A 230,686-nucleotide genomic window follows, 5' to 3' on the forward strand; every position below is an offset into this window, starting at 1 on the left:
ACCGCCACCACCCGCAGGTGGCGCTGCACCAGTTGCCAGGTCCAGCCGCCGGGCGCGGCGCCGAGATCCACTGCGCGCATCGCCGGTTGCAGACGCTGCTCGCGCTCGGCGGCGGTGAGAAAGGTCAGCAACGCCTCCTCCAGTTTCAGGGTGGAACGGCTCGGCGCAGCGGCGGGAAACTTCAGGCGCGGGATGCCCATGTACCACGGGGCGGAGTTGGCCGGGTCGGAGAGGCCGATCCACGCCGTGCTGGAGTCGAGAAACAACACATGCAGGCGCGGCAGCGTGCGGTCCGCTGCATGCAGCCAGCCGCGCCGCTGCAGTTCCGCCGTGAGGGGCGTGGCCAGCTTGCGGCACAGCACCTGCAGTTCCTTGGCCTCGTTGGTATCCGCCGTCTCGACCCACACCTCGCCCACCGTCACCGGGCCCAACGCCGCCAGCAGCGGACCGATACGATCGGTGAGCGGCAGGTCGTCGACGCGCTGCGCCGCAAACATCTGGCGCGCGAAGATCAGCCCGCTGAACGGCAGGCGTTGCAGCAGATCCGCCGCTTGTCCCTCATAGGGATTGAACTCCACATAGGCACTGCCCGTCGCGGCTCGGCAATAGCCGGTCACGCCGAGTGCGGCGGCCTGCTCCTGGATCTCGGCGGCGCACTCGCCCTCGAAGCCGGCACGACAATACAGAATCAGGCTGTGCATGAGTGACTCAGGTCCAAGGACCGCGACGGCCGGGCAGCAGGGCCAGGGCGCCGAGCACCACGGCAAACCACAGGGTGGCCAGACGGATGATCACCGTGGCGGCAACGGCCACGCCCGGCGGCATGCCGTGCAGGGTCAGCAGGGTCACCATCGCCAGTTCGGCGCCGCCCAGGCCGCCGGGCAGAAAGCTGACCGCCCCCACCAGCATGGCGAAGGCATAGATGAACAGGGCGGTGAGCAGGTCGAGGTCGGTGCCCAGCACCTGCACCAGGTAGTAGAAGGCCAGACCCTCGGCGCCCCACGCCACCACCCCCAGTACCGCGCTGTAGAGCAGCAGCGGCAACGTAAACAGACGCGAGGAATGCAGCATGGTTTCGATCAGACCGGCGGCGAGTGCCGCCGCGCGGCCGTGAAAGCGCGTGCGCAGCCAGCCATCGAGCCGCGCCAGCCAGGCGCGCTGCTGGATGCACAGCAGCAGCACCACCAGCACCGCGGCCAGCAACACGATCACCCCGCGTCCCTGCGGCCAGGCGGCCAGGCCGATGGCCGCCAGCAGCAGGATCGCCATCAGATCGCCCAACCGTTCGGCGAGCAGCGCGGCCAGGCTGTGCGGCCAGGACACGCCGTGCGGTTGCAGCAACACGCAGCGCAGCGCCTCGCCGGCCTTGCCCGGGGTGGTGGTCAGGGCAAATCCGCCCAGATAGATGCGCAGGCTCTGCCGCCACGGCACGCGATGACCGAACAGCGCCAGGTAGTGCTGCCAGCGCGCAAAGCGCAGACCGTAGTTCACCAGGGACAGCAGCAGCAACAGCAGCAGCACCGGCAGCGACACCTGGCGCAGGGCGGCCACCACATCCTGCCAGCCGCCCCACAGGGAAAAGCCCAGATAGCCGACGGCGGCGGCCACCACCGACAGGATCAGCGCACGCAGGCCGCGCACCGGCCGTGCCGGCACTTGCGTCATGCCAGCAACCAGATGGTGAAGGCTGCCCAGCCCAGCACGGTCACCAGCATGTGCGGGTCGCGCAACAGGTCGCGCGCCGGGTCCTCGCCGGCATCGCTGGTGAAGCTGAGGTAGAGATAGCGGAACAGGCCGTACAGCACGAAGGGCACGGTGTAGATGAGGTCGGTGGTGTGGTGCACGGCGATGGCATCGTCACTGATGGCATACAGGCTGTAGGCCAGCACCACGCCGGTGGCGCAGACGCCGATCATCACATCCAGCATGGGCAGGGAATAGTGCTGCAACACCTTGCGCGCCGGGGCGTCGCTGTGTTCCAGCACCGCCAGCTCGGCACGGCGCTTGGCAAAGCCGAGGAACAGCGTGACCATCAGGCCGGTGAGCAGCAGCCAGGACGACGGCGGTATGCCGACGCCGATGGTGCCGGCGAGGATACGCAGCATGAACCCGGCGGCGATGATGAACACATCCAGCACCACCACGTGCTTGAGGCGCCAGGTATAGAGCAGGTTCATCACGCCATAGGCGACGACGATGTACAGCACCTGCGGCGAGGCGCTCCAGGCCAGCAGCAGGCCTGCCAGGCCACACAATACACCCAGCATCACGGCCTGACCCGGCGTCACCGTCCCGGCCGCCAGCGGACGGTGCCTCTTGTGCGGGTGCAGCCGATCGACTTCGCGGTCGGCCAGATCATTGATTACATAGATGGCGCTGGAGATGAGACAGAAGGCGAGCGCCGCCAGCAGCACCGCCTGCACGGTGGCGATCTCGCCCCAGGCGTGGCCGAACAGCAGGCCGACAAACACAAAGCCGTTCTTCAGCCACTGGTGCGGCCGCAGCAATTTGATCATCGCGCGCGGATTAAGCGCCATCTCCCTCTCCCGGCATGGTGCGGTAATAGGCGTGGTCGGCCAGTGCCAGCAGCTCACGGTCGCCGCGGCTGTCGCCGTAGGCATAGATCTCAACATCCGCCATCGTGCCAAGCAACTGCTGCAGGCGCCGCACCTTCTCCGCGCCATAACAGTTGGCGCCGTCGTAGCGGCCGCTCACGCGGCCGGCCTCATCCACCGCCAGACGCGTCGCCAATACGTCATCGAAACCGGCCGCGCGCGCCCACGGCGCCACGTAATGTTCGATGGAGGCGGAGACCACCACGCAACGGTGCCCCTGCCGGCGGTGCCAGGCCAGACGGGCCAGGGCCTGCGGCCGTACCTGGCGCGGGATGTCCTGGCGCGCATAGTCGGCGCCGAGACGACGCAGCTCCGCGTCAGACAGTCCGGCAAGGAAGCGGATCAGCACCCGTTCCTTGGCCACGTCGCGCGGCACCAGCCGCAGCGCCACGCCGCCGAGCGTAGGGAGTAACGGCAAGGCGCCGCGTATCACCCCACCCCAGCCGTGCAGCCGCAGCAGGAAGGGCAGCAGCGTATCGCGGTAGGTGAGGGTGCCGTCGAAATCGAAAACGGCGACGACCGGGCGCGCAATCACAGCTTGAGCCGCTTGAACAGACGCTCGGGGATGCACGTGATGATGAGCATGATGTAGCGCCAGAACCACGGCACATAGATGACATCGCGGCCGCGCTCAACGGCTGTCACGATACGTGCACCGACATCCTGTGGCGCGGCCACCAGAAACAGGCCGGGCATGCCGAAGGTCATGGCCGTGTCGACGAAGCCGGGCTTGATGGTGAGCACACGCACGCCGGCGGGAAACAGCCGGTTGCGCAGCCCTTGCAGATACAGGGCGAAGGCACCCTTGGCCGCGCCATAGGTGTAATTGCTCTGGCGGCCGCGATCGCCGGCCACCGAGGCGATGCCGGCGATGAAACCACGGCCGCGCTGCTCCAGCTGATCGGCACAGAGGTTTAGGATCGATACCGCATCGACGAAATTACGGTTGATGATGATGAGGGTTTCACGGAAATCGGCCGCCGCCCGCGCCTGGCTGCCCAGATAACCGAAGGCCAGCAGCACGCCCTCCAGCTCCCCCATCTCTTCGGTCACCCGCTGCAGAAAGGCCGCATGGGAATCATGGGCCGCGGCATCGAAGGCGCCGAAGTGCACCGCCACGCCATAGCGGATGGTGAGATCCGCCGCATCGCGGCGCAGCGACTCCACGTCGCGGCCGGCCAGATACAGGCGGTAGCCGCGCTGCGCCCACGCCGCCGCCGCGCCGCGCGCGATGGCCGAGGTGGCCCCCAGGATCAGGATCGCGCCGCTCATGCCTCTTCCTCCATGCGCAAGCGGCGCGACAGGCTGGAGCTGAACACCCCCTGCGGGTCCAGCTCACGACGCACGCGCTGCCACTCGGCCAGCTGCGGATACATGGCACGCAGACTCGCCGGCGCCAGACGGGCATCCTTGGCCAGATACACGCGGCCGCCGTGCTGCAGCACCACCTCATCGAAGCTGTCGAGCAGCGCCAGCGTTGTCGCGCCCTGCATGGGCAGGTCCATGGCCAGGGTGTAGCCCGCCATGGGGAAGGACAGATACCCCGTCCCCTGCGCGCCCATGCGCTTCAACACACCGAGGAAAGCGGGATGACCGCTGGTGGCGAGACGCTGCAGCAATTGCTGCAGCGCCGCCAGCGCCGTTGCCGTCGGCACCACGCACTGGTACTGCACGAAGCCGCGCCGACCGTACAGGCGGTTCCAGTTGTCCAGCGTGTCCAGCGGATAGAAAAAGGTGTCATAGTCCACCAGGAAGGGGGCATCGCGCCCGCCCTCGCGGCGGAAATAGCGGCTGTTGAAGGCACGGATGGAAAAACGGTTGAGCAACCAGCCGGGCATAGCAAAGGGAATGTTGTGCGCCTTGTGTGGCACCAGGCGCAGCGGCGTCAGACGGCGTCCGCCGGACAGCTCATCCGCTGCGGCATGATCGCCGTTCATCACCACGCCGCGTCCGAGCGCGGCTCCGCGGCTCATCAGGTCCACCCAGGCCACGCTGTAGCGTGCATCATGGTCGGAATCCTGCAACAGGGCGAATAGCTGTTCCAGATTGGCGGCGCCCTGGTGGCGGGCGCGGATGTAGGCACTCTCGATGGGCCGCAGTTGCAATTCCACTTCACCGATGATGCCGCTCAGCCCCATGCCGCCGACGGTGGCACGAAAGGCCTCGACGTTTTCCTGCGCGGAACAGCGCAGGCGGCGGCCCCCGGCGGTGATCAGCTCCAGCTCGCGCACGCTGGTGCCGAAGGCGCCATCGTGATGATGATTCTTGCCGTGCACATCCGCCGCCACGCAGCCGCCCAGCGACACATGCCTGGTGCCCGGCGTCACCAGCGGAAACCAGCCGCGCGGCACGGTCAGGGCCAGCAGCTCGGCCAGGGTGACACCCGCCTCGGCCCGCACGATGCCCTTGTCGCGGTCGAAGGCGAGAAAACGGTTGACCCGTTCGGTGAGCACCACACGGCCACCGGCGTTGAGGGCGGCATCACCGTAACTGCGCCCCTGGCCGCGCGCCAGCAACGACGGCGCCTCCGACCACAACTCGGCATGGCGCTCCGGCCGCACCAACTCGCAGCGCTGCACCGGGTAACGGCCCCAGCCGGAAATATCCTTTGGCAGTGTGTTCATTGACGCGGCAACCGCTTCACTTTTTCGCCGGGAAAATACTTGTCGTAAAAATAACACGCCCCCAAGGGAAGGTATCCCGGCAGGCGGTAAAACTGCTGTTGTGTCTGCCGCAGCACCTTCTTGCGGTACAGCTCATAACGGAAACCGCGTCCCAGCAGCAGCACATCCGTCACGCCGCGCACACTGATCTCGCGGGTTTCGTACTGCTCGAAATAGCGGGCATAGTTTTCCACCCCCTTGCCGGCATAGACGAACAGGGCGATGTTCTTGCCGTCCAAGGCACGATAATCGGTCAGCATGTCGTCCTGGCGACCATATTTGGAGGCCTCGCCGAACACAGCGAAGCGCTCACCGGTACGGTGTTCAAGAATGGCGGAATAGACATAGCTCTCGGTGGCCAGGGCATAGCCATCCACATGCGGGCGCATCTGCTGCCAGAATTCGCCGCTGTGGCTGCCGAAAATCAAATCATGGTGCAGTACCGGCCGTCCCTTCAGGACCGCCGGCGGCATCAGCAGCACTGCCGCAATCAGCACCAGGTGCAGTGCGGAGAACCCGGCCATGAAACGCACGCTGCGTCGCAACTGGATGATACTCAGGAGACGCGGCAGGAACAGGAAGAAAAATGGATAAAACGCCAGCACCCAGTGCAGGCCGATACTGGCGCTAAAAGACAGCACCAGGAACAGCACCAGCGGCAGCAGCCAGAGCCACAGAAAATAATCCCGGCGCGCCAGGGCGCTACGCAGCTCTTCGCGTCGCTGCCAGCCGTACCATAGGAGCCAGGGTGTCGCCAGGTAGGCCAGCATCAGAAGGTAGAACAGCGGGCTGGACCAGCTGACGCTGCTGCCGCTGTGGCGGACGAACAGGTTGAACAGGATGTTGTCCCAGCAATGGCAATAGTTCCACCACACGTTGAGCGCAGCAAAGGGCAGCACCGCCAGGAACAGCAGCAGCAAGCCGATGGCATGGCGGCGCGAGGGACGCAGCAGCAACAAATAGACGCCGTAGGCGATACCGAGCATAACCGCGAAATATTTGGAGAGAAAGGCCAGACCGAGCAGCGCGCCGGCATAGACGAACCAGAGGTACCCTGAGCTGTCCAGGGCGCGCTTCAAGGCCAGGGCGGACAGGAAAGACAACAGGATAAGCGGCGTATCGGTGCTGATCAGGACATTGACGATGTTGATCGGGGCCAGCAGATAGAGCAGCCCGATCAATATTGCCCGCTCCTCACCCAGATCGGTACGCAGCCAGCGATAAATGGCCCAGGCGATGAAGGTGGTCATCGTGTAGGAAGGCAGGCGCAGCCACCAGTCCGCCGTACCCAGATACTGCAGCACATGCAGCCACCAGCCTACCATCGGCGGATGGTCGTAATAGCCCCAACCCGGATATTTGCCCCAGAGGAAGAAGTAGGCCTCGTCACCGGTCACCGGCAGCCACGCGGCCAGCAACAGCTTGAGCAGGGTCACCGCCAGCAGGGTGACCAGAAAGGTGCGGCGCGTTGCAATCATGTCGGGACGGTCAAGGGAAGAAACGCATATCCTGCGTCGCGGGAAACTGCCGGACATAGGCCCGGCGCGCAATGGCCGCCAGTATAGCAGCCTTGTCCGACGCGCCAATACTGTGCCCAATCACAGATTTGCTACACTGCCGCCATGTCACGTCTGCCCCAGTTCATCTCAGTCCTGTACCTGCTCCTGCTGGCGACGGCAGCACAGGCCGAAAGCTTTCAGCTGGAACCGTTCAATGTGCGTTATTCGGTGCAGCTCAACGGCTTCAAGGTGGCCGAGATGGAACGTAGTCTGCACATCGACGGCAACGGCTCCCCGATACTGGAGCAAAGAACCGAAACCAGCGGCCTAGTGGCCCTGTTCAAGAAAGACAAACTAGTGGAGCGCAGCGTTCTGGGAAACGACCGGCACCGGCCGATTCCGCTCACCTACGATGCCCACTACACCGGCCGGTCAAAAGACATCAGAGAGCACATCGACTTCGACTGGCAAAGCAATGTCGCCACCTCGCGCTACCAGGAAAAGCGGCAGGAAATCTCCCTGTCCGGCGCCATGATGGACAAGCTGTCGCATCAGCTGATCCTGAGCAACGACATCGCGCAGGGAAGAAAGGAACTGGAATATACCGTGCTCGATCGCGGCAACATCAAGCACTACACCTACGAATGGCTGGGGTCGGAAGAGCTGGCGACCGCCCGCGGCCGGGTCACCACCATCAAGATAAAGCGCAAGGACACCACGCTCTGGCTGGCGCCGCAGTGGAACTACCTGCTGGTGCAGCTGATACAGAAAAACGATGACGGCACCATCGCCACCTATATCCAGAAGCAATAGACGGCAGCCCAGGGAAGCTCTGAATAAGTTCAGAGCTTCCGCGGCACAGGGATGTGCCGCCATTTTTCAACGACGATAAGTCGTTGAAAAATGAAGCCGAGCGAAAATCACACTTTTCGCTTGGCGTGGTCTGAGAAGTCCAGGATGGACTTATTCAGACCTTCCCTAGAACAAACGCAGCAGTTGCTGCATGATTTTCTGGAAGAACCCTCCCGGCGCCACGGTGATGCGCGCGTTGTCGACGTTGATCTCCTCCGGCGCGTACATGGTGAGTTCCACGCCGGCCTCGCGGTACATCTCGTAGGACAGTTCCAGGTCCTCGGCCCAGCGCGAGAGGAAATCCGCGCTCGGCGCGATGCATACCACACGGCCGATCTCGTCCTGGATCAGCTTGGAGGCGCAGCGCGGACAGGGCGGATGGGTGACGTAGACGGTGCAGCCGCGCAGGTCGCGCTTGGCGAAGATCAGCGCGTTCTCCTCGGCGTGGATGGTCAAATTCAGCTTGCGCGCCCGATCCACCAGGCGCTCGGTGGTATCCGCCACGCCGGCGGCGAAGCCGTTGTAGCCCAGCGACACGATGCGGTTGCCGTCGGTGATCACCGCGCCCACCTGCGACGACGGGTCCTTGCTCCAGGCCGAGATGTGCGCGGCAAGGCCGAGGAAGCGGGTGTCCCACTTCTTCGTGGCGGCGGAGGGTTCCGTGCTGTTGGTCATTGTGGTGACTGCCGTATCGGTTGGGGCGGAGCGAGTGACAAGTTACAAGTTACAAGTTTCAAGTTGCAAGTTTCAAGAAAAAACCCGAAACCCATAAGAAAACGGGGCGGTAGTCCGCCCCGTCCACTTGCTACTTGTCACTTGCTACTTGTTACTGAATCACGATCTTCGGGAACTTGGCACTGTAGTCCTTGGCCTTCAGTGCCAGCTTGGCCGCCACGCGGCGGGCGATGTCGCGGTAGATCTGGGCGATGCGGCTGTCGGGCTCCGCCACCACGGTGGGCTTGCCGTTGTCGGCCTCCTCGCGGATGCGGATGTCCAGCGGCAGGGCGCCGAGGAACGGCACACCGTACTGCTCGGCCATGCTCTGGCCGCCGCCCTGGCCGAAGATGTGCTCTTCATGGCCGCACTTGGAACAGATGTGGATGGACATGTTCTCCACCACGCCGAGCACCGGCACCTCCACCTTCTCGAACATCTTGTAGGCCTTGCGCGCGTCGAGCAGGGCGATGTCCTGCGGGGTGGTGACGATGACGGCGCCGGACACCGGCACCTTCTGCGCCAGGGTCAGCTGGGTGTCGCCGGTACCGGGCGGCAGGTCGATGACCAGGTAGTCCACCTCGCGCCACTGGGTGTCGTTGAGCAGCTGTTCCAGGGCCTGGGTGACCATGGGGCCGCGCCAGATCATCGGGGTGTCCTCGTCGATGAGGTAGCCGATGGACATGGACTGCAGGCCGTAGCTCATCACCGGGTTCAGGGTCTGGCCGTCGCTGGATTCGGGGCGGGTGCCGCCCACGCCCAGCATGCGCGGCTGGCTCGGGCCGTAGATGTCGGCGTCGAGGATGCCCACGGTGGCGCCTTCGGCGGCCAGGGCCAGGGCCAGGTTGACTGAGGTGGTGGACTTGCCGACGCCACCCTTGCCGGAGGCCACGGCGATGATGTTCTTGACGCCCTTGATGTGCTTGACGCCCTTCTGGGCGGCATGGGAGGCGATCAGGGTGTTGACCTTGACGGCGGCGCCGGCGACACCGGCCACCGCCTCGACCTTGCCCTTGACGGCAGCGGCCAGCTCGTCGGCATAGCCCTGCGCCGGGAAGCCGAGGACCACGTCCACGGTCACCTTGTCGCCGTCGATGGCGATATTCTTGATACAGCCGGCGGAGACCAGATCCTTATCCATATAAGGGTCGACGTATTGCTTGATTGCGTTCTCGACCTGCGCTTGGGTCACATTGGACATCTTGAGCACTCCTGAAATGGCCGTCTCCGGGGAGAGGCGCGAATCACCTAGTAATGAAATCGGGTATTGTACGGACCACGGTGCCGGATAGAAAGACCCGCGATGATACCAGAGTATTCCCCTGTCCCGGCGTTCGGTGGCAAGTCCTGTCCATAATTGGTACTGTATGGCCCTTTTTCAAACCCCCGTAAGACATTGATAATTCCCGCCATGACGGACATCCCCCGCAAGATTCTGGTCACCAGCGCCCTGCCCTACGCCAACGGGCCCATCCACCTCGGCCATCTGGTGGAATATATCCAGACCGATATCTGGGTGCGCTTCCAGAAGCTGCGCGGCCACCAGTGCCACTACGTCTGCGCCGACGACACCCACGGCACGCCAATCATGCTGCGGGCGGAGAAGGAAGGCATCACCCCGGAACAGCTCATCGCCCGCGTCTGGGCCGAGCACAAGGCCGACTTCGATGGCTTCCTGGTGGGCTTCGACAACTATTACTCCACCAACAGCCCGGAAACCCGCCACTACGCCGACGACATCTACACCAAGCTCAAGGCGGCCGGCCTCATCGAGGTGCGCGCCATCGAACAGTACTACGACCCGGTGAAGGAGATGTTCCTGCCGGACCGCTTCATCAAGGGCGAATGCCCCAAGTGCCACGCCAAGGACCAGTACGGCGACTCCTGCGAGGCCTGCGGCACCACCTACTCGCCCACCGACCTGCTCAACCCCTATTCGGCAGTCTCCGGTGCCACGCCCATTCGCAAGCAGTCCGACCACCACTTCTTCAAGCTGGGCGCATGCGCCGACTTCCTGCGCGGCTGGATCCAGCCGCCGCGGGTGCAGGCCGAATCGGCCAACAAACTGGCCGAGTGGCTGGACGCCGGCCTGTCCGACTGGGACATCTCGCGCGACGCCCCCTACTTCGGCTTCGAGATCCCCGGCGCCCCCGGCAAGTACTACTACGTCTGGCTCGACGCCCCCATCGGCTACATGGGCAGCTTCAGGAACTACTGCGACAAGAATGGCCTCGACTTCGACGCCTTCTGGGACAAACACAAGGCGGCGCAGGCCGGCACCGAGCTGTACCACTTCATCGGCAAGGACATCCTCTACTTCCACGCCCTGTTCTGGCCCGCCGAACTGGAGAGCGCCGGCTACCGCACGCCCACCGGCGTGTTCGCCCACGGCTTCCTCACCGTCAACGGCACCAAGATGTCCAAGTCGCGCGGCACCTTCATCACCGCGTCCAGCTACCTGCAACACCTCAACCCGGAATGGCTGCGCTACTACTTCGCCGCCAAGCTGGGCAGCGGCGTCGACGACATCGACCTCAATCTGGAAGACTTTGTCGCCCGCGTGAATTCGGATTTGGTGGGTAAGTACATAAACATTGCGAGTCGCGCCGCTGGTTTTATCCATAAGCTCTTCGGGGGCTCGATCCCTGTCGCCAGCCACACAATCCAAGGCTTCTCGTCATGGGATGCCAAGACCATCATCGAAGAGGCCCGAAAAGGCCGTGGCGTAGCTCTGGAGCAAATGACGGGATTCCTACGTGAGCGATCCGAGGAAATTGCAAAATTCTATGATGAGCGTGAATACGCGAAGGCTATGCGCCGAATTATGGAGTTAGCGGACTTAGTAAATCAGGTATTCGACGCATTTGAACCGTGGAAAGCCGCCAAAACTGACCATGCGCTTGCTGGGCAGGTTTGCGGCGCAGTGCTAGAAGGCTTCCGGATTCTCTCCATTTTCCTCCATCCAGTATTGCCAAAGCTCACGAACGAAGCACTGGCCTTCCTCAATTCGCCAAGGCTCGGAGAATCAGGCAGTCCCACATGGGAGAACGCGGTTTTTGCATCCCTGTTCGCTGGACACACGATCAACACGTATCAACCGCTGATGACCCGCATCGACCCCAAGCAGATCGACGCCCTCATCGCCGCCAACACCCAGAGCATGGCACCTGCCCCGGAGAGCCATTCCCAGGCGCGCCACGCCGAACACCAACAGCACGAGACCCAGACCGCCATGGACCCCATCGCCGAAACCATCAGCATCGACGACTTCGCCAAGGTGGACCTGCGCGTGGCGCGCATCGCCGCTGCCGCCTACGTGGAAGGGGCAGACAAGCTGTTGCAACTCACCCTGGATCTGGGCGGGGAAACCCGCAACGTCTTTGCGGGTATACGCTCCGCCTACGAGCCGAAAGACCTGGAAGGCCGCCTCACCGTGATGGTCGCCAACCTCGCCCCGCGCAAGATGAAGTTCGGTCTGTCCGAGGGCATGGTGCTGGCCGCCGGCCCGGGCGGCAAGGAGCTGTTCATCCTGAGTCCGGATGCCGGTGCGCAACCAGGCATGCGGATAAAATAGGCATGAGACACGCGAGACAAGGCACGAACGGCAATCCGATTGCGAATGATCATTCTTGGCGGCCGAACAGTTCTGCTATCTTTGCCAGCATATTGCGGCCACGCCTGCCCGTCCCTCGTACCTTGAACCTCGTCCCTGAGCCATGACCGAATACGCCCTCATTCTCGTCAGCACGGTACTGGTCAACAACTTCGTCCTGGTGAAGTTTCTTGGCCTGTGTCCGTTCATGGGCGTGTCGCGCAAGCTGGAGACCGCCATCGGCATGGGCCTGGCCACCACCTTCGTACTCACCCTGTCCTCGGTCTGCGCCTACCTCACCAACGAATTCCTGCTCGCCCCGCTCGGCATCGAATACCTGCGCACCATCGCCTTCATCCTGGTCATCGCCGTGGTGGTACAGTTCACCGAAATGGTGGTGCACAAGACCTCGCCGGTGCTGTATCAGGTACTCGGCATCTTCCTGCCGCTGATCACCACCAACTGCGCCGTGCTCGGCGTGGCCCTGCTCAACACCCAGGCGCAGCACAGCTTCCTCGAATCGGCGGTGTACGGCTTCGGCGCCGCGGTCGGCTTCTCCCTGGTGCTGGTGCTGTTCGCCGCCATGCGCGAGCGCATCACCGTCAGCGATGTCCCCGCCGTGTTCCGCGGCCCCGCCATCGCCCTGATCACCGCCGGCCTGATGTCGATGGCGTTCATGGGGTTCTCCGGATTGGTGAAGGGGTAAGTTGGGATGGCGAGCTTTCTTCTGAGGAATAAGTTCCAAGTGACAAGTTCCAGGCGGCAAGAAAAAGCTCGCTTTTCTTTTCACTTGCAACTTGCAACTTGCAACTTGCAACCATGTTAACGGCCATCCTCGCCCTCACCCTGCTCGCGCTGGCCTTCGGCCTGCTGCTCGGCTATGCCGCCGTGCGCTTCAAGGTGGAGAGCGATCCCATCGTCGACAAGATCGACGCCATCCTGCCGCAGACGCAGTGCGGCCAGTGCGGCTTCGCCGGCTGCCATCCCTATGCCGAGGCCATCGCCAAGGGCGAGGCGGACATCAACCTGTGCCCGCCCGGTGGCGAGACGGTAGTGCTGGCGCTGGCCGATCTGCTCGGCCGCGATGCCAAGCCGGTAGAGGGCGGCGCCAAGGAAAAGATGGTCGCCCATATCGACGAACAGACCTGCATCGGCTGCACCCTGTGCCTGCAGGCCTGCCCGGTGGATGCCATCCTCGGCGCCGCCAAGCAGATGCATACCATCATCGCCGACGAATGCACCGGCTGCGAACTGTGCGTGGAGCCCTGCCCGGTGGATTGCATCAGCATGATTCCCATCAAGGTGGAGCCCGCCACCTGGACCTGGCCCTACCCGCAGACGGCCCCAGTGCGTACCTAAACCCATGCCTCACATCACCATGTACGCACGAACCCCACACCTATCCTGTCTTCTCGGGGGCATCGTGCAATGAACACCGCCAGTATCTACAACGATCTGTTCGGGCTGGCGGGCAGCACATTATCGCTGCTCATCTATCACCTTTATCTGCGCAGTCGTCTGCGGCAAAACCCTCACTACACCGTGCAGGCCGTCAACCGCTACGCCCGTACCCAATGGGTCCAGGCCGTCATGGCCAACGACGGCCAGTTGATACTGGGTGTCCAGACATTGCGCAACTCCACCATGGCGGCAACCCTCATGGCCTCGACTGCGGTGTTGCTCATCATCGGCACACTCAATCTCAGTGGTGAAGCCGACAAACTGCTCGATACCTGGCACCTGCCCAATCTCGGCGGCAGTCATGCGGCCTGGCTGTGGATGATCAAGCTGTTGTTCCTGGTCACCGATTTTTTCATCGCTTTTTTTGCATTCTCCATGTCGGTCCGACTCTACAACCATGTCGGATTCAAGATCAGCGTGCCGCCAGAGGTGCGCACGCCGGAACTGGCACCAGACAGCGTAGCGGTCCATCTGAACCGCGCCGGCTACTACTACAGCATCGGTATGCGCACCTATTACTTTGCGGTGCCACTGGTATTCTGGCTATTCAGTCCGATCCTGATGTTGGGGGCCACCCTGGTGCTAATTGGTGTGATGTACCATATTGACCGCAGCCCCAAGCTGTCTCCTTTCCCGGCCAAAGGCATTGCGAACTGAATGCCATGGTGAAACGAACAGTGCAGATGATGAGCCCGCATCGATGAGCACACTCACCAACAGTGCTGCCCCTGCCCGGCTGTGGAAATTCCACGGCGGACTGCACCTGCCCGACCACAAGGCGCTGTCCTGCGAACAGGCGATTGCCCCTGCCGCACTGCCCAAACGCCTGGTGCTGCCCTTGCAGCAACACATCGGCGCACCGGCCAAGCCCATTGTCGAGGTGGGTGAGCGCGTCCTGAAAGGCCAAATCATCGGCCAGCCCGACGGCTTCGTCAGCGCCGCACTGCACGCGCCGACCTCGGGCACCGTGGTCGCCATCGAGGAACGTCCGGTGCCACATCCTTCCGGCCTCAGCGCCCCCTGCATCGTCATCGACAGCGACGGTGAGGACCGCTGGGTTGAACGGCAGCCGCACAGCCACTGGGCCGGCCTCGACCCCAGCGAGCTGCGCAACATCATCCGCGAGGCCGGCATCGTCGGCCTGGGCGGCGCCGGTTTCCCCAGCTTCATCAAGCTCAACCCCGGTGCCCGCACCGAGGTGGATACGCTGATCCTCAACGCCGCCGAGTGCGAGCCCTACATCACCTGCGACGATCGTCTGATGCGCGAACGCGCCGACGAGGTCATCGCCGGGGCACGCATCATGCGCCATGCACTGCACGCGCGCCGCGTGGTGATCGGCATCGAGGACAACAAGCCGCAGGCCCATGCCGCCCTGGGGGCTGCCCTGGCACGCATCGATCGCAGCGACATCGAACTGGTGCAGGTGCCGACGCGGTATCCCACCGGCGGCGAAAAGCAGCTCATCAAGGTGCTCACCGGCAAGGAAGTGCCGTCCCAGGGCCTGCCCATCGACATCAGCGTCGTCTGTCACAATGTCGCCACCGCCGCCGCAGTACACCGCGCGGTGGAGCTGGGCGAGCCGCTCATCACGCGCATCGTCACCGTCACCGGCCGCGGCGTAGCGCAACCGCGCAACCTGGAAGTGCTCATCGGCACCCCCGTCGACGACCTGCTGCAGCAGTGCGGCGGCACCACGCCGACCCTGTCGCGCCTGGTGCTGGGCGGCCCGCTGATGGGCATCACTTTGCAGCACCATGGCCTGCCCGTCACCAAGACCGGCAACTGCATCCTGGCCCTGACGCCGGGCGAATTCGGCCAGCATGGGCCGGTGCGCAACTGCATCCGCTGCGGTGAATGCGCCCGCGTCTGCCCCGCCAACCTGCTGCCGCAACAGCTGTACTGGCATGCGCGCGCCAAGGATTTCGACAAGGTGCAGGACTACAACCTGTTCGACTGCATCGAATGCGGCTGCTGCGCCTACGTCTGCCCGACCAACCTGCCGCTGGTGCAGTACTACCGCTACGCCAAGACCACCATCTGGTCGCAGGCGCGCGACAAGAAGAAGGCCGAGCTGGCGCGCGAGCGCCACGACTTCCGCCTGGAACGCCAGGAGCGCGAAAAGGCCGAACGCGCCGCCAAACTGGCGAAGAAGAAGGCCGCGCTGGAAGAATCCCCCGCCACCGACAGCGAGGAGGCCAAGAAGGCCGCCATCAAGGCGGCGATGGAACGGGCCAAGGCCAAGCACGAGGCGGCCGGCGTCGAGCCGAAGAACACCGACAACCTGACGCCGGAGCAGCAGCGCCAGATCGACGAGGTCGAGGCGCGCCGTGCGGCGGCCGAGAAGGAAGAGTGAATACGCGAATGAACGCGAAGAAACGCAAATGCAACATCATCGGCGATGACTGGACTGTCATTTATTGGCGTTCCTTCGCCTTCCTTCGCGGATAGAGAGCGATAACCATGACCAATCCCGTCATCAGTTCGCCCCATATCCACGGTCCGGCCAACGTCAGCAACGTGATGCTGCGCGTCGCCTACGCGCTGCTGCCGGCCATCGCCGGCAGTCTGTGGCTGTTCGGCTGGGGCGTGCTGGTCAACCTGCTCGTCGCCATCACCGCGGCGCTGGCCAGCGAGGCGGCGGTGCTCGCTCTGCGCCGCCGCCCGGTCCTCATCACCCTGCGGGACGGCAGCGCCCTGCTCACCGCCATGCTGCTCGCCATCGCCCTGCCGCCGCTGGCACCGTGGTGGCTGGTGGCGGTAGGCAGCGCCTTCGCCATCGTCTTCGCCAAGCAGTTGTACGGCGGGCTCGGCTTCAATCCGTTCAATCCGGCGATGGCCGGTTACGTGCTGCTGCTGGTGTCCTTCCCGCAGGAGATGACCTCCTGGGCGGCCCCCGCCGGCCTGCGCAGCGCCGATCTCGGCCTGGTGCAGACGCTGTTGTACAGCCTGAGCGGTACCCTGCCCACCGACATTCCGCCGGACGCGCTCACCTCCGCCACCGTCCTCGACACCATGAAGGTGCAGCTGGGCATGGCGCATACGGTGAACGAGATCCGCAACAGTCCGATCTTCGGCCACCTTGGCGGCCAGGGCTGGGAGGTGATCAACGGCCTGGTTCTGCTCGGCGGGCTGTGGCTGCTGTGGCGCCGCGTCATCACCTGGCACGTACCGGTGGCGGTGCTGGGCAGCCTGGCGCTGATCGCCACCCTGTTCCACCTCATCGCGCCCGAGCACTACGCCGGCCCGCTGTTCCATCTCGCCAGCGGCGGCGCCATGCTCGGCGCCTTCTTCATCGCCACCGACCCGGTGAGCGGCGCCACCAGCCCGCGCGGCCAGCTGGTGTTCGGCATCGGCATGGGCCTGCTGATCTTCGTCATCCGCACCTGGGGCGGCTTCCCCGACGGCGTCGCCTTTGCCGTGCTGCTGATGAACATGGCGGCCCCCACCATCGACTACTACACCCAGCCGCGGGTGTACGGCCATAACAGGGGATGACGATGCCGCTGAAGAAGATGCTGCTCAGCGCCTCCCTGCTCGGCCTGTTCGCGGTACTGGGCACGGCCCTGGTCACCTTCACCTACGAGAGCACCCACGAACGCATCGCACAGAACGAGCGCAACGTCCTGCTGCGCAGCCTGCATGCGCTGATCCCGCCCGAGCGCCACGACAACGACCTGGTCAGCGACAGTATCGCGGTGACCGATGCCGCCCTGCTCGGCAGCCCGCTGCCGCAGCAGGTGTACCGCGCGCGCCAGGGCGGCGCGCCGGTGGCGCTGGCGCTCACCGCCGTCGCCCCCGACGGCTACAGCGGCGACATCAATCTGCTCATCGCCATCAACCATGACGGCAGCCTGGCCGGTGTGCGCGTCACCGCCCACCGCGAAACGCCGGGGCTGGGCGACAAGGTGGACGTCGCCCGCACCGACTGGGTCCACGCCTTTGCCGGCCGCTCGCTGAGCAACCCGCCGCCGGAGAAATGGAAGGTGAAAAAGGACGGCGGCGTGTTCGACCAGTTCACCGGCGCCACCGTCACGCCGCGCGCCGTGGTGAAGGCGGTGCGCAACGCCCTCGACTACTATCAGCAGCATCGCGACACGCTGTTCGACGGCGGCAGCGACGCCGCACAGGAGGTCCCCCATGGCTGACAAGACCCTGCGCCAGATCGCCGGCGACGGCCTGTGGCACAACAACGTCGCCTTCGTGCAGATCCTCGGCCTGTGTCCGCTGCTGGCGGTGACCTCCAGCGTGGTCAACGGCCTCGGCCTCGGCCTCGCCACCCTGCTCACCCTGGTGCTGTCCAACGTCACCGTATCGGCGATCCGCAACCTGATCCGCCCGGACATCCGCATCCCGGTGTTCGTCATGCTCATCGCCAGCATCGTCACCGCCATCGAACTGGCGATGCATGCCTGGTTTCACGAACTGCACGGCATCCTCGGCATCTTCATCCCGCTGATCGTCACCAACTGCTCGATCCTCGGCCGCGCCGAGGCCTTCGCCTCCAAGAACAACATCGGCCGCTCCTTCGTCGACGGCCTCACCATGGGCCTGGGCTTCGCCGCCGCCCTGGTGCTGCTCGGCGCCATGCGCGAGCTGCTCGGCGCCGGCACCCTGTTCGACCAGGCCCACCTGATGTTCGGCGAGGCGGCGCGCAGCTTCCGCCTCACGGTGTTCGAGGACTACAAGGGCTTCCTTCTCGCCATCCTGCCGCCCGGCGCCTTCATCGGTCTGGGCCTGCTCATCGCGCTGAAGAATGTCATCGATCAACGCCGTGCCGCCGCACCGCAACCGGCAACCAGTGCTGCCGAAGCCCCTGCCGCCCCCTAGAGGTCGGCTGCATGCTATGATTCTTACCAAATCGGTATCGAATTGCCGGAGGTAAGATTATGGCAGCCACAGCGACGCTATCGAACAAGTTCCAGATATCCATTCCCAAGGCGATCCGGGAAATGCAGCACTGGCAGGCCGGCCAGGAATTCGTGTTCATCCCCAAGGGCAGCGGGGTGTTGGTCGTTCCCGTCCCCGAATTGAACCAGTTGGCCGGTATCGCCCGGGGGGCCAATCCGGAAAACTACCGGGATCATGGGGATCGCTATTGATGCGGGTGGTCGATACCTCGGCCTGGATCGAATGGCTGATTGCCAGCCCGCTGGCGCAAACCCTGGGCAAGGAACTTCCGGCCCAGAGCGAGTGGGTCGTTCCCACCCTCGTGCAACTCGAACTGTCCAAGTGGCTGGTGCGTGAAGTGAGTGAAGATGAAGCGGACCGGGTCATCGCCTACACCCAGAAGTGTGTCGTGGCTCCCCTCGACACCCAGGTCGCGCTGCTGGCCGCCGATCTGCACCGCCAATACAAACTGGCCACCGCCGATGCCATCGTCTATGCCACTGCGCAACAGCTCGGCGCCGACCTGCTGACCTGTGACACGCATTTTGAAAATCTGCCCGGCGTCGTGCTGCTGCGCAAGAGCTGATCCCGACAGACGCCACGCACCATGAATACCGCCAAGCGCCACGAAATCTTCACCCGCCTGCGCGCGGAAAATCCCGCCCCCACCACCGAACTCAACTACCGCACCCCGTTCGAACTGCTGGTGGCCGTGGTGCTGTCGGCGCAGGCCACCGACAAGGGAGTGAACAAGGCGACGGCCAGGCTGTTTCCCGTCGCCAACACGCCGCAGGCGATCCTCGATCTCGGCCTCGACGGTCTGAAGGACTACGTCAAGACCATCGGCCTGTACAACAGCAAGGCCGAGAACATCATCAAGACCTGCCGTATCCTGCTGGAGCAGCACGGCGGCGAGGTGCCGGCCGAGCGCGCCGCGCTGGAGGCGCTGCCCGGCGTCGGCCGCAAGACCGCCAACGTGGTGCTCAACACCGCCTTCGGCCAGCCCACCATCGCCGTCGACACGCACATCTTCCGCGTCAGCAACCGCACCGGCATCGCGCCGGGCAAGACCGTGCTGGAAGTGGAGAAGAAACTGGAAAAGGTGGTGCCGGCGGAGTTCAGGCAGGACGCCCACCACTGGCTGATCCTGCACGGCCGCTACATCTGCGTGGCGCGCAAGCCCAAATGTCCGGCCTGCATCATCGAGGACCTGTGCGAGTACAGGCAGAAAACGACAGACGACGGCGAAGCCAAAATCGCAAAACCCATTAAACGCAAAGACACAAAGAACGCCAAGGGCGCAAAGAGGACAAGTTCATGACATGCAGATCAACCATTGGCATTCCTTTGGCTTTGCGTCCTTTGCGCGCTTTGCCTCTTTGCGTTTAACGCATCATGCTTTTCGGCAACGACAGAACCGCGTTGCGCCGCTTCTATCTGGAGGCCTGGCGCAAGCTGCGCGCAAATGAGGCACTGGAGCCGCTGGAGCGGCAGGTGGCCGAGGTGGTCAGCGAGCATCCGGAATACCATGCCCTGCTGGAAAGCGAGGACACCCTGGCGCAGGACTACACACCGGAGATGGGCCAGTCCAATCCCTTCCTGCACATGGGCATGCACCTCGCCATCCGCGAACAGCTGGGCGGCGACCGGCCGGCCGGCATCGTCACCGCCTACCGCGCCCTGCTGCTGCGCCTGGGCGATGCCCACACCGTGGAACACCACATGATGGAATGCCTGGGCCAGGCCCTGTGGGAGGCGCAGCGCGCCGGTCGCGCCCCCGACGAGGCGGCCTATCTCGACTGCCTGCGGCACTATGGCGGTTAACTATTTTCATATAAGGCGTGTGCAATTCATTTACTGACCACAACGCAAGCAATACCCTTCATTTATTCCCACTTCACGCCACAAGTATCACTTGACTCCGCCAAAATAACATGCAAAATCAAAAATAACCCTTTCTATTCTTATAGTTAATAAATTACACAGAACCACAACAAGCCGCCAAATGCAAATCCAAAGCATGATTGAACCGATGCTGCCCGCGGAAGCTGAGCTCTTGCCTCTTATGGAGATGGCCGCTGACCTGCGTACCGAAGCGGCACGCCTGCTTCCAGGTATCGGCGATACCTCCCGTGCTGCCCTAGCACACTTGCTGCGGGCCATGAACTCCTATTACTCGAACAAGATCGAGGGACAACAAACCTATCCGGCGGAACTGGAGCAGGCCTTGCAACACCAGCTTTCGCCCCATCGTGATGTTCGCCGCCGTCAGGAACTGGCCTTGGCTCATATGGATGTCGAGTCCTTGCTGGAGCCAGAAGCGCGTGAGATGCCCTGGGATGAACACTTTCGTACAGACTGGGTAGAACGCATCCACCGTGAGCTGTACCAACGATTGGACGAAGAGAACAGAACCATCCTTGATCAAAAAGGCAATCCACGCGGCATCATGACGCCGGGAAAATTGCGAAACTGGGATGTCGTCGTCGGTAGCCACAAAGCCCCGTCGCATGCGTTTGTGCATGACCTGCTGAAGCATTTCGAGTTTCGCTACAGCAGGGTCGCAGGAGAAACAATGAAGGTGTTGGTAGCAGGCGCATCGCTACACCGCTTGTCCTGGATTCATCCCTTTCCCGACGGCAACGGACGAGTGAGCCGGATGCAAAACCATCTGCTCTTGACCCACTTGAACTTGACCGGGGGGCTGTGGTCACCACTACGTGGTCTAGCACGCAACCAAACCGAATATTACGCCAAACTCGCAGCCGCCGATCTGCCACGCCGTAATGACACGGACGGTCGAGGTAGTCTGAGTTCGCGCGGCCTAGCGGAATTTATTGAGTTCTGGTTAACGATGTGTCTGGACCAGGTACGCTTCATGGGGCAAATGCTGGCATTGGATAGCTTGCAACAGCGCTTCGTAGGCTTGGCATTACAAATTCTTTACGATTATGGACGTGCCCCCCTGTTACACCATCGCAGCAAGCTGCGCCCGGAACTGCTAGGAAGAGCCTTGCATCGATTGTTTGTCGAAGGACGACTGGAACGTGGTGAATTCAAGGCTATGCTAGATACGTCGGACCGGACCGCCACCCGAGTGGTCACAAAACTGTTCGACCAGCGCCTCATAACATCGCCCTCTCGCTTGGGGTCGCTGGAGCCAGGTTTACCATTCTTCAGCCTCAAACACCTTTTCCCGGGCTTATGGCCGGAGGCGGAAGGAATAATGTCGCCGCCGTCCGCGGACAAATAAAGACCGCAACCTGGCTTCTCGGCACTGATTATCACGTGTTAACCTTGCGGAACCGCCGCCTCTGGCGACGGTCACATGTTTATCCCCCGCGAGCGGAATCCATGATGCAAGGTTGGCGCAAGGCGATCATCTGGCTGGTGCTGCTGTGGCTGCCCGTGCAGGGTTTTGCCGCCGGCTTCATGCCCTTCGCCTGCCACAACCATGCAACGGCCGCCCCGGCCGTGATGGATGCGCATCACCACGACGACCATGCCCATCATGGTCATGAGCTGCCCCCGGCCGATGATGACGGCAGCGCCAGCCATGAACTGGCCTGCGACAACTGCTCGCTGTGCCAGATGTGCGGCGCCCTCGCCCTGCCCGCCGACATGGTCAAGGGCCATCCCCAGCCAGCCGGCGGCGTCAGCGACAGCATGACGCCGCAATTGCAATCCTTCATCCCCGCCCTGCCACACCGACCACCCCGTTCGCTCCTCGTCTAGGGACGGTTCCGCACCGGCCCGGCGCGCCCCTGCGCGTCGTGTAACTGCGTCCCGTCCTGTCGTCCGGCTGTTTCGTTTCCGTACCCGACGAGGATCATCATGCGCATTCTGTTCACCCTGCTGCTGGCGCTGTGGGCGCCGGTACTGACGGCCCATGAGGGCCACGATCATGGCGATACGGCAGCGGTGCTGCCCGCCACCCCGCTGGCGCCCCGTTTCGAGGCGACAGCCTCCGGCCTGGAGCTGCTCGGCCGCCTGCACGACGGCACGCTCACCCTGTGGCTCGATGCCTGGGACAGCAACGCCCCCATCGCCGGCGCCACCATCGATGTGGAGTCCGGCGCCTGGAAGGCGACGGCGCAGGAGATCGAACCCGGCCTCTATCGCGCCGATGCCGCGCCACTGGCGCAAGCCGGTCGTCATAACCTGATGCTGTTCGTCCACGCCGGTGAGGTCGACGAGGTGCTGCTCGCCACGCTGGAGGTCACCGCGGAAGAGACCGTTGCCGCGCCGGCAACGGCGTGGCTCTGGCCCGGCGCCGCAACCCTGCTGGTATTGTCCGCCCTGGCCCTGCTGGCGGGACGCCGGCGCCTGAGTCGCGCGGCACCGCTCGCCGCCCTGCTGCTGGTGCTGCCCCTCGGCGACGGTCACGGCCACGAAGGTCATGACCACGGCGCCCCGCCGCCGGCGCCGGTGGCGGGCGATGCCATGCCCGCGCGCCTGCCCGACGGCGGCCTGTTCCTGCCCAAATCCAGCCAGCGCCTGCTGGAGATCCGCACTCGCCCGACCGAAACAGGCACGCTGGCGCGCAGCGTGGAACTCATGGGCCACGTGATTCCGGACCCCAACGCCAGCGGCACCGTACAGGCACCGCGCGCCGGCCGCCTGCTGGCCGGCCCCGACGGCCTGCCGTACCTGGGGCTGAGCGTACGCAAGGGCCAGATGCTGGCGCGGCTGGTGCCGCTGGCCGCCGCCATCGACCAGGGCGAGAAGGAGGCGCAACTGGCGGAGCTCAAGGGCGAACTGGAGGTGGCGGAGCGGCAGTTGCAGCGCCTGCAACAACTGCGCGACAGCGTCACGGAAAAGGAGCTCGATGCCGCCGCCGTGGCGGTGCGCAGCCTGCAGCGGCGGCGTGATGCGGTAGCCGCTGGTCTGTACAGGGACGAGGCACTCACCGCCCCCATCGACGGCGTGATCAGCCTCAGCACCGCCCGTGTCGGCGGCGTGGTAGCGGCGGGCGATACGCTGTTCGAAATCGTCCAGCCACAACGCCTGTGGGTGGATGCCGTGGCCTATGACCCGGCTCTCGCCACCCGCATCCAGGAGGCCAGCGTCCGTCTCGCCTCCGGCACGGTGCTGCCGGCGCGGCTGCTCGGTGCCGGCACGCGGCTGCGCCAGCAGGCCGTGCCGCTGCAGTTCGAACTGCTGCCACCACTACCCCCGCTGGCCGTGGATGAAAAGGTGACCGTGTTCGCCCGTCTTAACGACACACGGCACGGCGTGGCGGTGCCGCGCAGCGCGGTGACACGCGGCCCGGCCGGCGAATGGCGCGTCTGGCTCAAGCAGGGCGCCGAACACTACACACCGCAGCGCGTCACCATCGAACCGCTGGATGGCCGCAAAGTGGCGATCACCAGCGGCCTCGCCGGCGGCGAGCGCGTGGTGGTGCAGGGCGCTCCGCTGCTCGAGCAGATCCGCTAGGAGGGCGCCATGTTTGACGCCATCATCTCCGCCAGCCTGCGCCAGCGCCTGCTGGTGCTGGCCGCTGCCGTGCTGCTCATGGCCTGGGGTGGGCTCAGCCTGCGCCAGATGGGCATCGACGTGTTCCCCGATCTCAACCGCCCCACCGTCACGCTGATGACCGAGGCCTACGGCATGGCGCCGGAGGAAGTGGAGCAACTGGTCACCTTCCCCATCGAATCGGCCATGAACGGCATGCCCGGTGTGGTGCGCGTACGCTCCGTATCGGGCATCGGCCTGTCCATCGTCTATGTGGAATTCGACTGGGGCACCGACATCTACCGCAACCGCCAGCAGGTGGCGGAACGCCTCACGCTGGTACGTGATCAAATCCCCGCCGGCATCACGCCGCACATGGGCGCCATCAGTTCCATCATGGGCGAGATCCTGCTGGTGGCGATCCCGCTGGCGGACAACACCGATCCCATGGCGGCACGCGAGGCCGCCGACTGGGTCATCCGCCCGCGCCTGCTCACCCTGCCCGGCGTGGCGCAGGTGATCACTTTGGGCGGCGAGGTGCGCCAGTATCAGGTGCGCCCCGATCCGCAACGCATGGAAGACCTCGGCGTGTCGCTGGAGCAACTCGAAAGTGCGCTGCGCGACTTTGCGGTCAACACCAGCGGCGGCTTTCTCGACAGCGCGGCGCGCGAATACCTGATCCGCCACATCGGCCGCACCACTCACCTCGACGACCTGCGCAATCTGGTGGTGGCCTGGCAGGACAATCGCCCGATCCTGCTGCGCCAGGTGGCGAGCGCCGAATACGGCGCGGCGGTGAAACGCGGCGACGCCGGCTTCAACGGCGCACCGGCGGTCATTGTCTCGGTGCAGAAACAGCCGGCGGCGGACACCGTGCAGCTCACCGCCGCCGTGGAGGCGGCATTGGGCGATCTGGCGCGCACGCTGCCGGCTGGCGTCGAACAACCGCAGATCCTGTTCCGCCAGGCCGACTTCATCGAGGCCGCCGTCGGCAACGTGGGCGAGGCGCTGCGCGACGGCGCCATCATGGTGGCGGTGGTGCTGTTCCTGTTCCTGCTCAACACGCGCACCACTTTCATCGCCCTGGCCGCCATTCCGCTGTCGCTCTTGATGACGGTGCTGGTATTCCGCTGGTTCGGCCTGTCCATCAACACCATGACCCTCGGCGGCCTCGCCATCGCCATCGGCGAGCTGGTGGATGATGCAGTGGTCGGCATGGAAAACGTATTCCGCCGCCTCAAGGCACGCCGCGCCAGCGGTGCGCCGTTCGATGCCTTGCAGGTGATTGCCGCGGCCACTGCCGAGGTGCGCTCCGGCATCGTCTATGCCACGGCGATCATCGTGCTGGTGTTCGTGCCGCTGTTCGCCCTGCCCGGCATCGAGGGCCGTTTGTTCACGCCGCTGGGCATCGCCTACATCGTGTCGATCCTCGCCAGCATGCTGGTGGCGGTCACCGTCACGCCGGTGCTGTGCTACTACCTGCTGCCGCGCATGAAGCACCTGCCGGCCGACGACAGCCCGCTGGTGGCCAGGCTCAAGCAATGGGATCGCCGCTTGCTGCACTGGTCCTTCGATCATCCGCGCCTGTTGCTAGGGGGCGCGCTGGCGCTGGTTATCGCCGCTGCGGCCGCCGTCCCCTTCCTGCCACGCGCCTTCCTGCCGGCCTTCAATGAGGGCACCCTCACCATCACCGTACTGCTCAACCCGGGGACCAGCCTGAGCGAATCCAATCGCATCGGTGCGCTGGCCGAACGGCTGGTGATGGCCGTGCCGGAGGTGGTGCAGGTGGGGCGGCGCACCGGTCGCGCCGAACTGGACGAGCACGCCGAAGGCGTGCACACCACGGAGCTGGAGGTGGACCTGCGGCCATCGCAGCGTGATCGCGCGGCGATCATGGCCGACATCCGCCGCCGCCTCGCACCACTGCCGGCGGCGGTGAGTCTGGGACAGCCCATCTCGCACCGTCTCGATCACCTGCTGTCCGGCATCCGTGCCCAGATCGCGGTGAAGATCTTCGGCGACGACCTCGATACCCTGCGTGGTCTGGCCGCCGGCGTGCATGGCCGCCTGAGCCGAATCGATGGCCTGGTCGACGTGCAGATCGAGAAGCAGGTGCTTATTCCGCAGCAGGTGGTGCGGCTGGACTATGCCCGCGCCGCCGCCTACGGCGTCAATCCGGCGCAACTGCTGTCGGCGCTGGAGACCCTGGTCGGCGGCGCCCGCGTCGCCCAGGTGATCGACGGCAACCGCCGCTTCGACGTGGTGCTGCGCCTGCCCGAGGAGCAGCGCGGCGGCGATGCCCTGGCCGGCCTGCTCATCGAGACACCGGCCGGCCATGTGCCGCTGCGCCTGGTCGCCGCCATCGAGGAGGTGGACGGCCCCAACCAGATCAGCCGTGACAACGGCCGCCGCCGCATCGTGGTTTCCGCCAACAGCGACGGCCGTGATCTGGGCGCGCTGATCCAGCAGGTACGTGCGGCACTCGCGGCACAGCCGCTGCCCAGCGGCTATTTCTACAGTCTGGAGGGACAGTTCCAGGCCCAGGAGCAGGCCACCCGTCTCATCGGCGGCCTGTCCCTGCTGTCGTTGCTGCTGGTAGTCGTGGTGTTGTACAGCCGTTACAAATCATGGCGTCTCACCGCGATGATCCTCGGCAGCATCCCGCTGGCCCTGGTGGGCAGCGTCGCCGCGCTGTGGCTCGCCGACGAGCAGCTCAGCGTCGCCACCCTCATCGGCTTCATCACCCTCACCGGCATCGCCGCACGCAACGGCATTCTCAAGATCAGCCACTACCTCAACCTCGCCGTGTTCGAGGGCGAGAGTTTCGGCCGCGAGCTGATCGTGCGCGGCTCGCTGGAGCGGCTGACGCCGGTGCTGATGACCGCGCTGGTGACCGCCATCGCCCTGGTGCCGCTGCTGCTCGCCGACGGCAGTCCCGGCAAGGAGATCCTGCACCCGGTGGCGGTGGTGATCTTCGGCGGTCTGATCAGCGCCACCCTGCTCGACACCCTGCTCACCCCGGTGCTGTTCTGGCTGTGGGGCGAGAAACCGCTGCAACAACTGCTCGGCGAACAACGCGCCGAGGCCTATTGATCGAAAACCACTCACGCAAGGAGAAAACATGATGAAACTGCTGCACACCCTGCTCGCCGCCGCGGCACTGAGCTGCGCCAGCCTGGCCTTTGCCCACAGCGATGAATATCTCGACACCATCGTCACGCCGCACGGCGGCCAGATGCGCATGGCCGGCATGCACCACTTCGAGCTGGTGGTGGAACAAGGCACGCTCACCGTCTACCTCACCGACCACGCCGATCAGCCGGTGGCCAGCGCCGGCGCCAGCGGCAGCGCCACCGTGCTGGTCGGCCGCAACCGCAGCACCATCGTCCTCACGCCGGCGGGCGACAATCGCCTCACCGGCCAGGGTGAATTCACCCTCGATGCCGCCATGCGTGTCGTGCTCAGCATCAGCGTCGCCGGCCAGCCCGCCGAGCAGGCCCGCTTCACGCCGCTGGCGCCGCGCCAGGTGAAGGCCATTGCCGCCGAGCACAACCACGACAGCACCGACGCCCACCATCATCACTGAGGCAGACAGGTCGCCCGCGGCACCATGCCGCGGGCGAGCGGTATTGCATTGACGTGCGGCGCACAAGGTGGGGATACTTGGCGCAACCCTATACACCCATGACCCTGCCTGACACATGCCCCTGCGCTATCGCCCGCTTTATGCCTTGCGTCCGATCCGGTGCCGGGCAGCCCCGCGCACCTCTGCCCGTGCGGCGCAATGGTTGCCCGCAATCACGCTCGGCGCGGCCCTCGCTGTCCCCATCGGCACACACGCCGCCTGCCAGATCGAATACAGCGATGGACTGGTCCAGGCACTCAGCCGCGCCACCGGACAATATGTCGCCAAATATCACGGCAACTTCTCCAGCCTGGCCGAGTGCGAAGCGGTACGGCGCGACGCCATCGCCCAATCCGGCGATCCCTCGCTCGCCTTGAACATGACATGCACCGGCTGCTCTGCCCCTGCACAGGGGCAGAGCGGCGCCTCGGGCCCGGTCCCCAACGCCGCCGCAGAGGCCGCCAAGAAAAAATTCGCGGCCCAGCAAAAGGCTGAACAACAGGCCGCGCAACAGCAGTTTTTCCACGACAAGCAGACGCTGTCACAGGAACTCAAGGGCGTCACTCCCGCCAGCGGCAGTGGTCTGGTATTGAAGCAGGCACCGGCAGCGGGCAGTGCGCGCCAACAGCTCGACTGCATCCTGACCGACTCACAAAAATCCGAAACCGATCCGTCGCGGCCGCCGGGCGGCGACTGGCAGAACCTGCGCGACTGCGCGCCCCAAGCCCCGGCCGTGCCACCGGTCCCCGAGCCGAAACCGGTCAGCCGTCCGGCCATGCCCGCCGATGCCGCAGCGGCAAAAGAATTTCTCGCCACCCTCGCCCGACAGATCACCGAAACGCGGCAACAACTGACCCGGCAGGATCAGGCCATCACGCGACTGGAACAGGAAGTCGCGCGTGAAGAGGCCAGTCAGCCGCTGACCGGCTTCAAGGAGGCGCCCAGGGAAAGCGAGGCCTTGCGGCGGGCACGCGAGGCCTTGACGCAGGCCAGGGCGGCGCGACAGCGGTTGGCCGAGGAATTGCAGCGAATGGAAGCACAGAAAAAGTCCGCGCCCCACGAGGAATGAACGGGTGAAGAGCGGGAGACTTGAAGATGCATAGATTGATGATCGCCACACGGCGGCTGACCGGAGCATTGCCATGAATCAATACAAGCTGGTCCTGCCCGAACACCTGAACCATTACGGCTATCTGTTCGGCGGCAACATGCTGAAGTGGACCGACGAGTATTCCTGGATCGCTGCCAGCCTCGACTATCCGGGCTGCAAGTTCGTCACCATCGGCATGGACAAGGTGGAGTTCCGCAGGGGCGTGGACAAGGGAGCCATCCTGCGCTTCGACGTGCAGCGCGCCCATCAGGGCAATACCTCGGTGCGCTACGCCGTCAGCGTCTATGCCGACAACATCGAAACCGGTGGCGAGGAACTGGTATTCTCCACCCAGGTCACTTTTGTCTGTCTTGACGAGCACGGCAACAAGCGCGCGCTTCCCTGAGAAGACAGGTACGAGGGGAACGGAGCACGGTCCACTCCGTGCATGACGCGCTCGGACCTCGCCTCTAGTCCCTCGTGCCTTCGTTTAACGCTGCGGCAGATTGAGAACCACGCTCGGCGCGGTGACAGGATGCTCCGGCGGAACGATGAAGCCGTGATCGTTGTCATGGTGGCAAATCATGCACTGGGCGCGCATGGTACGAAAGGCATGCAGAAACGTTTCCCAATCCTGGCTGGCGATGGCCTTGTCGAACTCCACCATCCCCTGATCCAGAAAGACCTGCGCGGTGGCGGCGCGCTTGGGGCTGCTGATCTGCAACATCTCGATCAACTTGACGATCTCTTCCACCTGATACTGGGCAAACTCCCACTGCCCCAGCTTGCCGGCCCAATACAGGTTCTGGTAGCGCGCGCCCACCTCGACCATCACGTGGGAAGTGGAGGGCAGCGTCTTGATCATCTGCTCCACCTTGTCGGCCGTGGTGCCGCTCTTGCGCCAGTCCTTGTACTGTTCGGCCAGCGCCGCACCACACCACAGCATGCTCAGCCACAACAACGCCAGTGAGCGCATGTTACGCATCGGAGTCTCCTGTCCGGTAGCAATTTAGATCAATTCTAAGGAAGGTCTGAATAAGTCCATCCTGGACTTTTCAGACCACGCCAAGCGAAAAGTGTGATTTTCGCTTGGCTTCATTTTTCAACGACTTATCGTCGTTGAAAAATGGCGGCACATCCCTGTGCCGCGGAAGCTCTGAACTTATTCAGAGCTTCCCTAAATTGCGCGTGCCCGCGGGACAAGGAGTTACTGCTTGCGACCGATGAGTTCGATGGGATAGCCGTCCGGATCGGCCACGAATGCAATCAGGGTGGTGCCGGCATTCATCGGACCGGGCTCGCGCAGGATGCGGCCGCCACGGGCACGGATCTCCTCCGCTGCGCGATAGACATCGTCCACTTCCAGGGCGAGATGGCCGAAACCGCTGCCCAGCTCATAGCTGTCCACACCCCAGTTGTAGGTCAACTCGATGACGCTGTTGTCAGCCTCGTCACCGTAGCCGACAAAGGCGAGGGTGAACTTCCCCTCCGGATAGTCCTTGCGCCGCAATAGCTTCATGCCGAGAACCTCGGTATAGAAGCGAATGGAACGCTCCAGATCGCCGACGCGAATCATGGTGTGCAGTATGCGCATGGGTGTCCTCCTCCTGCGATTATCGGGATCATCGCGCAGCGTGCCGTGTCTCCAGCCACCACCGTCCGGGCTCAGGCGTTCTCCACGTCCTGCTGCAACTGTCTGGCCTCGGCCGCCAATATCTCGCTGAACGGACTGGGCGGCGCGATGCCGCTGCCCTGGGCATAGTCGATACCGGCCTTCTCCAACGCCATCAGTACCGCCTCGCTCTCGGCGAATTCGGCAATCGTCTTCAGGCCGAGCACATGCCCCACCTGGTTGATGGACTCGACCATGGCGCGATCCACCTTGTCGAGCACCATATCGCGCACGAAACCGCCATCGATCTTGAGATAGTCCACCGGCAATGTCTTGAGATAGCCGAAGGAGCTGAGACCGGAACCGAAGTCGTCCAGGGCAAAGCTGCAACCCATGCCGCGCAGCACGCTCATGAAGCGGGTGGCCCGGGTCAGATTCGCAATGGCCGCAGTCTCCGTCACCTCGAAGCAGATGCTCTCGCAGGGAATGCCGGTGCGCTCGAACAGATCGATGACGTATTCGAGAAAGTGTTCGTCGCACAACGACTGGCCGGAGAGATTGACCGCACACTCCACCGGCGGGAAGGCCAGCTCCCCCTGGGCTGCGCGCAGTTGCATAAATGTTTCGCGCAATACCCAGCGATCGATGGTCGGCATCAGATTGTAGCGCTCCGCCGCCGGGATGAAGGCACCGGGAGGCACCACGCGGCCGGTTTCGTCGATCATACGCAGCAGCACTTCGTAATGGGACACCACGCGATCACCGGCCACATGCGCCACCGGCTGGGCATACAACACGAAGCGTTCGTTATCGAAGGCCGAGGACAGGCGGTGCACCCATTCCATTTCGCCATGGCGCTGCGCAACGGCGAGGTCATCGGGCTGATAGACGTGAATGCGGTTGCGGCCATGGTCCTTGGCCACGTAACAGGCCGCATCGGCCGCCGCCAGCACGTCGGCCAGTGTGCCGCTGTCGGCGGCAATCGGCACCACGCCGATGGATACGCCGATATCAAAGCTCTTGTCGTCCCAGGCAAAGCGGTAGTCGCGTATTGCGGCGCGTATGCCCTCGGCGATGAGACAGGCCTTGTCCAACGGGCAATGCTCCAGCAGGACGCCGAACTCGTCGCCCCCCAAACGTGCCAGCACATCGGTTTCGCGCACACGCTGCTGCATCAGCTGGGCAATCTGGCCCAGCAATTCATCGCCCGCCTGGTGGCCACAGGTATCATTCACCACCTTGAACTGGTCGAGATCCATGTAAAACAGCACGCTGTTGCCGCCGCCGGCCTGCGCCTCGCGTAACTTTTCCTCGGTGCGTTTTTCGAATACACGGCGATTGTACAGCCCGGTGAGCATGTCGTGACTGGCCTGATAACTGAGCTGGCGCGCCATTCCCATCACTTCGGTAATGTCGTGCAAGGCCAGCACGGCACCCACCACATGACCGAAATGATCGCGCATCGGTGCCGCGGTGATCTTGAGATGATAGCGGCTGCCGTCGTCCTGGATCAGTACACCTTCGTCGGCATGCACCGCACCGGACTCCAGAGTCAGACACATGCGTACCAGATCTCCCAGCGACTCACCGGTGGCCTCGTCGACCAGACGCACCACCTCACGGTAATGCTTGCCGATCGCCTGTCCGGCCGCGAGTCGCAGCAGGCGCTCGGCCGTGGGATTGAGATAGTCGACGACACCGAATTCATCGGTAGTAATCACACCGTCGCCTATGGATTGCAGGGTAACCAGCGCCCGTTCCTTCTCATGGTGCAACGCCTGCTGTGCCTGCTTCAGCTCGTTGATGTCGCGGATGGTTCCTTCCAGCCCTACGACACGGCCGCGCTCGTCACGAATGAACTGGGCATTGAGCGAGACCCACACGCGCTGACCATTGCGGTGCTGCATGTGGATCTCGTAGTTATGCAGCACGCCACCACGTGCATGCAGGTCATCGAGGAAGGTCTTGCCATAACCCGTCACCGCATACAGGTCGGCGATGCGCTTGCCGATGCATTCCTCCGGTGTATAACCGAGCAATTGCTCCATGGAACGGGAAACCGAACTGATGCGCCCCACCGGATCGGCCCGGTAATAGGTGTCCTGCATGTGATTGAGGATGCGGTTGAGCTCCTGCCAGGCATTGCGCGTCTTCTGCTCCGCAGTCACACGCTCTGTGATGTCGGTCATCACACCAAGCAAACGCACCGGACGGCCGGCGGCGTCGCGCACCACTTCGCCGGCATCGCGCAACACACGGACGCGACCGTCGGCATGCTCGACACGAAACTCGCGGCTGAACAATCCGCCGTTGCGCAGGGCCTGCTCGGCATGATGCTGGAAGAGGGCACGGTCCTGCCAGTGGACCGCAGCCAACAGAGTCTGTGGCGAGATCGTGCCGCAGGGGTTCACGCCGAGCAGTGCACAGGCCGCCTCGGAGCAATGAATCTCGCCCCGCCCCAGATCCCAGTCCCATTCCCCCAGTTCGGCGACACGGCGCGCATGCACGAAATTGCTGCGCTGGCGTGCCAGTTCCGCTGCCTGCGCCGCCACGCGCGTGGCATTGCCCCACCCGACGGCGACGATATCGTACAGATGGTGCAGCAAGGCCAGCAATACGGCGGCATACAGCAGAACCAGCAGGCCGAGGGCCTGATGTACCTCATCACCGAACTGGAAGCAGCGTACCGCCAGTGGCAACAGCACGACGATGACGAAGAGGGAACCACTCCAGCGGCGACCGCTATGGGATAGCAACGATGCCGCCGCCACCAATGCCGGCACCAGCAGCAGCAATGGCTGCTGCACCGGGGTCAGCGGAGCGAAAAAAACCACCACACTGCCCCAGAGCAGCGCCACGCTACCGCTGGCAACGGCACAGGGGGCCGCCGCCGCTTCGTCGCGCCATAGCAGCAACACCGCGCCCCAACCCAGATAGGCCAGCAACAAAGCGGTCAACCAGCCGTACAGGCGTAGCGGCACCACGGCATCGCGCAACAGCCAGGTGAGCAACAGGCCAGCCAGCACGCCGCCAGCCAGCACGATGGCTGCAGGCGCGTTGTTGCGTGGCTCCATCTGCGGCATCATTTCGTTGGATACATCCTGTCGCACGCTATGTCCCTTTTACTGGTCGTTGCGGTAACCGCCTCGCATCATGCCTCCGCCGCCTGCAACGTGCGCTGCTGTACCGCATGAGCCAGAACGTCATGCAGCGGTACCGGGGTACCAAGGGCATGGCCCTGAGCATAATCCACCCGCAGCGTACGTAAAGCTTCGAGTATCGCACCACTCTCGGCGAATTCGGCGATGGTCTGCAATCCCATGACATGGCCGATTTGGTTGATCGACTCCACCATAGCGAAATCCACCGTATCGCGCAGCATATCGCGGACAAAACTGCCATCGATCTTGAGGTAATCGACGCGCAGATTCTTGAGGTAGGCAAAGGAGCTGACGCCGCTGCCAAAGTCATCCAGGGCGAAACGGCAGCCCATGCCGTGCAGTACATCGATGAAGTGCATGGCGCGGCTGAGGTTGGAAATCGCCGCCGTCTCGGTTATCTCAAAGCAGATGCTGTCAGGCACCACATCAGCCTCATGGAACTGTTCGATGACGAAATCCAGAAAATGATCATCGCCAAGCGACTGGCCGGAGAGGTTGATGGTGCACTGGATCGGCGGGCGCTCGTGCGGCCCCTGCGCCTGGCGCAGCTGTCCCAGTGTGGTACGCACCACCCAGCGGTCGATGGTCGGCATCAGATTGTAGCGTTCAGCGGCCGGGATGAAGGCCATCGGCGGGATCAGGTCGCCCTCGCTGCCGATCATGCGCATCAACACTTCATAGTGGCTGGGCACACCGTCTTCGCTGGCCAGCGGCACGATGGGCTGGGCATAGAGACGCAGCCGATCATCCTCGAAGGCCTGGGTAATGCGGTGGACCCAGGCCATTTCACCGTGATGGTGCACCACCTCGCGGTCATCCGGCGTATAGACATGAATGCGGTTGCGCCCCAGGTCCTTGGCGACATAGCAGGCGGTATCCGCGGCGCTCAGTACCTCGGCCAGACGCCCGGTACTCCTGCCGATGGGAACGACACCGATGCTGGCCCCGATCTCGAAGGTCTTGCCCAGCCAGACGAAACGGAATTCACGCACTACCTGGCGCAGTTCTTCGGCAATGAGCAGGGCATTGTCCAGGTCACAGTCCTCCAGCAACACGCCGAACTCGTCCCCCCCCAGACGTGCCACGGTATCGGCCTCGCGTACATGACGCTGCAGCAGGGTGGACAACAGCACCAGCAGTTCATCGCCGGCACGGTGGCCACAGCAGTCGTTGACCAGCTTGAACTGATCCAGGTCGATATAGAACATCGCATGCTGGCATTCACCGCTGCGCGCACTGCGGATGGCTCCCTCCAGCAGGCGCTCGAACTCGCGCCGGTTGACCAGGCCGGTCAGCATGTCGTGGCTGGCCTGGTAACCGAGCTGTCGGGCGATGCCCATCACCTCGGTGAGATCGTGCAGCACCAATGCCGCACCGATGACACGGCCGTGGCTGTCGCGCATCGGGGCCGCGCTGATATTGATATTGAACTCGGTGCCGTCCTCATGGGTCAGCACGCCGTCGTCGGCATGCACCTGGGCGCCGTCCTGGCTCAGGCACAGGCTCACCAGATCGGCCAGCGCCTCGCCGGTGGCCTCATCCACCAGATTGAGCACCTCGAGGTAATGCCGGCCGATGGCGCTGCCGTTTTCCCAGGCGGTCAGCCGCTCGCCGACCGGATTGATGTAATCGATGATGCCGTTGGTGTCGGTAGTGATGACACCATCTCCGATGGATTGCAGCGTGACCAGTTGGCGCTCCTTCTCCTGCTGCAGCCGCCATTCCACCTGCTTACGCCGGCGTACCTCCTGTTCGAGGCGGGCGTTGATGATCTGCAATTCGCTGGCGCGCACCGGCACGTTGCATTGTCCATCATCGTCGCCGCACAACTGGCGTTGCATCTGTGCCAGCGCCGCGATGCGCGGCATCCAGCGCCAAAAGCCCCACGCCAGCAGAGCGGTACCGCCAAGGTAACCGACGACTTTTTCCAGAAAAGCCTCCACCGGCGTGTCGCCGGTGAGGACAAGACGATCCAAGGCGGGAAAATTATCGGTGACATCGAGCAGGCTGCCGGCAAAAATCAGCACAAAGCCCAGCCATATGACACGCCAGCCCGGCTGTTGCGCCAGCCCCTGCTGGTGCCCGACATGCCACAGCCAGACCACGATCAACCCCAGCAGCAGGACGCGCAGGCCTTCGAATACGATGTCTGTCATTGCTGCTACCTGACTCCTCCAGCAGCTTGCGGAGCGGCGGGCGGCTGCGTGGCCACCCGCTCGTTATCATTCCGTTCAACGGCCGCGCTTGGCGGCGATACGCATGCGCAGGGCATTCAGCTTGATGAAGCCCTCGGCATCCTTCTGGTTGTAGGCGCCGGCATCGTCCTCAAAGGTGGCGATGTTGGCATCGAACAGCGAATCGCTCTCCGACTTGCGGCCGGCGACGATGACGTTGCCCTTGTACAGCTTGAGGCGCACCGTGCCGTTCACGTGCTCCTGTGAGGCGTCGATCATCGTCTGCAGCATCTTGCGCTCCGGGCTCCACCAGTAACCGTTGTAGATGAGCGAGGCGTACCGCGGCATCAGCTCATCCTTCAGATGCGCCACTTCGCGGTCCAGGGTCAGCGACTCGATGGCGCGGTGGCCCTTGAGCATCACGGTGCCGGCCGGGGTCTCGTAGGCGCCGCGCGACTTCATGCCGACATAGCGGTTCTCGACGATGTCGGCGCGGCCGATGCCGTTGGCGCCGGCCACCTTGTTGAGGTGCGCCATCACCTGGGCCGGGGTCATGGCCTGGCCGTCGATGGCGACGATATCGCCCTTCTTGTAAGTCAGTTCCACATAGGTCGGGGTATCCGGGGCCTTTTCGGGGGAGACCGACCAACGCCACATGTCCTCTTCCGGCTCGCACCACGGATCCTCCAGCACGCCGCCTTCGTAGGAGATGTGCAGCAGGTTGGCGTCCATGGAATAGGGCGACTTCTTGCCCTTCTTGGCGAAGTCCACCGGGATGTTGTGCTCTTCGGCATAGGCCATCAGCTTTTCGCGCGAGGTCAGGTCCCATTCGCGCCACGGCGCGATCACCTTCACCTCCGGTTTCAGCGCATAGGCGCCCAGCTCGAAGCGCACCTGGTCGTTGCCCTTGCCGGTGGCGCCGTGGGCGATGGCGTCGGCGCCGGTTTCGTTGGCGATCTCGATGAGGCGCTTGGCGATGAGCGGGCGGGCGATGGAGGTGCCGAGCAGGTATTCGCCCTCGTACAGGGTATTGGCGCGGAACATGGGGAACACGAAGTCGCGCGCGAACGCCTCGCGCAGATCATCGATGTAGATTTCCTTGACGCCCATGGCCTTCGCCTTGGCGCGGGCCGGTTCGACCTCCTCGCCCTGGCCGATGTCGGCGGTGAAGGTCACCACCTCGCAGCCGTACTTGTCCTTCAGCCACTTGAGAATGATGGAGGTGTCGAGGCCGCCGGAATAGGCCAGGACCACTTTCTTGATGCCGGACATGAGAGACTCCCCGAAAGATGTGTGCCGTACGCCGCCGCCCGGCGGCGCAAAGGGGAGCAATTATAACCGAGACGCCGCGCCGCCATGGCAAAAAATGGCGCGCCAACCCAGCGGCTCAAGGGGTTATCGGGTCAGCAGAACGATGACACGGCGGTTGACCGCGCGGCCGCTTTCGGTGCGGTTGCTGGCCAGCGGCTTGGTCTCGCCCTGGCTGCGCAGGGTGAATTTCTCGCGGGCGATCCCTTTTTTCACCAGATAGTCGCGCACCACCTCGCTGCGCTGGCGGCTGAGGCGCTCGTTGTAACGGCGGAAACCGACATTGTCCGTGTGCCCCTCGATCAGCACCCCGCTGACCGCCGGGTCGGCCAGCAGATACTCGGCCACCCGGTCGAGCACGCGGCGCGCCTCCGGCCCCAGGGCGGCACTGCCGAAGGCAAAGTTGACCAGCGTCTTCTGTACCGCGCTGAAATCATAACTCAGCAGCCCGTCGAGGCAGCGGAGGAACTCCCCGAGGGCGGGCTTCACGTTGACCGCGGAGACGGCCACCGTCACCTCATCGCGGCCATCGGCCCAGTCCGGGTAGGTGAAGGTGGGAAACATCCCCTTTTCCAGCTCGGCCAGCAGACGCCATGCCAGCGGCCGGTCGAAGCGGATGGGCTCGGCGCTGTCGGCGACCGACACCTGCCCGAGCGCCAGAGCAGGGGTATCGTGCTTCCAGGCCGGGGCCAGGGAGGCCAGCTGCGCCACCCCGGCCTTCGCCGGACGGCGCAGCACCTGCACCGTGAAATCGAGCCCACCACCGGCGCGTCCCTCGAAGCGCACGGTACCGTAGAGAGGGATGGTATGGCTCAGGGTGCATGCCATGCGGGTGGATTTGACCTCCCAGCGCGACTCGTGCAGGGCGGCGCCGTAATACTGCGCGCCGGCCAGCACAGAGCCGGCCGGGCACAGCCCGACGCACAACACCAACCATTGCCGCAGAAATAAGGTCACGCGAATATCCGCCATTACCGGTTTACCCGCTTTGTCGGCGGTGCAGACAGAAACTTGACCCCTATTTCACGGGTTCCAGGCGCAGCAGCTGGCCGGAGTCGTGGTCGGTGAGCAGCCAGAGGCGGCCGTCCGGTCCCTGACGCACGTCGCGGATGCGTCGGCCCAGCGTGGTCAGCAGTCTTTCCTCCGCCACCACCTTCTCGCCATCCAGGGTGAGGCGCGCCAGATGCTCGCCGGCCAGGGCGCCGACGAACAGATTGCCGCGCCAGCGCGGGAACGCATCGCCGCTGTAGAAGGCCATCCCGGAGGGGGCGATGGACGGCGTCCAGTGATACAGCGGCTGCTCCATGCCCTCCTTGTGGGTGCCGATGCCGATGGGAAGGTAGGTGTAGTCGACGCCGTGGGTGATCACCGGCCAGCCATAGTTCAGGCCCGGGTGCACGATGTTGATCTCGTCACCGCCGCGCGCGCCGTGCTCATGCAGCCACACTGCGCCGGTATCCGGATGCAGGGTCATGCCCTGCGGGTTGCGGTGACCGTAGCTGTAGATCTCGGGACGGACGTCCTTGCGGCCGAGGAAGGGATTGTCGGCGGGGATGCGGCCGTCGTCGTGCAGGCGCAGCACCGAACCGGCATGGTCGTCCAGCTGCTGGGCGCGGTCCATGTCGCCGCGATCGCCCACTGTGATGTAGAGAAAACCCGCTCGGTCGAATACCAGGCGCGAGCCGAAGTGATGGGTGCGGCGCGAGCGCGGCAGGGCCTCGAACAGCACCTGCACATCAGCGAGGGCCAGGCGCCCGCCGTCGAAACGGCCGCGGGCGACCCGGGTGGTGTAGCCGCCCTCCCCCGCCGCGGCGTAGGAAAAGTAGATCAGGTCATTGCTGGCGAACTGCGGATGCGGCACCACATCGAGCAGGCCCCCCTGGCCCCGTGCCGCGATCTGCGGCAGACCGCTTACCGCCTGCGGCAGCAGACGGCCGTCGCGCACCACCCGCAGCCGCCCCGGCCGTTCGCTGACCAGCAGCGTGCCGTCGGGCAGAAAGGCCAGCGACCACGGATGCTCCAGACCGTCCACCACGGTCTCGACGCGAAAGCGCTGCTGCGCCGACTCGAACACCGGCTGCGCCTGGGCAGGCAATACCAGCCACAACAGGAGAGACAGGATTAATGTACGCATGGCGCGTCTCCGCTCGGATTTACCCAAGCTTAGACGCTGGAACGTCAAAAGCCTTCAGCGCAAAGACCGCAAAGGATTTCGAGGTGGGGGAATAGCAGGTCGGGTTGCGCTACGCCAACCCGACCTGCATTTACTTGCATCTTGTCACTTGTATCGTGTAACTCGATCAACCCACCCACACGCGCGCGTTGCGGAACATGCGCAGCCACGGGCCGTCTTCCAGCCAGTCGTCCGGGCCCCAGGAATGCTGCACGGCACGGAACACGCGCTCGGGGTGCGGCATCATGATGGTGACGCGGCCGTCGGCGGTGGTGAGGCCGGTGATGCCCAGCGGCGAGCCGTTGGGATTGAACGGGTAGATCTCGGTGGGGTCGCCATAGTTGTTGACCCAGCGCAGGGCGACACGCTGATTGCGCAGTGCGGCCACCGGGCCGTCGGCATCGGGGAATTCGGCACGGCCTTCGCCGTGGGCCACGGCGATGGGCATGCGCGAGCCTTCCATACCGGCGAAGAACAGCGATGGCGACTTGACGACTTCCACCATCGCCACGCGCGCCTCGAACTGCTCGGACTCGTTGCGCACGAAACGCGGCCAGCCCTCGGCACCGGGGATGAGTTCGTGCAGGTTGGACATCATCTGGCAGCCGTTGCACACGCCGAGGCTGAAGCTGTCGCCACGCTGGAAGAAGGCGGCGAATTCGTCGCGCGCGCGCGGATTGAACAGGATCGACTTGGCCCAGCCGCCGCCGGCGCCGAGTACGTCGCCGTAGGAGAAGCCGCCGCAGGCGACCAGGCCGGTGAAATCCTGCAACGACACGCGGCCGCTGATGATGTCGCTCATGTGCACGTCCACCGCGGCAAAGCCGGCGCGGTCGAAGGCGGCCGCCATTTCCACCTGGCCGTTGACGCCCTGCTCGCGCAGGATGGCGACGCGCGGCCGCCGGCCGCTGTGGATGAAGGGCGCGGCAACGTCCTCGTCGATATCGAAGGACAGCTCGGCGTGCAGGCCCGGATCATCGGCATCGAGCAGGGTGTCGAACTCTTCCTGCGCGCATTCCGGATTGTCACGCAGTGCCTGCATGCGGTAGCTGGTCTCGGCCCAGGCGCGCTGCAGCTCGATGCGCGGCTCGTCGAGCAGTGCGATGCGATCCTGGCTTATGACGATGCGGTCATCGTCATTGAGCGTGCCGATGACGTAGCTGTGCCGGCCGAGGCCGGCGTCGTGCAGATAGGCCAGCACGTCGTCGGTGTCGACGTGGCGCACCTGAATCACTGCGCCCAGTTCTTCGTTGAACAGGAGCGCGGCGGCGTCGCCCTCCAGGCCATCCAGCTCGACGCTGATGCCGGTGTGACCGGCGAAGGCCATCTCGGCCAGGGTGACGAACAGGCCGCCGTCGGAGCGGTCGTGATAGGCGAGCAGCAGGCCCTTGGCGTTCAGGTCCTGGATACAGTCGAAGAAGGCCTTGAACTGCTGCGGGTCGTCCAGGTCCGGGGCGTGGTGGCCCAGTTCCTTGTATACCTGCGCCAGGCAGGAACCGCCGAGACGGTTTTTGCCCTTGCCCAGGTCGATGAAGATCAGATCGCTGTCGCCCTTGTCGCTACGCAGTTCCGGGGTAAGGCTCTTGCGCACGTCGGACACCGGCGCGAAAGCAGAGACGATCAGCGACAGCGGCGCGGTGACGCTCTTCTTCTCGCCGTTGTCTTCCCATACCGTCTTCATGGACATGGAGTCCTTGCCCACGGGGATGGCGATACCCAGCGCCGGGCACAGCTCCATGCCCACCGCCTGCACCGCCGCATACAGGCCAGCGTCCTCGCCCGGATGACCGGCCGGGGCCATCCAGTTGGCGGACAGCACGATGCGCGAGATGTCGTCGATGCGCGCAGCAAGGATGTTGGTCAGCGCCTCGCCCACCGCCATGCGCGCCGAGGCGGCGTGATCGATCAGCGCCACCGGGGTGCGCTCGCCCATGGCCATGGCCTCGCCGGTGTAGACGTCGAAGCTGGTGGCGGTCACGCCGCAGTCGGCCACCGGCACCTGCCACGGGCCGACCATCTGATCGCGGCACACCAGGCCGGTGACGGTGCGGTCGCCGATGGTGATGAGGAAGTGCTTGCTGGCCACCGTGGGCAGGCGCAGCAGGCGGTAGGCGGCGTCCTTGATGTCGATATGTGCGGTGCGCAGCTCGCTCTTGTGGAAAGGCTTGTGCTGCACGTCGCGCAGCATCTTGGGTGGCTTGCCCAGCAGCACCTCCAGCGGCAGGTCGATGGGCGTGTTCTCGAAGTGGCCGTCGCCCAACACCAGGCGCTGCTCCTCGGTGGCCTCGCCGATCACCGCATAGGGCGCGCGCTCGCGCTCGCAGATTTTGGCAAAGCGCTCCATATCCTCCGGGCGCACGGCAAGGACGTAGCGCTCCTGCGCCTCGTTGCACCAGATCTCCATCGGCGCCATGCCCGGCTCGTCGTTGGGGATGGCGCGCAGCTCGAAACGCGCCCCGCGGCCGGCGTCGTTGACCAGTTCCGGCATGGCGTTGGACAGGCCGCCGGCGCCGACATCGTGGATGGAGACGATGGGATTCTGGGCGCCCAGCTGCCAGCAGCGGTCGATGACCTCCTGGCAGCGGCGCTGGATCTCGGGATTGCCACGCTGCACCGAGGCGAAGTCCAGGTCCTCGTGGGACTGGCCGGTGCTCATGCTGGAGGCCGCGCCGCCGCCCAGGCCGATGAGCATGGCCGGGCCACCCAGCACCACCAGCTGCGCGCCGGGCGGGATGCGCTGCTTCTCCACATGGTCGACGCGGATGTTGCCGAGGCCGCCGGCCAGCATGATGGGCTTGTGGTAGCCGCGCACCTCTTCGCCGTTGGGGCCGGCGACCTTCTCCTCATAGGTGCGGAAATAGCCGTTGATGGCCGGACGGCCGAACTCGTTGTTGAAGGCGGCGGCGCCCAGCGGGCCGTCGACCATGATCTGCAGCGCGGAGGCGATGCGTCCCGGCTTGCCGTGGTCGGTCTCCCAGGGCTGCTCGAAGCCAGGGATGCGCAGGTTGGACACGGAGAAGCCGGTCAGGCCGGCCTTGGGCTTGGAGCCGCGGCCGGTGGCGCCCTCGTCACGGATCTCGCCGCCGGAGCCGGTGGCGGCACCGGGGAAGGGAGAAATGGCGGTGGGATGATTGTGGGTTTCCACCTTCATCAGGATCGCCACCGGCTCCCGGTGATAGCCGTACTCGCCGCTGTCGGGCGACGGGTAGAAGCGGCCGGCCTCGAAACCTTCGATTACCGCCGCGTTGTCCTTGTAGGCGGACAGGATGCCACGGCTGTTGTGATGATAGGTATTGCGGATCATGCCGAACAGCGACTTCTCCTGCGCCTGGCCGTCGATGACCCAGTCGGCATTGAATATCTTGTGGCGGCAGTGCTCGGAGTTGGCCTGGGCGAACATCATCAGCTCGACGTCGGTCGGGTTGCGGCCGAGGGCGGTGAAGTTCTCCACCAGGTAGTCGATCTCGTCGCCGGCCAGGGCCAGGCCCCAGTCCTTGTTGGCCCGCTCCAGGGCCGCACGGCCGCCGGCGAGCACGTCCACCGAACGCAGCGGCGCCGGCTCGGCCACGCGAAACAGTCCGGCCGCATCGTCCAGGGTATCCAGCACGCTCTCGGTCATACGGTCGTGCAACAGGGCGGCCACGGCGGCGGCCTCGTCCGCGCTGAACGGGGCAGCGCCCGCCTTGGCAGCATAGTAGGCGACGCCGCGCTCCAGGCGGTGCACCACGGACAGGCCGCAGTTGTGGGCGATATCGGTGGCCTTGGAGGCCCAGGGCGAGATGGTGCCGAGGCGCGGCACCACGAAGAACAGCCGGCCGTGCGGCTCCTCCACCGTCAGGCGCGGACCATAGCTGAGCAGCTGTTCCAGCACCGCACGTTCGGCGTCGGTGAGCGCCCGCTCCGTGTCGGCGAAGTGGACGAACTCGGCGTAGAGGTGCTCCACCCCCGGCACGGCGCGGCGCACCTGCGCCAGCAGCTTTTCCAGACGAAACGGGGACAGAGCCGGACTTCCGCGCAACAGCAGCATGACAGGGCAGGCCTTTCGGTAAGGATTCGGATATGTCCATGGATGGACGGTATGTCGCGAGAGGCAGGAGCCGGCAGCGACGAGGCGCCAATGATACTGGCAAACCGGGGAAAGGGAAAACGCAGAGCGGGCCCCGCCCGGCCGCACCGCAGACGACTTCATGAAAAATTCAGCAAGGCATGGAACAATGGCGCCCCCGACTGCGAGTCCACCGAACATGACCGACACTGCACGACGCTTCTGGCTGTGGCACGGCCTCCTGCCGGCCGCCCTGTTTCTCCCCCTCGCCCTGCTGGGCCAGTTTTCCGGCCTGGACCTGACCGTCAGCGACCTGCTCTACGACGCGGAACGGGGACGCTGGCGCATCGGCGACACCTGGCTGACGCAGCAGGTGCTGCACGACGGCGGTGCCGACTTCATCAAGCTGATCGCCGTTGTCGTCCTGCTCGGCCTGGCCGGCTCCTGGCTCGTGCCGCGGCTGCGGCGCTGGCGCCGTACCTTCGCCTACGCCTTCCTCTGCATGCTGCTCGGCACCGGGCTGGTCGCCCTCGGCAAGCACTACTCCAACGTGGACTGTCCCTGGAGCCTGCAGCAGTACGGCGGCGACCGCCAGTATGTCCCGGTGTTCAGCCCGCGTCCGGCGGACATGCCGCGCGGCGTCTGCTTCCCCGGCGGCCACTCTTCGGGCGGCTTTTCGCTGTTCTTCCTCTACTTCCTGTTTCTCGGCCGCAACCGCCGCCTGGCCCTGGCCGGACTCGGCACCGCCCTGACCGTGGGATCGGTGTTCGCCGCCACCCAGTGGGTACGCGGCGCGCACTTCGTCTCCCACGATGTCTGGTCGGCCTTCATCTGCTGGGGCATCGCCCTCGGCCTCTATGTCTGGGTCTTCCGGCGGCAGGTCTGGCCGGTCAGTTGACGCCCCAGGCCAACAGTCCACGGTGATAGAGCGCGCTGGCCCCCTGATACAGGGCCACGGCATCGGCCAACTCGGCAGCATCCGGCGCGGCGGGCCGCAAGTGGCCGCGTTCATCCACGGCATAGGCACTCACCTGTCGCTGCGGTGACAGCACGGTGAGGTGGTCATCGCGCAGATATCCCAGCTTCTGATAGTTGCCGATCAGGGCACGGCCGCCGCTGCCTGCGGCCAGCAAGTCCTGACCGAAGAACTTGCTGTCGTAACTGAAATTGAGCAGGCCGAGCACCGTGGGCATGACATCGATCTGGCTGGCCAGCACATCGACCTGCTGCGGCCGGATATGGCGCGGGGCATAGATCAGCAACGGGATACGATAGCGTGCCACCTCCAGTTCGGCCCGGCCGGCGCTGCTGGCGCAGTGATCGGCGACGATGACGAAGACGGTGTCGTCGAACCAGGGGTGCTGCCGGGCCTGGGCGATGAAATTGCCCAGCGCCCAGTCGGTGTATTTCACCGCCCCTTCGCGCCCCGTCCCCGACGGGATATCGATGCGCCCGTCGGGGTAGGTATAGGGACGATGATTGGAGGTGGTCAGCAATTGCTGGAAGAACGGGCGGCCCGCGGCATGGGAGCGATCCGCCTCGGCCAGGGCGCGGTTGAACAGGTATTCGTCCGCCACCCCCCAGATGGTGGCGAAAGGCGCCTCCGCCTCGCTCATGTCGGTGCGGTCGACCACCTCGTAGCCGTTGCCCGCGAAAAAGGCATTCATGTTGTCGAAGTAACCGTAGCCGCCGTAGAGGAAGCGGGTGTCATAACCGCGTTCGCGGAACAGCAAGCCGACGGAGAACAGGCCGCTGTTGCGCGGCCGTTTGACGATGGAACTGCCGGGCGTCGGCGGCAGGGACAGTGTCACCGCCTCCAGGCCGCGCACCGTGCGGGTGCCGGTGGCATACAGACGGGTGAAACGCAGGCTGTCGGCGGCGATGGCATCCAGGTATGGCGTCAGGCCGTGGCCATCGCCATAGGCACCGAGAAACTCGGCGCTGAGGCTCTCCACCACCACCAGCATGACATTCAGCCGCCGTTCGGCACCCGGCCGGCGCACGGCATGTAACGCGCTCAGCTCATCGCCCGACATCCCCTCCCCGAGCATTTGCGCCAGACGCTGCTGCACGACCGGCTCCGGCTCGGTGCGGTAAAAGGTGTCATAGTCCAGCTCGTTGTTGCGAAAAGCGGCAAAGAAACTGTAGATACCATTGCCTGCCAACTGGTTTTCATAACGGTTGTCCGACACTTCGGCCAGGGAACTGTCGACGAGTACGGTAGCCAGCGACGCCGCCACCACAAAGCCCGCGGCATGACGCAGGCGCGCCGCCAGACGGGTCGGGTGGCCCAGTCCGGCCAACAGATGGCGGCGGATGAGCAGGTGCAGGGTCAGTGCCGCCGCGCCGATACCGCTGAGCAGGGCCGTCAGCGGGTAGGATTCACGGATATTGCCGATGACCTCCTGGGTATAGATGAGGTAGTCCACGGCGACGAAATTGAAGCGGCTGCCGAACTCGTCCCAGAACAGCCACTCCGCCACACCGATGAACAGCAGCAGAGCAAGGGCCACCACATAACCCAGTTCCAGCCACAGCCGATGCAGGGGATGGCGGAACACCGCCTCGGGGATCAGCAGCAGGTACAGCACGAAGGGCAGGGCGAAATAATTGGCGGTGATCAGGTCGTAGAGCAGGCCGACGGCGAATACCTTGACCAGCCCAAACACCCCGGCGTCGATATCGCCCCATTGCTTCCACAACAGGGCCAGACGGATGACAAAGGAAATGGCAACGAACACGCCGACATAGGCCAGCACGGCCGTATAGCGCCCCCGAAAATCGAACTGCAGTTTACGCGCCATGGTCTCTCCGCCACCTGAACAGAATCGGTGGCGGCAGCCTAGCGGAGCAAGGCTTAAAACAAGCTTAATTGCCTTAGCGCAAATACCGGCCGACGCGGCAAAATGCCGGGGCGGTCACACAACTGTTCAAACCTGACCCGAAAAGCGGTAAGGTGGCGCCCCTGAATCCTGGACACCGGGTTGCCATCGTGAGCACCGAATTCATCCCCTGCCCCCTGCTGCGCCGTCTGGCCGCCGCCCTGTACGACACCGTGCTGCTGCTCGGCGTGGAGCTGTTGGCCTTCGTGCCCTACACCCTGCTGCGCCGTGGCAGCGCCGGTGACGGCAGCTTCGATCCGCTGGCCCTGTTCTGGCTGCTGGCGACGGCCTTTCTGTTCTTCGGCTGGTTCTGGACCCACGGCGGACAGACCCTGGGCATGCGCACCTGGCGCATCCGTGTGCAGACTTACGACGGCCGCGCCATCGGCTGGATGCAGGCCCTGCTGCGCTTCATGACCGCCCTGGTCTCCTGGGCCGCCCTCGGCCTCGGTTTCTGGTGGTCGCTGTGGGACAAGGACAAGATGACCTGGCACGACCGCTGGTCGGAAAGCATCCTGGTCAGGACAGATGCCCGAGAAAGGAATCCTTAGGGAAGCTCTGAATAAGTTCAGAGCTTCCGCGGCACAGGGATGTGCCGCCATTTTTCAACGACGATAAGTCGTTGAAAAATGAAGCCAAGCGAAAATCACACTTTTCGCTTGGCGTGGTTTTGTCCACGGATGGACTTATGTCGCGCAGCCCAGGGAGGGGCGGGAGCGACCTGAGAAGTCCAGGATGGACTTATTCAGACCTTCCTTAGAGGGTAATCCGCCACATGGCAAGCACGAGGCACAAGGTACGGGACACGAGGGCGGTGTGCACTGCGCTCACGGTCGTTTGAATTCAAAACAGCACGAGCGCAGCGAGTTCACTCCTCGCACCTTTCCCCGCGTACCTCGTGCCTATTCTTCTATGCGATACACCGGCGCCAGCTGGTCCGCGCCGCTGACCTGCACGCCAAGGTCGCGCAGGATGCCGTCGTTGATGCTGTAGATGCAGCCATGCACCGACAGCGCCTGTCCCTTGTGCCAGGCACGCTGCACGATGGTAGTGTGACAGACATTGGCCACCTGCTGCACCACGTTCAGCTCGCACAGCCGATCGATGCGCGCCTCCTCGTCCAGCCGCTCCAGCCGGGTGCGGTTGCGATCATAGATATCGCGCACATTGTGCAGCCAGTTGTCGATCAGCCCCAGCTCGCGGTTCTGCAACGCGGCGCGCACGCCGCCACAGCCGTAATGGCCGGTGACGATGATGTGCTTCACCTGCAGGATTTCAATGGCGTACTGCAGCACCGACATGCAGTTGAAGTCGGTGTGATAGACCAGGTTACCGACGTTGCGGTGCACGAACAGTTCACCCGGCGCCAGGCCGACGATGTCATTGGCGGGCACGCGGCTGTCGGAGCAGCCGATCCACAGATATTCCGGACTCTGTTGCTGCGATAGGCGGGTAAAGAACGCGGGGTCCTGGGCGAGGTGTTGCGCGGCCCAGGTGCGGTTGTTCTGGAACAGGTCGGCTAGCTCGTCGGCCATGATGCGTATCCAGTAATGGTGGGTCGCGCATTCTACCCTATCCCCGCGGCGGGAAAAAAATCCCGTGCCGTCTCCGCCGGTGCGGAGAAACTGCTAGGCTTTCATTGTTGACGCCACAAAATCAGCCGAAACAGGGAGAGCATGATGAATCACGCGCACCGCCCGCAGCGTACGGGCAACAAGAGCCGCCCCCCCGCCATGCTGCGGATACTGGCCTGCGCCGCACTGCTGCTGACCAGCACCGCCCATGCCGACGCGTTACTGGACCAGGCCCGGCAACTGCTTGACGCCAGGGCGGGCGAACAGGCCTACCAGCTCCTGGCGCCGCAGGAGGATACACGGGCCGGCGAGGTGGAATACGACTATCTGCTCGGTCTCGCGGCGCTGCAATCCAATCGCACCACCCGGGCGGTCTTCGCCCTCGAACGCGTCCTGAGCGTGCAGCCCGACCACAGCCAGGCACGTGCCGAGCTGGCCCGCGCCTATTTTCTGATCGGCGAGAACCAGGCGGCCCATCATGAATTCAGCCAGGTGCTGCGACAAGATCCGCCGGAGACCGTGCGCAGCAGCATTGCGCGCTACCTCAACGTGCTCGAACAACGCTTCGACGCCCAGCTCGATCAACTGAGCGGCTACCTGGAACTCGGTGTTGGCCATGACAGCAACGTCAACAGCGCGACCAGCGACAGCCAGGTAGCCATCCCCGCGCTGGGCAATCTGGTGTTCACCCTCGACCCGGGCGGACTGGAGCAATCAGACAGCTTTGCCAGCGTGCGCGGCGGCCTCACTTACCGGCGCCAGCTGCGCCCCGACCTGCAGGCCTTTGTCGGCGGCAACATCGAAGATCGCCGCAACGCAGATTACGACCGCTTCAATATCGGCACCGCCGATGCCCATGCCGGCCTGCGCCTGCAAAGCGGCCGCGAACGCTACATCGCCGCACTGCAGACACAGGGGCTGTGGCTCGACGGCGAGCGCTACCGCACGCTGGCGGGGCTGAACCTGCAGTGGGAACACATCTTCGACGCCCGCAACCAGGGCTCGCTGTTCATGCAATATGCCACCCAGCACTATCCGGAGCAACAGACCCGCGATGTCAACACGACCATGATCGGCGCGGCATGGGTCCATGCCCTCAAGCAGACCACCGCGCCGGTGGTGTTTTACAGCAGCCTGTTCGGCGGCACGGACGACGAACAGGATGGCAACTACCGGCACATCGGCAGGGATTTCTGGGGGCTGCGCCTGGGCGTCAACTATGCACTCAGCCAGAAGATCGGCTTCAATCTGTTGGGCAGCTACCAGGCGGCCAGCTACGGCGCCGACGATCCGCTGTTCCTGAAGACGCGCAGGGACGACCTGTATGACGCCAGCCTCACGGCCACCTACAAGGCGACCAAGGACTGGTCATGGCGCGCCCAGCTGCGCCACAGCAAAAACGACTCCAACATCCCCATCACCCGATACGAGCGCACACAGATGATGCTGTCGCTGCGTCGTGATTTCCGTTAGGGAGAACGACCATGAACCTGTCTCTTCTCCGCCACCTGCAAACCCTGACCCTGCTCTGCCTGCTGGGAAGCAGCGGCGCCTGGGCCAGCGCCGGCAAGATCCTCTTCGCCAGCGGCGAGGCCAGCGCCGAGGATGCGCAAAGCATCAGCCGTACCCTGCGCCGCGGCGATGCCATCAACAGCGGCGATACGCTGATCACCGGGGCCGGCAAACTGCAGGTGCGCTTCACGGACGGCGGCCTGGTGTCGTTGCAGGAATACAGCCGTTTTGTCGTCGACGAGTACAGCTTCGCCGCACCGGGCGAAGGGGGCGACAAGGCGGCCTTCAGCCTGCTCAAGGGCGGTCTGCGCGCCATCACCGGCACCATCGGCGTGCGCTCGCGCGAGACCTACAGCGTCACCACCCCGGTGGCCACCATCGGCATCCGCGGCACCGGCTTCACCCTGCGCTACTGCTCCGGCGACTGCGCCCCCGTCAATGGCCAGCCACAACCCGACGGCCTGTATGTCAGCACCCAGGACGGTATCATCTATGTCGCCAATCCTGCCGGCATCATCGAACTGGCCATCGGTCAGGCGGCCTTCGTCGCCAACCGCGAGACACCGCCGCAGCCCATCGATACGCCGCCGCTGCTGCTGCCGCCGGCCGACGACGGCAGCGGCACGCCCGTGTATGTCGCCGGTGAACAAACCTCTTCTGACAGCGACATCCCCGCCATGCTGTTCACGCCTCGCAGCGTCTTCGATGACTTTGCGGCCCAAGACCTGGTGGGGTTCTATAACGGAACCGGTGGTTCGGCCACTGATCAATTTGGCAACCAAGGGCAGATCAGTTCGGCGGGGATGTCTGTGTACTTCGCCAACGCCACACTAAACGGTTATGCCAATATCATTTTTCCCACAATGCCAAACTCAGATATCAATTTAACTTTCATGGGCGATTTTCTGAGTGGCACTACCCTGTTTACAGGTACGGGTGATGATGAAATCACACCAATTTCAGACTTGAATGTTTCCGGTGGATTGCTTGGTCCGACGGCCGAAGGCGCCATCTTGAATTTCGACTATGCCGATGGCAGCAAGGAAGTCGAGGGAACGATAGTTTTTGAATTAAGTGGCTTGGCTGGCCCATGAATTCACTGCACCCGCCGCATCAGCCCCCACCACAGCCCGTACACCACCAGGGTGGGCATCGCGGCGCTGAGCAAGGGCGACAGGTCGTAGACGAGGGCGATGCGGCCGAACACGCCGTTGAACAGGTGGAAGCCGATGCCGAGCAGGCCGCCGACGGTGATGCGCAGGCCGATGCTGACGCTGCGCAGGGAACCGAAGATGAAGGGCACGGCGAGCAGCATCATGCCGGCGGTTGCGAAGGGTGCCACCACCCGCGTCCACAGCGCCAGCTCATACACCCGCGCATCCAGGCTGTTGCTGCGCGTGTAATCCACATAACCGGCCAGCTCGGCGATGGACAACTTGTCCGGCGGCAGCGCCGCCACGCTGATCACCGCGGGGCTCAGCACGGTACGCCAGGGCAGGCGGGGCAGTTCCTCACTCACCACGCCGGCATGATCGACGCGGCTGCGCGTGACCTTGCGCAGCACCCACTGCCCCTTGTCATACACCGCTGAACGGGCATCGATCATCTCCAGCAGCCGCTGCTCCTTGTCGAACACATACAGCGACACGTCATAGGCCGTGCCTTCCGGCAACAGTCGCCGCACGTTGATGTAGGTATCGCCGTCGCGCACCCACAGCCCGCCCCTGACGTTGAGGCTGACCCCCTTGTTCAGCGCCTGCGCGCGCATTATCTGTGCCTTCTGCTCCAGTTGCGGCGCGGCCAGTTCACCGATCAGCGCCACGGCGAGCATCAGCAGCAAGGCCATCTTCATCATGGCCAGCATGATGCGCCGCACCGACACCCCTGCCGCCCGGATCACCGTCAGCTCGTTGCTGCTGGCCAGCGTGCCGAGACCAAGCATGCCGCCGAGCAGGGCCACCATGGGGAACAGTTCATAGAGCTGGCGCGGCAGCAGCATCAAGGCATATTGCAGCGCCATCACGATGGAATAACGTCCCTGGCCGACGGCGGCCAATTCATCCATCAGGGTGATGAAGAAATAAATGGTCAGCAGCACCGCCATGACCATCAGGGTCTGCACCAGCACGGCACGGCCGATGTAGCGGCTGAGGATCCTCATGCGTGCACCGCCTTGCGGCGCGGCCCCGGCAAACGCCGCTGGCGCCACAGGATGACAAGCAGCAGCGCCGCACCCAGGCCGTGCACCCACCACAGGCCGAGCCACGGACTGATCTCACCCCGGGCCAGGGCCGATTTGGCGGCGAAGATGAGATAGCTGTACACGATGTAGATCAGGATCGCCTCGGCCAGACGGCCGTAGCGCCCCTCGCGCGGTGAACTGCGCGACAGCGGCACCGCCAGCAGGCCGAACACCAGGGTGCTGAGCGGCACCGTCAGGCGCCACTGCAACTCGGCCATGTCGGCAGCGGCACCGCTGCGCCACAGCACCGCCACCGGCAGCGCCTGGCGCGGCCGCTCGCTGGCCACCACCTCGCGCTCCTGCAGGCGGATGCCATGCTCGCGAAACTGAATGACGCGGAAGTCCGGCGTACCCGGCTGGCCGTCATAGCGGTAGCCATCGTAGAACACCAGGTAACGATCGCCATCGATCTCCTGCTGCTGGGCCCGCGCCGCACTCAACACCTGTTGGCGCGCATCCATCTCGCCACGGGAGAACACCTCGATCATCTCGCGCCGATCGTCGGAGATCCCCTCCAGATAGACCAGCAGGCCGCCCTCACCCAACAGGTTGAAGCGTCCCGCCGTCAGCCCCTCGATCTCGGAACGCGCCCCGGCCTCGTCCTGCAGACGGGCGGCCCGTTCCTTGGTCCACGGCACGAACAGCAGGGCGAGGGCCCCCAGCACCAGGGCCACCAGCAGGGAGAGCAGGCCGACGCTGCGATAGATGCGCTGCGGACCGATGCCGCAGGCAAACAGCACGGTCATCTCGCTGTCGCGATACAGCCGCCCCAGGGCGAGCAGGACCGACAGAAAGAAGGTCAGCGGCATGATGAACACCAGATTGGCCGAGCTCTTGAGAGCGAACAGCTCCAGCATTACATCAGCGGGATAGGTTCCCTCCACCACCTCGGACAGCACGCGCACGAAGGTGCCGCTGAGCACGATCAGCGACAGCAGCAATGCCACCCCGGCAAAGGTGGCAGCGATCTCGCGCAGGAGGTAGCGTCGGATAATCAAGGAATTAGCAATCCGTTATGGTGGGCGGGGGCAGACAAGTTTACGCTATAGCCATGGCCGCTGGCACGGCCCCCAATCAAACATTGTCAGGAGACTTTCATGGAGTTTTCCGTCAAGCACGGTCCGGTAGAAAAACAACGCAGCGCCTGCATCGTGGTGGGCGTGCATGAAAAACACAAGCTGAGTCCCGCCGCCGCCGCCCTGGATGCCGCCTGCGGCGGCCTCATCACGCGTACCCTCAAGGGCGACGACATCAAGGGCAAGGTGGGCGACAGCCTGTTGCTGCACCATGTCGGCGACCAGGCCGAGCGCGTACTGCTGGTGGGCTGCGGCAAGGCCGGCGAGGCGCTCTCCGCCGCCGATTACCGCACGCTGCTGACTGCCGCCCTCACGGCCCTCAAGGGCACCGGCGCCAGGGACGCACTGCTCGCTCTCGCCGAACTGGAGGTCAAGGAGCGCGACCTGGCCTGGAAGGTGCGGCAGACCGTGGAACTGGCCGGCAACGTGATTTATCAGTTCGACCAGCTGAAGAGCAAGAAGGACGATAAGGAAAGGCCGCACGTCAAGAAGGTGTCCCTGCTGGTGGCCGACGCCGCGGCGGAGAAGGTGGCCAGGGAGGCGGTGCGTCAGGGCCAGGCCATCCAGGCCGGCATGAAGCTGACCAAGGACCTGGCCAACCTGCCCGGCAACATTTGCACCCCGCGCTACCTCGCCGAGCAGGCCGAACAACTGGCCAAGGACAACAAGAAACTCAAGGCCACCATCCTCGACGAGCAGGAGATGGAAAAGCTGGGCATGGGCGCCCTGCTCTCGGTGGCCAAGGGCAGCCGCCAGCCGCCGCGCCTCATCGTGCTGGAATACCAGGGCGGCAAGAAGAAGGACAAGCCGGTGGTACTGGTGGGCAAGGGCCTCACCTTCGACGCCGGCGGCATCTCCCTGAAGCCGGCGGCCGCCATGGACGAGATGAAATACGACATGTGCGGCGGCGCCACCGTCCTCGGCGTGATGCAGGCGGTGGCGGAGCTGGAGCTGCCGCTCAACGTGGTGGGCGTGGTGCCCAGTTCCGAGAACCTGCCCGACGGCGCCGCCAACAAGCCCGGCGACATCGTCACCTCCATGTCCGGCCAGACCATCGAAATCCTCAACACCGACGCCGAGGGCCGCCTGATCCTGTGCGACGCACTGACCTATGCTAAGCGCTTCGATCCGGCGGTGGTGATCGACATCGCCACCCTCACCGGCGCCTGCGTGGTGGCCCTGGGTGCCCACGCCTCCGGCCTGCTCGGCAACGACCAGGGCCTGGTCGATGCCCTGCTCGCCGCCGGCCAAGCCAGCGGCGACCGCGCCTGGCAGATGCCGCTGTGGCCCGAATACGACGAACAGCTCAAGAGCCCCTTCGCCGACATGGCCAACATCGGCGGCAAGGAGGCCGGCACCATCACCGCCGCCTGCTTCCTGGCCCGCTACACCAAGGAATACACCTGGGCCCACCTGGACATCGCCGGCACCGCCTGGAAAAGCGGCAACGGCAAGGGCGCCACCGGCCGGCCTGTTCCCTTGCTCATGCAGTATCTACTTCACAGAAGTGGTGCCTAAATAATGGATAAGGGACGAGATACGAGGGGCGAGGGACGAGGAATGAACTCGCTACGCTCGTGCCGTATTGAATCAACACCGGTGTGCGCGCAGCGCACTCCCGTCCTCGCACCTTTTCCCTCGTATCTCGTACCTGTGTTCTTATGACCCGCATCGATTTCTACATCCTCGAAGGCAAACAGCCGGCCGATGGTCGGGTGATTGCCTGCCGCGTGGCGGAAAAGGCCTGGCTGACCGGCCACCGGGTCTATATCCACACCGCCGACGAACGCGAAGCGGAACGGCTCGATGAGTTGCTGTGGACCTTCCGCCAGGGCAGTTTCGTGCCGCACCAGAAACTGGAAGCGGGCATACCGGCGGACACACTCACCCCCATCCACATCGGCTGGGGCGGCGAGCCCGAGGTGCACGACGAGGTGCTCATCAACCTGGCCGCCGAGGTGCCCCTGTTCTTCAGCCGCTTCCAGCGCGTCGCCGAGATCGTTCCCGCCGATGAACAGGCCAGACAGCAGGGCCGTGCCCGCTACAAGTTCTACCGCGACCGCGGCTACCCGCTGGAAACGCACACCCTCGCTCAGGGATGAGACGATGACCGACCACACCAAGAAATCCGCCGCCGAAATCCTCGCCGAACTGGACCGGGTCCGCGCCCTGCTGGCCACCCGCCCCCCTGCGCCGCCCAAGGCGGAGGACGCCATCCCGCTGCTCGACGAGGTGGTCGCCTCGGGAAAGGACAGCAAGCCCACCGCCGCTCCGCCACCGGAACCGGCTCCTGCGCCCGCAACCTCCCCGGCCCTGCCCTCGCAGGCAGAGCTGGAGGCCCTCGTCGACAAGGTCATCGACCGCGAAATGCCGCGCATCCGCTTGGAGCTCAAGCGCGCCCTGCGCGACGAGCTGCGCATACGCAACCTGCTGAAATAGCCCCCATCGGGTATAATCCCGCCCCATTTCCTGTATCTAGGTCTCGCATCAACGATAGGTACGAGGGACAAGGTACGAGATACGAGGGCGGTGTGCGCTACGCGCACGGCTGTTTTGATTCAAAACGGCGCGACCGCAACGAGTTCATCCCTCGTACCTTGTCCCTCGTGCCTGTTCGCTTGGCGAAGGCACTGCGTTTAGCCGCCCGGAAACATTCAAATCGAAATAAAGACATGGACAAGAGCTACGAACCCCATTCCATCGAGCAGCGCTGGTACCAGACCTGGGAACAGAACGGCTGGTTCGCCCCCCGCAGCGACGCAGGCGCCAACAGTGACGCCTACTGCATCATGATCCCGCCGCCCAACGTCACCGGCTCGTTGCACATGGGACATGCCTTCCAGGACACCATCATGGATGCCCTGATCCGCTACCACCGCATGAAGGGCGACAACACCCTGTGGCAGCCGGGCACCGACCACGCCGGCATCGCCACCCAGATGGTGGTGGAACGCCGCCTGCTGGCCCAGGGCAAGACCCGCCACGACCTGGGGCGCGAGGACTTCCTCGCCGAGGTGTGGAAGTGGAAGGCCGAATCCGGCGGCACCATCACCCGCCAGCTGCGCCGCATGGGCGCCTCGCCAGACTGGTCGAAAGAGCGCTTCACCATGGACGAGGGACTGTCCGATGCGGTGAAGGAAGTGTTCGTGCGCCTGTACGAAGAGGGCCTCATCTACCGCGGCAAGCGCCTGGTCAACTGGGACCCGGTGCTGCACACCGCCGTCTCCGACCTCGAAGTGATCAGCGAGGAAGAAAACGGCTATCTGTGGCACTTCCGCTATCCGCTGTCCGACGGCAGCGGCCACCTGGTGGTCGCCACCACCCGTCCCGAGACCATGCTGGGCGACAGCGCGGTGGCGGTGAACCCGGACGACGAGCGCTACCAGCACCTCATCGGCAAGACCGTCACCCTGCCGCTGGTGGGCCGCGAGATCCCGATCATCGCCGACGACTACGTCGACCCGGCCTTCGGCACCGGCTGCGTCAAGATCACCCCGGCCCACGACTTCAACGACTACGCCGTCGGCCAGCGCCACAATCTGCCCATGTTCAATGTGTTTACCAAAGACGCAAAGATCATCGGCGCAACAGATCGGCCGGTGACAAATCTAGCTTTCCGACAAGACACCATTATTTTGCAGAGCCCTCTGTTTTGTGAGGACGCTGTCAAAATTGGTATCCCGGAACAGTATTGGGGCCTGGATCGCTACGAGGCGCGCGACCAGATCGTGCGTGACCTCAAGGAACTGGAACTGGTCGAGAAGATCGAGGACCACAAGCTGATGGTGCCGCGCGGCGACCGCTCGCACAGCGTCATCGAGCCGCTGCTCACCGACCAGTGGTACGTCAAGGTCGCGCCGCTGGCCGCCGAGGCCATCAAGGTGGTGGAAGACGGCCGCATCCGCTTCGTGCCGGACAACTGGAAGAACACCTACTTCGACTGGATGCACAAGATCGAGGACTGGTGCATCTCGCGCCAGATCTGGTGGGGCCACCGCATCCCGGCCTGGTATGACGACCAGGGCAAGGTGTATGTGGGCCGCAGCGAGGCCGAGGTGCGCGAGCGGCACAAGCTGGGCTTCGACGTTGCGCTCAAGCAGGACGAGGACGTGCTCGACACCTGGTTCTCCTCCGCCCTGTGGCCGTTCTCCACGCTGGGCTGGCCGCAGCAGACGGAAGCATTGAAAACCTTCTACCCCACCTCGGTGCTGGTCACCGGCTTCGACATTATCTTCTTCTGGGTCGCCCGCATGATCATGATGGGCCTGAAGTTCATGGGCGACGTGCCGTTCCGCGAGGTGTACATCCACGGCCTGGTGCGCGACGCCCACGGCCAGAAGATGTCAAAGTCCAAGGGCAATGTGCTCGATCCGATCGATTTGATCGACGGCATCGACCTGGAGACCCTGGTGCAGAAACGCACCACCGGCCTGATGCAGCCGGAGATGGCCGCGAGGATCGAGAAGCAGACCCGTGCCGAGTTCCCCGACGGCATCAAACCCTACGGCACCGATGCCCTGCGCTTCACCTTCGCCGCCCTCGCCTCCACCGGCCGTGACATCAACTTCGACACCGGCCGCATCGAGGGCTACCGCAACTTCTGCAACAAGCTGTGGAACGCGGCGCGCTATGTGCTGATGAATACGGAAGAGAAGGACTGCGGCCAGACCGGCGGCGCCTGCGAACTGTCGCTGGCCGACCGCTGGATCCTGTCGCGCCTGGCCCGCACCGTCAGCACGGTGAACGAAGCGATCAACGGCTACCGCTTCGACCTCGCCGCCCAGGCCATCTACGACTTCACCTGGAACGAGTACTGCGACTGGTATCTGGAGCTGTCCAAACCGGTGCTCACCAGCGGCGAGGCCACCGCAGCGCAAGAGCGCGGCACGCGAGCGACCCTGGTGCGCGTACTGGAGGCCCTGCTGCGCCTGGCCCATCCGATCATGCCCTACATCACCGAGGAGATCTGGCAGCGCGTGGCACCGCTCGCCGGTGTCACCGGCCCGACCATCATGCGCCAGCCCTACCCGCAAGCCGCCGACTTCGCGCTCGACACCGCCGCCGAAAGCGAGATGCAGTGGGTGATGGACTTCATCGTCGGCGTGCGCAAGATCCGCTCCGGCATGAACATCGCCCCCAGCAAGCCCCTGCCGGTGCTGCTGCAAAACGGCTCCGCCGAGGACAAGAACCGCCTGGAGCGCAACGCCCTGTTCCTGCAACGCCTGGCGCGCACCGAATCCATCACCTGGCTGGGTGCCGGCGACAACGCGCCGGAGTCGGCCACTTCCCTGGTGGGCGAGATGCAGTTGCTGGTGCCCATGGCCGGCCTCATCGACAAGGAGGCGGAGCTGGCACGCCTGGCCCGCGAGATGGGCAAGCTGGAGAAGGACATCGAGCGCATGCAGGGCAAACTGTCCAACGAGGCCTTCACCGCCAAGGCCCCGGCCGAACTGGTGGAGAAGGAGCGCACGCGCCTCGCCGAGGTACAGAGCGCCCTGGCCCAACTGACCGAACAGCAGGCCCGCATCGCCCGCCTGTAGCAGCCAGCCGGACCCGGGCCGTCCTCACAATCGGCCCGGGTCCGACAGACTGCGAGCGCCGCACGCAACTCCGTCTAAACTGCCATGGGCAGGGCATACCTGCCTCAAGGTGATTTGCCAGCGACAGCCGTGTTGCTGCAAGATCACCGGGCAGTTGCGCCGACACACTGCACGTGTCCATCTTGCGCCACCCCGCGGGGCGGCGCATGCGCGGAGGAGACATGGCGGATTTGATCGAGTGGCAGTCCCACCTCAACCTCGGCATCGCAGCGCTCGACTACCAGCATCGCGAGCTGGCGGATCTGCTCAACCTGCTGGCAGCCACCCTGCACGCCGACACCACCCTCGACCCCGTCGCCCTGCTGCAACGCATCCACCGCGATGCACACGACCATTTCCTCTATGAAGAGAAGCTGATGCTGTCCAGCGGCTTCCGTGCTCACATCGCTCATCAACGTGAACACACCATGCTGCTGGGAGAGCTCAAATTACTCAGCAACGCAGTCAGCCATGGCGAGACCGCACTGGATGCCGCGCTGCTGCATTCGTTGCGCGACTGGCTCATCGCCCACATCGTCACCAGCGATCGCGAATTTGCCGTGCATTACATCCAGGTGACAAACGACCAGTGACCTGCGGGAGCGTTTTCTTTTCCCTGTAACTTGTCACTTGTAACGTATCTGTCTTCACTTTGCAGGAAACCACCATGCCCGGTACCCGTTATTCCCTCGAAGTCCAGCCACGCATACCCGAGCGCCTGGCACGGTTGCAGGAACTGGCCAACGACCTCTACTACAGCTGGGACCGCCAGGTGCGTGGCCTGTTTCGCCGCCTGGACATTCCGCTGTGGGAACAGTGCGGCCACAATCCCAAGGTGTTCCTGCGCCAGGTAGCCCAGGACAGGCTGGAGCAGGCGGCACAGGACCGCATCTTCATACAGGATTACAACCGCGTCATCTCATCCTATGACGTCTATCTGCAGGAGGAGGCGCGCGGCGACCTGCTGCAGCACCTGGACCCGCAGCGCGATCTGGTCGCCTATTTCTGCGCCGAGTTCGGCCTGCACGAGAGTTTCCCCATCTACTCCGGTGGCCTCGGCATCCTCGCCGGCGATCACTGCAAGGCGGCCAGCGATCTGGGGCTACCCTTCGTCGCCGTCGGCCTGCTCTATCGCCAGGGCTATTTCAATCAGACCATCGACGGCGGCGGCTACCAGATCGCCCACTACCATCCGGTGGATTTCCGTGACCTGCCGGTACACCCGGCAGTGGATGCCGCCGGCAATGAAGTACACGTCTTCATCGAACTGCCGGGACGACGCGTCGAACTCAAGGTATGGGAGGCGCGCGCCGGCCATATCCGTCTCTACCTGCTCGACTCCGATCTGCCCGGCAACCAGGAGAACGACCGCTCCATCACCTACCAGCTTTACGGCGGCGACATCCACACGCGCATGCAGCAGGAGATCGCCCTCGGCATCGGCGGCGTGCGCGCCCTGCGCGCCCTCGGCATCCGTCCCACCGTATGGCACATCAACGAGGACCACACCGCCTTCCAAATCCTCGAGCGCATCCGCGAACACGTGAGCGACGGCCTCGATTTCGACAGTGCGCTGGAACTGGTGGCCGCGGCCACGGTGTTCACCACCCACACCCCGGTGCCTGCCGGCCACGACATCTTTCCGCACCACCTGATGCACGAATACTTCGGCCGCTACATGCAGGAATTCGGCGTCGACGAGGAACGCATCCTCGCTCTCGGCGCCTCGCCCGCAACGCCCAACAGCTTCAACCAAACCGCCCTCGGCCTGCGCGGCTCACGCTTCCACAACGGCGTCAGCCGCATTCACGGCGACGTCGCCTCGCAGATGGAGGCCTACATCTGGCCGCAAATCCCGGCGGAGGAAAACCCCATCGGCTACGTCACCAACGGCGTGCACGTCCCCACCTTTCTGGCGCGCGAATGGGTCAACCATCTGGACATGCAATACGGCGGCGGCTGGCGCAACGAACTGCTCAATGCCGACTACTGGACTCAGATCGACGATATTCCCGATCACACCTTCTGGAGCCTGCGCCAGACACTCAAGGCACAGATTCTGGATGAGGCGCGGCGCCGTAGCCTGCGCATGCACCGCCGCAACGGCGTCAGCGAATCGCAGCTGGAACGGCTGGTGCGCCACCTGCAACCCACCGAAACCGACATCCTCACCATCGGCTTTGCGCGCCGCTTCGCCACCTACAAGCGTGCCACCCTGCTGTTCTCCAACCCGGAACGGTTGGCGCGGCTGGTGAACGATCCGCAACGCCCGGTGCTCTTCATCTTCGCCGGCAAGGCGCATCCCCACGATCAGCCCGGTCAGCAACTGATCAAGATCATCCACGACTATGCGCGGCGCCCGGAGTTCGAGGGCAAGATCATCCTGCTGGAGGACTACGACATGGCGTTGGGCCGCAAGCTGGTCACCGGCGTCGACGTATGGCTGAACAATCCGGAATATCCCATGGAGGCCAGCGGCACCTCGGGACAGAAGGCGGGGATCAATGGCGTGCTGAACCTCAGCATCACCGACGGCTGGTGGGGCGAGGGCTACAACGGCGACAACGGCTGGGCCATCACGCCGCATGGTCCGCAATACGATGCCACCTTCCGCAACAACGAAGAGGCCAACGAACTGCTCGACCTGCTGGAACACCACGTCATCCCGCTTTACTACCAGCGCAATGGCCACGGCTATCCGGAAGACTGGGTGAAGAAATCCAAGAATTCGATGAAGTCACTGCTGCCGCGCTTCAATGCACAACGCATGGTGATGGACTACATCCGTGACTACTACGGTCCGGCGCAGCGCCAGCGGCAGCGGCTGGCCCAGGATGATAATGCACCGGCACGCGAACTGGCAGCCTGGAAGCGCCGCATCCGCGCCGCCTGGCACAAGATCACCATCGCGCGCAGCGACAACATCCAGAAACAGATTCTGGCCGGCGACACCCTGCCCATCGAAGTGACGATGGATCTCAACGACCTGCAGCCGGAGGATTTGATCGTCGAATGCCTGGTGGGAACCGAGACCGAGACTGGCGAATTCGTCACCCATGCCAGCCACAACCTGACCTGCCAGGGCCGTGATGAACACGGTGCCACACTGTTCCGTATCGATCTGCGCCCGCAGCTCTCCGGCATGCAGTACTACAAGCTGCGCGCCTATCCATACCACAGACTGCTGAGCCACCCGTTCGAGATGGGCTACATGATATGGGTATAACGCTAGTTACAAGTTCCAAGTGACAAGTTGCAAGTTAAAGGCAGACCATGCCGTCTTCTTGTCACTTGTCACTTGTCACTTGTCACTTGTCACTTGTCACTTGTCACTTGTCACTTGTCACTTGTCACTTGTCACTTGTCACTTGTCACTTGTCACTTGTCACTTGTCACTTGTCACTTGGAACTTCTGTAAATATCCTGCACCGCCGGCGGAATGGCATTGATGAACTCATCGCGCAGCGACTGATCGCTGCCCAGCTGCGCCAGCATCGGATCTTCCGCCGACTCCGGCAGCTGATAGACGGCGAAGGCGATGATCGGCGCCAGCCAGAGGTACTGTTCATCGGACTCGAACAGGCGATCCCAGTAAGCACTGCGCAACTGCGTGGCGCGCATGAATCCCGAGCACCAGCCCTCCGGTTCCACCACCTCATTGTCCTCGTCGTCCAGCCCCACGTACCACATCGGTTCGAAGACATCGCTGTCACGCAATTCCTCTTCGATGGAACGGCGCAGCGCGAAGATCAGCTCCACGATATCCCGCTCCTCGCACTCGTCGGCAAAGCCGGGATTCTCCCCGCCCCACACCTCGGCCAGCCACTCCCCGGCCGGCACGTCATCCGGCGTGCACACCAGGGCGGTGAGGAAGCCGTCCAGCTCGTCCAGCACCATGCATTCCTGCGGACGCTGTTCGGAGCCGAGAAATTCCTCCAGCCGTACCAGGCCGTCTTCATCCAGTTGTGCTGCGTTGTTCATCGCGACTGCTCCATCGAATGGGATTGGGATTAGAAACTTCAAGCAGTCCGCATTAAACGCCAATGGACGCGAATTTTTACCTGCACTCTCGCCAAGACCGTGCGTAGCGCTTTGGCGCAATTCAATTGATGGTCAGGTTCATCTTAAGGAAACTCTGAATAAGTTCAGAGCTTCCTTAATTTGCGTCCATTCGCGTTCATTTACGGACCAACTGTTTTTCTGGCATTAACCCTCAGCGTTTCAGTCGCGCAAAGGCTTCGGCCATGACGCCGCCCGGCGCCGGCGCATCGCGGCGCTCGTGGCGCGGCTTGCCGCCCTTGGCCGGACGTTCCTTCGACATCGCACTGGAATCGTGTTCGCGCTGGTCATCGCTCAGGCGCATGGTGAGCGCAATACGGCGGCGTTTCACGTCCACCTCCAGCACCTTCACCTTCACCACATCGCCGGCCTTGACCACCTCACGCGGGTCCTTGACGAACTTGTCGGCCAGGGCGGAAATGTGCACCAGACCGTCCTGATGCACGCCGATGTCGACGAAGGCGCCGAAGTTGGTGACGTTGGTGACCACGCCCTCCAGGATCATGCCCGGTTCCAGGTCTTTCAAGTCCTCGACGCCCTCGCGGAAGGAGGCGGTCTTGAACTCGGGACGCGGGTCGCGTCCCGGCTTTTCCAGTTCCTTGAGAATGTCGCGCACCGTCGGCTCGCCGAAGCGTTCGTCCACAAAGTCATTCGCCGCGAGACGGCCGAGCAGGCCGGTGTTGCCAATCACCTCGCGTATCGGCTTGCCGGTGGTGGCAAGAATCTTTTCCACCACCGGATAGGCTTCCGGGTGCACCGCGGAGGCATCCAGCGGATTGTCGCCGTTCATCACGCGCAGGAAGCCGGCACACTGCTCGAAGGTCTTCTCGCCCAGGCGCGGCACCTTGAGCAGGGCCTGGCGGTTGGGAAAGGCGCCGTGCGCATCACGATAGGCCACGAGGTTGGCGGCCAGGGTCGGATTGAGTCCGGCGACGCGGGTCAGCAGCGCACTGGAGGCGGTGTTGACGTCGACGCCGACGGCATTGACGCAGTCCTCCACCACCGCATCGAGCATGCGCGCCAGGCGCGTCTGCGACACATCGTGCTGGTACTGGCCGACGCCGATGGACTTGGGGTCGATCTTCACCAGCTCGGCCAGCGGGTCTTGCAGGCGGCGCGCGATGGACACCGCGCCGCGCAGCGACACGTCCACGTCGGGAAATTCCTTCGCCGCATACTCGGAGGCGGAGTACACCGAGGCGCCCGCCTCGCTCACCATCACCTTGGTGAGGCGCAGCTCGGGATGGCGCTTGATGAGATCGGCGGCCAGCTTGTCGGTCTCGCGCGAGGCGGTGCCGTTGCCGATGCTGATCAGCTCGACATTGTGCTTCTTCGCCAGCGCGGCCAGCACGGCGATGGACTGGTCCCACTGCCGCTTCGGCTCGTGCGGATAGATGGTCGCCGTGTCCACCAGCTTGCCGGTGTTGTCCACCACCGCCACCTTCACACCGGTGCGCAGCCCCGGGTCGAGGCCGAGGGTGGCGCGCGGACCGGCCGGCGCCGCCAGCAGCAGGTCGTGCAGATTCTGCGCGAACACCTTGATCGCCTCCTCCTCCGCCGCCTCGCGCAGGCGCGTCTTCAGGTCGGTATCGAGGTGGGTGAAGATCTTCACGCGCCAGGCCCAGCGCACCGTCTCCTTCAGCCACAGGTCGGCGGGGCGGCCCTGCTCGCTGACGCCGACATGGGCGGCGATCATGCGCTCGGCGCTGCCCAGCTGGCCGGCCGGCAAGGCCTCGTCATCGGGCAGCGCCAGGGAGAGATTGAGGATACCTTCCTTGCGGCCGCGGAACAGCGCCAGGGCGCGATGCGAGGGCACGCCCTTGAGCGGCTCGCGGTGGTCGAAGTAGTCGGAGAACTTGGCGCCCTCCTCTTCCTTGCCCTCCACCACCTTGGCCACCATCTGGCCCTGTTCCCACAGGTACTCGCGCAGGCGGCCCACCAGCTCGGCGTCCTCGGCGAAATCCTCCATCAGGATCTGGCGCGCGCCGTCCAGCGCGGCGGCCACATCGGCCACGCCCTTGTCGGCATCGATGAACTTGGCAGCCTCGTCTTCCGGCTTGAGCGTCGGGTCGGCCAACAGTGATTTGGCCAGCGGCTCCAGACCGGCCTCGCGGGCGATCTGCGCCTTGGTGCGGCGCTTCTGCATATAGGGGCGATAGAGGTCTTCCAGGCGGGTCTTGGTGTCCGCCGCCAGGATCGCCGCCTTCAACTCCGGGGTCAGCTTGCCCTGCTCTTCGATGCTCTTCAGCACCGTGGTGCGGCGCTCGTCCAGCTCGCGCAGATAGCTCAGCCGCTCCTCCAGGGTACGCAGCTGGGTATCATCCAGGCCCCCGGTGACCTCCTTGCGGTAACGGGCGATGAAGGGGACGGTGGCGCCCTCGTCGAGCAGGGCGATGGCGGCCTCTACCTGGGCGACCTTGACGGCGAGTTCGTTGGCGATGCGTTGGGCAATGGTCATAGGCAACAAGGGGTCAGTGCAAAAGGCAACAAGGGGTCAGTGCAAAAAAGGAGGGGCGGCATTGTAGCAAAGGCCGCCGCCGGTGGCGGACAAAACAATAAAACCCTTAATTAACATACAGATACAAAAAATCATTTCACCCGAAGGCAAGCGCCACCCAGTCGCCGATGAAGTGGGTGGCGACGATGACGATGACGGCAATGACCAGGTGCTCGCCAATGACGTGCAGGGGCGGTTCGCCGCGATGGCGTGCCAGATACCAGGACAGCAGCGCGATCAGTGCCAGCCCCCAGCCTGTCGCCACCAGGATCGCCGTGCCCAGTTCCAGCAACAGCAGCGGCACCAGAAAGGTCAGGGCGATGGCCGCCTTGGAGAACAGGGTGGCGAAGGTGGCCTCCCACACCGCCAGCACGCTGCGCCCGGCGGCGGATTCCTCGGCGATGTGGATGCCGAGGGCATCGGAAAAGGCATCGGCCACCGCAATGGTGATCACCCCGCCGATCACCGCCAGCGAGGAATGGGTGCCGGAGTGCAAGCCCACCATCAGGCCGAGGGTGGTGATCACCCCGGAGGTGAGACCGAAGCTGAAACCGGTACGCAGGGATTGTCTCAGACTCATCGGCTCATCTCTCCACACCGGGCAATGGCAACACCATGCGGGCATTCTGCACCGCCACGGTCTGCACACACGCCATCACCAATCCATAACGCGCAAAGAAACCTTCCGCCGCCCGACTGACAGTGGCGTAGACCCGCGTCAGGTGATATCTGGCGGCCTGCTGCAGGAGATGCTGCATAGGCTGAGAGCACAGGTCAGCGCATTGATCGCCAGTACCGCACGCCAGGTGCCGGGCTGCCGTGCGCGCAGCCCCTCCTGCGTACAGCCCTGATCACAGCAATCACCGATGACGCTTTCTCCGGCCGGCTGGCAAGCCGGCGGCAGGACCGCTACCATCTTAGCGCATTCCCCCACCGGACCCTGTGATGCCCTGCCTGCGCCCGCTCCTGTTTCTCCTGCTGCTTGCCACCACCGGCAGTGCGGTGGCGGCCTCCCATGCAGTGGTATTCATGTACCACCGCTTCGGCGAGGACCGCTATCCCTCCACCAGCATCCGCCTGGAGCAATTCGACGCCCAGCTCGATTATCTGGCGCAGAACGGCTATCAGGTCTGGCCTTTGGAGCGCATCGTCACCCACATCCTGCACAACGAGCCCCTGCCCGAGCGCACCATCGCCATCACCGTCGATGATGCCTATCTGTCGGTCCACGAACACGCCTGGCCGCGCCTCAAGGCGCGCGGCTGGCCGTTTACCGTGTTCGTCAACACCGACCCGGTGGATCGCCGGCTGGGCGGCTTCATGACCTGGGAACAGATGCGCGCCATGCAGAAGGAAGGCGTGCGCTTCGCCAATCACACCGCCAGCCATGACTCCATGGCGAAACGCCGTGCCGATGAAACCGATGCCGCCTGGGAGCGGCGCGTGCGTGCCGACATCGAACGGGCGCAGCGCCGCCTGCGCGAAGAACTGGGTGAACAGAGTGAACAGGAACCGCGCCTGTTTGCCTACCCCTACGGCGAATACGACACGCGCGCCGCCGACCTGGTGCGGGCCATGGGTTACATCGGCTTCGGCCAGCAATCGGGCGCCATCGGTCCGCTGTCCGATCGCCGCGCCCTGCCACGCTATCCCATGGCAGAAAGGTTTGCCGCCCTGGAGCCGTTCGCGCGCAAGGCCGCCAGCCTGCCGTTGCCGGTGCTGCAGGCCGCGCCGTGGGAACCGCACATCGACAGCAACAACCCGCCGCGACTGACGCTCACCCTGCAACAGCCACTGCGCGGCATCGCCTGCTACAACGCAGCGGGACACCCCTTGCCGCTCACCTGGCTCGACGACACCAGGCTCCAGGTACAGGCCACCGAAAGGCTGCCGCGCGGCCGCAACCGCTACAACTGCACCGCCCCCGCCGGCGACGGCCGCTGGTACTGGTACAGCCATCCCTGGCTGGTAGATGACTAGGCAGCGGGATAGCGGGCTACAGGTGCGGGGAGGTGAGGTGGCGGGGGTGAGCGCCTGTACGGCGCTCGTCATGTCCGAGTCCGGATTCAGGGCTCTTCGGGGGCCAGCTGCAAAGGACCGAGTTGCCCCAGACCATTGCTGCGGATCATGCGCTGTATCTCCGCCACATACTCCGCACCGCGCTCGGAGTAGCGCAGCAACCCCGCGGCCAGATGTTCGGCATCGAATGCGGCGCCGGCCAGACGCAGCGCCGCGCGGGCGCGGCGCATATCGACATAGGCGTGACCGATGTTGAGATTGAACAGGTAGACGCGCACCGAACTGCGCAGGTCGGGAAACACGCGCACGTAATGCCTGGCCCCTTCCATGCGCTGGGCCGGCACCATGCCGAGATCCTTTTTGTAGGTCCACAGGCCGAACAGATTGTTGGCCTCGCGCGCGAAGCGCGAGGTACCCCAGGCGCTTTCATTGGCGGCCTGCGCCAGCACCAGCGCGGCAGGCACCTCGTCGACACGGCGCAGCAGGATCTCGCGCACCACCGGGTCATTCAGGTCGCCGGGCACACGGTACAACTCCGCCAGTTTCTCCACCTGATTCCAGTTGCGCGTGCCCGGACGCAGCGGACCGAGGGCGAAACGTTCCTCGATATAGCGGCGCTGGGCGCGGATATGCGCATTCTCCGCCTCGACCAGCGGCAGCAGGCCGCGGAAGAACAGTGCCTTCTTGCGTGTCACCTCGACCCGGCCGATGTCATCCGGGAAACGAACGATGGCGATACGCGGCAGCGGCCCCTGTGGCGGCCAGTGGTAGTTATAACCGGCAAAGAGGGTCTCCATGTGCTCCGCCGAGGCCACCTCCAGCTCAGGCAAGGGGATCGGCGCCGGCACGCCGGCCACATAGGGACGCACCAGGAACCAGTAAAGGATGGCCGCCAGCAGCAGCGGCGCCGCCGCGGCCAGCAGCAACAACTTGAAGCGCACCAGCCAGCGCAGCCAGTGCATCATCAGGCTAGTCCCGGCAACAGCTGGCGCAGGCCGTTGGCCATGAATTCCACGGCAATGGCCGCCAGGATCAGGCCCATGATACGCGTCAGCACGTTGATGCCGGTGCGCCCCAGACGCTGCGACAGCAAGGGCGCGGTACGGAACACCACCCAGACGATGAGCGCCATGAGCAGGATCTCGATACCCAGCATGAGGTAGTGGGTCGGCGCCGAGGAGCGGTGGGTGTAGACAATGATGGTACTGATCGCGCCCGGCCCGGCGAGCAGCGGAATCGCCAGCGGCACCACCGCCACCGACTCCTTTTCCGCGGCATCCTGTGCCTCCTCGTCGGTCTGCTTGGCCGGGCTCAGTCTGGCATGCATCATCGACACGGCGATGAGCAGGATCAGGATGCCGCCGCCGACGCGGAACGAAGCGATGGTGATACCGAAGAAACTCAGAATCGCCTCACCGGTGAACAGCGCAACCAATAGCACCGCCCCCACCGCCAGGGCGGACAGCAATGCGGTGTGGTGGCGCCGGCGCACCGTCATGCCATCGGTCAGGCCGATGAATACCGGGATGGCACCGACCGGATTGACGATGGCGAGCAGACCGGCAAAAAACTTGGCGTATTCAGCCCACTCCTGCATGTTGAAACCCCAAAAAACAGAGCTGTGAGATACGAGGGGCAAGGCACGAGGGGATGATCTCGCTGCGCGCGTGCTGCTTTTGCACAAACAGCGGAGCACGCAGCGCACTCCACCCCTCGAACCTCGTACCTTGTCCCCCGTGCCTATTGTCTGCGCTTATGCCCATGGATCGACGGTATTCGGCGGAAGGCAGGCGCCGGTAGCCGGATCCACCCTACAAACCGCATTTTTTTCAACCACCCGCCGCGGCAATCCACGCGCGCCACGGCCCGAACAGCGCCGGGTCCAACGTCGCCACCACGGAGCGTGGCTGCAGGCCGACATGCAGTACCGGCTCGCCCTGCAGGGTCTCGGCGCAACCACCGGCCTCGGCGAGGATCAGGCTGCCGGCGGCGTAATCCCACAGGTTCTGCCGCCCGTGCAGGTAGAGTTGGCCGCGACCGGCGGCAAGCTGACACCAATCCAGCGCCGAGGAACCGAAATTGCGTTGCGAGGCAAAGGGTGGTGAACAGGCCAGACGCGTGGCCAGCGCAGGCGTCAGACGCTTGAAATCGACCAGCGCCACGCAGCGCGCCAGCGCCAGCCCGGTGGCGCGGGTACGCAGCGGCACGCCGTTGAGCCAGGCCCCCTGACCACGCGCCGCGCTGAAGCACTCGTCGCGCACCGGGTCATAGACCAGGCCGAGCTGCACCTCGCCATGGCGGATATAGGCCAGGGCGAGAGCGAAATAGGGAATGCCAGCAGCGAAATTGCTGGTGCCGTCCAGCGGGTCGAGACACCACAGGCCTGCGGCTGAATCGGCCAGCAGGCGCTGCTGTTCGGCCGTCGTCATCTCCTCGCCCAGCAGCGGGATCTGCGGCCAGTGCGCCGCCAGCGCGGCGCTCACCGCCTGTTGGCAGGCCAGGTCCGCCTCGGTGACGACACTGCCGTCGGCCTTGACGGCGGCGGCGACACGGTTGAAGCGCGGCAGCAGTTCCTGCCGCGCCAGTGGCAGGACCACCGCGCACAACTGTTCCAGCTCGACAGCCATCAACGGCGCAGATATTCGAAGGTGACGTTGGGCCGGCCGACATAGCAGGCATGGGTGAACTGGTATTTGCGGATCGCCGCCAGTGCCGCCCTCGCCTCCTTCTCATGGCTGCCCATGTCGTACAGCGTGATGCCGTTGTCGATGATCAGCCAACGGCCGTCGCGCTGGACCAGGCCGGCCGTAGTGGGGTGGAAGCGTACGCAGTCTTCCTCGTACCACTGTCCCAGCGGCGCCCGCCCGCTGATCAGCAGGAAACGGAAGGCCGGCGGGTCGCCGATGAAACAGGACTGGTTCAGGCCGTATTGCTGGATGATCTTCATGGCGGCATGGGCATCGGCTTCGTGGTCGCCGAAATCGAAGATCCACCAGTCCTCCTGCACGATCTGGTAGCGCCCCTCCAGCTGGCGCACGGCGATGCGCGCCGGATCGAAGTCGAGGCACTTTTCCTCCATCGGCGGCGGCGGCGGCGCATAACCGGCCCGGCTGATGCGCTTGGCGGTAAAGCCGCCGGTGACGCGCGTCACCTCCAGCACGTTGCCATCCTCGCGGATGGCCAGGTGCAGTTCGCCGCGCGCAGCCGTGCTGCCCTTGGGCACGTCGACCCAGCTGCCATACAGCATCTGGCCACGGAGGCGGCCGCTGAAAACCGCCGTGCGGCTCGGCTCCGGCCCGTCCTCATTGAACCAGTAGATTTCGTCGCCGATGTGGCGCACGTAGTAGGTGGCGCCATCGTCGCCGAACCATTTGCCGTTGAAATCCGGCGCAGCCACGGCCGGCAGGACCCCGCCCAGCAACAGAACCGCACCTGCTATCAATCGTTTCATCATCCCTGTTTCAGCCTCTAGTTGGCAGCCCGCAACAGGCTGTCGATCATCTCGCTGCGCTCGCCGCGCGTGAGTTTGAGCAATTCCCGGTGCGCCACTTCCCGCGCCAGACCACGCCGCACCAACACGTCCAGCATACGGTTAAACGTAGCACGACGACGCTGGCCATCCTGTGACTCATCACGGCGCGAACGACAGAAATCCATCAGGGTGGAACCGCAGACACAGTTGCGGAACAGTTCGACCACCGGCCGGTCATCATCATCCAGCGCCGCCTTGAGTCCGCTACGACCACCGGCCGGCACCGTGAGTTCAAGGAACTGCGCCAGATTCTCGTAGGTCCGCCCGCAATTGGGACAAACCTTGGGAAAGGCGCCGGCGCTCAGCTCCTGCAAGCCGACGAACAGATCCGAATCCGGGTCATCGACCATGAGGTGGCTCCCCTTTCAGACGGATACCGCGCCGCAACACACTGAAATGCGGCCATGTTACCTGAAAAGGAAAGCGGCTAGAACCCGCTCAACTGCGCCGCACCCAGCCGACGCAGACGGAAAACAGCAGGATGCCCACCAGGGCGACGGCCCCCAGGAACAGACGGATCGGGCCGGGGCGGCGGCCGGTGTTGTGAAACTCCGGCGGGACGGGGAAGGATACGCACATAACCGACAACCTGATGGGACACGGATCTCGTATATAACACCCGCGCGGCCCCGGGCGAAATGACAATCCGCATTCGCTACCGAGTTCAGCCACTCTCCCGCAATATCAGTTCCAGCCGGGCAAAGTCGAGCGCCAGCAAGCGCACCGGTTCCTGCTTGCCCCTGAGAGCGAGTTCCTGCTGCTTGCCGCGCCAGTAGCGCTCATGCAGATGGCGGTAGGAGGTCTCGCTCAGGGCGATGTCGCAACCCAGTTCCTTGGTGGCGCTCTCCAGGCGGAAGGCGGTATTCACTGCATCGCCCAGGGCGGTGTTGTCGGCACCGATGCCAAGGGAGGCCAGGCCGGTATTGATACCGGCACCGATGCGCAAGGGTTGCGGCAGTTCGGGAAAGGAGAGCTTGAGGCGGGCGGTGACCTCGGCGATCCGCCACGCCGTGCGCAGTGCCTGCATCACATTGTCCTGCACCCGCTCGTTGTCCCAGCGCACGAACACGCAGTCACCGATGAACTTGTCGATCGTGCCGCCGCTGTCCTGGATGATATCGCTGACATCCTGGAACCATTTGCTCATCAGCCGCGACAAGGTTTGGATCGGCACCTGCTCGGACAGCCCGGTGTAGTTGCGGATATCGGCCACCAGTACGGTGATCTCCTTGATCACCGGGGCGTGGAAGATGACGGTTTGCTGGAAGGAGATGGAATCATTGAAACGGTCCGGCTGGATGCCCTGCTCGAACACGAATTCCGTCAGCCCGATGGCGATGCGATCGCCGTTGCGCAGCCGGGTGGGGGCCGAGACCCGCCCACCGTTGACCGAGGTGCCGTTGGAGCTGCCGCTGTCGATGATGTAATAGTCACCGCCGCCCAGGCGCCGCACCATGGCATGATTGCGCGACACCAGCAGGTCGGTGAGCACGATGTTGTTGTTCTTGTCGCGACCGATGGTCAGGGCATTGCCGCACGGCACCCGCTCCGTCTGCTTGTCTCTCATGAAGGTCAGATAGGCGGACATTGCAACTCCCCGCATCCATAAGCCTGGGCAAAACCTTAAGGAAGGTCCGAATAAGTCCATCCTGGACTACTCAGACCACGCCAAGCGAAAAGTGTGATTTTCGCTTGGCTTCATTTTTCAACGGCTTATCGTCGTTGAAAAATGGCGGCACATCCCTGTGCCGCGGAAGCTCTGAACTTATTCAGAGCTTCCTTAACGCGCCGCCCGACCCTCAGGCAAATACCCGGCGGATCTCTTCCAACGAGGTGATGCCCTGCAACAGTTTGGCACGAGCGTCGTCACGAATACTGCCGGTCTCCTGCTGCAGTAAATCGCCACCGTCCAGGACAACACGCCCCTTATCCAGCAATTCGCGCATCACCGCATTCACCTCCAGCACCTCGGCCACGGCGATGCGCCCGCGATAGCCACTCTGGCGGCAGTGCTCGCAGCCGACTGCCTCGTAAACAGTGACCTCGCCCGCACCTGCCGCATCCAGGCCGGCCGCCGCCAGCTCGCGCCAGGACAGCGTCACCGGCCGCTTGCAGTCATCGCACAGACGGCGCACCAGGCGCTGGTACACCACTACCAGCAGGGTGGCCGACAGCATGTAGGATTGGATACCGAAATCCAGCAGGCGGGCGATGGCCCCCTGGGCATCGTTGGCGGTCATGGTGGACAGGATCAGATGGCCGGACAGTGCGCTGCGCGCCACCGCCAGCGCCGTCTCCTGGTTGCGTATCTCGCCCATCAGGAGGATGTCGGCATCCTGGCGTACCAGATGCTGCAGGGAACCGGCAAAGGTATATCCGGCAGCCTCGTTGACGGCGGTCTGCTGTACCAGCGACAGCTGGTATTCGATGGGGTCCTCCACGGTGACCACGTTGCGCTGCAGGATATTGCTGCGCCGCAGCATGGAATACAGCGTGGTGGTCTTGCCGCTGCCGCTTGGCCCGACCGTCAGGATGATGCCGGACTGCTTGCGCAGGCAACGCTCCAGCCGCGCCACCTGCGCCGCCTCGAAGCCCAGCCACTCCAGCCGGTGCAGCGCCTCGGTCTTGGGCAACAGGCGCAGCACCATGTTCTCGCCGAAGGCGGTAGGGATGAGGGCGACGCGGATATCGTAGCCGGTGCGCAGGTAGTGAAAGGCAAAGCCGCCGTCCTGCGGCGTGCGCTGGCGGGTGATGTCCAGTTCGCTGAGCACCTTGGCACGGGAAACCACATTGCGATGGATGCGCGAGGGAAAGGCGAAATAGTGGTGCAGCACGCCATCCACGCGGTAGAACACATGGGAGGCCAGGGCCTGGGGCCGGATATGGATATCCGTGGCGCGATCCTTGATCGCGTTCTGAATCAGCAAATCCAGCAGCAGCTCGATATCGACGTCGGCGCCGTTAACGGCCTCCGCCACCAGGACTGCAATGCGCTGCTCCAGGGGATTTTCCAGCTCGAAGTAATACAGTTCCACCGCTTGGGCGATGCGTGCCCGATCGCTGACCACGAAGGCGATGCGCCGCCCGCTCGCCTCCCGCAACAGCGCCTTCAGGCCGCTGTTGCCCGGGTCCTGGGTGGCCACGGTGAGGACGCCGCGGCGCAGGCGTAGCGGCAGGACGGTGTGCTGCACTGCCAGGTCCTTGGGGATGGCCAGCAGAGCCTTCTGCTGCGGTACGGTGACGGCGAGGTCGACATAGGGCAGCTTGTGCTGCGTCGCCACGGCATGGGCAATCTCGTCGGCGGTTACGAAATCCAGTCCCACCAGGATCTCGCCCAGATAGCCGGGCCGGGCCTGCTGGGTGTGCAGCGCCACCGCCAGCTGCTCCGCCGTAAGGTGTCCCGTTGCCAGCAGCAATTCACCCAAAGGGCTGTTTTTCATGAGTGCGCCTCGCCTCCGCTCGATGCCTTCATGATGGCGCAGCCGCCGGCGGTACGCCAGTCCATGTCCATTGCCGGCTATTTTTTGTATGCTTGGCGGGCGCATCAGGCAAGGAGACAGCGATGACACAGCACAACGCCAGCGACAACAACGAGTTCGAGAAGCTCATCCGCTGCAACATGGTCGGGCCGCACGGCGAAAAGAGCGTGCGCTTCGTGGCTCTGGAGCACTTCTCCCTGTGGGAATACATGATGCGCAGCCGCCACGGCTTCGAGTGCAGCGATTATGCCATTGGAATATGGCTGCCGGCGGATGAATTCGAGCGCAAGGCTCACATCTTCAGCCACAGTGGCAATGTCGAGGCCGTGGGCCGCTTCAACTTCTCCATCTACGATCCCACCTACCACTACACCTACACCGCATCACGCTTCGTGCCGGATGCCGATGCGGAACGCTTCCGCCAGGCCATGCTGGAGCACATCCCGGAAGAGGTCCGCCGCAGCAACCGCTTTGACCTGGAGGCGATCCCCGGCTACTGCATCGAGAAGGACAACGTGGCCAACCGCTCCAGCCTGGTGCTGGACCTGTACCACGGCTTGCACGACATTTACTGATCCAGGCTGCGTCGATCGCGCACGATGAAATCGGTGGTCAGCGCCGAACCGTCGCGGAAAGTAAGAGTTATCGAAGCTCTGAATAAGGGAAGCTCTGAATAAGTTCAGAGCTTCCGCGGCACAGGGATGTGCCGCCATTTTTCAACGACGATAAGTCGTTGAAAAATGAAGCCGAGCGAAAATCACACTTTTCGCTTGGCGTGGTCTGAAAGTCCAGGATGGAGTTATTCAGACCTTCCTTATGGGGATGCGTGCGTCGGCATGCATGCCGCGGCTCTTGTACAGCATCAGGTGGTAGCCGGTTTCGTTGCTGAATACCAGGCTGCCATGGGGCGGAACCTCCAGCACCTCCTGCAACACCATACGCGCCGTGTCGTTCACCACCACCGACTGGTGGATATCGATGTTCTCCGCATTGGGACTGAAGGCGCCGATGAGATATTTCGGCATGTCGCCGTCGTTGTGTAAAACCATCCAACCCGCCGTCACCGCAATCAGCGGTGGGATCTCCGGAATCCAGGCCCCCTCGACCCGGATCATGGCCGGCTCCTGCCCGGCACAGGCCAACAACAGCAATGTGACGACAAACAGCAGGATTGTGCGCATGGACATTCGATCTGCGGTGCAAGGAGCCGGCTCATTGTGCCGTATCGCACTACGGCGAGGAAGCGGGTGTTCGTAATGCTCACCGCCACCGCGCGGCAACTCAATCACGATTGAGCAACTTCGCGCTCTCACGCCCTCACGATTTTTATCCTGGCCGCAAAAAAGAAAGGGGCCTTGCGGCCCCTTCCCTCACTGACTCACCGGTTGGAACTCCGAGGGATCCTGTTTTGCCAGATGCTCGTAGGTCTGCCAGCGCAGGTCCAGCGATTCCTGCGCCAGCTTCATCAGGCGCTTGGCCGCATCCGGGTTGTTCTTCTGCAACAGCTTGTAACGCTGCTCGTTGTAGGCGAACTCCTCCAACTTCAGCGTCGGCCGCGTCGAGTCGAGGATGAACGGCTTCTTGCCGGCGGCACGCAGCAACGGGTTGTAGCGGATTAGCGGCCAGTAGCCGGAATCCACCGCCTTCTGCTGCTGCGACAGCCCGTTGCGCAGATCGATGCCGTGGGCAATGCAGGGGCTGTAGGCCAGGATCAGCGACGGACCGGGATAGGCCTCCGCCTCGCGCATCGCCTGCAGTGTCTGCTGCGGATTGGCGCCCATGGCGACGCGCGCCACGTACACATTGCCGTAGGAGATGGCCTGCAGGGCCAGGTCCTTCTTGGTCACCGCCTTGCCGGCGGCGGCAAACTTGGCCGTGGCGCCGATGGGTGTGGACTTGGAGGCCTGGCCTCCGGTGTTGGAATACACCTCGGTGTCCAGCACCAGCACGTTGATGTTGCGTCCGGAGGCCAGGGCGTGATCCAGACCGGACGAGCCGATATCGTAGGCCCAGCCGTCACCGCCCACCAGCCACACCGAGCGGCGTACCAAATGATCGGCCACGGTGAGCAGCGACTTGGCGCGCGGGTCGTCGATATCCTTGAGGCGCTGCTTCAGTTCCTGCACCCGCTGGCGCTGGCGACTCATCTGCGCGCCGATCTCCTGGCTGGTGTCCATCAGTGACTCGATGAACTCCTTGTCCAGCAGATCGGTCATGCTGGCGAGCAGGTCCTTGGCCAGGGCGGTATGCTGATCCACCGCCACGCGCATGCCGAGGCCAAATTCGGCGTTGTCCTCGAACAGCGAGTTGGACCAGGCGGGGCCGCGGCCTTCCTTGTTCACCGACCACGGCGTGGCCGGCAGATTGCCGCCGTAGATAGAGGAGCAACCGGTGGCATTGGCCACCAGCAGGCGCGGGCCGAACAGTTGGGTCAGCAGGCGCACGTAGGGGGTCTCGCCGCAGCCGGCACAGGCACCGGAAAACTCGAACAGCGGCTCCAGGAACTGGGCGCCGCGCACCGAGGCGAAGTTGACGGTGGCGCGGCGGTTGACCGGGATGGTGTCGAAGAACTCGACGTTGCGGCGGCCATCCTCCAGCAACGGCGCCTTCTCGGTCATATTGATCGCCTTGCGCGACTGATCGTTCTGATCGAAGGCCGGACAGGCCTCCACGCACAGGCCACAGCCGGTGCAATCTTCCAGGTAGATCTGCAAGGTATAACGCGTCTCCGGGAAGCCGCGCGCGGTGACCGGCGCCGACTCGAAGCTGGCCGGCGCGTTATGCAGCGTATCCTCGTGATAGAAGCGCGCACGGATGACGCTGTGCGGACAGACGAAGGAGCAGTTGCCGCACTGGATGCACACACTCGGCTCCCACTTCGGCACGAAGTCGGCGATGTTGCGCTTCTCCCAGCGCGCCGAACCGCTCGGGTAGGTGCCATCCACCGGGATCATCGACACCGGCAGGTCATCACCGTGGCCGGCCAGCATCGGCGCGGTCACTTCCTGCACGAACTTGGGCGCCTTGGGGGACACCACCGGTTTCATTGTTCTCTGCGAGGTGACCTTGCCCGGCACCTTCACCTCATGCAGGTGATCCAGTGCGGCATCCACTGCCTTGAAGTTGAGCTGCACCACCTCGGCGCCCTTGCGCGCGTAGGTCTTCTCGATGGCCTGCTTGATCTTGTTTATGGCCTCGTCGCGCGGCAGCACGCCAGACAGGGCGAAGAAGCAGGTCTGCATGATGGTGTTGATGCGCCGCCCCATGCCGGCATTGCGCGCCACCGTCGTTGCATCGATGACATAGAACTTGAGCTGCTTGTCGATGATGGTCTGCTGCACCGGCATCGGCAGTTCGTCCCACACTTGGTCGGGCCCCACCGGGCTGTTGAGCAGGAACACCGCCCCCTTGGCCGCCTTGTCCAGCATCTCCACCTGGTTGATGAAATTGGCCTTGTGGCAGGCGATGAAGTTGGCCGAGGTGATCAAGTAGGGCGCCCGGATCGGGTCGGGGCCGAAGCGCAGGTGTGAGGTGGTCTGCGAGCCGGCCTTCTTCGAGTCGTAGACGAAGTAGCCCTGGCAATACAGGTCGGTGCTCTCGCCGATGATCTTGATGGAGTTCTTGTTGGCCGACACGGTGCCGTCGGAACCGAGGCCGAAAAACATGGCGCGGGTGACGTTGTCCGGTTCGATGTCGAAGGATGCGTCGTAGTCGATGGAGGTGTGGCTGACGTCGTCGATGATGCCGACGGTGAAGTGGTTCTTCGGCGTCTTAGCCGCCAGGTTGTCGAACACGCCCTTGGCCATGGCCGGGGTGAATTCCTTGGACGACAGGCCATAGCGACCGCCGATCACCTTGGGCAAGACGGCTATCTGCTCATTGGTGTAGGCCTCGGCCAGAGCGGTGACCACATCCTGATACAGCGGCTCGCCGGCACTGCCCGGCTCCTTGGTGCGATCCAGCACGGCGATGCGCTGGCAGGTCTGCGGCAGGGCGGCGATGAGGTGTGCGGTACTGAACGGGCGGAACAGGCGCACGGTGATCAGGCCCAGCTTGCGCCCCTCGGCGTTGAGCCGCTTGATGGTCTCCTCCACCGTCTGCGCGCCCGAGCCCATCATGATCACCACGTCGGTGGCATCGGCAGCACCGAAATAATCGAACAGGCGGTACTGGCGGCCGGTCAGCGCCGCCAGTTGGTCCATGGTGTCCTGCACGATCTGCGGCACCCGGGCATAGAACGGATTGGCGCTCTCGCGGCCCTGGAAATACACGTCCGGATTTTGCGCCGTGCCGCGGATGAACGGGTTGTCGGGATTGAGGGCGCGACGACGGTGTTCCCACACCAGTTCGTCGTTGATCATCGCCTTGATCTGCTCGTCCGGGATCAGGCTGATCTTGTTGATTTCGTGCGAGGTGCGGAAGCCGTCGAAGAAGTTGATGAACGGCACGCGCGCCTTCAGGGTGGCCGCATGGGCAATCAGCGCGGCATCGTGCGCTTCCTGCACCGAACAGGATGACAGCATGGCCCAACCGGTCATGCGCGCGGCCATCACGTCCTGATGGTCGCCGAAGATGGACAGCGCCTGCGCGGCGATGGAACGCGCCGCCACATGGAACACCGTCGAGGTCAGCTCGCCGGCGATCTTGAACATGTTGGGCAGCATCAGCAGCAGGCCCTGCGAGGCGGTGAAGGTGGTGGTCAGCGCGCCGGTCTGCAAGGCGCCGTGCGCGGTGCCGGCGGCGCCGCCCTCGCTCTGCATCTCGATCACCTGCGGCACCTGGCCCCAGATGTTCGGCACCCCCTGGGTGGCCCACAGGTCGGACAACTCGGACATGTCCGATGACGGGGTGATGGGATAGATGGAGCAGATTTCACTCACCCGGTAGGCGATGTGGGCAACGGCGTGGCCGCCGTCGACGGTCACCTGCTTGCTCTTGTCTTGTTCGCTCATAGTGTTTCCGTTGATCCTCAGTCCGCGAATGAACGCAGATATTTAACCTAAGGAAGCTCTGAATAAGTTCAGAGCTTCCGCGGCACAGGGATGTGCCGCCATTTTTCAACGACGATAAGTCGTTGAAAAATGAAGCCAAGCGAAAATCACACTTTTCGCTTGGCGTGGTCTGAGAAGTCCAGGATGGACTTATTCAGACCTTCCCTAAAAACCTTCGTCCGCAAATGAACGCCAATGGACGCAAATATTCCAGGCTGTTACGCAGGTGTGCCACACACCCGATGGGCAGATCGGCGCGACTGGTTAACGGCTGGACCCTTCGCCTTTATTTGCGTCCATTTGCGGACTCAATGCCTTTTCGATCCAACAGGCAGGGATTTCAGCGTGCCGCCGTCTCCGGGATCATCTCAATGGCGTGGCACGGGCACTGTTCGGCGCAAGTGCCGCAGCCGGTGCAGCGGGCATAGTCGTAGCGGTACTTCTTGCCCGGCCCCAGCTTGATGATGGCGTCCTCGGGACAGGAGCCGTAGCAACCGTCGCACTCGAAGCAATTGCCGCAGGACAGGCAGCGCTTGGCCTCGTACACCGCATCGTGCTCGCTGATCCCCTTGAGGATCTCCTCGAACCCGCCGAGGCGCTGCGCCAACGGCAGGTGCGGCTGCGCCACCTGCGGTGCGCTGGTGCGGTACCACAACTGCAGTTGCTCGTGAGTGACGATGGGGTGCTTGGGGTGCGGACGGTAGGTTTCACCGCGCAGCCAGGCATCGATGTGACGCGCCGCTTTCTTGCCGTGGCCGGTGGCGATGGTCACCGAGCGCTCCGACGGCACCATATCACCGCCGGCGAAGATGCCTTCGGCGCCGGTCATCATGGCGGAATCGACGATCACCGTGCCGTCGGCCTTGAACTCGATGCCGGGGATGCGGCCGAGAAAGCCGGTATCGGTCTCCTGACCCACAGCGAGAATCAACGAATCGGCCTCCAGCTTTTCATAACGGCCGGTGGGGCGCGGGCGGCCCTCGTCGTCCAGCTCCATCACTTCCACCTCGATGGTGGAGCCGTCGATCTCCTTGATGGAGCGCAGCCACTTGAACTTGACGCCCTCTTCCAGGGCCTCGTCGGCCTCGAACTCGTGGGCCGCCATGTTGGCGCGGTCGCGGCGGTAGATGATCATCGCCTCGTCCACGCCCATGCGCTTGGCCACACGCGCGGCGTCCATCGCCGTGTTGCCGCCGCCGTAGATGGCGACGCGGCGGCCGAGCTGTACCTTCTCGCCCTGCTCCACGCTCTTGAGGAAGCTCACCGCATCCATCATGCCGCGCGCATCGCGCGCCGGGATGTCGATCTTCTTGGAGATGTGCGCGCCGACGGCGACGAACACCGCATCGAAATTGCCGGCGGTCTTCTCGCCCAGCACGTCGTCGACGCGATAGTTGAGGCGGATCTTCACGCCCATCTCCTCGACGCGTTTGATCTCGGCCTCCAGCTCGGCGCGCGGCATGCGGTAGGCCGGGATGCCGAAGTGGATCATGCCGCCGGCCACCGGGCCGGCCTCGTAGATCTCGACGGTGTGGCCGAGACGGGTCAGGTGGTAGGCCGCCGACAGGCCGCTGGGGCCGCCGCCGATGACCAGTACGCGCTTGCCGCCCGGGCGCGGCGTGTATTTCGGCTTCCAGCCCTTTTCCATCGCCAGGTCGCCCAGAAAACGCTCGACGGCATGGATGCTCACTTCCTGGTCGGTGTAGGCGCGGTTGCAGGCGTTTTCGCAGGGGTGATAGCAGACGCGGCCGTGGATGGCCGGGAACGGGTTGTTCTCGATGAGGAGCTGCCAGGCCTCCTCGTACCTGCCGGCCTGGGCCAGCGCCAGCCAGCCCTGGATGTCCTCGCCGGCGGGACAGGCGTTGTTGCAGGGAGGCAGGAAATCCATGTAGACGGGGCGGCGCGAGCGCATGGCGCCGGTGCCCTTGCCGAACTTGTCCGGGTCCAGGCGTGCGGTCATATCCTTGGAATTCATAGGATTTTCTTTTTCTCTCAACAGGTTAGAAAAATCAGAGGTGACTTGTCTTGCGAAATGGGCGGCATTGTACCTGACTGACAGAAAATCCAATACTCATTATTAAAAATTACAATACTTGGTTCACAAATCGAAAAACACGCCGGATGGCGCCCTCAAAGCCGGCGGATGCGGTAATTGAGGCGGCAGCTGCGCCGGGCGGGGTCGAGGTCCGGCCAGGCCGCCAGCTGCCGGCGCAGTCGGGCCGTCGGGGTCGGGCGGCTGAGTAAGGCCGCGATGGCGTTCTCGTACTGCGGCGCCGTCAGGCGAAAGGCGGAAGGATAACGGCGGCGTAGCGTTTCCTCATGGAACCAGGCACAGGCCTGCAATTCCGCCAGTGCCGCAAAGTTGAACACCAGCGTCCCGTCTGGCGCCAGCAACCGCCCCAACCGGCGCAACCAGCGGCCATCCGCCGCCACCACCCGCCGCGGCTCGCCATCCGCATCGCCAAACAGGTCGTCGATGATCAGATCGAAGGGCGGGCCGCGGTACTGCCGCACCCAGCGCAGGGCATCCGCCTCGTGCAGCGAGACATTGGCGGCGCGCACGCCAAAAAAGCGCCGCGCCACCTCCAAGTGCACCGGATTGAGTTCGACGCCGACGATGCGCTGCGGAGCGAGGAAGTGGTTGAGCTGACGGATCACCGCACCGCCGCCCACCCCCAGCACCAGCACCCGTCGCACCTCCCGCGGCGCAAAAAAGGCCGGCAGCATCAACAGATCCCACACACTGCCACTCACCGGCTGACGCGGGTTGTACTGGCTGTGGAATACACCGTTGGTATAGAGCCGCCGCGCATTGCCGGCGCTGCGCACCTCATAGCGGGTCGCGCCGTCCTGGCGGAACCAGAGCAGGGCCATCGGAGCAGCGAGCGCGGCGCTACAGCGCGCCGCTCCTTTTCAGCCTGGCATGAATGGCGACCGCGATGGCGCGATATCCGTCGGCGTTGGGATGGATGGGATCGGCCTTCAGGCCGTTGTCGGCGAGGACCTCGGGAATGACGTCGGCCTCCAGCGCCACCTGCAACCGCTCGGCCAGGGCGTGGTACAAAGGCTCGCTCTCCAGACCGAACAGCGCCGGCCGCGGCACCCCCAGCAGCAGCACCGGGACACCCCGCTCACGGCTGAGCAGCACCATGCGTTCCAGATTGTGCGCAATCCCGGCCGGGGCCTGCTTGCGCAGCAGGTCATTGCCGCCCAGACACAGGATCAGCAACTGCGGCCGATATCGATCGAGCACCTCCGGCAGGCGTTCCAGCCCCGCCGCCGTCATCTCCCCGGGAACACCGGCATTGATCACGCGCCGTCCGCTCAACCGCTCCAACTGCGCTGGATAACTCTGCTGCGGAGCGGCGCCGGTGCCGTAGGTCAGGCTGTCGCCCAAGGCGAGGATCACCGCATCCTCCGCCAGCGGCGGCAACGGCAGCTCGCGGCTGCAACCGACGATGGCCAGCAACAAGACCAGCGCAACGAGACGCAATATTCCGTCGACTCTCATGGCCTGCCCTGCAACCTCGCAGGCTCAGTCCTCCACATCGTCCACGTCCGCCTGACCGGACAGGCGGCGGCGAATATGCGACCAGGACATGCCGGTGGCCAGCACGATGGCGACGACGATCAGGATCAGCCAGGTGATGGCCTGGGCGCTGTCGGCGGGCACGATGCCGAGATCCACCACCAGCCAGATGAGCGTGCCGAAGAAGGCGGTGGCCAGCAGCACGCCCCAGGCGCCGAGCGAGCGGCCGGTGGCGCCGAGATAGACCACCCAGCCGATGACCAGGGTGATGCCGGCCAGCGCCTTGTACACGTTGAACGCCGACAACTCGGTAAACACCCAGTGCAGATAGGAATAACCGGAGGGATTGTAAGTGGCGAAGACAATGACCAGCGCGCCGAGCAGGCGCAACAGGAAACCAACCCAGTTGAATTCTTTGACTACGGCCATCGTGCAATCTCCCGGTCGTCGGTGTGAACACCGAATTTGCGCAAGTGTATCGCCGAACACCGCTGCCGTGGCAGCACCTGACCGGAAAATATTGTGCGTCGTCGCAACATGATTCCTGCAGGCAGTCATAGCGGCATTCAACCATCGACGCAGGGACGCCATCTCCTGTGCACCGATGAGTACCGCCCATTCCGCCAAGACCGGCAACCGGTAGTGAGCCGCTCTGAATTGCGTTACCCTGCCGGCATAGCGCCAACAACCCCGGATATCGCCATGCCCCGACTGCCCGCACGCATTCTGCTCCCGCTCCTCCTCCTTGCCGGCTGTTCACCGCATCCGGCTACCGGCACGTGGAGCGGTGCCGCGCCGGAGTCCGGCCGGTTCCAGCGCCTGGAAGTGACTTACGAAGGTCGTGCGCTGCTCTACGCCGCCGGCGAAGACAAGGCGGGGCGGCACTGCTTCTGGAGCGGGGAAAGCGCGCAGTCCATCGCGCTGAGCTGCACACCGGCATTCAATCCGGAGCTGGAGGAGCACTATCGCCTGGTCATCGGCGCCGACGGTCGCGCCAGCCTGCGGCAGGGCGACAAGGTCCTCGCCCAATGGGAACGGCAGGTGCAGTGAGCTGCGCACCGCGCCGACGGCACGGTGTGCTCACCGCATTACTCCATCATGTCGTTGATGACATTCTTGAACCAGCTGTGGGCGTAGCTCACTTCACGCTTGCGGATCTCCGGGCTGGCATTGGCCGGTGACACACCGCCGGAGTTGGGTATTTCCTCGATGGAGTTATGGGCGGCATCCAGGGTGTAGACCGCCGCCACGGAAATGCCGAAGTCCTCGCCCACCACGCTGTAGCAGGTGTTGACGAAGGTCGGGTCGCCCGGCTCGCGGCCAAGGAAACGGGCCACGATGGCGGCGGCGGCCACCTTGGCCTGGGAGTTGGCGGCATAGGCCGACTTGGGCATCTTCGCCGCGCTGGCGGCATCGCCCAGCACATAGATATCCTTGTACCGCTTGGATTCGAAGGTACGCTTGTCCACCGGACACCAGTCGCCATCGACCAGATCGGCGGCGAAGGCGATGGCCCCGGCCTTCTGCGGCGGGATGATGTTCACCACGTCGCCCTGGAACGCCTCGATCTCCGCCTGCAGCGTCAGCGTCGACGGATCGACGGACTCCACCGTGCCGCCGGCAGCCGCGCCCACCCATTCGATCATGCTGTTGCCGGAGCCGTAACCGTACAGCTTGGTCCAGCCTTCCACATACAGCCCCTGTTTGGAGAAGGCATCCTTGGCGTCGAGGATGATGATCTTGGCGCGCGGGTTGTGGTACTTGCAGTACATGGCGATCTGCGAGGCACGCTCATAGGGCCCCGGCGGACATTTGAACGGATTGGGCGGCGCGACGATGATCACGCGGCCCCCCTGGCGCATGGCCTGCAACTGGCGGCGCAGGATGCGGGTCTGCGGCCCGGCGTTCCAGGCATGGGTGATGGTCTCGCTCACCGATTCGTCATAGCCGTCGATGGCGTCCCACTTGAAACCGATGCCGGGCGATACCACGCAGGCGTCGTAGCCGAATTCCCTGCCGCCCGCCGTCGCCACCGTCTTCTTCACCGGATCGATGCCCACCACCGTATCGGTGACCACGTCTACACCATGACGGCGCAGGCCGTCGTAACCGAAGGTGATGGACTCCAGGGTACGCTCGCCGCTCAACACCTCGTTGCTCATGAAGCAGGTGGTGTAGGCGGTCTTGCTCTCGATCAGCGTCACCGCCAGCGTCGGGTCCAGCTTGCGCAAATACTTGGCAACCGTGCAACCACCCACGCCGCCGCCCACGACCACCACACGGCGGGCAGCGCCGAGGGCGAGGTGCGGAAAGCCGAGGCCGGCGCCCAGCGCGGCCACGCCGCCGGCGCTGCGAATGAAATCTCTACGCGTAATCTTCGTCATGATTCGTGGTCCTCGCGGCGATCAGTGCTGGCTGGCGTAGTAGTGGATGAGGGCCGGGATCGCCTGCTTGCCGTCTTCGGCAATCGCCGCATCGACCTTGCGCTTCATCTTGCGCGGCCAGTCGCGCTTACCGGACATGAAGTCATCCATGGTGTGCTGCAGATAAGGCATCCACTGTCCGGCCAGCGTGCCGGCATCGCCGGGGCGGCCGCCGTTTTCGTGACACTTCTCGCAGTGCTTGTCGTGCAGGATCTTGCCACGCGCCGCGAGCGCTGCATCGTATTTTTGCGGCACCAGATGCAGGCGCTGCCGGGCGAAGAACCAGGCCATGTCCTCCAGCTGCTGTGCGGTATAGCCTTTGGCGATGCGGTTCATGATGGTGGCATTGCGCTTGTCGGCCTGATAGGCCTTCATCGCATCGACGAACACCTCCGGGTCCATGCCGGCGATGGACGGCATCGACGGTCCCACGCTGGAACCGTCGGTGCCGTGGCAGCCGGCACAGGTGAAGGCCAGCGCCTCACCGCTGGGCGCGGCGGCGACCGTGGCCGGGAGCAGCGCCAGCACGGCCAGCAGCAGGTTGCGTACAGTCTTGGTCATGATGTCGTCTCTCCAGGCTAGTCCGGCATGGTCGTCAGGCCGATCAGCACCAGCGTCAGCAATGCCAGGCCGGCCATGATCAGCACACTGGTGATGAACGACGAGGCCAGATCGACACGGCGCGACGGCCGCTTGACCAGATGCTTTTCCAGCTCGCCGGCGGCGACCAGACGCTCGTATTCGAGACGATGGTCATGCTTGAACTCCTCGATGGGGATCACACCGGTAAAGATGGTGGTGCTCATCGGGAAGCGCTCGGGCCGGAAGTGCACGTTGAAGAAGTGCACCGAGTTGAGGAATATCGCAGCCAGCAACGCTTCCTCCGCATGGACCAGGGTGGCGATATTGAACACCCAGCCCGGCAGGATGGCGGCGGTCGCCTCCGGCGCAAACAGGATGATGCCGGAAGAACCGATCACTGCCGTGCCCCAGAACGGCGCCCAGTAGTCGAATTTCTGCCAGTAGGTCCAGTGACAGAACTCGGGGCGCGGGCCGCGGCCGAGGAACCACTTGAACATGCCGCGCAGGTCATCCCAATCCTTCCAGTTGGGCAGCATGGATGTGCCGCCGAACCACTCGAAGGTCTTGCGCTTGCGCCAGATGTTGGTGAGCGCGATGACCAGGTGCGCCACGAAGATGCTCAGCCACAGCACGGCGGCGGTGCGATGCACGAGGCCTTCCACCTGCGGCCCGCCGAGGAAATCCACCACCGCCTTGGCCCAGGCGGTGTGCGAGAACAGCAGGGTGGTGCCGGTCAGGATCAGGGTCATGGTGGCGAGGGCGAACAGACCGTGAATCCAGCGCCATACCACCGGAAAACGTCGGAAGTAGACGATGTCGGGACGGTCGCGATCCTCGATGAAGCCCTTGCCCTGGATGCGGTCCATCACCTCGCGGTACAGCCACAACAGGACATGGACCCAGAAAAAGGCGATGACACCGTAGATCAGCGCCTGCATGAATACCTTGGCGGCCCACAGCGCCGGATAATTCTCCGCGTCATCCGCATCGCCGTGCGGCCAGAAGCTGAGGAAGTTCTCGTTGGCGTCGGTGTGGCAGTTGCGGCAGTTCTCCAGCCGGTTGTTGGCGTGGATCTCCGAGGTGGGGTCGTCCTTGCCCTTGATCTCGTGGCCGCCGTGGCAGTCGTGGCACTTGGCGGTATTGGTGTAACCGAGGCGGTGCACCTGGCCGTGATACGAGGCGAAGTAGGTGCGCTGGGCATCCTCGTGGCAGTCGCCGCAGTTCCTGGTGATGGCCTTTTTGGCGGCATCACCCTCGGGTGAGGTGATGGCATGGGTGGTGTGGCAGTCGGAACACACCGCCGCCTTGCTGTCCTTCTTCTCCAGCACCGCCTTGCCGTGATCGGAGGTGCGGTACTCGTTCAACTGCTTCTCGTGGCAACGGCCGCACAGCTCGGGATTTTTCAGGCGGTTCTCTTCCCGCTGCTGGGTGCCGAGCTTGCCCACGTTGTGGGCATCGTGACAGTCGTAGCAGGTGGCGTTGGTGCGGGACTCGTCCAGCTTGCTCGGCTGGGCGTGGACCGAGCCCATGAAACTGTCGATCTGTTCGATGACCACCTTCAGGCGCTCATGCGCGCCGCTCGGGTCATTCTTGTGTTTTTCCCAGGTGCTGCGATGACACTCGACACAGCCGACGATCACCTCCGGCGCCTCGCGGTGCGGCACGCGGCTGATGGTAGTGTGACAGCTGTTGCAGCGTAGTTCACCATGGACACTCGCCTCGATCTGTTCGCGGTGCACGAAGATGTTGACCGTGGTGCCGTCGTCACGCACATCGGTCGTTTCCTTCTCGTCGCCGTGGCAGGTCAGGCAGCGCTCGTTGGGAATGATGCGCTTGCCCGTGGCCGGATCGAAGTTGTGGATCATCAACTCCCCGTCCGCCTCGGCGGCGCAGGCCGGCGGCAGGGGGAAGAGACAGGAGGCTGCGCAGAGGCAGGCATAAAACATGGCTGCGATGCGACTTGGCATCGTATTCATAACCTGTTTCCTTTGGTGGTCACGCAGCCCAGTGGACTGTCGATTTTGTTATTTCCGACAACTGCGGTTCCGGCCTGCCTGCGCAAACGGAAACCGCTGTCCCGGTATGGGGCGACTGTCCGCGCGCAGGAGAACGAACGGCGGCGTCCCTTACTTCAAGGCATCACAAAAGCAAAGGCAGTGCCAAGTCATGTCATGACAAAACCCGGCAAAATGACCGCGGAAGGAATTTTTTCAGACTGTGTCATGACACATGACATATGACATGCATGTGACACCTGACAAATTTGGCGGAAGAATACTGACTGAAGAGGCAATGCCAACGGTCAGGCCTGAGGTCAAGCGATAGAGAAGGGAACATGCATTCATGCTATTTGCCAAAAACGCATGCCATAGATGAAGAAGGAAAGACAGGCGTCAGCCCCCGCCGCTGACCCGTGAGCAGGGGCTGACAACGGTCAATTGATCCAGGGCTTGTTCTCGCCGTACACCAGCGGCAGCACCTCGATGCGGTGCGTGGTGATGGTGATCGGCTCCTTCACATCCTCGCGCTGCAAGGTCAACCTGACCGCTGTCCCCGGCTCGCCGCGCAGACGCATCACCACGCCGGCGGCAGAAAGCGACTGTACCGCCACATCGTCGATGGCAAGGATTTCATCACCGTCACGCATGCCCGCCGCGTAGGCCGGCGAGTCCACCGACACACGTGCCGCCACATGCCCCTGCCAGCCGGCCTGGATGGCGGAAAATCCACCCGCCCACCACTCCTCCAGCCCGTACAACACCACTCCGACACCGCCCTTGGGCAGTGGGCCATACAACTGGATATCCACCGGGAACGGCTCGCCCGGCACCACCTCGCCGCAGACGTCATTGGACAGCAGTTGCATGCGGATCGCGGCGCGATAGGGTGTGCGGGTGTGATGCAACACCAGCTGGCCATCGGCGTCATTGATCTCGCCAGTCACCTGGCCGCCGTCGGCCGGTATCGGACAAATTTCTGCCTTCAACGGCTTGCGCTCCCAGGAACCTGTCAGGGCATTGCCCTGGACATTCAGTACATAGCTTTCGGTGGCGTAGGTACGCAGAAAGATGTTGCCGACAAAGGGATAGGTGGCGCTGACCTCCTTCTCAACCACACGGCGCCGATCGGTACGCAGCGTGATGCGGCCGTTTTCCAGGCTCAGGTGGTAGGGCGCGCCATCGTGACTGATCCACAAACCGACACGTCCCATGGTCTTGGCCTGTTGTTCCTGCCGGAACTCCAGCTTGATCAATTCGTCCTGCACCTTGGCGGCATCAGGCGCATTGGGTTCCAGGGCAAGATACTGGCGGTAGCTGGCGATGGCATCGCCATAACGATTCAGCCGCATCTGTACCAGGGCCAGATTGAACCAGGCGGCGGACATCTGCGGCGCAATCTCCGTCGCCATGCGGAACTCATCCTCCGCCACCACCAACTCTGCCGGGGACTTGGCCATTTCCACGGCCGCCATGCCGCGCACCATGTGCCGGCGCGCATCTTCCGGTGTACCGGTCGCCTTCGGACGCGGTGCCGGGGCTGCAACCGCAGCGGGAGACATCAAGCCAGGCTGAGCGGCTGCGGTAGCGGGCTTCTGCTGTGCAGCGCCCACATCGAAACGCACAGGCGCGTCGGCGGCGCATCCGGTCAGCAGCACGGCAAGCACGACAGCGAGGATTGTTGTACAGCGCATCGTCGGATTCTCCTGGAATAAGCATTTCCACATGCTGCCATATTGCCAGAAAAACGCACCGCACGGCATACGCAATCCGAGCCCACCCCATCGACAAGGCATCGAGCGAGGCAAATTACCTATACGGAAGGTCTGAATAAGTCCATCCTGGACTTCTCAGACCGTGTGTATCGAAAAATGTGCTTTTCGCATCGCCCCCTTTTACAACGACTGATTCGCCTTGGAAAATGGGCGCACATCCTTATGCCGCAATCATCGTGACGACGTGTACAATAACGGACGCTTCACACCGTCAGATGGACCTTGTCTAACCACGCTGCCCGGCGGCAGCCTGCCCAGGGAGAAAAATAAAATGAACAGGAATATGCTCCAGAGCCTCTTCCTTATTCCCATGCTATCTGGCCTGCCGCTGGTCGCCACGGCACAGACCGTCTCTGTCAGCGACGACGGCATGACCCAGATCAGCCTCAAGGCCGGCGTGATGGGCGGCGAGTCGGGCGAATATGTCTACGACGCCGACGGCAGCGCCAGCGGCATCCGCGGCTACAAGATCAGCGAGTTGCAGTGGGAACTGGACAATGTGTGGATGGCCGGCATCAACCTGCGCCACCGCTTCAGCGAGGGCTTCGCCCTCGGCGTGGACTACTGGGCCAACGCCGGCGACGGCGACGGCTACATGACCGACTACGACTGGCTTTACGTCGGCCTCGACTGGAGCCATCGCTCACAACATCCAGACACCACCGTGCGCAACGTCAACCGCATCGACATCAACGGCGAGTTTCTGCTGCATCGCAACGCGCACGAGCGGTACGATGTCTACGCCCTGCTCGGTTACCGCCGCGATCACTTCGACTGGCAGGCCAGGGGCGGTACGGCCATTTATTCAAACGTAACCTACCGCGACACCTACCTGGTATTTGCCGATGTTCCGGTGATTTCCTACGAGCAGACCTGGGAAGTGCCCTACCTCGGCCTCGGCATCCGTTCCACCAGCCTGGTCAGCGGCCGTCGCGTCACCGCGGAATTCAACGCCCGCTACAGTGTCTGGGCCGAAGGCGAGGACATCGACATTCACCACCTGCGCGATCTGCGCTTCGAGGAAAGCGGCAAGGATGGCCAGTGGCTCGACCTGCAGCTGAACATCGACGTCGCGCTGGATACGAACCTCGACCTCACCTTCGGCGTCTCCCATTCGGTCTACAGCGAGGTCAAGGGACCGACCACCATCACCGACCTGACCACCGGCGCCACCAGTTACTATCCCGGCGATGCCGCCGGCCTCGACCACAGCTCCACCCTGCTGTCGCTGGGGCTCAACTACCGGATGTAATATCGCCGCGCAGCCCGAGCAGTAAGGCACCCGCAAGGGTGCCTTTGCTGATCCCTACCGTGACAACCCGTTTGTCGATCCGGTGATGTGACCGATGTACACGTATCCAGCACTCACCTCACCATCCTGTGACAGGCCGCCAATAATCAAGCAACACCCACACGTTCCCTCTGGGGAAGCTCGAATAAGTTCAGGGCTTGCACAGTATAAGAACGTACCATGGTATGAGCCGAGCCGGCTGGACTCATTCAGTCCCTAAGGAAGCTCTGGATAAGTTCAGAGCTTCCGCGGCACAGGGATGTGCCGCCATTTTTCAACGACGATAAGTCGTTGAAAAATGAAACCAAGCGAAAATCACTCTTTTCGCTTGGCGTGGTTTTGTCACGGATGGACTTATGTCGCGGAGCCCAGGGAGGGGCGGGATCGACCTGAGAAGTCCAGGATGGACTTACGCAGACCTTCCCTAAAGAAAGGTAAACACCTCATCCGCCGGCAGGCGCGACTTGGGCAGGGCGGCATTGGGGTCGTCGGCGCTGCGGTAGCCGAGGGCGACCAGCACCACCGAGGTCAGGCCCTGCGCGCGCAGGCCGAGTTCGCGGTCGAGAATGTTACGGTCGAATCCCTCGATGGGCGTGGCGTCGATCTCCAGCGCACCGGCGCCGAGCAGCAAGGTGCCGAGGGCGAGATAGACCTGCTTCTCCATCCAGTGTTGCGTGTCCTGCAGATCCTCGCGGTGCAGATTGGCGTAGAACAGGCGGCCCTTGAGCGTCCCCGCCTTCGCCTCCGCGCTCTTGAAGCGGCCGTCCTTCTCCTCCTGATCCAGCACATGGGCCAGGTGGGCATCGGTCAGCTCGGTGCGGGCACACAGCACCACCACATGGGAACAGTTGCGCACCTTGGCCTCGTTGGCGCTGTAGGGCCCGGTGGTGGCCTGGGCGATGCGCGCCTTGCCTGCCTCGGAGCCGGCGATGATGAAATGCCACGGCTGCGAATTGATGGACGACGGCGCATAGCGCAGCAGCGTCTGTATCTGCTCCATCTGCGCGGCGCCGATGCGCTTGTGCGGGTCGTAGGCCTTGGTGGTGTAGCGGGTGGTGGCGATCTGGGTGATGTTCATGGTGTGAATTCCATTCTTGCCAGTTAAACCAGACTTGTATTTTCGTTCAACTTACAGTCTAAAGGCAAAAGGCAAGACCTGACCCCGGTGGAGTTCACATGGCCTTGCACTGCCGGGCAGACCGTCGTTGGATTCTTGAACGAATACAACCTCGACGGCTATCAAAACGGCATTTTCAAGTACCAGAATACTTCCACAAACTCGCCGTGGAACACCATGTCGGTGCAGATCAGCATCCTTTGATCTGCTGAACTTTGCTTGAAGTTGTAGAGGCCGGGAAGCCGGCCTTTTGCATTTTTAAGCGCGGATATTGACGCCGATGGTTTGGCCCTGCTGGCGCTGCATGATCGACATGGCCGATTGCAGCATCTTCAAGGTTGTCTCGTCATTGCGCGATAGCGCGCCCTCGATGCCATCACGAACCTTCTGCGTGAAGTCGTACCGCGTCCCGTCGCTCTCGGCCCCCAGCTCGCCGCCCAGGCCGCCTACCGGCATTTTCATGGTCATCGCCATGAAAGGTCGGCTGTCATCGAGCGACATTTCTCCGCTGCGGATTTGAGTATTCACCCAATCGCGCATTTCCAGGCGGGTCATGCTGGTGAAATCGGCCTGCTTGGTGCTGTCGGCTTGGGTAGCTGTCAGCGCAGCCGAAAACGACGCGCCGGCCGAGCGGTCAGCCGCCGATGCCTGCGGGCGCTGGCTCGTGTATAGGTAGCTTGTTCCTGCATCGACTCTCATCTAACCCTCCTTCCCACGGTAATCACGGCACCATACCCCTGCAAAACTTGCGCCAGGGTTGTGTTTAGGATCACCGCCATGGACAAATAGCCTTAATTTCCCATGAATCTGTGCTCTTTGAAGGCAGGAATAGCAAGGGGATAGGCTTCGTGCTCAGGGGATCAAGCGGCCAAGAGCGGCAAACTGTTGCCGGCAAGCCGGCACCTTTTGCCTACGCGACGCATTGGTGACGCCGGCAGCTCGGCCAGGTCGCCGCCGTGTCACCATCGGGAACGATAGGAATAGTAATAGTCCTACTACTATTATTCTTATCCACTACCCTACTCCGCGCTTCGCTTGGGGCAAGCCCCTTCGGCTTGCATCCCGCGTCGGTTCTTGCCCGACTGGCTGCGGGGGCAGGGGTGGCGGGCTTCGCCCTTCGTCCCTCCCCCTTGCCGATAGGCTGCACGGCTTCCAGTGGCATCAAGGGTTCGCCCCGTCTGGCCCGTGTCCTCGCTGCGCTGCGGGCCGCACCAGCCAGCCGGGGCCGCTTCGCGCCCTTGACACCACTTCCAGCCAAACGGCCCCAGGTGCCCCGGTTTTCAAGTGGAAAGGGGGTCAAGGGTGAAACCGGAAGCCGCACGCGGAGCGCAGCCCGCAGGGCGAGCACCGAACGGGTGAGGATTTCAGGGGTAGTGTCCCAGGACGTGGTGTAAATCGAGGTTAGGAGGTCATCGCGGGTCTTCGTTAAGGTTGAAGAACAACGGGGTCAGGTCTTGCCTTTTGCCACCCGCCATTATGAAAAATGTGACAGATTTATTTCCTCTCCCGTCACCACACACAACCCTACCCACCCAACACAACCTTCAAGCAGCCCACGAGTCCTTGCCGATCTTCATCACGCAACGTCCCCATATGCTTGACGATCAGTTCTTTCTCTATGGTGGTTATCACCGGCTTTATGGCCGACGGCTTGAGCAGGCCGGCTGACTGCCAGTCCCGGATTACGATTTCGCCAACTGTAGAGGTTGGTTTTATCTGGCTGGTCACGGCCATAATGATGAGATCGGGCCGCTCAGCGTTGTAGGCAACGGAGCTGATGACGACGGCGGGGCGCTTCTTGGTGGCGGATTGGTCCGTAAAGGGGAATGGCACCAGGATGATGTCACCAAACTCAAAGCGAGTCATAGACGGCATCGTCCGGGTTATCCCACACCTTGCGCAGGCTCGGTTCCGCAGTCTTCATCGCGGCACGGGTAAGCTGATCGTCACGGTCGCGCTGATGCAGAAAATCGATAAAGTCCTCCACCTCGGCAATGCGCTCCGGCGGCAGGCTTTCGAGTTTGTCGATCAGGTCACGGATGTGATTGGGTTCGGTTGCCATCGTGGTGTCCTCGCGTAGCCAGGGCCGTGGCATGCGCCCTCTTTTCTGCTGTGGACCAATTCCTTGTGCCAACTATGGGAAGTTGGGCAGTGATCGTCAAGTCTGGGAATGAAAACGGCGGCCATTGGCCGCCGCTTTGCTTATTGAACACCCCTCACCCTAGCCCTGGGCCACTTGCTCCCGGCGCGGCCAACCGACTAGATCCCTGTAGTCGTCTCCCTGGGGGAGTGAGAACGCCCCTCCCCAACCCTCCCCGCGTAGCAGGGAGGGAGTAAACAGGGTCAGGCAGTCTTCTTCGCCTTGCTCCGGCGCAGCCGCGACAGCAGCCTCCGGGCCAGTTCACCGAACAGCTCGGTCTGCGTCGGGTGCGGGTGGATGGCGTTGCCGACCTGCTCCAGGGTCATCCCGCCGCTGACCATCATCACCGCCTCGCCGATGAGGGTGTCGGTGTGGTCGGCCAGCAGGTGGACGCCGATGATCTTGTTGGTCGCCTTGTCGGCGACGATCTTGATGAGGCCGTGGGTCTCGCCGGTAATCATCGCCTTGGCGTCGATGTTGAGCGGGACCTTCACCTCGGCGGCGTCGATGCCTCTGGCCTTGGCCTGGTCCATGGACAGGCCGACGAAGCCGGCCTCGGGGCGGGTGAAGATGACGCCGCTGTCCTTGGTCTCGTCGTACTGCATGTCTTCGCCGAGGATGGTGGCGGCGGCGACGCGGCCCTGCTGGCCGGCAGTGTGGGCCAGCATGTAGCCGCCGATGACGTCGCCCACGGCGTAGATGTGCGGTACGCTGGTGCGACAGCGGCTGTCGGCCTTGATGACGCCGTTCTCCACCGCGACGCCGGCGTTGTCGAGCTTGAGCGGTTCCAGCAGCGGGCGCTTGCCGGTGGCCATCAGCACGTAGTCGCACTTGTAGCGCTGTTCGCCCGCGGCGGTTTCGTACACCAGGGTCATGGCGCCGGCCTTGCCCTTGACCGCCTTGGTGGCGGCATTGGTGACGATGGTCAGGCGCGGGTCGTTCTCCAGCACGGCGATGAGAGTCCTGGCGATCTCCGGTTCCACTTCCGCCAGCACGCGCTCGTGGCGTTCCAGCAGCAGCACCTCGCTGCCGAAGTCCTGGAAGATCTGCGCCATCTCCATGCCGATGGCGCCGCCGCCGACGATGCCGAGGCGCTTGGGCACCTTGGGCAGGGACCAGACGGTGTCGGAGGTGAGCACGCCGCCGGCCTCGACGCCCTCGCGCGCGCCGGGGATCGGCGGCACGAAGGGCGGCGCGCCGGTGGCGATGACGGCGCAGCCGAAGGTGATCCGGCGGCCGGCGCTGCCGTCGCCGTGGCGGGCGCGGTGGTGCGGGTCGTCGCTGTTGCCGGAGGTATCGACGAACAGGCGGTGGTCGGTTTCGAAGGAGGCGAAGCCCTGGATGACGTCGATCTTCACGCCCTTGTCGGTCTTGAGCGCCAGGCTGCCGCGCTCCTCCAGCACGCTGCGGCGATGCTGCTCCAGCTTCTCCCAATCGAGTTTGGCCTTGTCGGTGCCGACCACGCCGAGCAGGGCGTCTCCGCCGCGGTCGCGCAGACGATCGGCGGCGGCGCGCCAGGCCTTGGAGGGGATGCAGCCGCGCCACAGGCATTCACCGCCGGGGAACGGCGCGTCGTTGATCATCGCCACCTTGAGGCCGTGGCCGGCCAGGTCGCGGGCGCAGTCTTCGCCGCCGGGGCCGCCGCCGATGACGACGACGTCATAATCCCAGTTGCCCTCCGGTATCGCCGGGCCCAGTGATCCCATCCATTCCTCCGGTTGTTCTATTTTGTTTTTCAGCGTGTTGAGGAACAACGCCACCTCGGCGCCGTTCACCACGCGATGGTCGGCGGTGAGGGTGAGCGGCATGCCGTCGGCACCGGCGGCGGCGATGGCCAGGATCGCGGCGGTGCCCGGCGTCGGGATGGCGTCGAAATACGAAACGCCGAGCATACCCATATTGGACACCATAAAGGTAGGGTTGGCGTACTCTTCCGGCGCCAGGCGGCGTTTGCGCGCCCGTTCCACTAGCCCCTTCCAGGCCTCGTGCAGTTCTTCCAGCGAACGTGCCTCGCAGTGGCGCAGCACCGGCACCACCAGGCCGCCGCCGTCGGCGGAGACGGCCATGCCGATGTCCACCTGCGTGCGCTCTACCAGCTTGTCCACCGGCTGGTAGGCCCAGTTGATGCTCGGGTGATGGCGGATCGCCTCGGCGCAGGCCTTGGCGATGGCGACGGTCACCGACACGCCCTTGCGCTTGGCCGCCTTGAGCAGGGCGTCGGGCTTGGCGTTCATGCTGACGCGGAAGGTCGGCATGGTGAGCGAGGCGGTCATGGAGTGGCTGACCGCCTTTTCCATCGCCGTCATGGGACGGCCGTGGCCGGGCACCTGGATCTCGGGCATCGCGTGCGCCGGCACCGCCGGGGCGACTTCGGTGGGACGCTCGATGGGCTGGGCGCGGCGCACGTCGTCGGCGGTGATCTCGCCGCTCGGGCCGCTGCCCTTCAGGTTGTTGAGATTGACGTGCAGGCTGGCGGCGAGCTGGCGCGCCAGCGGCGTGGCCGTCTTGTTGTGCGGACGTGGCGCGGGGGGCACAGAGGCAAGCGGCGCCGCGGCAGACACCGGGACCGGAGCAGACGCCGCCGGTTCCGCCTTTCGCGCCGGCGCGGCGCTGGCCGCGGCGGTGTCGCGCACCACCTGCTCGGCGCTCTCCACCAGATAGGCCATGGGCTGGCCGACCTGCACCACCGAATCCGCCGCCACCATCGGCCCGGACAGCCAGCCCTCGCGGAATACCTCGACATCCATGATCGCCTTGTCGGTTTCCACCTGGGCGACGATGTCGCCGCGGCTGACCTTGTCGCCTATCTTCTTCTCCCAGCTCACCACCACGCCCTCGGTCATGGTGTCGGAGAGCTGCGGCATCTTGATGACGTGCACACAGCCGGCCGGTTCGCCGGCGCGGGCATCGGGGCCGTGTTCCAGCTCGACCTTGCGCGGCAACTCGCGTGCGCTCGCCGGCGGCGCCTCGCCCACCTCGCCGTGGCGCTGCACCAGCTCCGGCGCCTCCACCAGATAACCGATGGCCTCGCCCACAGGCACGCTGGAATCGATGGCCGCCAGCGGACCGGACAGCCAGCCGTCGCGGAATACCTCGACATCCATGATCGCCTTGTCGGTCTCCACCGTGGCGACGATGTCGCCGCGGCTGACCTTGTCGCCGATCTTCTTCTCCCAGCTCACCACCACACCCTCGGTCATGGTGTCGGAAAGCTGCGGCATTTTAATGATGTACGGTTCGGACATAGCATCAGTTCCAGGTTTCAAGTTACAAGTTTCAAGTCTCAAGACAGGCCGCGCTTGCGCGCGCCAACCACTTGCTACTTGCCACTTGTCACTTGCCACCGATCATTTTCAGGACGGCGGCAACGACGTCCCTGGCGTTGGGGATGGAGGCCTTTTCCAGTGTATGGTTGAACGGCGTCGGCACCATCTTCGCCGACACGCGCACCGGGGCGGCGTCCAGTTCGAAGAAGCATTCTTCGTTGATGATCGCCATCACCTCGGCGCCGACGCCCACCGGCGCCTCGGCCTCCTCGACGATCACCGCGCGGTGGGTCTTGCTCACCGACTCGCGGATGCCGGCGCGGTCCAGCGGCGACAGCGCGTAGAGATCGACCACCTCGGCCTCGATGCCGTGCTGCTTGGACAGGATCTCGGCCGCCTGCATGCTCCAGTGCACGGAGATGTTGTAGCCGAACAGGGTGACGTCGCGGCCCTGGCGCGTGACCTCGGAGCCTTCCAGCGGATGGAAGTATTCGCCGTCCGGCACCTCGCCCTTCATGTTGTACATCAGCTCGTGTTCGTTGATGAACACCGGGTCGTTGCAGCGCACTGCGCTCTTCAGCAGACCGTAGGCCTGCTTCGGATTGGACGGCGTCACCACGCGCAGGCCGGCGATCCCCATGAACACCTTCTCCATACGCGCCGAGTGCTGCGCGCCGAGCTGGTGGGCGGTGCCGCCCGGCGAGCGGATCACCACCGGCGCTGCGAGCTGGCCGCCGGACATGTAGCGCACCTTGGCGGCGGAGTTGAAGATCTGGTCCATCGCCAGCCAGGCGAAATTCACCGACATCAGCTCGATGATCGGGCGCACGCCGAGGAACGACGCGCCGATACCGAGACCAACGAAACTGTTTTCGGAGATCGGCGTGTCGATGACGCGCTGCGGGCCGTATTTGTCATACAGGCCCTTGGTGGCCTTGTAGGTGCCGCCGGCCACGCCGATGTCCTCGCCCATGGCGATCACCAGCGGATCGCGCGCCATCTCTTCATCGTGGGCGCGACGGATCGCTTCCCAGTACATCATCTCGGCCATTTAGCGCACGCCTCCCTTCACGTAAGGATCGTTCTCGGCAAGAACATATTTCTCCAATTCTTCCACCTTCGGTTCCGGCGAGTTCTCGGCATAGGGAATGATCTCGTTTTCGATCTCGGCAAAGATTTCCTGGTCCATGGCCTCGTAATCGGCCTGGGTGAGCTCGCCGGCGGTGATCAGGCGATCGCGCAGGATGATGATCGGGTCGCGCTTACCCCACTCCGCCACCTCCTCCTTGCTGCGGTAGGCGCCGGAGTCGGACATGGAGTGGCCGCGGTAACGGTAGGTGCAAAGTTCAAGGAAGTACGGCCCCTGACCGGAACGCACATAGTCCACCGCGGTCTTGGCCGCGGCATATACCTTCTCAATGTCCTGGCCGTCGGTCTGGTTCGATGTGATGTCGTAAGCGCAGGCACGTTTGTATTGGTCGGTCACGGCGGTGGAGCGGTGGGTAGCCGTACCGATGCCGTACAGGTTGTTCTCGCACACGAACAGCACCGGCAGATTCCACACCGCCGCCATGTTGAGGGTTTCGTGGAAGGTACCCTGGTTGTTGGCGGCGTCGCCCAGGAAGCAGATGGCGATCTCGTCGCCGCCCTTCATCTGGATCGCCTTGGCCATGCCGGCGGCCAGCGGGAACGGCCCGCCCACCAGGGCGTAGCCACCCATGAAACGCTTCGATACGTCGAACAGATGCATGGAGCCGCCGCGGCCCTTGCAGCAGCCGGTCTCCTTGGCGTACAGCTCGGCCATCACCGCCTTGGGGTCGACGCCGCACTTGATGGCGTGGATGTGGTCGCGGTAGCCGGTGATGACATAGTCGTAACCCGGCCGGGCCGCCTCCATCACACCGATGGCACAGGCCTCCTGGCCGGGGTAGAGATGCAGGAATCCGCCGATCTTGCGTTCGACGTAGGCCTCGTAGCAACGCTCTTCAAAGCGCCGCGCAAACAGCATTTCGCGCAGGACGCGTTTCTTATCTGCGGCGTTCATGGTGCTCCCTTGTTCTGTTGTTTCGCTGTGGTGTGCCTGTCCGCGCCGGAACGGGGCCGATACCGGGCACCCCGAAAGCCCGGTATCATCAGTGCTTCGCCGGGGTCAGTCAAGTTGACAACAACACTAGGTTATCAACAACCCCATGAATAATAAGCTGGAAATCATTTTGCCGGCCCCGATACCCACACAGGGGCAACGTGATTAAACGGTCGCGGCATCCGATATACTCCTATAGCTTAGAAAATTACTGGTAATTAGCACGGAACCCTTCATGGAGGAGATGCGACACATCGCCGAGCAGTGGCTCAAGGCCTATGCCTATACCGTGGCCACCAGCAACATCGACGCCCACCTGGACCTGATCTCCCGGCGCCTGCAGGTGGTGGGCATCAGCCGCGACGGCTTTCTGGAATACCGCGAGTGGGCCAAGCGGCGGCGCAACGACATGGAAAAGCGCCGCCTGCTGCGCGTCGCCTACCACAATCTGGTGATGGGCCAGTGCAGTCCGGGGCGGATGCGCTTCACGGTCGAGGAGACCATCAAGAGCACCCAGGGCGAGACCTACGTACTGAACAAGGAGGTGGTGCTGAACCTGGAGAGCGACGGCAAATGGCGCGAGGTGGAGGAATTCGTTCACAATGTGCGCCTGCTGCCGCCCGAGGCACTCGCTCCACACCACTCCGCGACCCAGACCCCGGCATGGCCGGGCAAGACCGAATGAGATCATGAGCAACTACCGCATCGAAAAAGACAGCATGGGCGAGGTGCAAGTCCCCGCCGATGCCCTGTACGGCGCGCAGACCCAGCGCGCCGTGGACAACTTTCCCATCTCCGGCCAGCCGCTGCCGCGCCCGCTGATCCGCGCCCTCGGCCTGATCAAGGCCGCCTGCGCCGAGGTGAACCGTGACCTCGGCCTGCTCGACGAGAAGCTTGCCGCCGTGATTATTGCCGCCGCACAGGACGTGGCCGATGGCCGCCACGACAGCCAGTTCCCCATCGACATCTTCCAGACCGGCTCCGGCACCTCGTCCAACATGAACGCCAACGAGGTGATCGCCACCCTTGCCGCCCAGCGCCTCGGCGGCAAGGTGCACCCCAACGATCACGTCAACATGAGCCAGAGCTCCAACGACGTGTTCCCCACGGCGATCCACGTCGCCGCCTGCCTGGAGATCGAGGAGCGCCTGCTGCCGGCGCTGGAACACCTCGCCGTCACCACCGAAGGCCGCGCGGAAGAATTGAAGGACGTGGTGAAGACCGGCCGCACCCACCTGATGGACGCCATGCCGGTCACCTTCGGCCAGGAGATCTCCGGCTGGGCGGCACAACTGCGCCACGGCATCGAACGCCTCCATGCCAGCCTGCCGCGCCTGCGCGCCATCGTCCAGGGCGGCACCGCCGTCGGCACCGGCATCAACGCCCCGGCCGACTTCGGCCCGCGCGTGGCGAGCGCGCTGACGCGCCTGAGCGGCGTCGCCTTCACCAGCATGGACAATTATTTCGAAGGGCTGTCGAGCCAGGACGCGGCAGTGGAGATGAGCGGCCAGCTCAAGACCCTGGCCGTATCCCTGATGAAGATCGCCAACGACCTGCGCTGGATGAACTCCGGCCCGCTGGCCGGCATCGGCGATATCCGCCTGCAGGACTTGCAGCCGGGCAGCTCGATCATGCCGGGCAAGGTCAATCCGGTGATCCCCGAGGCGGTGATGATGGTGTGCGCCCAGGTGCTGGGCAACGACGTGGCCATCAGCGTCGGCGGCCAGCACGGCAACTTCCAGCTCAACGTGATGCTGCCGATGATCGCGCGCAATCTGGTGGAGAGCGTGCACCTGCTGACGGGCGCCTGCCAGGTGCTGGCCGACAAGGCGATGGCCAACTTCACCGTCAACGTCGAAGGCGTGCAGGCCGCCCTCAATCGCAACCCGATCCTGGTCACCGCGCTGAACCGCGTCATCGGCTACGAAAAGGGCGCGGCCATCGCCAAGCGCGCGTATACAGAGAACCGCCCGATCCTCGACGTGGCGAAGGAAGAAACCGGCCTGAGCGAGGACGAACTGCGTGTCCTGCTCAACCCGGCGCGCCTGACACAGGGTGGTGTCGGCTGAGTTCAGCGCACGCGCGCCGGCCGATTGGAAAATCGCCGCGACAGTGCTCTAATCCCTCCAGCCGCGGCCGCGCGCCGTCGCCATCCTGGAGGGAACCATGAGAAAGACCATTGCCATCCTGCTGCCGCTGTTCACGCTGGCCGGCTGCAAGACCCTGGACTCCGCACTCAACACCGCCGACAAGGCCTTCTCGGTCGTGGAAAGCGGCACGGTCAGGACGCTGCGCGACGCCGCCGACAGCGATGATGCCGGCGAGTTCATGAAGCAGAAGCTGAAGGACCGGCGCGAGGACTACAAGGACAACCCGCACCTGCTGACCCAGGACATCCGCCAGGTGCAGAGCGATTTCAATCGCCTGATGGACCTGCTGCAGATCAACGTCAACAAGAACTGGGGCAGCGACTCGCGCCTGCCCGACCGCGTGCACTACGTCAAATACACCCAGAACTACCAGAGCCGTGCCATCGTCGATTTCGATCGCGGCAGCGTCACGGTGGAAACGCTGGAGACGGACAAACCGAACCGGGCGCTGAAGAATGCCATCGTCACCACGCTGCTGACGCCGGACGACCCGCGTGCCGTCGATCTGTTCAGCGACAAAGAGATCGAACTGACCAGCAAGCACGATCCGTATCTGCTCAAACTGGTCGTCGATCACAACAATCAGCCGGTGCGCACGCCGCAGCAGGCCGAGGCCTTCGCCGCCCACCTGATCGCCGCCGGCACCAAACAGCGCAGCGTCGAGGTCAAGGACGGCACACGCCAGGCCCGCTATGTCACCATCCCGATGGTGAGCAACTTCTCCAGCGCACAGGCGGAAAAATACCGCCCGCTGGTGGAGAAATACGCCGCCCGCTACAAGATCAGCCCGAGCCTGGTCTACGCGATGATCCGCACGGAAAGCAACTTCAATCCCTTCGCCGTCAGCCATGCCCCAGCCTACGGGCTGATGCAGCTGGTGCCGACCAGCGGCGGCCGCGAGGCCTATCGCAAGGTGAAGGGCCAGGACGGCATCCCGAGCAAGGACTATCTGTTCGATGCCGAAAACAACATCGAACTCGGCGTCGCCTATCTCAATGTGCTGAACACCGAGCAGTTGCACATGGTGCAGAACCGGATCGCGCGCGAGTACTGCGTCATCTCCGCCTACAATACCGGCCCCGGCAACGTGCTGAAGGCCTTCTCCCGCGACCGTGTCGAGGCGGTCAACGCCATCAACAGCCTGCAACCGCCGCAGGTTTACGAAAGGCTGCGCGCCCACTTGCCCTACGAGGAAACGCGCCACTATCTGGCCAAGGTGGTGGGCTATCGCCGCGACTACGTCGTCCTGTCCGACTGATGAACAGCGACCCGGCACCTGCCGGGTCTATACTCCTGACTATCCCAGCCAGGAGCCGACATCATGGCCGAGCATCCCCTGCATTACCGCGCGGTGGACATGGACGAGGGCGCCGGCGCGCACGTCAAGCGCCTGTTTCCGGTGGCCGGACTGCGCCACGTCGATCCCTTCGTCCTGCTGGATGAATTCTTCGTCGACCCCGGGGGCGGCTTCCCCGAGCACCCGCACCGCGGTTTCGAGGCCGTCACCTACCTGATGAACGGCGCCATGCGCCACCGCGACAACCTCGGCAACGACAGCATCGTGCAGGCCGGCGGCGCGCAGGTATTCACCGCCGGCCGCGGCATCGTCCACTCCGAGGCACCGGCCGGCGAGGAAACCGCCCATGGCATCCAGCTGTGGATCAACATGGCGAAAATCCACAAGGATCTGCCACCGGCCTATCAGGCAATTGCGGCGCAACAATTGCCGCTGCAGGAACTGTCCTGCGGCCGCGTGCGCACCGTCATCGGCCCCGGCTCACCGATCCACCTGCACAGCGCCGTCAGCTATCACGACGTGCAACTGGAACAGGAAGGCGAGTTTCACCTGGCCGTGCCGGCGCATCATGCCGGCCTGATCTATGCGGTGGCGGGTGAGCCCGAAGTGGTGGATGAGCGCCTGGAGACAGGAGCGGCACTGTTGCTCGCCGGGGCCTCGGTCATCACGGTCTACACCAGCGCGCCGTGTCGCTTCATCTGCATCAGCGGCCAGCCACACGGCGAGCCCATCGTGCAGAACGGTCCCTACGTGGATTGAACAAAGGAAAAGGGCCACATGCTGCAGGAGTTGCCGAGGGTACGTCAGCATGGCGCCGAGCCACGCCGCCGCTGGTTCAGCGACAACGAATTCGATCTGATCGTATGGCTGGATGCAGAGGAGGCGATCATCGCCTTCGACCTGTGCTACGACAAGCAGCGGCAGGAGCATGTCTTCCGCTGGCGCGCTGCCCAGGGCCTGAGCCATTTGCGCGTCGATGACGGCGAGCAGCGCAGCGGCCGGCACAAGATGACACCAATCTACGTCACCGACGGCCACTTCGACGCCGCCGCAGTCGCCCGGCGCTTCAGTGCCGCGGCTGCCGCTGTGCCGTGGGGGATACGCGACTTCGTGCTGGATCGGCTGGAACCGCCCGGCAGCGCCGCACCGCGCGACCGCGGCTCGTAGGATGCGGTCAGTGTCGCACCGGTTCCTCGGTGTCCATTTCATGCAGCACGAACGGCCCCATTTCCATATGCAGCGCCGTCACCTGCCGTCCCAGCAGTTCCACCTCACCGCTGCTGCGGTTGTCGCCTTCGTTGCTGAATTCGAAACGGAAACGGCGGCGCCAGCCGACGCGGCCGGAGGCATCACGGCCGAGACGCAGCCGCACCAGTGCCACGGTCTCATCCAGCAACTGCACCTCGTGCCGGGCACAGGCACGACGCACCACCCGCAGTGCCGCTTCGCGCGCCCGCATCGAATCCACCCAGAACCAGATCAGCGCGAGCAGCGCCGGCAGAAGCCACAAGTCATCTATCAATGTTTGCGCACCGTTTCCATCTGCACGCCCCAGCGCTCATGCAGTTCAGGCAGATTGTCGGCATGAGTGATCAGCACCACCTCATCGTCTTCGCGCAGGCGGCTGTCGTCCTCCAGTGGCACGAACTTGCCACCACGGTACAGGCAGATGATGCGGCTACGCGCCGGGAGTTTGAGATCGGCGATCGGCATTTCGTCATCATGGCGTGCCACGAAGGTGAAGATACGTGCCTCGTCCTTGATGACGCCGGACAGGTCGAGCAGGTTCATGCCCTGGAACAGATCGGCCAGATAGCGGCCGATGGTGCGCGAGGGGATGATCATGTCCTCCAGGCCCAGTTCGATGCAGATGTGCTCGAACTCCGGGTCATCGATCTTGGTGACGATACGGGCAAAACCCAGCGAACGCCCCACCAACGAGGCGAGGATGTTGGCCTGATCGTTGCCGGTGAGACAGAACAGAAAGTCGGTGTGCGCCGGATCGGCCTCGCGCAGCAAGGCCGGCTTGCTGCCGTCACCGAGCAGAAAACCGCAGTCCAGCTCGCCGGCCAGGGCAGAGATGCGCTCCTTGTTGCGCTCGATGATCACCACCTCATGGCGCCGGCGCAGCAGGAAGCGCGCTGTCATCACCGCCAGCGAACTGGCACCGATAAATACCGCTCTCATGATACCTCCGCCCTCTTGCCCAGCCAGGTGCCGGGAAACAGCAACACCAGCAGCGCCACGATCTCCACGCGTCCTGCCAGCATATCGAAGCACAGTACCGCCTGCAGCAGCGGCGGCAACCCCGAGGCGCTGAGACCGCTGGACAGCCCCACCGTGCCGATAGCCGACACTACCTCGAACAGCGCCGCCAGCGGCTCATATCCCAGCAGCACGAACGGCAGCCAGGAGGCGATCACCACCAGCAGGAACAGCAGGATCAGCAGCAGCGCCCGTTCGATGTCGTCACTCTCCAGCAGGCGCGTGCCGAGGCGCGGTTGCAGCACCGCGTGCTCGGCCAGACGGCTGCGCCACAAGGTCATCTGCAGCAGGCGCGCCAGAATCAGCAGGCGCAACAACTTGACGCCGCCGGCGGTGGAACCCAGGCTGCCGCCGCCGAGCATGGCGAGAATCAGCAGCAGTTGTCCACCGGCTGCAATGCCGGTCAGGTCCAGGGAGAAAAAGCCGGCGGTCGTCTGTGCGGAGATACCGAGCAGCAAACCATGCCACAACGCGTCGTGCCACGGCATGCCGTCGGCGGCCAGAAGCCAGGCCATGGCCACCCCCATCACCAGCGACAACACCACCAGCGCACGCAGCTCCATGTCGCGCAGGGCCTCGGCCGGCCCGCACATGAAACCGGCATAGTACAGAGGCAATGCCACGGCACCGGTCACGCACAGTAGTGAAACAACCAACTGTGCCGCCGCCGGCAGCGCGGCCAGACTGGCGTCGAAATTGGAAAAGCCGCCGGTGGATACCGCTGCGAACACATGGGTCAACGCCGTGAACAAATCGATGTTCACCCACAACAGCAGCATCAGCCCCCCCAGGGTCAGCAACACATACACCTGCAACATGCGGCGCGCGTAGTGGCGCGTGGTAGTGGCGATATTCTCGGCGCGCAGTTCCGGATCGACCAGATGGTGAGAGGCGAGGCTGTGGCCGAGCAGCAGGGCCACGGTGAGCACCACGATACCGAGACCGCCGTACCACTGCATCCAGGCGCGGGTAAAGAGAAAGGCCGGCGGCATGTCCTCCACCGTGGCCAGTGTCGACAACCCGGTGGTGGTGACGGCAGACACCGCCTCGAACAGTGCGGCGGAAAATCCGATGCCCGCAGCCATCAACGGCCAGGTCATCAGCACGGCAGTGCCGGCAAAGGCCAGCGCGGTGATCACCAATGCCTCATTCACTTGCAGACGTGCCGGGGTCGGCAGGCGCGACAACATCGCACCGACCGCGCCGGTCAGAACGATGAGCGACAGCAGACGCCAGGCGAACACATAATCCTGGAACCACAGCGCCGCCAGCAGCGGCGGCAATGTCAGGATGGCCAGGACCAGCGACAGCTGCCCCAGATACTTCAGCACCACCGGCAGGCGCACGGCATAACTGAGGGCAAGTACTGTGTCGTCACGGGCCAAGGCGGTTTCTCGAGTTCTGGCAGGCGATACCGATACGGTCACTGCCGTTACAGGCATTTTAGCCGGCAGCCGATGGAAATACCCACCGCAGCCCGATATGATGAACACTATCCACCATACCAGCGGGGGCACTATGCAGGCAGCCCAACTCAGCGGAGACCAACTCGATTTCTGGGTCGCCAAGGCGCGCGGGATACCCGTCTTTCGCCAGGACGGCGCGCTGCTGTACAACCCCGGCCACAACCTGCCGCCACGCAAATGGAATCCCACGCGCTATTGGTCGCAGGGCGGCCCGATCATCGAGGAACAGAAGATCGACCTCAACTGGGACACCGAAGGTACGCTGGAGTGGTCCGCCTCCATCGACCCCGACATCCTGGCCCACGGCAGCAGCGTGTTGGAGGCCTCGATGCGCGCCTATGTGATTTCGGTGTTCGGCGCCGAACTGCCCGAAGAAGAATAGATACATGCGGAAAGTTGCAAGCTAAAAGTGATGGCGTGAGTGCAGCGGCCACCTTCTCTTGTATCTTTCCTCTTGCATCTTTATCGCCCCGCAAAAGAAGCGTTGACTGAAGATCATCCATGACCACTCTGACCCTGACCCGCCCCGACGACTGGCACCTGCACCTGCGCGACGGCGCCGCCCTTGCCGCCGTGCTGCCACACACCGCCGCGCAGTTCGGCCGCGCCATCGTTATGCCCAATCTCAAGCCGCCGGTCACCACCACGGCACAGGCCCTGGCCTACCGCGAGCGTGTGCTCGCCGCCCTGCCCGCGGGTAGCACCTTCCAACCGCTGATGACACTGTACCTCACCGACATGACACCGCCGGAGGAGATCCAGCGCGCCAGGGAGAGCGGCGCAGTGTTCGCCGTGAAGCTGTATCCCGCCGGCGCCACCACCAACTCCGACTCCGGTGTCACCGACCTGCGCAAGTGCGAGGCGGCGCTGCGCGCCATGGCCGAGCTGCAGCTGCCTTTTCTAGTGCACGGCGAAGTCACCGACGCCGACGTGGACATCTTCGATCGTGAGCGCGTGTTCCTGGAGCGCGTGCTGGCCCCGCTGCTGGAGCGCATGCCCGACCTGAAATTGGTGGTGGAACACATCACCACCGCCGAGGCCGCGCGCTTCGTGCTCGGCGCCGGTCCCAATGTCGGCGCCACCCTCACCCCGCAACACCTGCTGATGAACCGCAACGCCATGCTGGCCGGCGGCATCCGCCCGCACCACTACTGCCTGCCGGTGCTGAAACGCGAGAGCCACCGCGAGATGCTGCTGGAGGTGGCGACCTCGGGCAACCCGAAGTTCTTCCTCGGCACCGACAGCGCGCCCCACGCGCGCAAGACCAAGGAGAACGCCTGCGGCTGTGCCGGCATCTACAGCGCCCATGCCGCCATCGAGCTGTATGCCGAGGCCTTCGAGCGCGCCGGCCGGCTGGAACGGCTGGAGGGCTTCGCCAGCCACCACGGCGCCGATTTCTACGGCCTGCCGCATAACCGGGACACCATCACCCTGCGCAAGGAAAGCTGGACCGTGCCCGACAGCTACGCCTTCGGTGACGACGTGGTGGTGCCGCTGCGCGCCGGCGAGACCATCGGCTGGAAGCTGCAGGGCTGAACACCCGGACGAGCGGTTATCGGTCCGCAAATGAGCGCGACTGGACGCCACTAACGCGCGACGGCCCCGTCTGATTTGCGTTTATTGGCGTTCATTTGCGGACTGAGCCGCTGTCATTCCAGTCGCGCCGCGGCGCCGAATTGGGGTATCCTGCGCCCCCATGACGATGTCCGAACACAAACCGGCCCTGGCCCGGCGCTTTCGCGGTTTTCTGCCGGTGGTGGTGGACGTGGAAACCGCCGGCTTCAACGCCCAGACCGACGCCCTGCTGGAGATCGCGGCGGTCACCCTGCGCATGGACGAGTCCGGCCTGATCTATCCGCACGAAACCCACCACGCCCATGTCGAACCCTTCGTCGGCGCCAACCTGGATCAGCGCGCACTGGATTTCACCGGCATCGACCCCTACCACCCGCTGCGCCTGGCCCTGCCCGAGCGCGAGGCGCTGGAAAAGATCTTCGAACCCATCCGCCGCGAGGTACGCGAACAGGCCTGCACCCGCGCCATCCTGGTCGGCCATAACCCGTTTTTCGACCTCGGCTTCCTCAACGCCGCCGTGGCGCGCACCAAGATCAAGAAAAATCCCTTTCACGCCTTCAGCAGCTTCGACACCGTCACCCTGTCCGGCCTCGCCTTCGGCCAGACCGTGCTGGCCCGCGCAGTACAGGCCGCCGGCCTGAGCTGGGACTCCACCCAGGCCCATTCCGCCCTGTATGACGCCGAGCGCACCGCCGAGCTGTTCTGCACCATCGTCAACCGCTGGCGCGCCCTGGAGTTCGGCGGGGAGTCTTAAGGAAGCTCAGAATAAGTTCAGAGCTTCCGCGGCACAGGGATGTGCCGCCATTTTTCAACGACGATAACTCGTCGAAAATTGAAGCCAATCGAAAATCACACTTTTCGCTTGGCGTGGTCTGAGAAGTCCAGGATGGACTTATTCAGACCTTCCTTAAAAAAAGCCGGCCCCCTATGGGAGCCGGCTTTTTTGCGCCGATCGCGACTCGAAACGGCTTCTAAGCCGTCTTGGCCACAGCTTCCTGCGTCATCTTCTGCAGTTCGCCCTTCTGGTACAACTCCAGGGTGATGTCGCAGCCGCCGATCAACTCGCCGTTGATGTAGATCTGCGGAAAGGTCGGCCAGTTGGCGTAGCGCGGCAGGTTCTCGAATATCTCGCGGTCCATCAATACGTTGACGTAGGCAAACTCGACGCCACAGGCGGACAGGGCCTGGGCGGCACGGCTGGAGAAGCCGCACTGCGGCATCTGCGGCGTGCCCTTCATATAGATGATGATGGGATTCTGCTTTACTTGCTGATCGATACGTTCCAGTACGTCCATAAGCTGATGACCTCATTGTTGAAAACGGCAGCGCGCAGGGGCAGTAGCTGAACATGGGGACTATGGCCGGGAGTTCAACCCCGGCCTAGCAAACAACCATGACATATACAGGGGTAATACCTCGCCGGAGGTAAGTGCCGCGGCAGTCCGGCTAGGGAAGCTCTGAATTAAGTTCAGAGCTTCCGCGGCACAGGGATGTGCCGCCATTTTTCAACGACGATAAGTCGTTGAAAAATGAAGCCGAGCGAAAATCACACTTTTCGCTTGGCGTGGTTTTGTCCACGGATGGACTTATGTCGCGCAGCCCAGGGAGGGGCGGGAGCGACCTGAGAAGTCCAGGATGGACTTATTCAGACCTTCCCTAGTAGTAAATGTCGACATTGCGCTGCAGCCACAGTTCCAGCAGCGCCAGGTGCCACAGCTTGCTGCCGCGCAGGTAGGTGAAATGTTGCTCCGGCTCCGCCAGCAACTTTTCCACATAGGCACGGTTGAACAGGCCGCGCTGGCGGCAGGCGTTGGAATCGAGGATGTCGCGCATGAAATCGAGGAACGGACCACGCACGTATTTCAACGCCGGCATGGGGAAGTAGCCCTTGGGCCGATCGATGACACCGTCGGGGATCAGACCGCGGGCGATCTTCTTCAATACATGCTTGCCACCGGAGCCGAGCTTGAGTTCCGGCGGCAGTTGCATCGCCAGTTCCACCAACTCGTGATCGAGGAAGGGGACGCGCGCCTCCAGGCCCCAGGCCATGGTCATGTTGTCGACACGCTTGACCGGGTCGTCGACGATGAGGGTGGTGGTATCCATGCGCAGCACGCGATCGATGAAGGTATCGGCACCGGGCTGGGTGAGCAGCTTTTCGATCAGCATCCCGGTGTGATCCTCGCCGCGGAACGGCTCGGCCACGGTTTGCAGGAACTCGCTGTGCGGACGATCGAAATAGTGTTTGGCGAAGCGCTCCAGGTCAGTACCGCCCTCGGCCTCCATGCGCGGATACCAGAAGTAGCCGCCGAACACCTCGTCGGCGCCCTGGCCGCTCTGCACCACCTTCACCTCCTGTGCCACGCGCTCGGCCAGCAGATAGAAGGCCACCGCGTCCTGCCCCACCATGGGCTCGGCCATCTGCTCCACCGCCTCGGGCAGACGCAGCAACACCTGATCGTTGGAGATGGCATATTTGTGATGGCGCGTGTCGTACATCGCCACCACCTGATCGGAATACTCGAACTCGCTGCCTTTCTCCTCCGGCACGTCCTCGAAACCGATGGAAAAGGTGAGTATGTCCTTGACGCCCTGCTCCGCCAGCAGGCCCACCAGCAGGCTGGAATCGAGGCCGCCGGACAGCAGCACGCCCACCGGCACGTCGGCGATCTCCAGACGACGCTTCACCGCCTTCTTCAGCGCCGTGTGGATCGCCTCGGTCCATTCCTGCTCGCTGCGCGGCTCGCTCGGACGGTGGGCGTAGAGCTGCCAGTACTGCCGTTCGCTGCGCCGGCCGTCCTTGTCGATGGTCAGGGTATGGCCCGGTGCCAGCTTGCGGATGCCGTTGAGGAGGGTGCGCGGCGCCGGGATCACGCCGTGCAGGGTGAACTGGTGGTGCAGGCCGAGCGGGTCGATGCCGACGTCGGCGCCACCGGCGGCGAGCAGGGCCTGCGTGTTGGAGGCAAAATGGAAGGTCTTGCCGTCGTGACTGTAGTACAACGGCTTGATGCCGAGGCGATCGCGCGCCAGGAACAGGCGCTGGCACCGGATATCCCAGATGGCGAAGGCGAACATGCCGGTGAGATGTTCGACGCACTGCTCGCCCCAGGCGGCATAGGCCTTGAGGATGACCTCCGAATCACCGTCGGAGAAAAAGTTGTAACCGCGCTCGCGCAGTTCCGCGCGCAGGTCGCGGTAGTTGTAGATGGTGCCGTTGAACACCAGCACCAGGCCGAGTTCATTGTCGATCATCGGCTGGTGGGAACGCTGCGACAGATCGATGATGGCCAGGCGACGATGCCCCAGCGCCAGCGGGCCGTCGGAATAACTGCCTTCGTGGTCCGGGCCGCGCCGCTCCAGGCGGTGCAACATGCGCCCCAGCACGGCCAGGTCGGGCACGTGGCCATCCAGTCTCAGTTCACCGCAAATTCCGCACATAACGTCAGTCGCAAGTTACAAGTGGCAGGTTGCAATAAGGCCGGATCAAGGGCCGACGCGCAGGTTGTTGACGACGCCTTTGACGCCGTCGATCTGTCGCACCATGTCAGCGATATGTTCCGCGCTGTCATTGCTGGCAACCGTGCCGGCCAGGGTGACCACGGCATCACGCACGCTGACGCGGATATCGCCGGCGTTGACACTCCTGTCGCGCACGAGGGCGCGGTTCACCGCCGCGGCCAGCAGATTGTCGGCGCGCGCCTCCTCATAACTGCGGCCGTCCTCCGCCCGCCCGCCCTGGCCGGCGCCCATCATGGTGCCGGCGGCGCAGCCGCCGAGCAGTGCCGCCATCAACAGCATCGTTGCAATACGCATCCGGCTCATCTCCCTGGAAAAAAACATGTTCAACCCTCGCCACAGCCGCCCCCGCCAGGCGTGGCTATGGTAACCCGATCGCCGGGGGCGACGGCGACGCTGACCTTGCCCGGCAGCAGAGCACCGTTGCGACGGTTCTCGCCCGTGGCGCCGGGGCTGCCGCCGGCCAGTCCCCAGGGCGCATGACGCCGCCGCTCGGTGAGCAGGGTGAGCTGGGCCGGGGCGAGAAATTCGAATTCGCGCACGATGCCGTCACCACCGCGGCGCTGCCCCGCGCCGCCCGAGCCGCGCCGTACCGCATAGCGCGTGACGCGCAGCGGATAGGCCGACTCCAGGGCCTCGATGGGCGTGTTGAGGGTGTTGGTCATATGGGTCTGTACCGCATCCAGCCCGCCACCGCCGGCGCCCGCCCCCATGCCGCCGCCGATGGTTTCATAGTAGTCCCAGTCACGGCCGCCGTTCCTGGCGCCCATGGCGACGTTGTTCATGCTGCCGTGGCTCGCCGCCGGAATCTGCAGCGGCAGGGCCTGGGCCAGGGCGCCGCAGATCACGTCCACCACCCGCGTGCTGGTCTCCACATTGCCCGCCGCCACAGCCGCCGGGCGCCGGGCGTTGAGCAGGCAGCCCTCCGGCGCGCTGAGTTCGATGGCGCGGAAGGCACCGGCGCAGGCCGGAGTCTCGCGCGGCATCAGGCAGCGGAACACGTAGTACACCGCTGCGGCCGCCACCGACAGCGGACAATTGACGTTGCCGGCCACCTGCGGCGCCGTGCCGGCGAAGTCCACCCGGACCCGGCCGCCCGCCACCTGCACCCGCGCCATGATGCCGATGTCCTGGCTGCCGACGCCGTCGTCGTCCAGCACATCGCCAAAGACATACTCTCCGTCGGGGATCTTCGCCAGCGCGCCATGGGCCAGGCGCTCGGCGTAATCATTGAGGGCCGTCAGTGCGGCACGATAGGCACTGCCCCCCATGCCCTGCACCAGTTCACGCAACCGCGCCAGGGCGGTGAGGTTGGCGCTCACTTGCGCGGCAAAATCGCCCGCCGCCTCGTCACGTCCGCCGGCCAGCCGCGCCAGCAGCGCGGCATCGGTACGACCGTCACGCACCAGCAGGGTGGGCGGAATCACCAGCCCCTCCTCGTCCAGCGTGCGCGAAATCGGCATGGAGCCGGGACTGTGCGCCCCGATATTGGCGTGGTGGGCGCGATTGGCGACAAATCCCAATAGCTCGCCGTCGAGCAGCAGCGGCGCGATGACCGTGACGTCGGGCAGGTGGGTGCCGCCGAGAAAGGGGTCGTTGACCACCACCATGTCGCCGGCGCGCCAGTCGATACCGCTGACGATGCCGCGCATGGCGTAGGCCATGCTGCCGAGGTGCACCGGGATGTGCGCCGCCTGGGCGCACAGCTCGCCTGCGGCATCGAACACGGCACAGGAAAAATCCAGGCGGTCACGGATGTTGGGCGAGAAGGCCGCGCGGCGCAGCGCCGCCCCCATCTCGTCACAGACGGCCTCGATACGGCTGGCGAACAGCGACAGTTCTATGGCATCCATGGCGCGGGATGGTAGCCCATCCCATGACAAATCGCAGCGGGCGGGAGAAACTCCACAGAAATTCTAGTGTCACACGCCATAAGTCCCTATCATATGCCCCTCGAACGGTCCCGGACCCAACCCATTTCCAACCCAAGCTCCAAGGAGTCTGTCACGTGAACACCAAGCGCAGAATCTTTCTCAAGGGCACCCTGGCCAGCAGCGCCGTTGCCGTCGCCGTCGGCGCCGGCCTGCTCTCCCCCCGTCAGGTGCTGGCCGCCTGGCCCAAGGAGGCCTTCGAGGCCAAGGACATCGCTGCCAGCCTGAAGGGCGTCTACAACGCCGACATGACCACCCCCAGCAACGACATCGAGATCAAGGCCCCCGACATCGCCGAGAACGGCGCCGTGGTCCCGGTCACCGTCAATGCCAACATCAAGGGCATCGAGTCCATCAGCCTGTTCGTCGAGCAGAACGGCACTCCCCTCACCGCCGTCTTCAACCTGGCCCCCAATGCCCTCGGCACCGTCTCCACCCGCGTCAAGATGGGCAAGACCTCCAACGTGGTCGCCGTGGTCAAGGCCGGCGGCACCCTGTATGCCGGCCGCAAGGAAGTGAAGGTCACCATCGGCGGCTGCGGCGGTTAAGCCACGGCACACACTGACGAATTGATACAGAGGACTATCTAAATGGCAGATTCAATCAAGATCCGCGCCACCCTCAAGGGCGATGTCTGCACCGTCAAGGCGCTCATCAAGCATCCGATGGAGACCGGCCAGCGCAAGGACAAGAAGACCGGCCAGGTCATCCCGGCCCACTTCATCCAGGAAGTCGTCTGCACCCACAACGGCAAGAACGTGCTGACCTCCGCCTGGGGCGCCGCCATCTCCGCCAACCCCTATCTCTCCATCGAGTTCTCCGGCGCCAAGAAGGGGGACAAGGTCGCCCTCGCCTGGGTCGACAACAAGGGCGAGAAGGACTCGGCCGAGACCGATATCGGCTAAGCCGCAGTCTCTCGTGCACTACCCAAGGCGGGGCAGCAATGCCCCGCTTTTTTTTGGCAATTCCAGAGTGATTTTCTTGGTTGCCGCCTGTACCCACGGAGAGTACCGTTGCGCAAGGAACCCGCGTAGTTCCGGGTGCTTCCGCACCACACATAACAAATACATGACCGGGGGAGGACACCATGCGCTATTTCGCATGCCTATTGCTTTTGAGCCTGAGCTGGCCCGCGCTGGCGGACAAGCCGCTGGCACCGCAGCAACTACCCGGTGCCACCGTGGTGGATGCCGAGCGGGCAGTGCTGCTCATCCAGACCACCCCCACCCTCGTCGTCATCGACAGCCGACTTGGTGAAGAACACGACAAGGGGCACATACCCGGCGCCGTGAACCTGCTCGATACCGACATGACCGAGGCCGCCCTGTCCCGCATCGCCCCGGACCGCGACACACCCCTGCTGTTCTATTGCAACGGCGAGCGCTGCCTGCGCAGCAGCAATGCCGCGGCCAAGGCCGCCGCCTGGGGTTACCGCACCGTCTACTGGTTCCGCGGCGGCTGGCAGGAGTGGCAACAAAAAGAGCTTCCCGTAGCGCGCTGAACAGCCGCCGATCATGGAGCGGATTTCACTGCGTACCCTGATCTCAGGCCTGTTGCTGGCGATCGTGCTGCTCGCCGTCATTCATACCGCAGTCTCGCAATACCAGTTCCGCCGTGCCGCCCTGGACTACCGCACCGACAGCATGGCGCGCGTCATCGAGGTCGCCGCCCACGAGGTGCTGCGCCAGGCCCGCGGCCATGCCATTGCTCTCGGCGGCTCCCTGCAACGCCGCCTGCACCTCCGCGACGGCACTGCACTGCACGCCCAGTTGCAAGAGCCCTTCAACAAGGGCTATGCCGAAGCGGGATACCTCGATCTGCTGGCGGTACGCGCCTACGACAGCGCACTCACGCCGCTCGCCGCGGGTGGGCGGGCCAACCTGCCGCCGCTGCCGGCACCATTCGTGCGGGACTTGCTCAGGCGCGAGGGCGTGGAGCGGCTCAAGGCGGTAAGCACGCTTTGGCTGGCAAACGCTGAGCCGTTCTATTCGGTCGTGATACCGATCGGCGGCCTGCAGGTGGAAGGCTATCTGGAAGTGGTGATCGACCCGCTGTTCAATCTGCGCCAGGTGGGCGAGATGATCCGCATGCCGTTCGGCGTGCACGGCCCCCACGGCGAAGAGATGCTCCACCCGGAAAATGTCCGTGAGGACGATCCGCGCTATTTCGCCATGGAGTACGCCTTGCGCGGCGTCGCTGACGACGCCGTTCTGTACCTGGCGGCCTACGCCGACATCGACCTGCTGTATCAGGACATGCGCCGCACCCAGATGATCACCACCCTGTGGTTCCTGGTGCTGACGCTGACCATGCTCGGCCTGTCCTTCTGGCTGCTGAACCGCCATCTGTTCCAGCCGGTGCACCACATGATCGGACAGATGGAGGATGCCGTGCGCGACGGCCGGGATACGCTGGTGACGCGGCACGGCATCAAGGAGGTGCACATCGTCGCCGCCGCGTTCAACATCATGGCCGCCCGTGTGCGCGATATCATCCAGGAACTGCAGCGCATCTCCGCCCAGGACGGCCTCACCGGCATCGCCAACCGCCGCAGCTTCAATCAGGCGCTGGAACGGGAGTGGCTGCGCGCCATGCGCCAGCAGACGCCGCTGTCCGCCCTGCTCATCGACATCGATTACTTCAAGCAATACAACGATCACTACGGACACCAGGCCGGCGACGAGTGCCTGAAGAGTATTGCCAGCGCACTCAGCCTGGCCGTGCAACGTCCCACCGATATGGTGGCGCGCTATGGTGGCGAGGAGTTTGTGCTGCTGCTGCCGGAGACCGACCGGCGCGGGGCGCTGCTCATCGCGGAACGGCTGCAGCAACTCATCAACCGCCTGGCCATTCCTCACGCCCTGTCGCCGCTGGGTCAGGTCGGCATGAGCATCGGGATCTGCACCCTGATCCCGCAACGCGACCAACCCAGCCAGCGCCTCGTCGCCTGCGCCGACCGCGCGCTGTACCGTGCCAAGGCCGCCGGCCGCAACCGCATCGAAGTGGCGAGCGCGGACGATGAAGCGGCCGGTACTGCCGTGCCCTGATCACTCCACCAGGAAGTTGCAGAACTGCCAGGGATCGCTGCGGTCGATGTTTTCCTCGAACAGGCGGCCACGTCCCTCCAGCGGAGTCCAATCGGTATACCTGCCGACCATCGGTCCCAGGTAAGGCCGCGCGATGTCCAGCACCTCGGCGTAATCCATGGCATCGGGTTCGGTGATGCCCCGCGCCGGATGGCGCATCACCCACACCACGCCCGCCAGCACCCCCGCCGTCACCTGCAAGGTAGTGGCGCTGTTGTACGGCACCAGGGCGCGCGCTTCGACGTTGGACAACTGCGAGCCATACCAGTACGCGCCGCGCCGCGGCCCCATCACCAGCACACCCAACTCATCGATGCCCTCAACGATGTCCTCCAGCAGCAGCCGCTGGCGCGGCTGCATGTGCCAGTTCTTGCCGGCCAGCTCGTGCAGGGACTGGACCGCATCGTCACAGGGATGGTAGGCGTAATGCACCGTGGGGCGATAGCTCACCTGGCCGCCCTCGTGCAGCGACAGATAGTCGGCGATGGAAATGGACTCGCCGTGCGAGATCAGAAAGCCGTGATAATTGCCCTCGCCGGGAGTCCAACTGCGCACCCGCACCGCGGCGCCGGGACGCTCGAGATAAATGGCGCAATCGCGGCCGAAGCCGTAACGGCGCGCCGCTGCCGGCCAGTGCCGCTCGTGCGTGCCCCAGCCCAGTTCCGCCGGTTGGCACGACTCGTCGACAAAGGCCTCGCACGACCAGGTGTTGACGAATTCGCCGCGCCGTTTCTGCCGTTGTCCGTACTGACTGTCACGTTCGGCGATATGGATGGTTCTGACCCCCAGGCCGTGCGCCAGCCGCGCCCACTCCTCACGCGTCATCGGTGTCGCGGTCATGCCGTGATCGGCGGCCAGATTGAGCAGGGCCTGTTTGAGAAAATGCGACACCAGGCCCGGATTCACGCCATGATTGATCACCGCCGTGGGACCGGCGCCATAGCGCTGGCGCAGCGCCAGCGCCGCTTCGCGGTAGGCGTAGTTGGAACGCTGCGCCGGCGTCAGCCTGGTATCGAAATGACCACCTTCCCACGGTTCGATGCAGGCATCCAAATAAAGAATGCCGTGCTCCTGGCAGTACTCGATCAGCGCCAGGCTGGAAACATTGACGGACAGGTTGAGGACAAAATCGCCCGCACCGACATGGCGGGCGAGGATGGCGCGGTAGTTGTCGGGCCGCAACGGCTCGACGTACTGCGTCACACCGTAGGACCGCGCCACATCGTCGCCGTTATCGTGCGCGCGCAGGACAGTGATCTGTTCCGGACGCAGCCCGATGTGGCGCAGCAGCAGCGGCAACACACCACGGCCGATGGCCCCGAATCCGAGCAGCAGCAGGCGCCCGCTGAATTGGACATAGTGCCGGTGTTCCGCCATGGCTCCCTCCCCGCGACTGGCCGCGATGGCAACTATACCAAGGAGAGATTACACGATGGATCGGCTGCCAATGAAAAGGCCGCCGGCTGACGCGGGCGGCCTTGCGCTACAGACGGCGGACGGCTTACTTCTTGGTGCCGCAGGTGTTGACACCCATCAGGCTGTAGGCCGGACAGAAACCCAGCAGGGCGGTGGCCAGCGGAACGATGCCGATGGCGCCCAGCCAGTTGCCGGCGGCGACACCCCAGCCGATGATGGCCAGACCGGCGATGATGCGAACAACCTTGTCTACGGTACCGACGTTTGCCTTCATAGTGGTTCTCCTTGTGCTGTGAGTGTAGCTGCCAGCAAGGATAGACAAGACCCCTGCCGCTGTCTGTGACTATGTCACCCAGTGGCGGTCCGCCCCAGCCGCACCCGATCGAGCAGCAGAATCTCGCCGCGCGTGCGCCGGATCATTCCCTCGTTCTCCAGGTCGCGCAGGATGCGGCTCACCACCTCGCGCGAACTGCCCAGGTCCACGGCCAGTTCCTGGTGGGTGGTGTGGGCCACGCCACCGGCCGCATGTTCCAACAGCCAGGCCGCCACGCGCGCATCCAGACGGCGGAACGCCACCTCCTCCACCACGGCGATGACGTCGGCCAGACGCCGCGCCACCAGACCGAACAGATAGCGGCGCCACGCCGCCGATTCACCCATCCAGGCGCGCACGCTGCCCGCCGGGATCAGCACCGCCTCCACCTCCGTTTCCGACACCGCCAGGGCGGGAAAGGGTATGTCGCTCATGATGCAGGAGGCGGTGAGCACACAACTGTCGCCGGCATCGATGCGGTACAGGGTGATCTCGCGCCCCGACTCCGCGCTCTTGAACACCCGCGCCCGACCGGACAGCAACAGCGGCAGATAGCCGCAACTGTCGCCCTGCTGGCACACCACCTGTCCCGGCGGCAGGCTGCGCACCACGGTCTCGCGCAAAAAGCGCTCCAGCAACGCTGTATCGTCGGCCAGCAACTCGGGGAATGTGCTGCGCAGGCGCTGGTGCAATGCGTGGTTCATGGCAGGAAGATCACCAACTCATGGGATAGACGCACACATAGTAAGGCAAGCAACAATTCAGCGCACCGGACTGAACCTGTGCTGTCGCTACGACTCGATACTGCTATGGTTATCTTTCCCGGCCCCGCTGCCTCGAGGTGAAGACATGCCGTTCCTGCGCCCCGGCGACATCCGCCCCTCCGAGATCACCCCTGCCGCCGTTTACCGCGACCGGCGCCGGTTTCTCGGTGCCGCCCTGGCCGCGGGGGGCGCCCTGCTGCTGCCCTCCGCCCTGCCGGCCGCGCCGCGCCGCTTCGGCCCGCTGCCACGCAGCCCGCTCAGCACCAGCGAGCCACCCAACAGTTACAAAGACATCACTACCTACAACAATTTCTATGAACTCGGCACCGGCAAGGACGACCCGGCGCGCAACGCCGCCCTGCTCAAGACCGAGCCCTGGTCGGTGACCGTCGACGGTGAAGTGGAAAGGCCCGGCACTTACACCCTGGAGGACATCCTCAAGCCCCACGCCCTGGAGGAACGCATCTACCGCCTGCGCTGCGTCGAGGCCTGGTCGATGGTGATCCCCTGGGTCGGCTTTCCGCTGGGCGATCTGATCAAGCGCTTCCAGCCCACCTCACGCGCCAAATACGTCGCCTTCACCACCCTGCACGACCCGGAGCAACTGCCGGGCCAGCGCCGCAACGTGCTGCAGTGGCCCTATGTGGAGGGCCTGCGCATGGACGAGGCGATGCACCCGCTGACCCTCCTCGCCGTCGGCCTGTATGGCGAGGTGCTGCCCGGCCAGAACGGCGCGCCGCTGCGCCTGGTGGTGCCGTGGAAGTACGGCTTCAAGAGCATCAAGTCCATCGTCCGCATCAGCCTGACCGAACAGATGCCACCCACCACCTGGAACCGCGCGGCGCCGCACGAATACGGCTTCTATGCCAACGTCAATCCGGCGGTGGATCACCCGCGCTGGAGCCAGAAGCGTGAACGCCGCCTGGGCGAGCTGCGCAAGCGCGAGACCCTGCCCTTCAACGGCTACGCCGAGCAGGTGGCGCAGCTCTACAGCAGCATGGACCTGACCAAGTGGTATTGAGCGAGCGCTGGCTGAAGCGCGTTGTTTTCCTACTCTGCCTGACGCCCCTGGCCTGGCTGCTGGCGCTGGCCCTGCGCGGCGAGCTGGGCGCCAATCCCATCGAGACCATCATCCGCTATTTCGGCGACTGGGCGCTGCGCCTGCTGCTGCTCACCCTCGCGGCCACGCCGCTGCGTCTGCTCAGCGGCTGGAGTTGGCCGGTGCGGCTGCGGCGCCTGCTCGGCCTGTTCACCTTTTTCTATGCCATGCTGCACCTGCTGGCCTATGCGGTGCTCGATCAGTTCTTCGACTGGGCCGCCATCTGGGAAGACATCGTCGAGCGCCCCTTCATCACCACCGGCATGCTGGCCTGGCTGCTGCTGTTGGCGCTGGCGCTGACTTCCAACCAGGCCTCCCAGCGCCGCCTCGGCCGCAACTGGAAGCGGCTGCACCGGCTGATCTACCCGGCGGCCATCCTGGCGGCGGTGCACTTCGCGCTGATGGTGAAGGCCGATCTGCGCGAGCCCCTCATCTACGGCGCTATACTCACGCTGCTGCTCGGTCTGCGCCTCATCCGACGCACCAGGGTGTACAAAACCCTTGAAAATCGGTAATCTTTACCAAATATATAGGTTATTAACCGCGCAGGCGGTCTTTCTTTTTGGGTGCCCGCCAGCCCCCGGGCGGGCGCCCGGCAACAATCCCACTATGTTGGTCAGGACTCAAACTCGAAACTAAAGGAGCACATTCATGAAGCACGAACTGCCGGCACTGCCCTACGCCAAGAACGCCCTGGAACCGTACATCTCCGCCGAGACCCTGGAATACCACCACGGCAAGCACCACCAGGCCTATGTCACCAACCTGAACAACTTGATCCCGGGCACCGAGTACGAGAACCTGTCCCTGGAAGACATCGTCAAGAAGGCCCCGGCCGGCGGTGTGTTCAACAACGCAGCCCAGGTGTGGAACCACACCTTCTACTGGAACTGCATGGCCCCCAATGCCGGCGGCGAGCCCAGCGGCGCCCTGGCCGATGCCATCAACAAGACCTTCGGTTCCTTCGCCGCCTTCAAGGAGAAGTTCACCAACTCCTGCGTCACCAACTTCGGCTCCGGCTGGACCTGGCTGGTGAAGAACAAGGACGGCTCCCTCGAGATCGTCAACACCTCCAACGCCGGCTGCCCGCTGACCATGGACAAGAAGCCGCTGCTGACCTGCGACGTGTGGGAGCACGCCTACTACATCGACACCCGCAACGCCCGTCCGAAGTACGTGGAAAACTTCTGGAACCTGGTGAACTGGGATTTCGTGGCGAAGAATTTCGCCTGATCCGCTCTGCCCACCGGGAGCGGCCAATGCCGCTCCCGGCCCCACAAAACGCAATTCCGCACCACTCCCGGGGGATTTGCACCCTCCCCGCAGAGTCAGTAGAATCGGTTCCCAGTGGACGACTGGCGGTCTCCGTGGAGGCTGCCTTTTTTGTTTTTCCGGGCTGGAATAATTTTTCTACGCGGTACAGGTAACACATCATGTCCGATGCATTGATGACCACCTACGCCCGCCTGCCGGTCACCTTCGCGAAGGGTGAAGGCGCCTGGCTGTGGGACAGCAATGGCAAGAAGTATCTCGACTCCGTCGCCGGTGTGGCGGTGTGCGGACTGGGCCACGCCCATCCCAAGGTCGCCGAGGCGCTGTGCCGCCAGGCGCAGACCCTGGTGCACACCTCCAACCTCTATGGCATCGCCAACCAGCAGGCGCTGGGCGAGCGCCTGGTGCGCGCCGCCGGCATGGATCGGGTGTTCTTCTCCAACTCCGGCGCCGAGGCCAACGAGGCCGCGATCAAGCTGGCACGCCTGTACGGTCACCAGAAGGGCATCGACACCCCGCTGATCATCGTCGCCGAGGGCAGCTTCCACGGCCGCACCCTGGCCACCCTCTCCGCCACCGGCAACCGCAAGGTGCAGGCCGGCTTCGAGCCGCTGGTCACCGGCTTCGTGCGCGTGCCCTACAACGACATCGAGGCCATCCGCACCGTCGCCAAGAACAGCGTCGGCGTGGCCGCCATCCTGATCGAACCGGTGCAGGGCGAAGGCGGCGTGCAGGTGCCGACCGAAGGCTACCTGCGCGACATCCGCGAGCTGTGCGACACCCACGGCTGGCTGATGATGCTCGACGAAATCCAGACCGGCATGGGCCGCACCGGCGAGATGTTCGCCTTCCAGCACGAAGGCATCAAACCCGACGTGATGACCCTGGCCAAGGGCCTGGGCAACGGCGTGCCCATCGGCGCCTGCCTGGCGCGCGGTGCCGCCGCCGAACTGTTCAAACCGGGCAACCACGGTTCCACCTTCGGCGGCAATCCGCTGGCCTGCGCCGCCGGTCTCGCCGTGCTCGACGTGCTGGAACAAAATGATCTTCCCACCCGTGCCGAAAACCTCGGCACACGCATGCTGCTCGGCCTCGCCGAAGCGCTGAACGGCAATCCGCATGTGGTCGACGTGCGCGGCAAGGGCCTGATGATCGGCATCGAGCTGGATCGTCCCTGCGGCGAGCTGGTGAAGCGTGCCCTGGAACAGGGCCTGCTCATCAACGTCACCGCCGAACGTGTGGTGCGGCTGCTGCCGCCGCTGATCCTGAGCGACGCCGAGGCCGACCAGATCGTGCAGCAGGTGGGCAGCCTGGTGCAGACTTTCCTGCAGGAAAGCGCCGCCTGAGAGCGATAATTTCATGGCTGTACGACACTTTCTCACCCTGCAGGACGCCAGCAAGGCCGAGCTGAAACAGCTGCTGCGCCGCGCCGGCGAACTGAAGGCCATGCAGCAGGCCGGCGAAATATACCAGCCGCTCAAGGGCAAGGTGATGGGTATGGTGTTCGAGAAGTCCTCGACCCGTACCCGCGTCTCCTTTGAAGTCGCCATGGTGCAATTCGGTGGCCATGCCATCTTTCTTTCGCCGCGCGACACCCAGCTCGGCCGCGGCGAACCCATCGAGGACACCGCGCGCGTGCTCTCGCGCATGGTCGATGTGGTGATGATCCGCACCTACGCCCACGAACAGATCGTGCGTTTCGCCGCCCACTCACGCGTGCCGGTAATCAACGGCCTCACCGACTCGTTCCATCCCTGCCAGATGCTGGCCGACATGCAGACCTATCAGGAACATCGCGGCGACATCGAGGGCAGGACCGTGGCCTGGATCGGCGACGGCAACAATATGTGCAACTCCTACATCGAGGGTGCGCGCCAGTTCGGCTATCGCCTGCACATCTCCACGCCGCCGGGCTACGAGCCGGACGCGCAGATCCTCGCCGCCGCCGGTGACAGCGTGCAGTTGTTCAGCGATCCGCTTGCGGCGGCACAGGGCGCCGATCTGGTCACCACCGACGTCTGGGCCAGCATGGGCATGGAGGAAGAGCAGCAGCAGCGCCTGCGCGACTTCGCCGCCTGGCAGGTGAATGATGCCATCATGGCGGCCGCCAGGCCCGATGCCCTGTTCCTGCACTGCCTGCCCGCCCACCGCGGCGAGGAAGTGGCGGCCTCGGTCATCGACGGCCCCAACAGCCAGGTGTGGGACCAGGCGGAAAACCGCCTGCACGCACAGAAGGCCTTGCTGGAATTCCTGCTGCTATCGCGCTAGCCCGTTTTAGGTAGATGGCGCGGAAAAGTGGGATAAAACGGCCGGCGGTAATCCAGCCGCGACGCCCCAGGAGGTAAGCCGTCACTTCAGTCGGTGGCGATGACCCAGTCACCGCGGGCGAAATTCTCCAGCGTGTGGCGCATGCGCCGCAGGTGGCTGCCCTCCCAGTAGAGCTTGTCGCAACGGGGGCAAAACCAGGCCTGCGGCGATGTCAGCAACGCCCCTTGCGGCAACTGCGCATACTGTTCCGGGCGCGCCGGGATGAGGGGGGTATTGCAGTCCAGACAGCGGGAAAAGGGACGGGACAGCCAGCCGATGGCAAAGCGTTGCGTCACGGCGGCAATCTGTTCCGGCAACGCATTCTCCGCCAGCCAGACCACCCGGCCATCGCCATTGCGCAGGCGCGCCATCTCCCGGTCGCGGGTCAGCAGCCAGCGCTCCTCGGCCACCGCCTGCCGCGCCAGTTCGCCGTCATCCGCCCCCGCCGTGGCGATGGCCGTGTCATAGCCCGCGGCACGCAGCCAGCGTCCCAGGCGCTGCAGCATTTCATCGCAGAGAAAGCGTGGCTCGGCCATCAGTATCCCTGTCCGATTGAAGCGGCCATGCCCGACGATGGTTTCCCATGGCGTGCCGGACATGGTGAAATAGTGACCATGAAATCACGCCTTCTCCTGTTCACCCTAGCCCTTGTTACTGGTGTCGCTCTGGCCGGCCCGCTGGAGGACGGCTTCGCCGCCTTCAAGGCGAAGGATTACGCCAGGGCCCTGCAACTATGGCAGCCGCTGGCGCAGGAGGGCAATGCCGACGCGCAGTACAACCTGGGCCTGCTGTACCACAAGGGCTGGGGCGTGGCGCGCGATGTGAAGCAGGCGCACGAGTGGTACACCCGGGCGGCCAACCAGGGGAATACCGACGCCATGTACAACCTCGGCGTGATGTATGTTTCCGGTGACGGCGTGTTCCGCAGCGACCGCCAGGCCCTGTCGCTGTTCGAGCACGCGGCGGCGCGCGGCCACCTGCCGGCGATGTACAACCTGGGCGTGATGTATGCCTACGGCCTCGGCACCGGGCAGGATGCAGCGAAGGCCATCGAACTGTGGACCCAGGCCGCCGACCGGGGTCTGGACGAGGCCCGCGCCGCGCTGGTGCAGGCCTACGAACAGGGTCTCACCGGCCTGGCGCCCGATCCGGCCAGGGCGAAGCAGTGGCGCAACCCGAACTGAACGCACCGGGATGCCTGTAGGCGCGCCTGCGGCGCAATGCGCTGCCCGGGGACATTGACACGCCATCGCGGCGGAGCCGCTCCTACCTAAGGAAGGTCTGAATAAGTCCATCCTGGACTTCTCAGACCACGCCAAGCGAAAAGTGTGATTTTCGCTTGGCTTCATTTTTCAACGACTTATCGTCGTTGAAAAATGGCGGCACATCCCTGTGCCGCGGAAGCTCTGAACTTATTCAGAGCTTCCCTAATTGTTCAGACAGGAACGTCGGCATGGAATCTTCGAATACCCCCGCCGTCTTCGAGGCGCACGGCGTCACCAAGACCTACCAGATGGGCGAGGTCGAGGTGCAGGCGCTGCGCGGCGTCGATCTCGAACTCTACAAGGGCGAGTTCGTGGTGATGCTCGGCCCCTCCGGCAGCGGCAAGTCCACCCTGCTCAACATCCTCGGCGGCCTCGACGTCCCCACCAGCGGCACGGTGCGCTATCAGGACCATGACCTCTCCGTCTACAACGACAGCTCCCTGACCCGCTACCGCCGCGAGCATGTCGGTTTCGTGTTCCAGTTCTACAATCTGATCCCCTCGCTCACCGCGCGCGAGAACGTGGCGCTGGTGACGGAGATCGCCGCGCGCCCGATGGCGCCGGAAGAGGCACTGCGCCTGGTCGGTCTGGGCGATCGGCTGGATCACTTCCCGGCCCAGCTCTCCGGCGGCGAACAGCAGCGCGTCGCCATCGCCCGCGCCATCGCCAAAAACCCCGCCGTGCTGCTGTGCGACGAACCCACCGGCGCGCTGGACGTCACCACCGGCATCGTGGTGCTGGAGGCGATCAGCCGCATCAACCGGGAGCTCGGCACCACCACCGTGGTGATCACCCACAACAGCGACATCGCCGCCATCGCCGATCGCATCATCCACATCAGCGACGGCCGCGTCGCCAGCGTCGAGCACAACGCCCGCAAGGTCTCGCCGCAGGAGCTGCACTGGTAGTGCCATGACCGCCCTCGACCGCAAGCTGTGGCGTGACCTGTGGCAACTGCGCGCACAGATGTTCGCCATCATGCTGGTGATGGCCTGCGGTGTCGCCACCTACATCATGTTCAGCAGCACGCTGGACTCGCTGCAGGAGAGCCGCAACGACTACTACCTCGACTACCGTTTCGCCGACGCCTTCGTCAACCTGAAGCGCGCCCCGCAGGCGGTGGGCGAGCGGCTGGCGGAGATCCCCGGCGTCAAGATCGCGGATACGCGCGTCACCGCCTGGGGCTCGGTCGACCTGCCCGACTTCCCCGAAACCATTACCGCCCTGCTCACCTCGCTGCCGGACGACGGGCCGGCGCTGCTCAACGACCTGTACCTGCGCGAGGGCCGCAGCATCGAGCCGGGCAATGACGACGAGGTGGTCATCGACCACTCCTTCGCCACCGCCCACGGCCTGCACCCCGGCGACGAACTGCCGGTGATCATCAAGGGCAAGCGCCGCGTGCTCACCATCGTCGGCACCGCCATGTCGCCGGAACACATCTACCAGCTGCGCCCCGGCGCCTTCTTCCCCGACGAGCTGCGCTACGCGGTGATGTGGATGGCGCGCACCCCGCTGGGCTACGCCTACGAAATGAAGGGCGCCTTCAACAACGTCGCCTTCCGCCTCGACGGCAGCCGCAGCGTGGAAGAGGTGATCGATCACGTCGACGACGTGCTGGCGCCCTACGGCGGCCTCGGCGCCTACGCCCGTGCCGATCAGCTGTCGCACAAGTTCCTTAGCGAGGAATTCAAGCAGCTCGACACCATCACCAATATCTTTCCGGTTATCTTCCTCGGCGTCGCTGCCTTCCTGCTCAACATCGTGGTCAACCGCCTGGTCACCACCCAGCGCGAGCAGGTGGCGGTGCTCAAGGCCTTCGGCTACAGCAACGCCGCCATCGCCCTGCACTACATCAAGCTGGTGCTGGTGGTGGTCGCCGTCGCGGTGCTCGTCGGCGTCGTGGCCGGCGTCTGGCTGGGGCGCGGCCTGAGCAGCATCTATCTCGGCTTCTACCGCCTGCCCTACCTGATGTTCGTGCTGCGGCCGGTACTGGTGACAAACGCCACCCTGTTCACTGCCGCCGCCGCCAGCCTCGGCACCCTGCTCGCCGTGCGCGCCGCGGCACGGCTGCGCCCGGCCCAGGCCATGAGCCCGGAGCCACCGGCGCGCTACCGCGAAACCCTGTTCGAGCGCATCGGCTTCAAGCACGCCCTGGCGCAACCCACGCGCATGATCTTCCGCCACATCGGCCACCGCCCGTTCAAGTCGGCGCTCACCGTGCTCGGCATCGCCCTCGCCGGCGCCATCACCACCACCGGGCTGTTCCAGGGCGACACCGTCGGCTACATGATGGACATCCAGTACAACGTCGCCTCGCGCGAAGACATGTCGCTCAGTTTCACCGAACCCAGCTCGGATCGCGCCCTCTACGAACTGGCCAGCCTGCCCGGCGTCGAGCACGGCGAGATCTTCCGCAACGTGCCGGTGCTGCTGCGCCACGAGCACCGCAGCCACCGCACCTCGATCCGCGGCGTCGAATCCGGCAATCAGGTGAAACGCCTGCTCGATGTCGAACTGCGCCCCATTCCGATCCCGGCCGACGGCGTGCTGCTCACCGACTATCTCGGCCAGATGCTCGGCGTGCAGAGGGGCGATACGCTGACGGTGGAGGTGCTCGAAGGCAACCGGCGCAGCTATCAGGTTCAGGTGGCCGGGCTGGTGAAGGAATATCTCGGCACCTTCGCCTACATGGACATCACCGCCCTAAACCAGCTCTTGCAGGAAGGCCGCGCCATCTCCGGCGTTTGGCTCGCCGTGGATGCGGAGGCCTATGCCGATCTGCACAGCCGCTTCAAGGGCACGCCGCGGGTGGCCAGCGTGGTCGAACGCACCCAGGACATGGAAAACTTCACCCGCATCATGGAAGAGACCATGCTGTACATCGCCTTCATCTCCACGGTGTTCTCCTGCATCATCGCCGTGGGCGTGGTCTACAACAGCGCGCGCATCATCCTCACCGAGCGCAGCCGTGAGCTGGCCAGCCTGCGCGTGCTCGGCTTCACGCGCGGCGAGATCTCCTACATCCTGCTCGGCGAACTGGCCCTGCTCACCGTCACCGCCCTGCCCCTCGGCCTGTGGCTCGGCTATGCGCTGTGCGGTTATATTGCCAGTACACTGCAGAACGAGCTGTACCGCGTGCCGCTGATAATCGACACGGAGACCTACGCCTTCTCCGCCGCCGTGGTGGTGGCGGCCACCGCCATCTCGGCCCTGCTGGTGCGGCACAAACTGGATAAACTGGATCTGATAGCGGTCCTCAAGACCAAGGAATGAACATGCACTGGCGCAGAAACACCATCCTCGGCCTCATCGGTCTCGGCATCGTCATTCTGATCGGCCTGGGCTTCCGTCAACCGCCGCGCGCGGTGGACCTCGCCACGGTACACACCGGCCCCTTGCAGGTCACGGTGCAGGAAGTCGGCAAGACCCGCGTCATCGATCGCTACGTCATCTCCGCGCCGGTGGCCGGCTACACGCCGCGCATCACCCAGCGCGTCGGTGACAGCGTGGCGCACGGCGAAACCATCGTGCAGCTGGAACCGGTGCGTCCCGCCGCGCTCGACGCGCGCAGCCATGCCGCGGCCCAGGCCCGCGTCGCCGCCGCCCAGGCCGCCTTGCAGGCCGCGAGCGAACAGGCCCGCGCCGCCGCCGCCGACGCAACGCAGGCCGAAGCCGAATACCAGCGCCTGCAGGAGCTGAGCAAACAGAATCTCATCTCACCCAACGACGTGGAACGCGCCCGCGCCCGCGCCGCGTCCGCCCTGGCAACGGAGCGCTCCAGCCGCTTCGCGGTGGAAGTCAGCCGCCACGAACTGGAAACCGCGCGCACCGCCCTGCAATACGCCGGCGGCGAAACCGTCAGCGGCACCCGCGTCGCCATCACCACCCCGGTCGACGGCCGCGTGCTCAAGCTATACCAGCAGAGCGAAGGCGTGGTCGCCGCCGGCCAGCCGCTGCTGGAAGTCGGCGACCCGCAACGCCTGGAAATCGCCATCGAGGCCCTGTCCTCCAACGCCGTGCGCATCCAGCCCGGCATGCGCGTCCTGTTCGAGCGCTGGGGCGGCACGCCGCTGGAAGGCCGGGTACGCCTCATCGAACCCGTCGGCTTCACCAAGATCTCCGCCCTCGGCGTCGAGGAACAACGCGTCCTCGTCATCGCCGACATCGCCGCCCCGCCGCAGCAATGGCAAACCCTCGGCGACGGCTACCGCGTCGACGCCCGCTTCATCCTGTGGGAAAGCGATGCCGCGCTGCAGGTCCCCGCCAGCGCCCTGTTCCGCCGCAACGACGGCTGGGCCGTATTCGTCGCCGACGATGGCCGCGCCCGTCTACGCGAGGTGACACCGGGTCAGCGCAGCGGGTTGGCGGCGCAGATATTGGACGGGCTGAAAGAAGGCGAGCGCGTGATCATCCATCCCGATGAGACGGTGGGGGATGGGGTGAGGATTGCGGAGCGGTGACGATCGCCAGAGTGTACAGGCGCGCTTCGACATATCGGTTACAGCCAACTGCCGCGCAGTATATTGCAGGGACGAAAACGTAAGGCGTTGAATCAGGGGAATGAACCGCCGTCCGCAATCCGCGCTATGCGGCGCATATTCCTTTTCTCCGCTATGTGGTTGTTCAGCGGCATAGCAGCTGTAGAAAACCATACAGGAACCAATAGCAATCTATTGATGTTGAAAGTAATATCGAAATTCAGCGCGGGCATCCCTCCCGCATATGCGGCGGATAATTCGCCGAATAGTAGTTGGGCTCCGGGGAAAGTTGACGGGGTGTGGCCTGGCGGCTACAGTGCGCCTATGATGGAGATTCGCAAAACGGATGTCTATGCCAAGTGGCTCGATGGCCTGCGGGACATTCGGGCTCGTGCCCGTATTCTCGCGAGAGTTGAACGCTTGGCTGAAGGAAATGCAGGAGACGCCGAACCCATCGGAGAAGGAGTCTCTGAGTTGCGAATCAACTATGGCCCCGGCTACCGGGTCTACTACAAACAGCAAGGAAGAGAGCTGGTGATCTTGTTGGCTGGCGGTGATAAGGGCAGTCAATCAAGAGACATCAAGACGGCTCTACGGCTTGCTCGTAATCTGTAGGAAAATTCTGTGAAAAAGACAGCAACTTCCCGCTACGACGTTGCCGAGCATCTGCGCACTCCCGAAGAAATGGCTGCTTATCTGGAAGCATGCTTAGAAGAGGCGGATGGTGATGCTGCGTTTATAGCAAAGGCCCTCGGAGACATTGCGCGCGCTAAAGGCATGTCTCAAGTGGCACGCGATGCAGGTGTGTCACGTGAAAGCCTGTACAAGGCGCTCTCCGGCGAAAGAGCCCCAAGCTTCGACACCATTCTGAAAGTCGTTGGCGCACTCGGTCTGAGGTTTCATGCCGAAGCAGCACATATCCAAGACCATGCCCAACAAGGCGCTCCAACCGACGCTCGTCCATCGCGCGGTTGAGCGCTGGCGTTAGCGTTTTATTTAGGGGGCATGGTAGGAAATGGAAATTGCACTCTTCTTTGGTGGTGCTTTGATCTCTTGGATAATTACTCACGCCTATTACCGACGTTCATCGAAAATAGCGCCCGACTGGGCGCTGCCTCTGATTGCAAAACTCCCGGACACGCCTCCTACGAAGGAGCGTCTACTTGAGTTGGTACAAGAGTACCTTGGGAAGGGCGAGGTCAAAGTCAATGACCCAACAGGTCACATTGCTTGTCCTGAATGCGCCAATTCAGCTGAGCATTTCGAGCAAAAGGTGTTTGGAGATGAGCGCCACACAGTTGTTGTCACGTCCTGTCCAGCCTGTGGGTGGAGTCAAACTGATGAGGTGTGACGCTAACCATCGGCTCCAGGCGACCCGCAAAAGCGGCGCGGGTTTGGCGGTCGGTTTCGGCGTCTGAACAACCGGGGACAGACCACGGTTAAATTGAGCGTGCGCGAAGCGCACGCCACCCGCGCGATGCCGCAGGCGAGCCGGGTTGGGCCCCGTCTGCCGTGCCGAGCATCGCAGCCTGAATCGGATCAAGCCCGCAGGGGACAGGCCAGGGACGGCCTGTCCTCGCCTTCGCGTCAGGAAGACGCGTAGGCGAGCGCCGATTCAGGCGAGAAGCACAGGGACGAATCGGCAGGACAGCCGATTCGCACAGCCGCAGGCTGCCCGAAGGGTGAGACACAGGGATGTGCCGAATGAACCCGCAGGGCGCGGCAGTCGGGCCGACTTTCTTTGGTTACTTTCTTTGGCGGGACAAAGAAAGTGACCCGCGCGCGGGGCGGCTCCCCGCATTAGATGGATATGCGCGCGAATGCGCGCACATTGAATTTAACACCACTCACCCTAGCCCTGGGAAACATGCTCCTGCGTTTACAACCGACTACATCCATGTAGTCGTCTCCCTGAGGGAGAGGGGATGAAAGAGCAGCGCCCCTGGGGGAGGGAACAAAATGAGCGCTGAACGCGCCTTAGTCCCCCTCCCTAACCCTCCCCACCAAGTGGGGAGGGAACTCACAGTCAGCGCTTCCGCGCCTCCTCCTCCATCTCTTCCAGCGACACATGGCGCACGTCCTTGCCGCGCACCAGGTAGATCACGTATTCGCAAATGTTGCGCGCGTGGTCGCCGATGCGCTCCAGGGCGCGGGCGGCCCACAGCACGTCCAGCGAGCGGGTGATGGTGCGCGGGTCTTCCATCATGTAGGTGATGAGCTGGCGCGTCAGGGCGTCGTACTCCTTGTCGACATTGATGTCGTCGCGCGCGACCTGCACGGCGGCCTCTGGGTCCATGCGGGCGAAAGCATCGAGGGCGTCGTGCAACAGCTGACGCACGTGGTTGCCGAGGTGGACCAGGTCTTCGTAGTGGTTGCGGTTCTCACGTCCGCCGGTGAGGCGCATGGCGATGCTGGCAACACGCTCGGCCTGGTCGCCGCAGCGTTCCAGATCGGTGATGGTCTTGATGACCGCAACGATCAGGCGCAGGTCGCCGGCGGCGGGCTGGCGGCGAGCCAAGATGCGTGAGCATTCCTCATCGATGGTGACCTCCATGGCGTTGACCTTGAGATCGCCCTTGATCACCAGTTCCGCCAGCTCGACGTTTTCATCCATCACCGCGGTGAGGGCGTCGGCGAGCTGCTGCTCGACCAGGCCACCCATGCTCAGCACGCGGGTGCGGATGTCTTCCAGCTCGACGTTGAACTGCTGGGAGATGTGTTGACCTAGGCTCATCTTGTCCATTGCTGCGTTTCCTTTGCGCTGAATACGCGTGTTGTCGTTGCCCTGTTGCGCGGTGCCGATATTCCGGCTGCCGCTGCTGGCGGGATGTAGCACGCCCTGCCAACCTGTTTTCCCGTCCATCTCCTCCCCCGCCCGGGGGAGCTTGGGAGGGGGAGCGGCGTTGGAAACGCCGCTTTGCCCCTCCCTAACCCTCCACATAGCGGAGATGGAATGTAACTATCGTCCTCCTCACACAGTACGGAGGGAACGAGTGATATCAATCAACCGTAGCGGCCGGTGATGTAGTCCTCGGTCTGCTTCCTCGACGGGTTGGTGAAAATGGTGTCGGTGTCGTTGTATTCGATCAGGTCGCCCATGTACATGAAGGCGGTGTAGTCGGAGACGCGCGCCGCCTGCTGCATGTTGTGGGTGACGATGACGATGGTGTACTGCGACTTCAGTTCGTTGATCAGTTCCTCGATCTTCAGGGTGGAGATCGGATCCAGCGCCGAGGCCGGTTCGTCCAGCAGCAGCACCTCCGGCTCGATGGCGATGGCGCGGGCGATGACCAGGCGCTGCTGCTGACCGCCGGACAGGCCCATGGCATTGTCGTCGAGGCGATCCTTGACCTCGTTCCACAGCGCTGCGCCCATCAGCGCCTTTTCCACCGCCTCGTCGAGGATGCGGCGGTTGTTGACGCCTTGCAGGCGCAGGCCGTAGGCGACGTTCTCGTAGATCGACTTGGGGAACGGATTGGGCTTCTGAAACACCATGCCGACCTTGCGGCGCAGCTCGGCGACGTCGATGCCGCGGCGGTAGATGTCCTCGCCATCGAGCATGATCTCGCCCTCGATGCGACAGATGTCGATGAGGTCGTTCATGCGGTTGAAGCAGCGCAGCAGGGTGGATTTGCCGCAGCCGCTGGGGCCGATGAAGGCGGTGACGCGCTGCGCGGGGATCTGCAGGCTGATATTTTTCAGCGCCAGATCGCTGCCGTAGTACAGATTCAGGTTGCGCACGTCCAGGCAGACGGTTTCGTCGGCGAGCGACAGCTTCTGCCGCTCCTCGCCCTCGAACAGGTGGGCGCCGACGGCGTGGGTGCGGGACGTGGGTGTATTGCTGCTGGTCATGTCCATAGCCTTGCCTATAGCGTTCATGATTCGTTACTCCGTTGCGTGCGCTGGCACATCAATCGGATTCGCTGCGGTATTTTTCGCGCAGGTGGTTGCGGATGCTGATGGCGGTCAGATTGAGCAGCACGATCAGGATCACCAGGGTCAGCGAGGTGGCATACACCAGCGGCCGCGCCGCCTCTACGTTGGGGCTCTGGAAGCCGACGTCGTAGATGTGGAAGCCCAGGTGCATGATCTTGCGCTCCATGTGGATGAAAGGCGCGTTGGCGTCGATGGGCAGGGTCGGCGCCAGCTTGACCACGCCCACCAGCATCAGCGGCGCCACCTCGCCGGCGGCGCGGGCGATGGCGAGGATCAGGCCGGTCATCATCGCCGGAGTGGACAGCGGCACCACCACCTTCCACAACGTCTCCGCCTTGGTGGCGCCGAGGGCCAGGCTGCCCATGCGGATGGAGCTGGGGATGCGCGCCAGACCTTCTTCGGTGGCGACGATGACCACCGGCAGGGTGAGCAGGGCCAGGGTCAGCGAGGCCCAGAACAGGCCCGGTGTGCCGAACGTCGGCGACGGCAAGGCCTCGGGATAGAACAGGGCATCGATGGAGCCGCCGAGGAAGTAGACGAAGAAGCCGAGACCGAATACGCCGAACACGATGGACGGCACGCCGGCCAGGTTGTACACCGAGACACGGATCAGGCGCAGCAGCGGCCCCTGCTTCGCGTACTCGCGCAGGTAGATGGCGGCGAGGATGCCGAAGGGTGTGACGATGATGGACATGACCATCACCATGGTCACGGTGCCGAAGATGGCGGGGAAGATACCGCCCTCGGTGTTGGCCTCGCGCGGATAGCCGCCGATGAATTCACCGAAGCGATCGAAGTAATAAGCGATCTTGGCGAACACCGACATGGCATTGGGCTGCGAGGCGCGCACGATGTTGGCCACCGGCACATTCACCTTGCGCCCATCCATGATCTCGGCTACCAGGGTATCGCGGCGCACGTCGCGATACAGCTTTTCCAGTTCTTGCGCGAAACGCGCATATTCAGCATCCAGCTCGGCGCGCTCGGCGGCCATCTGCGCCTTGCGCTGTGCCGCCTCCGCCGCCGGCATGTTCGGGTCCAGCGCCATGCGACGCTCTTCCAGGCGCAGGCGCTCCATGCGAAAGTTGACGTTGCCGATGTCCTGACGCTCGATCTTGCGGATGGCCTCGTGAATGTCGTTGGCGCGCTTGATGCGCGCCTGCAGTTCCGGCCATAGCGCATCGCCTTGGGCAATGCTGCGGCCTTCTTCCTTCAGTTCCAGCGGATAGCCATAGAAATTGCCCCACTCGCGCCGTTCCAGCATCACGGCATTGAGCGGATAGCGCGGCTCGCCCATGCGCGGTTTCAGATACCAGACGAAGTCACGCCCCAGGGTATCGCGGTTGCCCTGTTTGATCAGGTGGCGTTCGACGATCCGCACATCTTTGGGGATCTGCTCACCGGCATCGCGCAACACGGAGGCTGCCAGTTCTTCGCTGCGTACCAGTTCGCCCAACACGCGCTCAACCTTGCCGTCCGGACTGGTGACATCCACTTCCATGAGATCGTGGGGCCAGAAGTGACCAAAGCCGCGCACGGCGATGAGCGCCAGCAGGCCCAGCACCATCACCATGCTCGCCGCCACGGCGCCGGCGTTGAGCCAGATCCACGGCGCGCCGCTCTTGCCCCAGGTTTTGATATTCACAAGACTCATGACTAGGCGCTCCGGATCACAGGGTGCTGTAACGTTTGCGCAGGCGCTGGCGCACGATTTCCGCCACGGTGTTCATCACGAAGGTGAGCACCAGCAGCACCAGGGCGGCGAGGAACAGCACGCGGAAGTGGGTGCTGCCGAGCGGCGTCTCCGGTAGCTCCACCGCGATATTGGCCGACAGGGTGCGCATGCCCTCGAAGATGTTGAAGTTCATGACCGGGCTGTTGCCGGTGGCCATCAGCACGATCATCGTCTCGCCCACGGCGCGGCCGAAGCCCATCATCACCGCGGCGAAGATGCCGGGGCTGGCGGTGGGCAGCACCACGCCCACCATGGTCTGCCACGGCGTCGCGCCCAGCGCCAGGGACCCCTGGGTCAGGTGGCGCGGCACGGTGAAGATCGCGTCCTCGGCGATGGAGAAGATGGTGGGGATCACGGCGAAGCCCATGGCGATACCGACAACCAGGGCGTTGCGCTGGTCGTAGGTGATGCCGACATCAGTCAGCCACTGGCGCATGCTGCCGTTGAAGAACCACACCTCCAGCGTCGGGCTCATGACGATGCACAGCCAGCCCACCAGCAGGATCACCGGCATCAGGATCGCCGCCTCCCAGCCGGGCGGCACCAGCAGACGCAGCCGCGCCGGCAGGTTGGCCCAACCATAGGCCACCAGCAGCATGGCCACCGGCATCAGCAGCAGGATACTGAACACCGCCGGCAGGTTGTTTTCCATGAACGGCGCCAGCCACAGGCCGGCGAGGAAGCCGAGGATCACCGTCGGCAGCGCCTCCATGATCTCGATGCTCGGCTTGACGAAGCCGCGCAGGCGCGGGGTCATGAAATAGGCGGTGTACAACGCACCCATGATGGCGAGGGGAATGGCGAACATCATGGCGAAGAAGGCGGCCTTGATGGTACCCAGGGTCAAGGGCGCCAGGCTGAACTTGGGTTCGAAGTCGTCGCTGCCGGAGGAGGCCTGCCAGACGTAATCTTCACCGGCACGGTTTTCGTACCATACCTTACCCCACAGCGCCTTGAACGAAATCTCCGGGTGGCGGTTGTACAGGTCGAGAAAACGCATCTGGTTGCCGACATCGGTTACCAGCAAAGTGTCGTTTACCGGCGAGACGGCCAGGCCGGTGATGGCGGCCTCGGCCACCTTTTCCATCAGCAGGGTACGGGCCGAGGTGGTGAAGTGCACACCGATGTTGCCGCCGGCATCACCGACGACGAATCCCTTACGCGCGTACTCCGGTGCGATGAAGGTGATGGCCGCGGGATGCGACTTGAACTCGCGGATGCGCGTCAGGTGATACTTGTTCTGCTCGTCGCGCACCGGGAACCACTGCGCCACGCTGCCGTCGGAACCGCCGACGATGATGGATACCGTACCGGCGAGATAGCGCATGGCGTTGATGCGCACACCCTCCTGCACCACACGCACGCTCTCCACCAGCTTCGCCTCGTCGGGGTAGACGATGTCGTAGTGATGGATATAGCCGGCATCATCGGCCACGAACAGGTTGCGCGTGGTCTTGTTGATCAGGATGTGGGTGGGGCGGCCCGGCACCGGCGGCAGGGAATAGGAACTACGCTTCACCTCCACCTCGCCGGTCATGAACGACACCGCCGCGCGATAGATGGCCAGGGTGAGGCGGCCGTCGGCCGTGGCGCCGGCCAGGGCATAGCCTTCGCCTGCGGTCTGGATACCGATCACGGTCAGCGGCGCGCCCTGCTCATCCAGCAGCAACGGGGCGTCACCCAGGGGATAGGTGATGTCCGGCTCGATGTGGCGCACATCGTCCGGATAGGTCAGGGTGTATTCATGCTTGCTGACCAGGGCGCGGCCATCCGACAGGCCGTAGGCACGCACACCGTATTTCACTTCCGTTTGCGCGCTGCTCACCACTTCCGCCCCCTGCGGGATGGGCAGATGCAGGCGCTTGCGCACAACTCCGGTACGCGGTTCGAGGAAGGTGACACTGCCATCACGGCCATACACACTGGCCACTTCGGTATAGCGCTCGGTGGCCATATCGACCACCTGTTCGCCAGCGACTCCGGCCGGCAGGGTATAGGTGCTCACCGGCTCGACGCTGGCCGGACGCAGCATGGGAAAAACTTCCCAGAACAGGTAAACGAAGATCAGCGCCAGGGCAAACACCACACCGAGGCCACCGGCGGCGACGCCGTAACGGGAGATGCGGTCCTTGGCATAGCGCCAGCGCCGCAGGCTGGCACGCTTCTCGCCACTGGGCAGCAGGGACACACGGGCGCCGTCCACGGGGACAGCTTGGGCGACGGTATCGGTCATGGGTCGGCGTTCTCGCGCTAGCGCTCGGGCTTGTGACAGGACGGCTACGGTATTACACAAATGTTACAAATCGATTACACAACGGCAGTTGCAAGTGACAAGTTACAAGTGACAAGGGAATGTGCCCGCTCCGCGGGCGCCGTTTGATATACGGCGCGCGCAGCGCATCCCATCACTTGTATCTTGCCACTTGTATCTTGTATCTGCCTTTACAGCCCGTGGAACTGGCGGAACCTGGCAATCAGCGCGTCCGGGGCCGTCTTGCTCTGTGCCTTGTTGCGTACATAGACCACCGTGGCGCGCTTGGGGCCGGCGCCGACGTAGGTGAAGACGTAGGGGGCCTCGCCGCTGTGGCGGAACTCCTTCATCTCCTTCCAGCCGTCGAACACAAAGTGGCGGCCATCCTTGTGGATCTCGCCATAGAAGCCCTCGGCGGCCCCTTCCTGCTTGCCCTCGAACAGGGCGACCTGGGGCAGGTTGGGCATCTTCTTGCTCTCGTCCTTGGTCAGGCCGAAGACCACGGTTTCACGCTTGGGGCCAGCGGCGATACGGGTCATCACCAGAGCGATTTCCTTGCCCGCCAGAAACTCCTTGTAGAGCTTCTCGTTGCCGAACACCCAGATACGGCCGTCCTTGTGTGCCTCGAAATACTGCTGCGGCAGCGCCGTCTTGGTTTCCACGGCGGCAGCCTTGACCGTCTCGGTCTTGGCATCGCTCTTGGTCGCCTCCTGATCGGTGGCGCAACCGCTCAAACCCAGGCCCAGCAACGCAACGGCGGCGAATGTCATCCTGCTCTTGTTGGCAAGCATCGTTGTGTCTCCATTATTCGTTGAAAATCAGGCCACCCCGGACGGGGTGGCCTGTGGGTTGCGGCTTACAGGCCGAGCTTTTGCAGCTCACGCTTGGCCACGGCGGCAGGCAGCGGGATGTAGCCATCCTTGACCACCACTTCCTGACCCTGCTTGGACAGCACCAGCTTGAAGAACTCGCGCTCCATCGGAGTCAGCTCACGGTTCGGGTGCTTGTTCACGTAGACGTAGAGGAAACGGGACAGCGGGTAGCTGCCGTCGGCGGCGTGGTCGGCGTCGGCCGGGGCAAACGGCTGGCCTTCGGCCTTGGCCAGCGGCACGGCGCGCACACCGGAGGTGATGTAACCGATGCCGGAGTAACCGATACCATTGATGGATTCGGTCACGCCCTGCACCACGGAGGCCGACCCCGGCTGCTCGTTGATGCTAGGCTTGAAGTCACCGTTGCACAGCGCATGCTCCTTGAAGAAGCCGTAGGTGCCGGATACGGCGTTACGGCTGTACAGGGTGATGTCGCGGTTGGCCCACGCGCCGGTCAGACCGAGCTGACCCCAGCGGGTGACGTCTTCCTTGTAGCCGCAGCGACGGGTGGCGGAGAAGATCGCGTCCACCTGCGCCATGGTCATGCCCTTGATCGGGTTGTCCTTGTTGACGTACACGGCCAGCACGTCGATGGCGACCGGCACGGCGGTGGGCTTGTAGCCGTACTTGTTCTCGAAGGCCTGGATTTCCGAGGACTTCATGGCGCGGCTCATAGGGCCGAAGTTGGCGGTGCCTTCGGTCAGCGCCGGGGGAGCGGTGGAGGAACCGGCGCCCTGGATCTGGATGTTGACGTTGGGATAGAAGCGGGCATACTCCTCGGCCCACAGCGTCATCAGGTTGTTCAGGGTGTCGGAGCCGATGCTGGAGAAATTACCGGACACACCGGAGGCGCGCTGGTATTCCGGCAGCGCCGGGTCAACCTTTACGGTGGCGGCCAGTGCACTGCCGGACACCAGCGCGGCAGCCAGTGCCGCCGCAGTGAATGCTTTCTTGAAAGTCATACAGGTCAATCCTCTTGGTAGGTTGAAACAAGCGCCGGAAGCAACGGCCCCCGCTTTGCAACGGAACGCAGTATGGGGGCGGGTGTTGTCATATGTATGACACTACTGTTACTGCTTTATGACAGTGGACGTCTGGCCTCCACTCTTTCGAGCAGGTACGCTGTCCGCCATGCCCCACGCCACTCCCGACTATCAGGCCCTGATCCCGCTGGGCGGGCCGGAGCTGCAGCTGCGCTTTCGCGGCCCCTTCGAGGGCCGGGAAATCGTCTGGGATGCCCGCTTCGTCACACGCCGCCACAGCGGCGAGGCATGCAACAGCATCACCATCGGTGACGAGGGACCGCAAGGCCGCCGCCTGACGGTGGTGCTGGACGTCGCCGCCTTCGACGCCCCGACGGTACACAAGACCATCACCATGGTGCGCCAGTACAAGCGCCTGCGCCGCGGCCGCCACGAATTCGGGAGCTGACACCATGACCGACACGCCAATATTCAGTCAGGAGGGCCCGGACGCCGCAGCGGCCCTGTTTGCGCAGGCGCCGCTGTTCTCCGGCGTCTCCGCCCAGGCGCTGCACAATCTGGCGGCCGGCGCCACCCTGCGCCGCTACGAGCGTGACGAATACCTGTTCCGTACCGGCGAGCAATCGGAATATCTCTACCTGCTGGCCCAGGGCAGCGTCCAGCTCAGCGCCGACAGCAGCGACGGCCGCGAGGCGATAGTGGAGCTGCTGCGCCCGTTCGAGTCCTTCGTCGTCGCCACCGTGCTCACCTCGCAGCGTTATCTGCGCTCGGCACGCGCGGTGGAGCCGTCCCGCGTGCTGCTGATCCCCGCCCGCCTGCTGCTGGGCGAACTGAAGGGCAATCCCGACCTCGCCATCGCCCTGCTCGGCTCGATGGCGCAGAAATACCGCCACATGGTGCGCGAAATAAAGAGCCTGCGCCTGCGCACCGCCTCCCAGCGCCTGGCGCTGTACCTGCTGCAACTGGTGGAAAACAGCGGCCAGGCCGCGCGCCTGCCCCACGACAAGAAACTGCTCGCCTCGCGCCTCGGCATGACGCCGGAGAGTTTCTCCCGCGCCCTCGCCGAGCTGCGCCAGTACAGCGTGGATGTGCGCGGCGACGAGGTGCGTGTCGGCGATCTGGAACAGCTGCGCGCCTTCTGCCGCGTGGATCAGATGCTGGATGCGCTGGAACAGGACTTGCGGGTGATGTTGCCGACTGAAGAATAACTACGAGTTTCAAGTGGCAAGTTACAAGTGAAAAGAAGTTGGCGCCCTGGTTTTACTTGCAGCTTGTCACTTGCAACTCGGCTCATAGAGCCCAGGCCGGCACCATCCGGTTGGCCTTGCGCATCGCCGCATCCAGTGCCTTGTAGTCCGGCTGCATCTTCTCCACCAGGTCCCAGAAGCGGGTGGAGTGATTGAGGTGCACGGTGTGACACAGTTCGTGCACCATCAGGTAGCGCACCTGTTCCGGCGGCAGGAACAGCAGGCGCCAGTTGAGGTTGATGACATTCTTCGGTGAGCAGCTGCCCCAGCGCGTCTTCTGGCCGCGGATGGCGTAGCCGTTGCAGGTGAAGCCCAACTCGGCGGCCAGCGCCAGCAGCCTCGGCCCCACGGTCTGGCGGGCCCGTTCCGCCAGCCAGCGCTGCAATACCTTGTCCCACTCCTCGTTCTTGTATTGCACCAAGAGGCCGCGCCCGGCCCGCTCCCAGCAGCCGTTGCGCGTGCCACGGCGATATTCCACTTGCCAGCGCTCATTGAGCGCCGACAGAAATATCTCGTCCGGCGCCACACGTTGCGCCTGCTGCTGCGCATGTTCCGTCTGCATGCGCGCCAGGGTATCGATGAGCCATTGCCGGTGTTGCTGCACGAAGCCCGGCAATGCGCGCACGTCGTGGCGCCTGGGCAGCACCAGCTCCACCCGCCCCGGCGGCAACACGCGCAGGCGCACGTAACGGGCCCGCGCACTGATGCGTACGCTGGTTTCCGGCGCAGCGCCGGACCAGTCGATGGCGGGAAATTCAGTCACGGGAGTGCGCAACCGGGGCGGGAAAGTCCTTCAGGCAACAACGGCCGGAAGGATTGCGGGTGGTACACGCACACAGGCCCGCCTTGGTCTGCTGCACCACAAAGTCACGCACGACGGGGTCGACAGCATCGGCCCGGCTGACGCCAAAGCAGTAACACAACAGGGCAGCGGGGGCGGTCTCCTTGCTGCCCACCACGGTTCGCAGCTCCTGCTTGCCAATGGTGACGCCGCTGTCGGTGAAGTAAACAACCTCACAGTCAGGGGTATTGCAGAAATAATACGGCTGGTTCATCCCCTGCCGCTGCCAGGGTCTGGCGAGATGGTGCAGCAGGGTCTGCCATGCCACACCCACACCCTCGCCGCCGCAAAGCGGACATGTCCGCTTGCCGGAGGGCACAGAAGTTTCGGCAGTGGCGGCGCAACAATTCGACATGCTGTTCCTGGCGGAAGCTGGATACCGGCTCACTATGAGCAAGGGCGGAGTAGAATAGCATCATGTACAAATACGGCGGCATCGTCATCCATGAGACGCGCGACGCGCTCGGCACGCTGGAGGTGGTCGAGGACGGCTACCAGCGCTCGTTGCACTTCGGCTCGGAACCCAAGCAGAGCAGCATGGAGCTGAACGACCCGCTGCGCCTGGCCCTGTCCTACACCCGCGCCATGCTGAGTGCGCTGCTGTTCCAGCCCGCACCGCGCCACGTGCTGCTGCTCGGCCTCGGCGGCGGCTCGCTGGCCAAGTTCCTGTTGCACCATTTCCCGGGTTGCCGCATCGACGCGGTGGAGTACCGCGAGAGTGTCTACGCCGTGGCGCGCAGCCACTTTCATCTGCCCGATGACCCGCGCCTGTACGTGCATATCGCCGATGCCGCCGACTTCCTCCGCCAGGCGGATGCGACGCACAGCGGCTATGACCTGATCCTGTTGGACGCCTTCACTGCCGACGGCGTCGCTCAGGCCACCTCCGGCCTGTCGTTCTTCGAGGCCTGCCGCACCCGCCTCGCCGCCGACGGCGTGCTGGCCGCCAACCTGTGGTCCGCCGACAGCATCAAGCTGGACGACATCATCAGCGATCTCGGTGACGCCTTCGACGGCCGCCTGTTGCGCCTGCCGGTGGACGGCAAGGCCAACGTCATCGCCCTGACCACCCGGCAGGGCAAGCCGCGCCGCGACCTGCGCCGCCTCGACGCGGAGGCCCGGGCGCTGCAGCAGCGCCTCGGCATCGAATTCACCGTCTTTCTCAACCGCCTGCGCAAGAACAACCGTTACTGGGGCCTGTAATCCATCTGCTCATTGACTCACCCCGCCACTCCGGGTAAAACGTCCGGCCGCATTTCCTTGGCTTTTATCAATTTAAGGAAGCTCTGAATAAGTTCAGAGCTTCCGCGGCACAGGGATGTGCCGTGGTCTGAGAAGTCCAGGATGGACTTATTCAGACCTTCCTTAATGGTGAAATCATGAACCGACTGGTCCTGCTCTTCGTGCTGCTGACCGCCCTGGCCCTGGTGGCCGCCCTGGGCGCCCTGTTCATCTTTGCCCCGCAAGGCATCGCCGGCCTGGCGGCCAACAGCGTGGATGTCCGCCTGGTGGAACCGGCCCGCGTCGGCATCGCCCTGCTGGCCTTCGCGCTGCCCATGCTGGCGGTCACCGTCTATGCTGCCCGTGCCACCCTGCGCAGCCAGCGCCTGAGCCGCCAGGGCGTTTGAGCCCAGTTGCCTCCCCCGCGCGGGGGAGGCTATCGCCCGCCCGATCGGCGCCGGCGCTCTGCCCAGCGCGCCAGCAGCGTCACCCCCACCGACGCTCCCAGCAGACCCGCCGCGACGCGCAGATCGGACAGCCGTTCCGGCGCCAGCAGCAATACCAGCCCCAGCCCCAGCATCATGCTGCCGGACAACAGCTTGAGCAGCGCCCCTTCCTCCGGCTGCAACTTGCGCGATCCCAGTGTCCAGCTGAAGACGGCGACGATCACCAGCAGCGGCACGACATAGATCAGGTTGTACAGGGCCAGATAGGCGTAATAGGCGCTTGCCGGCAGTTGGTGCAGGGTGAGCAGGCGGGTGTAGAGCATGGGAAAACCGGCGGTGCAGAGCAGCTCGTAGCTATTCACCGCCAGGGCCAGGATCACCGTGCCGAGCAGCAGGGCCGGCAGACTGTCGGCGCGCAGCAGACCGCGCACCCGCTGATAGATGCCGGGCTTGGCCGCCTCCGGAATAGACAGGCTGGGCCCGTGACCGGGCCACAGATAGTCCTTGACATTGATGAGCGCCATCACCACCGCCAACAGGCCGGCCAGCAGCGTCACAATCTGCAACTGTCCCACCACCAGGAAGACGTTGAGCCAGGCGGCCATCAGGGCGAAGTACACCAGACCTGAGATGGCGACGAACACGCCGCCCACCAGGAGCATACGGCGGCGGCCGCCGGCATGGACCAGCAGGCTGAGCAGGAACAGCAACACGAAGAAGGCGCAGGGATTGAAGGCATCCAGCCCGGCGATGACCAGGGTCACCAGGGGCAGGGAACCGGCATCGCCGCCCAAACCGGACAATCCCGCCTGGGCCAGCAGTTCGGTGGTCCCCGGCACCAGCGGCGTCGGCAGACCGGCACCGGCACGCAGGCTGTCGTGGCAACGGGTGAGCTGCTCACGCAGGAAACGACCGATGCCGGCGGCATCGTCGTAACCCACCACCATGCTGCCGCAGAACAGAAAGGCCGGCACCGAACGGGCCTCCTGGCCCAGCGCGCCGGCCATTTCCGTATAGAAGGCGGCATTTTCCCGATCACGGCTGACCTCCAGATCATGCACCTGCAGCCAGGGCAGCTCGGCCGCCATCGCCGCCACGTCGGGCCGCGCCGCCTGGCAATGGGGACAGGACTGGGACCAGAAGAAATACAGGTGCACCCGGACAGAACCGTCTGCCGCCGGCTCCCACCAGGGCGGCGTCCCCGCCCCGGCCAGCAGCGGCCAGCACAGCAGCAGCGCCAGCCAGCCCCCAAGCCAGGCCCTGTTTGTCTGCCGGTTCATTTTATTTTCTTATCCAAGAATAGTTTTACTTAAGCAATTACTTGTAGTTTGGCGACCACCTCCGCGACAAGCCGCTTTAACTTCAACAGCTAAGCATCGGCAGTGGCAAGTTTTTGCCAAAATCCAAACTGTTGCGCCGGGGCGACGGCCTGCTGTCACACCGCTGTCACCGCGCTGCGCGACACTTTGCACCCTGGCACATCAACTATAACCGGCTATCGTTACCGCTCCCAGGCCTGTGACGGAACGAAAATTGGCCGAGGCAAAACCATAGCGGGAGGGTGATTATGCACAAGGACTATCTCGACGGCGGCCAGCCACTCCACATCATGCTGGCCTATGCCCCACTGGGGCTGGTACGGGCCACCGCGCGCCAGTTGCGCTACGACGGCATGACCGTCGATACCGGAATGGTGACCCTGGATGAGCAGGCCGAGGTAGAGCTGTCCTTTACCCACCGCCATCACGACGAACTCATCACCCATCGCCTGCGTGCCCAAGTTGTCGCCTCCTCGCGCGGCACCGCCGTGCTGGCGTTCACGGACTATGCGCGCACCACACGCGAGATCCTGCATCAACTCATCGACGGGGCGACGACGGCACGCCGCTATGCCCGCGGTTTGTCGCGCCTGCCCATCCCCGCCTGGCTGATACCCCAGCTTCCCCCCGGCGGCCGTCTCGCCTGAAACGGTCGCCTTTTTGGCAACTGCCGCAATCTTGCGACGCCGCCCGGCGTCGCTTTTTTTTTTGCGCCACTTGCCAGTGACAGATTTCAAGTTGCAAATGAACGAGCCCGCTGCGCTCGTACGGTTTTGAAGAACAGCCGTGCACGCAGCACACGCATTCGCTTGTATCTTGCAACTTGTTACTTGTATCTGCCTTTAAGTCGCCGAACCGGCCAGACGATCGGGGGGGAAGTCGATGGTGAAGGTGCTGCCCTTGCCCGGGCGACTGTCGATGCGCAGACGGGCGCTGTGGCGGGTCAGTACATGTTTGACGATGGCCAGACCGAGACCGGTACCGCCCACCTCGCGCGACCGGCCGGTATCGACGCGGTAGAAGCGTTCCGTCAGGCGCGGCAGGTGTTCCGCCGGGATGCCGATGCCACTGTCGCTGACGGAGAAGTGTGCGCCGGCGCTATCGCTCCACCAGCGGAGGTGGATCTCGCCGCCGGCCGGCGTGTAACGCACCGCATTGCCGACGATGTTGGAGAAGGCGCTGTACAGCTCGCGCTCGGCACCGTACAGGCGCAGGTCCGGCTCCGCTTCCAGCGTGATGTGATGAGCCTTGTCGCCGGAGAGCAACTGCGCATCCTCGCGGATGGCGGCGAGCAGCGCCGGCACCTCCACCAATTCGCGCGGCGGGCTGGAGCGATCGGTCTCCAGCCGTGACAGCATCAGCAGGTCGGCCACCAGATGCTGCATGCGTGTTGCCTGCTGATGCATCAGGGTCAGCGAGCGCTGCCAGCGCGCGGCGCAGTCGTCGCCGCTGTCCATCAGTGTCTCCAGAAAGCCGCTGACCACGGTAAGCGGCGTGCGCAATTCATGGGAAACGTTGGCGACGAAATCGCGGCGCATCTGATCCAGCCGCTGTTGCTGGCTGATGTCGCGCGCCACCAGCAGACGCTGATCACGGCCGTAGTTGATGAGATGGATGCTGATGGTCAGGCTGTCATCCACCGGCGAGGGGATGCGCAACACCTCGCCGTTGCGGCCGTTCTGCTGCAGGTAGGTGATGAAATCGGGATGGCGCAGCAGATTGTCGATGGGCTGGCCCTTGTCCTGCGCCGAGTGCAGACCCAGCAGACCGGCGGCGGCATCGTTGAACCACAGGATCTCGTCCTTGGGACCAATCACCACCGTGGCATCGGGCAGGGCCGAAGTGGCCTGCTGGAAGCGGTCGAGAATTTCCTCCAGCTGGCGCTTGCGCTGCTGGTGTTTGCGCTGGCGCTGGTAGATGTAGTGGAACACCTCGCCCCACAGGCCGCCGGCCTCGGGAATGTTGCGCGTCTTGCCGCTGCGCAACCAGTCCACCAGGCGACGCAACTGCCAGATGTGGTAGCCGAGATACACGGCCAAGCCCAACCCCCAGCCGAGCCAGAAGCTGCCCAGCACAGCCCCCAGCAGCGTGGCGCCAAGCAGCACCCACAGCAGGCGCCACAGTTCGGGAGTCCAGGGATTGGCGGGCATTTATACCTGCTGGGAGAAACGGTAGCCGGCGCCGCGCACCGTCTGGATCAGGTTGTCGTGGCCGCTCGGCTCCAGGGCCTTGCGCAGACGGCGGATGTGCACGTCCACCGTGCGCTCCTCCACATAGGCGCCGCGCCCCCACACCATGTCGAGCAGCTGGGAACGGCTGTACACCCGCTCCGGGTGCGACATGAAAAAGTGCAGCAGACGGAACTCCGTCGGCCCCATCTCCAGCGCCTGCTCACCGGCGGTGACGCGGTGGCTGGAGGTATCCACCTTGAGGTCGCTCACCACCAGCACGCCCTCGTCGTCGTGGGGCTGGCTGCGACGCAGTACCGCCTTGATGCGTGCCTGCAATTCGCGGGTGGAGAACGGCTTGGCGATGTAATCGTCGGCGCCGACCTCGAGACCGCGGATGCGGTCATCTTCCTCGCTGCGCGCGGTGAGCATGATGATCGGGGTGGCGCGGGTGTAGTCGTCGCGGCGCAGCCGGCGCGCCAGTTCGATACCGCTCATGCCGGGCAGCATCCAGTCCAGCAGGATCAGCGCCGGCAGGCCGTTGGCGAGTACCTGCTCCGCCTCTTCGGCGCTGCCCGCCTGCAACATCTGGTAGCCGGCCCGCTCCAGGGCCATCACCACCATTTCACGGATGGCCGGCTCGTCCTCGACGATGAGTATGGTTGTGGCTGTCATATTTCTGTAACCCGATGATGAATCACCGGTAACATTAAAGACGGGAAATGTGACACCCGCGTGACAGCATCATAACAGCAAAGCCGTGGCCGCCCAGCCTTTGCGAGCCTGCGGTGATGGTATCATCCCCGGCCAAACCGCATCATCCGGAGCAGACCATGTTCACCGGCATCGTCCAGGGCACCGCCGAAATCGTCGCCATCGTGGAGAAACAGGACCTGCGCACCCATACCGTGCGCCTGCCGCCGGCCCTGCTGCCCGGCCTGCAACCGGGCGCCTCGGTGGCCCACAACGGCTGCTGCCTCACCGTCACCGCCATCGACGGCGACCGCGTCTCCTTCGACCTGATGCGCGAAACCCTGCGCCTGACCAACCTGGGCAGCCTGCAGGTGGGCGACCGCGTCAATGTGGAACGTGCCGCCCGCTTCGGCGACGACATCGGCGGCCATGCCATGTCCGGCCACATCATGGGGACGGCCGAGGTGACGCAAGTGCTGGAGAGCGCGAACAACCGCCAGGTGTGGTTCCGCCTACCGGAGACCCTGCGCAAGTACGTCTTCACCAAGGGCTACATCGGCATCGACGGCATCAGCCTCACCATCGGTGAGGTGCGCGGCGACGAATTCTGCGTCAACCTGATCCCGGAAACCCTGGCGCGCACCAACATCGCCGCACGCCGCCCCGGCGACCGCATCAATCTGGAGATCGATCCGCAGACCCAGGCCATCGTCGACACGGTGGAGCGGGTGCTGGCGGAACGGATGCGCGACAACCAGAGCGCATCGTAATAGCGACATCGTGCCGGCCCGTCATCAACCGGCCGCACCGGCACAAGCCCGCCCACGGGCCTACTCCGGCAGCAGCACCACCGTCGCCACGCCGGTCTTCCTGTCGATATCGAACTGCACCACGCAGTATTCGGGCACCTCGTCGAGAGGCGTGGGATCGTCCGCGCAACTGCAACCCGGGGTAATGCCCTTGTAGGACAGACCGACCTTCACGCGCAAGGCACCGGGCAGCTCGGCGGCATTGAGGACGATGGCGGTGAACCCGGTGGTGATCGCATGGCTGCTGCGCGCCAGCCCCGCCTGCAACGGCAGGGCATCGCCATCCAGCGCCTCGATCTCCGCCTTCAGCACCGAGGTGAAGGCGGGCGTGGTCCACGCCGCGAGGGACTTGTTCAGTACGATCATCGTCTCTTCTCCTCCCTGAACGATGCCACCGGCACAGGCCGGGGCCACGCCAGCGCAGTGTCTTATTGTTCTAGCGGCGACCCGGTAGCGGGATGCTATGCCGCGCTTCCCCTCACTTTTCCAGCTGCGATACATCCCGCACCGCGCCGCGCGCGGCGGAGGTGGTCATCGCGGCATACGCCTTGAGTGCCGCCGACACCTGACGGTCACGGTTGGCCGGCTTCCAGGCCTGGTTTCCCTTGGCCTCCATCGCCGCGCGGCGCCGCGCCAGTTCCTCGTCGCTAACGGCGATGCGGATAGAGCGGTTGGGAATGTCGATTTCGATAATGTCGCCGTTTTCCACCAGGCCGATGTTGCCGCCCTCGGCGGCCTCGGGTGAGACATGGCCGATGGACAGGCCGGAGGTGCCGCCGGAGAAACGCCCGTCGGTGATCAGGGCGCAGGCCTTGCCCAGTCCCTTGGACTTGATGTACGAGGTGGGGTAGAGCATTTCCTGCATGCCGGGGCCGCCGCGCGGACCCTCGTAACGCACGATCACCACGTCGCCGGCCTTCACCTGGTCGCCGAGTATTTTTTCCACCGCCTCTTCCTGGCTTTCACAGATCACCGCCGGGCCGGAGAACTTGAGGATCGCAGCGTCGACGCCGGCGGTCTTCACCACGCAACCATCCACGGCGAGATTGCCGTACAGCACGGCGAGGCCGCCGTCCTGGCTGTAGGCGTGAGCGACGTCGCGGATACAGCCGTTCGCGCGATCCACATCCAGGCTTTCGTAACGCTTGTTCTGGCTGAAGGCAACGGTGGTGGGCACGCCGCCGGGGGCGGCGCGGTAGAAGTCCTTGCGCTTCTGATCCTCGGTCAGGCGCACATCCCACAAGGCGATGGCCTCGGCCATGGTGGCGGCATGCACGGTCTTGCAGTCGCGGTTCAACAAGCCGGCGCGGTCCAGCTCGCCGAGGATACCGATGACGCCACCGGCGCGGTGCACGTCTTCCATGTGATAGGTCTGGATCGACGGCGCCACCTTGCACAGGTGCGGCACCTTGCGCGACAGGCGATCGATGTCGGCCATGGTGAACTTGACGCCGGCCTCTTCCGCCGCGGCGAGCAGGTGCAGGATGGTGTTGGTGGAACCGCCCATGGCGATGTCCAGAGACATGGCGTTCTCGAAGGCCTGGAAGTTGGCGATGGAACGCGGCAGCACCGACTCGTCATTGCCTTCGTAATAACGCCTGGCCAGTGCCACGATCATGCGGCCGGCCTCCTTGAACAGGCGCTCGCGATCGGCGTGGGTCGCCACCAGCGAGCCGTTGCCCGGCAGCGACAGCCCCAGCGCCTCGGTGAGGCAGTTCATGGAATTGGCGGTGAACATGCCGGAGCAGGAGCCGCAGGTGGGACAGGCGGAACGCTCGACGATCTCGACGTCGGCGTCGCTCTCCTTGGGATCGGCGGCCATGATCATGGCATCGATGAGGTCCAGCGCCACGGTCTTCTCGTGCACCACCGCCTTGCCCGCCTCCATCGGCCCGCCGGAGACGAAGATAACGGGGATATTGAGGCGCAAGGCGGCGTTGAGCATGCCCGGGGTGATCTTGTCGCAGTTGGAGATGCACACCAGGGCATCGGCGCAATGAGCGTTCACCATGTACTCCACGGCGTCGGCGATCAGCTCGCGGCTGGGCAGCGAATACAGCATGCCGCCGTGGCCCATGGCGATGCCGTCGTCGATGGCGATGGTGTTGAACTCCTTGGCCACGCCGCCGGCGGCCTCGATCTCGCGCGCCACCAGCTGCCCCAGGTCCTTGAGGTGGACGTGGCCCGGCACGAACTGGGTGAAGGAGTTGGCGATGGCGATGATCGGCTTGTTGAAATCGTCTTCCTTCATGCCGGTGGCGCGCCACAGGGCGCGGGCGCCGGCCATGTTGCGGCCGTGAGTGCTGGTCCAGGAACGGTATGCGGGCATCGGTCTCTCCGGGAAGTCATGCGGATTCAATGCCGGGCATTATACGCTGCGCCCGGCCTCCGGGGGATCAGGGCAGGCAAAAGTTTCCGCCTCAACGCTGGCGCAGGTGCTGCAACTCCAGGCGGCGCACGAACTCCGCCAGAATCTGGCGATACAGATCCTCTTTCAGCACCTGGTCCTCGACGCCCGCATCGATATTGGGGTTATCGTTCACCTCGATGACGTAGATACCCTTGTCGGTCTGTTTCAGGTCCACACCGTAGAGGCCGTCACCGATCAGATTGGCCGCCTTGAGGGCGATAGCCACCACCTCCGCCGGCGCCTGCTCCACCGCCAGGGTCTTCCAACCCCCCTCCTCGAAAGTGCCGTCGGATTCGTGGTGCACGATCTGCCAGTGCTTCTTCGACATGAAGTATTTGCAGGCGAAGATCGGCTTGCGATTGAGGATGCCGATGCGCCAGTCGAATTCGGTGTAGAGGTATTCCTGCGCCAGGATTAGCTCCGAGCTCTTGAACAGCCGCTCCGCCTCCTGCCGCATCTGCTCCGGCGTCTCGGCCTTGACCACGCCGCGGGAGAACGAGCCGTCCGGCACCTTCAGCACCATCGGGTAGCCGATAGCCTCCTCCGCCGCCTTGAGGTCGTTGCGCCCGGCGATCACCGTGCGCGGCGCCGGCACCTTGTTGGCGCGCAGTAGTTCCGCCAGATAGACCTTGTTGGTACAGCGCAGGATCGACTGCGGATCGTCCATTACCACCATGCCCTCGCTTTCCGCCTTTTTGGCGAAGCGATAGGTGTAGTGGTTGATATTGGTGGTCTCGCGGATGAACAGGGCATCGTATTCGGCGAGACGGGAGTAGTCCTTGCGATCGATGATCTCGATATCGATGTCCAGCGCGCGTCCGGCCTTGATGAAGCGTTGCAAGGCCTTGCGGTTGGACGGCGGCAGCGGGTCGTCGTAGTTGTACAGGATGGCCAGGTCGTAGCGCGCCTGACTGCGCGATTTGGGTGAGCGCCAGCGTTTCTTCAGGTAGCCGTGCAATTGCTCGGCGAAAAAGGCACGGTTTTCGCTGTCCAGCTTGTGCAGCGACAAGGGTTTGATGGATTCGATGTGCCAGACACTTTCGGAACGACGGAAACCGACGCGCAGCAACGGGCAGGGGAAGGTCTCGAAGATCTGCCGGGCCAGGTCGGCCATCGGCTCGAACAGACACTTGCCGAAGAACACATCCATCTCGAACACCCGCTCGGGACTGTCCTTGCGGTATTTGCGCAGACTCTTCGCCACCTCCTCGTCGAGATTGACGGCATTCAGGCTATACATCGCCTTGCTGGACAGATCCAGCATACTCTTCACCGACGGGATCACCTTGTGATTGCGCGCCTCGGCCAGCAGCGAGCAGTAATAGGCCACGCTGAGATACTTGTAGCTGCGGCACAGGTTGATCACCTGCACATGCTTGAGATTGAAGTATTCCTTGCCGGTGAAATAGTCATCGACGTTCACCACCGGATAGTCGAGGCCGTCGAACTTCCAGTCCGCCGCATCCTCCACCACGATAATCTGCGTAGTCATGGCCCTGCTGTTTACCTCTTGCGCGTCGTCCGTTTGCGCGCGGTCGTCTCGGGTTTGCGGATGATCAGTACGGCGCGCTGGCCGGACTTGCCGTAGCGCGCCATACGCTCGAAATCCTTGTGCGGGATAGGCATATTCACGCAGTCGGTGACAGTCTTGCCCTTCTCGCGATCCACGAAGGAGTCGTGCACATAGATGAAGTGGTCATCAAAGCCGGTCACCACCACCCAGTGCGGAAACTTCTCCTGGTAGATGCGATAGGAGCTTATCAGCACCAGCGGGATAGCACCGTGCGCAAATTCCTCTTTCATCTCGCCCACCGTAATGCGACGGTAATGCAGCGGCAGTCCGAGCTGTGCCATCTCCTCGGTGAAGTCGTCCTGCACCAGACGAATGACCTCCTTCTTCTCCTCCGCCCGCACCGAGTCGACGAACAGCGCCCCCTCGTCGTTGACGTATACCTCCACCTCGAAACCACGGTGATGGGCCGCCAGGGCCAGACCGAACGGCCCGCAGCCGCCGTGACCGGAGGTCATGAACACCGTGGTGGACTCGCGCCACAGGCGCAGTTCCAGGCGGCGGTTCAGCTCGATGGCCGGGTCCAGCGCCCCCATGGCCATCATCAAAGCCGCCGGGCCACAGGTGAACTCCAGGGTCTGCTCGTAATAGGGCACCCGTGCCATGTCCGGCCGCAGCGACGGCAGCAGGCGTTTTTCATAGCGCAGCGCGTCCATGTGGTCTTCATAATAGTCGTCGTAAACACCGAAACGGCGGTAACCCATGGATTCGTACAGGGCGATGGACGAGGCATTGTCCACGCGCACCTCCAGACGCAGGGTGACACAATCCTGCGCCAGCGCCGCCTGCTCCGCCGCCAGCATCAACTGCCGGCCGATGCCGCGGCCGCGATACTGCGGGTCGACGGCGATGGAATACATGCGCGCCAGCGAGGTGCCGGCATTGAACAGCAGCAACACATAGCCACGCACCGCGCCGCCGTCCTCGTCGAGCAGCAGCGCGGCATGGGCCTTGGTGATCATGTGGCGAAAGCTGCGCCGCGACAGGCGATCGGTATCGAAGCAGCGGTTTTCGATCTCCACCAGGGCGTCGATGTCTTCTGCTGTGGCAGGGCGGATCATTTCTGGCCTCTTTGGCGCCGCATATGTTTGTGCGCTGCGCGCGCTGATCTAGGCGGGGGATTCCGTCCCCCTACTCCGGATTGGTGCGCGCTATCGCGCGGATTAATTTTGGTGCGGGGAGCCGCCCCGCGCGCGGGTTACTTTTCTTTGTTCGGCCAAAGAAAAGTAACGAAAAGAAAGGCCGCCCGACTCCCGCGCCCTGCGGGTTCCCTGCGCTTCTCGCCCGAATCGGCGCTCGCCTACGCGCCGTCCCTGGCGCGAAGGCGAGCGCCGATTCGGGCTGCGATGCTCGGCGCGGCAGACGGGGGAAAACCCGAAAGTCAAAATCAAAACCCAAAACAAGAAAGTGTGCGCTACACGCACACCTCACAGCGCGATGCCGTCAGGCGAGCCTGTGAGAAATCCCCTTTGTCTCGCCGAGTAGCGCAGCTCAAAACGGACAGGCCCGCAGGGGGCGCGCCATGGATGGCGCGTCGTTCGCCGTCAGGACACGGACGTCCTGTCGGCGAAACCCCGTTTTGAGCGAGCAACGCAGGGAACCCGAAGGGCGAGACATCGGGGGCGCCTTTTCTTTGATTACTTTCTTTTGGCGAGACAAAAGAAAGTAATCCGGCGCAGGGGGACGGAATCCCCCGCCTAAATCAGCGCACGCAGCGCACCAACCCCGTCAAAACCACAACCAACAAACAGCGTTCAATCTAGCATGCCCCCATGCATTACACTACGCACATCCACCACCCGAAAACACCACCATGACCACACCGCCGCCCTCCCTGCACGACATGCTCGCCGCCCTGATCGCCGCCCCCTCCATGAGCAGCGTCAGCCCGGAGTTCGACACCAGCAACCGGCCGGTCATCGACCTGCTGGCGCTGTGGCTTTCCGGCATGGGGTTCCAGGTGGAGGTGCTGCCGCTGCCCAGCCAGCCCCACAAGGCCAACCTCATCGCCACCCTGGGCCAGGGGCCGGGCGGCCTGGTGCTGGCCGGCCATACCGACACCGTGCCCTACGACGAAGGGCGCTGGAACCATGATCCATTCCGCCTCACCGAGGCGGACGGGCGCTACTACGGTCTCGGCACCTCGGACATGAAGGGATTTTTCGCCCTCGCCATCGAGGCGGCGCGCGGGTTTCAGGCCGGTGATTTGAAGCAGCCGCTGATCCTCCTCGCCACTGCCGACGAGGAAAGTTCCATGGAAGGCGCCCAGGCCCTGGTGGAACTGGGCCGGCCGCGGGCACGTCATGCCGTCATCGGCGAACCCACCGGCCTGCGCCCGGTGAACGCCCACAAGGGTATCCTGATGGAGGGGATCCGTCTCACCGGCCGCTCCGGCCACTCCAGCGATCCCTCCCTCGGCAACAGCGCCCTGGAGGGCATGCACAAGGTCATCGGCGAACTGCTCACCTGGCGCGGCGAACTGCAAGCCCGCCACCGCGACCCGCGCTTCACCGTGCCGGTGCCCACCCTCAACCTGGGCCACATCCACGGCGGCGACAATCCCAACCGCATCTGCGGCCAGTGCGATCTGCACATCGACCTGCGCCCCCTGCCCGGCATGGAACTGGACGAACTGCGCGCCACCCTGGAACAGCGCCTGGGCGAGACCCTGGCCGGCAGCGGCCTGCACCTGGAGGTGCGGCGCCTGTTCCACGGCACCCCGGCGATGCACACCCCGGCCACCGCCGCCATCGTGCAAACCGCCGAACAACTCAGCGGCCACAGCGCCCAGGCCGTCGCCTTCTGCACCGAGGGGCCGTACCTGAACCGCCTCGGCATGGACACCATCATCCTCGGCCCGGGTGACATCGCCCAGGCACACCAACCGGACGAATACCTGGCGCTGGAGCGGATCGATCCCATGGTCGGCATTCTCAAAGGGCTGATTCAGCGGTTCTGTTTGTAAAGGCAGTTACGCGTGACAAGTCTCAAGTTCCAAGGAAGGTCTGAATAAATCCATCCTGGACTTCTCAGACCACGCCAAGCGAAAAGTGTGATTTTCGCTTGGCTTCATTTTTCAACGACTTATCGTCTTTGAAAAATGGCGGCACATCCCTGTGCCGCGGAAGCTCTGAACTTATTCAGAGCTTCCCCAAGCAAAAGCGCCCTTTGTTTTTCTTGCAACTTGTAACCTGCCACTTTCCGACTAGACATTCCCCTCCGCTGCCCGGAAAATGCCCAATCAGAACAACAGGAAGGAAAAGGATCCGCCCGTGACCACGCCCACCGACGAACAGGCCTTTGTCCGCTGGTTCCGCGGCTCCACGCCCTACATCAACGCCTTCCGCGGCCGCACCTTCGTCATCACCTTCGGCGGCGAGCTGGTGGCCGAGGAACAGTTCGCCAGCTTCGTGCACGACATCGGCCTGCTCAACAGCCTGGGCGTGCGCCTGGTGCTGGTACACGGCGCGCGGCCGCAGATCGAGGAGCGACTCAACGCCCGCGGCATCGAGCTGCACTATGAGAACGGCCTGCGCATCACCGACGCCGCCGCCCTCGCCTGCGTCAAGGAGGCCGCCGGTACGGTGCGGGTCGAACTGGAGGCCCTGCTCTCCATGGGCCTGGCCAACTCCCCCATGGCGGGCGCGCGTATCCGCGTCGCCTCCGGCAACTTCGTCACCGCCCAGCCGCTCGGCGTGCGCGACGGCATCGACTACCAGCACACCGGCGAGGTGCGCCGCATCGACGGCGAGGCGATACAGAAGCAATTGCATGACGGCGCCATCGTGCTGCTCTCGCCCATCGGCTATTCGCCCACCGGCGAGACCTTCAACCTCAGCGCCGAGGACGTGGCCACCGCCACGGCCATGCAGTTGCGTGCGGAAAAACTCATCTTCCTCACCGACGCCAAGGGCGTCACCGACAGCCGGCGCCGGCTGATCCGCGAGCTGAACCTCACCGAGGCGGAACAGGCGCTGGCACGCAAGCAGAGCGAGGAGATGGCGCGCTGCCTGGGCGGCGCCCTGCGCGCCTGCCGCGGCGGCGTGCGCCGCGCCCACCTCATCGATCGTCATGTCGACGGCGCCCTGCTGCTGGAGCTGTTCACCCGCGACGGCATCGGCACCCTGGTCAGCGGCGAGCTGTTCGAGGGTACACGCCGCGCCAGCATCGACGACGTCGGCGGCATCCTCGAACTCATCGCCCCGCTGGAGGCGGAAGGCGTCCTGGTGCGCCGCTCGCGCGAGCTGCTGGAGATGGAAATCGATCAATTCATCGTCACCGAACGCGATCGCATGATCGTCGCCTGCGCCGCGCTGTACCCGTTCGCCGAGGAGCGGGTGGGCGAGCTCGCCTGCCTGGCGGTACACCGCGACTACCGCAAACAGGGACGCGGCGACGATCTGCTCGCCTTCATCGAGCGGCAGGCCAGGGACATGGGCATCGAACGGCTGTTCGTGCTCACCACGCGCACCGCCCACTGGTTCCAGGAACGCGGCTTCCGCGAGGCGGACATCAAGGATCTGCCGGTGAAGAAGCAGGCGATGTACAACTGGCAGCGCCGCTCCAAGGTGTTCATCAAGCCGCTCTGATCATGCTGATGACCACCGCTACCGCACCCGTGCGCCCGTTTCTCAAATGGGCCGGCAACAAATACCGCATCATCGAGCGGATCAAGGCACGCCTGCCCGCCGGCCAGCGGCTGGTGGAACCGTTCACCGGCTCCGGCGCGGTGTTCCTCAACACCGACTACCCGCGCTACCTGCTGGCCGACAGCAACAAGGACCTCATCGACCTGTACAACACCCTGAAACGGGAAGGTGCGGCGTTCATAGCCGATTGCCGCAAGCTGTTCCGCCCGGCCAACAACACCGCCGAGGCCTATTACCGGCTGCGTGCCGAATTCAACGCCTGTAGCGACACCCGCCGCCGCGCCGTGCTGTTCGTCTATCTCAACCGTCACGGCTACAACGGACTGTGCCGCTACAATGCCAAGGGCGGCTTCAACGTCCCCTTCGGCCGCTACAAGAAACCGTATTTCCCCGAGCAGGAGATGCTGGCCTTTCATCACAAGGCCAGGCGCGCGACATTCCGGCACGCCACTTTTGAGCAGACCCTGCGCCAGATCCGCAGCGGTGACGTCGTCTACTGTGACCCGCCCTATGTGCCGCTGTCGCTGTCCAGCAGCTTCACCGCCTACCATGCCGATGGCTTCGATCTGGAGCAGCAGCAGCGTCTGGCCGACATCGCTGCCGCAGCGGCCGGCGGCGGCATCAGTGTGCTGATCTCCAATCACGACACCCCGTTCACCCGCAGCGCCTACGCCGCTGCCGACATCGAGCAGTTGTCGGTACAGCGCTCCATCAGCTGCCACGGCCACAAACGCTGCCGGGTGAACGAACTGCTCGCCTTCTACCCCGCCGCAGGCTGAGGCACGCACCCAGGGATCGGTATGCACCAGGACAAACACAGCAAAGCCACCTTCATCGGCCGCCAACCCATCTACAACCGGGCGCTGGATGTCTACGCCTATGAACTGCTGTATCGCCGCAGCAAGGAAAATCGCGCCGCTTTCGCCGACGGCGATCTGGCCACTTCGCAAGTGATCATCAATACCTTCATGGAGGTGGGGCTGGAAAACATCGTCGGCAGCAAGCCCGCCTTCATCAATGTCACCGGCGACTTTTTCACCGGAGACTATCCGCTGCCCATGTCCCACGAGCAGGTGGTGTTCGAGCTGCTAGAGACCATCGTGCCCGATGCCGGCGTCATCGCCGGCGTGCGCCGTCTGGTGGCGCAGGGCTATCGCATCGCCCTGGATGACTACCTGCTGCAGCACGCAACGCTGCCGCTGCTGGAGCTGGCCGCCTTCGTCAAGCTGGACGTGCTGGCCATGGAACGTGACGAACTGGCATACACGGTGGAACGACTGCGACGCTACCGATTGCAGCTCGTTGCCGAGAAGGTGGAGACGCCGGCGCATTACGAGATGTGCCGCGAACTCGGTTTCGACCTGTTCCAGGGCTATTTCTTCGCCCACCCCGACGTCATTCACACCCGCACCACCAGCGCCAACCGCAGCGTGGTGCTCAGCCTGATCGCCCAGTTGCAGAATCCCAATATCGAACTGCGGCAGGTGGAGCAACTCATCGCCCAGGATGTGATCCTTTCGTTCCGCCTGCTGCGCTACATCAACTGCGCCACCTTCGGCTTGCGCCGCGAGGTCGACTCCATCCGCCAGGCCCTGATGCTGCTCGGCCTCGCCACGGTACGCAACTGGGCCACCCTGCTGCTGCTGTCGCAGATCGACAACCACAAGCCACGTGAATTGATGACCATCGCCCTGATCCGGGCGCGCATGTGCGAACTGCTGTCGGTCACCGACTCCGCCATCGACAGCAATCAGGCCTTTACCGCCGGACTGTTCTCCCTGCTCGACGCCATACTCGATCAGCCGATGGAGACGTTGCTCGACCAGCTGCCGCTGTCCATGCCCATCAAGCTGGCCCTGCTCGATCGCGAGGGGCCGCTCGGGGCATTGCTCAAAGCCGTCGTCTGTTACGAGCGGGGGGAGTGGGACGGCGTTGTGTTGCGCGGGGCCGTTGCCATCGATTACAACAGCGCCTATCTGGCAGCAGTGAAATGGGCCGACAACAGCAGCAAGGCCTTGCGCGCCGCCTGAGCGGCGACGACACTTGTGTCGCGCCGTAACCAGGAGGGCAACGGCAACATGGACAAACACAGCGAAGCGTTGCGTATCGTCGGTTTGTACGTGCTGTTTGCGGCACTGTATATCCTGTTTTCCGATCAGCTGGTGCCGCTGCTCACAGACGATCCCATCCAGACCGCCCGGCTGCAGACCACCAAGGGATGGGCCTTTGTCGCCATCACCGGCGCCCTGCTCTATCTCCTCATCCAGCGCAGCCTCGGCATCGTACTGGCTTCGCGCGAGGCCGCGCGCCGAAGCGAACAGTATTTCCGCGACACCTTCGACCAGGCCGCCGTAGGCATCGCCCATGTCGGAATGGATAGGCGGCCCCTGCGCGTCAATCAGAAGATGTGCGACATGCTGGGTTACAGCGCCGAGGAACTGCAGGCGCTGCGCGTTGAAGACATCACTCACCCCGACGACATGCAGAGCGATCTGGAACAAGCCCGGCGCCTGCTCGACGACAGCATCAAGACCTACACCCTGGAAAAGCGCTACCTGCGCAAGAACGGCACCACCGTATGGGGAAACCTCACCATCTCGCTGCATCGGAATGCGCAGGGTGAACCGGAATATTTCATCGCCGTGGTCGAGGATATCAGCGTGCGCAAGGCCGCCGAGGCGCGCGCCCAGCATGCCAGCAGCGCCCTGGACAAGGCCCTGCTGCAACTGGTGCAGGCGCTGACGCGCTCAGTGGAAAAACGCGACCCCTACACTGCCGGACATCATGAACACACCAGCCGGCTCGCCGCCGCCATCGCCCAGCGCATGGGCCTGCCGGCCGACGATGTCGAAGGCATCCGCCTCGGGGCGCAGCTCCATGACCTCGGCAACATCTACGTACCCACCGAAATCCTCAATCGTCCCGGCAAGCTCAATGATTTCGAGTATGCCCTGGTGAAGACCCACCCGCAGGTGGGCTACGACATCCTCAAGGACGTGGACCTGCCCTGGCCGGTGCGCGACATGATCCTGCAACACCAGGAGCGCCTCGACGGCAGCGGCTATCCGCAGGGTTTGCAGGGCGAGGCCATCGGCCTCGGCGCACGCATCATCGCGGTGGCCGACGTGGTGGAGGCGATGACCTCGCATCGCCCCTATCGCCCCGCCCTCAGCCTGGAACAGGCACTGGCCGAACTGCGCCGCGGCCGCGGCACTGTCTACGATAGCCGGGTGGTGGATGCCTGCTTGGATGTAATCGAATCCAGCGGCCTGCCGTGGGAACAGTCCTGATATAATCCCCTCCCCTCCACAACCACACGCCATCATGCCGACTGCCGCACAACCGCTCTGGACCGCCTCCTGCCCGCCGGGCTGGATCATGGAAAACGACGAGGACAGCGTGCTGCTGTATGACCCCGAGGAGGGCATCGGCACGCTGGAGATCAGTTGTTTCTGCAAGGAAGAGGGCGCCACCACCGATGAGGAGTTGCTCGACCTTGCCGCCGACACCCTCGCGGCCGGGGCGCGGCGCATGGACGTCAGCCTGGGTGACATGCATGGCCTGATGCTCAGTTACAGCGAAGACAACATGGCGTGGAAGGAATGGTATCTGGCCGCCGGCCACTGCGTGTTCTTCATCACCTACGACTGCCCGGAAGACATGGAAGGCGCCGAGGACGAGGAACTGGCCGCCATCATCGGCAGCCTGAAAATCAAAGGAAGCTCTGAATAAGGGAAACTCTGAACAAGTTCGGAACTTCCCAAATAGGCGCCCGCGCCAGGCTCCGTTCGCCGAGCGGACCCGGTGTCTACTCCGTCAGCCGCTCCAGCCGCCACCTTGCCCGTTCGTCCGCGCGGCAGGCGCCGAAAATGAACGGGTTGCGCAGATTGCGCAGCTCGAAACGCAGGTCGTAGAACCACACGCAGACACCGGCGCCCTCCCGATCGATGCGATACAGCGCCGGATACTCGGCAAAGCGATGCATGCCGGCAAGCACCGGCGCCTGCCATGCCTCCCGGGCCAGCGCCTGCTCAGCGACGTCAGCGCCGAACAGCGGCCGGTAGTCCCACTGCAAATCCTCTGCCGGCCGGTACAGCGCCGCGACCCGTGCCAGGAAACCCGCATCGTCCGTCGGCGTGGCCGGCACCGCGTCACGATACAGGCTCAGATCGGCCCGGTGATAGCCGCCCTCATCCCGCACCAGCAGCTTCCAGTGAAATGGCGACAGCGGCTGGGACAGTGCCGCCACCTCCCGGGCGGCTATCCCCTGTGTCTGCACGTAGTGCTGCGCGATCTCCCCTGCCGCTTGCATGTGCCACACCTGTACGCCGACATAGGCGGCGAGCAAGGTCAGACCGAGGCGCGCCGCTAGCCGGCTGCGCCACAACCAGGCGGCCAACAATCCCGCCACAATGATCCCGGTAAACCACAGATCGATGATGAAGATCGCCGGCAAGGCGGCGCGATAGTCACTGAACGGCGCGAAGATCCGGGTGCCGAAGGCGGTGATGACATCGCCGGCGACATGGATGCCCAGCGCCAGCAGCGCAACACCGTAAAACGCCTGCCAGGCATGACGCCGGCGCCACAACAGTACCGACAGGCCACTCAGCAACAGCGCCCACAGGGGCAACAGCGGCAGCGAGTGGGTCACACCGCGATGATGGTTGAGATAGACGAAGGCATCGCCGGACAGTTGGAGCACAAAGTCGCTGTCGGGAAAGGCGCCGGCCAGCAGGCCGACCAGCATCCGGGCGCGCAGCGGCAACTGACCGCTGTGCGGCTGGGCCGGCGCAGTGGCCCGCGCCAGCAACATACCGCTCAGGGCATGGGTCAAGGTATCCATGAATTAATTGTGGGTCGAATCGTATGCGCGAAGGTTCGCTGGGTGCGCGCTGCGCAGCCTGCGTCATTTTCCGGCGCGGATCAGTCCACCAAGGCCGGCCTCGTCCAGTGCCTGATTGAGACGCGCGCGCACCTGCTGCGGCTCCTCCATCTGCAACACCTCGCCGAGCAGGGCCTGCGCCTTCTTGCGCGTGATGGAACGTATCGCCCATTTCACGCGTGGCAGGCTGGAGGCGCTCATGGACAGCGAATCGATGCCCATGCCGAGCAGCAACACTGCCGCCGCCGGATCACCGGCCATCTCGCCGCACACCGACACCGGCTTGCCATACTTGTTGGCACCGTCCACCACCTTCACCAGCGCCTTCAACACCGCCGGATGCAACGAGTCGAACAGCTCGGCGACGCGGGCATTGTTGCGGTCCACGGCAAGCAGGTACTGGGTCAGGTCGTTGGTGCCGATGGAAAGGAAGTCGACGCGGCTGGCCAGGCGGTCGGCCTGGAACACCGCCGCCGGCACTTCTATCATCACACCGACGCGCGGCAGGCTGACATTCATCCCTTCTTCGCGCAGCTCGTCGCAGGCGCGGCGGATCAGCGCCATCGACTCGTCCACCTGCGACAGATTGCTGATCATCGGCAACAACAGGTTCAGATTGCCGATTCCGGCGTTGGCGCGCAGCATGGCGCGGATCTGGGTGAGGAATATCTCCGGATGATCCAGCGTGATACGGATGCCGCGCCAGCCGAGGAACGGGTTGTCTTCCTTGATGGGGAAATACGGCAGCGCCTTGTCGCCGCCCACGTCCAGGGTGCGCATGGTCACCGGGCGCGGCGCGAACGACTCCAGCACCTGGCGATAGACGTCGAGCTGTTCCTCCTCGCCCGGAAAGCGATCGCGGATCATGAAGGGGAACTCGGTGCGGTACAGGCCCACGCCCTCGGCGCCGGAATTGAGCGAAGGGCGGATGTCGGACACCAGGCCGGTATTGGCGTACAGCGGCACCCGCAGGCCGTCCGGCGTCTCCGCCGGCAGGCTGCGCAGCGCCTGCAACTCGGCAGTGAGTTCCGCCTCCTCCTTCTGCAGCCGCTTGTACTCGCGGCGGATATCCTTGGACGGATTGATGTAGACGCGGCCGGAATAGCCGTCGGCGATGATCTCCCGACCGTGCACCTTGCTGAGCGGCAGGTCGACCACGCCCATCACCGCCGGCACGCCGAGGGCGCGTGCCAGGATCGCGGTGTGCGAGGTGCGCGAGCCGCGCATCGACACCACACCGGCCAACCGCTTGGGCGGCACCTCGGCCAGCATCGATGCTGTCACCTCCTCGCTCACCAGCACGGTGTTCTTGGGATACTCCAGCGGCTTGCGCTCCTCGCCGAGCAGATGCTCCAGCACGCGGCGGCCGAGGTCGCGGATGTCCTGGGCCCGCTCGCGCAGATAGGCATCCTCCATCTGATCGAACACGCGCACGTGCTCCAGCACCGTTTCACGCAGCGCGCTCGCCGCCCAACTGCCGGCCTTGATGCGCTTCACCGTGTCGTCGATCAGCGAGCCTTCCTCCAGCATCAGCAGATAGGCCTCGAACAGGGCGCTGTCGCTGGCCGGCATGGTGGCGTGCAAACGCTTCAGCATGTCGGAGATGTCCTTGCGCACCGCGCGCACCGCGGCGCGGAACTGCTTCAGCTCGGCGGCGCTGTCGTCCACCAGCAGATCGGGGACGGATTCGATGTCGGTGGAGGTGTTGAGCACGACGATGGTACCGATGGCCACGCCGGGCGCGCCGGACAGCCCCTGCAGCGGCCGGTGGTCCACCAGCTGCCCCTGGCGCAGCAGCACATCGATGTCGCCGCTGGCCTCGGCATGGGCGATGGCGCCGGCCAATTGCGCGGCGATGGTGACCAGGAAGGTCACGGCATCCTCGTCGAAGCGCACGCTCTCGCGCGACTGCACCACCAGCACGCCATGGATGGTGCGGTGGTGGATGATGGGCACGCCGAGGAAGGCGTGGTAGCGCTCCTCGCCGGTTTCCGGGAAATACAGATAGCGCGGATGGTTCGGGGCATCATCCTTGTTCACGGGTTCGGCACGTTCGGCAACCAGGCCGACCAGGCCCTGATCCCAGGTCAGACGCACCTTACCCACCGATTCGGGATTGAGGCCCTCGGTGGCCATCAGCACCAGTTCGCGCGTGGTGTTGTGGGCCAGATAGATGGAGCACACATCCACCGCCATCTCCTTCTGCACCCGCTGCACGATGATGCGCAGCGCCTGTTGCAGGTCCTTGGCAGCGTTTACCTCCTGGATGATGCGACGCAGCGTTTGCAGCATGAAGATATCCTGACTGTGGAGTTATGCGGCGTTATCGTTATGATGGCGGCGTCCAGATGCCGCACAGATCGTAGGAGCCCACTCCGTGGGCTCCTACGCCATTTTATTTCGTGCCGGCACGGCGCAGCCGTGGCGGCCGCATCTGCACCGCCGACCCCAGCAGCGGCGCCAGTTCGGTGAGGGCACGCTCATAGACCCGGCGCTTGAAGGCGACGATCTCGTCCAGCGGCTGCCAGTAGGGCACCCAGCACCACTCCTCGAACTCCTGCGGGCTGTGCAGGTCGAGGCGCACCCGGCTGTCGTCGGCGAGCAGGCGCAGCATGAACCAGCGCTGCTTCTGGCCGATGCACACCGGCTTGCTGTGGTGTCGTACCAGGCGCTCGGGCAGACGGTAGCGCAGCCAGCCACGGGTGGCGCCAAGGATGGTCACGTCCTCCGGCCCCAGCCCCACCTCCTCCATCAATTCGCGGTACAGGGCCTCCTCGGCGGTCTCATCCTTCTGGATGCCGCCCTGGGGGAACTGCCAGGCATCCTGACCGATGCGGCGTGCCCACAAAAGCTGTCCCTCCCGGTTGCTCAGGATAATGCCGACATTCGCTCTGTAGCCTTCCGAATCAATCACTTATAAAACCACCTTGAGGCCGTGCAGCAAGGATTTTTCCACAAGCGCCGCCTGCGCGCAAATCTGTTTGCGAACGTCGGGAAAAGACGCAAATGGACGGGGTAAACAGGGAAAATCCGGCCAAAAATGCCCGCTCACCTTGCTAGAATAGGCGCCCCCTACAACGAGCCCGACCCATGACCCTGGCCATCTTCGATCTCGACAACACCCTGCTCGGCGGCGACAGCGATCACCTATGGGGGCGCTTCCTGGTGGAACAGGGCATCGTCGACGGTAACATCTACGAGCGCGAGAACAACCGTTTCTACGAGGAGTACAAGGCCGGCACCCTGGACATCCGCGCCTACCAGCGTTTCGCCCTGGCGCCGCTGGTGGGACAGGCGCCGGAGACCCTGGCCGCCTGGCACCGCCGCTACATGGCCGAGAAGATCCAGGCCATCATCCTGCCCGCCTCGCGCTACCTGCTGGACTGGCACCGCCGTCAGGGCCACGTGCCGCTGATCATCACCGCCACCAACCGCTTCATCACCGAGCCCATTGTGGCGGCCCTGAGGGTGGAGCACTTCCTCGCCACCGAGCCTGAGGTGGTGCACGGCCGTTATACCGGCGACATCACCGGCATCCCCACCTTCCAGCGTGGCAAGGTGGAGCGGCTGACCCAGTGGCTGGAGCAGACCGGCCACAACCTGGCCGGCGCCTGGTTCTACAGCGACTCCCACAACGACCTGCCGCTGCTGGAACTGGTGGAGAACCCGGTGGCCGTGGACCCCGACGACACCCTGCGCAGCCACGCCGCGGCCAAGGGCTGGGACATCATCACCCTGCGCCGGGGCGAGCGGCCCATGCCGCTCGCCGGGGACGAGGCACGAGGAACGAGATACGAAGAGTACGAGGATTGATTCTCGTGCCTCGCACCTGGCTGGCACAGTCAGCCGCTGGCGGGCAAAATGGCAGAACGCCCCATAAAATAACCACACCCGGATGCAGCGATTCTCTTTTCCCGTCGTCACGACCCTGAGCAGCCTGCTGCTGGCGTTGATTTTCATGCTCATCGGTGTGCTGTTCTGGCAGCACGACCGCCACGAACTGGATCAGACCCTGGCGCAGGAGTCGGCTGCCGTGCGCACCACCTTCGAGGTGGCGCTGTCGGATCTGGAACAGCAGATGCTGACCCTGGCCACCATGGTGGCCTCCGACCCGCAGGTGCAATCGCTGTTCTACCGCGGCAAGCAGGCGCTGGCCCGCGAGGGCGGCGGTCCCGGCGGTCCGCAGACCGCCCGCCTGCGCGACGCGCTGTACGACCATGTCGCCCCAGCCTGGCTCGACATGCAGCAGGAGTTCGGCCTGCGCCAGCTGCACTTCCAGTTCGGCCCCGGCTCCCTCTCCTATCTGCGCGTGCACACCCCGGAAAAGTTCGGCGACCGCATGGACGGCCTGCGCCACATCATCGAGGACGTCAACGCCGATCGGCGGCCACGCACCGGCTTCGAGACCGGCCGCATCTATTCCGGCGTGCGCGGCGTGGTGCCGGTGTGGTACATCAGTAACGGCCAGCGCGAATACATCGGCGCCCTGGAGGCCGGCACCTCCTTCGACACCCAGCTCGCCCGCCTCGACCAGCAGTTCGGTGCCGGCTTCGCCATCCTGCTCAAGCAGCAGCACATCGAAGACGCGGTGTGGGATCAATACCGCCCACTGAGCGGGCCGCGCGCCGAAAAGGGCTGCGGCTGCTACCTGGAGGCCAGCTCGCGCGCTGAAGTGAAATCCTGGATGAACGAGGCGATTCTGCCGCGGCTGAGCGACGACGGCACCCTTTCGGAACTACTGTCCTGGCAGGACAAGACCTGGCACCTGACCCGTTTCCCGCTGCGCGACTATCTGGGCAAGGTCGATGCAACACGCCCCAGCGTGGGTTCGGTGCTGGTCTGGCGCGACAAGACCAACGAGCTGGCCGCCTGGCACCGCCATCAGACCTACACCCAGCTGGCTCTGTTCGTCGCTTACCTGCTGACCCAGGGCCTGCTCTTCCTGCTGCTGCGCACCACCCGTCGCGGCCTGCAACTGCGCATCGACAACGCCACCGCCGCCCTGCAGTCCACCCGCCAGCAACTGGACACCCTGCTGAGCGCCTCACCGGCGGTGACCTACAGCGTCCCCATCGGCAGCACCGCAACGAGCTATATCGCGCCCAATGTGCAGAACATCCTCGGCTACGCCCCGCAGGCGGTCCTCGACAACGCCGCCTGGTGGCCCGACAACATCCATCCCGACGATCGTGCCGAGGTGCTGCACAACTCCGACTGGCAACAGTGGGCCGACGAGCAAATCATCCGCCGCTATCGCTTCCACCATGCCGACGGCGGCTGGCATTGGCTGGAGGATCGCTGCCGCGTGCTGCGCGATAAGCAGGGTAAGGCAGTTGAGCTGGTCGGCAGCTTCGTCGACATCAGCGATCGCGTCGCCGCCGAACAGCGCCTGGAGATGGCGCTGAGTGGTGCCGATCTGGGCCTGTGGGACTGGCACATCCCCAGCGGCAAGATCACCTTCAACCAGCGCTGGGCGCAGATGCTGGGTTATCGCCTCGACGAGATCGGACCCGACATCTCGACATGGGAACGCATCATCCACCCAGATGACATGACTCTCATCAACGAGGCGCTGCAACGCCATTTCCGCGGCGAAACGCCGCTCTATGAAACCGAACACCGCCTGCGCCACAAGGACGGTCACTGGGTCTGGGTGCTGGATCGCGGCAAGGTGATGGAACGCGCCGAGGACGGCAGCCCGCTGCGTGCCGTCGGCACCCATCTCGACATTACGGAACGCAAACTGGCCGAAGAGCGCCTGCGCGAGAGCGAAACCATGCTGGCACGCGCCCAGGCGGTAACCCACGTCGGCAGCTGGGTGATGGATGTGCCGAGCCAACGGCTGGAATGGTCGGCGGAGACCTACCGGATATTCGGTCTGCCGCAGGACACGCCGGCGGATTACAACCTGTTCCTGTCCTACATCCATCCCGATGACCGCGACCACGTACATGCCGCCTGGCAGGCGGCCCTGCACGGCGCACCCTACGACATCGAACACCGCATCGTGGTGGACGGCCAGATCCGCTGGGTGCGCGAGATGGCGGAACTGGTGACCGGACCGGAGGGTGAACTGGTGTCCGCCCTTGGCACAGTGCAGGACATCAGCGACATCAAGGCGATGGAGCTGGAACTGCGCCATCTGGCCACCACCGACCTGCTCACCGGCCTGCCCAACCGCCGCCATTTCCTCGAACGCCTGGATCAGGAACTGGCCCGCTTCCACCGTTTCAACAAGCCTGTCGCTCTGCTGATGCTCGACATCGATCACTTCAAGCAGATCAACGATCACTACGGCCACGCCGTGGGCGATGCCGTGCTGCAGCACTTCGCCGCCGTCGCCCTCGGCACCCTGCGCAAGATCGACATCATCGGCCGTCTCGGCGGCGAGGAATTCGCCGTGCTGTTACCCGGCACCGAACTGGACGGCGCGCAACTCTATGCCGAACGCCTGCGCCAGAAGGTGGAAAACCACCCCTGCCTCTCCGCCACCCACCATGTCGCCATTACTGTCAGCGTCGGTCTTACCCTGTTCACCGACACCGACGCCGGCGCCGACCTGCCGCTGGCGCGCGCCGACGCCGCGCTGTACCGCGCCAAACAGAACGGCCGCAACCGGGTGGAAATGGGTTGACCGCCCAGCCCATGCGCCTCGCCCTGCTTCCTCTGCTCCTGCTGCTGGCCCTGGTCAGCCTCATGCTGGGCCTGACAGTGGGCAGCGTGCCCGTGCCGCTGGATGCGGTGTGGCCAGCGCTGTGGCACAGCGACACGCTGCACAGCGCCGTGATTCTGGAACTGCGCCTGCCGCGCCTGCTCGCCGCCTTCGCCGTGGGCGGGCTGCTCGCCGTGGCCGGCGCCCTTCTGCAGGTACTGCTGCGCAATCCGCTGGCCGACCCCTACATCCTCGGTGTCTCCGGCGGCGCCGCGGTGGCGGCCCTGCTGGCCATGCTCGCCGGCCTCGGCGGCGTGTGGGTGAGCGGCGGCGCGCTGCTGGGTGCGCTCGGTTCCGTGCTGCTGGTATTCGGCCTCGCCCACGGCGGCGGCGGCTGGACACCGACGCGGCTGCTGCTCACCGGTGTGGTGGTGGCGGCACTGTGGGGCGCGCTGATCAGTTTCCTGCTGGCCGTGGCGCCGGAACACCATCTGCGCGGCATGTTGTTCTGGCTGATGGGCGACCTGTCCCACGGCGGCGAGTGGCGCGCGCCGCTGGCACTGCTGCTGCTCGGCCTGCTGCTGTTGCTCCCCTTCGCCCGCGAACTGAACCTCCTCGCCCGCGGCGAGATTACCGCCGGCAGCCTTGGCGTGCATGTCGGCCGCCTGCGCCTGGTGGTCTACTTCGCCGCCTCGCTGCTTACCGCCGCCGCCGTCACCAGCGCCGGCAGCGTCGGCTTCATCGGCCTCATCGTGCCGCACATGCTGCGCCTCGTCGCCGGTTCCAATCACCGCCTGCTGCTGCCTGCCAGCGCCCTGCTCGGCGGCAGCCTGCTGATGCTGGCCGACACCCTGGCGCGCAGTCTCATCGCACCGCAACAGTTGCCGGTGGGCGTGCTCACCGCCCTCATCGGCGCGCCGGTATTCCTGTATCTGCTCCGGCGCGAGGCGGTTCGTTGATGGAACTGCTGCGCGCCGTCTCTCTCGACATCGCTGTTGCCGGCCGGCCGCTGGTGCAGCATCTCAACCTGACCGTGTGCCGCGGCCAGTGCTGGGCCCTGCTGGGCGCCAACGGCGCCGGCAAGACCACCCTGCTGCATACCCTCGCCGGGCTGCGTCCGGCACAGGGCGGCAGCCTGTGGCTGCAGGGCACCCCGCTGGCGCGGCTGCCGCGCCGCGCCATCGCGCAGCGCCTCGGCCTGTTGCCGCAGGACAGCAGCGACAACTTTCCCGCCACCGTGCTGGAAACCGCGCTCATCGGCCGCCATCCCCACCTCGGCCGCTGGCAGAACGAAACGGCGCAGGATGTGGCGCTGGCGCGCCGGGCCCTGGCCCAGGTGGGACTCACCGGCCACGAGGAGCGTCCCTGTCACACGCTGTCCGGCGGCGAGCGTCGCCGTCTCGCCCTGGCCACCCTGCTCACCCAGGCACCGCTCCTGCTGCTGCTGGATGAACCGAGCAATCACCTCGACCTGCATCACCAGATCGCTGCCCTGCGGCATCTGCGCGGCCTGGCCGACAGCGGGGAGCACGGCGTGCTGATGGCGCTGCACGATGTCAATCTCGCCGCGCGCTACTGCGATCATGCACTGCTGCTGTTCGGCGACGGCCAGTGGCAGGCCGGTCCGACGGCAACACTGCTCAACGTCGAGACACTGTCGCAGCTCTACCGCCACCCGGTAACGGAGATCAGCGGCCCAGATGGCCAACGCGCCTTTCTGCCGCGCTGACGCTGGCTGGCGCCGCGGCGACGGCGTAAAGTGGCAAGCATTACCAGTACTACGGAGAACCCGCCATGTTTGAAGTCGCCGAACTGGGCCACAAGATCAAGAAGCGCGATTACGACGCCCGGGAGCCGGAGCTGCGCACCGACCTGCTGCTGGTACAGGAGGCGCTGAAGGAGGCCAAGTTCCCCGTACTGATACTGGTTTCCGGCGTCGACGGCGCCGGCAAGGGCGACGTGATCAACCAGCTCAATGCCTGGTTCGACCCGCGCTGGCTGCGCGCCTATGCCTTCGGCCCGATGAGCGACGAGGAGCGCGAACGCCCCGAATACTGGCGCTTCTGGCGCGCCCTGCCGCCCAAGGGTCAGATCGGACTGTACGTCGGCTCCTGGTACAGCCGCCCCATCGCCGATCGCGTCAACAAAGTGATCAACGATGCGGAACTGGAGCGTGACCTGACCCGCATCAACGCCTTCGAGGAAACCCTGGTCGATGACGGCGCGCTGATCATCAAGTTCTGGCTGCACCTGTCGGAAAGCGCGCAGCGCCAGCGCATGAAAGAGCTGGAAGAAAATCCGGCCACACGCTGGCGCGTCACCGCGCTGGACAAAAAGCACCTCAAGCAATACAAAAAATTTCGTGCCGTGGCCGAGCATACCCTGCGCAACACCAGCACCGGTGACGCCCCCTGGATCATCGTCGAGGCCACCGACAAACGTTACCGCAACCTCACCGTCGGTCAGCACATCCTCGAACGCATCAGCGCCCGCCTGCAGAATCAGGCGGAGGGCCGGCCGCCCCAACCGCACCTCAAGCCCATCGCCGCCCCCGAGGTCGGTGAGCAGGTGAGCGTCCTCGGCAACCTCGACATGAACAGTGCGCTATCCAAGGACAAATACAAAAAGCAGCTGCCCAAGTACCAGGGCAAGCTGGGCGAACTGGCGCGCCAGGCGCGCGAGCGCGGGGTCTCCAGCATCGTGGTGCTGGAGGGCTGGGACGCCGCCGGCAAGGGCGGACTCATCCGCCGCATCATTCCGGCGCTGGATGCACGCAGCTACCAGATCATCCCCATCGCCGCGCCCACCGACGAAGAACGCGCCCACCACTATCTCTGGCGCTTCTGGCGCCACATCCCGCGCGGCGGCAACGTCACCATCTACGATCGCAGCTGGTATGGCCGCGTGCTGGTGGAGCGGGTCGAAGGATATGCGCGACAGGAGGAATGGATGCGCGCCTACGCCGAGATCAACCAGTTCGAGGAGATGCTCACCGAGCACGGCATCGTGCTGCTCAAGTTCTGGCTGCACATCACCCAGGACGAGCAGCTCAGGCGCTTCCAGGAGCGGGAGAAGACCCCGTTCAAGCACTACAAGATCACCGAGGAAGACTACCGCAACCGCGAGAAATGGGACGCCTACGAAATCGCCGTCAACGACATGGTCGAGCGCACCAGTACCGAATACGCGCCCTGGCACCTCATCGAAGCCAACGACAAGAACTACGCCCGAGTGAAGGCGCTGCGCATCTTCAGCGAACGGCTGGGCCAGGTACTGGCGACAGAAAAGTAGCCGGCGCTAAGCCGCCTTGTCTTCCGACGCCGGTTGCTCCGCGGCTGGCTCTTCGGCCGGTGTCGGTTCTTCCTTCTTCTGCCGCGTCGCCGCCGCCAGGTCCAACAGGCGATGCAGATAGCGCGCCCCCTTCACCGCCTGCTGCAACAGCCGGCGGATACGGCTGTAGAAATCCAGCAACTCCACCATCTGCTCGGTGCGCAGGCGCCCCTCGCTGCCGGCACGCAGCAGGTGCGCCTTGAGCGACTGGTAGGCATCCTCCATCGCCGCCAGCATGCGATCCGCGGCGGCGCTGTCATAACCTGCCGCCTGCGGGTCCGCCGCCTGCAACAGTTTCAGGGCATCGGCGCGGAAGAAGGTGATCTCGGAGATCAACGGCTCGTCCTGCAACACACTCATGCGTTCCTGCATCTGCGCGGCGTTGTCCGCGAGATCGGCCACCGAGGTGTAGTAGCGCGCCACGCGCAGCGCATCCGGCAGGGACTCGTCGAACTCCGCCGGCAGCGTCGTGCGCTGCATCTGCACCGCGAACTGGCCCACTGCCTCGACCAGGCTGGCGATGGCCAGCTTGTCCGACGTCATCAGATTGGCCGGCGCGGTGCGCTCGGCCGTCAGCGTCATCTGCGCCATATCACGCGCCATGCCGCCGATACGTGCCAGTTCCAGCGCCACCGCATCGATTGCCAGGGTCGGCGTCGCCAGCACGTTCTTGTCCAGGTAACGCGGCTTGCCCAGTTCCTCCTCGGCCGTGCGGAAGCGGCGGCTGAGAAAAGTCACCAGGCGCGGCGTCAGCGGCCACAGCAACGCCACACCGAGCAGCTTCGAGGCGGTGTGGAATAGGGCCAGGGTGATGGCGGGGCTGTCCTCCAGCGCCAGGATATGGGCGGTGGCATCCACCGCCGTGAGCATCAGCGGCAGGATCAGCAAGGCGGCGATCGCCACCAGGATGTTGAACAACACATGGGCGGCGGCCACCCGCTTGGCGCTGGAGGTGGCGCCGATCACCGCCAGCGCGGCGGTGGAGGTGGTGCCGACATTGGCGCCGATAACCGCGGCGGCCGCCGCCGTGAGCGGCACCATGCCGCCCATCGTCGCGGTGAGGATCAGGGCGATGGAGGCGCTGGACGACTGCATCAGCAGGGTGAGCAGGAAGCCGATGCCGACGAAGATCAACACGGTGTCGATGCCGCCGCCCCCCAGTTCGGCCAGGGGCACCCGCTGCCCCAATCCCTCGAAGGCGCTCTTCAACACGTCGACACCGAGGAAAAACAGACCGAAACCCACCAGCGCATCACCCACCGCGGCGCGACGGGAATGAGTGCCGGTGAGGCGCAGGGCGGCGCCGATGCCGATGAAGGGCAGCGCCAGCGCCTGCACGTTGATCTTGAAACCGACGATGGCCACCAGCCAGCTGGTGGTGGTGGTGCCGACGTTGGCGCCGTAGATGACGCCCACGCTCTGCACCAGGGACAGCAGGCCGGCGTTGACGAAACCAATGGTCGCCACCGTCACCGCGCTGGACGATTGCACCATGGAGGTGATCAGCACACCGGCGAAGATGCCGCGCAAGGGCGTGCGCGTCCACTGGCCAAGGATATGGCGCAGTGCCGGCCCGGCGGCGAGCTTGAGACCATCGGTCATCATGCGCATGCCGAGCAGAAACAGGCCAATACCGCCGATGAAACTGCCGAACAATCCGAAATCCATCACGCCATCCAGCTACGGGCACCGCACCGCTCCAGGCAGCATTGCGCAGCGCAATATCAAGGAAACATCACCCGTCCGACAAGGTTAGGGAAGCTCTGAATAAGTTCAGAGCTTCCGCGGCACAGGGATGTGCCGCCATTTTTCAACGACGATAAGTCGTTGAAAAATGAAGCCAAGCGAAAATCACACTTTTCGCTTGGCGTGGTCTGAGAAGTCCAGGATGGACTTATTCAGACCTTCCTTAGCACTGGCCATGCCGCCCTCACGCCAGCCAGGCCAGCGGCGTGCGCGTCAATGCCACCGAGACGATGTAGGCGAATACCGCCAGTGCCGCCGCCACCTGCCAGGCCTTGCCCTGCCGGAGCGCCACGGCACCGAGCAGGATATAGAGCAGCAGCGCTGTCAGCTTGGCCAGCAACCAGGGCTGGTCCTGCGGCCACCAGCGGTACAGCCACAACATGGCGAGCCCGCTGAAGAACAGGGCGCTATCCACCACATGGGGCGCGGTGCGCACCCAGCGTCGGCGCAGCCGCTGCGGGGCGGTCAGGCGCCACCAACCACGCAGGGCAAAACCGCAGAAGGATAGAACCGCGCAGGTGATGTGGAAGTGTTTCAGCCAGAGCATGACCGCACTATACCATTGTGCTCACCCGCCCCGGCAGGGGTGGCGCCGGCGCCGTCCATGCGCAACACTTGCCGACATGAAGATCGAACCGCCCGCCGACGACCTCGGTCTGCAACACCTCAAGACCACCGACCGCAGCAAGGGCCGGGTGGCACAGGTGGATCACGTGGAACGCGGCAACCGCATCGCCTCCAGCGAGGAGCGTCATGCCCTGAGGGAGGAAAATCCACCGCTGCCGGCGCGGCGCCAGGAACGACAATCGCCGCCACCGACGCGTGAACCCCGGCCGCGCCAGGGCGAGCGGCGCAGCGGCCAGGACCGGCGCCGGGAGCAGAAGCCCACGCCACTCGATACCCGCAGCCCCCATGAACGGCGCACCCGGCAACGCCGCGCCGAGGATCAGCAGACGGACGCCGAGCACACGCCGCCCGGCGGCATCGACGAACTGGCGTGACACTTCCGCCGGCCGCTGCCGCTGCGCTACACTGCCGCGCGACCTGTGCGCACAACCACGCTTCCCGCCATGCCCACCGACGATCGCTTTGCCGCCATCCGCCGCCTCTATGGGGAACAGGGGGCCCAGCTCATCCGTCGGTTGCACATCTGCGTGGTGGGTGTCGGCGGCGTCGGCTCCTGGGCGGTGGAGGCGCTGGCACGCAGCGGCGTCGGCACCATCACCCTCATCGACAACGACACCATCGCCCTGTCGAACGTCAACCGGCAGATCCACACGCTGGAATCCACCGTTGGGCGGCCCAAGGTAGCGGTGATGGCGGAACGTACGCGCGAAATCAATCCGGCCTGCAACGTGCACGCCATCGACGATTTCCTCACCATGCAGACGCTGCCGGAATACATCAGCAGGGAACGCGGCTACGACTATGTCATCGATGCCATCGACAGCATCAAGTTCAAGTCGGCGCTGATCCACCACTGCCGCCGCAACAAGATCCCGGTGATCATGACCGGCGGCGCCGGCGGCCTGACCGATCCGACCAAGATCCAGATTGCCGACCTCAGCAAGACCCACCACGATGCCCTCGCCGCCAAGGTACGCGCGCAACTGCGCAACGACTACGGCTTTCCCGCCGCCGGAAAACGCATGGGGGTGGAGTGCGTGTTCTCCAGTCAGCAGCAGCTCTATCCCCAGGCCGACGGTACGGTATGCCACGCAAAGCCCGGCATCCACGGCGTGTCCCTCGACTGCCGCTTCGGCTACGGCTCGGCCACCTTCGTCACCGCCACCTTCGGCTTCTTCGCCGTCGCCCGCGCCATCGACAAGGCCCTGCACCGGTGTCTGGCGCAGAAATAGATACACTCACCGCCCGGTGACCAGATCCTTGAGGGTCTTGCCGGCCAGGGCATCGTTGCGCGCCTGCTGCACGCGATCGACCAGGCGGTCCACCGGCTCCAGATCGAGGGCGTGGGGGCTGACGTGATGCACCGATTCCTCCGCGCTGCGCAGGATGTCGAGCACTTCGCTCACGGGGATGTAGTCGGGATCGCGCGCCAGCAGATAACCGGGATGCTCGTCGCCGGTCTCCGCCAGCAGGCCGCGCTGTTCCAGTGCCCGCAGCAAATCGGCGACGGCGTCACCGGGCAGACCCAGGCGCTGCACCAGCGCATCCTGCGTCCAGCGCGGCCGCCCCTGCATGTAGGCATCGGTGATGAGATACAGCAGCACCAGGCCGGCGCGCTCCTTGAGACGGTTGCTGAAACGGAAGGCTTCGCGCTGCAGGCGGACCTGCTGCGGGTGCTGATGGAAGTAGCTGATCTGCGCGCCGAACAGCAGGATGAACCAGCTCAGGTAGAGCCAGATGAGGAAGAACATCAGAATGGCGAAGCCGGAATATACCGCGGTGTACTTGGTGGAGCTGGCCACGAAGGTGGCGAAGCCGAATCCGGAGGCCTGCCACATGATGCCGCTGATCACCGCGCCCACCAGGGCGGAACGCAGGCGCACCTTGGTGTTGGGGATGAACATGTAGACGAAGGTGAAGGCGGCGATGATCAGCAGGAACGGAATCGACTTGCCGGTCAATGCCACCAGCTGGCCGATCACCGGCACCTCCAGCATCATCTGCACCAGGGTGGAACTCATCAGGGTGGCCGTCATGCCGAGGGCGGAGAACACCAGCACCGGCCCCACCAGGATCACGCTCAGATAATCGGAGAAGCGGCGCGGCAGGCTGCGCGTGCGCGACACACGCCAGACATAGTTGAAGGAACTCTCCACCTTCTGCGTCAGTGAGATCACCGTATAGATGAGCAGGCCGACACCCACCGAACCGAGCACACCCACCTTCATGTTGTCGACGAAGGACAGGATGTGCAGCGTGATCTCTTCGCCGCGCGCGCCGAGCGGCTCCAGGTAGGTGAGCAGCATGGGCTCGATCTGGTTGTGCACGCCGAGGGCCTTGAGCACGGAAAAACTCACCGCCAGCAGCGGCACCAGCGACAGCAGCGTGGTGTAGACCAGGCTCATGGCACGCAGGGTGAGCTGGCCGCCGGCCAGCTCCTGCCCCATCACCAGGATCACCCGCAGGATCGGGAACAACCGGCGCCACAACGCACCGGCTGCCTCGTCCTCCCACAGTTCGTGCCACAGAAAATGCTTCAATCGACTCCACATGGCGTCATGCCCCAGAACGCGCCCACGGCAGGCGCAGCTTTGTATTCAGTGCAGGCTAACCAGTTGCCGCCGGCTTGGCAATGTCACAGCGCTGTCACACCGGACGGCTAGGCTGTGTCTCCCCTCTCGTCCTGGAACCATGTCATGAACATGCCGGTGACTTGTCCTGCCGACGCCACCCCCGCCGCGCTCAGCGGTCTGGGCCGTCCCCTGCATCCCGACCTCGGTGCGGAAGTGCGCGCGATCATCGAACAGGGCCGTCTGTCCATCCTGTTCCAGCCCATCGTCGCGGTCGGCGAACACACCATCCACGGCTACGAGGCATTGACGCGCGGTCCGTCCGACAGTCCGCTGCACGCGCCGGTCAGCCTGTTCAATGCCGCCTGCCAGGCCGGCCTGTTGCTGGAGCTGGAGCGCCAGTGTTGGCGCCTGGCCTACGACAACTTCATCGACCTGGGTCTACCGGGACGCCTGTTCCTCAACACCAGCTCGCGCAGCCTGCTCCAGCCGGGACAGCCGCTGCTGCACGCCCTGGGCGGCGCCGGCAATCCGCAGTTCCAGCCGGAACGGGTGGTGATCGAGATCACCGAACAATATCCCATCGACGACTTCGCCGCCGTGGTACAGGCGGCGTCCGAATACCGCATCCAGGGCTTCCAGCTCGCCATCGACGACCTCGGCGCCGGCTACGCCGGTCTGCGCCTGTGGTCCGAGCTGCGCCCCGACTACGTCAAGATCGACAGCCACTTTCTGCAACGGGTGCACGAAGATGCGGTCAAGCAGGAATTCGTCCGCTCCATCCGCGATATCGCCCTCGGCACCAAGTCGCGCGTCATCGCCGAGGGGATCGAAACCCACAACGAATACCAGACCCTGCTGCAGCTGGGCATCGGCCTGGGCCAGGGCTATTTCTTCTCGCGTCCCAAGAGCCGCCCGCCGCTGGAACTGTCGGCGCAGCCGCCGGACCCGGAGGCCAACGCCAGCCTGCGCCGCCAGCGCCTGTCGGAAACCATCGGCGCCCTGGCGCTCACCGTGCCCACCGTCACGCCGGAGACCACCGTGGAAGAGGCGGTAGCGCTGTTGCAGCAATACCCCGAGGTACACACCGTGCCGGTGCTGGTGGAGAACCGCCCCATCGGCGCCCTGCGCCGGCACCGGCTGATGGAGTTGTACCTGAAGCAATACAGCCGCGAACTCTATGGCCGCCGTCCGGTCACCCGCTTCATGGATCGCCACCCCCTCGTCGTCGAGTACGACCTGCCGGTGGAGCGCGTCAGCCAGAAGGTCACCAATCAACTCAACTTCGAGATCGAGCACCAGTTCATCATTACCCGCAACGGCAACTACCTCGGCATCGGACTGGTACGCGACCTGCTGAAAAAGATCACCGACCTGCAGATCCGCAACGCCCGCTACGCCAATCCCCTCACCCTGCTGCCGGGCAACGTGCCCATCTATGAGCACATCGACCGGCTGCTGGAGGAACGGCGCCGCTTCACCGTGTGCTATTGCGACCTGGATCACTTCAAACCCTACAACGACAGCTACGGCTACAGCCGCGGCGACGAGGTGATCCAAAAGCTGGCGCAGATCCTCTGCGCCCATATCGACGACCAGCGCGATTTCGCCGGCCACATCGGCGGCGACGATTTCATCCTGGTATTCACCAGCGACGACTGGCAGGAGCGCTGCGAGCACATCCTGCGCCACTTCGAACGCGAGCGCGGCCTGTTCTACAACGAGACCGACCTCGCCCAGGGCGGCCTCTGGGGCAATGACCGTCAGGGCAACAGCGTGTTCTTCGCCCTGCTGTCCCTGTCCATCGGCGCCGTCATCCCCGACCTCGATCGCTGCCACAGCCACCACCAGGTCGCCACCCTCGCCACCGAGGCCAAGCGCCAGGCGAAAAAGATCGCCGGCAACAGCCTGTTCATCGATCGCCGCCGCGCCCCCGCCCTGTTATCCTGAACCCACGGACGGCGGCGGCCCGAACCGCCAATGCAAAGAATTGCAAAGCCGGCGCCACATCCTGCGGTGAACTTTTCCATACCCTGCTACTCTACTGAGCGTCGGGCCTGGTCCCCGGTACGTTCAACAATACCAATGCAAGGAGACTCGCACTCATGAAGCGCCTCACTATGATCGGATGCGCCTTTGCCGGCGCACTTGCCAGCACCTTCACCCTGCCGGCCGCGGCCGACGAAACCAATCCCTACATCGTGCACCGCCAGGGCACCTACAAGACCATCAGCGGTCACATGGACTCCCTCAAGGCGATACTGTTCCTCAACCACGAAGCCAAGGATCAGGCCGCCTACCACGCCGAGGCCATCGTCGAGGCCTTCAAGCACATGGGCAACGCCTACCCCGCCGGTTCCGACAAGGGCAAGACCAAGGCGCGCGCGGAAATCTGGAGCCAGCCGGACAAGTTCCGCGAGGCCGGCCGCAACTCCTTCGCCGCCGCCACGGCGCTGGTGGATGCCACGCAGATGGGCGATCAGCAGGAAATGGTCGCGGCGTTCAAGAAGCTGGGCAGCACCTGCAAGGCCTGCCACGACGACTTCCGCAAGAAGTAAACCGCCCCCTCCCGGCCTCCCTCACGGTCGTGGGGGAGGTGTACCAAGCTACGAAGCGGTGTCATGAAGCAAACCTGCGATATCCCGGTATGGGACCTGCCCACCCGCCTGTTCCACTGGCTGCTGGTGCTGCTGGTGGCCGGCGCCTGGTTCAGCTACAAGTTCGGCGATGTGAATATGACCTGGCACAAGTGGAACGGCTACGCCGTGCTCACCCTGCTGCTGTTCCGCCTTGCGTGGGGCATCGTCGGCAGCTCCACCGCCCGCTTCGGCGACTTCGTCAAGGGACCGTTCACGGTGCTGCGCTATCTGCGCGACGGCGCCCGCGCCCCCAGCCTGGGCCACAACCCCGCCGGCGGCTGGTCGGTGCTGGCCATGCTCACCGTGCTCGGCGTCCAGGCCGGCGCCGGCCTGTTCACCAGCGACGACATCCTCGTCTCCGGTCCGCTCAACTTCCTGGTGTCGTCGGCTAGCGCCGACGTGCTGTCCAGCATCCATCGCCTGGGCTACTACGTCCTGCTCGGCCTGGTGGCGCTGCACCTCGCCGCCCTGGTCTTCCACCGCCTCGCCCACGGCGAGAATCTGGTGCGCGCCATGATCACCGGCCGCAAGCACCCGGATCATGTGCCCCCCGGTGCGGCCGCGGTGCTGCGTCCGCTGTGGCTCGCCGCGCTGTGTCTCGTCCTGGCGGCGCTTGCCGTCTGGTTGGGCATCAACGCCTGGGCCTGGTAAAGCTCCGCTGACGGCCATGCCGCAACACCTGGATCGCTTCATCGCCGCCCAGGAGGCCGTCTACCCCCAGGTACTGACGGAACTGCGGCGGGGAGAAAAGCGCAGCCACTGGATGTGGTTCATCTTTCCGCAGTACGCCGGCCTTGGCCGCAGTGAGACGGCGCGCTATTACGCCATCCACAGCCTGGACGCGGCGCGCGCCTACCTGGCCCACCCGTTGCTGGGGCAACGGCTGCGGGAATGCGTGGCTGTGCTGCTGGAACTGCAAGGCCGCACGGCGGAGGAAATCTTCGGCTATCCCGACGTGCTCAAGCTGCACTCATCGCTGACGCTGTTCGCTGCGGTCAGTGACGACGATCTGTTCACCCGTGCGCTGGACAAGTACTACGGCGGTGAACGTGACGCGGCAACTCTGCGGCTGCTCGACAGGCAGCCGTAGGAACGGAGCGCGCGTTCAGCGCCGCTCCTGCCACAACTTTTCCAGCCGCACCACCGACACCGGCTGCACGGTCTTCAGTTCCTGCGCATAGAGCGACACGCGCAATTCCTCCAACAGCCAGCGGAACTCCTCCTGCGCCGGGGTGAGCGGCCCCTGCGCCATGCGCGCCGCCAGCGGCTGCCACAGCTTGTCCAGCGCCAGGCGGTTTTCCCGCTCGCGCCCCGGATGGCGGCCGCACTTGTCGAGGCGTGCCTGCACCGCCTTGAGATAGCGCGGATATTGCAGCAGCCAGTCATACGGCGTGTCGCGCACGAAGTGGCGCGGCAGCAGTTGCTGCAGATGCGCCTGGATGTCGTTCATCTCCGGCAGCAGGGCCGGGGCGATAACGCCTTTCAGCTTCTTGTTCACCGCATGGAAGGCCACCAGCGCTTCACCCAAAGCCGCACACAGACGCTGCCCGGTCTCCAGCAGGCACGCCTCGCCTTCCTGCAAACGCCGGTTGAATTCCTCGCGCGTGCGCGGCCACGGCGCGCTGCCGAGAAAGGCTTTGCGACAGATGGCACTCACCAACTCGTCCTTCAGTTCCTCGCAGCCGGCGATGGCCGCATAGTGCAGACACATCGCGGTGATACCGGGCAGGTTCCTGCGCAGGTATTTCACCTTCTCGCGGGCGCGCAGCAGGAACAGGCGCAGCAGGCCATCGCGCTGCGCGGCCTGCGCCGCCGCCTCCGACTCGAACAGGCGGATGGCTACACTCTCGCCCTGGTCCACCAGCGCCGGCCACGCGCGCAGGGTCAGGCCGTGGCGCTTGACCTCGATGCTGGCGGGCAGGGCATCGAAGTCCCAGTCGCTGAGGCCGTCGCGCTCCAGCGTGGTTTCCGCTTTCTGCGGCACCGCCTGGGTCAGCGTATGGCGCACCTTGCCGGACAGCTCGCCTTGCAGCACGGCCAGGTCACGCCCCTCGCCCAGCACCTTGCCGCGCTCGTCCACCACGCGGTAGTTCATGCGCAGGTGCGGCGGCAGTTCCTGCTCCTGCCAGGACTCGGGCGGGATCTCGATGCCGCTCATGCGTTTCAGTTGCTGCGCCACCGCCTCCAGCAACAGGCCCTCACCCGGCCGCAACACCCCCAGCAACGCTTCGGCGAAATTCACTGCCGGAACGAAGTTACGGCGCAGCGATTTGGGCAGCGTCTTGATCAGCGCAATCAGCTTGTCCTTGAGCAGGCCCGGCACCAGCCAGTCGAAGGGCTGGGTGTTCACCTGCGTCAGCGCGGCGAGCGGGATGATCGCCGTGACGCCGTCGGCCGGATGGCCCGGCTCGAAGTGGTAATCCAGCTTCACGGCGAGGTCGCCGCAGCGCAGCACGTCGGGGAACTGGTTTTCCGTCACCGCACCGGCCGCGTGCTGCATCAGCGCCTCGCGGGTGAGGAACAGCAATTGTGGATTTTCGCGCTCGGCCTCCGCGCGCCACTTTTCAAAACTCTTGCCGCTGTAGATGCCCGCCGGCAGGCGCGCATCGTAGAAGTCGAACAGCACCTGTTCGTCCACCAGGATGTCGCGCTTGCGCGCCTTGGCCTCCAGTTCCTCCACCTCCGCCACCAGCTGACGGTTGTGGACAAAGAACGGCGCCCGGGTCTGGAAATCCCCTTCCACCAGCGCATGGCGTATGAACAGCTCGCGCGCGAGCTTCGGATCGATGGGGCCGTAATTGACGCGGCGCTTCTCGACGATGGGCAGGCCGTACAGCGTTACGCGCTCGTAGGCGGACACCTGCGCGCTCTTCTTCTCCCAGTGCGGTTCGAAATAGTTGCGCTTGACCAGGTGGCGGGCCAGCGGCTCCAGCCACTCCGGTTCGATGGCCGCCACGCCGCGCGCGTAGAGTTTCGTCGTTTCCACCAGTTCCGCAGCCATAATCCACTTCGGCGGCTTCTTGAACTGGGAGGAACCGGGGAAGACGTTGAGCTTGATGTTGCGCGCGCCGAGAAACTGCTTGTCCTCGCCCTTGAGCGCCACGTTGCCGAGCAGGCCGCTGAGCAGGGCGCGGTGGATGGCGCCGTAGTCAGCCGGCTGTTCGTTGATGCGCAGTTTGAGTTCATTCACCAGCGCCATGAGCTGGCCGTGGATGTCGTGCCACTCGCGCAGGCGCACGTAGGACAGGAACTCGGCGCGGCATAACGCGCGCAGCTTGCTCTGCGACAGGTGGCGCGCCTTTTCATGGTAGTAGTCCCACAGCTTGAGCCAGGCGAGGAAATCCGACTTCTGCTCCGGATCGCTGAAGCGGGCGTGTTTCTGATCGGCCTGCTGCTGCGCCTCCAGCGGACGCTCGCGCGGGTCCTGCACGGTGAGCGCGCTGGCGATGATCATCACCTCGTGCAGGCTGCCCTCGCGCTCGGCGGCCAGCAGCATGCGGCCGAGGCGCGGGTCGAGCGGCAGGCGCGCCAGCTGGCGGCCGAGGTCGGTGAGGCGGCGCCGGCTGTCCATGGCACCCAGTTCGTGCAGCAACTGGAAGCCGTCGCCGATGGCGCGGCTGTCCGGCGGGTCGGGGAAAGGAAAGTCCTCCACGTCACCCAGGCCCAGCGCGCCCATCTGCAGGATCACCGCCGCCAGATTGGTGCGCCGGATCTCCGGGTCGGTGTAGAGCGGGCGGCCGCGGAAGTCCTCTTCGCTGTACAGGCGGATGCACACGCCGGCGGCGACGCGACCGCAGCGGCCGGCGCGCTGGTTGGCCGCGGCCTGCGACACCGGCTCGATGGGCAGGCGCTGCACCTTGGTGCGCGGGCTGTAGCGGCTGATGCGCGCCAGGCCGGAATCGATGACATAGCGGATGCCGGGCACGGTGAGCGAGGTTTCCGCCACGTTGGTGGCGAGCACGATGCGCCGCCCGCCGTGGGGCTGGAACACCTTGTCCTGCTCGGCGGCGGACAGGCGGCCGAACAGCGGCACCACCTCGGTGTGCGGCAAACGATGTTTACGCAGCACCTCGGCCATCTCGCGGATCTCGCGCTCGCCGGGCAGGAATACCAGCACGTCACCCAACGGATTGATGGCGCCCACCTCGTCGATGGCCTCAGTGATCGCCTGCGGCAGGTCGCGGTCGCGGCTGTCCTCGTCCGCGTCGGGCGTACCGTCCTCCGCCACCACCGGGCGATAGCGCACCTCCACCGGATAGGTGCGCCCCGATACCTCCAGTACCGGCGCACCGCCGAAGAAATCGGCGAAACGCTCGGTGTTGATGGTGGCCGAGGTGATGATCAGTTTCAGGTCGGGGCGGCGCGGCAACAGCTGTTTCAGGTAGCCGAGCAGGAAATCGATGTTGAGGCTGCGCTCGTGGGCCTCGTCGATGATGATCGTGTCGTAGGCCAGCAGGTCGCGGTCGCCCTGCACCTCGGCGAGCAGGATGCCGTCGGTCATCAGCTTGATATAGCTCTGCGGCGAGGTGCGGTCGGTGAAGCGCACCTTGTAGCCCACCGCCTGCCCCAGCGGCGTCTTCAGCTCCTCGGCGATGCGCGTCGCCACCGAACGGGCGGCGATGCGCCGCGGCTGGGTGTGGCCGATGAGGCCGGTCACGCCGCGGCCCAGTTCCAGGCAGATCTTGGGCAGCTGGGTGGTCTTGCCGGAGCCGGTCTCGCCTGCGATCACCACCACCTGATGCGCGGCGATGGCCGCCGCGATGTCGGCACGCCGGGCGCTGACCGGCAGTTCCTCCGGATAGCTGATGGCTGGCCGCTGGTCGGCGCGCTGCTGCGCACGGGCGCACGCAATCTGCACGGCCGCTTCCAGCTCGGCCAAGCCGCGGTCATACGGCTTGCCCTCGCGCGCGCGGCGGCGCAGGCCGTGCAGACGGCGCAACAGCTCGGCACGGTCAGTGAGCATGCACTTACTGATGGCGGAATGGAGTTGTTCGAAAGATGTGGACACGGCGACAGTCGGTGACGGGCAGGCGGGCTATTGTAACCACTGGCCGCCAGCGATGGCGCTATATATAGTTGTATCCCGCTTGCATCACCTGCCAAGGAGCCTGTCATGTTCACCCGCCTGCATACCTTTTTCCTCCTGTCCCTCGCCGCCGCCCTGCTCGTCGGATGCAGCTCCGCCCAGGTGGTCAGCAGCAGCAACGGCCCCACCATCAGCCAGGCCCGCGCCGAACCGGCCATGGGGGTAAAGAAGCGCGTGGCGGTGAAGGCCTTCGAATACAAGGCGGCCAAGGGTGGCTACGGCGACGTCGGCCACGGCCTGTCGCAGATGCTCACCGACGCCCTGTTCAACTCCAACGCCTTCATCGTGCTGGAGCGCGAACGGTTGGAGGAGGTAATGCAGGAGCAGAACCTGGGCGACACCGGCCGCTTCAAGCAGGAAACCGTGGCGCCCAAGGGTGAGCTGGAAGGCGCCGAGCTGCTGATCTACGGTTCTGTCACCGAATTCGAACCCAACTGTCGCGGCGGCTCGCTGCTGCTCATCGGCGCCAAGGAGGCCTGCGTCGCCATCAACATCCGTATCGTCGACGCCGCCACCGGCCGCGTGGTCAATGCCACCACCGTGGAAGGCACCTCCGGCAGCGCCGGTGTCGGCCTGATTTTCACCACCAGCCCGCTGCCCGTGGGCCTCGGCGCCTGGGCCAAGTCGCCCATGGAAAAGGCCATGCGCCAGTGCATCGAGGCGGCGGTCAATCACATCGTCGCCACCAAGCTGTAGACGAAAGACTGAATCCGCGGATGAACGCCAATCAACGCAAATAGCCAATCCGGGCCGACTGGCAGGCTCATGACGGCTGCCGGTGCAATATGCGTCCATGCGCGTTCATTTGCGGACCGCTATCTCCCATGAGCCCTTGCATCCGCTTGTGCGTTTTACTGTGTGCCGTGCTGCTCGCCGGGTGCAGTTCCACCGCCGACGTCACCCGCGGCGGCGGCCTCGGCATCGCCGAGGTACAGGCGGAGGCCTACGACGGCCCCAAGGCACGCATCGCCGTGGGGCGCATCGTCGACAAGACCAGCGGCAAGAATTCCCTGCCCGCCCAACTCGGTCTGCTGCTGGGTAACGATCAGCAACTGTCCGCCGACGAGTTCCTCGGCGGCATCCGCGACCTGCTCACTACCGCCGTGTTCCAGTCCGGCCGCTACATCGTGCTGGAGCGCGAGCACCTCAAGGACGTGATGACGGAGCAGGAATTCGCCACCTCGCGCCGAGCCGGCGACACCACGCCCCTGCCGCTGGACCAACTCGAAGGCGTGGACCTGCTGCTGGTCGGCGCCCTCACCGGCTTCGATGCCGGCGAGAGCGGCGGCATCGCCTTCCCCATTCCGATCCCGCTGGGCAATGATCACCGCAACTGGGGAGTGGTGGACCTGGAAGTACGCACCGCCGCCGCCACCCTCGATCTGCACGTCATCGATGTCGCCACCGGCCGCATCGTCGCCGCCATCGCCGTGGAGGGCAAGGCGCGCAAGTTCGGCGCCGCCTGGGCCGGGGTGTTTTCCGCCAACCACGGCTATCTGCGCCTGCCCGGCCTGCTCAGCGTGTTCGAGAACACGCCGGTGGAAAAGGCCCTCGGTGACATGGTGGACGCGGCCGTCGCCGCGCTGGTGGAAAAAACTCCGCCCGAGTACTACCGCGAACCTGCCGCCCCCTGATCCCGGTTTGCCCATCCCCCCACAGCGGTATATGCTGCCCCGTAGCGCGCACCAAGACGCGGGTAATTGCAAAATAATCGGAGGGAGAGAGCATGGAGGTTCGACACCGGCCAGACTGGCTGGTCTATGCCCGCAGTCTGCTGCTGGTAGGTTTGGTACTTTTCTGTGCCGTGCTGGTGCAGATTGCCTTCATCTACAAGGAGTTTCATCTTCGCTTCGTCATTGTACCGACTGCCGTCACCCTGATCGTCGGCCTGCTGCTCGGCCGCGTGACCGTGCTGCGTCAGCGCCTGCGCCAGAAGACCCTGGAATTTCGCGCCATCGTCGACATTGCCCAGGAGTTCACCTATCTGCGCCGCATCGACGGCCAGTATGAATACGTCTCCCCCTCCTGCCTGAGCTTTACCGGCTACAGCCAGCAGAACTTTCTCGACCATCCCAACCTGATGGACTCGCTGATCCATCCGGACGATCGCGAGCGCTGGCGTTGCCACATCCACCACATCAACGACCGCGGCGATCCGGAGAGCTTCGATGTACGCCTCATCACCAAGGACGGAGAAACCCGCTGGTTCACCCATATCTGTGCGCCGGTCTACGACGAGACCAGCCGCCAGATCGGCGTGCGCTCCACCAATGTGGACATCACCCAGCGCAAGGCGGATCAGGCACACATCGAGCGCATGGCCCACTACGATCCGCTCACCGACCTGCCCAACCGCCGCCTGCTGGAACAGGAGCTGGCCCGCCGGACACAACAGCCACAGCCCTTTGCCGTGCTGTTTCTCGACCTCAGCCGCTTCAAAAACGTCAACGACAGTCTCGGCCACAGCTTCGGCGATCAGCTGTTGCAGCGCATCGCCCAGCGCCTGCAGACCACCTGCCCGCCGGATACCCTGCTGTGCCGCTTCGGCGGCGATGAGTTCGTCATCGTCCTGCCGCAGAACGGCTCGCGGACCGAGGTGGTGGAATTCGCCCGCCGCATGCTCGGCGAGATCGAACGCCCGCTGATCATCGACAGCAGCGAACTGCGCATCAGCGGCACCGTCGGTGTGGCCTGCTATCCGGAAGACGGCGGCGACAGCGTAACCCTGATTCGCAACGCCGATGCCGCCATGTACCGCGCCAAGCGCCAGGGGCAGGACAAGATCGCCGTTTACCACGCCGACTACAGCCGCGAGGCCAGCCACTTCATCAGCATCGAAAGTGACCTGCATCGCGCCTTGCAGGAAGGCGAGTTCCTGCCCTACTACCAACCCAAGGTCGATCTGCGGAGCGGGCGCATCGTGGCGCTGGAGGCGTTGGCGCGCTGGCAGCATCCCATCCATGGCCTGGTGCCGCCGGGCCAGTTCATCCCCGTGGCCGAAGAGACCGGGCAGATCACCGAACTGGGCAAGCAGATGCTGGAACATGTACTGGCCGATCTCGGCCGCTGGCGCCTGCTCGGTTGTGCCGTGCCCATCGCCGTCAACGTCTCACCGCGCCAATTCACCGACCGCGAATTCTGGCAGCTGCTGCATGACGGCGTCGAATCCGGCGGCTTTGATCCCGCCCTGCTCGAACTGGAGATCACCGAGCAGGTATTCCTCGGCGACATCGATGCCGCTGCCAGTCGCCTGCATGAACTGCGCACCGCGGGGTTCCACATCGCCCTGGATGACTTCGGCAACGGCTACTCCTCTTTCAACTACCTGCGCCGCCTGCCGGTGGACAGCCTCAAGCTGGACCGTGCCTTCATCACCGACGTGGTGCAGGACCCGGTGAGCCGCGCCATCCTGCGTGCCACCGTCGGCCTGTGCGACGAACTGGGCCTGACGCTGATCGCCGAGGGGGTGGAGACCGAGGCACAGCGTGCGGTTCTCATCAGCCACCACTGCCGGCAGGCCCAGGGCTACCTGTTCCACCGTCCCCTGGCGGCCACCGACCTGGAGGCGCTGCTGCCGGCCGGCAGCCCCCTGCCGGGCACGCGTGATTTTTGAACCACCCTGTCACCATCCGGTCACATTCTGTTAGTGTAATGGCAACATTTGGACTCTCGGCGACGGTATCGCTGCTGCGCCCCCGGCGCCCGCGACATGCCGTCCGGCATGGAAACCTATGAGCATCGACCTTTCCCAACCCGAGTTTTACATCAACCGCGAACTTTCGCTGCTGGAATTCAATCGCCGTGTGCTGGAGCAGGCCAAGGATGAAAGCGTGCCGCTGCTGGAGCGGCTGCGCTTCCTGTGCATCTCCAGCAGCAACCTGGACGAGTTCTTCGAGATCCGCGTCTCCGGACTGAAGCAGCGCGAGGCCTCGCGCATCATCCCCACCGGGCCGGACGGCATGACGCCGCAGGAAGTGCTGAATCAGATCAGCCTGCGCGCCCACGAGCTGGTGGCCGAGCAGTATCGTGTGCTCAATGATGTGCTGATCCCGGCGCTGGAACAGAACAGCATCCGCTTCGTGCGCCGCAGCGACTGGAACGAACGGCAGGTGGCCTGGGTCAAGGACTACTTCGAACACGAACTGCTGCCGGTGCTCTCTCCGCTCGGCCTCGATCCGGCCCATCCCTTCCCGCGCATCCTCAACAAGAGCCTGAATTTCATCGTCTCGCTCAAGGGCAAGGACGCCTTCGGCCGCTCCAGCGGCATGGCGGTGGTGCAGGCGCCGCGCGCCCTGCCGCGTCTGATCCAGCTGCCGGAAAGTGCCGGCAGCGGACCGCACGACTACGTGTTCCTGTCCTCGGTGATCCACGCCCATGTCGACGATCTGTTCCCCGGCATGAAGGTCACCGGCTGCTACCAATTCCGCATCACGCGCAATTCCGACCTGTTCGTCGACGAGGAAGAGGTTGATGATCTGCTGCGGGCAATGGAAGGTGAGCTGCCGTCACGCCGTTACGGCGATGCGGTGCGCATGGAGGTGGCGGACAACTGCCCGCCCGAACTGGCCAACTTCCTGCTCAGCCACTTCGGCCTGAAGGACGCCGACCTGTACGCCGTCAACGGCCCGGTCAACCTCAACCGCCTGATGGCGCTGCCCGACATGGTGGATCGGCCGGAGATGAAATACGCACCGTTCACTTCCACCCTGCCGGCGCGCCTCGGTGCCGGCAGCAGCATCTTCCAGGTGCTGAACCAGGGCGACGTGCTGCTGCACCACCCGTTCGAATCCTTCGTCCCGGTGCTCGACCTGCTGCGCCAGGCCGCCGCCGATCCGCACGTGCTGGCCATCAAGCAGACCCTGTACCGCACCGGCCCGCAGTCGCTGGTGGTGGACGCGCTGGTGGACGCCGCACGGCGCGGCAAGGAAGTCACCGTGGTGGTGGAACTGCGCGCCCGCTTCGACGAGGAGGCCAATATCGCCCTGGCCAACCGCCTGCAGGAGGCCGGCGCCCACGTGGTGTACGGTGTGGTCGGCTACAAGACCCACGCCAAGATGCTGCTGGTGGTGCGGCGCGAAAACGGCCATCTGCGCCACTACGTCCATCTCGGCACCGGCAACTACCACGTGCGCACCGCACGCATCTACACCGACTACGGCCTGCTCACCTGCGATCCGGAGCTGGGCGAGGACGTGCACCAGCTGTTCCTGCAGCTCACCAGCCTGGGCCGCTTCGGCAAGCAGCGCAAGCTGTTGCAGGCACCGTTCACCCTGCACAAGGGTCTGCTGGAACGCATCGAGCGCGAGGCCGCCAACGCCCGCGCCGGCAAGTCGGCACGCATCATCGCCAAGATGAATGCGCTGGTGGAACGGCAGGTAATCCAGGCGCTGTATACCGCCTCCCAGGCCGGCGTGCAGATCGACCTCATCGTGCGCGGCATCTGCTGTCTGCGTCCCGGCGTACCCGGCGTGTCGGACAACATCCGCGTACGCTCCATCGTCGGCCGCTTCCTCGAACACACCCGCGTCTTCTACTTCCACAACGACGGCAAGGAGGAACTGTTCCTCTCCAGTGCCGACTGGATGGACCGCAACCTGCTGCAGCGCGTGGAGACCTGCTTCCCGGTGGACAACAAGGAGCTGCGCAAGCGCGTGCTGCGCGAAGTGAGTTACTACCTGGAAGACAACACCCAGTCCTGGGAACTGGCCGCCGACGGCAGCTACCGCCGCCTCACCCCGGCCAAAGGCGAAGAATCCCGCTGCGCCCAGTTGCGCCTGTTGCAGGAGCTGGCCAACCAGTAGCACGGGGAGGCGGCCGAACGGTGGAAGCACTGCGCATCCGCCAAACCATGCGGAGCACGCCGATGACCAAGGCCGCCGCCAAGCGCTGGTCGCAGCAGATAACAAACACCAGCAACACCCTCGACCTCGAAGCCGGCGTGTTCACGCTGCACGACCCGCGCCAGATCGCCCTGTCCCTGCAACGCTCGGCCGAGGCCAGCACCCGGCGCAAGACCACGCCGTTCCGCTCCGCCATGGCCATGCTCAACTTCTATATCAACCGTGCCGGGAAGAACCTGCCGGCGGAGCGACGCGCCATTCTGGAGCGGGCCAAGGAAGAGTTGCGAGTTATCTATGGCAAGGACCGCCGTTGAAGCAGCTCATTCAAACATCAGTTTGAACTTCCCTTCCTTCAGCATCTCCGCCTCCTGCGCCAGGTCGGCCTGGGTCAGGGGATGCAGCTCGAGCCAGCCGGCGGGAAAGCGCAGGGTGATGGATTTTCCATCGACATCGAGATGGAACGGCGGCAGCAGGACGTCGGCGCGGCTGCGGTGCAGCAGCACGGCGAGGCGCAACAACACGGCGAGGCGCATCAGGCGCTCGCGCTGCGCCTCGGGCAACAGGCGAAAGACGGCGGGCGAGAACTTGCGGCGGTGGCTGCGCACCAGGGCGGCGAGGGCCTTTTGTTCCTGACGCGAGAAGCCGGGCATGTCGGAAAACTCGAGCAGGTAGGCGCCATGCTTGTGATAGCCGCTGTGCGCCACGGCAAGGCCGATCTCGTGCAACCATGCTGCCCACTCCAGCAGGTTGGCGGCGCACTCCTCCTCCAGCTTCCAGGCATGCATCACCTGATGCAGGGCGTAGCTGGCCGTGTCATGCACGCGGCGCGCCTGCGCCTTGTCGACGTGATAGCGATCGCTGAGCGAGCTGATGGTACGGCTGCGCACATCTTCGTGCCGGATGCGGCCCATCAGGTCATAGAGCAGGCCTTCGCGCAGGGCACCGTCGGACACCTGCATGCGCTCGATGCCGAGAGCGGCAAAGGTGGCGATGAGGATCGCCACGCCGCCGGGGAATACCGCAGCGCGTTCCGGCGGCAGTCCTTGCAGACTGCCCAATCGCTCCACGTGTCCGGCCGCGATCATCGCCTCGCGCAGGCGCTGCAAGGCCGGCAGGGTGATGCCGACATCGCTCCAACCCATGGCCTGCACCACGTCACCTACGGCGCGGATGGTGCCGGAGGAGCCCACCGCACTGACCCAGCCGAGGCGGCGGTAGTCCTGCTCGATGGACTGCAACTCCTGGCCGGCGGCGATCTCGGCGCGGCGCATGGCCTTGGCGCTGATGCTACCGTCGGCGAAGTGTTCCTGACTCAGGCTGACACAACCCATGTACAGGCTTTCCATGTAGATGGGCTCGAAACCCTCGCCGATGATGAGTTCGGTACTGCCACCGCCGATGTCCATCACCAGACGCTGTCCCGGACTGGCGGGCAGGGAGTGGGAGACGCCGAGATAAATGACGCGCGCCTCTTCCAGGCCGGAGATCACCTCGATGGGATGGCCGAGGGCGGCGGCGGCGGCCTCGAGAAAGGCGTCGCTGTTGCGCGCCTTGCGCAGGGTGTTGGTGCCGACGGCGCGCACGCTGCCCGGCGGCATGTCGCGCAGGCGTTGGCCGAAGCGCTCCAGGCAGGCGATGGCGCGCTGTTGCGCCGCGGTATCCAGCTCACCGTCGGCCCCCAGGCCGGCGGCGAGGCGCACCGATTCGCGCAGGCGATCGAGGATGCTGAGATGGCCGTTGACGGGACGAGCCACCACCATGTGGAAACTGTTGGAACCGAGGTCCACCGCCGCAATGGTGCTGGCCGGGCCCTCCGCTGTGCTTTGCTCGCTCATGGCTGCTGGCGGGGTCGTTTTCATCGAGGCCGCTTATGATAATCCATGCGCGACGGCGTTGGCGGATTATCCCGCCACAAAGCCAGCATCCACGGCAGAAATAGCGGCTGGCACACCAAGACTCGGCGCAGGGGCGCGAGGATCGAAGTTTACTCGTAGGGAAACTCTGAATAAGTTCAGAGCTTCCGTAGAAATGGGTACCGGAGTGCAGCCGGCAACAACACGGGCGTGCGCGGCGCAATTTGCGATGACTGCTAGGGAAGGTCTGAATAAGTCCATCCTGGACTTCTCAGGTCGCTCCCGCCCCTCCCTGGGCTGAGCGACATAAGTCCATCCGTGGACAAAACCACGCCAAGCGAAAAGTGTGATTTTCGCTTGGCTTCATTTTTCAACGACTTATCGTCGTTGAAAAATGGCGGCACATCCCTGTGCCGCGGAAGCTCTGAACTTATTCAGAGCTTCCCTAGCCTCTGCTCAATTCGTCCAGGGCCACAGCCACTGGCTGGCGCACGGTCTCGTCCAGCCTGACCAGGTAACTTTGCTCCAGCTCCGTATAGATGGCGACGATGCCCTCCTGGTTGCGATCCGCCAGCGCCAGCAAACCGGGTATTTGCGGCGGCCGCCAGGCGGAAGGCCGTCCCGGCGCGGCAGCGAACACCGCGCGGGCATGGTCGGCGGCGGCCTCCGCGGCACTGTCGCGCAGCAGTTCGGCCAGCACATGGCGGTCATGCAGTTCACCGAGCAGATCCTGCAGCAGGCGCAGCCGTGCCACCGCATGCTCGCAGGCGGAGCCGTCATGGCGCAGCGGTGCCAACAGATAGCGCAGACGCTTGACCTGGATGCGGGCGGCGTGGGCACCGCCCGCATCCTGCGGCCCGTCGATGAGCGCCAGGGCGGCAAGCACCTCCGCGGCGAGCGGCTCGGCCTGTGCCGCGCAAGCGGCGGCATACAAGGGGGCAGAACCTTCATCCTGCGCCAGGCCGCGCAGATGGGGCCGCAGCTTACGGGCCAGACGGCGTACCCCCCGCTGCAGGTTCTCTTCCAGCTCCAGCAACGCCGCCGGCTGCAACCGGGCCAGCAGCCAGCGATATCCCTCCTGCTGTGTTGCCGTCAGGCCGCGGGCCTGGCGCAGCAGCCAGGCCTGTTGCACCTCGGCATCGCGCGCCGGGTTGCTGGCACGGGCCAGGCGGCGTACCGTGCGTTGCAGCTTGCGTGGTACATGGACGGAAAATTCGTCGCGGTACGCACGCATCAGACTGTGCAGCCGCCGCAGCGCGACCCGCGTATCGTGCAAGGACTCCTCGTCGGCGGCATCGTCCAAACGCCGCACTGCCGCCTCGGCCTCGTCCAGATAGCCATTGGCCAGCAAGGCCAGGGCCTGGGGCAAGGGCAGCTGGGCGAGGAGAATCATGATGACTTGCCGATCCGGCGCAGCACGGCCGGCGGCATGGCCCACACCAGCTCGGCCTTGCCTTCCTTGATGCCATCCTTGAAATGCAACAGGCAGGCACCGCCCTTCTTGAGGGGGAGAAATCCGCCCTGGCCGCCGGTCAGCAGCCAGGCCGCCAGCACCCCCAGGTCGGGCTCGTGGCCAACCAGGGCCACGCACGGGTTATCGCCCTGGCTGCGCAGCCAGGTCAGCACCTGGCCCGGGGCATGACCGGGGGCCAGTTGCGGCAGTTGCACCGCCTTGCCACCAATGCGCGCGGCCAGGATGTCCGCCGTCTGCAGGGCACGCAACAGCGGGCTGCTGGCCAGGACATCGATGCGGGGGACCAGGCGTTGCAGCGCCCTGGCCACCTTGCGCATCTCCCTGGCACCGGACTTGGTGAGCGGGCGCAGGGCGTCCTCCGCGCCGGTGAGGGCAAAGATCTCGCGCTCCTCGGCCTTGGCGTGCCGCACCAGCAATACGTCCATGCTGTTTCTCCTCTACGGATTGCACGTACCGCAGTCTATACAAAGCCGCCGGCCAGCGGCAGGGGGCAGGTCGCCGCGGCAAAACGGCCTATGGAAGCTCTGAATAAGTTCAGAGCTTCCGCGGCACAGGGATGTGCCGCCATTTTTCAACGACGATAAGTCGTTGAAAAATGGGGTCATCACCTGATCGAGTGGGTTGAATCACCGATTTCTCATCTGAGCGGGGTGTAGGTCAAGGCCGCCGAGATGGAAGTAGATGGCAGTACGGAAACGCTCCCGATTGCGGAACCCCCGCGCCCGGTTCTTCATGTGCTGGATGCGGCTGTTGATGCTTTCGGCATGGCCATTGTGTACCTTCAACACCACGGCATTGATGATGCCCCACAGGTGCTTCTTGATCGTTGCGGCGGTTTTCTTCACCGGCTCCAGTCGGCTGCGTACAGCCCAAGACAGCCAGCGCATCCAGCCCTTGGCCGCCCAGGTGCGGCTGTCGTAGTGCCACAGGCCCATGGCGAATTCCTTGATGGCCCAGGCCCGCGCCGTTTTCAGGCTGCCATCGCGCAGTGCACGAAAGCGGTTCTGCTGCGCACGCGTCATGTTGGCCGGGTTGGTGAGCCAGTCATATTTGCTGCCCTTGAGGCAGTCCTCGCCCACGGCCAACAGGGAGCGATGCTCCTGTCGCCGTACCTTGTCCACCGCATCATTCAGGTACTTGGCGACATGAAACTTGTCGAAGGCGATTTTCTCCCGCGCCTGTGGGATGTGCGCCTCCGTGGCGCTGATATAGGCCGGCCACATGTCCATCGCCACCGCCTTGATGTTGGCCTTCTGCTCATCACTCAGCCCGGCATAGTAGGCCGACAGGCTCTCCGTCTTGCGGTCGTCCGCCACGTGCAGCACGACGCCACGTTCCTGGTCAGTCACCACGGTCACGTACTCGTGGCGCCGGGCGAAGGCGGTCTCGTCCACGCTCAAGTATTCCGGCGCTTGGCTCTCACGGCGGGACAGCCCGCGCTTCACCGCGCGCTGCATCACTCTGTCGATGGCGCCCCAACTCAGCTTCAATTGTCGCGCCACCGCCTGCGTGCTCGCCTCCTTCAGCCAGTCAATGAGCAGCGCCTCGAACAGCGCCGTGAAACCCGAACCCGGTTCTGCCCACGGGACCGCCACCGTGACCACCCCGTGCTCTGCACATTGCACCCGCGGCACGTCCGCTTCCAGCACCGTCTTGTACTGGCAGGTGTCCAGATGGCGCCATTGCCGACGCCTGTTGTCGTAGCCGGGGCTGGGGCGTCCACAGTGCGGACAGCTCCACGTCACTCCCGGCTCCGGGACCACGTGAATCCGAACCTCCTCGGCATCACGCAGCAACTGCACATCGGCCACCTTCCACGGCGACCGTAAGCCAAGAATCTGGGCGTATAGGTCTATGTCTCTCATGACTCAACAGGGTAAGCTACCCACTCGATACGGGGAAGAGCCGAAAAATGAAGCCAAGCGAAAATCACACTTTTCGCTTGGCGTGGTTTTGTCCACGGATGGACTTATGTCGCTCAGCCCAGGGAGGGGCGGGAGCGACCTGAGAAGTCCAGGATGGACTTATTCAGACCTTCCCTATGTCTGGTCCGGCGCAACAGGCTAAGCTAGCGCTTCCGTTCCGGGGAACACCGATGAAGCAGGTATTCGAGAAATCGCTCTTGTTGCGCATGGGGCTGGCGATGGCCACCATCACCGCCCTCGCCTTCATGGGCATGCTCAGTTCTGTAATCATCGCCGAAACCACCCAGGGTGCCGCCGCGGCAATCAATCAAGCCGGCTCGCTGCGCATGCAATCCTACCGCATCGCCTCCAGTCTGGCGCGCCGCAGTGACATCGACAACCAGGAGGCTACTCGCATCACGCGCGATCTGATGGATGAATTCGAGGAACGCATCCTCAGCCCGCGCCTCACCAGTATGATCCCGCGCAATGAAAGCAAGGAATCACGCCAGGTCTATGACAAGATACTGAGCCGCTGGAAGCGCACCATCCGCCCGGTGTTGTTTGCCTATATCAATACCGTGGCCAATGATCTGTCCGAACTGCATGGCCGCGAGAGCCACTATGCCGAACAGCTGGATGCCGCACACCTGGCACTCAAGCAACGCTACCTCACCATCGTCGATGCCTTTGTGGCCGATATTGATCATTTGGTGCACCTGCTCGAGATCGAGGCCGAATCCAACATTCAATTGCTGCGTCTGATCCAGGTCTCCTCGCTGTTCCTTACCGTCGGCGTGGTGTTCGTCACCATGTATCTGATGCATACCGACGTGCTGGTACCATTGCGCAACCTGCTCGCCTGCGCCGAGGCGGCACGGCGCGGCGACTTTTCGGTACGGACCCACCCACTCAATGATGACGAACTGGGCAACCTGAGCCACGCCTTTAACGTCATGGCGGAAGACCTGTCCAAGATGTACGCCGATCTGGAGGCGAGGGTACAGCAGAAGACAGCGGACCTGGAGCGCAGCAACCGTTCCCTGGAGCTGCTTTACAACACCACACGCTGGCTTAATGAGGCACCACTTGCAGACGCCACCTATACCCAGCTGTTGAGCAAAATCGAAAACCTCATCGGCGTCGGCCCCGGCACCATCTGCCTGGCCGGATACAATAAGAACCACGCCATCAAGCTGGCCAGCACCCGGAGCCACCGTGCCGGCGAGACCGATCTGTGCCACCCGGCCAACTGCAATGCCTGCTTCGACGACGGCCGCACCCACATCGTCGAGATCGCGCGCGAACCGCGCCAACCTCTACGCGTGATATCCATTCCGATCACCGACCAGGAGCAGCAGTACGGTGTGTTGTTGATGGAGCTACCGGAAGGTGTCGAGCTACATGACTGGCAGACCCGACTGCTAGAGGCAGTAGCCGACCATATCGGCGTTGCCATCAATATTGCACAGCGCGCCACCCAGAGCCGACGCCTGGCCCTGCTGGAAGAACGCAGCGTCATTGCCCGCGAGCTGCATGACTCGCTGGCACAGTCGCTGTCCTACATGAAGATCCAGGTCAGCCGCCTCGATGCGGCACTGCCGCATACCGACAGCGAGGCCGCCGCCCACGCCATCTTGCAGGAGCTGCGCGACGGCATCAACAGCGCCTACCGCGAGCTGCGCGAGCTGCTCACCACCTTCCGTCTGCGCATGGATGGGCGCGGCCTCAGCTCGGCGCTGGAAGAGACGGTGCGCGAACTGCGCGAACGCAGTACGCTGACGGTCATGCTGCACAATCACCTGCCCATCACCCAGCTGACGCCGAATGAAGAGATCCACGTCTTGCAGGTGGTGCGCGAGGCACTGTCCAACGTGGTGCGCCATGCCCAGGCCAGCCGGGCGGAGGTGACGCTGGACTACGCCGCCAGCGGCGAGGTGGTGGTCACGGTGGACGACGATGGCATCGGCATCCCCGACGAGGCCGAGCGCCGCCATCACTATGGCCTTGCCATCATGAATGAACGCGCCCACAGTCTGCATGGCCGCCTCAGCGCCACCCGTCGCCCCGGCGGCGGCAGCCGCATCCAGCTCATCTTTACCCCGCAACACCGCACCATGCCGTCATCCATAACGCAGAACGGAGGAGCCCGATGATGAAGGAACCCATCCACACCCTGCTGGTGATCGACGATCATCCGTTGTTCCGCAAGGGTGTGGCGGATCTGATCGCCATGGACACGACACTGCGCCTGATCGGTGAAGCCGCCTCTGGCGAAGAGGGCTTTGCCAAGGCCAGGGAGCTGCATCCAGACCTGATCCTGCTCGACCTCAACATGAAGGGGATGGATGGCATCGACACCCTCAAGGCCATCAAGGAGGCCGACCTCGATGCGCGCGTCATCATGCTCACCGTATCCGATCATGAGGACAACGTGGTCGCCGCCCTGCGCGCCGGCGCCGACGGTTACCTGCTCAAGGACATGGAACCGGAGCATATCCTCGAACGCCTGCGCCAGGCCGCCGGCGGACGCCTGGTGATCAGCGACAACCTCACCGAACTGCTGGCCCGCGCCCTGTGCGAGGAGCCGCACCCGCGCGACGAGGACTCCGCCGGCCTCACCGACCGCGAGCGCCAGATCCTCGACCTGGTGGCCCAGGGCCTCAGCAACAAACACATCGCCCGCCAGCTCGACATCACCGAAGGCACCGTCAAGGTCCACGTCAAGCACCTGCTGAAGAAACTCAACCTGCGCTCGCGCGTCGAGGCGGCGGTATGGGCAGTCACCGGCAGGGGTCGTTGAAGGCAGATACAAGAGAAAAGTCACACGAGTGAAATAACGACCCATTTCGTCTTGTATCTTTTCTCTGCCTTGTCGTGTATAGTGCGCCCAGCCTCGTGATGGATGAGGCCCGTCTCTGACCTTCCCTCCTGGCAGTAGCGCAGGTTTTTCCGGTTGGCGACGTTCGGGCAGAGCTATTCCTGCCCTCAACCCCGGAACCTGGCGTGTACGCTGCCACAGCGCTGACACTCCCCTAGGAAACCCTGCGGCCGTTCATGGCGAATCGGGCTGCGGCTTCCCTAATCCATTGGTTCACCACGTTGAATTCCGCCTGTGGCTGGCGGAAGAGGATACTATTTTGTCGTTTGCAGAACTCAATCTCGATACTTCCCTGCTGCGCGCCGTCGAGGCCTGCGGCTTTACCGCCCCCACCGAGATCCAGCGCCAGGCGATCCCGGCCGCCATCGAGGGCCGCGACCTGATGGCCTCCGCCCAGACCGGTACCGGCAAGACCGCCGCCTTCGTACTGCCCGCCCTGCAGCGCCTGCTGCAGCCGTCCGCCGTGCACGGCCGCGGCCCGCGCGTGCTGGTGCTGACCCCGACCCGCGAACTGGCCCAGCAGGTCACCGGCGCCATCAACGACTTCGGCCGCCAGATGCGCGTGCGCGCCGGCACCATCGTCGGCGGCGAGCCCTACGGCCCGCAGATGAAGCTGCTGGACCGCCCGGTCGACTTCCTCATCGCCACCCCGGGCCGCCTGCTCGACCACATGAGCCGCGGCCGCATCGACTTCAGCCGCCTGGAGCTGCTGGTGCTGGACGAGGCCGATCGCATGCTGGACATGGGCTTCATCGACGACGTCGAGCAGATCGCCGCCGCCGCCCCCGCCACGCGCCAAACCCTGCTGTTCTCCGCCACCCTGGAAGGCGATATCCAACGTGTCGCCCAGCGCCTGCTGCGCGAGCCGGTGCGCATCCAGGTCGCCGGTGTGAAGGTGAAGCACGAGTCCATCGAACAGCGCATCCACCTGGCCGATGACTTCAAGCACAAGAACGCCTTGCTCAGCCACCTGTTGAACGATCAGGAACTGTCCCAGTGCGTGGTGTTCACCGCCACCAAGAAGGGCGCCGACGAACTGGCCATGCAGCTGGAAGATCAGGGCCACGCCGCCGCCGCCCTGCACGGCGACATGCACCAGAAACAGCGTCAGCGTACCGTCGAGCGCATGAAGCGCGGCCATGTGCGCGTGCTGGTGGCCACCGACGTCGCCGCCCGCGGCCTCGACATCAAGGGCATCTCCCACGTCATCAACTTCGACCTGCCGATGCAGGCCGAGGACTACGTGCACCGCATCGGCCGCACCGGCCGCGGCGGTGCCTCCGGCATCGCCGTGTCCCTGGTCGGTCCGCAGGAACGCTTCCTGCTCGGCCGCATCGAGAAGCTGACCGGCCAGCGCCTGGAACGTCATGTCATCGCCGGCCTGGAGCCGACACGCCAGGAAACCCGCCCGCATCCGGCCGGCAGCGGCTTCAAGAAGAACGGCCGCCGTCCCAACGGCGCGCCGCGCCACGGCAAGCCCGGCGGTGAAAAGCGTTTCGCCGACAAGCACAAGTGGGATCAGAACAAGAAGAAGGGGCCGCAACAACAGCAGCGCCACAGTGGTACGCGCCACGGCTGATCAGCCGCGCTAGGGAATTAAGGAAGCTCTGAATAAGTTCAGAGCTTCCGCGGCACAGGGATGTGCCGCCAATTTTCAACGACGATAACTCGTTGAAAATTGAAGCCAATCGAAAATCGCGCTTTTCGCTTGGCGTGGTCTGAGAAGTCCAGGATGGACTTATTCAGACCTTCCTTAAAAAAACGGGCCGGTTAAACCGGCCCGTTTTTTTACGCCTTCACCCCCGTCGGCATGCATTGCGACGTGCGCGCCGGCGCGGCATTCACCTCCGCCTCGGGTGGCGCGATCAGGTTACCCTGGGCATATTCGATACCCAGCTTGCCCAACAAGGCCAGGGTCTGCTCATCCGGCACGAACTTGGCAACGGTGCGGATGCCGCGCGCCGCCGCCGTCTCGGCAATGGCGCGAATGGCGATCTGATCCAGCTTGTCATCCTTCAGTGCCGCCATCATCTGGCCGTCGATCTTGATGCAAGACGCGGCACAGCGCTTGAGATAGGCGAGCGAGGCGAAACCGGCACCGAAATCGTCGATCACCACCGCCACCCCGCAGGCTGCCAAGGCATCGAGCTGCTCGCGCACACGCTCAAAGTGCCGGTTGAGCATCTGTTCGGCCACCTCGAACATCAGGCGTTGCGGCGCGATTCGATACTGCTGCAGCAACTGCGACACATAGAAGGGGAAACCATCGTCTTCCAGCGTCTGCTGTGACAGATTGATGGAGAATACCGTGCTGTCGGGCAGCGTGGCCAGCACCTCTATCGCCTTGCGCACTACCTGGCGGTCAATATCCGCCGCCATGCCATAGCGTTCGGCATCGGCCATGAAGGCGGCCGGGGTAATCGTACCGCCGCTGCCATCCGGCAGGCGTACCAACACCTCATGGAACATCACTTCCCCGGAAGCGAGATCGATCACCGGTTGGTAATTGAGCAGCAGACTGTCCGTATCCAGGTGCTCTTGCAAACGCTTGCGCCAGCCCGGCTCCTCGCCCACGACCACCACATCACGATCATACACCTGGAAACGATTGCGGCCGCGGCGCTTGGCCTCGCTGGCGGCAGCATCGGCGCGCAGCAATATTTCGTGTGCAGTACATGCCGGATCATCGATGATGGCCACACCGATACTGAAAAAGATGTGCAGCACTTCACCGGCCTCATGGAACTGGAAGCTCTGCATCAGATGAATCAGCGAGGTGGCGATCTCGGTGGCGCCGTGGCGCGTCACCCCGCGCACCAGGACGGTAAACTCATCACCGCCAAAACGGGCAATGAGGTCGCACTCACGCATGCGTCCGCGCAGCAGCTCGGCTACCTGCAGCAACAGGCGATCACCGGCGGCATGGCCATAGGTATCGTTGATCTGCTTGAAACGATCGAGGTCGATGAACAACAGTGCGCTGCTGCCGCCGTGCTGCGCGATTACCTCCAGTTCATTCTGCAGCGCCTGATCGAAATAGCCGCGATTGGCCAGACCGGTCAGCGGATCCTGATTGGCCAGACGCCGCAGGGTTTCATCGCGCTCGCGCAGCGCACTGATGGTGGTGTTGAGGGCGCGGCCAATCTGGGCGATCTCGCGATCGCCGCTGCTCTCTACCTCGACATCGATCTCGCCGTTGGCCAAGCGCACCAGCGGTGCCTCCAGACTGGTGAGGGGACGCAAGGCCCAGCGGATGATCGCCCGCCCCATGATCATGAACAACAGCAGCAACAGGGCAATCACGATGCTGACACGCAGTGCCTGATTGGCAAACTCGGCATTGAAGCGCCCGTAGTCCAGTTGCATGGTGATGAAACCGATGGTCTGTACCGTTTCCGGCACGGCAGCATCCAGCGAGAAATCCATCAAACCATCGCGGCGCAGCGACTTGATCCAGACCGGTGTGGTGGCGCGGAAGCTGGCCGCCTGACTGTCCTTGCTGAACAGGATCGGCTTTTCGCCCCCCTCGGCGCTGCGCAAAATATCCATTTCCCGGCTTGTCAGCCAGGGGACCTCGCTGATCGCTGCGCCCTCACGCCAGTACTGGTGCACCAGTTCCCGACCGCTGGCATCGAAATAATGCACGCTGAGGATTTCCGGAATATTGCGCAGGAATTCGAGGTGGGACTGCGCCGTTGCCCCCTCGCCCGAGACAAACAGCGGCGTACCCTGCTCGTCGGCCTTGGCCAGCCAGCCGGCGGCCTGCCGTTGCAGGCTTTGTTCGACGATATGGGCCGTGCCCCACCACAGGCCGAGGCTGACCAGGATATAAACCGCTACGGCCCAGCCCACCTGCAGCAACAGGATGCGCCGCGCCAGACTGGGCGGCGCACGACGGAACAGCTGACCGGCAGGCATGGCCAGGTCTGCCAGCCGCTCGCGCAGCGGCCGCAACAGTGAAACCATACGGGTGGCCAGGCTACTCGACAACATGGGAACGCAGGGACTCCGGCACGGTGAGATTCAGACGCTGGACGATCACGGGGTTGATGCGCACCTCCGCTTCGTCCAGAAAGAGTAGCCCGGAACCCGCCGCTGTGCCTCCGCTACCGTCGAGGCGCAGCAACACCTTGGCGGCGATCTCGTCCGGACTGCTCACCGCGCTGAACAGACCACCCAGGCGCAACAACTGCTCGCTGAATACCGCCACCTGCTTGCCGTTGCGCACGCTGAACGACATGACGTCCTGAATGGTGTTGCGGCTCAGGATGCGATTGTCCGGCAACAACCACAGGCCGTCGGCGGACGCGCTCAGGCGCTTGTACTGATAGAGGAACTCCTTGTCCGAGTTGACACTGCGGTGGGTCAGCGTAATGCCGTGCTGGCTTGCTGCCGCCACCGCCTGGGTGAGAACCGTCTCAAATCCCGGACCGGTGAACACCAGGATTTCACGCACATTGGGGGCCAGCGCGCGCCAGGTGGCAAAGGTCTTGCGGAAGGAGGGAAATACCGCCACCCCATGCACCTGGGGCGATATCAGGTCGTGCTCCACATGATTGAACACCTGACAGAACACCACCGGCCGCTCCGGTCGCGCCAGTGGCTTGGCGAACAGGGCGGCCTCCAGACCGATGGCCACGATCTGATCGGGCGCGGCACGCTCCAGCACGGCACGCGTTGTACCATCGAGCCGGTAACGCATGGCGCGATTGTCGAGGCGACGTTCCAGCGCGCCGGCCACATCGTTGTAGGCCGGGGTGTCCATGCTCACCACAATGGCGACGCGCGGCAGGGGCCGGGGAGCCGGCTTGGCGACAACCTTGGGTGGCGGCGGGGCGACAACCACGGTGGCGGGTTCCGGTGCCGGGGAAGGGGCAGGCGACGCGGCACAGCCGGCCACTGCCAGCAACAGCGCCACGCTCCACCCGCGCCAAAGTGAGGCCATGTTCATCCCTGGTTCCCCCGTCCGTGTAATTTATTTTCCTGCACGGCCAGCCTGAGACGGTGCCGCCAGTCAGGCCTAGTTTACCCCCATTCCATCCGCGAAATAACACCAAGATACACGGGGGAATCACCCTGCGCACAGGTAGAATAACTCCAGATCGACGCTCAACCGGTCAGGGCCCCTCCTCCGCCATCGTCTCCTCCACCCGGGGGTCCATCTCCAGCACGACCTGCGAAGTTTCACCAGCCATGGGCGTGAACGGTTCTGCCGGAATGATCGGCAGACGCACACGCATGCGCAGCACCGCATAGCCCCCGAGCAGCGCCTGCACCACGGCGAAGTACACCAGCAGGCTGCCGGGACCGAGCAGCCCCATCAGGATGCCGGCGAGGGCCGGGCCGATCGCCGCGCCGATACCGTGCAATAGCAACAAGGTACGCGTCGCCTCCAGCACCTGCTCCTTGCCCAGGTGATCGTTGGTGTGGGCCACGCTGAGCGAATAGACGGTGAAGGCGAAACCGCCATAGACGAAGGCGCTGACATACAGGGCCTCGGGGATGGTGAGCACGAAGCCATAGCTGGTCAGCGCCGCCACCACGGCCCCCAGGCAAACCACCGCCAGCACCCGGCGCCGATCGCTGTTGTCGGACAGGCGGCCGATGGGCCACTGCAACAGGGCGCCGCCGAGAATGGCCGCGCTCATGAACAGCGCCACGCCCGCCGGTGCCAGGCCGATGCGGTGGGCAAACAGCGGCCCCATGCCCCAGAAGGCGCCGGTGGCGAGACCGGCGAACAACGCCCCAACCGCCCCCAGCGGCGCCGTGGTGAACAAGCTGTGCACCGACAGACGCTGCACCTCCACCGGCGCCGGCTGGCCGATACGGGTCAGTGCCACCGGCACCAGGGCCAGGGCCAGGAACACGGCGGTCAGGGCAAAGGGAGTGAGACTGGTGATCTCGCCCACCAGGATCAGATACTGCCCGGCGGCCATCGCCAGCAGCGTGGTCGCCATGTACACCGCAAACACCCGGCCACGCCGCTCATTGGGCGTGATGACGTTGAGCCAGCTCTCCACCACCATGTACAAACCCATCATGCAGGCGCCGTTCACCACGCGCAGTGCGAACCAGGCGATGGGGGACACCACCAGGGCATGGGTCAGCGCCACGGCGGTGACGATGGCGGCCATGGCGGCGAAGGCACGGATGTGGCCGACACGGCGGATCAGCGGCGGACAGGCGTAATTACCGACGATGAAGCCAAGGAAGTAGGCCGCCATCACCACGCCGGTAAGCGCAGGCCCGAATCGTTCGATACCGGCACGCACACCCAGCAGGGTACCGAGCGAGCCCATGCCGATGAGCAGCAGGCCGATGCCGAACAACAGGGAAAACAGCGAAACGATGACCTTCAGCATGCCGCGCACTCCCCCGTGCGCCGCGCCTGCCGGTTGCCGCCGTCACTCCGCAGGCGGATAGGCGCCGTCCTTGTCGTGCACCTCGCGCCCGCTGATGGGCGGATTGAAGGCGCAGACCAGGCGCAGATCGGTAAACGCGCGCAGCTTGTGGCGGTCATGCCGATCGAGGGCATACAGGGTGCCGTCGCGGATCGGATGGACGATACCCGTCGCCAGATCCTCGATCTCGCCCTCGCCGCCGACACAGTACACGGCTTCGAGGTGGTGCTTGTACCAGATGTCGGTTTCGGTGCCTGCAAAGATGGTGGTCTCGTGAAAGGAAAAGCCCATGCCGTCGTCCCGGAGCAGGAAACGCCGGCTGACCCAGTTACCGTTTTCGGCACGCACGTCCCGCTCGCTGCCGATGATCTCGTCGAGGGTGCGCACGATCATTATGCCACCCCCCTGCGCCGCGCCTCACCCCTGGCCTGCAGGGTGGCAATCGCCTGTTCGATGATAGCCATGCCCTCGCGCAGCGTCTCCTCATCAATGGTCAGTGACGGCAGGAATTTGAGGACATGGTCCTCGGCGCCGGCCAGTTCGATGACCAGATGGTTGGCAAAGGCCTCGCGCGAGATGGCGGCGGCAAAGCCGGGCTGGCTGCTGAAATCCAGCCCCCACACCATACCGATGCCGCGCAGCTTGATCTCCAGCTCGGGATACTTGTCGACGATCCCCTGCAACAACTCCGCCATGATGCGGCCCTTGTAGCTCACCCCCTCGGCGAAATCACCGTTATCCCAGTAGGACAATGCCGCGGTGGCGGCGACGAAGGCCAGGTTGTTGCCGCGGAAGGTGCCGGTGTGCTCGCCCGGTTTCCACTGATCCAGTTCGGGGCGCATCAGCACGATGGCCATGGGCAGACCGCCGCCGATGGACTTGGACAGGGTAACCATGTCCGGCCGGATGCCGGCGCGCTCGAAGCTGAAGAAGAAGCCGGTACGGCCGTTGCCCATCTGGATGTCGTCGATAATGAGCAGGATATCGAACTCGCGGCACAGTGCCTCCAGCTGTTGCAGCCACGCGACACTGGCGACATTGATGCCGCCCTCGCCCTGCACCGTCTCGACGATGATCGCCGCCGGCAGATCGACGCCGCTGGACTTGTCGGAGATGAAACGGCGCAGATAGTCGATGGTGTTGACGCCGGGCCCGAAATAGCCGTCATACGGCATGCTGTCGGCATTGGCGCGCGCGCCGTAATGCTCGTCGCGGTAAAAATCGTTGCCGGTCACCGCCAGCGAGCCCATGGTGAGGCCATGGTAGCCGTTGGTGAAGGCGATGATGTTGGAGCGCCGCTTGACCATGCGCGCCAGCTTCAATGCCGTCTCCACCGCATTGGTGCCGGTGGGGCCGGTGAACTGCACCTTGTAGTCCAGATTGCGCGGCTGCAGGATGGTGTCATGGAACTTTTGCAGGAAGTTCTTCTTTGCCACCGTCGCCTTGTCCAGACCGTGCACAATGCCGTTGCGATTCAGATACTCGATCATCACCTGGGTGATCAGCGGATTGTTGTGACCATAGTTGAGCGTGCCGGCGCCGGCGAAGAAATCGATGTAACGGTTGCCGTGCTCGTCGTACAGCAATGCGCCCTCCGCCCGATCGAAGACGGCCGGAAAGGCGCGCACATAGCTGCGGACTTCGGATTCCAGTTGTTCGATGATACGCATGTGATACCTCCTGTAGTGGTGCACCCGTAACCATGGGCGCCAAAATGAATTCGCTCAGTCTGCCAAGGGACCGATGCGCAGCAATATCTCTTCCTCGTGCGCCTCGCTGCCGAAGTGACCGCGGGTGAGAAATACCTCTTCCTGCCAGACTGTGTGCCGCTGTGCGGCGAAGCGCTCAAAAACCCGGCGCGAGGCGAGATTGGAGGGAGATACCGTGGTTTCAATGAATTGCACGCCGGCGCAGGAGGGGCGAACCAGAAGTTCTTCCAGCATGCGACCGGCCAGGCCATGGCCGCGTGCCGCGGCATCCACCGCCACCTGCCAGACGAACAAGGTGTGCGGCACCTGCGGCAGGCGGTAGGCGGAGAGAAAGCCGGCCAATGCGCCGGCCTGCTCCGCCACCACGCAGGTGTCGGCATGATGGCTGCACAGCAGGAAATAGCTGTAGCTGGAATTGAGATCGAGCGGCGGGCAGCGGCGCACCAGTGCATGCACCGCCTGGCCATCGGCCAGATGCGGCTTGCGCAAAAGCAGCGTATCGGCAGCCGCCGCAATCTTGGATTGTGCTTGTGTCATAGGCCTGTTGCACACGGCAGTGGCCGTGTCGCATGGTTATTGCGAGCGGACGAAAACGTGGCAGCCGGCACAGCGGGCGCGGGTGCGCCGTTATCGTCGTCGGTTCATCGAAGCGGCAATGCCGCGCGGTATGGCGCTATGGCGCCATCTTGGTGCGCACGGGAAGGTGCGCGTTAACTGACTTACGTATTCCGCTATGGGAATACATCGTCCTGTCAGAGGGAACTCACATGTTGCATGGCCGGAGGGGCCACGAACGCTTTTTACCGTAACACATTACAGCGAAAATCCCAAACCCGGTGGGGGCTGATGTGCTGCACAAGCCACGGCAAACGGGATATTATGGCACGTGCACACTGCGTGCCCTTGGTGGAGAAAGCAGCATGTACGGTCAGGATTTGAAGGCCATCCAGCGCCGTCTGGAAGAGTTGCGGCTGGAACACCGCGACCTCGACGACATCATCAACCGCCTGGCCGCCGATCCCACCGCCGACCAACTGCAGGTGCGCCGCCTCAAGAAGCGCAAGCTGCTGCTCAAGGACATCATCGCCAAACTGGAAAGCGAGCTGATTCCGGATCTTAACGCCTGAAACACAGTTTCAAGTTACAAGGCCCAAGCGACAAGTAAAACCGCCACGCTATTCCTTTCCTGCGAGGCCAAGGGCACGCAGGCGCGACGTCTTCTTGTGCTGATGCGCCTCCATGCGGCGCATGATCTCATCGAGCAGGCGCACGGCATCGAGCACATACGGTCCCTTGTTCAGCATCACGCATTCCGCACGCCCTCCCATGGCCGCATCGGTCAGTTCCGGACGCGAGCGTATCCCCTTCTGGGTCAGCGTCTCCAGCACCTGAGTCGCCCAGATCACCGGCACATGCGCCGCCTCGCACAGCCAGAGGATTTCCTCCTGGATCTCCGCCAGACGCACGCCACCCAGTTCCACCGCCAGATCGCCGCGCGCGATCATGATGCCCAGCTCGTGGCGGCCGATGGTGCCGAGGAGCAGCTCGCCGAGATTGCTCACCGCGCGTGCCGTCTCGATCTTGGCGATGATCGGCAGCTCGGCACGCCCGCGGCGCGCCAGTTCCTGCATCATGCACTCCATGTCGGCCAGCGTCTCCACATAGGAGAAACCGACCATGTCGGCATGGCGGCAGACGAAGTCGAGGTCCTGCAAATCCTTCTGCGCCAACGGCGGCAACTCGAGACGGGTATTGGGAAAATTGATGCCTTTGTCGCTGCGCAGGTTCACGCCCGCCGGCGCGGCATGGGTTACGCGCAACAGGGCGCCCTGCGGCGTCACCGCATCCACCTCCGTACCCAGCTTGCCGTCGTCGAACCACACCGGATCGCCGGGTTGCAGCCAGTCGATCACCGCCGGCAGGGTACAGCCGATACTGGCCGGAGCGATGATGTTGCCGAGTCCGTCGCGCTGCGCCGGCTGTCCCGGCATGGCATCGCGCCGCAGCAGAAGCTGATCGCCCCAATACAGCCGCAACGCCTGCGGCTGGCCGGGAAAGGGGCACAGGGCGTAGTGCCCCAGCCGCCGCCAGCGATGATGACTGTCGCGTCGGCGCAGTTCGAGCACGGTATCGGCACTGAGGTAGGCGGAACGCGCACAATGTGCCAGCCAGCGTTCGGCAGGTGTGCGCGCAATGATATCCAGCTCGCGCCGCTTGCCACGGCCGTCGCTGAAGCGCAGGCGATCACCGGGGCGCAGCTGCTCGTGCAATTCAAGCGGGATTTGCAGGCGCAGGTAGGTGTCCCGCCGCTCATCTTCCGCCACCAGGCTGCACTGTGCGGCCGGCTCGAGGAGAATTTGCGCCGGTGTCACCACCAGACCGAACTCATCGCGCTGCGGGCGGATGTGCAATACGGCAGGGACGGCGGAAACGGGCCCGGTGCGCAGCTTGTGGCCGGCCAGGTCCATGAGCACGCGGCAATGCAGATTGCTGTCGCGCTCCGCCCGCCGCAGGTTGTTGATCATCGCCTCCCACGCCGTCGCATCGTCATGGGCGCAGTTGATGCGCGCGACATCCATGCCCGCCTGCAGCAACCCCAGCACCAGGTCATAATCCCTGGCCGCCTCGCTGGGCAAGGTCACCATGATGCGTGCCCGGCGCTGGGCACGCGCCGGCCCGAACAGCGTATCGGTGTGCTGCAACAGCAGGCGGTGTCCCTCGCCGAATGCCGGACCGCCATTGTGCTGCAGATCCGGAGCAGCGCCGATGGCGCGCGTCAACAGGGTGATGATTCCGGCCAGGGTCGCGTCGACATGGGACTCACCGCGCCCCAGTGATGACAGGCCCATGGCCGCCAGGCGTTCCTGCAGGGGCCGCAGGTCGGTACGGCGCAGCTCCAGATAATGCGCCAAATTGCGGGCGCTGGCGGTAAAGCGTCCATCGGCATAGCAGGCACGCAGACGCAGCAAACGCTTCTCCGCACCGGACACCACGCGCGCACGCAGGGCAATCACATCGTCGCGCAGGAGACGCAGTTCGTCATTGCTCGCGGCCATGCCGGTTTCGTCCATGGCGCTATCATGGCTGAGAGTGATAGCACCGGCAACGGGCGGTTGTGTCATCGGCAACACCGCAGCAAGAAACGTGCACGGCCGTGGCCCGGCCCGGCAAGCTCAGACCAGAAACAGGCTGGCTGCCGCCAGCACCGCACCGACCGTTGCCCCCATCGCCACGTCCGACGGATAGTGCAGACCCAGCACCATGCGCGAGGCCGCCACCAGCAGCGCAAACGGCACCAGCACGGTCGCCAGCAGCGGGTGGTGAGACACGGCGACGATGGTAAACGCCGTCGCGTGCAGGGTGTGCCCGGAAGGGAAACTGAAACGATCCAGCGGCATGGCGCCGAGGCGGATCTGTGGGTTATGCACAAAGGGGCGTTCGCGGTTGATATGACCCTTCATCAGACGGTACAGCGTCACACCGACAGCGCCTACCAGCACCATGTGCAGTGCACTCGCCACGCCGGCGGCGCCGAAGGTCAGCGGCAGTGCCGCCATCAGCGCATACCAGAACACGCCGTTGCCGAGACGGCTGACCAGCGCGAACAGCCGGCGCACGGCACGACGCTGTACACCGCGGTTGAAAAGCATGCACAGGGACAGGTCCAGATCCCCCGCCCTGCGCCACAGATCTGCACTGCGCTGCATCGCCATCATGCCCTCCCGCTGTAGGTGCGCAACAGCCACTCGAAACGATCCGCCACGCCCTGCCAGTCCAGGCGCTGCGCCTTGCGTCGCGCCGCAAAGCGCAACTGCTCGACCCGCTCCGGCTGGGTGGCCAGGGCCGCCGCCGTGGCGATGAAGGCCGCGTGATCGCCCAACGGCACCAGCAACCCTTCCTGCTTGGGATCGATATGCATGTGGGCCGCGGCATAGTCGAAGGCCACCACCGCCAGCCCCGAGGCCATCGCTTCCAGGGTGACGTTGCCGAAGGTTTCCGTCTCGCTGGGAAACAGGAAGATATCGGCGGAGGCGTAGTGTTCTGCCAGGGCAACGCCGGTCTGCACGCCGCAGAAGATCACGTCACGCTCGTTGCCGTACAGGTCTTCATAGAACGGCCCATCGCCGACGATGATCAGGCGCAGGTTGGGATTGCGCTCGCGCATGGCGCGGAAGGCATGCACCGCCAGCGGCAGATTCTTCTCCGCCGCCAGACGGCCGACATAGATTACCGCCAGGTCCCGGCGTCCCAGTCCCCAGGCGCGGCGCAGATCCTCGTTGCGCCGCGCCGGCGTGAACAGCCGGCTGTCGACGCCGCGCCCCAGCACCTCGACGTTGCGGAACCGGTCGGCCAGCAATGACTTGCGCTGCACCTCGGTCGGCACCAGGGTGCAGGCGGTGCGGTTGTGCAGCCGGCGCAGATAGTCGTAGATGGGGCGCTGCAGGAAGCCGATTTGATAGTGCCGGCTGTAGCTGTGGAAGTTGGTGTGGAAGCCGCTGATCACCGGAATGTTCTGCCGCGCCGCCTCACGGATGGCCGACCACCCCAACAGCCCCTCGGTGGCCACGTACAACACATCGGGCCGTTCGCGCCGCCACAACTGCCGCAGGCGCAGGCCCGCCGGCAGGCCGAGGCGCAACTCGCGATACCAGGGCATGGTGACGCCGCTGACCAGAGTCGTACTCAACGGCGCATCGAACTCGTCGTCAAGCGCATCGGCAACGGTGTCTCCCTGTCCCTGGCGCGGCCGCACCAGCTGGATGCGATGGCCGCGCCGGCTCATCTCATCCACCAGCCTGCCTATGGTCATGGCCACGCCATTGACCTCGGGCGGATAGGTCTCGGTCACCACACCGAGATGCAACCGGGTGCGATTTGCAGGGGCAAGACTCATGGCGCTATCACCGCTCGACATGACTGCCATGTTCCCCCCGTTGTGTGAAACCGCGATGACAGGTCGATGACCTTTTGGTGATAGCGAGGTGCCTATCCCGGCAGGCAGGCATCCGCCGTACCGGCCGGTTCCCGCGCAACTGCATCCGCCGCCACGACCGCGACGTAGTGTTCGGCCAGGCGCTGTGCCAGCAGGGGAGCTGCCCAGCCGGCGGCATAGACACGTGCCGCCTCACCCAGCGCCTGCCGTCGTGCCGGATTGCGCAGCAGACAGGTTACCGCGGCGGCGAAACCGGCCTCATCCGCCGGCGCGATTATCGCGCCCTCGCCGGCATGCACCACATCGCGCGTCCCCATCACCGCCGTGGATACCACCGGCACACCCAGCGCCATGGCCTCCAGCAGCACCAGTCCCTGCGTCTCGGTACGCGAGGCGAAAACGAAGATGTCGCCTGCCGCATAGCAGTCCTGCAATTCGCCGCAGCGCGACATATAGCCGATGAACAACACATTGTCCTGCAGGGACAGACGCGCGCTCAGAGCGTGCAGATGCGACACGGCAGGTCCCTCGCCGGCGATCACCAGCAACACATCCGGCACTTCTTGCCGCACGCGCACCAGCATGCGCAGCAGGAAATCGATGTTCTTCTCGAAGGCGACACGGCCGACGAAGGTCAGCACGGGACGCGCCGCCGGAATGCCGTGCCGGTGGCGGAAGGCGGAGCCGTCACCGTGGCGGAATTCCGCCAGTTCGATGCCGGTGGGAATGATCCGCGCCGCGCTGCGCACGCCATAGCCGCGCAACACCTCAAGCATGGCGGTGGACGGCACCACCACACTGTCCACGCTGTTGCACTGCCAGCGCGAAAAGCGCCGTGCCACCGCCCGCAGCCACGCGCGCGGCAAAAACGGGATGTAATGGAACAGATATTCCTCGAAAAAGGTGTGGTAGCTCTCCACCACCGGCAGCCTCAGCTCCCGCGCCAGGCGCAGGCCCAGATAGTGGGCGACGAAGGGGGTCTGGATGTGCACCAGGTCGTAGCCCTGCGTCCGCAGCCACGGCAGCAGCTCGAGAATCGCGCGGCGGCGCATCAGGCGGTCCTCCGGATCCAGCAGTACCTGGCGCGAAGGAATGCGGATGATGTCGTCATCATCGCAGTCATGGGCCACACCATAGTCGGGCACCACCAGGGTCACCGCGTGCCCCAGCGCCTGCAATTCGCGGCGAAAGGTCTGCATCGAGGTGGAGACGCCGTTCACACGGGGGAAATAGACATCGGAGATCATCAGGATGCGCAAGGGTTCGGCCTCCGTCGGCGCTGCGGTACGGGAACTCATCGACGCAGGCTACGGCGGCCGTATTGCACTTCGATAACCGAACGGTTACAGATAGGTTTCAGCCTTCACACAGGAATACCCCATGCAAAAGGAATCCGCCTCCACCACCCACTTCCAGCGCTATGTGATCACCGGCGTGCTGGTGATGGTCCCCATCTGGATCACCTGGCTGGTGTTCAGTTTCCTGTTCGAGCAACTGTCCAACCTAGGCCGCCCCTGGGTGCGGGCCCTGGCGCGCTGGCTGGAGCAGACGACGCCCGCGCCGGCCGAATGGCTGCTGGCGCCCTGGTTCCAGTCGCTGCTGGCGGCGCTGATTACCGTGCTGTCGCTGTATGTGCTGGGCTGGATCACCACCCGCGTGCTGGGCAAGCGCCTGATCGCCCTGTTCGAGTCGCTCATCGAGCGCATTCCCCTGGTGCAGACGGTGTACGGCGCCACCAAGAAACTGATCGCCGCCCTGCAGCAGAAACCGGACAACGTGCAGCGCGTGGTGCTGATCGAATTCCCCACCCCGGAGATGCGCGCCGTCGGCTTCGTCACCCAGGTGCTCACCGACGAGAAGACCGGCCGCAAGCTGGCGGCGGTGTACGTGCCCACCACCCCCAACCCCACCTCCGGCTATCTGGAGATCGTGCCGCTGGAACGGGTGGTGTCCACCGACTGGACGGTGGACGCGGCGATGACCTTCATCATCTCCGGCGGCACGGTGTCGCCGGGCGGGATCAACTACGGCCCCGAGCGCGGCGCCGCTCCGCAGGGAGAGGTACGAGATACGAGGGACTAGGGACGCGCCGGTGTGCGCTGCGCGCAGGGCTGACCGGCAAACACCCGCACGCGGCGCGTTCCTCGCTCGCATCTTGTATCTCGCCCTTCGTACCTGCCGCTGTAGCCGCAATGAAAAAGGCCGGTTGGGTTGCCCCAACCGGCCTTTTTCATTGCGGCTACAGCGGTGTTACAGCTTGTCGGCTTCGCTGGCCAGGTACTCGGCCACGCCCTTCGGGTCGGCCTTCATGCCCTTCTTGCCCTTGTTCCAGCCGGCCGGGCAGACCTCGCCGTGCTCTTCGAAGAACTGCAGGGCGTCGACCATGCGCAGCATCTCGTCGATGTTGCGGCCCAGCGGCAGGTCGTTGACGATCTGGTGACGCACCACACCCTGGCGGTCGATGAGGAAGGAGCCGCGGAAGGCGACGGCGCCGTCCGGGGTCTCGACGTCAAAGGCCTTGCAGATGTTGTGGGTCATGTCGGCCACCAGGGTGTAGCCGACCGGGCCGATGCCGCCCTGGTTCACCGGCGTGTTGCGCCAGGCGTTGTGGGTGAAGTGGGAGTCGATGGATACGCCGATCACTTCGCAATTGCGCTTCTTGAACTCCTCCAGGCGATGATCGAAGGCGATCAGCTCGGAGGGGCAGACGAAGGTGAAGTCCAGCGGGTAGAAGAACACCACTGCATACTTGTTCTTGGTGGCGCCGGCGAAGTGGAACTCGTCCACGATGGAGCCGTCGCCCAGCACGGCGGGAGCGGTGAAGTCCGGAGCCTTACGACCTACGAGTACGCCCATTGCTATCTCCTTGTTGAGGTTGATTTGGATTGAGTCTAAGAATGGCGCGCATATTATGCAGTTTTTCCGCGCCGGTCAATGCCCGATTTCCATAGTATGGATTTCCGCCGCAATTCCCCGCCCGGGGGCGGCAGGGTGGTAGGATCCAGCCCCTTACATAGGGTCATTTCCCGGTCATCACAAGGACAATCCGCCATGCGCCTCGGTACCCCCCTCTCCCCCTCCGCCACCCGTGTGATGCTGCTCGGCGCCGGCGAACTGGGCAAGGAGGTGATCATCGCCCTGCAACGCCTCGGTGTGGAGGTCATCGCCGTCGACCGCTACGCCAACGCCCCCGGCCAGCAGGTGGCCCACCGCGCCCACGTCATCAACATGGCCGACCCGCGCGCCCTGCGCAGCCTGGTGGAGCTGGAGCGGCCGCACCTCATCGTGCCGGAGATCGAGGCCATCGCCACCGACGAACTGCTGCGTATCGAGGCCGACGGCCTGGCCGAGGTGATCCCCACCGCCCGCGCCGCGCGCCTCACCATGAACCGCGAGGGGATCCGCCGCCTCGCCGCCGAGGAACTGGGCCTGGCCACCTCGCGCTATGCCTTCGCCGACAGCCTGGAACAGTTGCAGGCGGCCATCGCCGGCGGCATCGGCTATCCCTGCATCGTCAAGCCGGTGATGTCCTCTTCCGGCAAGGGCCAGTCCACCGTGCACGGTCCGGCCGACGTGCAGGCCGCCTGGGACTACGCCAAGAGCGGCGGCCGCGTCGATCAGGGCCGCGTCATCGTCGAGGAGATGATCGACTTCGACTACGAGATCACCCAGCTCACCGTCCGCGCCGTCGGCGACAGCGGTGCAGTGGAGACTTACTTCTGCGAACCCATCGGCCACCGCCAGGAAAAGGGCGACTATGTGGAGAGCTGGCAGCCGCAACCCATGAGCCCCGTCGCCCTGGAGCGCGCACGCGACATCGCCGGCAAGGTCACCGCCAATCTGGGCGGCCGGGGCCTCTTCGGCGTCGAGCTGTTCATCAAGGGCGACGAGGTGTGGTTCTCCGAGGTCAGCCCGCGCCCGCACGACACCGGCCTGGTCACCCTGGCCACCCAGGTGCTGTCCGAATTCGAGCTGCACGCCCGCGCCATCCTCGGCCTGCCGGTCACCACCGCCCTGCGCTCGGCCGGCGCCAGCGCCGTGATCTACGGCGGCATGAACGAAACCGGCATCGCCTATGAGGGCGTCGCGGAAGCCTTGGCCGTGCCCAACACCGACCTGCGCCTGTTCGGCAAGCCCGAGGCCTTCCCGCGCCGGCGCATGGGCGTGGCCCTGGCCTTCGGCAACGACGTCGACGACTGCCGCGCGCGCGCCAAGTTGGCGGCATCGAAGGTCAAACCTGTCAAAGGCTAAAAGCTTGCAACGCAAAGTTCGCAAAGGGACTCATTGCGTTCTACCCGCCACCAGTCCGCAAATCATGGAGTGTCTCCACCGTGCCAGCCCCCATCAACTTTGCGTCCTCTGCGCCTTTGCGTTCAACAGGTCTTTGAATCCGTCATGCTGAGCTACCGCCATGCCTATCACGCCGGCAATCACGGCGACATCCTCAAGCATTCCGTGCTGGCGCTGCTGATGCAGGCGCTGACGCGCAAGGACACGCCGTTCTGCTATGTGGAAACACACGCCGGCGTCGGCCGCTACGACCTGCACGCGCCGGAGGCCCAGAAGACCGACGAGTGGCGCGACGGCATCGCGCGGCTGTGGCAGCGCGACGATGTGCCGGAGCAGGCCGCGCCCTACCTCGCTGCGGTGCGCGACCTCAATCCCGACGGCAGACTGCACTACTACCCCGGCTCGCCGCGCATCGCGCGCCACTTCGCCCGCGCCCACGATCGCCTGGTGCTGTGCGAGCTGCATGGCAGCGACATGCCGCTGCTGAAGCAGGAATTCGCCGGCGATCGCCAGGTGGCGGTGCATCACCAGGACGGCTATCAGGGCCTGAAGGCGTTCCTGCCGCCGAAGGAAAAACGCGGCCTGGTGCTGATCGATCCGTCCTATGAAGTGAAAAGCGAGTTCGACCAGGTCACCACCGCCCTGGGCCGCGCCCACGCGCGCTGGCCCACCGGCCTGTACGCCCTGTGGTATCCGATCCTCAACCGCCCCAGCATCGAGCGGCTGCACCGGCGCATGAAGGAAAGCGGCATCCGCAAGCAGTTGTACGCCGAACTGTGCATCGCGCCCGACGACGGCGGCCCCAGGCATATAGGCGGCATGCACGGCAGCGGCATGCTGCTCATCAACCCGCCCTGGCAGCTGGACGAACAACTCAGGGCCCTGCTGCCCTGGCTGCATCAGTGTCTGGACCACGCCGGACATGGCCGCTGGACGGTTGCATGGCTGGTCGGTGAATGACATCACATCACGGCAAACGACCACGTCATCGCCGCCGCTTTTTGCGACCGGGGTCGTCCGCGGCCCGTAGCGGGGGCGCTGAGCCGCGCGCCTGCCGCCCCGGGATATCATCCGGGTGTCGGCAGGGCAGAGGCGCTCAACGGCGCAAATAGGTGAAGCTCGGCTGCGGGCGCCCCACGTAGCAGCTGTGGGTAAAGCCGTACTTGCGCAGGAGCGCGAGGGCCTGCTCCGCCTCGTCGCGCTTGTCCTCGAAATCGAACAGCCAGTGGCCGCCGTCGGCAATCTTCCAGCGCCCGCCGGCCTGGACCACGGCCAGATTCGCATTGTTGAATGCCACACAATCCTCGCCGCGCAGACTGCCGGCCGGGACCGCGCCGTTCGCCAGCATATAGGTCAACGCAGGCTGTGGCCGGCCGACGTAACAGGTCTGGTTCATGCCGTAGTGACGCAGGACGCGCAGTGCCTGCCGGGCCTCGTCCTGCCGGCCTTCGAAGTCGAACAGCCAGTGACTGCCCTCGGCAATCTTCCACCGATTGTTCGCCTGGGTCACCGTGATGTTCGCCGGATTGAAGGCTATGCAATCTTCCTGGAGGACCGGCGCCGGCATCACCACCTGCGACGGCATGGGTTTGAGCGGCATGACCGGTGCGGCCTGGGCCGGCTCCGGCAACGCCCCCACGCGCGTCCAACGCGTCGGGCCGAAACCACCGGTTTCATGCGTGCGTTCCAGCACCTGGCCAGTGTTCCTGATGACGAGGCTGAGATTGCCTTCGCCCAGCGTCTGCCCCTTGGGCACGTCCAGCCATACGCCGTTGATGCGCTCACCGCGGATACGGCCGCGAAACACGTTGGCCCAGCGCGGTTCCGTCACCTTCTGTTCACCGTACCAGTACAGCTCCTCACCCTTCTGGCGCAGGTAGTACACCCCACCGTCATCGCCCTGCCAGCGGCCGGTGAGATCGGCCAGGGCAGCCAACGGCAACAGCAACAGTACCAGCAAGAACCCGCGCAATGACGGCTCCATGACACAGCCTCCCTATCCGTTGCGGGGCGGGACCGGGACGGCACCGCCTATGGCCAAAGGGTAGCCAAGAATGAAGGAAGCTCTGAATAAGTTCAGAGCTTCCGCGGCACAGGGATGTGCCGCCATTTTTCAACGACGATAAGTCGTTGAAAAATGAAGCCAAGCGAAAATCACCCTTTTCGCTTGGCGTGGTTTTGTCCACGGATGGACTTATGTCGCGCAGCCCAGGGAGGGGCGGGAGCGACCTGAAAAGTCCAGGATGGACTTATTCAGACCTTCCTGAAGTGTCGCGCCGGAGAAAATGCTGGCGCAGCCGTGCTAGATCAGCTTGTTCTCTACCGCATAGCGCGTCAGTTCAGCGTTGCTCTTCATGCGCATTTTCACCAGCAGGCGGTAGCGATAGGTACTGACGGTCTTGGGGCTGAGGCCCATGAGGGAGGAGATGTCGGACAGGCCGCGACCGGTGGCGATATGGCGCAGCACCTGGGTTTCGCGCTCGGACAGCGCGGCATGCAGCGGGCGGCGGCCGGCGGCGATTTTGCGCTTCTTCGCCTCCAGCACCGCGGCAAGGGTGGGACTGACGTAGCGCGCGCCGGCAGCCACCTGCCGGATGGCGGTGACCAGCAGTTCCGGCGCGGTTTCCTTGGGCAGATAGCCGGCGGCGCCGGCGCGCAACAGGCGCGGACCGTATTCCGCTTCCGAGTGCATACTGACGATCAACACCGGTTTGCCGGGACATTCGCGCCGCAGCCGGGCCAGCACGTCGGTGCCGTGCATGCCGGGCATGGCGAGATCGAGCAGGCAGACATCCCACTCGCAGCACTGCGCCTGGGCCAGGGCCTCGGGGCCGTCGGCAGCTTCGGCCACCACGGTCATGTCGGGCTCATCGGCGATGATGTCGCGGATGCCGCGCCGCACGATGGCGTGGTCATCGACGATCAGGACACGTATCACTCCCGGTTCCTTTGCTTATCGTTTCCAGCCCTGCCATCAGACAGGATGGGGCGATTATACGTCGCCACGGAGCCGGCAGTGTGAATAACCACACAAATTGCATGCCCAATGGCACGGCTGCAGCCAAGGAAGCCCTGGATAAGTTCAGAGCTTCCGCGGCACAGGGATGTGCCGCCAATTTTCAACGCCGATAACTCGTTGAAAATTGAAGCCAAGCGAAAATCACACTTTTCGCTTGGCGTGGTTTTGTCCACGGATGGACTTATGTCGCGCAGCCCAGGGAGGGGGCGGGAGCGACCTGAGAAGTCCAGGATGGACTTATTCAGACCTTCCCTAATAGAGGGGCGGCGGGGCGGATTATCCGGCACACGCCACAATACGGCCGACGGCTCAGCCGGCGCGCAAGGCCGGCTGGGTGCGATGCAGAAACCAGCGGTCCAGGACCACATGGCGAGTGAAGAGCGGGCTGCCGAGCAGGCGGCCGGCGAAAAAGCGCTTCATAGCCGCCGGCAGCCAGGGCAGCGCCGCAGGAGCGGCCTGGCGCGGACCGAAGCGGGCGCTGAGCCGCTCGGCGTAGGGAGCGAGACATTCGGCGCGGTAGTCGCCGTCCGCGGCGGCGATCACCTCTGCGGCGAGCAGCGCCGACTCCACGGCAGGACGGATGCCCTCGCCGCTCTGCGGATAGGCGAGGCCGGCGGCGTCGCCGATGAGCAGTACGCCGTCGTCCACCACGCGGCGCGGGCGGCGCTGCGGATAGAACAGGTAGGCGTGGCCATGGAAGCGCTGCGGGATGTCGGCGGGGATCTTGCCCCGCGCCTTGAGCCACTCGGTGAAGGCGGCGACGGAGTCGCCCAGCTTGCCGCCCACCTCGCGGCCAAGACCAATGTTGAGCACACCGCCCTTGCGGAACACCCAGCCGTAGCCGTCCAGCTCCGGCGTGAAGAACAGCTCCGGCGTATCCGGCGCCACGGTGCAGGCCGCCGCCTGCGGCGGCGACAGCTCGAACTCCACCTCCTGCGCCGTCACCGGCCCCTCCTCCGGTCCCAGTGCCGCGCCGAGACGGCGTGCCACCGGACAGTAGTGACCGCCGGCGCCGATGAGCAGCGGCGTGCGCAGGCGACCGTTGACGATCCATTCGCCGCCTTCGCGCTCCACGCTGTCCAGTCCCTCTCCCAGCACGAGCCGTGCGCCGCTGCGCCGCAGCAGATAGTCGTCGAACTCGCGGCGGCGGATGCCGTAACTTACCGTGGTGCCGTAATCGGTGAGCACCTCGTCGCCGCCGATGAGGCCGGTGCGGAAGCGGTGGATCGGTTGCAGGGTGCGGCCGCAGGCATAGTCGTCCAGGTCCAGTTGCAGCGTCTCCACCACCGCCGGGGTGATCCACCCGGCGCACACCTTGTCGCGCGGAAAGTGCTTTTTGTCCAGCACCACCACCTCCCTGCCCTGTGCCGCGAGGCGCCAGGCCAGGGAGGAACCGGCAGGACCGCCGCCGACGATCAACACATCGCAGCGTTCCACGCTCACCTCTTGTGCTGCTCGTTGTCGTAGAGGTGGGCGCGCGACCAGGGCAAGGCATTGTGCTGGGCGCGGGCGAACAGCACCTGGAACAATTGCAGTTTGCCGCTGGTGAAGCTGGCGATGGACGAGGCCAGATACAGCCGCCAGGCGCGCACGAAGGGAGCGTCGAACATCCGCTCCACCTCAGCCTCGTGAGCGTCGTAGCGCTGCAGCCAGTGCTCCAGGGTGCGTGCATAGTGCAAGCGCAGGTTTTCCACGTCGAGCACCGAAAAGTTGTACGGCTCGAAGATCAGCATCATCTCACGCAACGTCGGTGGGTAGGCGCCGGGGAAGATGCGCCGCTCGGCCCAGGCCGTCATCGGCTGCGCCTGGTTCTGGCCGATGGAATGGATCAGGCCGCGGCCATTGGGCTTGAGGGCCCGATCGATGACACCGCCCAGTTCGTGATAGTGCTCGGCGCCGACGTGCTCCAGCATGCCGACGGAGACGAAGGCATCGTATTTGCCGGTGATGGTACGGTAATCGTCCAGCACATACTCGATACGATCGGCCAACCCCTCCTGCGCCGCCCGCTCGCGCGCATAGGCCACCTGTTCGGTGGAGATGTTGTAGGCCTTCACTTTGACGCCGTAGTAGCGCGCCATGTGCCGCGCCAAGCCACCCCAGCCGCAACCGGCTTCCACCACCGTCTCGCCCGGCTTCAGCTGCAACTTGCGGCAGACGTGGTCCAGCTTGGCCAGTTGTGCCGCCTCCAGCGTCATCGTCGGATCGGGAAAATAGGCGCAGGTGTACTGCATCTCGTGATCGAGCCAGAGACGATAGAAATCGTTACCGATGTCGTAATGGTGATGGATGTTCTCGCGCGAGCCGCGCAGGGTGTTGCGGTGCACCCGCTGCAGGCGCTCCAGCAACTGGCGCCGGGTCGGGCTGCTCACCCGGGCGCGCGGGCGGTGGCGGAACACGGTATCGAGAAACTCGACCAGATCACCCTCCACGTCGATACGACCCAGGCTGTAGTCGTCGCCGAAATGCAGCATGGGGTGGCGCAGCAAACGCCACAGGGCCATGCGATCGTGGATCACCACCGTGGTGCGCGCCGCCCCCGGCACCGGCTCCATTTCGGCCCCGTCCCAGAAGCGCACACGGATCGGCGGATCACCCAGGCTGCGCAGCAACTGGCGCATCAGCCAGCGTTCCGGCGTCGCCACCTGGCCGCGGCCCGGCGCCGCTGAAGAGAAGGAAGGAATACCGAGAAAATCCGCCTTTTCCTGCTTCATCTACCACTACCTCCATCGCCTCCGTGGATACCACATCCTGTGGACCGCGCAACACGGGTATCGGTTCGGCACCCGCCGCGGACCGTCTGGAAAACCTATGTCACGATCCGGCGAAAGGCAAGGTCAGGGGACCGCCCCCTGTATCTCCTCCAGCGTCCGCCGCGCCTCGGGCAGACCGTCCCCGGCCAGTGCCACCGCACGGCGGGCGGCGGCCAGGGCCTCATCATGGCGGCCGAGGCGGTACAGGACATGGGCATGGTTGTTGTGGGCGATGGCGGAATCGGGATGCGCCGCAGCCGCAGCGGCGAAGTCCTGCGCCGCACCGTGCAGATCACCCCGCGCATAGCGGGCATTGCCGCGACCGAGCCGGGCCGGCAGGCTGGCCGGCCAACGTTGCAGGGCGGCGGCATAGGCCGCCTCCGCCGCCACGGGGTCGCCACGCTCCAGCGCCGCAGCAGCAGCGAGATAGGGCAGTTCGCGGACCGTGACCGGCAGGGTGCCGGGAGGCAACACCAGCACCCCCCAACGCCCGGCCCGCTCCCAGGTGCGGTCAAACGTGGCCAGGGAGGTCACATAGTCGCGGCGGGTACCGCTGTGCAGGGTGACGCGGCCGGCCGGCAGGTCGTAGCCGATGAGCAGGGCGTAGTGCCAGCGCGGATACCAGGACAGGCCGAGGTTCTGCAACACCAGTACCGGCCGTCCCGCCGCCACTTCGCGCAGGGCGGCTTCCAGATCGGGCTCCAGCACGTAGGCCAGGCGGCCCGCCGCACGCGCCGCTGCCAGCAGTTCCAGTTGCAGGCTGCCCTCGCGCCCCGGCAGATAGACCTGGGGCGCCAACGCCTCCGGCGTGGTCGTCACGCCGGCGGCGCCGAGCGCGCCCGCCAGGGCAGCGGGACCGCAGTGATGGATCTCCTGGGCAAAAAACGGGGTTTCCACATAGGCCTGGGGCGGCAGACCCTGCCCCGGGCGCGGGGTCAGGGTGCCGCAGCCGGCCAGCAGCAGACTCGCCAGCGCCAGGGCGGCGAGGCGCCCGCTCACTTGCGGCTGCCGTCGGCGGTCTTTTTCACGAAGGGGAAGATATCCGTGTAACCCAGGATATCGGTCAGCAGCAACACCAGGAACACGAACACCGCCAGGCCGAGCACGTCGCCGCCCGCCGGCAACCGCTCGATCTGGCCGTTGAGCTGCATCACCTCGGCGTCGCTCAGGGCGGCCACCCGCTCACGCGCCTGCCCGGCGTCGACGCCGTGGCGCTGCAAGGCCGCCGCCACGTCGTCACGCGCCAGCATGGCCGCCAGGCGTTCGCGCGCCGCGTCCGCCGCCTGCCGCTCCGTTGCCCCCGCCAGCACCTGCTCGGTCCCCACCAGGGCCGCCCGGGCCAGCGGCGCATGGAGAGAGCCGCCCGTCAGGGCCAGCGCCAGCACACCACAGACCACTCGTTTCATAGGCATCATGTTTCCCTCCGCTGTCATGGATGGTCATAGCATGACTCAGCGCCGCGCCGCTTGCCATGCGCTGAATCACACAGCCCGGCGCCGCGCTGGTAAACTGCGCCGCCATGTTGAAGCTCAGCGACCTCTCCCTGCGCCGCGGCGCCCGCCTGCTGCTCGAACACGTCGACCTCACCCTGCACCACGGCCAGAAGGTGGGCCTGGTGGGCGCCAACGGCTGCGGCAAATCCAGCCTGTTCGCCCTCTTGCGCGGGGAACTCGCGCCCGACGCCGGCGAGCTGGCGCTGCCGCCGCGCACCGTCATCGCCCATGTCGCCCAGGAAACTCCGGCGCTGGAGCGCAGTGCGGTGGACTACGTGATGGACGGCGATACCGAACTGCGCGCCATCCAGCGGGAACTGGCCCGGGCGGAGCAGGCCGGCGACGGCACGCGCCAGGCCGAGCTGCTGGCGCAGCTGGAGAACATCAATGGCTACACCGCCCGCGCCCGCGCCGGCCGCCTGCTGCACGGTCTCGGCTTCAGCGCCGCACAGGAAGAACAGCCGGTGACCAGCTTCTCCGGCGGCTGGCGCATGCGCCTCAACCTGGCCCAGGCGCTGATGTGCCGCTCCGACCTGCTGCTGCTCGACGAACCCACCAACCACCTCGACCTCGATGCGGTGCTGTGGCTGGAAGAATGGCTGCGCGCCTATCCCGGCACGCTGATCCTGATTTCCCACGACCGCGACTTCCTCGACGCGGTGGTGCACCACATCGTGCACATCGAACAGCAGCGGGCCACGCTGTACGCCGGCAACTACTCCGACTTCGAACTGCTGCGCGCCGAGAAGCTGGCGCTGCAGCAGGCGGCCTTCGAAAAGCAGCAGCGCGAGATAGCGCACATCCAGAGCTACATCGACCGCTTCCGCGCCCAGGCCACCAAGGCACGCCAGGCGCAGAGCCGCCTCAAGGCGCTGGCGCGCATGGAACTGATTGCCCCCGCCCACGTCGATTCGCCGTTCCACTTCAGCTTCCGCCCGCCGCACAAGCTGCCGGCACAGCTGCTGCGCCTGGAAGAGGTCACCGCCGGTTACGGCGCGCGCCGGATCCTCGGCACCACCAACCTGGTGCTCACGCCGGGCGAGCGCATCGGTCTGCTCGGCCCCAACGGCGCCGGCAAGTCGACCCTGATCAAACTGATGGCCGGCGATCTCGCGCCGCTGACCGGCACGCGCGCCGAGGCGCAGGAGCTGCGCATCGGCTACTTCGCCCAGCACCAGCTGGAACAACTGCGCGGTGACGACACGCCGCTCAACCACGTGCAGCGCCTCGACCCCAAGGCACGCGAACAGGAGCTGCGTGATTTCCTCGGCGGCTTCGGCTTCCACGGCGACCAGGCCGACGCCCCCATCGCACCGTTCTCCGGCGGCGAGAAGGCGCGCCTGGTGCTGGCCCTGCTGGTGTATCAGCGCCCCAACCTGCTGCTGCTGGACGAACCCACCAACCACCTCGACCTGGAGATGCGCCACGCCCTCACCCTCGCCTTGCAAGGCTATGAGGGCGCCATGGTGGTGGTGTCCCACGACCGCCACCTGCTGCGCAGCGTCACCGACCGTCTGCTGCTGGTGGCCGACGGCCAGGTACAGAATTACGACGGCGATCTGGACGACTACCGCCAGTGGCTCAGCGAGCGGCGCCGCCAGACCGAAGGCAGCGGCAACGACGCCGTCGCCGCCGAACACAGCGCGGCGGCGCGCAAGGAAAAGCGCCGCCTCGACGCCGAGCAGCGCCAGAGGCTGCAACCGCTGCGCAAGGAATTGCAGAAGCTGGAGGCGCAGATGGAAAAGCTCACTGCACAGAAGTCGGAACTGGAACGGCAACTGGCCGACCCGGCGCTGTACGCGACCGCCGGCAAGGACCGCCTCAAAAATATCCTGCTGCAACAGGCACAGGTGGATCGGGAACTGGGCACGGTGGAGGAGCGCTGGCTGACCCTGAGCGAGGAACTGGACGCTGCCCAATCGATGTAGGTCGGGGCAGCGCAGCGTGCTGTCGACATTCAGCCGCCCAGGCCATTGCGGCCACCCGCCAAGTTGAGTAGCTTGGAACCATGGACGGACACGACGGCCACTGCCGATGAAGAACTGGCTCATCCAACTGCGGGCCGGACGGCTGATCTTCGCCACGGTGGCCTTTTCCGTGGTGCTGGCCGAGATCCTGGTTGCACTGTTCAGCCTGTGGCTGCACGGCGAAATCCGTAACGACTTTCTGCTCACCGGGTTCATCACCACCACCATCGTCTCCTTCATTGTGGTGGCAATCATCCAGTCCATCGTACGCGCCCTGCAGCGCGCCGACGAACAACTGCTGGAGCGCACGCTGTATCTGGACAGCATCCTGCATTCCACCGGCGATACCCTGATCATCGCCCTCGACACCGCCTTCCGCGTCAAATACCTCAACGCGATGGCCGAACGCGTACTGGACATCAATGTCGAGCGCGCCCAGGGCCACCGCATCGCCGAACTGGTCGACGGTGTGCGGCGTGAACACTTCGAACAGGCCATGCGTGCCGTCAGCCCCGGCCACGGCCACAACTTTGAATTCAGCTACGAACTCGACGGCAGCATGCACCACTTCGAGGCCACGCTTACGGAGATCCTGCACCGCCGCCAACTGGCCGGCTTCCTGCTGGTGGCCCACGACACCACCGATCGCAAGCGGCTGGAGGAAACCCTGCGCAACCTGTCCTACCAGGACGGCCTTACCGGCATCGCCAACCGGCGCCGCTTCGATGAAAAGCTGGAACAGGAGTGGCGCCGCGCCGCGCGTGAGCACCAACCCATCTCCCTCATCATGCTCGACATCGACTTCTTCAAGAAATACAACGACCTCTACGGCCATCCCGCCGGCGACGAATGTCTGAAGAGGATCGCCCATGTCCTGGCCGAGACCGTGGCCCGTCCGGGCGACATTGCCGCCCGCTACGGCGGCGAGGAATTTGCGGCCATCCTGCCCAACACTTCGATGCTCGGCGCCGAGAAGCTGGCGGAACAGATCCGCGCCAAAATCGAGGGGCTGGAACTGCCCCATGCCGACTCCGGCATCAGCCCCTGGGTCACCGTCAGCATCGGCCTCGCCACCCGCATTCCGGGCAACGACGAGGAACACACCACCCTGCTGGAAGGCGCCGACCGTGCCCTCTACAAGGCCAAGCAACAGGGCCGCAACCGGGTGGTGATCGACCACCACTAGCCCGCAACGAAATCCGCGCAACGCCCCAGGCCCTGCGGTATCCTATGCGGCATGGACGAACGACTCACCGATCTCGAAATCCGCCTCGCCCACCTGGAGGCCGCCATCGATGAACTGACGCAGACCGTGCTGCGCCAGCAGCAGGCCCTGAGCGCCACCGAGGAACAGTTGGAGTTCGTCAAATCCCTGCTCGGTGAACTGAGTCCGGCGGCGGTACGCCCGCTGTCGGAAGAGACGCCGCCGCCGCATTATTAACCCCAGTGACAAGTCGCAAGTGAAAGACCTCTTCTTGCCACTTGTCACTTGTCACTTGAAACTGGTTTTCCATGAAATTCTTCGCCACCGCCCCGCGCGGCCTGACCGCCGCCCTCGCCGATGAACTGCGCCGTCTCGGCGCGGCGAAGGTACAGCCCGGCGGCTCCGGCGTCACCTTCGAAGGCAGCCTGGAAACCGCCTACCGCGTCTGCCTGTGGTCGCGTCTGGCCAACCGCGTGCTGCTGCCCATCACCACCGTGCGCGCGCCGACGCCGGAGTGGCTGTACGAGGCGGTGAAGGAAATCCGCTGGGAGAAACACCTGCGTTCCAGCGGCAGCCTGGCCATCGACATCACCGCCACCGACGCCGCCATCAGCCACAGCCAGTACGCCGTTCTCAAAACCAAGGATGCCATCGTCGACCGCTTCCGTGATCTGTTCGGCGAACGCCCCTCCATCGACACCGACATCCCCGACCTGCGCCTGCACCTGCACCTGCGCGGCGAGCAGGCGCGCATCTCCATCGACCTGTCCGGCGGCAGCCTGCACCGGCGCGGCTACCGCCGCGACAGCGTGACGGCGCCGCTGAAGGAAAACCTCGCCGCCGGCATCCTGCAACTGGCCGGCTGGCCCGCCATCGCCGCCCGCGGCGGCGCCCTGCTCGACCCCATGTGCGGCTCCGGCACCCTGCTCATCGAGGGCGCCCTGATGGCGGCGGACATCGCGCCGGGCCTGCAACGCGACTATTTCGGCTTCATGTACTGGCGCCGCCACGAGCGCGAGGTGTGGGAGAAATTGCTGGAGGAGGCGAAACAGCGCCGCGCCGCAGGACTGAAAAACCTGCCGCCCATCTACGGCTGGGACCAGGACGCGGCGGCGGTGGCGGCGGCACGCGCCAACATCGACGAGGCCGGCCTGTCCGATTACATCCAGGTGGAGCGCCGCGCCCTCGCCCCCGGCCTGCGCGCGCTGCTGCCGGAAGACCTCCAGCCCGGCCTGCTGGCGGTGAATCCGCCCTACGGCGAACGCATCGGCGAGGTCAACGCGCTGCGCGCCGACTATGCGCGCCTGGGCGAGATCGTGCGCGACGAGCTGCCCGGCTTCCACCTCAGCCTGTTCACCGGCAACCCGGAGCTGGCGGGCTACCTGCCGCTGGCGCAGCAACTCAGCATCGCCTTGTACAACGGCCCCATCGAGTGCCAGTTGTTCAACTACGCGCCGGCCGGCACCGCGGGCGAAAAACCGGCGCTGTCCGCCGGCGCCGAGAGCTTCGCCAACCGCCTGCGCAAGAACCTGAAACACCTGGGCCGCTGGGCCGAACGCAACGGCGTCGACTGCTACCGCCTGTACGATGCCGACCTGCCCGAATATGCCATCGCCGTCGATCTCTATCACAGCGAAAGGCTGTGGGTGCACGTGCAGGAATACCAGGCGCCGAAGAGCGTCGAGCCGTCCCGCGCGCAGCAGCGCCTGCGCGAGGCCCTCAGTGTCATCCCGACACTGCTTCACATTCCGCCGACGCAAATGCACTTCAAGGTGCGCCAGCCGCAGAAGGGACGCGCCCAATACGAAAAGCTGGCCGCGCGTGGCCGCTTTCACGAGGTACGCGAGGGCAAGTGCCGCCTGCTGGTGAACTTCACCGACTACCTCGACACCGGCCTGTTCCTCGATCACCGCATCACGCGCCAGATGATCGAGGACGAGGCCAAGGGCAAGCGCTTCCTCAACCTGTTCGCCTACACCGGCAGCGCCAGCGTGCACGCCGCCATGGGCGGTGCCGTTGCCACCACCACCGTGGACATGTCGAAAACCTATCTGGGCTGGGCCGAGCGCAACATGCAGCTGAACGGTTTTACCGGCAGAGAGCACGAATACATCCAGGCCGACTGCACCACCTGGCTGCAGGATGAAGCCGCGCTGGGCAAGCGCAAATACGATCTGATCTTCATCGACCCGCCCACCTTCTCCAACTCCAAGCGCATGGCGAACGTCTTCGACGTGCAGCGCGATCACGTCTGGCTCATCCGCCAGGCGCTGCAACTGCTGGCGCCGGGCGGCACACTCTATTTCTCCAACAACTACCGCAAGTTCAGGCTGGACGAACAGGCACTGGCCGGGATTGCCATCGAGGACATCACCGCCCACACCATTCCGGAAGACTTCAAACGCAACCACCGCATTCACCAGTGCTGGCGCATCACACGCGGCTAGCGCTTTTCGTTGCATGGGTCGGGCGGCCACCCGACATTTATCAACGGCCACACCGACCCACGACGCCATTACCGAGAATTACGCTGAACCAAACGCTATCCATGGCATCCTACCCTTCGGCAACGCACCGCCAATAACCATACAAACGAAGCGCCATCCCGCAGGGCGCAAAGGAAACCGACATGAAACGTCATCTGGGCCAGAAGATCGCCTTCGCCTTCGCCATCCTCTGCTATATCGCCGCCGTCGGCTGTGCCGTCACCGCCTTCATGCTGCCGGGCGATATCAACGATCCGATCCGCGGTGCCTTCATGGCCTCGGTGGTGTTCTTCGTCGGCTGCGGTATCGTGCTGCACGTCATCGGTACCGCCCGCCTGAAAGGCATCATCTCCGGCAACAACCCCGACGCCGGCTGACCTCGCCGGGCAGCCATCGGGAGCGCGGCGTCGCGCCCCCACCAGGGGCGCGGCTGTGATATCGTTTGCGCCAGCCGGCAGCGTACCGGCACACCAAATCAAAAGTTCTCCAATCCCGATTCAGAGCGAGCACCGGAGTCAACCGTGGAAAGCCATGGCATTCCCCACCTGCGCGAGATCGTGCTGTTCCTCGTTGCCACCGGCATCGTGGTTCCGCTGTTCCACCGCTTCCGCATCAGCCCGGTCCTGGGCTACCTCATCGTCGGCGGCATCATCGGCCCGTATGGCCTGGGCCTGTTCGTGGAGGACATCGGCTGGCTGTCCTACGCGGTGATCAGCGACATCCACGGCGTGCAGGCGCTGGCCGAACTGGGGGTGATCTTCCTGATGTTCATGATCGGCCTCGACCTGTCGCTGGACCGGCTGTGGGCGATGCGGCGCTGGGTATTCGGCCTCGGCAGCCTGCAGGTAGTGGTGACCGCCACGGTGATCGGCGCCATTGCCTGGGGGTTTGGCAACACACCGGGGGCGTCGATGGTGCTGGGCGCCTGCCTGGCCCTGTCCTCCACCGCCATCGTCATGCAGCTGCTCATCGAACGGCGCCAGCTCGGCACGCCATTGGGGCGTTCCAGCTTTTCCATCCTGCTGATGCAAGACCTCGCCGTGGTGCCGATCCTGTTCCTGGTCGGCGTGCTCGGCACCAAGCTGGAGGGTGGCCTGGAGCTGGCCCTGCTCATGGCCCTGGGCAAGGCGGTGGTGGTAATCGTCGGCATCTATCTCATCGGCCGCATGGTGCTGCGGCCGCTGTTTCACATGGTGGCGCGCACACGCAACGTGGAGATGTTCATGGCCGCCACCCTGCTGATGGTGATCGGCTCCTCCGCCCTCACCGGCATGGCCGGGCTGTCCATGGCGCTGGGCGCCTTCCTTGCCGGCCTGCTGCTGGCGGAAACCGAATTCCGCCACGAGATCGAAGTGGACATCGAGCCGTTCAAGGGCCTGCTGCTCGGCCTGTTCTTCATGTCGGTAGGCATGGGCATCGACTACCGCGTGGTGGGTCAGGAGGCGTTCTGGATCGCCGCCTCGGTACTGGGCCTGTTCGTACTCAAATCGGTGATCACGGCCGGTCTGTGCCTGGCCTTCGGCCTGCCGCGCCACACCTCGCTGGAAACCGGCCTGCTGCTCGGCCAGGGCGGCGAATTCGCCTTCGTGGTCGTGGGACTGGCCATGACGCTCAAGCTGATCCCGGGTGAGGTCGGCCAGTTCATGCTCATCGTCACCGGCCTGACCATGGTGGTGACACCGCTGGTGGCGCATACCGCCGGCAAGCTGGCGGCGAAGCTGGAGCCGCCCGCCACCACGGCGGCACAGGAAGGCGATCTGCAAGGTGTCGGCGGCCTGGAAGGTCACGTGGTCATCGCCGGCTTCGGCCGCGTCGGCCGCATTCTCGGCCGCACCCTGGATGCCGACGGCATCCCCTATCTGGCACTGGACACCGATGCCAACGGCGTGGCCGATGCGCGCGGCAAGGGCATGCCGGTGTACTACGGTGATGCCGCGCGACTGGAGATGCTGCGCCGCGCCCACGCCCATACCGCGCGCGCCCTGGTAGTCACCATGGACAACCCCGGTGCGGCGGAGCATGTGGTACGCGTGGTGCACGCCGAATGGCCGCACCTGCCCATCGTCGCCCGCGCCCGTGACTCGGCCCACGGCTCACGCCTGCTCGCCTTCGGTGCCACCGACGTGATCCTGGAAACGGTGGAGGCCAGCCTGCAGCTGTCCGGCCGCATCCTGCAACTGGCCGGCACGCCGGAAGAGGTGGCGCGGCGCCGCATCGACGCACAGCGCGAGATGGAGCTGGCGGCGGTGCGCCGCACCTGATCCCCGTCAACGGCGGCGCGACTTGCCCTCCTGCATCACGCCAGCGACGTAATACCAGCGTCCCTCCTCGCACACGAAGCGGCTCACCTCGTGCAGCCGTCCCGCCTTGCCGTTGAGCTTGCAGCGGGCGACAAATTCCACCTCGCCCTCACTGTCGCCGCCGCGGCTATGGCGCACCTCCAGCCCCAGCCAGCGCAGCCGCGCATCCAGCACCAGTTCCGCCGGCCGCGTCGAGGGGTGCCAGGTAGCCAGCAGATAGTCCACCTTCGCCAGCACGAAGGCCGCATAGCGCGAGCGCATCAAGGTCTCCGGCGTCGGTGCCGCAAGTCCCTCATGATAAGGAGCACAACAGTCTGCGTAGGGTCTGCCGCTGCCGCAGGGGCAGTCTGCCGCCTGCACCATGATTACTCCCAACGGAACAGCCAGGCGCCGAGGGCGAGAAAGCCGGCGGTCATCGCCAGCAGCACGCCGAGCTGCGGCGCGATGGCGGCGAGGCCGGCGCCATCGAGCATCACGGCGCGCGCGGCATCGATCATGTGGGTGAGGGGAAAGACCTGCGCCAGTTGCTGCACCAGCGGGTGGGTGCCCTCGAGCGAAAACCACACGCCGGAGAGAAACATCATCGGCCAGCTGATCAGGTTGAGCAGTCCCTCGGCCAGCTCTTCGCTGGCGATGCGCGCGGCAATCACCAGCCCCATGCTGATCATGCAGATCCCCCCCATGGCGAAGGCTATGAACAGGGTGAGATAGTCGCCGT

The 230,686-nt window shown here is 64.5% G+C and carries 205 protein-coding genes and 1 pseudogene (2 of these 206 cut by a window edge); 100 read left to right on the plus strand and 106 right to left on the minus strand.

The features are described 5' to 3' along the window. The 7 genes in view from rlmM to EP379_RS11785 are tightly spaced (at most 7 nt apart) and all read right to left on the minus strand, a layout consistent with a single transcriptional unit that may run on beyond the window. A protein-coding gene (rlmM, locus tag EP379_RS11755; RefSeq protein ID WP_127477987.1) for a 23S rRNA (cytidine(2498)-2'-O)-methyltransferase RlmM crosses the window boundary here: on the minus strand, nt 1-701 show its 5' portion. It extends 352 nt beyond the left edge of the window; 701 of the gene's 1,053 nt are visible here — the first part of the coding sequence; it begins with the start codon at nt 699-701; its stop codon lies beyond the left edge, outside the window. Nucleotides 702-708: 7 nt separating this feature from the next. Beyond that, nucleotides 709-1,665 carry a lysylphosphatidylglycerol synthase transmembrane domain-containing protein gene (locus EP379_RS11760; RefSeq protein ID WP_127477988.1) on the minus strand — a complete coding sequence of 319 codons (957 nt, stop codon included), beginning with the start codon at nt 1,663-1,665 and terminating at the stop codon, nt 709-711. Beyond that, nucleotides 1,662-2,537, minus strand: a complete 876-nt coding sequence (locus EP379_RS11765) for a decaprenyl-phosphate phosphoribosyltransferase (RefSeq protein ID WP_127477989.1) — start codon at nt 2,535-2,537, stop codon at nt 1,662-1,664. Before EP379_RS11765 ends, EP379_RS11760 begins: the two co-directional genes overlap by 4 nt. Continuing rightward, nucleotides 2,527-3,150 carry an HAD family hydrolase gene (locus EP379_RS11770; protein ID WP_127477990.1) on the minus strand — a complete coding sequence of 208 codons (624 nt, stop codon included), beginning with the start codon at nt 3,148-3,150 and terminating at the stop codon, nt 2,527-2,529. Before EP379_RS11770 ends, EP379_RS11765 begins: the two co-directional genes overlap by 11 nt. Then, nucleotides 3,147-3,887 (minus strand): SDR family oxidoreductase, encoded by a 741-nt coding sequence (locus tag EP379_RS11775; RefSeq protein WP_127477991.1) that lies wholly within the window; start codon nt 3,885-3,887, stop codon nt 3,147-3,149. Before EP379_RS11775 ends, EP379_RS11770 begins: the two co-directional genes overlap by 4 nt. Then, nucleotides 3,884-5,239 (minus strand): FAD-binding oxidoreductase, encoded by a 1,356-nt coding sequence (locus EP379_RS11780; RefSeq protein WP_127477992.1) that lies wholly within the window; start codon nt 5,237-5,239, stop codon nt 3,884-3,886. The genes EP379_RS11775 and EP379_RS11780 overlap by 4 nt, the downstream gene beginning before the upstream one ends. Then, nucleotides 5,236-6,756, minus strand: a complete 1,521-nt coding sequence (locus EP379_RS11785) for a glycosyltransferase family 39 protein (protein WP_172600460.1) — start codon at nt 6,754-6,756, stop codon at nt 5,236-5,238. The genes EP379_RS11780 and EP379_RS11785 overlap by 4 nt, the downstream gene beginning before the upstream one ends. A 144-nt stretch (nt 6,757-6,900) precedes the next feature. Between EP379_RS11785 and EP379_RS11790 the strand changes: the two genes are divergently transcribed. Continuing rightward, complete coding sequence (locus tag EP379_RS11790) at nt 6,901-7,590, plus strand: DUF3108 domain-containing protein (RefSeq protein WP_127477994.1); 690 nt, start codon at nt 6,901-6,903, stop codon at nt 7,588-7,590. A gap of 165 nt (nt 7,591-7,755) precedes the next feature. Here EP379_RS11790 and EP379_RS11795 read toward each other — a convergent pair whose 3' ends face one another. Together EP379_RS11795 and apbC are read right to left on the minus strand one after the other, a co-directional pair. After that, on the minus strand, nt 7,756-8,304 hold the full coding sequence (locus EP379_RS11795) for a deoxycytidylate deaminase (protein WP_127477995.1): 549 nt from the start codon (nt 8,302-8,304) through the stop codon (nt 7,756-7,758). A gap of 151 nt (nt 8,305-8,455) precedes the next feature. Then, a complete protein-coding gene (apbC, locus tag EP379_RS11800) occupies nt 8,456-9,544 on the minus strand; it encodes an iron-sulfur cluster carrier protein ApbC (RefSeq protein ID WP_127477996.1) in 1,089 nt (362 codons plus the stop codon). A 210-nt stretch (nt 9,545-9,754) separates the two neighbouring features. Here apbC and metG point away from each other — a divergent pair, with 210 nt between their 5' ends. From metG to EP379_RS11895, 19 genes are all read left to right on the plus strand, one after another. Continuing rightward, nucleotides 9,755-11,917: a methionine--tRNA ligase gene (gene metG, locus EP379_RS11805; protein ID WP_127477997.1), complete on the plus strand. Its 2,163-nt coding sequence runs from the start codon at nt 9,755-9,757 to the stop codon at nt 11,915-11,917. A gap of 142 nt (nt 11,918-12,059) precedes the next feature. Further along, nucleotides 12,060-12,641 carry an electron transport complex subunit RsxA gene (gene rsxA, locus EP379_RS11810; protein ID WP_127477998.1) on the plus strand — a complete coding sequence of 194 codons (582 nt, stop codon included), beginning with the start codon at nt 12,060-12,062 and terminating at the stop codon, nt 12,639-12,641. A gap of 113 nt (nt 12,642-12,754) precedes the next feature. Continuing rightward, nucleotides 12,755-13,294 (plus strand): electron transport complex subunit RsxB, encoded by a 540-nt coding sequence (rsxB, locus tag EP379_RS11815; RefSeq protein WP_127477999.1) that lies wholly within the window; start codon nt 12,755-12,757, stop codon nt 13,292-13,294. Between the two features lie 69 nt (nt 13,295-13,363). Continuing rightward, nucleotides 13,364-14,053 (plus strand): DUF599 domain-containing protein, encoded by a 690-nt coding sequence (locus EP379_RS11820; protein ID WP_127478000.1) that lies wholly within the window; start codon nt 13,364-13,366, stop codon nt 14,051-14,053. A gap of 43 nt (nt 14,054-14,096) precedes the next feature. Beyond that, on the plus strand, nt 14,097-15,752 hold the full coding sequence (gene rsxC / locus EP379_RS11825) for an electron transport complex subunit RsxC (protein WP_127478001.1): 1,656 nt from the start codon (nt 14,097-14,099) through the stop codon (nt 15,750-15,752). 107 nt (nt 15,753-15,859) lie between these two features. After that, nucleotides 15,860-16,894 carry an electron transport complex subunit RsxD gene (gene rsxD, locus EP379_RS11830; protein ID WP_127478002.1) on the plus strand — a complete coding sequence of 345 codons (1,035 nt, stop codon included), beginning with the start codon at nt 15,860-15,862 and terminating at the stop codon, nt 16,892-16,894. A gap of 2 nt (nt 16,895-16,896) precedes the next feature. Continuing rightward, a complete protein-coding gene (gene rsxG / locus EP379_RS11835; RefSeq protein ID WP_232023903.1) occupies nt 16,897-17,544 on the plus strand; it encodes an electron transport complex subunit RsxG in 648 nt (215 codons plus the stop codon). After that, nucleotides 17,537-18,226, plus strand: coding sequence for an electron transport complex subunit E (locus tag EP379_RS11840; protein ID WP_127478003.1), 690 nt, complete (start codon nt 17,537-17,539; stop codon nt 18,224-18,226). Before rsxG ends, EP379_RS11840 begins: the two co-directional genes overlap by 8 nt. 59 nt (nt 18,227-18,285) lie before the next feature. Beyond that, a complete protein-coding gene (locus tag EP379_RS11845) occupies nt 18,286-18,498 on the plus strand; it encodes an AbrB/MazE/SpoVT family DNA-binding domain-containing protein (RefSeq protein WP_127478004.1) in 213 nt (70 codons plus the stop codon). Then, nucleotides 18,498-18,872, plus strand: a complete 375-nt coding sequence (locus tag EP379_RS11850) for a type II toxin-antitoxin system VapC family toxin (protein WP_127478005.1) — start codon at nt 18,498-18,500, stop codon at nt 18,870-18,872. The genes EP379_RS11845 and EP379_RS11850 overlap by 1 nt, the downstream gene beginning before the upstream one ends. 21 nt (nt 18,873-18,893) lie before the next feature. Beyond that, on the plus strand, nt 18,894-19,607 hold the full coding sequence (nth, locus tag EP379_RS11855) for an endonuclease III (RefSeq protein ID WP_127478006.1): 714 nt from the start codon (nt 18,894-18,896) through the stop codon (nt 19,605-19,607). A 74-nt stretch (nt 19,608-19,681) separates the two neighbouring features. Continuing rightward, nucleotides 19,682-20,110: a DUF1841 family protein gene (locus EP379_RS11860; RefSeq protein WP_127478007.1), complete on the plus strand. Its 429-nt coding sequence runs from the start codon at nt 19,682-19,684 to the stop codon at nt 20,108-20,110. Nucleotides 20,111-20,306: 196 nt separating this feature from the next. Continuing rightward, nucleotides 20,307-21,539 (plus strand): Fic family protein, encoded by a 1,233-nt coding sequence (locus EP379_RS11865; protein ID WP_172600461.1) that lies wholly within the window; start codon nt 20,307-20,309, stop codon nt 21,537-21,539. A gap of 101 nt (nt 21,540-21,640) precedes the next feature. Next, a complete protein-coding gene (locus tag EP379_RS11870) occupies nt 21,641-22,021 on the plus strand; it encodes a hypothetical protein (RefSeq protein WP_127478009.1) in 381 nt (126 codons plus the stop codon). Nucleotides 22,022-22,120: 99 nt separating this feature from the next. Beyond that, entirely contained in the window at nt 22,121-23,722 is a 1,602-nt protein-coding gene (locus tag EP379_RS11875; RefSeq protein ID WP_127478010.1) for an efflux RND transporter periplasmic adaptor subunit, read from the plus strand. A gap of 9 nt (nt 23,723-23,731) precedes the next feature. Beyond that, a complete protein-coding gene (locus EP379_RS11880) occupies nt 23,732-26,833 on the plus strand; it encodes an efflux RND transporter permease subunit (protein WP_127478011.1) in 3,102 nt (1,033 codons plus the stop codon). 28 nt (nt 26,834-26,861) lie between these two features. Then, nucleotides 26,862-27,326, plus strand: coding sequence for a hypothetical protein (locus EP379_RS11885; RefSeq protein WP_197722781.1), 465 nt, complete (start codon nt 26,862-26,864; stop codon nt 27,324-27,326). A gap of 202 nt (nt 27,327-27,528) precedes the next feature. Next, entirely contained in the window at nt 27,529-28,434 is a 906-nt protein-coding gene (locus EP379_RS11890) for a hypothetical protein (protein WP_127478012.1), read from the plus strand. Between the two features lie 73 nt (nt 28,435-28,507). Continuing rightward, the gene (locus tag EP379_RS11895; RefSeq protein ID WP_127478013.1) at nt 28,508-28,861 is read left to right on the plus strand and encodes an acyl-CoA thioesterase; all 354 of its coding nucleotides are present in this window, start codon (nt 28,508-28,510) and stop codon (nt 28,859-28,861) included. Nucleotides 28,862-28,945: 84 nt separating this feature from the next. Here EP379_RS11895 and EP379_RS11900 read toward each other — a convergent pair whose 3' ends face one another. From EP379_RS11900 to purL, 8 genes are all read right to left on the minus strand, one after another. Then, on the minus strand, nt 28,946-29,440 hold the full coding sequence (locus EP379_RS11900) for a hypothetical protein (RefSeq protein WP_127478014.1): 495 nt from the start codon (nt 29,438-29,440) through the stop codon (nt 28,946-28,948). Nucleotides 29,441-29,662: 222 nt separating this feature from the next. Next, entirely contained in the window at nt 29,663-30,049 is a 387-nt protein-coding gene (gene gloA, locus EP379_RS11905; protein WP_127478015.1) for a lactoylglutathione lyase, read from the minus strand. A 71-nt stretch (nt 30,050-30,120) separates the two neighbouring features. Next, nucleotides 30,121-33,177: a PAS domain-containing protein gene (locus EP379_RS11910; RefSeq protein ID WP_127478016.1), complete on the minus strand. Its 3,057-nt coding sequence runs from the start codon at nt 33,175-33,177 to the stop codon at nt 30,121-30,123. A 41-nt stretch (nt 33,178-33,218) separates the two neighbouring features. Further along, nucleotides 33,219-35,384, minus strand: a complete 2,166-nt coding sequence (locus EP379_RS11915) for an EAL domain-containing protein (protein WP_172600462.1) — start codon at nt 35,382-35,384, stop codon at nt 33,219-33,221. Nucleotides 35,385-35,459: 75 nt separating this feature from the next. Beyond that, on the minus strand, nt 35,460-36,674 hold the full coding sequence (locus tag EP379_RS11920) for an argininosuccinate synthase (RefSeq protein WP_127478017.1): 1,215 nt from the start codon (nt 36,672-36,674) through the stop codon (nt 35,460-35,462). A gap of 123 nt (nt 36,675-36,797) precedes the next feature. Beyond that, complete coding sequence (locus tag EP379_RS11925) at nt 36,798-37,667, minus strand: flagellar protein MotY (protein ID WP_172600463.1); 870 nt, start codon at nt 37,665-37,667, stop codon at nt 36,798-36,800. A 61-nt stretch (nt 37,668-37,728) separates the two neighbouring features. Beyond that, nucleotides 37,729-38,844: a PQQ-dependent sugar dehydrogenase gene (locus EP379_RS11930; RefSeq protein WP_127478019.1), complete on the minus strand. Its 1,116-nt coding sequence runs from the start codon at nt 38,842-38,844 to the stop codon at nt 37,729-37,731. Nucleotides 38,845-39,010: 166 nt separating this feature from the next. Beyond that, nucleotides 39,011-42,910, minus strand: coding sequence for a phosphoribosylformylglycinamidine synthase (gene purL / locus EP379_RS11935; RefSeq protein WP_127478020.1), 3,900 nt, complete (start codon nt 42,908-42,910; stop codon nt 39,011-39,013). A 217-nt stretch (nt 42,911-43,127) separates the two neighbouring features. Here purL and EP379_RS11940 point away from each other — a divergent pair, with 217 nt between their 5' ends. After that, nucleotides 43,128-43,826, plus strand: a complete 699-nt coding sequence (locus EP379_RS11940) for a phosphatase PAP2 family protein (RefSeq protein ID WP_172600464.1) — start codon at nt 43,128-43,130, stop codon at nt 43,824-43,826. On the opposite strand, the gene EP379_RS11945 is transcribed toward EP379_RS11940, so the two are convergent. Then, a complete protein-coding gene (locus EP379_RS11945) occupies nt 43,819-45,732 on the minus strand; it encodes an LTA synthase family protein (RefSeq protein ID WP_127478022.1) in 1,914 nt (637 codons plus the stop codon). The two genes, EP379_RS11940 and EP379_RS11945, sit on opposite strands and share 8 nt — an antisense overlap. Before the next feature lie 188 nt (nt 45,733-45,920). Between EP379_RS11945 and EP379_RS11950 the strand changes: the two genes are divergently transcribed. Next, nucleotides 45,921-46,361 (plus strand): RDD family protein, encoded by a 441-nt coding sequence (locus tag EP379_RS11950; protein WP_232023904.1) that lies wholly within the window; start codon nt 45,921-45,923, stop codon nt 46,359-46,361. A 351-nt stretch (nt 46,362-46,712) separates the two neighbouring features. On the opposite strand, the gene can is transcribed toward EP379_RS11950, so the two are convergent. Further along, the gene (gene can / locus EP379_RS11955) at nt 46,713-47,345 is read right to left on the minus strand and encodes a carbonate dehydratase (RefSeq protein ID WP_127478023.1); all 633 of its coding nucleotides are present in this window, start codon (nt 47,343-47,345) and stop codon (nt 46,713-46,715) included. 144 nt (nt 47,346-47,489) lie between these two features. Here can and EP379_RS11960 point away from each other — a divergent pair, with 144 nt between their 5' ends. Next, complete coding sequence (locus EP379_RS11960; protein WP_172600465.1) at nt 47,490-48,857, plus strand: surface lipoprotein assembly modifier; 1,368 nt, start codon at nt 47,490-47,492, stop codon at nt 48,855-48,857. Nucleotides 48,858-48,868: 11 nt separating this feature from the next. Next, nucleotides 48,869-49,990 carry a FecR family protein gene (locus EP379_RS11965; RefSeq protein WP_127478025.1) on the plus strand — a complete coding sequence of 374 codons (1,122 nt, stop codon included), beginning with the start codon at nt 48,869-48,871 and terminating at the stop codon, nt 49,988-49,990. Between the two features lie 2 nt (nt 49,991-49,992). Here EP379_RS11965 and lptG read toward each other — a convergent pair whose 3' ends face one another. Both lptG and lptF read right to left on the minus strand, forming a co-directional pair. Further along, nucleotides 49,993-51,057: an LPS export ABC transporter permease LptG gene (gene lptG, locus EP379_RS11970; protein WP_127478026.1), complete on the minus strand. Its 1,065-nt coding sequence runs from the start codon at nt 51,055-51,057 to the stop codon at nt 49,993-49,995. Next, nucleotides 51,054-52,136 (minus strand): LPS export ABC transporter permease LptF, encoded by a 1,083-nt coding sequence (lptF, locus tag EP379_RS11975; RefSeq protein WP_172600466.1) that lies wholly within the window; start codon nt 52,134-52,136, stop codon nt 51,054-51,056. Before lptF ends, lptG begins: the two co-directional genes overlap by 4 nt. A gap of 99 nt (nt 52,137-52,235) precedes the next feature. On the opposite strand from lptF, the gene EP379_RS11980 reads away from it, so the two are divergent. The 6 genes from EP379_RS11980 (at nt 52,236) to glgP (ending at nt 61,019) form a co-directional block, all read left to right on the plus strand. Further along, the gene (locus EP379_RS11980) at nt 52,236-53,732 is read left to right on the plus strand and encodes a leucyl aminopeptidase (protein ID WP_127478028.1); all 1,497 of its coding nucleotides are present in this window, start codon (nt 52,236-52,238) and stop codon (nt 53,730-53,732) included. 143 nt (nt 53,733-53,875) lie between these two features. After that, nucleotides 53,876-54,316, plus strand: a complete 441-nt coding sequence (locus tag EP379_RS11985; protein ID WP_127478029.1) for a DNA polymerase III subunit chi — start codon at nt 53,876-53,878, stop codon at nt 54,314-54,316. 4 nt (nt 54,317-54,320) lie between these two features. Beyond that, nucleotides 54,321-54,653 (plus strand): hypothetical protein, encoded by a 333-nt coding sequence (locus EP379_RS11990; RefSeq protein WP_127478030.1) that lies wholly within the window; start codon nt 54,321-54,323, stop codon nt 54,651-54,653. Between the two features lie 233 nt (nt 54,654-54,886). Beyond that, nucleotides 54,887-57,754 (plus strand): valine--tRNA ligase, encoded by a 2,868-nt coding sequence (locus EP379_RS11995; protein WP_127478031.1) that lies wholly within the window; start codon nt 54,887-54,889, stop codon nt 57,752-57,754. A gap of 221 nt (nt 57,755-57,975) precedes the next feature. Then, nucleotides 57,976-58,386 (plus strand): bacteriohemerythrin, encoded by a 411-nt coding sequence (locus tag EP379_RS12000; RefSeq protein WP_172600467.1) that lies wholly within the window; start codon nt 57,976-57,978, stop codon nt 58,384-58,386. Nucleotides 58,387-58,460: 74 nt separating this feature from the next. Then, nucleotides 58,461-61,019, plus strand: a complete 2,559-nt coding sequence (gene glgP / locus EP379_RS12005; RefSeq protein WP_127478033.1) for an alpha-glucan family phosphorylase — start codon at nt 58,461-58,463, stop codon at nt 61,017-61,019. A gap of 173 nt (nt 61,020-61,192) precedes the next feature. Here the strand turns inward: glgP and EP379_RS12010 are convergent, their stop codons facing one another. The 4 genes from EP379_RS12010 to EP379_RS16400 form a co-directional block, all read right to left on the minus strand. After that, entirely contained in the window at nt 61,193-61,774 is a 582-nt protein-coding gene (locus tag EP379_RS12010) for a YecA/YgfB family protein (RefSeq protein WP_127478034.1), read from the minus strand. Between the two features lie 232 nt (nt 61,775-62,006). Further along, nucleotides 62,007-64,310, minus strand: a complete 2,304-nt coding sequence (locus EP379_RS12015) for a Tex family protein (protein WP_127478035.1) — start codon at nt 64,308-64,310, stop codon at nt 62,007-62,009. Between the two features lie 136 nt (nt 64,311-64,446). Beyond that, nucleotides 64,447-64,923, minus strand: coding sequence for a hypothetical protein (locus tag EP379_RS12020; protein ID WP_127478916.1), 477 nt, complete (start codon nt 64,921-64,923; stop codon nt 64,447-64,449). A gap of 10 nt (nt 64,924-64,933) precedes the next feature. Beyond that, complete coding sequence (locus EP379_RS16400; protein WP_172600469.1) at nt 64,934-65,107, minus strand: GNAT family N-acetyltransferase; 174 nt, start codon at nt 65,105-65,107, stop codon at nt 64,934-64,936. A 187-nt stretch (nt 65,108-65,294) separates the two neighbouring features. Between EP379_RS16400 and EP379_RS12025 the strand changes: the two genes are divergently transcribed. Further along, nucleotides 65,295-66,329: a polysaccharide deacetylase family protein gene (locus EP379_RS12025; RefSeq protein WP_127478036.1), complete on the plus strand. Its 1,035-nt coding sequence runs from the start codon at nt 65,295-65,297 to the stop codon at nt 66,327-66,329. Between the two features lie 86 nt (nt 66,330-66,415). Here the strand turns inward: EP379_RS12025 and EP379_RS12030 are convergent, their stop codons facing one another. From EP379_RS12030 to EP379_RS12060, 8 genes are all read right to left on the minus strand, one after another. Beyond that, the gene (locus EP379_RS12030) at nt 66,416-67,333 is read right to left on the minus strand and encodes a glucosaminidase domain-containing protein (RefSeq protein WP_127478037.1); all 918 of its coding nucleotides are present in this window, start codon (nt 67,331-67,333) and stop codon (nt 66,416-66,418) included. Then, nucleotides 67,333-67,965, minus strand: a complete 633-nt coding sequence (locus EP379_RS12035; RefSeq protein ID WP_127478038.1) for a YchE family NAAT transporter — start codon at nt 67,963-67,965, stop codon at nt 67,333-67,335. Before EP379_RS12035 ends, EP379_RS12030 begins: the two co-directional genes overlap by 1 nt. Before the next feature lie 232 nt (nt 67,966-68,197). Beyond that, a complete protein-coding gene (locus EP379_RS12040; protein WP_127478039.1) occupies nt 68,198-68,995 on the minus strand; it encodes an inositol monophosphatase family protein in 798 nt (265 codons plus the stop codon). Then, a complete protein-coding gene (locus EP379_RS12045) occupies nt 68,995-69,822 on the minus strand; it encodes a hypothetical protein (protein WP_127478040.1) in 828 nt (275 codons plus the stop codon). Before EP379_RS12045 ends, EP379_RS12040 begins: the two co-directional genes overlap by 1 nt. A 14-nt stretch (nt 69,823-69,836) precedes the next feature. After that, nucleotides 69,837-70,250 carry an oxidoreductase gene (locus tag EP379_RS12050; RefSeq protein ID WP_127478041.1) on the minus strand — a complete coding sequence of 138 codons (414 nt, stop codon included), beginning with the start codon at nt 70,248-70,250 and terminating at the stop codon, nt 69,837-69,839. An 88-nt stretch (nt 70,251-70,338) separates the two neighbouring features. Beyond that, nucleotides 70,339-70,479, minus strand: a complete 141-nt coding sequence (locus tag EP379_RS16405; protein WP_172600470.1) for a hypothetical protein — start codon at nt 70,477-70,479, stop codon at nt 70,339-70,341. Between the two features lie 85 nt (nt 70,480-70,564). Further along, nucleotides 70,565-71,488 carry an adenylate/guanylate cyclase domain-containing protein gene (locus EP379_RS12055; protein WP_172600471.1) on the minus strand — a complete coding sequence of 308 codons (924 nt, stop codon included), beginning with the start codon at nt 71,486-71,488 and terminating at the stop codon, nt 70,565-70,567. A gap of 211 nt (nt 71,489-71,699) precedes the next feature. Then, the gene (locus EP379_RS12060; RefSeq protein WP_172600472.1) at nt 71,700-73,340 is read right to left on the minus strand and encodes a GspE/PulE family protein; all 1,641 of its coding nucleotides are present in this window, start codon (nt 73,338-73,340) and stop codon (nt 71,700-71,702) included. A 122-nt stretch (nt 73,341-73,462) separates the two neighbouring features. Here EP379_RS12060 and EP379_RS12065 point away from each other — a divergent pair, with 122 nt between their 5' ends. Beyond that, nucleotides 73,463-73,954 (plus strand): hypothetical protein, encoded by a 492-nt coding sequence (locus EP379_RS12065; RefSeq protein WP_127478044.1) that lies wholly within the window; start codon nt 73,463-73,465, stop codon nt 73,952-73,954. 228 nt (nt 73,955-74,182) lie between these two features. On the opposite strand, the gene EP379_RS12070 is transcribed toward EP379_RS12065, so the two are convergent. From EP379_RS12070 to EP379_RS12095, 6 genes are all read right to left on the minus strand, one after another. After that, on the minus strand, nt 74,183-74,566 hold the full coding sequence (locus EP379_RS12070; RefSeq protein WP_127478045.1) for a copper chaperone PCu(A)C: 384 nt from the start codon (nt 74,564-74,566) through the stop codon (nt 74,183-74,185). A 183-nt stretch (nt 74,567-74,749) separates the two neighbouring features. Continuing rightward, complete coding sequence (nifJ, locus tag EP379_RS12075; protein WP_127478046.1) at nt 74,750-78,331, minus strand: pyruvate:ferredoxin (flavodoxin) oxidoreductase; 3,582 nt, start codon at nt 78,329-78,331, stop codon at nt 74,750-74,752. A 379-nt stretch (nt 78,332-78,710) separates the two neighbouring features. Further along, the gene (locus EP379_RS12080; RefSeq protein WP_127478047.1) at nt 78,711-80,345 is read right to left on the minus strand and encodes an NAD(P)-binding protein; all 1,635 of its coding nucleotides are present in this window, start codon (nt 80,343-80,345) and stop codon (nt 78,711-78,713) included. 155 nt (nt 80,346-80,500) lie between these two features. Then, nucleotides 80,501-81,244 carry a spermidine synthase gene (locus tag EP379_RS12085; RefSeq protein ID WP_127478048.1) on the minus strand — a complete coding sequence of 248 codons (744 nt, stop codon included), beginning with the start codon at nt 81,242-81,244 and terminating at the stop codon, nt 80,501-80,503. A gap of 19 nt (nt 81,245-81,263) precedes the next feature. After that, a complete protein-coding gene (locus tag EP379_RS12090; RefSeq protein ID WP_127478049.1) occupies nt 81,264-81,881 on the minus strand; it encodes an arylesterase in 618 nt (205 codons plus the stop codon). A gap of 24 nt (nt 81,882-81,905) precedes the next feature. Continuing rightward, nucleotides 81,906-82,328: a DUF6524 family protein gene (locus EP379_RS12095; protein WP_127478050.1), complete on the minus strand. Its 423-nt coding sequence runs from the start codon at nt 82,326-82,328 to the stop codon at nt 81,906-81,908. 273 nt (nt 82,329-82,601) lie between these two features. Between EP379_RS12095 and EP379_RS12100 the strand changes: the two genes are divergently transcribed. Further along, on the plus strand, nt 82,602-82,949 hold the full coding sequence (locus EP379_RS12100; protein WP_127478051.1) for a hypothetical protein: 348 nt from the start codon (nt 82,602-82,604) through the stop codon (nt 82,947-82,949). A gap of 38 nt (nt 82,950-82,987) precedes the next feature. On the opposite strand, the gene EP379_RS12105 is transcribed toward EP379_RS12100, so the two are convergent. From EP379_RS12105 to EP379_RS12120, 4 genes are all read right to left on the minus strand, one after another. Then, nucleotides 82,988-84,283: an NAD(P)/FAD-dependent oxidoreductase gene (locus tag EP379_RS12105; protein WP_127478052.1), complete on the minus strand. Its 1,296-nt coding sequence runs from the start codon at nt 84,281-84,283 to the stop codon at nt 82,988-82,990. Nucleotides 84,284-84,304: 21 nt separating this feature from the next. Continuing rightward, nucleotides 84,305-84,883 (minus strand): c-type cytochrome, encoded by a 579-nt coding sequence (locus EP379_RS12110; protein ID WP_127478053.1) that lies wholly within the window; start codon nt 84,881-84,883, stop codon nt 84,305-84,307. Nucleotides 84,884-84,900: 17 nt separating this feature from the next. Further along, on the minus strand, nt 84,901-86,880 hold the full coding sequence (locus EP379_RS12115; protein WP_232023905.1) for a cytochrome C: 1,980 nt from the start codon (nt 86,878-86,880) through the stop codon (nt 84,901-84,903). A 458-nt stretch (nt 86,881-87,338) separates the two neighbouring features. Continuing rightward, entirely contained in the window at nt 87,339-88,595 is a 1,257-nt protein-coding gene (locus EP379_RS12120) for a PDZ domain-containing protein (RefSeq protein ID WP_172600473.1), read from the minus strand. 364 nt (nt 88,596-88,959) lie between these two features. Here EP379_RS12120 and EP379_RS12125 point away from each other — a divergent pair, with 364 nt between their 5' ends. Further along, nucleotides 88,960-89,928 (plus strand): omptin family outer membrane protease, encoded by a 969-nt coding sequence (locus EP379_RS12125; protein ID WP_172600474.1) that lies wholly within the window; start codon nt 88,960-88,962, stop codon nt 89,926-89,928. Nucleotides 89,929-90,391: 463 nt separating this feature from the next. Here EP379_RS12125 and nfsB read toward each other — a convergent pair whose 3' ends face one another. Then, complete coding sequence (gene nfsB / locus EP379_RS12130) at nt 90,392-91,045, minus strand: oxygen-insensitive NAD(P)H nitroreductase (protein WP_127478056.1); 654 nt, start codon at nt 91,043-91,045, stop codon at nt 90,392-90,394. 87 nt (nt 91,046-91,132) lie between these two features. Between nfsB and EP379_RS17030 the strand changes: the two genes are divergently transcribed. Beyond that, nucleotides 91,133-91,288: a DUF4879 domain-containing protein gene (locus EP379_RS17030; RefSeq protein WP_197722783.1), complete on the plus strand. Its 156-nt coding sequence runs from the start codon at nt 91,133-91,135 to the stop codon at nt 91,286-91,288. Between the two features lie 54 nt (nt 91,289-91,342). Here the strand turns inward: EP379_RS17030 and EP379_RS12140 are convergent, their stop codons facing one another. The 6 genes from EP379_RS12140 to pdhA form a co-directional block, all read right to left on the minus strand. After that, a complete protein-coding gene (locus tag EP379_RS12140; protein ID WP_127478057.1) occupies nt 91,343-91,783 on the minus strand; it encodes a hypothetical protein in 441 nt (146 codons plus the stop codon). A gap of 825 nt (nt 91,784-92,608) precedes the next feature. After that, on the minus strand, nt 92,609-92,950 hold the full coding sequence (locus EP379_RS12145; protein ID WP_172600475.1) for a type II toxin-antitoxin system PemK/MazF family toxin: 342 nt from the start codon (nt 92,948-92,950) through the stop codon (nt 92,609-92,611). After that, a complete protein-coding gene (locus EP379_RS12150) occupies nt 92,937-93,146 on the minus strand; it encodes a DUF2281 domain-containing protein (protein ID WP_127478059.1) in 210 nt (69 codons plus the stop codon). Before EP379_RS12150 ends, EP379_RS12145 begins: the two co-directional genes overlap by 14 nt. A gap of 281 nt (nt 93,147-93,427) precedes the next feature. Further along, nucleotides 93,428-96,469 (minus strand): FAD-dependent oxidoreductase, encoded by a 3,042-nt coding sequence (locus EP379_RS12155; RefSeq protein ID WP_127478060.1) that lies wholly within the window; start codon nt 96,467-96,469, stop codon nt 93,428-93,430. An 88-nt stretch (nt 96,470-96,557) separates the two neighbouring features. Then, a complete protein-coding gene (locus tag EP379_RS12160) occupies nt 96,558-97,541 on the minus strand; it encodes an alpha-ketoacid dehydrogenase subunit beta (RefSeq protein WP_127478061.1) in 984 nt (327 codons plus the stop codon). Further along, nucleotides 97,542-98,534, minus strand: a complete 993-nt coding sequence (gene pdhA, locus EP379_RS12165) for a pyruvate dehydrogenase (acetyl-transferring) E1 component subunit alpha (protein WP_127478062.1) — start codon at nt 98,532-98,534, stop codon at nt 97,542-97,544. Between the two features lie 274 nt (nt 98,535-98,808). On the opposite strand from pdhA, the gene EP379_RS12170 reads away from it, so the two are divergent. The 5 genes from EP379_RS12170 (at nt 98,809) to EP379_RS12190 (ending at nt 103,187) form a co-directional block, all read left to right on the plus strand. After that, on the plus strand, nt 98,809-99,258 hold the full coding sequence (locus EP379_RS12170) for a hypothetical protein (protein ID WP_127478063.1): 450 nt from the start codon (nt 98,809-98,811) through the stop codon (nt 99,256-99,258). Between the two features lie 4 nt (nt 99,259-99,262). Continuing rightward, nucleotides 99,263-100,642, plus strand: coding sequence for a class II fumarate hydratase (locus tag EP379_RS12175; protein WP_127478064.1), 1,380 nt, complete (start codon nt 99,263-99,265; stop codon nt 100,640-100,642). A 97-nt stretch (nt 100,643-100,739) separates the two neighbouring features. After that, nucleotides 100,740-101,981: a murein transglycosylase domain-containing protein gene (locus EP379_RS12180; RefSeq protein WP_127478065.1), complete on the plus strand. Its 1,242-nt coding sequence runs from the start codon at nt 100,740-100,742 to the stop codon at nt 101,979-101,981. Between the two features lie 63 nt (nt 101,982-102,044). Then, nucleotides 102,045-102,779, plus strand: a complete 735-nt coding sequence (locus EP379_RS12185; RefSeq protein WP_127478066.1) for a pirin family protein — start codon at nt 102,045-102,047, stop codon at nt 102,777-102,779. An 18-nt stretch (nt 102,780-102,797) separates the two neighbouring features. Next, nucleotides 102,798-103,187: a hypothetical protein gene (locus tag EP379_RS12190; protein ID WP_127478067.1), complete on the plus strand. Its 390-nt coding sequence runs from the start codon at nt 102,798-102,800 to the stop codon at nt 103,185-103,187. 7 nt (nt 103,188-103,194) lie between these two features. Here the strand turns inward: EP379_RS12190 and EP379_RS12195 are convergent, their stop codons facing one another. The 3 genes from EP379_RS12195 to EP379_RS12205 are packed head-to-tail and all read right to left on the minus strand — an operon-like array spanning nt 103,195 to nt 105,670. Beyond that, nucleotides 103,195-103,530 (minus strand): DUF3301 domain-containing protein, encoded by a 336-nt coding sequence (locus EP379_RS12195; RefSeq protein ID WP_232023906.1) that lies wholly within the window; start codon nt 103,528-103,530, stop codon nt 103,195-103,197. Nucleotides 103,531-103,538: 8 nt separating this feature from the next. Then, nucleotides 103,539-104,207, minus strand: a complete 669-nt coding sequence (locus tag EP379_RS12200; RefSeq protein WP_127478069.1) for a potassium channel family protein — start codon at nt 104,205-104,207, stop codon at nt 103,539-103,541. Further along, nucleotides 104,204-105,670: a TrkH family potassium uptake protein gene (locus EP379_RS12205; protein ID WP_232023907.1), complete on the minus strand. Its 1,467-nt coding sequence runs from the start codon at nt 105,668-105,670 to the stop codon at nt 104,204-104,206. Before EP379_RS12205 ends, EP379_RS12200 begins: the two co-directional genes overlap by 4 nt. Before the next feature lie 133 nt (nt 105,671-105,803). Between EP379_RS12205 and EP379_RS12210 the strand changes: the two genes are divergently transcribed. The 3 genes from EP379_RS12210 (at nt 105,804) to rnt (ending at nt 108,080) form a co-directional block, all read left to right on the plus strand. Beyond that, the gene (locus tag EP379_RS12210; protein WP_172600476.1) at nt 105,804-106,133 is read left to right on the plus strand and encodes a phage protein NinX family protein; all 330 of its coding nucleotides are present in this window, start codon (nt 105,804-105,806) and stop codon (nt 106,131-106,133) included. 119 nt (nt 106,134-106,252) lie between these two features. After that, nucleotides 106,253-107,287 (plus strand): dihydroorotase, encoded by a 1,035-nt coding sequence (gene pyrC / locus EP379_RS12215; RefSeq protein WP_127478072.1) that lies wholly within the window; start codon nt 106,253-106,255, stop codon nt 107,285-107,287. A 166-nt stretch (nt 107,288-107,453) separates the two neighbouring features. Next, nucleotides 107,454-108,080 (plus strand): ribonuclease T, encoded by a 627-nt coding sequence (gene rnt / locus EP379_RS12220; protein WP_127478918.1) that lies wholly within the window; start codon nt 107,454-107,456, stop codon nt 108,078-108,080. Between the two features lie 217 nt (nt 108,081-108,297). On the opposite strand, the gene grxD is transcribed toward rnt, so the two are convergent. From grxD to EP379_RS12240, 4 genes are all read right to left on the minus strand, one after another. Further along, nucleotides 108,298-108,621, minus strand: coding sequence for a Grx4 family monothiol glutaredoxin (gene grxD / locus EP379_RS12225; protein WP_127478073.1), 324 nt, complete (start codon nt 108,619-108,621; stop codon nt 108,298-108,300). Between the two features lie 361 nt (nt 108,622-108,982). Continuing rightward, entirely contained in the window at nt 108,983-110,764 is a 1,782-nt protein-coding gene (locus tag EP379_RS12230) for an N-acetylglutaminylglutamine amidotransferase (RefSeq protein WP_127478074.1), read from the minus strand. A 45-nt stretch (nt 110,765-110,809) separates the two neighbouring features. Next, a complete protein-coding gene (locus EP379_RS12235) occupies nt 110,810-111,139 on the minus strand; it encodes a BON domain-containing protein (protein WP_172600477.1) in 330 nt (109 codons plus the stop codon). A gap of 29 nt (nt 111,140-111,168) precedes the next feature. Next, nucleotides 111,169-112,695, minus strand: a complete 1,527-nt coding sequence (locus EP379_RS12240; protein ID WP_127478076.1) for a hydantoinase B/oxoprolinase family protein — start codon at nt 112,693-112,695, stop codon at nt 111,169-111,171. A 155-nt stretch (nt 112,696-112,850) separates the two neighbouring features. Between EP379_RS12240 and soxY the strand changes: the two genes are divergently transcribed. The 4 genes from soxY (at nt 112,851) to EP379_RS12260 (ending at nt 115,820) form a co-directional block, all read left to right on the plus strand. Further along, entirely contained in the window at nt 112,851-113,321 is a 471-nt protein-coding gene (gene soxY / locus EP379_RS12245) for a thiosulfate oxidation carrier protein SoxY (RefSeq protein ID WP_232023908.1), read from the plus strand. A 42-nt stretch (nt 113,322-113,363) separates the two neighbouring features. Then, nucleotides 113,364-113,678 carry a thiosulfate oxidation carrier complex protein SoxZ gene (gene soxZ / locus EP379_RS12250; RefSeq protein ID WP_127478078.1) on the plus strand — a complete coding sequence of 105 codons (315 nt, stop codon included), beginning with the start codon at nt 113,364-113,366 and terminating at the stop codon, nt 113,676-113,678. A gap of 182 nt (nt 113,679-113,860) precedes the next feature. Next, entirely contained in the window at nt 113,861-114,274 is a 414-nt protein-coding gene (locus tag EP379_RS12255) for a rhodanese-like domain-containing protein (RefSeq protein WP_127478079.1), read from the plus strand. Nucleotides 114,275-114,287: 13 nt separating this feature from the next. After that, on the plus strand, nt 114,288-115,820 hold the full coding sequence (locus tag EP379_RS12260) for a GGDEF domain-containing protein (protein ID WP_127478080.1): 1,533 nt from the start codon (nt 114,288-114,290) through the stop codon (nt 115,818-115,820). On the opposite strand, the gene EP379_RS12265 is transcribed toward EP379_RS12260, so the two are convergent. The 3 genes from EP379_RS12265 to EP379_RS12275 all read right to left on the minus strand — a co-directional run bounded on the left by EP379_RS12265 (nt 115,821) and on the right by EP379_RS12275 (nt 118,292). After that, nucleotides 115,821-117,236, minus strand: coding sequence for a homospermidine synthase (locus EP379_RS12265; RefSeq protein WP_127478081.1), 1,416 nt, complete (start codon nt 117,234-117,236; stop codon nt 115,821-115,823). It abuts the gene before it with no gap. A 124-nt stretch (nt 117,237-117,360) separates the two neighbouring features. Next, entirely contained in the window at nt 117,361-117,549 is a 189-nt protein-coding gene (locus tag EP379_RS12270) for a YgaP family membrane protein (protein ID WP_127478082.1), read from the minus strand. 74 nt (nt 117,550-117,623) lie between these two features. Continuing rightward, a complete protein-coding gene (locus EP379_RS12275) occupies nt 117,624-118,292 on the minus strand; it encodes a Crp/Fnr family transcriptional regulator (protein WP_127478083.1) in 669 nt (222 codons plus the stop codon). 145 nt (nt 118,293-118,437) lie between these two features. On the opposite strand from EP379_RS12275, the gene msrP reads away from it, so the two are divergent. The 5 genes from msrP to argF all read left to right on the plus strand — a co-directional run bounded on the left by msrP (nt 118,438) and on the right by argF (nt 122,991). Continuing rightward, nucleotides 118,438-119,373, plus strand: coding sequence for a protein-methionine-sulfoxide reductase catalytic subunit MsrP (gene msrP / locus EP379_RS12280; protein ID WP_127478084.1), 936 nt, complete (start codon nt 118,438-118,440; stop codon nt 119,371-119,373). Beyond that, entirely contained in the window at nt 119,364-119,966 is a 603-nt protein-coding gene (locus EP379_RS12285; protein WP_127478085.1) for a protein-methionine-sulfoxide reductase heme-binding subunit MsrQ, read from the plus strand. Before msrP ends, EP379_RS12285 begins: the two co-directional genes overlap by 10 nt. A 136-nt stretch (nt 119,967-120,102) precedes the next feature. After that, nucleotides 120,103-120,684: a superoxide dismutase [Fe] gene (gene sodB / locus EP379_RS12290; protein WP_127478086.1), complete on the plus strand. Its 582-nt coding sequence runs from the start codon at nt 120,103-120,105 to the stop codon at nt 120,682-120,684. Between the two features lie 200 nt (nt 120,685-120,884). After that, the gene (locus tag EP379_RS12295; protein WP_127478087.1) at nt 120,885-122,069 is read left to right on the plus strand and encodes an acetylornithine transaminase; all 1,185 of its coding nucleotides are present in this window, start codon (nt 120,885-120,887) and stop codon (nt 122,067-122,069) included. A gap of 13 nt (nt 122,070-122,082) precedes the next feature. Next, nucleotides 122,083-122,991: an ornithine carbamoyltransferase gene (argF, locus tag EP379_RS12300; RefSeq protein WP_127478088.1), complete on the plus strand. Its 909-nt coding sequence runs from the start codon at nt 122,083-122,085 to the stop codon at nt 122,989-122,991. A gap of 86 nt (nt 122,992-123,077) precedes the next feature. Here argF and EP379_RS12305 read toward each other — a convergent pair whose 3' ends face one another. After that, on the minus strand, nt 123,078-123,629 hold the full coding sequence (locus EP379_RS12305) for a DUF5615 family PIN-like protein (RefSeq protein ID WP_127478089.1): 552 nt from the start codon (nt 123,627-123,629) through the stop codon (nt 123,078-123,080). Nucleotides 123,630-123,644: 15 nt separating this feature from the next. Between EP379_RS12305 and EP379_RS12310 the strand changes: the two genes are divergently transcribed. The 7 genes from EP379_RS12310 (at nt 123,645) to EP379_RS12340 (ending at nt 130,127) form a co-directional block, all read left to right on the plus strand. Further along, nucleotides 123,645-124,214, plus strand: coding sequence for a tetratricopeptide repeat protein (locus tag EP379_RS12310; RefSeq protein WP_172600478.1), 570 nt, complete (start codon nt 123,645-123,647; stop codon nt 124,212-124,214). A 269-nt stretch (nt 124,215-124,483) separates the two neighbouring features. After that, on the plus strand, nt 124,484-125,203 hold the full coding sequence (locus tag EP379_RS12315; RefSeq protein ID WP_127478091.1) for an ABC transporter ATP-binding protein: 720 nt from the start codon (nt 124,484-124,486) through the stop codon (nt 125,201-125,203). A 4-nt stretch (nt 125,204-125,207) separates the two neighbouring features. Next, nucleotides 125,208-127,571 carry an ABC transporter permease gene (locus EP379_RS12320; RefSeq protein WP_127478092.1) on the plus strand — a complete coding sequence of 788 codons (2,364 nt, stop codon included), beginning with the start codon at nt 125,208-125,210 and terminating at the stop codon, nt 127,569-127,571. A 2-nt stretch (nt 127,572-127,573) separates the two neighbouring features. Continuing rightward, a complete protein-coding gene (locus EP379_RS12325) occupies nt 127,574-128,758 on the plus strand; it encodes an efflux RND transporter periplasmic adaptor subunit (protein ID WP_232023909.1) in 1,185 nt (394 codons plus the stop codon). Nucleotides 128,759-129,100: 342 nt separating this feature from the next. After that, nucleotides 129,101-129,391 (plus strand): type II toxin-antitoxin system RelE/ParE family toxin, encoded by a 291-nt coding sequence (locus tag EP379_RS17035; RefSeq protein WP_127478919.1) that lies wholly within the window; start codon nt 129,101-129,103, stop codon nt 129,389-129,391. A gap of 9 nt (nt 129,392-129,400) precedes the next feature. Then, complete coding sequence (locus EP379_RS12335; protein WP_127478094.1) at nt 129,401-129,751, plus strand: addiction module antidote protein; 351 nt, start codon at nt 129,401-129,403, stop codon at nt 129,749-129,751. Between the two features lie 40 nt (nt 129,752-129,791). Continuing rightward, nucleotides 129,792-130,127 carry a hypothetical protein gene (locus tag EP379_RS12340; RefSeq protein WP_127478095.1) on the plus strand — a complete coding sequence of 112 codons (336 nt, stop codon included), beginning with the start codon at nt 129,792-129,794 and terminating at the stop codon, nt 130,125-130,127. Between the two features lie 675 nt (nt 130,128-130,802). Here EP379_RS12340 and phoU read toward each other — a convergent pair. From phoU to EP379_RS12370, 6 genes are all read right to left on the minus strand, one after another. Beyond that, a complete protein-coding gene (gene phoU / locus EP379_RS12345; protein ID WP_127478096.1) occupies nt 130,803-131,519 on the minus strand; it encodes a phosphate signaling complex protein PhoU in 717 nt (238 codons plus the stop codon). Nucleotides 131,520-131,779: 260 nt separating this feature from the next. Next, nucleotides 131,780-132,628 (minus strand): phosphate ABC transporter ATP-binding protein PstB, encoded by an 849-nt coding sequence (pstB, locus tag EP379_RS12350; protein ID WP_420824460.1) that lies wholly within the window; start codon nt 132,626-132,628, stop codon nt 131,780-131,782. Nucleotides 132,629-132,686: 58 nt separating this feature from the next. Beyond that, a complete protein-coding gene (gene pstA / locus EP379_RS12355) occupies nt 132,687-134,366 on the minus strand; it encodes a phosphate ABC transporter permease PstA (protein ID WP_338055808.1) in 1,680 nt (559 codons plus the stop codon). 16 nt (nt 134,367-134,382) lie between these two features. After that, nucleotides 134,383-136,680, minus strand: coding sequence for an ABC transporter permease subunit (locus EP379_RS12360; RefSeq protein ID WP_127478097.1), 2,298 nt, complete (start codon nt 136,678-136,680; stop codon nt 134,383-134,385). 209 nt (nt 136,681-136,889) lie between these two features. Then, a complete protein-coding gene (locus tag EP379_RS12365) occupies nt 136,890-137,489 on the minus strand; it encodes a hypothetical protein (RefSeq protein ID WP_127478098.1) in 600 nt (199 codons plus the stop codon). A 65-nt stretch (nt 137,490-137,554) separates the two neighbouring features. Then, nucleotides 137,555-138,532, minus strand: a complete 978-nt coding sequence (locus EP379_RS12370) for a PstS family phosphate ABC transporter substrate-binding protein (protein ID WP_127478099.1) — start codon at nt 138,530-138,532, stop codon at nt 137,555-137,557. A gap of 169 nt (nt 138,533-138,701) precedes the next feature. On the opposite strand from EP379_RS12370, the gene EP379_RS12375 reads away from it, so the two are divergent. Both EP379_RS12375 and EP379_RS12380 read left to right on the plus strand, forming a co-directional pair. Continuing rightward, on the plus strand, nt 138,702-139,001 hold the full coding sequence (locus tag EP379_RS12375; RefSeq protein ID WP_127478100.1) for a hypothetical protein: 300 nt from the start codon (nt 138,702-138,704) through the stop codon (nt 138,999-139,001). Between the two features lie 4 nt (nt 139,002-139,005). Next, a complete protein-coding gene (locus tag EP379_RS12380; RefSeq protein WP_127478101.1) occupies nt 139,006-139,761 on the plus strand; it encodes a cyclic nucleotide-binding domain-containing protein in 756 nt (251 codons plus the stop codon). Between the two features lie 82 nt (nt 139,762-139,843). Here the strand turns inward: EP379_RS12380 and EP379_RS12385 are convergent, their stop codons facing one another. Both EP379_RS12385 and EP379_RS12390 read right to left on the minus strand, forming a co-directional pair. Further along, the gene (locus tag EP379_RS12385; protein WP_172600479.1) at nt 139,844-140,563 is read right to left on the minus strand and encodes a M48 family metallopeptidase; all 720 of its coding nucleotides are present in this window, start codon (nt 140,561-140,563) and stop codon (nt 139,844-139,846) included. Next, on the minus strand, nt 140,556-140,996 hold the full coding sequence (locus EP379_RS12390; RefSeq protein ID WP_172600480.1) for a putative iron-sulfur cluster-binding metallochaperone: 441 nt from the start codon (nt 140,994-140,996) through the stop codon (nt 140,556-140,558). Before EP379_RS12390 ends, EP379_RS12385 begins: the two co-directional genes overlap by 8 nt. Before the next feature lie 62 nt (nt 140,997-141,058). Between EP379_RS12390 and EP379_RS12395 the strand changes: the two genes are divergently transcribed. Both EP379_RS12395 and EP379_RS12400 read left to right on the plus strand, forming a co-directional pair. Beyond that, nucleotides 141,059-141,844: a spermine/spermidine synthase domain-containing protein gene (locus tag EP379_RS12395; protein WP_127478103.1), complete on the plus strand. Its 786-nt coding sequence runs from the start codon at nt 141,059-141,061 to the stop codon at nt 141,842-141,844. A gap of 176 nt (nt 141,845-142,020) precedes the next feature. After that, the gene (locus tag EP379_RS12400) at nt 142,021-142,269 is read left to right on the plus strand and encodes a hypothetical protein (protein WP_127478104.1); all 249 of its coding nucleotides are present in this window, start codon (nt 142,021-142,023) and stop codon (nt 142,267-142,269) included. A 29-nt stretch (nt 142,270-142,298) separates the two neighbouring features. Here EP379_RS12400 and EP379_RS12405 read toward each other — a convergent pair whose 3' ends face one another. Next, nucleotides 142,299-143,588 (minus strand): thioredoxin family protein, encoded by a 1,290-nt coding sequence (locus tag EP379_RS12405; RefSeq protein WP_127478105.1) that lies wholly within the window; start codon nt 143,586-143,588, stop codon nt 142,299-142,301. 287 nt (nt 143,589-143,875) lie between these two features. Between EP379_RS12405 and EP379_RS12410 the strand changes: the two genes are divergently transcribed. Beyond that, nucleotides 143,876-144,274, plus strand: coding sequence for a hypothetical protein (locus tag EP379_RS12410; RefSeq protein ID WP_127478106.1), 399 nt, complete (start codon nt 143,876-143,878; stop codon nt 144,272-144,274). 195 nt (nt 144,275-144,469) lie between these two features. Here EP379_RS12410 and phoR read toward each other — a convergent pair whose 3' ends face one another. Together phoR and phoB are read right to left on the minus strand one after the other, a co-directional pair. Next, nucleotides 144,470-145,777, minus strand: coding sequence for a phosphate regulon sensor histidine kinase PhoR (gene phoR, locus EP379_RS12415; RefSeq protein ID WP_127478107.1), 1,308 nt, complete (start codon nt 145,775-145,777; stop codon nt 144,470-144,472). Then, nucleotides 145,778-146,470: a phosphate regulon transcriptional regulator PhoB gene (gene phoB / locus EP379_RS12420; protein WP_127478108.1), complete on the minus strand. Its 693-nt coding sequence runs from the start codon at nt 146,468-146,470 to the stop codon at nt 145,778-145,780. 158 nt (nt 146,471-146,628) lie between these two features. On the opposite strand from phoB, the gene EP379_RS12425 reads away from it, so the two are divergent. Beyond that, nucleotides 146,629-147,258, plus strand: coding sequence for a riboflavin synthase subunit alpha (locus EP379_RS12425; protein ID WP_127478923.1), 630 nt, complete (start codon nt 146,629-146,631; stop codon nt 147,256-147,258). 60 nt (nt 147,259-147,318) lie between these two features. Here the strand turns inward: EP379_RS12425 and EP379_RS12430 are convergent, their stop codons facing one another. The 4 genes from EP379_RS12430 to rimI form a co-directional block, all read right to left on the minus strand. Then, nucleotides 147,319-147,663: a hypothetical protein gene (locus EP379_RS12430; RefSeq protein WP_127478109.1), complete on the minus strand. Its 345-nt coding sequence runs from the start codon at nt 147,661-147,663 to the stop codon at nt 147,319-147,321. A 112-nt stretch (nt 147,664-147,775) separates the two neighbouring features. Next, on the minus strand, nt 147,776-149,626 hold the full coding sequence (gene ilvD, locus EP379_RS12435) for a dihydroxy-acid dehydratase (protein WP_127478110.1): 1,851 nt from the start codon (nt 149,624-149,626) through the stop codon (nt 147,776-147,778). 91 nt (nt 149,627-149,717) lie between these two features. Further along, nucleotides 149,718-151,199, minus strand: a complete 1,482-nt coding sequence (locus EP379_RS12440) for a RimK family protein (protein ID WP_127478111.1) — start codon at nt 151,197-151,199, stop codon at nt 149,718-149,720. Nucleotides 151,200-151,210: 11 nt separating this feature from the next. Then, nucleotides 151,211-152,338, minus strand: a complete 1,128-nt coding sequence (gene rimI, locus EP379_RS12445) for a ribosomal protein S18-alanine N-acetyltransferase (protein ID WP_127478112.1) — start codon at nt 152,336-152,338, stop codon at nt 151,211-151,213. Between the two features lie 752 nt (nt 152,339-153,090). Here rimI and argE point away from each other — a divergent pair. From argE to EP379_RS12475, 6 genes are all read left to right on the plus strand, one after another. Next, on the plus strand, nt 153,091-154,242 hold the full coding sequence (gene argE / locus EP379_RS12450) for an acetylornithine deacetylase (protein WP_127478113.1): 1,152 nt from the start codon (nt 153,091-153,093) through the stop codon (nt 154,240-154,242). 268 nt (nt 154,243-154,510) lie between these two features. After that, nucleotides 154,511-155,866, plus strand: a complete 1,356-nt coding sequence (argA, locus tag EP379_RS12455; RefSeq protein WP_127478114.1) for an amino-acid N-acetyltransferase — start codon at nt 154,511-154,513, stop codon at nt 155,864-155,866. Nucleotides 155,867-155,874: 8 nt separating this feature from the next. Then, nucleotides 155,875-156,705: a Dam family site-specific DNA-(adenine-N6)-methyltransferase gene (locus tag EP379_RS12460; RefSeq protein WP_127478115.1), complete on the plus strand. Its 831-nt coding sequence runs from the start codon at nt 155,875-155,877 to the stop codon at nt 156,703-156,705. Between the two features lie 21 nt (nt 156,706-156,726). Beyond that, nucleotides 156,727-157,956 (plus strand): EAL and HDOD domain-containing protein, encoded by a 1,230-nt coding sequence (locus tag EP379_RS12465; protein WP_127478116.1) that lies wholly within the window; start codon nt 156,727-156,729, stop codon nt 157,954-157,956. Between the two features lie 48 nt (nt 157,957-158,004). Further along, nucleotides 158,005-159,216, plus strand: a complete 1,212-nt coding sequence (locus EP379_RS16530) for an HD-GYP domain-containing protein (RefSeq protein ID WP_127478117.1) — start codon at nt 158,005-158,007, stop codon at nt 159,214-159,216. Between the two features lie 34 nt (nt 159,217-159,250). Next, complete coding sequence (locus EP379_RS12475; protein ID WP_127478118.1) at nt 159,251-159,658, plus strand: DUF3805 domain-containing protein; 408 nt, start codon at nt 159,251-159,253, stop codon at nt 159,656-159,658. A 76-nt stretch (nt 159,659-159,734) separates the two neighbouring features. Here EP379_RS12475 and EP379_RS12480 read toward each other — a convergent pair whose 3' ends face one another. From EP379_RS12480 to EP379_RS12490, 3 genes are all read right to left on the minus strand, one after another. Next, nucleotides 159,735-160,772, minus strand: coding sequence for a metal-dependent hydrolase (locus tag EP379_RS12480; RefSeq protein WP_127478119.1), 1,038 nt, complete (start codon nt 160,770-160,772; stop codon nt 159,735-159,737). Nucleotides 160,773-160,835: 63 nt separating this feature from the next. Next, complete coding sequence (ptsP, locus tag EP379_RS12485; protein ID WP_127478120.1) at nt 160,836-163,103, minus strand: phosphoenolpyruvate--protein phosphotransferase; 2,268 nt, start codon at nt 163,101-163,103, stop codon at nt 160,836-160,838. Nucleotides 163,104-163,206: 103 nt separating this feature from the next. Continuing rightward, nucleotides 163,207-163,725, minus strand: coding sequence for an RNA pyrophosphohydrolase (locus EP379_RS12490; protein WP_127478121.1), 519 nt, complete (start codon nt 163,723-163,725; stop codon nt 163,207-163,209). A 176-nt stretch (nt 163,726-163,901) separates the two neighbouring features. On the opposite strand from EP379_RS12490, the gene EP379_RS12495 reads away from it, so the two are divergent. From EP379_RS12495 to pap, 5 genes and pseudogenes are all read left to right on the plus strand, one after another. Then, nucleotides 163,902-164,624 (plus strand): histidinol-phosphatase, encoded by a 723-nt coding sequence (locus tag EP379_RS12495; protein ID WP_127478122.1) that lies wholly within the window; start codon nt 163,902-163,904, stop codon nt 164,622-164,624. A gap of 82 nt (nt 164,625-164,706) precedes the next feature. Beyond that, nucleotides 164,707-167,445, plus strand: a complete 2,739-nt coding sequence (locus EP379_RS12500; RefSeq protein WP_127478123.1) for a PAS domain-containing protein — start codon at nt 164,707-164,709, stop codon at nt 167,443-167,445. An 11-nt stretch (nt 167,446-167,456) separates the two neighbouring features. Continuing rightward, the gene (locus EP379_RS12505; RefSeq protein ID WP_127478924.1) at nt 167,457-168,422 is read left to right on the plus strand and encodes a FecCD family ABC transporter permease; all 966 of its coding nucleotides are present in this window, start codon (nt 167,457-167,459) and stop codon (nt 168,420-168,422) included. Next, nucleotides 168,422-168,934 (plus strand): annotated as a pseudogene (locus EP379_RS12510) (ABC transporter ATP-binding protein); the annotation flags it as partial. The gene EP379_RS12505 and the pseudogene EP379_RS12510, both read left to right, overlap by 1 nt. A 323-nt stretch (nt 168,935-169,257) precedes the next feature. After that, entirely contained in the window at nt 169,258-170,754 is a 1,497-nt protein-coding gene (pap, locus tag EP379_RS12515; RefSeq protein WP_127478125.1) for a polyphosphate:AMP phosphotransferase, read from the plus strand. Nucleotides 170,755-170,760: 6 nt separating this feature from the next. On the opposite strand, the gene EP379_RS12520 is transcribed toward pap, so the two are convergent. Continuing rightward, entirely contained in the window at nt 170,761-172,461 is a 1,701-nt protein-coding gene (locus tag EP379_RS12520; RefSeq protein ID WP_127478126.1) for a Na/Pi cotransporter family protein, read from the minus strand. Between the two features lie 262 nt (nt 172,462-172,723). Beyond that, the gene (locus EP379_RS12525; protein WP_127478127.1) at nt 172,724-173,086 is read right to left on the minus strand and encodes a SirB2 family protein; all 363 of its coding nucleotides are present in this window, start codon (nt 173,084-173,086) and stop codon (nt 172,724-172,726) included. Nucleotides 173,087-173,162: 76 nt separating this feature from the next. On the opposite strand from EP379_RS12525, the gene EP379_RS12530 reads away from it, so the two are divergent. Further along, nucleotides 173,163-173,540, plus strand: a complete 378-nt coding sequence (locus tag EP379_RS12530) for a hypothetical protein (protein WP_127478128.1) — start codon at nt 173,163-173,165, stop codon at nt 173,538-173,540. Between the two features lie 69 nt (nt 173,541-173,609). Continuing rightward, a complete protein-coding gene (tcdA, locus tag EP379_RS12535) occupies nt 173,610-174,398 on the plus strand; it encodes a tRNA cyclic N6-threonylcarbamoyladenosine(37) synthase TcdA (RefSeq protein WP_127478129.1) in 789 nt (262 codons plus the stop codon). A gap of 6 nt (nt 174,399-174,404) precedes the next feature. Here tcdA and EP379_RS12540 read toward each other — a convergent pair whose 3' ends face one another. Beyond that, nucleotides 174,405-175,706, minus strand: a complete 1,302-nt coding sequence (locus tag EP379_RS12540; protein WP_197722786.1) for a YhjD/YihY/BrkB family envelope integrity protein — start codon at nt 175,704-175,706, stop codon at nt 174,405-174,407. A 156-nt stretch (nt 175,707-175,862) separates the two neighbouring features. On the opposite strand from EP379_RS12540, the gene EP379_RS12545 reads away from it, so the two are divergent. The 4 genes from EP379_RS12545 (at nt 175,863) to EP379_RS12560 (ending at nt 179,465) form a co-directional block, all read left to right on the plus strand. Beyond that, a complete protein-coding gene (locus tag EP379_RS12545) occupies nt 175,863-177,686 on the plus strand; it encodes a GGDEF domain-containing protein (RefSeq protein ID WP_127478131.1) in 1,824 nt (607 codons plus the stop codon). Nucleotides 177,687-177,841: 155 nt separating this feature from the next. Next, nucleotides 177,842-178,294 (plus strand): c-type cytochrome, encoded by a 453-nt coding sequence (locus EP379_RS12550; protein ID WP_127478132.1) that lies wholly within the window; start codon nt 177,842-177,844, stop codon nt 178,292-178,294. 63 nt (nt 178,295-178,357) lie between these two features. Then, the gene (locus EP379_RS12555; protein WP_127478133.1) at nt 178,358-179,026 is read left to right on the plus strand and encodes a cytochrome b/b6 domain-containing protein; all 669 of its coding nucleotides are present in this window, start codon (nt 178,358-178,360) and stop codon (nt 179,024-179,026) included. A 16-nt stretch (nt 179,027-179,042) separates the two neighbouring features. Then, nucleotides 179,043-179,465: a DUF1810 domain-containing protein gene (locus EP379_RS12560; protein WP_127478134.1), complete on the plus strand. Its 423-nt coding sequence runs from the start codon at nt 179,043-179,045 to the stop codon at nt 179,463-179,465. A gap of 15 nt (nt 179,466-179,480) precedes the next feature. Here EP379_RS12560 and hrpA read toward each other — a convergent pair whose 3' ends face one another. Next, nucleotides 179,481-183,383, minus strand: coding sequence for an ATP-dependent RNA helicase HrpA (gene hrpA / locus EP379_RS12565; RefSeq protein WP_269471026.1), 3,903 nt, complete (start codon nt 183,381-183,383; stop codon nt 179,481-179,483). Nucleotides 183,384-183,488: 105 nt separating this feature from the next. Here hrpA and EP379_RS12570 point away from each other — a divergent pair, with 105 nt between their 5' ends. The 5 genes from EP379_RS12570 (at nt 183,489) to EP379_RS12590 (ending at nt 189,615) form a co-directional block, all read left to right on the plus strand. Beyond that, nucleotides 183,489-184,157 carry a CsgG/HfaB family protein gene (locus EP379_RS12570; RefSeq protein ID WP_127478136.1) on the plus strand — a complete coding sequence of 223 codons (669 nt, stop codon included), beginning with the start codon at nt 183,489-183,491 and terminating at the stop codon, nt 184,155-184,157. Between the two features lie 146 nt (nt 184,158-184,303). Continuing rightward, complete coding sequence (locus EP379_RS12575) at nt 184,304-185,095, plus strand: CsgG/HfaB family protein (protein WP_172600481.1); 792 nt, start codon at nt 184,304-184,306, stop codon at nt 185,093-185,095. 92 nt (nt 185,096-185,187) lie between these two features. Next, a complete protein-coding gene (locus EP379_RS12580; protein WP_127478138.1) occupies nt 185,188-187,074 on the plus strand; it encodes a putative bifunctional diguanylate cyclase/phosphodiesterase in 1,887 nt (628 codons plus the stop codon). A gap of 118 nt (nt 187,075-187,192) precedes the next feature. Continuing rightward, nucleotides 187,193-189,262 carry a polyphosphate kinase 1 gene (gene ppk1 / locus EP379_RS12585; protein WP_127478139.1) on the plus strand — a complete coding sequence of 690 codons (2,070 nt, stop codon included), beginning with the start codon at nt 187,193-187,195 and terminating at the stop codon, nt 189,260-189,262. A 62-nt stretch (nt 189,263-189,324) separates the two neighbouring features. After that, a complete protein-coding gene (locus EP379_RS12590; RefSeq protein WP_197722787.1) occupies nt 189,325-189,615 on the plus strand; it encodes a DUF3175 domain-containing protein in 291 nt (96 codons plus the stop codon). A gap of 6 nt (nt 189,616-189,621) precedes the next feature. On the opposite strand, the gene ppx is transcribed toward EP379_RS12590, so the two are convergent. The 4 genes from ppx to EP379_RS12610 all read right to left on the minus strand — a co-directional run bounded on the left by ppx (nt 189,622) and on the right by EP379_RS12610 (nt 194,493). After that, nucleotides 189,622-191,136 (minus strand): exopolyphosphatase, encoded by a 1,515-nt coding sequence (ppx, locus tag EP379_RS12595; RefSeq protein WP_197722788.1) that lies wholly within the window; start codon nt 191,134-191,136, stop codon nt 189,622-189,624. A 463-nt stretch (nt 191,137-191,599) separates the two neighbouring features. Next, nucleotides 191,600-192,547: a CHAD domain-containing protein gene (locus EP379_RS12600; protein ID WP_127478141.1), complete on the minus strand. Its 948-nt coding sequence runs from the start codon at nt 192,545-192,547 to the stop codon at nt 191,600-191,602. Next, nucleotides 192,544-193,053: a phosphohistidine phosphatase SixA gene (gene sixA / locus EP379_RS12605; protein WP_127478142.1), complete on the minus strand. Its 510-nt coding sequence runs from the start codon at nt 193,051-193,053 to the stop codon at nt 192,544-192,546. Before sixA ends, EP379_RS12600 begins: the two co-directional genes overlap by 4 nt. A gap of 201 nt (nt 193,054-193,254) precedes the next feature. Continuing rightward, nucleotides 193,255-194,493 (minus strand): ISL3 family transposase, encoded by a 1,239-nt coding sequence (locus tag EP379_RS12610; RefSeq protein ID WP_127478143.1) that lies wholly within the window; start codon nt 194,491-194,493, stop codon nt 193,255-193,257. A gap of 230 nt (nt 194,494-194,723) precedes the next feature. Here EP379_RS12610 and EP379_RS12615 point away from each other — a divergent pair, with 230 nt between their 5' ends. From EP379_RS12615 to EP379_RS12625, 3 genes are all read left to right on the plus strand, one after another. After that, the gene (locus EP379_RS12615; RefSeq protein WP_172600482.1) at nt 194,724-196,688 is read left to right on the plus strand and encodes an ATP-binding protein; all 1,965 of its coding nucleotides are present in this window, start codon (nt 194,724-194,726) and stop codon (nt 196,686-196,688) included. Then, nucleotides 196,688-197,335 carry a two-component system response regulator NarL gene (gene narL, locus EP379_RS12620; RefSeq protein WP_197722927.1) on the plus strand — a complete coding sequence of 216 codons (648 nt, stop codon included), beginning with the start codon at nt 196,688-196,690 and terminating at the stop codon, nt 197,333-197,335. The genes EP379_RS12615 and narL overlap by 1 nt, the downstream gene beginning before the upstream one ends. Nucleotides 197,336-197,672: 337 nt before the next feature. Continuing rightward, entirely contained in the window at nt 197,673-198,992 is a 1,320-nt protein-coding gene (locus EP379_RS12625; protein ID WP_127478146.1) for a DEAD/DEAH box helicase, read from the plus strand. Nucleotides 198,993-199,201: 209 nt separating this feature from the next. Here the strand turns inward: EP379_RS12625 and EP379_RS12630 are convergent, their stop codons facing one another. The 6 genes from EP379_RS12630 to ectA form a co-directional block, all read right to left on the minus strand. Beyond that, nucleotides 199,202-201,406, minus strand: a complete 2,205-nt coding sequence (locus tag EP379_RS12630; protein ID WP_127478147.1) for a putative bifunctional diguanylate cyclase/phosphodiesterase — start codon at nt 201,404-201,406, stop codon at nt 199,202-199,204. After that, nucleotides 201,393-202,358: an ABC transporter substrate-binding protein gene (locus tag EP379_RS12635; protein ID WP_127478148.1), complete on the minus strand. Its 966-nt coding sequence runs from the start codon at nt 202,356-202,358 to the stop codon at nt 201,393-201,395. Before EP379_RS12635 ends, EP379_RS12630 begins: the two co-directional genes overlap by 14 nt. A 172-nt stretch (nt 202,359-202,530) precedes the next feature. Then, nucleotides 202,531-203,775 (minus strand): MFS transporter, encoded by a 1,245-nt coding sequence (locus EP379_RS12640; protein ID WP_127478149.1) that lies wholly within the window; start codon nt 203,773-203,775, stop codon nt 202,531-202,533. 42 nt (nt 203,776-203,817) lie between these two features. Beyond that, complete coding sequence (locus tag EP379_RS12645; protein ID WP_127478150.1) at nt 203,818-204,207, minus strand: ectoine synthase; 390 nt, start codon at nt 204,205-204,207, stop codon at nt 203,818-203,820. Beyond that, on the minus strand, nt 204,207-205,484 hold the full coding sequence (ectB, locus tag EP379_RS12650) for a diaminobutyrate--2-oxoglutarate transaminase (protein ID WP_127478151.1): 1,278 nt from the start codon (nt 205,482-205,484) through the stop codon (nt 204,207-204,209). Before ectB ends, EP379_RS12645 begins: the two co-directional genes overlap by 1 nt. Nucleotides 205,485-205,538: 54 nt before the next feature. Beyond that, nucleotides 205,539-206,060, minus strand: a complete 522-nt coding sequence (gene ectA, locus EP379_RS12655) for a diaminobutyrate acetyltransferase (RefSeq protein WP_127478152.1) — start codon at nt 206,058-206,060, stop codon at nt 205,539-205,541. Nucleotides 206,061-206,443: 383 nt separating this feature from the next. Here ectA and EP379_RS12660 point away from each other — a divergent pair, with 383 nt between their 5' ends. After that, the gene (locus tag EP379_RS12660; RefSeq protein ID WP_127478153.1) at nt 206,444-206,650 is read left to right on the plus strand and encodes a YdcH family protein; all 207 of its coding nucleotides are present in this window, start codon (nt 206,444-206,446) and stop codon (nt 206,648-206,650) included. A gap of 48 nt (nt 206,651-206,698) precedes the next feature. Here EP379_RS12660 and EP379_RS12665 read toward each other — a convergent pair whose 3' ends face one another. The 4 genes from EP379_RS12665 to EP379_RS12680 form a co-directional block, all read right to left on the minus strand. Next, the gene (locus EP379_RS12665) at nt 206,699-208,645 is read right to left on the minus strand and encodes a pyruvate kinase (RefSeq protein ID WP_232023910.1); all 1,947 of its coding nucleotides are present in this window, start codon (nt 208,643-208,645) and stop codon (nt 206,699-206,701) included. Nucleotides 208,646-208,696: 51 nt separating this feature from the next. Further along, nucleotides 208,697-209,230, minus strand: a complete 534-nt coding sequence (locus EP379_RS12670) for a phosphatase PAP2 family protein (protein ID WP_127478154.1) — start codon at nt 209,228-209,230, stop codon at nt 208,697-208,699. 5 nt (nt 209,231-209,235) lie between these two features. Beyond that, nucleotides 209,236-210,417 carry a glycosyltransferase family 4 protein gene (locus EP379_RS12675; RefSeq protein ID WP_232023911.1) on the minus strand — a complete coding sequence of 394 codons (1,182 nt, stop codon included), beginning with the start codon at nt 210,415-210,417 and terminating at the stop codon, nt 209,236-209,238. Nucleotides 210,418-210,509: 92 nt separating this feature from the next. Further along, on the minus strand, nt 210,510-211,754 hold the full coding sequence (locus tag EP379_RS12680) for a glycosyltransferase (RefSeq protein WP_127478156.1): 1,245 nt from the start codon (nt 211,752-211,754) through the stop codon (nt 210,510-210,512). 82 nt (nt 211,755-211,836) lie between these two features. Between EP379_RS12680 and EP379_RS12685 the strand changes: the two genes are divergently transcribed. Then, the gene (locus tag EP379_RS12685; protein ID WP_127478157.1) at nt 211,837-212,538 is read left to right on the plus strand and encodes a DUF502 domain-containing protein; all 702 of its coding nucleotides are present in this window, start codon (nt 211,837-211,839) and stop codon (nt 212,536-212,538) included. A gap of 168 nt (nt 212,539-212,706) precedes the next feature. Here EP379_RS12685 and EP379_RS12690 read toward each other — a convergent pair whose 3' ends face one another. After that, nucleotides 212,707-213,312 carry a peroxiredoxin gene (locus EP379_RS12690; RefSeq protein ID WP_127478158.1) on the minus strand — a complete coding sequence of 202 codons (606 nt, stop codon included), beginning with the start codon at nt 213,310-213,312 and terminating at the stop codon, nt 212,707-212,709. Between the two features lie 195 nt (nt 213,313-213,507). Between EP379_RS12690 and purT the strand changes: the two genes are divergently transcribed. Further along, a complete protein-coding gene (gene purT / locus EP379_RS12695) occupies nt 213,508-214,707 on the plus strand; it encodes a formate-dependent phosphoribosylglycinamide formyltransferase (RefSeq protein ID WP_127478159.1) in 1,200 nt (399 codons plus the stop codon). A 144-nt stretch (nt 214,708-214,851) separates the two neighbouring features. Continuing rightward, nucleotides 214,852-215,706 (plus strand): 23S rRNA (adenine(2030)-N(6))-methyltransferase RlmJ, encoded by an 855-nt coding sequence (locus tag EP379_RS12700; protein WP_127478160.1) that lies wholly within the window; start codon nt 214,852-214,854, stop codon nt 215,704-215,706. 136 nt (nt 215,707-215,842) lie between these two features. On the opposite strand, the gene EP379_RS16535 is transcribed toward EP379_RS12700, so the two are convergent. The 6 genes from EP379_RS16535 to EP379_RS12730 all read right to left on the minus strand — a co-directional run bounded on the left by EP379_RS16535 (nt 215,843) and on the right by EP379_RS12730 (nt 221,933). Further along, nucleotides 215,843-216,730, minus strand: coding sequence for a hypothetical protein (locus EP379_RS16535; protein WP_197722789.1), 888 nt, complete (start codon nt 216,728-216,730; stop codon nt 215,843-215,845). Between the two features lie 318 nt (nt 216,731-217,048). Beyond that, on the minus strand, nt 217,049-217,684 hold the full coding sequence (locus tag EP379_RS12710; RefSeq protein ID WP_127478161.1) for a response regulator: 636 nt from the start codon (nt 217,682-217,684) through the stop codon (nt 217,049-217,051). A 390-nt stretch (nt 217,685-218,074) separates the two neighbouring features. Next, entirely contained in the window at nt 218,075-219,202 is a 1,128-nt protein-coding gene (locus tag EP379_RS12715; protein WP_127478162.1) for an NAD(P)/FAD-dependent oxidoreductase, read from the minus strand. Between the two features lie 2 nt (nt 219,203-219,204). Further along, complete coding sequence (locus EP379_RS12720) at nt 219,205-220,479, minus strand: SAM-dependent methyltransferase (RefSeq protein ID WP_127478163.1); 1,275 nt, start codon at nt 220,477-220,479, stop codon at nt 219,205-219,207. A gap of 123 nt (nt 220,480-220,602) precedes the next feature. Further along, a complete protein-coding gene (locus tag EP379_RS12725; protein ID WP_127478164.1) occupies nt 220,603-221,517 on the minus strand; it encodes a PA2778 family cysteine peptidase in 915 nt (304 codons plus the stop codon). Further along, nucleotides 221,514-221,933, minus strand: a complete 420-nt coding sequence (locus tag EP379_RS12730; RefSeq protein ID WP_197722791.1) for a PA2779 family protein — start codon at nt 221,931-221,933, stop codon at nt 221,514-221,516. Before EP379_RS12730 ends, EP379_RS12725 begins: the two co-directional genes overlap by 4 nt. A 104-nt stretch (nt 221,934-222,037) precedes the next feature. Here EP379_RS12730 and EP379_RS12735 point away from each other — a divergent pair, with 104 nt between their 5' ends. The 6 genes from EP379_RS12735 (at nt 222,038) to EP379_RS12760 (ending at nt 229,929) form a co-directional block, all read left to right on the plus strand. Beyond that, nucleotides 222,038-223,939 carry an ATP-binding cassette domain-containing protein gene (locus tag EP379_RS12735; protein WP_127478165.1) on the plus strand — a complete coding sequence of 634 codons (1,902 nt, stop codon included), beginning with the start codon at nt 222,038-222,040 and terminating at the stop codon, nt 223,937-223,939. 106 nt (nt 223,940-224,045) lie between these two features. Next, complete coding sequence (locus EP379_RS12740; protein WP_127478166.1) at nt 224,046-225,164, plus strand: GGDEF domain-containing protein; 1,119 nt, start codon at nt 224,046-224,048, stop codon at nt 225,162-225,164. Nucleotides 225,165-225,215: 51 nt separating this feature from the next. Beyond that, the gene (locus EP379_RS12745) at nt 225,216-225,419 is read left to right on the plus strand and encodes a SlyX family protein (protein ID WP_127478167.1); all 204 of its coding nucleotides are present in this window, start codon (nt 225,216-225,218) and stop codon (nt 225,417-225,419) included. A gap of 71 nt (nt 225,420-225,490) precedes the next feature. Continuing rightward, nucleotides 225,491-227,629, plus strand: coding sequence for a bifunctional 23S rRNA (guanine(2069)-N(7))-methyltransferase RlmK/23S rRNA (guanine(2445)-N(2))-methyltransferase RlmL (rlmKL, locus tag EP379_RS12750; RefSeq protein ID WP_127478168.1), 2,139 nt, complete (start codon nt 225,491-225,493; stop codon nt 227,627-227,629). Nucleotides 227,630-227,811: 182 nt separating this feature from the next. After that, entirely contained in the window at nt 227,812-228,045 is a 234-nt protein-coding gene (locus tag EP379_RS12755; RefSeq protein WP_127478169.1) for a hypothetical protein, read from the plus strand. A gap of 144 nt (nt 228,046-228,189) precedes the next feature. Beyond that, entirely contained in the window at nt 228,190-229,929 is a 1,740-nt protein-coding gene (locus tag EP379_RS12760; RefSeq protein WP_127478170.1) for a monovalent cation:proton antiporter-2 (CPA2) family protein, read from the plus strand. Nucleotides 229,930-229,935: 6 nt separating this feature from the next. On the opposite strand, the gene EP379_RS12765 is transcribed toward EP379_RS12760, so the two are convergent. After that, a complete protein-coding gene (locus EP379_RS12765; RefSeq protein ID WP_127478171.1) occupies nt 229,936-230,331 on the minus strand; it encodes a YchJ family protein in 396 nt (131 codons plus the stop codon). A gap of 2 nt (nt 230,332-230,333) precedes the next feature. Then, nucleotides 230,334-230,686 carry the 3' end of an ABC transporter permease gene (locus tag EP379_RS12770; RefSeq protein ID WP_127478172.1) on the minus strand. 643 nt of this gene lie beyond the right edge of the window, so the window shows 353 of its 996 coding nt (coding positions 644-996); its start codon lies off the right edge, out of view; its stop codon occupies nt 230,334-230,336.

It is taken from the genome of Sulfurivermis fontis (genome assembly GCF_004001245.1).
Taxonomy (GTDB): domain Bacteria; phylum Pseudomonadota; class Gammaproteobacteria; order Thiohalomonadales; family Thiohalomonadaceae; genus Sulfurivermis; species Sulfurivermis fontis.

Coding starts and splice junctions, on each gene's coding strand:
- nfsB (WP_127478056.1), bottom strand. CDS start 91,045: ATGAACATCACCCAGATCGCCACCACCCGCTACACCACCAAGGCCTAC.
- ptsP (WP_127478120.1), bottom strand. CDS start 163,103: ATGCTGCAAACGCTGCGTCGCATCATCCAGGAGGTAAACGCTGCCAAG.
- EP379_RS11940 (WP_172600464.1), top strand. CDS start 43,128: ATGACCGACACTGCACGACGCTTCTGGCTGTGGCACGGCCTCCTGCCG.
- EP379_RS12045 (WP_127478040.1), bottom strand. CDS start 69,822: ATGATGAAACGATTGATAGCAGGTGCGGTTCTGTTGCTGGGCGGGGTC.
- ilvD (WP_127478110.1), bottom strand. CDS start 149,626: ATGCCCGCATACCGTTCCTGGACCAGCACTCACGGCCGCAACATGGCC.
- EP379_RS11895 (WP_127478013.1), top strand. CDS start 28,508: ATGAATCAATACAAGCTGGTCCTGCCCGAACACCTGAACCATTACGGC.
- pdhA (WP_127478062.1), bottom strand. CDS start 98,534: ATGAACGCCGCAGATAAGAAACGCGTCCTGCGCGAAATGCTGTTTGCG.
- EP379_RS12035 (WP_127478038.1), bottom strand. CDS start 67,965: ATGCAGGAGTGGGCTGAATACGCCAAGTTTTTTGCCGGTCTGCTCGCC.
- EP379_RS12275 (WP_127478083.1), bottom strand. CDS start 118,292: ATGAACCACGCATTGCACCAGCGCCTGCGCAGCACATTCCCCGAGTTG.
- rsxC (WP_127478001.1), top strand. CDS start 14,097: ATGAGCACACTCACCAACAGTGCTGCCCCTGCCCGGCTGTGGAAATTC.
- EP379_RS12610 (WP_127478143.1), bottom strand. CDS start 194,493: ATGAGAGACATAGACCTATACGCCCAGATTCTTGGCTTACGGTCGCCG.
- EP379_RS12030 (WP_127478037.1), bottom strand. CDS start 67,333: ATGATGCACTGGCTGCGCTGGCTGGTGCGCTTCAAGTTGTTGCTGCTG.
- EP379_RS11960 (WP_172600465.1), top strand. CDS start 47,490: ATGAATCACGCGCACCGCCCGCAGCGTACGGGCAACAAGAGCCGCCCC.
- argE (WP_127478113.1), top strand. CDS start 153,091: ATGACCACACCGCCGCCCTCCCTGCACGACATGCTCGCCGCCCTGATC.
- EP379_RS11995 (WP_127478031.1), top strand. CDS start 54,887: ATGGACAAGAGCTACGAACCCCATTCCATCGAGCAGCGCTGGTACCAG.
- EP379_RS12050 (WP_127478041.1), bottom strand. CDS start 70,250: ATGGTCGATGACCCGGATTCGGATCTGTTCGTCGGCTTGCAGGAGCTG.
- EP379_RS12685 (WP_127478157.1), top strand. CDS start 211,837: ATGCAAAAGGAATCCGCCTCCACCACCCACTTCCAGCGCTATGTGATC.
- EP379_RS12645 (WP_127478150.1), bottom strand. CDS start 204,207: ATGATCGTGCGCACCCTCGACGAGATCATCGGCAGCGAGCGGGACGTG.
- EP379_RS11820 (WP_127478000.1), top strand. CDS start 13,364: ATGAACACCGCCAGTATCTACAACGATCTGTTCGGGCTGGCGGGCAGC.
- EP379_RS12720 (WP_127478163.1), bottom strand. CDS start 220,479: ATGAAGCAGGAAAAGGCGGATTTTCTCGGTATTCCTTCCTTCTCTTCA.
- EP379_RS11885 (WP_197722781.1), top strand. CDS start 26,862: ATGATGAAACTGCTGCACACCCTGCTCGCCGCCGCGGCACTGAGCTGC.
- EP379_RS12425 (WP_127478923.1), top strand. CDS start 146,629: ATGTTCACCGGCATCGTCCAGGGCACCGCCGAAATCGTCGCCATCGTG.
- EP379_RS12640 (WP_127478149.1), bottom strand. CDS start 203,775: ATGCTGAAGGTCATCGTTTCGCTGTTTTCCCTGTTGTTCGGCATCGGC.
- soxZ (WP_127478078.1), top strand. CDS start 113,364: ATGGCAGATTCAATCAAGATCCGCGCCACCCTCAAGGGCGATGTCTGC.
- EP379_RS12095 (WP_127478050.1), bottom strand. CDS start 82,328: ATGGCCGTAGTCAAAGAATTCAACTGGGTTGGTTTCCTGTTGCGCCTG.
- EP379_RS16530 (WP_127478117.1), top strand. CDS start 158,005: ATGGACAAACACAGCGAAGCGTTGCGTATCGTCGGTTTGTACGTGCTG.
- EP379_RS12140 (WP_127478057.1), bottom strand. CDS start 91,783: ATGAGAGTCGATGCAGGAACAAGCTACCTATACACGAGCCAGCGCCCG.
- EP379_RS12495 (WP_127478122.1), top strand. CDS start 163,902: ATGACCCTGGCCATCTTCGATCTCGACAACACCCTGCTCGGCGGCGAC.
- purL (WP_127478020.1), bottom strand. CDS start 42,910: ATGCTGCTGTTGCGCGGAAGTCCGGCTCTGTCCCCGTTTCGTCTGGAA.
- rsxG (WP_232023903.1), top strand. CDS start 16,897: ATGCCGCTGAAGAAGATGCTGCTCAGCGCCTCCCTGCTCGGCCTGTTC.
- EP379_RS11760 (WP_127477988.1), bottom strand. CDS start 1,665: ATGACGCAAGTGCCGGCACGGCCGGTGCGCGGCCTGCGTGCGCTGATC.
- pstB (WP_420824460.1), bottom strand. CDS start 132,628: ATGACCAGCAGCAATACACCCACGTCCCGCACCCACGCCGTCGGCGCC.
- EP379_RS12480 (WP_127478119.1), bottom strand. CDS start 160,772: ATGGATACCTTGACCCATGCCCTGAGCGGTATGTTGCTGGCGCGGGCC.
- EP379_RS11985 (WP_127478029.1), top strand. CDS start 53,876: ATGACCCGCATCGATTTCTACATCCTCGAAGGCAAACAGCCGGCCGAT.
- EP379_RS12520 (WP_127478126.1), bottom strand. CDS start 172,461: ATGGATTTCGGATTGTTCGGCAGTTTCATCGGCGGTATTGGCCTGTTT.
- EP379_RS11915 (WP_172600462.1), bottom strand. CDS start 35,384: ATGACAGACATCGTATTCGAAGGCCTGCGCGTCCTGCTGCTGGGGTTG.
- EP379_RS12155 (WP_127478060.1), bottom strand. CDS start 96,469: ATGTCCGAACCGTACATCATTAAAATGCCGCAGCTTTCCGACACCATG.
- EP379_RS12430 (WP_127478109.1), bottom strand. CDS start 147,663: ATGATCGTACTGAACAAGTCCCTCGCGGCGTGGACCACGCCCGCCTTC.
- ppk1 (WP_127478139.1), top strand. CDS start 187,193: ATGAGCATCGACCTTTCCCAACCCGAGTTTTACATCAACCGCGAACTT.
- EP379_RS12615 (WP_172600482.1), top strand. CDS start 194,724: ATGAAGCAGGTATTCGAGAAATCGCTCTTGTTGCGCATGGGGCTGGCG.
- EP379_RS12405 (WP_127478105.1), bottom strand. CDS start 143,588: ATGAACCGGCAGACAAACAGGGCCTGGCTTGGGGGCTGGCTGGCGCTG.
- EP379_RS12310 (WP_172600478.1), top strand. CDS start 123,645: ATGAAATCACGCCTTCTCCTGTTCACCCTAGCCCTTGTTACTGGTGTC.
- msrP (WP_127478084.1), top strand. CDS start 118,438: ATGCCGTTCCTGCGCCCCGGCGACATCCGCCCCTCCGAGATCACCCCT.
- EP379_RS12325 (WP_232023909.1), top strand. CDS start 127,574: ATGCACTGGCGCAGAAACACCATCCTCGGCCTCATCGGTCTCGGCATC.
- ectA (WP_127478152.1), bottom strand. CDS start 206,060: ATGACACAAGCACAATCCAAGATTGCGGCGGCTGCCGATACGCTGCTT.
- EP379_RS12505 (WP_127478924.1), top strand. CDS start 167,457: ATGCGCCTCGCCCTGCTTCCTCTGCTCCTGCTGCTGGCCCTGGTCAGC.
- EP379_RS12660 (WP_127478153.1), top strand. CDS start 206,444: ATGTACGGTCAGGATTTGAAGGCCATCCAGCGCCGTCTGGAAGAGTTG.
- EP379_RS12460 (WP_127478115.1), top strand. CDS start 155,875: ATGACCACCGCTACCGCACCCGTGCGCCCGTTTCTCAAATGGGCCGGC.
- pyrC (WP_127478072.1), top strand. CDS start 106,253: ATGACCACTCTGACCCTGACCCGCCCCGACGACTGGCACCTGCACCTG.
- glgP (WP_127478033.1), top strand. CDS start 58,461: ATGCCCGGTACCCGTTATTCCCTCGAAGTCCAGCCACGCATACCCGAG.
- EP379_RS12015 (WP_127478035.1), bottom strand. CDS start 64,310: ATGACCATTGCCCAACGCATCGCCAACGAACTCGCCGTCAAGGTCGCC.
- nth (WP_127478006.1), top strand. CDS start 18,894: ATGAATACCGCCAAGCGCCACGAAATCTTCACCCGCCTGCGCGCGGAA.
- EP379_RS12190 (WP_127478067.1), top strand. CDS start 102,798: ATGCTGCAGGAGTTGCCGAGGGTACGTCAGCATGGCGCCGAGCCACGC.
- EP379_RS12550 (WP_127478132.1), top strand. CDS start 177,842: ATGAAGCGCCTCACTATGATCGGATGCGCCTTTGCCGGCGCACTTGCC.
- EP379_RS12545 (WP_127478131.1), top strand. CDS start 175,863: ATGAACATGCCGGTGACTTGTCCTGCCGACGCCACCCCCGCCGCGCTC.
- EP379_RS11850 (WP_127478005.1), top strand. CDS start 18,498: ATGCGGGTGGTCGATACCTCGGCCTGGATCGAATGGCTGATTGCCAGC.
- EP379_RS12100 (WP_127478051.1), top strand. CDS start 82,602: ATGCCCCGACTGCCCGCACGCATTCTGCTCCCGCTCCTCCTCCTTGCC.
- EP379_RS12265 (WP_127478081.1), bottom strand. CDS start 117,236: ATGGCGGAACACCGGCACTATGTCCAATTCAGCGGGCGCCTGCTGCTG.
- rsxA (WP_127477998.1), top strand. CDS start 12,060: ATGACCGAATACGCCCTCATTCTCGTCAGCACGGTACTGGTCAACAAC.
- EP379_RS12150 (WP_127478059.1), bottom strand. CDS start 93,146: ATGGCAACCGAACCCAATCACATCCGTGACCTGATCGACAAACTCGAA.
- apbC (WP_127477996.1), bottom strand. CDS start 9,544: ATGTCCAATGTGACCCAAGCGCAGGTCGAGAACGCAATCAAGCAATAC.
- EP379_RS12365 (WP_127478098.1), bottom strand. CDS start 137,489: ATGCTTGCCAACAAGAGCAGGATGACATTCGCCGCCGTTGCGTTGCTG.
- EP379_RS12675 (WP_232023911.1), bottom strand. CDS start 210,417: ATGAGTCTTGCCCCTGCAAATCGCACCCGGTTGCATCTCGGTGTGGTG.
- EP379_RS11990 (WP_127478030.1), top strand. CDS start 54,321: ATGACCGACCACACCAAGAAATCCGCCGCCGAAATCCTCGCCGAACTG.
- EP379_RS12120 (WP_172600473.1), bottom strand. CDS start 88,595: ATGCGCTGTACAACAATCCTCGCTGTCGTGCTTGCCGTGCTGCTGACC.
- EP379_RS12380 (WP_127478101.1), top strand. CDS start 139,006: ATGACCGACACGCCAATATTCAGTCAGGAGGGCCCGGACGCCGCAGCG.
- EP379_RS16405 (WP_172600470.1), bottom strand. CDS start 70,479: ATGTGCGTATCCTTCCCCGTCCCGCCGGAGTTTCACAACACCGGCCGC.
- EP379_RS12670 (WP_127478154.1), bottom strand. CDS start 209,230: ATGCAGCGCAGTGCAGATCTGTGGCGCAGGGCGGGGGATCTGGACCTG.
- EP379_RS12065 (WP_127478044.1), top strand. CDS start 73,463: ATGACACAGCACAACGCCAGCGACAACAACGAGTTCGAGAAGCTCATC.
- EP379_RS11875 (WP_127478010.1), top strand. CDS start 22,121: ATGCGCATTCTGTTCACCCTGCTGCTGGCGCTGTGGGCGCCGGTACTG.
- EP379_RS12315 (WP_127478091.1), top strand. CDS start 124,484: ATGGAATCTTCGAATACCCCCGCCGTCTTCGAGGCGCACGGCGTCACC.
- EP379_RS12055 (WP_172600471.1), bottom strand. CDS start 71,488: ATGTCCGCCTATCTGACCTTCATGAGAGACAAGCAGACGGAGCGGGTG.
- EP379_RS12090 (WP_127478049.1), bottom strand. CDS start 81,881: ATGAGAGTCGACGGAATATTGCGTCTCGTTGCGCTGGTCTTGTTGCTG.
- EP379_RS11945 (WP_127478022.1), bottom strand. CDS start 45,732: ATGGCGCGTAAACTGCAGTTCGATTTTCGGGGGCGCTATACGGCCGTG.
- EP379_RS12590 (WP_197722787.1), top strand. CDS start 189,325: ATGACCAAGGCCGCCGCCAAGCGCTGGTCGCAGCAGATAACAAACACC.
- EP379_RS12740 (WP_127478166.1), top strand. CDS start 224,046: ATGAAGAACTGGCTCATCCAACTGCGGGCCGGACGGCTGATCTTCGCC.
- rlmKL (WP_127478168.1), top strand. CDS start 225,491: ATGAAATTCTTCGCCACCGCCCCGCGCGGCCTGACCGCCGCCCTCGCC.
- EP379_RS16400 (WP_172600469.1), bottom strand. CDS start 65,107: ATGCAGCATCTCCTGCAGCAGGCCGCCAGATATCACCTGACGCGGGTC.
- sixA (WP_127478142.1), bottom strand. CDS start 193,053: ATGGACGTATTGCTGGTGCGGCACGCCAAGGCCGAGGAGCGCGAGATC.
- EP379_RS12170 (WP_127478063.1), top strand. CDS start 98,809: ATGGAGGAGATGCGACACATCGCCGAGCAGTGGCTCAAGGCCTATGCC.
- EP379_RS12125 (WP_172600474.1), top strand. CDS start 88,960: ATGCTCCAGAGCCTCTTCCTTATTCCCATGCTATCTGGCCTGCCGCTG.
- EP379_RS11900 (WP_127478014.1), bottom strand. CDS start 29,440: ATGCGTAACATGCGCTCACTGGCGTTGTTGTGGCTGAGCATGCTGTGG.
- tcdA (WP_127478129.1), top strand. CDS start 173,610: ATGCCCACCGACGATCGCTTTGCCGCCATCCGCCGCCTCTATGGGGAA.
- rimI (WP_127478112.1), bottom strand. CDS start 152,338: ATGATCCGCCCTGCCACAGCAGAAGACATCGACGCCCTGGTGGAGATC.
- EP379_RS12395 (WP_127478103.1), top strand. CDS start 141,059: ATGTACAAATACGGCGGCATCGTCATCCATGAGACGCGCGACGCGCTC.
- EP379_RS11845 (WP_127478004.1), top strand. CDS start 18,286: ATGGCAGCCACAGCGACGCTATCGAACAAGTTCCAGATATCCATTCCC.
- EP379_RS12580 (WP_127478138.1), top strand. CDS start 185,188: ATGGAGGTTCGACACCGGCCAGACTGGCTGGTCTATGCCCGCAGTCTG.
- EP379_RS12085 (WP_127478048.1), bottom strand. CDS start 81,244: ATGGCCCTGCTCTGGTTCCGCCAGGACGGCGCGACCCGCTATGAGGTG.
- EP379_RS12360 (WP_127478097.1), bottom strand. CDS start 136,680: ATGACCGATACCGTCGCCCAAGCTGTCCCCGTGGACGGCGCCCGTGTG.
- EP379_RS12145 (WP_172600475.1), bottom strand. CDS start 92,950: ATGACTCGCTTTGAGTTTGGTGACATCATCCTGGTGCCATTCCCCTTT.
- EP379_RS12060 (WP_172600472.1), bottom strand. CDS start 73,340: ATGAAAAACAGCCCTTTGGGTGAATTGCTGCTGGCAACGGGACACCTT.
- EP379_RS12260 (WP_127478080.1), top strand. CDS start 114,288: ATGGAGCGGATTTCACTGCGTACCCTGATCTCAGGCCTGTTGCTGGCG.
- EP379_RS12745 (WP_127478167.1), top strand. CDS start 225,216: ATGGACGAACGACTCACCGATCTCGAAATCCGCCTCGCCCACCTGGAG.
- EP379_RS12040 (WP_127478039.1), bottom strand. CDS start 68,995: ATGGCTGTCGAGCTGGAACAGTTGTGCGCGGTGGTCCTGCCACTGGCG.
- ectB (WP_127478151.1), bottom strand. CDS start 205,484: ATGCGTATCATCGAACAACTGGAATCCGAAGTCCGCAGCTATGTGCGC.
- EP379_RS12635 (WP_127478148.1), bottom strand. CDS start 202,358: ATGGCCTCACTTTGGCGCGGGTGGAGCGTGGCGCTGTTGCTGGCAGTG.
- phoR (WP_127478107.1), bottom strand. CDS start 145,777: ATGCCCGCCAATCCCTGGACTCCCGAACTGTGGCGCCTGCTGTGGGTG.
- EP379_RS12390 (WP_172600480.1), bottom strand. CDS start 140,996: ATGTCGAATTGTTGCGCCGCCACTGCCGAAACTTCTGTGCCCTCCGGC.
- EP379_RS12180 (WP_127478065.1), top strand. CDS start 100,740: ATGAGAAAGACCATTGCCATCCTGCTGCCGCTGTTCACGCTGGCCGGC.
- EP379_RS12175 (WP_127478064.1), top strand. CDS start 99,263: ATGAGCAACTACCGCATCGAAAAAGACAGCATGGGCGAGGTGCAAGTC.
- EP379_RS12240 (WP_127478076.1), bottom strand. CDS start 112,695: ATGGATGCCATAGAACTGTCGCTGTTCGCCAGCCGTATCGAGGCCGTC.
- EP379_RS11775 (WP_127477991.1), bottom strand. CDS start 3,887: ATGAGCGGCGCGATCCTGATCCTGGGGGCCACCTCGGCCATCGCGCGC.
- EP379_RS17035 (WP_127478919.1), top strand. CDS start 129,101: ATGATGGAGATTCGCAAAACGGATGTCTATGCCAAGTGGCTCGATGGC.
- EP379_RS12255 (WP_127478079.1), top strand. CDS start 113,861: ATGCGCTATTTCGCATGCCTATTGCTTTTGAGCCTGAGCTGGCCCGCG.
- EP379_RS12400 (WP_127478104.1), top strand. CDS start 142,021: ATGAACCGACTGGTCCTGCTCTTCGTGCTGCTGACCGCCCTGGCCCTG.
- EP379_RS12600 (WP_127478141.1), bottom strand. CDS start 192,547: ATGATTCTCCTCGCCCAGCTGCCCTTGCCCCAGGCCCTGGCCTTGCTG.
- EP379_RS12160 (WP_127478061.1), bottom strand. CDS start 97,541: ATGGCCGAGATGATGTACTGGGAAGCGATCCGTCGCGCCCACGATGAA.
- pstA (WP_338055808.1), bottom strand. CDS start 134,366: ATGAGTCTTGTGAATATCAAAACCTGGGGCAAGAGCGGCGCGCCGTGG.
- EP379_RS11865 (WP_172600461.1), top strand. CDS start 20,307: ATGATTGAACCGATGCTGCCCGCGGAAGCTGAGCTCTTGCCTCTTATG.
- EP379_RS12110 (WP_127478053.1), bottom strand. CDS start 84,883: ATGACCAAGACTGTACGCAACCTGCTGCTGGCCGTGCTGGCGCTGCTC.
- sodB (WP_127478086.1), top strand. CDS start 120,103: ATGAAGCACGAACTGCCGGCACTGCCCTACGCCAAGAACGCCCTGGAA.
- EP379_RS12340 (WP_127478095.1), top strand. CDS start 129,792: ATGGAAATTGCACTCTTCTTTGGTGGTGCTTTGATCTCTTGGATAATT.
- EP379_RS12185 (WP_127478066.1), top strand. CDS start 102,045: ATGGCCGAGCATCCCCTGCATTACCGCGCGGTGGACATGGACGAGGGC.
- EP379_RS12010 (WP_127478034.1), bottom strand. CDS start 61,774: ATGAACAACGCAGCACAACTGGATGAAGACGGCCTGGTACGGCTGGAG.
- EP379_RS12525 (WP_127478127.1), bottom strand. CDS start 173,086: ATGCTCTGGCTGAAACACTTCCACATCACCTGCGCGGTTCTATCCTTC.
- EP379_RS12570 (WP_127478136.1), top strand. CDS start 183,489: ATGTTCACCCGCCTGCATACCTTTTTCCTCCTGTCCCTCGCCGCCGCC.
- EP379_RS12320 (WP_127478092.1), top strand. CDS start 125,208: ATGACCGCCCTCGACCGCAAGCTGTGGCGTGACCTGTGGCAACTGCGC.
- rnt (WP_127478918.1), top strand. CDS start 107,454: ATGTCCGAACACAAACCGGCCCTGGCCCGGCGCTTTCGCGGTTTTCTG.
- ppx (WP_197722788.1), bottom strand. CDS start 191,136: ATGAGCGAGCAAAGCACAGCGGAGGGCCCGGCCAGCACCATTGCGGCG.
- EP379_RS12560 (WP_127478134.1), top strand. CDS start 179,043: ATGCCGCAACACCTGGATCGCTTCATCGCCGCCCAGGAGGCCGTCTAC.
- can (WP_127478023.1), bottom strand. CDS start 47,345: ATGGCCGACGAGCTAGCCGACCTGTTCCAGAACAACCGCACCTGGGCC.
- EP379_RS12700 (WP_127478160.1), top strand. CDS start 214,852: ATGCTGAGCTACCGCCATGCCTATCACGCCGGCAATCACGGCGACATC.
- EP379_RS11795 (WP_127477995.1), bottom strand. CDS start 8,304: ATGACCAACAGCACGGAACCCTCCGCCGCCACGAAGAAGTGGGACACC.
- EP379_RS12630 (WP_127478147.1), bottom strand. CDS start 201,406: ATGTTGTCGAGTAGCCTGGCCACCCGTATGGTTTCACTGTTGCGGCCG.
- EP379_RS11980 (WP_127478028.1), top strand. CDS start 52,236: ATGGAGTTTTCCGTCAAGCACGGTCCGGTAGAAAAACAACGCAGCGCC.
- EP379_RS12465 (WP_127478116.1), top strand. CDS start 156,727: ATGCACCAGGACAAACACAGCAAAGCCACCTTCATCGGCCGCCAACCC.
- rsxB (WP_127477999.1), top strand. CDS start 12,755: ATGTTAACGGCCATCCTCGCCCTCACCCTGCTCGCGCTGGCCTTCGGC.
- EP379_RS12210 (WP_172600476.1), top strand. CDS start 105,804: ATGCAGGCAGCCCAACTCAGCGGAGACCAACTCGATTTCTGGGTCGCC.
- EP379_RS11780 (WP_127477992.1), bottom strand. CDS start 5,239: ATGAACACACTGCCAAAGGATATTTCCGGCTGGGGCCGTTACCCGGTG.
- EP379_RS12270 (WP_127478082.1), bottom strand. CDS start 117,549: ATGAAGGCAAACGTCGGTACCGTAGACAAGGTTGTTCGCATCATCGCC.
- EP379_RS12410 (WP_127478106.1), top strand. CDS start 143,876: ATGCACAAGGACTATCTCGACGGCGGCCAGCCACTCCACATCATGCTG.
- EP379_RS12755 (WP_127478169.1), top strand. CDS start 227,812: ATGAAACGTCATCTGGGCCAGAAGATCGCCTTCGCCTTCGCCATCCTC.
- EP379_RS11860 (WP_127478007.1), top strand. CDS start 19,682: ATGCTTTTCGGCAACGACAGAACCGCGTTGCGCCGCTTCTATCTGGAG.
- EP379_RS12680 (WP_127478156.1), bottom strand. CDS start 211,754: ATGAGTTCCCGTACCGCAGCGCCGACGGAGGCCGAACCCTTGCGCATC.
- gloA (WP_127478015.1), bottom strand. CDS start 30,049: ATGCGCATACTGCACACCATGATTCGCGTCGGCGATCTGGAGCGTTCC.
- EP379_RS11840 (WP_127478003.1), top strand. CDS start 17,537: ATGGCTGACAAGACCCTGCGCCAGATCGCCGGCGACGGCCTGTGGCAC.
- EP379_RS11880 (WP_127478011.1), top strand. CDS start 23,732: ATGTTTGACGCCATCATCTCCGCCAGCCTGCGCCAGCGCCTGCTGGTG.
- EP379_RS12370 (WP_127478099.1), bottom strand. CDS start 138,532: ATGACTTTCAAGAAAGCATTCACTGCGGCGGCACTGGCTGCCGCGCTG.
- argF (WP_127478088.1), top strand. CDS start 122,083: ATGGCTGTACGACACTTTCTCACCCTGCAGGACGCCAGCAAGGCCGAG.
- EP379_RS11920 (WP_127478017.1), bottom strand. CDS start 36,674: ATGTCCGGCATCAAGAAAGTGGTCCTGGCCTATTCCGGCGGCCTCGAC.
- phoB (WP_127478108.1), bottom strand. CDS start 146,470: ATGACAGCCACAACCATACTCATCGTCGAGGACGAGCCGGCCATCCGT.
- EP379_RS11930 (WP_127478019.1), bottom strand. CDS start 38,844: ATGCGTACATTAATCCTGTCTCTCCTGTTGTGGCTGGTATTGCCTGCC.
- grxD (WP_127478073.1), bottom strand. CDS start 108,621: ATGGACGTACTGGAACGTATCGATCAGCAAGTAAAGCAGAATCCCATC.
- nifJ (WP_127478046.1), bottom strand. CDS start 78,331: ATGAGCGAACAAGACAAGAGCAAGCAGGTGACCGTCGACGGCGGCCAC.
- EP379_RS12500 (WP_127478123.1), top strand. CDS start 164,707: ATGCAGCGATTCTCTTTTCCCGTCGTCACGACCCTGAGCAGCCTGCTG.
- EP379_RS12025 (WP_127478036.1), top strand. CDS start 65,295: ATGCCCTGCCTGCGCCCGCTCCTGTTTCTCCTGCTGCTTGCCACCACC.
- narL (WP_197722927.1), top strand. CDS start 196,688: ATGAAGGAACCCATCCACACCCTGCTGGTGATCGACGATCATCCGTTG.
- rsxD (WP_127478002.1), top strand. CDS start 15,860: ATGACCAATCCCGTCATCAGTTCGCCCCATATCCACGGTCCGGCCAAC.
- EP379_RS11870 (WP_127478009.1), top strand. CDS start 21,641: ATGATGCAAGGTTGGCGCAAGGCGATCATCTGGCTGGTGCTGCTGTGG.
- EP379_RS12530 (WP_127478128.1), top strand. CDS start 173,163: ATGAAGATCGAACCGCCCGCCGACGACCTCGGTCTGCAACACCTCAAG.
- purT (WP_127478159.1), top strand. CDS start 213,508: ATGCGCCTCGGTACCCCCCTCTCCCCCTCCGCCACCCGTGTGATGCTG.
- EP379_RS11785 (WP_172600460.1), bottom strand. CDS start 6,756: ATGATTGCAACGCGCCGCACCTTTCTGGTCACCCTGCTGGCGGTGACC.
- phoU (WP_127478096.1), bottom strand. CDS start 131,519: ATGGACAAGATGAGCCTAGGTCAACACATCTCCCAGCAGTTCAACGTC.
- EP379_RS12070 (WP_127478045.1), bottom strand. CDS start 74,566: ATGTCCATGCGCACAATCCTGCTGTTTGTCGTCACATTGCTGTTGTTG.
- EP379_RS12200 (WP_127478069.1), bottom strand. CDS start 104,207: ATGAGAGCGGTATTTATCGGTGCCAGTTCGCTGGCGGTGATGACAGCG.
- argA (WP_127478114.1), top strand. CDS start 154,511: ATGCCCAATCAGAACAACAGGAAGGAAAAGGATCCGCCCGTGACCACG.
- lptG (WP_127478026.1), bottom strand. CDS start 51,057: ATGAGGATCCTCAGCCGCTACATCGGCCGTGCCGTGCTGGTGCAGACC.
- EP379_RS12235 (WP_172600477.1), bottom strand. CDS start 111,139: ATGCGTATTGCAACGATGCTGTTGATGGCGGCACTGCTCGGCGGCTGC.
- EP379_RS12105 (WP_127478052.1), bottom strand. CDS start 84,283: ATGACGAAGATTACGCGTAGAGATTTCATTCGCAGCGCCGGCGGCGTG.
- EP379_RS12665 (WP_232023910.1), bottom strand. CDS start 208,645: ATGACACAACCGCCCGTTGCCGGTGCTATCACTCTCAGCCATGATAGC.
- EP379_RS12735 (WP_127478165.1), top strand. CDS start 222,038: ATGTTGAAGCTCAGCGACCTCTCCCTGCGCCGCGGCGCCCGCCTGCTG.
- EP379_RS12690 (WP_127478158.1), bottom strand. CDS start 213,312: ATGGGCGTACTCGTAGGTCGTAAGGCTCCGGACTTCACCGCTCCCGCC.
- EP379_RS12440 (WP_127478111.1), bottom strand. CDS start 151,199: ATGACTACGCAGATTATCGTGGTGGAGGATGCGGCGGACTGGAAGTTC.
- EP379_RS16535 (WP_197722789.1), bottom strand. CDS start 216,730: ATGGAGCCGTCATTGCGCGGGTTCTTGCTGGTACTGTTGCTGTTGCCG.
- EP379_RS12475 (WP_127478118.1), top strand. CDS start 159,251: ATGCCGACTGCCGCACAACCGCTCTGGACCGCCTCCTGCCCGCCGGGC.
- EP379_RS11790 (WP_127477994.1), top strand. CDS start 6,901: ATGTCACGTCTGCCCCAGTTCATCTCAGTCCTGTACCTGCTCCTGCTG.
- pap (WP_127478125.1), top strand. CDS start 169,258: ATGTTTGAAGTCGCCGAACTGGGCCACAAGATCAAGAAGCGCGATTAC.
- EP379_RS12730 (WP_197722791.1), bottom strand. CDS start 221,933: ATGATGCCTATGAAACGAGTGGTCTGTGGTGTGCTGGCGCTGGCCCTG.
- EP379_RS12305 (WP_127478089.1), bottom strand. CDS start 123,629: ATGTCCGGCACGCCATGGGAAACCATCGTCGGGCATGGCCGCTTCAAT.
- EP379_RS12555 (WP_127478133.1), top strand. CDS start 178,358: ATGAAGCAAACCTGCGATATCCCGGTATGGGACCTGCCCACCCGCCTG.
- EP379_RS11965 (WP_127478025.1), top strand. CDS start 48,869: ATGAACCTGTCTCTTCTCCGCCACCTGCAAACCCTGACCCTGCTCTGC.
- EP379_RS12000 (WP_172600467.1), top strand. CDS start 57,976: ATGGCGGATTTGATCGAGTGGCAGTCCCACCTCAACCTCGGCATCGCA.
- EP379_RS12080 (WP_127478047.1), bottom strand. CDS start 80,345: ATGAATTCCAAGGATATGACCGCACGCCTGGACCCGGACAAGTTCGGC.
- EP379_RS12230 (WP_127478074.1), bottom strand. CDS start 110,764: ATGTGCGGAATTTGCGGTGAACTGAGACTGGATGGCCACGTGCCCGAC.
- EP379_RS12765 (WP_127478171.1), bottom strand. CDS start 230,331: ATGGTGCAGGCGGCAGACTGCCCCTGCGGCAGCGGCAGACCCTACGCA.
- EP379_RS12115 (WP_232023905.1), bottom strand. CDS start 86,880: ATGAATACGATGCCAAGTCGCATCGCAGCCATGTTTTATGCCTGCCTC.
- EP379_RS12295 (WP_127478087.1), top strand. CDS start 120,885: ATGTCCGATGCATTGATGACCACCTACGCCCGCCTGCCGGTCACCTTC.
- EP379_RS12375 (WP_127478100.1), top strand. CDS start 138,702: ATGCCCCACGCCACTCCCGACTATCAGGCCCTGATCCCGCTGGGCGGG.
- metG (WP_127477997.1), top strand. CDS start 9,755: ATGACGGACATCCCCCGCAAGATTCTGGTCACCAGCGCCCTGCCCTAC.
- EP379_RS11765 (WP_127477989.1), bottom strand. CDS start 2,537: ATGGCGCTTAATCCGCGCGCGATGATCAAATTGCTGCGGCCGCACCAG.